Here is a 177,551-nt window from a genome sequence, read left to right as displayed (position 1 = left end):
GCCAGAAGCGGACATTTTTGCTAAAGGTGATGAGTTACTGGGTCAGGCTGTGCAGAGTAAAAGCAATGAGCAACACCCCGCCGGCAATGTTGACGTATTTTTTGAGCATTAATGGATTTGTTTTTTTTACTGAAAATATAAGTGTTTGACTGACAGCGAAAAGCCAAACGCTCATGACCACGACATGTACTGTTGCCAATGTCAGATAGTTGTAGACGCCTCCCTGTATCCCTGCGAACTGCGAAACGACTGTCAGATAAAAAATGATGGCTTTAGGATTCAAAATATTAGCTATCCAGGCCTCTCTTAAAGTCACCGAATGTTTCGTAACAGCAAGCCCGCTGGCATTTGACCTTATCCCGCTGCGGATGAGCATTGCTCCTAACCAGAGCAGATAGGCGGTTCCGAAAACTTTCAACACCGCAAAAGTTGCTGGAGACGAGATGATCACAGCGGTTATACCTAGCCCTATGAGAACCGCATGTGTGTATATACCCAAGGCTGTTCCGGCAAGCGTTCTGAATAGTCCTTTGTAACCGCCAGCCAGAGCTCCATTCATAACAAGAGTGAAGCTTGCTCCGGGGGACAGTGCAACAGGGAGTAGTGCTGGCATAAAGCCATAAAGGTTTATTTCCATAGGTTTTGGATATTAATTGATGCTCTACTTGATTTCCATTAAGGCGCTTCGCCAGAAAGTGATATTTAAAGCAATTGGAATATATAAATCTTTGCCAAAAAAGGTCCGCTCTTCCCTCATAGCGGTCATCCGCGCTTTTCAGCGCGGCAGTTTTGTACCAGAAGCGGAACTTGCTTACATTGCTATGTCAGTTTGCTGGGAGCAGGTCAGATAGGGTTTTTATGACCTTTTCAGACAGGGTCGTATCAGGATTAATTTCTGATACTGACAGGCGTGGTTTTTTACATCATTGAACGTCAGACTCCATCAACCAGGGAGGATGAATCCTCTCTTTTTTATTACGTCAGCTGCACCCAGTGGCACGCCACCTGATGGCCGGGGCGCATTTCGCGAAGTTCCGGAATTTCTGTGCGGCAGCGTACTGTTGCCTGCGGGCAGCGAGAAGAGAAGCGACAGCCAGAGGGCGGGCGCGAAGGATCCGGAATTTCCCCCTGCACCACCGGCACGGATAAGCTTCCAGGGGCAAGCGTCGGCACCGCCGCCAGCAGCGCCTGGGTGTAGGGGTGAAGCGGCTGGCTGAACAGTGCATCGCGGCTGGCAGTTTCCACCAGTTTCCCCAGATACATAACTGCCACGTCATCACACAAATGCTCCACGACACCGAGATCGTGAGAGATGAACAGGAAGGTGACGCCATGGTCATCACGCAAATCGGAAAACAGGTTAATGATTTGCGCCTGAATAGAGACATCCAGCGCCGAGATGGGTTCGTCGGCAATAATAAAATCCGGGTTGAGAATCAGCGCTCTGGCGATGCCGATACGCTGGCGCTGGCCGCCGGAAAACTCATGGGGAAAGCGATTGTAATGCTGCGGCGCCAGTCCACAGATTTTCATTACCTCCAGCACTTTGTCGCGCAGTTCTTCTTTGCTGCACAGCGTGTGTTCCAGCATTGCTTCCCCAATTGCATCACCTATTCGAATGCGTGGATTCAGCGAGCTGTAAGGATCCTGAAATACCAACTGGATTTTCGGGCGCAGCGCGCGCATCTGTTTCGGCGTCAGATCCTGCAACTCCTGACCACGATACTTCACGCTACCTGCCGTTTTGTCATAAAGCCCCAGCAGCGTGCGTCCTACGGTGGTTTTACCGCTACCGGATTCGCCCACCAGTCCAAAAATAGTGCCAGGTCGAATGTTAAAACTGACGCCGTCCACAGCGCGTAGCTGTCCTGTTTCCTGACCAAAAAGCCCGTCGCGTAGCGAGAAATGCTTTTTCAACTCGTCCACTTCAATAACATATTGCTGGCTCATGCGATCGGCTCCGCTAACTCACTGTGAATACATGCGGCTTGCCGCGTATGCCCGATCAGCGGCGGAATGACCGCGTGGCACTGCGCGGTTCTGCGTTCGCAGCGATCATAGAACGCGCAGTACGGCGGCAGTTCGGCCAGGTCAGGCACCTGTCCGGGAATGGAGTAGAGGCGGCGTCGGCGCTCGCCCGGAACAGGGCGCGATGCGATAAGCCCTTTGGTATAAGGGTGCAGTGGGTTGTGTAGCACATCGGCAGTCGGGCCTTGCTCAACGATGCGCCCGGCGTACATCACCACGACATGTTCCGCCATCTGCGCGATAACCCCCAAATCGTGAGTGATCAGTATCAGCGCCATCTGCTGCGCCCGCGCCTGGTCGCGCAGTAAGCGCAGGATTTGCGCCTGCACGGTGACATCCAGCGCCGTGGTTGGCTCGTCGGCAATCAGCAGCTTCGGCTGGCAGCTTAACGCCATGGCAATCATGATGCGCTGCAACATGCCGCCGGAAAGCTGATGCGGATAGCAACCCATCAGACTCTCCGCACGCCCGAGTCCGACATCGGTGATCAGTTGCGTGGCGTGCGTCCAGGCCGCTTTTGGTGTTTCGCCGCGATGGCGTATCAGCGGTTCACAAAGCTGCTCGCCAATGGTCAGCACCGGATTGAGCGCTGTCATCGGCTCCTGAAAGATCATCGCTAATTGATTACCACGCAGATCGGCCATTTTCGACGGCTTCAGGGCAAGCAGATCGGTGCCCTCAAAGCGGATTTCTCCGCCGTCGATACGCGCAACCTGCGGCGGTAACAGTCCCATCAGCGACATGGCGGTAACGCTTTTGCCGCAGCCAGATTCACCAACAACGCCAATGGTTTGCCCTGCCTGAATGGTAAAGGAGACATCCTGTACAGCGCGCACACGCCCCTGCTCGCTGGCGAAGGAGATGGATAAGTTATTAAAGGTAATTAGCGGCTCGCTCATTTCAGGCTCCGTTTCATCTTCGGATCCAGCGCATCGCGCAGGCCATCGCCCAGCACATTAATGGCGATGACGGTCAGAAAAATGGCAATGCCCGGCGGCATCCACAGCCATGGGCGACGCTGAAAGTCGATCAGGCTGTTGGCCGCGTCCATCATATTGCCCCATGAGGGCGTTGGCGGTACGACGCCAAGGCCGAGGTAGCTAAGCGCGGATTCCATCAGGATGGCGTTGGCCACCGCCATGGTCGCCATCACCACCAGAATGGGTATGGTGTTCGGCAACAGATGACCGAACAGGCGGCGGCGCGAAGAGAGGCCCAGGACCTGCGTCGCCAGCATAAAATCACGTTCGCGCAGTGACAGGATTTGCCCGCGCACCAGCCGCGCCAGCTTCGGCCACTCCAGCAAGCTAAGCATCACTACTACCATGTAGATGCGCGAATCAGACGAAAAATCCAGCTCAGACAACATCGCTCCGGCAACAATCAGCAGCGGCAGGCTGGGGATCGTCATCACCAGATCCGCCATGCGCATAATCAGTTTGTCCGTCCAGCCGCCGGCATAGCCGGATACCGCACCCAGCAGGTAGCCCAGAGCCACCGAAAGTAGCATGGTCATCAGGCCAATAATCAGCGAGATACGACCGGCAAGCAGCAGGCGGGTATAAATATCGCGGCCAAGAAAATCGGTGCCCAGCCAGTGTTCTGCGCCAGGCGGTTTGTTGATCATCAGCGCATCGGTGGCGTCATCTTTCCACGGCGACCACACCGGGCCCAGCACGCACCAGATGGTCATGATTACCAGCAGAACCAGGCACAGCATCGACAGATGATTGTGGCGCAGCGCTTTCCACGCCTGGTGCCACGGAGAAGGTGTGGCCTGCGCCATCGCCGGAATTTCCGCCTTGCGTAAGCGGCGATTCGTAGAGAAAAGGGAACCGAACATCACGACCTCACGCGAATGCGCGGGTCGGCCCACGCGTACAATATATCGGCAATCAGGTTGCCCACAATGGTCAATACCGCAAGAAACAGGGTGAACCCCATCAGCACCGGATAATCGCGGGCGGCCAGAGAATCAATATGAATATGCCCTGCGCCCGGCCAGTTAAACACCTTTTCGGTGATGATCGCGCCGGAAAACAACCCCGGCAGCTCAAAACCTAACAGGGTGATGATTGGCAGCAACGCATTGCGCAGCGCGTGTTTAAGGATCACTGTACGTTCGCGCAACCCTTTAGCACGCGCGGTGCGGATAAAATCCATCTTGACTACGTCAAGCATGCTGGCACGGAAATAGCGCGTCAGGCTGCCCGCCTGCAACATCACCAGCGCCATGACCGGTAACACCAGATGCGCCGCAACCTGCATCACCCACACCCAGCCGTTATCGTTGCTGCCGGTGTTGGTCATGCCGCCCACTGGCAACCAGTGCAGATCGACTGCGAACCACTTAATAAGCAACAGGCAGAGAAAGAAGGTCGGGAAAGACATGGCAGCAAACACCGACACGCTCACCAGATGATCGAACAGCGAATTGGGTTTCAGCGCCGAGGCAATGCCCACCGCAAGCCCGATGCTCCAGTAAAACACCAGCGCAACGCTTGCCAGCAGGAAAGAGTTCCAGATGTACTGGTTAAGTAGCTGACTCACCGGAATTTGGTATTGCAGCGAGAACCCCAAATCGCCGCGCAGCAACTGGCCGAGCCAATGCAGATAGCGGGTAAGGATCGGTTGATCGAGTCCATAAATAGCTTTCAGTTCGGCGGCGCGGGCAGCGGTGAGGGTAATGTTACCGTCGATAAAGTCGCCTGGCGTTTTCGCGAAAAGCATAAAAATAATCAGTGATGCGAGCAGCAGCATTGGCAGGGTTTGCAGCAGTCGCCTGAGGATAAAATTTCGCATAGCTTTCTCATGACAACTGCCGGGAGACCCGGCAGTTGTTACTGTTATTTAATGATTTTCACATCCGGCAGGCTACCGGTCAGCCCGTTGTAGATATCTGGTTTAAAGCCGGTGACGCGGGCACTACTGGCCGATAAAATCTCGCGGTTACCCAGCAGAATCACCGGCGGATCGTCCGCCAGCACTTTATACAGCTGGTGATAAATTGGTTTGCGTTTTTCCACATCCAGCACAGCATTACCTTCGTTGATCAGCTTATCAACCTGCGGATTGTTATAGCCGGACTCTTTCGCTTCCGTGCTGTAGTAATCCCACACGCCATCATGTGGATCGTTGAGTGTGCTGGTGCTGAAAGAGGCCAGGTCATAGTTACCGGCTTTACGCTGTGCCATGAGGGCGTTGAAATCCACCACCTGAGGCTTCAACAGCACGCCAATCTGCTGCCAGTTCTCTTTGGCGATGGGGATCAGCGCATCATTCAGCACTTTCTTGCTCACCAGCAGCGTCAACTCCAGACGTTTACCGTCCTTCACGCGGATTCCATCAGGCCCCGGTTTCCAGCCCGCTTCATCAAGAAGTTTCTTCGCCTGTGCCGGGTCAAATTTGTATGGATTCACGCCATCTGTGTTATACGCCCATGAAATCGGGGCAATAGGTTCAATTGCCACTTTTCCATAGCCCTGATAAACCACATCAATCAACTTCTGGCGGTCAAGACCATAAATCAGCGCCTGTCGCACTTTCACGTCCTGCAACGCCGGGCGACGTACGTTGAATTCCACTTTGCTGTAGTCACTGGAGCCAAACAGGTTGATATTGGCGAAGCCCAGCATTTTCAGTTGTTCGATATCATCAGGGCGAGAAGTAAACGAGTCGTAATCGGTTTCGCCGGTCTGGAACAACTGGAAGTTAGTGGACGGGTTGGTTACGCGGTAGATAAAGCGCGGCGTCGGTGGTGTGCCACGGTAAAAATGGGTATTGGCGTGGAAACGAATCTCCTGGCCCGGAATATATTTGTCATAGACATACGGTCCGTTGCCCAGCGGTTTACCGTGCAACATGCGCAGATAGTCGAGATTGCCGCGCTGATACCCTTTCCCATAATACGCTTTCGACAACACCGGGCCGCCAATTTTCGCCAGCGTTGTCGCGCCAGGCTGCCCGGTGGTGACCTGTAATGTCAGCGGGTCGATCACTTTCAGGCCACTGACGCTATCAGCTTTTCCGGCTTTATACTCCGCGCCGCCCACAATGTTGGCGAGGGTGATGTCAGTATCGCCATCATATTTCGGGTCATGCAGCACGGTCAGGGTAAATGCCACATCTTCGGCGGTGAGGGGCGAGCCATCGCTGAAAGTCAGGTGTGGGCGCAGCTTAATGGTATAGACATTGTTATCCTGACTAACGCTCCAACTTTCGGCCAGGCCTGGCACCAGATTGCCGTGGCTATCCCAGTCAATCAGACGTGAGAAAATCACGTTGGTGACGTTTTCGTCCCAGCCGTTAACAAAGAAATAAGGGTTAAAAATACCCTGCGGTTCAGAGATACCTGCCACCACAGTGTCTTTACGCAGCTTAGCCACTGCCGGAATCTGGCTGGCATCGGTGGCTGGTGTAATGCCCTCTTTTAAGGGTACATCGGCGAAAGAGGCTGAAGAGAAAGCCACCATACTGCTGAGTAACGCGATTTTAAGCGCCAGAGTAAAACGCGTGGGTTTTGTTTTTATGCTTTTCAGTAGGATGGACAAAATGGCTCCCTCATCAAATGTTTGTATGGAATTTACAAATCATGACGAAAGATAAAAGCCGCACCGCCCCCTGTCTAACAACGAAACAATCTGGCTTATAGCAAATTATCATTAGTAGATTTATGAGAAAGCAATGCTTAATTTCATCTAAAGAAGATGAGACATTACGCGGGGCAGTCGAAGAGTTCTGATATCGTAAGGGGTTTGACAATCAATAATGTGAAAAACCACGCCAGTCAGTATCAGAAATTAATTCTGACAAGACCTTTTCTCAAAATGACCATACAAACCTATCTGCTTTGCTCCCCGTTGATACTTATATCCGGCGGTTAGGAATGTTCGCTTTTTGCCAGAGGCAGACCCTGAAACACTACGACCGTATCACTCTGCATATCAGACTGACCCGATAAAATTTTGCTAAAAAAATGGTCGTCTGATTTTCGGTTGTGCCGTTTTTGCTGAATGCTTAGATTCATTTTCAATCTAATTGAGAGGATATGGATATGAACTTCGCAGAACTCCACAACCAGTATGAGCCCCTTCTTATCGCTAACGTCTGGGATGTCGTCAGTACTGTCGCAGCGCAAAAAGCTGGCTATCAGGCTCTGGGAACGTCCAGCGCAGCAATAGCGGCCACATTGGGATATGAAGACGGCCAGGGCATGCCGTTTGATGAATTATTTTTTATTGTCACTCGTATCCGGGCAGTTAGCAGCCTGCCATTAAGTGTTGATATGGAAGCAGGATATGGTGATTCAGCCGAAGAGATAATAGTCAATCTCAAGCGCCTTGCTCAGATAGGTGTATCAGGCGTTAACCTTGAAGACAGCAGAGTCATTAATCGGGTTCGACAGCTTGATGATGTGTCTGAATTTTCGCGTAATCTGAGAGCAGTATGCGATGCGCTGAGAAGTGATGGTTATAACCTGTTTCTGAACGTACGGACTGATGCTTACCTGCTCGGGCATGAAAGAGCGTTAGAGGAGACATTATTACGGGGTCAATATTATAGAGCTGCAGGTGCTGACGGCCTGTTTGTTCCCTGTCTGACCTCAGAGAAAGATATCAGCCTTATTGCAAATGCTATTGATCTGCCTCTGAATGTCATGTGTATGCCCGATCTTCCCTTGTTCGATAGACTGAAACTGGCCGGGGTAAGCCGCATTTCTATGGGTAATTTTGTTCATTCGGCCATTCAGTCAAAGCTGACTGATTTAATGCATGCGATCCGGTTGCATCAGACATTTGAAGGACTTTTTGTTAATGAAGGTTATCGATAAGAATCTTTGTGACGTCTGGTATCAGGCATTACTTGAACGCGCTTCAGAATATACGGGTGTGTTTTTTGCTGGCGTCAGAACGACTGGCGTATTCTGCATTTCGATATGCCGGGCGCGAAAGCCCAAACGTGAAAATGTAGAGTTTTATAAAGATGCCAAATCTGCCCTGGCGGCCGGCTTTCGCCCCTGTAAAGTCTGCAGACCTGCTGAAAACGCGCACAGCGCGCCATTATTTGTCGAACAGGCGCTTGCGCTTGTCAGGCACGATATTAAATCCCGTGTATCCGACGCGGATCTTCGTCAGCATGGAATCAGCCCGGAGCGAGTGCGGCGATGGTTCCTGCAACATCACGGCATCACTTTTCAGGCCTTCCAGCGAATGCAGCGGGTCAATATTGCCCTTCAGGAGCTGAAAAGCGGACGTGCAGCAACTGACGTCGCGCTGGACAATGGCTACGAATCCCTGAGCGGCTTTGGTTACATCTACAAGCGGCTAACTGGCGCAGCTCCGACTCGAACCACTCAGGTAATAGTCATTCACCGGTTTACTACTGCGCTGGGACCTATGTTTGTATGTGCCACAGAGCAGGGAGTCTGCCTGCTGGAGTTTACCGATCGCCGGATGTTAGAAACTGAATTTCGCGACATTCAGCGTTTACTTAACGCCAGGATTGTCACAGGAGAAAACAGTCATACCCGGCAGACAGTAAAAGAAATCAGCGAATATTTTGCCGGAACACGTCGTCACTTTGATCTCTTACTGGACGCCCCGGGCAGTAATTTTCAAAAGTCCGTCTGGGATGCACTACGTACTGTTCCTTATGGGGAGACCTCACACTATCAGGATATTTCGCTGCGACTGAATAAAACTGGCGCTGTACGAGCAGTTGCCGCTGCGAATGGTGCCAACCGGATTGCGATTGTGATTCCGTGCCACAGAATTATCGGTAAAAATAGCCAAATGACCGGATATGGTGGAGCCATATCGCGTAAAGAGTGGCTTATCGAACATGAAAGAAATCGGAGTTAAGTGAGTCAATACAGAATGCTTGCTGTATGAAACAGTCTTTTTCCGATCCTGTTACTTTTTACATGCAGTTTTAAGGTATTTGAAATCCCCACGTCCGCTCCTCGCTCACAGCGGCCGCTCATTTTTGTGACCAGTAATGATGCCGATACCAGTCTGCTTCATGGGCTGATCTAACCGCTACTACCTCACCCCGTGGCCCTTGCGCTTCCGGACTATCTTCCTGTTGGCCAGCAACCAGTCGGCAGCAATTGCCAGTATGTAACTCACCTGAAAAACCGTTTGAATCGAGCCTCTCCACTCATTTGCATTTTTCAACCCTCGGGCGTCATTGTCCCCCTCCTTCAGCTATGCCTCCGCTGAAATATCGTATCAAGCATGAAGGTCACCAAAAAATTAACCTAACAAGTGTTAGACAGATGTTGACGTGTGTTGATTTGCCCGCTAATGTTTGCCTACCTAACGTTAGTTAGACATCCCAACCATCAACCTGTAGGATCGACCATGACTGCTAAACTTCAGCTTTTCACATCACCTTCGGCCTTTCCTAATCCACAGCGCCTGCGGCTTTTCATGCATGAAAAGGGCATCGCTGACCAGTTTGCCGAGACCATCTATGACATGTCCCCTGGAGGAGAGCAGCGTGGCTGGCGACATTTGAATATGAATCCGTGGGGCGAAACACCTACCCTTGAACTGGCTGACGGGAGTTATATTTCTGAAACGGCTGCCATCGTTCGCTATCTTGATCAGGAGTATCCGGGCCGCAAGATTATGGGAGAAACAGCACTGGAACAGGGGCTGGATAATATGTGGGATAACCGGGTGTGGGTGCATATCCTGTACCGCATCGTTACAGCGTTCCACGTGTTGCACACCGGCCTCGGCTTCAGGCTGGAATTGACCAAAAATGAGGCCTGGGGTGAACACTGCCGTAAAGAAGCTTTGGCTCACGCCGCGCTGGTTAATCGCCATCTGTCAGACGGCCGCGAATGGCTGCTCGGCGGCGATGCGCCGACCTTCTCGGATATTACTCTGGCAACCGCGATCGCCTTCTCGAAATTCCCGGTCAATGCCACTCCACTGGACGAGCGTTTTGAGTTCTTAGATGCCTACTGGCAGCGCTGGACAAAACGTCCTGCCTTCCAGGCGGCCTACGCCGATCGCAACAGCGGCATTCCTGAGCTGGATTCGCCAGCCCGGTAATAGCGCCACTCGGTGTAAACTCCGGTACGCCGGGTTCGTTATCTACTGACTTTCCCGGTGACCAGAGTGCTTATGATAGCGTCGGCTGTCGATGTTACTTGCTAAACCATGATGCAATGACGTCTGCCTGAGCACCTTGGATGCATTGAACTTACTGTTTTCCATGGCAATCACCCTGTCACCCGATAAGCATTTGCTGTAAATTAGCGTTCTCTATTTAAGAGATCATCCCAATACCAAAGGCATCAAGATGAGCGTCAACACCAGGGAAGCCATTTTGCAGGCGGCCAGGAAAATTGCCCAATCTCAGGGCTATAACGGTTTGAATTTCCGCGACCTCGCGCAGGATGTGGGTATCAAAGCGGCGAGTATTTACTACTATTTTCCAGGCAAAGCCGAGTTGGGTATTGCCGTTGCCAGACGATACTGGGAGGACGGTGCTCTCGCACTCGAGATGATCGAATCAGAAAGCCCGTCACCCATTGACGCGCTGCGTCGCTTTCCTGAAATCTTCCGAAGATCACTTGAGGCCGAAAATCGTCTCTGCCTGGGCAGTTTCATGGGCGCTGAAAAAGAGACCTTACCTCCTGAAATGAATGCAGAAATACAGAAGTTTGCTGATGTGAACATTGCATGGCTGAACAAACTGCTGGTGGCTGCGAAGGTGTGCGATTCAGGTGAGAGTGAATCCAGAGCACGTGCAATTTTCACGGCCATTGCTGGTGCCCAGCTTATCGCCAGAAGTCGCTCAGATATCTCGCTTTTTGATTCACTGGTGGATTCATACCGCGCCTTTGGACCTCTGCCAGCATAGCAACTGCCCGCAATACGATTCAGCGAATGGGCGGTTTTCTGCACGCTCGCCCAATACGGCGCGGCGTCCGGTAGCGTATGTGCTTTTCCACTCAGGAACTCACCCCTTTGAATCAATGCGCGACGGGCCAGGGTAAAAGTATTACGCCGTGTCTCATCATCACCTGCGATAAAGGAGTGAAACCTCGGTTCAGGAAAGCGTTTATTTCAGCGGTTCAGGCAGCTAACAATCCACAATTTGCTGTCCGACTGCGGTTTCTTTAGCGGCTTCAGGCCAATAGTCGTGGCAATCAGCTTATCATCAACCGTAAGCGTCCCCTGCTCGGTCACCCGATAATCTTTACGCTTCTTACCTTTCAGCAATGCGGGTGATGCGGTACCCCTGTGAGTACAGCAGTAAAGCCTGGCTACGGGGATCGCGTTCATCGGGGGCGGATGTCATGTTCATGCAGCACAAATACGGCCGCGACACTACTTGATCACAATAATGCGGCAGATTGTGCAGAGTTCCCCCCTCGCCTTTGATTTACGCTGTTATATCCAGGAAAAGATGTTTACATTTGTTCAGCAAAATTATCGGCCGCTTAGCAGAGCGTCACTGACCGACACGCGGATTGAACGCAGGGAAGAACAGCCGTTAACTTCATCATCAAAGTCATACCGCTAACAGAGGCAGGGAAAGAATGAGGGAGCTTGCACCCGATGGCATCACCGGGATGCCGTCACGGACGGCAGAGTATCTTTGTCGCCAGATCGCACGCCTGCTGAAAGGAGGAAGCCTGACCCCGGAAACCTGCCAGCGTATCTTTGCTTTCTGTGGAATCAGACCGTCAGATGCTCAGTGGCGTCAGTTTCTTATCCCGGTTCTTTCCTGTCTGGGATTACTGTCTCTGGTTGCCGGAGCGGTGTTCTTTATTGCCTGGAACTGGGCCTGGCTGCCGAAAATGGCGAAATTTGCCCTGGCTGAGCTGTTGATCGTCGCGCTAGCGGTGATTGTCTGGTGGCGCTGGTACAGCACGCTGGCACGCAACGCATTACTGGCGACAGGGCTAAGCTTCGGTGCCCTTTTTGCGCTGTATGGACAGATTTATCAGACCGGTGCTGACAGCTGGGAGCTATTCCGGGCCTGGTTATACGTTCTTCTGCCGCTGGCGCTGATTGCACGGCAAAACAGCCTGTGGTTTTGCAGCTGGCTGGTCGCTAATCTGGCGTTCCAGCTCTATTACAACACCCTGCCGTCGTCACTGCTGGATCTCGCCGCGTCTGACAGTTTAGCCAGGCTCCCGACCACTGTGCTCTACGCATATCTGGCGTTGCTGGCAGCCTGCCTGATTGTCAGGGAAGCGCTGGCGTGGCGCGCGATAACGCATCAGCCCGAGAGCTGGCTGGCAAGCCGCTGGTTCTCGCGAGTCATGGCGGGATTTTTACTGCTTCAGCTGACCGCCATTGTGGCCGGGAATCTCTCTGACTGGGCCGGCGGTGACCACCTTCCTTACATCACCGGCGGTTGGGTGATCACCCTGCTGGCAGGTTATTACCTGTACCGTTACCGCTATCCGGATCTCTGCATGCTGACGCTGGGCATCGCCAGCCTGACCGTGGTTGGCTGTGCGCTAATTATGCAGTTATTTCTTTTAGCCTACGATACGGGTGATCTGTTTTTGACTGGCATCCTGTTGGCATTCTGGGTGGCGGTAAATGGTTCAATTCTGCTGAAGTGGCAACGCAAACTGGTTGAAAAGGGGCCAATCGATCTGGTTCCGGCCAGGCTGACCTTACTGACAGACACTTTGCGTCAGCAGGGTTTGCTGAGCGCCTTACAGGTTGAGGAAATTAAGCAGCGCGGTCACGCATCCGACCTGCCCTGGTATCTGAGGCTGGCGCTAAGCGTCGGAGGCTGGGTGGCAGCGATCATCATTCTGTTATTGATGATACTGATGCTCTATGCCACTGATCTGCTGGAAGACCCGAATGCTGCCACCCTTATTATTCCTTCGCTGCTGCTTGCCGCCATTGCACGTGGCCTGTTAAGCAGTCAGCGTGACGGTAAACATCACCTCGGGCTGGCATGGGCGATTGCGGCAACGTGCGGGCTGATAACCGGTGTTCTGCTGCAAATTCAGAGCAATGACGTCAGCTTTATTATGCTGAGTTCACTGACTGCCTTGCCGATCCTGGCCGCAATGGCGATGGCGATGCCCGACCGCACTTATCGGTTTATGGCCATCACTGCCCTGACCTTTTTCCTGGTGCTGGCGGGCTACTCTCTGGCCCGGATCTGCCTGTCTCCGATGGCTGCACGCCTTGCTGTGTCCGTACTGGTGGCGGCGGTTATATTTTTGTGGATGTGGACTGTCAGTCATCAGTTGAAGTTACAGGCAGGGCCGTATGCTGACGCGGTACATCCTCTGCTGTATGGCATCCCGTGTGGTCTGATGTTGCTGAGTTTCCTTGGGATAAACGCGGCTTATCTCACGGATTTCCTCTGGTCAGCATCGCAATTTTCCACGCTTCAGTCTGCGACTGGCACAGGGATCGCGGCAGGCTTAGTGCTGAGTGCGCTCAGTCAGAAAAGGCACAGAAGACAGCCGCTGTTTTCGATTATCACGCTGCCCGCTGCACTTATCTGCGGGGCTGCCGCCCTCTATGCACCGGGTATAGGGCTGGGATTGTGGTTAATTCTGATGGCACGTTATCAGGGAAGTCTGGGGTTGCTGGTGGTCAGTGGCAGTTTCATGGTGCTGTATGTCATTGGCTGGTATTACCTCCTGGAGGTAATTCTGCTGCAGAAATCCCTGCTGCTGCTGGTCAGCGGTCTGGTTTTACTGGGGCTGGCATGGGGAGTCAAAAAAGTATTACCTGCACAAATCGGAGGTGCCCGTGAGAATGCATAAACAGAGCCGATGGCTGGCTGGCGCTGTGATAGCGCTGGCGCTGACAGCCGTCAATGTCAGCATCTGGCAAAAAGAGCAGTTGCTGAAGCAAGGTGCGGTCATGATTTTGCCTCTTGCCCCGGTTGATCCGCGATCCCTGATGCAGGGTGATTACATGGCGCTGAATTATGCCCTCACCCGCCCACTGGAACTGACGTTGTATCAACAGGCTGAGTCCTGTGGCGCGACCCTGTCAGCGTCATGCCTGCCCACCAGCGGAACCCTGATTGTTGACCTCGATGCGCAGCGTCATGCGACTCAGGCCCGTTTTGATCAGGGTGAACCTCTGCAGCCGAATCAGCTACGGGTAAAATACCATCAACATTATGGCTCGCTGACCGTCGGTACTAACGCTTATTTCTTTCAGGAAGGTCATGCCGACAGATTCGCCCAGGCGCGTTACGGGGCATTTCGGGTGGGAAGCGATGGAACGGCTCTCCTGACGGATCTGCTTGATGAGCAGGGTAAAGCGATTCAGCCTTAAGGATGCGAGACGCTCACTGGCCTGGCGCTAAATACCCTGACAGGCGGCCTTAATGTCCTTATTGCCGGATGCCCGTCACAGGTCAGCAAAAGGATGCTGTGCCGGAAGCCTGTTTTGCGATCAAGCCCGTGCCGAAAATTTAAGCGAGTAAGCTGCATCAATATAGCTGCTCAGACATAGAGAAAATTATGCCGAACATTATTGACGACAACTGGATTAGGATATCTGTGATATCAGCAATATTTAGTAGTGTCGTGGGTTCATTACTGGTTTTAACCTATCTTTCCTTGGGAAAAAGCAGTACACCCGTAATGGGTTTAATTTTTACTTATTTTTTCATCGTTATGGTGAGTATTATTGGCACCACGATGGGCTCAATGATAATCGGCATGCCATTAGCGATGATTTCAAAGCGATTTTATCCTGACGCTGCCCTTAAGGGGAGCTTTTTTATCGTGTGCTCTGCGCTCTTCATGTGGCTGGTTGTACTGGCATGGCCTGTTATCAGGATATGTGAAACGCCTTATTCGGATATTTTGCTTTTAAGCCCCTATGCCTTCTGTTCAGCTGCCGCACTTGCTTATCTGGTTTACTGGGATTGATGCGTATCATATCAATCAGGATCGGGGCAGCAGGACCGTTAATGAAAAGAACTAATGGTATCATTTTTCAGCCAGACATATAGAAACAGGTTAGTCCAGGGTGTCGGAATTCGGATGTTTCCCCCCCCCCTGAGAGCAGTTTCAATTACAGACTCACCTGGATGTTAATTAGATAATGTTTACGTGGCAGCACGTGATCACATTTTGCCTGCCAGATAATCATGGATTCTGCTCGAAATACTGTTTATCCATCTCGACAAGTTTCTTTTGTAATCCTGTCTCACCTTCAACCACTTCGTAAAATTTACTGTAAGTATACAGATAAATACGCTCGGATGACGCAAACATAAACATGTCTGGTGAAGCCATATTTGAGAAGCGACTGATCACTTCAGGCTGTAAAAAGATGACATCATTCCCGATGTGACCAATCACTCCGCGCCCCCAGTTTCCCGCACGAAAAAAGGTATCTGGATTGCTATATCCCGTGCATCTGGTGAGCCCATGCTCCGGACAGGAGACAACAGAAAGAAGATGAAATTTACTCAGATCTAAATCACCAACATTATAGCCACCGACATAGGTTGAGCCATTACTTTTGAAGACATTGTAAATACGCCATTTATCATCCTTTCCAAATGGAAAAATAACCTGGAAATCTTCCGGGTTAACCTCTTTTATCTTCTCGCTCCGGAAATATACAGACGATTCATCTTGCGCGTAGCTCGCTAATTGTTCCGATTGCCAGTATGGCCGGGTAGTCTTAACGTAATTAACCGGTCGAAACGTAGAGGAGTATTTAGCCACTAAATAAAGATCGCGCTTTTCTATTTTATTGACCTGCATGGGCTTTGCTGTTAAGCAACCCCAGGAAGTGATGTTATAAATTAAACCTGAAGTATCGCCCGTCCCAGTAATGCAGGGAGAGTGTTCGTAATTAATTTTACTCACCCAGTAAATATTGTTCTTAATGGATACATAGTTACTGAAAACAGGCCGTATATCATTTGAACATTGCTGACTTACCTGAAATAAGTTATCTCTCTCACCATTCTGGTTAAATTTACCATGAACAGATTCGCTACAGACATTAAGGACAGGCCTGCCACGCACATCGCTTTGCATTGGCCGACTTGCATCGAAAATATATTTTAAGAAAATAAAAATCAGAAACACTCCAATAATTAACCCTATCCTGACAAAGATACTATGGTTTGACTTCATGTGTTATTCCCTTTAACCGCTATCCTGGTATCACATCAGATAGTGCAGACCGAAGGTAAACGGCAAGCGCGCCGCCTGGCATGAACGCTATTCAACATAATTAATGCTTTTCCGGGATCATGCATTCTGCAGCATAGCCCGCATTTAATTTTATATCTGCCCACATAACACTGTTTCTTTGGGGTACGGAGCGTAAATCTTCAGTGTAATCATTTTCTCATCTTCCCATGCTTCCTTGTCTGGTGGCGCAGGTTTAAAAACCCCGGTGTGCTGGGCACGGCTAATGAACCCGGTTTACAGACATAAATAGATGATGAGTTTTAGCGGACACATTATATTTTGCCTGGTATAGAGGTCAGGCCTGTGGTTGCTTACCACCCTATCGACTTGCACTGACTGAATTCAGTTTTTGGAACAATGAGCGCCATATGGTTTTCTGCCATGCACTGTTTAAAAACCTGCTCTTTGTAACGGCCCGCCTGTAAACCCAGCATGGTGCTGGACCGTTCCGCTGCGTTATTTTCAATGTAAGAGCCACAATTTTCTTTGAACTCCTGAGGATTATCGCTATAAGACATCGACCATTTCAGCTGAGCTTCAACTGAATCATCTGATTGATGCTGGGGGACGGCTTTTACTGGTTCCAGGCCAGAATAGAGTGGATTGCCGAGTAATTTCTGTGCAAATTGTTGATTTTCTGCGGTTAAACGTCCGGTTTTACACATCTGCAGATAGATCTGCGAAAGCCGTTGCTCCTCAGCATCGGCAGCATGGGTGCATTCCTCCAGGACTTGTTCATTAGTCTTAGCCGGTTTTTTATCTGTGGATCTCCAGTAACTATTTTTAAAGTCCGGTACCGTGCCTTCAGTGGTGCCAAAAGGGCAAAGTGCACTGGCGCAACCCAGTAAAAACATGGGCACACACGTCAACGTCAGAACACGTAACAGGGAAAACGCTTTAAGACTGCTTTTGTTCATTTTATTTTCACTTTAGTCAGCTGCGGAAATGGGGTCTGAGCAATGTCATTATTTTTAATGTTCCGCTTTTCGCTCATAGCGGACCTACCGAAACGCAGGTCAGGTTTGTGCCTGAAGCAGGCGTTGCAAATACTCAGTTAAGTTAACACCTGGCGCGCAGTCCTTACCTTAAGACAAGCCATTGCGGTGTTCATAATTCGTCAGCAGGATGAAGGAAGGTCAGAACGATCTCCTCGCGTCGTTGGGTGCGAAATTACAATAAACTCTACAGGAAACTCAGTGTCGTTTCTGGCTTGATGTTTTGACCCCGGTGGAATTTCTAGCCCCTGCAGGGCTTTGATATTATGCAATTTACCTTCCAACTCCATCGAAAGAACACCATTGAGAACAAAGAAAAACTGTCTGGAAACGGAGTGAAAGTGTCGCTTTTCATAAGTGCCGGCAGGCATTTTCTCATGAATAACCAGCATGTCCTGACGGTTTACCAGATACCAACCATCGCAATTGTCGCCCCAGAAATAATGCTCTGCATTTTCCTTTGAAATCATCATCCTTCTCCTGTTTACACACGCCCATCTATCAACATCTTAAGAAAGTGATACCGAGATATAGTATCGATTCTCAACAGGTTATGCTTTTGATTATTTACCTAAAGATCTGAACTGCATCGTTCAATATATCTGGTAGTTATCAATGTATTGGGATAGCAGAATTTTATCTGGCCATAATGTCCGCTTTTCGCTCATAGCGGAAATTAGCCTGACGTTAGTCTTCCCTATACCGGCAGCGTAGGTTCGCACGCCATTAGAGAATAGCTACGCTGGGCACTCGTATGCGCTTCACTGGCAATCTTAATTGCGGAAAATGGCCAGGGAAGAAAATCCGCCCCGGCCATCTGATTTAAGCCAGTTGTAAGTGAAGATTATGTTGCATCAGGATATCAGCCAGCGAACCTTCATGGCTGGCAGAGGCATTGTGATACAGGTCGTACTGCTGACCGTTACTTATACGCTGCCCATCCTCGCTCCAGACGCCGCCTTCAATGTTACTTAGCGTAACCACATTGCCGTCCGCGTCTTTTATCGTCGGCGCCTCACTCGCATTGTCGTTCATTGGCAACGGCTCTTTTTGCCCCAGATTGACGCTATTACTGCTGAAAGCGCCCAGATTAATGACCTCAGCGTTGCCTGATCTCAGCCCAAGCGTGGCAAAATCAAACGCCTCATGCGCACCATTCAGCTGAAACGTATCGTCATCGGCAGCACCGTTCAGGCTGGTGTGCAGATTTGAATATAAAAGCGAGAGCGTTTCAATGTTTACTGTTTCAGAGAGATGGAGATTGTCAGCCATATCAGGATGAAGAGACGCGTGCTCCAGTGTGATAGCACTATGGCTTTCCGAATTGCTGCCATCTTCTGTGTTGCTGCTGATCACAGTTGTGGCATTGATCAGGTTGTCCTGCGCTGCGGTTGCAATACTCAGCTTCGGTTGCGGCTCGGCCATATAAAGCTCGACGTGTTGCGAAACGTGGTTAACGTTTCCGGCAGCATCACGAATAGTTGCGGTAATTCTGTGCTCGCCCGGTTCAGGCGTGAGTGCGTCCAGCGTTTCAAGCTGCACGGCCCACGTGCCTTTGCTGGTCACACTGGTTTGCCACTGGTGGTCGCCAGGCCTGACAGTAACAATATCACCGGCTTCACCCGTACCTGATACATGCTGATCATGGCTGGAGGCAAGGTTGATTTGCTGCCCCTCTGTGAGGTGAGTAAAAGCGATTTTGGGTGCGCAGACATCCACCTGATAGCTGGTCGTTATCGTAGCCGTATGGCCAGCCGCGTCGCTAGCAGTCACGACAATGTCATGCTGCCCCTTGCCGAAACCTGTTTTCATCGTCCCCGGCGCCAGTGGCAGGCTCCAGTGACCGTCGTCGCTTACTACCGCATTGTGATGTTTACCACCAATAATCACCGATACCGTCTGACCGCTGCCGGTGACGCCCGTTGTGCCGGTCAGCATCGAGCCCTCTTTTTTCTCCGCACGGTTCAGCCAGCCGTCACCAAATGGCGTATCAATTTCAGGTGCAGGCTGACCTGGAATATCGACCACTGGCGTAGTATTGCTTCCATCGGTGGGATTATCGGGGGTGACCGGTGGCAACGGATCGCCGCTGTTATCACTGACCGGAGAAGTCAGATCCGCTGTGACGTAACCACTCTGTTCAAACCAGTTTCCGGCGCCATCCAGCACGCCAAACGACAGGAAGTTGCCGCCCTGGGAAAGCTCCGACGCGCTGATTTCCGCGCGCCAGCTGCCATCTGCCTCTACCACGGCATAATTCCAGTGGAAGGTATCAGAAACCTGCACCGCAAAAGTCTTAAGCGGCAGCGGCGCTTCAAGCGTGCCGCTGATAACGTACCAGGTCTGACCGTCATGCTGGACCGCATCCGCCAGCGTAATGTCGTTAACGGTGACTTTCGGGTTGCTGCTGTTGTAGTGGGTAATCAGCAGCAGATTCTGGCTGAGGCTGGTACTGTTTCCATTCAGATCCGTTGCGCTGACCTGAATGGTGTGGTTGCCGTCCTTGATAGTTTTCACGTCGCTGTCAGAGAGCTGAACCTGCCACTGATTCTGATAGACACTGCCCTGCCAGGTTCTGCCGTCAAGGGTCAGTTCAACCGGCGTGCCGGAGGGAAGATGAGCGGCGGAGCCGGTGAAAATAATGCCGTATATCCCCTCCTGGTAACTGACCGCATTGTCGCCGGTGATCGGATCAAGGGTCAGCTGCGGCAACGCCTCAGTAGCGAAGATTTGCACACCTGCTGAGGCATAACCTTTGTTGCCCGCTTCGTCGGTTGTTTCAGCAATAGCACGGTAGCTCCCTTCCTCCATTCCCTGCAGCGTTTCCGCGGGAACTGAGAACTGCCACTGGCCATTTTGATCGACGATGCCGCTCCAGTGGGAGGCCCCAAAACTAACCTCAATCGTGCTGCCGGCTTCGCCTCTGCCGGAGATCACCAGCGGGCTGCTGATTTCATGACTGTCGATCACCCCGTCCCCTGCCAGGGTATTAATCGTGACAAGAGGATCCTGCGTATCGGTAATAAACGTCGTCTCCGTGATACCGGACTGGCCCCAGCGATCGGTGGCGGTTAGCGTAACGGAATGACTCCCCTCGGCTAAATCTGCTTCCATCAGCTGCCCGGTGGAGAGTGAGACAAGCCAGTTGCCCAGACTGTCCACAGCGCCCGCATAGTGAACACCATCTACGGTCAGATCGATCTTCTGGCCCGCCCCGGTCACACCAGTGGAGCCGCTCAGCGTAACAGGCTCGAAGCGTTCATGTGCGTTCATAAACCCGTCGACAAACGGCGTGTCTATAGTCGGCTGTGGCGGGATAGCGTCTGATGGCGGTGCTGACGCCTCTACGGTAATGACTTTGTTTGCGGTGGTCGTACCGCCAACGCTGTTTTCAAAGGTTACGCTGATGTGGTTAGACCCTACCGGCAGCACCTGCAGATCGGCAGACGGCAGGGTAACACTCCAGCTGCCGTCAGCGGCCAGCGTTGTGGTATAGGTCTGACCGTTCAGCATTATGGTCAGCGTGCTCTCTGCGGCGAGGTTCGCTGTGGTGCCGCTGAACGTCTGTGGGGAGAGCTTCTCCTCAGCGCTTAACACGCCGTCAACAGTAAAACTGTTAATGGTTAAAGAAGGGGGCGTGCTGACAGGCGGAATCGGCGTGCCACCATCGGCGGGTGGCGTATTGCCACCATCCGTTGGATTGTCATCGATAACCGGCGGAACCCCATTGCCGCCTTCAACGGGCGTAATAAGGTCGGCTGTGACATTGCCACTCTGCTCAAACCAGTTTCCGGCACCATCCAGCACGCCAAACGACAAGAAGTTGCCGCCCTGGGAAAGCTCCGACGCGCTGATTTCCACGCGCCAGCTGCCATCTGCCTCTACCACGGCATAATTCCAGTGGAAGGTATCAGAAACCTGCACCGCAAAAGTCTTAAGCGGCAGCGGCGCTTCAAGCGTGCCGCTGATAACGTACCAGGTCTGACCGTCATGCTGGACCGCATCCGCCAGCGTAATGTCGTTAACGGTGACTTTCGGGTTGCTGCTGTTGTAGTGGGTAATCAGCAGCAGATTCTGGCTGAGGCTGGTACTGTTTCCATTCAGATCCGTTGCACTGACCTGAATGGTATAGTTGCCATCCTTGATAGTTTTCACGTCGCTGTCAGAGAGTTGAACCTGCCACTGATCCTGGTAGACGCTGCCCTGCCAGGTTCTGCCGTCAAGGGTCAGTTCAACCGGCGTGCCGGAGGGGAGATGGGCGGCGGAGCCGGTGAAGATAATCCCGTATATCCCCTCCTGGTAACTGACCGCATTGTCGCCGGTAACCGGATCAAGAGTCAGCGCCGGTAATGGAATGGGGCTGGCCTTCATAGCGTCGGAGGTGGCGGGGGCATCTGAAGCTGTTGCTGACTCAACCTGGGGCGTAAGCGTTAAGGTTGAATCAGCTTCGCTGGTCGTCGCCCTCAGGGCGACAGCTGCTCCGTTTAACGGCGTGCCTGACGGGATCAGAATCTGGCTTTGGGTAGACTCTACGATTGATAACGCGGGATCTGACTCTGGACTGGCAGGGAATGGCATTGGAGATGTTGCAGAAGCTGGAGATTGCCAGACAGGTGTCAGCGTGGTGACAGTCTGAGCATCGCCGGAAACGTCTGTGCTGAACTGTGCCTCCTGAAATAAACTTCCCTGCTGGAAAAGCATTTTACTCTGATGGCCTGCAACCTCAGTAAAGAAATTCTGATAGCGAAGCGTATCGCTCTCGTGCAGGTTAAGAATGAGATCGTCACCCTGTTTCTGAAAAGAAGAAATCTGAGAAGGTGAGCTTTGCAGCGTGATAAGAGCGGGTTCGCTCAGAATAGATTGTGATTTTCCTTCAGTGGACTGAGACAATGGGTGACCGCTTTTCAGCGATATGACCGTGGCGCGGCCCGTTCCTGAAAATGCCATCGAAATCTCCTTATATACCAGTTATTAAGTAGGCAATGCCGTTGGAAATAAAGCGACGCTTTACTTATTCCAGGCACGCAACGGCCAGCGCCAATAAAGGTGCTGAGGCAGAGCCGGCACTCAACGCATTAAACGCAATTCGTAGCAACAATAAAGGGCATAACCACAGCCAGATTAAATATTCGATTTTGAAAACAGATTATTTCTGCTGGCAAAATAAAAAGTACCATTCTTTGCAAGAGTCCGGGCATCGGCTCAATTAACCTTTACTGACTTCCACGACGTATCGTCAGGAAAAAGTGAATAGTTGATGCTGGATAGACATAAGCTAAACTTCGTTTTCATGTCTGGCTACCAGGTAAAATCTGGAAATGTCCCCTGTTAATAGCAGATGCTTCCTGATGATTTAACTGCCCTGCTGTCTCAGTTTAGTAACAACTTCCCCATCCCTGTAAGAGCAATGATGATGCTATTGCACCATTTTAAGTGGCAGGTGGGAAATTGCATTACCGATATACGTGTCCGCTTTATGCTAAAAGCGGACACTTTAATTTAAACAGGAATAAGTCAGCGTCAATCCTTATTAATCAGGTAACGACTGAACCAGTTACTTCACCACCGGGTTCTTTTTAAGTGAAAGCATGTTCATAAACTCTTCATCCAGATGCAGGTGTTGCCGGACAAGTTCAGGTGGTGTACTGGCGAGCCACTGGTTAAGCGAAATATCGGCATAGTAATCACTTTTAAAAAGCTCAAGAAAACGCAGTGGTCCCTTACCGGTGTTTTCGATGTAGTGTCCCATAGCAAAAGGAACATATCCCACATCGCCGGCGCGGTAGTCAAAAGTCCTTGCCTGACCGGATGATGCAAAGACCCCCATCCGTCCCTCTCCTTCAAGGTAATACTGCCATTCATCATTGTTAGGATGCCAGTGCAGCTCGCGCAGTCCGCCTGGCTCAATTTCCACCAGTGCGGCAGCAATCGTTTTTGAAACCGGAAAATTGGATGAATCCGTAATCCTGACGGTTCCTCCCGGCGCGCGTACCGGATCCTGAGCCAGCATCTTGTGGGTAAAGCGGATTTTCGACTTCACCCCGCCTTTTATACTGTCTGATTCCAGGCTGCCCGGAACGTTGCCGGCAAAAATGTACTCATCATCAGGTGAAGGCAGGTGAGAAAATGAAGATACCGGAACCCTGAAGTTTTTGGCGAGAATTTCCGGGGGAATATGCCTGAACCAGTCTGACAGCAGAAAAGTGCTATCCTCATCAAAATTTCCGTCGTCAAAAGCCAGTAAAAATTCACAGCCGTCGGGACCGAGACCCTGAATCGAATGGGGAATACCGGGCGGAAAATACCATAGGTCACCTGCAGCGATATCATCAACAAACCATCCTCCGCTGGCGTCAAAAGCGGTAATCCGCGCGTTGCCATAAGTCATGTAAGCCCACTCCCCCTCTTTATGCCAGTGCAGTTCGCGAATACCTCCGGCATTGAGGCGCATGTCCACACCCGCAATCGTCGTAGATATGCCCAGCTCCCGCTGCGTCACCTGACGCGTCCAGCCACCGCTTCCCTTGCGTACGTGCGCATCACTGAAAGAAAAGTGAAGGTTTGGCAGCGTTCCGCTGTCGGTAACGGGCGGATTTACGATGTCCGGACTTTCAGCCTCACGAATAGGGTCATGTGGTCCGGGATCTCGTCCTCCGCTCCCTGCCGGAAACGTCTTTACGCCGTTGTCATGTGCCATGGCCTGACCCGCCGCAAGCGCGACCGTTCCTCCTGCCGCAAAAGCCATAAAATGTCTTCTTGTCAGTGTTTTCATATTCATCCCTCTTAATAATCTTTTTATAAACGGTATTATTTTTGTTACCGCCATAAAGTTATAAGCGGGCTGAATGCGGAGGGAAAAACAACTTTGTAACACTGTGGAAAGAGTGCATCTTTCACGCAAATAGTAAAGATAATTGAATGTATTAAGAAAGATTAATGTTGTTTAATCAACGTATAGTTATAAAGGGATTATCCTGTGCATAAGCGCACTAATCGTCAATTAATGTGGGTCTTTTTGATTTTCATTTACCCGGTGATCGGTAACTGCTGATAAGAATTTTTACGAATTGAGGGGTTTAACGAGGCCTGAGCCTTTGATCCGTGAGCTTTCACGCACGTACTCAGATAGACGAGGCGCATGTGCAGGGCCGCTCTGTTACGCCTGATTAAGCCCGAAGCATAAAGTCCACTCCTCACTCATAGCGGACATAGATAAATCCGCCCTGGATCACCTATTTCAGTCACTATCACTGGCACTGTTGAAACCGGAGATCAAAGTCACCCCCGATTTACTACGCTGGTTACAAGACAACATTCAGAAGCCGTTCAGCGCTCAGCGTCCAAACATGCCCTTTAGTTTTTGCTTCATGCTCCGCACATAGAATGGCGTAAACTGCGACCTGATATGTGAGTCCAGACCTTTGTCGTTCTGGCCAAGGCGCATCAGATCCACCGCCTGCCCATCCGGAGAGGTATCCGCTGCGACAAGACCCGCACCACGCATCACCTCTTGCACATCACCGCTCATTTCCACCCCCACCAGATAATGCGGTTTATCATCGACTGACGGGTCGTGCATTAAAACCAGGAATGCACGGCTGACCCCGGGACATTTTGCAAACCAGGCTGATAACTCTTTCAGAAGCCTGTCCGGAACAACGGCAGGTACTCCCACTAATACCTGTGTTTCTTCCTCAACCACCCTTGTCTGCGGCAGGCGACCCGTTCCTTCCGCCAGCATGGCTTCTATTTCTTCCGGCACAAACTCCTTTCCGTAATCCGACCTGGGATTAAGAAACACCCCCTCTCCCCGCGTCATTTCAAAAAAGGCTCTGGCAGGCAACTTCATGTATTTACTTTCCTGGCTGATGGCGCGCTGCAGGGTGGCAAGCGAGCTGAATACCGGAATGACAGGAGTTCCATCCGGTTTTTCCCAGTGCTGAATCGAGATATTCTCACCCGCCTTTAGTTCGACCTCACCATCACCCGTTGCCCCTCCGGAACTACCCAGGACGTAAAGAGATGAATCTAACAGTACCCGGTAAAACTCAGGTCGTTCTGCTGGATGATCGGCCGCCAGTTTTAAAGCAGTCTCCAGTTTGATTTCCCTTTCGTCAGACATTTAACCACCTTAGGCAGGATTGGATTAGGATCAATTTAACAAGGGCTTATGAGCATAATATAGATAATTTCTACTCGCCAGATTCCTGCACGTACCGGGGGATTGCCTTTGAGGGCTCGTTATTGCGATTAAGGACATGCGTTTGAATGGGTAAATGGCAGAACAGGCACGATCTTTTCCGTTTTCCAGACGCTTCCCTTAAACTACACCGCACAGGCCTCAACTATTAAGCTTATCTGACTAACATCCTGTTCTATAAACTCGTGAGTCAGAACCGTTACCAGCGTGTTTATCAGTGTTTGTTTAAAATCATGCTCACGCTGACATGCCATACTGCTACAGAGAACGATGTAACTTCAGCTATTAAACCAGGAAAATAAGATGTTTTTACCGGATGCACGATTCACAAAAATCTTTCCTCACTTCTCATTCCAGGCATGAGTCGTCAGCTTTTTGTTTCTCTGGATGGGCCCAAGGGAACCGGTAAAACCACTCTGCTGGAGTCCATTACGCAAGTGCTAAGAGCAGATAACAGGAAGGTGATCCGACTTAGCGAGCAAAAAAGCGATCCCTTCAGGGCGGAAACAATGGCACTGGTTAACAGGCTCGCCAGAAATCCCTCCGTTGATCTTGAACAGGATATTTGTGAACGCTTTGCCGTTAGCCGTGCCTGGATTTCACAGAATGTACTCACTAAACAGCCCGGGAACTGCATTATCCTGATGGATCGCTGGTATCCGTCTGATGCCGCGTTTCGGCGGATGGTGCCCTTTGCAGAGATTTTGCAGCGAAACATTAAGCTCAATGTGCGAGCGCCAGATCTGCATGTCGGGGTGGTCACGGCACCTGAGATTTCATGGGAACGAGCCGCGGCACGATCGCGTGGGCTGGGGAGTACAGTGATTCACCGGCTGGAAGAGCATGTCGCTTGCACCAGAGCGTTCGAGCAGGAGATTACCAACCACGGCTGGTTTTTATGTCGCAATGAAGGAACCGTAGAAGAGGCAACGATGCAGGTGATTGCTGAAATCTATAAAACGCTTTGATGCCGTGCATGCATTGGTTTAAGGGGCTGATTCTCACTCGAAATTGCCAGTTAACAGCGTGACCTGTTCCGTTTCGCTCTCCCCTGCTCGCGCTTTATGAATACCGCTTTGCATATCACTGGTTTCGGTCTTTGACACCAGCAAATAAAACACATAACAGTCGCGTTATAATCTCTTCTTCGAAAATTCGCGCCACCTTTGGTTGTTAAATCAAGAATCATCCACCTGAATTTTACTTGTCTGAAATCAACAATAGTCAGATTATCGCTGGCACAGATATCCCGCTTTGACTTATAAAATTGTTCTATTTTTTAGATAAGGCACAGGGAATTGCGCTACGCATCGATACCATTTAATCACAATCAACTGGGCTGGCCTGCGGGTGAGCATTGTTTTACGCCGCAGCCCATGCTGCGAGAGGATATCACTGCCGACTGGGTTATCGTCGGCGCGGGATTTTCAGGTGTTGCCTTTGCGCGCCGCATGGCTGAAATCAATCCTGGCCTGAAAATTATCATCGTCGACGCGCACAGCACACGGGAAAGCGCATCGGCACGTAATTCCGGGTTTGTTATCGGTCTGCCTCATAATATTGGCAGTTCGACCGCTGAATTAAAAAAGGCCAACGCTTACCGTAACCTGCTTCAGGAAGGCATTCGTCAGCTGGAGCAGGTTATTTCTCAGCATCATCTTCATTGCGACTGGGAACAGGTCGGTAAATATCACTGCCAGGCTGAACGTGGCAGTGATCGTATTTTAAAAGAGTACGCCAGCCAGCTCGATTTAATGGATGAGCCATGGCAGATGTCAGACAGCGAGGAGCTTTACCTTAAACTCGGCACGCGCTTTTACAGCAAAGGGATATATACACCTGGCTGTGTGCTGGTTAATCCGGCGCAGTTGATCGCCGGGCTAAAACACTCTTTACCTGAAAATATTCAACGCTTCGATAATACGCCAGTGCTGGGGATTCGCTACGGCAGCATGGCTGAAGTGCTGACACCGTTTGGCATCATCAAAACGCCAAAGGTGATGCTGGCCACCAACGCATTATCGCCAGAGTTGCGACCAGGACTTTCGCGTCAGGCAGCAATGGCGACCTTCGCCAGCATTACCGATCCGCTGACGGATGAACAACTGGCCACCCTGCCCCCCATGCAGAGCTGGGGGCTTACGCCGGTTAATGCGATTGCCGGTGCAACCTTCCGTTTTACCTCAGACCGCCGTTTCCTGATTCGCCAGCACGTGATACCCGCACTCAGCGGTCAGGTAAATGCCGCAGAGACCTGGCAGGCAACCCAGCTGCATCAGCGCTTATTTCATAAAGTCTATCCGACCCTCAGCAGCGTAAAGATAACCCACACCTGGTCCGGCACCATCAGCGTTACGCGAAACGGCGCGCCTGAATGGGGCATGCTGAACAAATTTATCTGTACGGCGGGTGGCTGTAACGGCGCAGGTGTTTCAAAACAGACCGTGGCGGGCAGTCTGCTGGCGGATTTCATGATGAAACAGGACAACCCGCATATTGCGGATATGCTGTCGCTGGGCAAGGCCAGTTTCATGCCCCCATCGCCGGCGCTGGATATCGGCATAAAACTGTCACTGATGAAAGAGCGTTATCTGGGCCGTAAAGAGGTCTGATAATCCGTAACTGTAATGGTCGATACACGGGATATTGCTGAAGTGGCGGCAATTGAAGTGATAAGGCGCGACCAGGCCAGCGAAGAATTACCGGTCGAAACGCTCATTCTCGTGGGGCCGGATACGCTCAACGGAGAAGAGGCAGCAGCAGCCTGGCAACAGCTTCTGGGCCGTCCGGTAATTTATGGAGGAGATAATCCGGATGCATTCCAAGCCAATATGGCGGAGTTTATGCCGCGCTGGATGGCGTATGAAATGCGGCTGATGGCTGAACGTTACGTCAGTGATGGGATGATTCCACAAGAGGGCGACCGGGAACGTCTGGTCACCCTGCCTGGCCGCCCACTGCATACCTATCGTGACTTTATTACCGCACTCGCCGGAGAGTAATCTGGATCTCTCAGGCTTAAGGACAAGCCTGCAGAGCAATACCGTGGACTACATGCCTGAGCCAGAGCCACTATGCAAAAATATTCTCAGAACAATCTTTATCCAGAACTTCAATGCAGACTGATTATCCTGGCCGGGCGATTTAAACCGGCCAGTTTATGGCACGGTTGTTTTCGATAATATCCTGATGAGAGGGTGCATCACCCAGCGTCGCGAAACTGGCATAAAGCTGTGGCAACCGAGCCTGACCTTCTCCCTTTCTGGCCAACGCCAGAGCTCGCAGCATCACGGGCGCTTCCCAGTCACAGCAGTAACAAGGTGTGCAGGGCTGCTGACGCCATGATTCAGCGATAGTCCCAGAGAACACAGGATCAAAACCGGTGTCGTTAACCAGTGACATGGCCGTCTGCACTGCTTCAGGATGATCTCCCGCTACGGCAACCGCCAGACGACCCCGACTTCCCTGCGGCTGGCCCAGATCGGCGAGCGAGTCGGCAAGGATATTATTAAAAGCTTTAACCACAGGGTGTCCGATTTGCTCCTGAACCCATTCGCTTTCAGTCTGCCCATTATCCAGTGCAGTAATCGGTGCGTCACGCAGGCCAGGATAGTAATTGCTGGTGTCGATCACCGGGACATGGGGTGGCAGGTGATCGAAAAGCCCATCAGGCAGGCTGCTAAGTGCCGGAAGCGGAATGGAGAGAATCACGGCTTCGACGTCTGTAACCGCTCCCCTGATGTCTGTGGGTTCTGCATTAATTTCACCCGCAAAAACACGCACGCCATCAACTCCGCGTGAATTAGCGATTTTTACCTTGTGCCCCGCTTCACTGAGCTTCCGTGCCAGGGTGCCACCGATATTACCTGTGCCAATTACGCCGATTTTCATATTTCGCTCCTGATTCTGTGTTGAAGTGAGATACCCTATATATTCACTGAATAAACAACAAAAACCGACAAAATAGTGGGTTACTAACCTGAAGGTAAGTATGGAAAGAGACTGGCGTTGTGATATTCCGGAGCAGCGACTGGTGTGGGCTAAGGCTACCACCGAAGCGCTGAAGATTATTGAAGGTAAATGGAAGACAATTATTATCTGTCAGCTTTTCGCCGCTAAAGGCCCGCTGCGCTTTTCCGAGCTGGAGCGCCGGATTGAGGGCGTAAATCAAAAAATGCTGATCCAGCAGCTTAAGCAACTGGAACAGGATGGCATCGTGACTCGCACGGTTTATCCCGAAGTCCCTCCGCGTGTTGAGTACTCACTTACCGATCTGGGAAAAGCGCTTGGGCCATCAATGACTGCTCTGATTGAATGGGCCTTCCTGCGTCGTGAAACGCTGGGGCTTGATGGCGCCTGAAGCTCGCATTTCAACCTAGTTATACCGATGTGGCTGAGCGCAGGGCGTGGCTGTTCAGGCCAAGACTGGCGTAACGAGAAAGAAACTCCAGCCGATGGTGGATTATGTCGTTTCTGGCTGGTCCCGATGATCCCGTAACAGCGCTTGCGGATAATTCGGAACCGGCCAGCCCGGTTACATCGCCATGTGCTGGGCGGATTTCAGATGCTGTTCTACAACAGGGGTATGCGCGTCGGCCAGCGCCTTCACATCCGGATCCTTTATCTTCGTCGCGTCACTCTTCAGCGTCGACAGCACCATCTTATGATCCATTATTCCGGCATTTTCCATATACATTTTGTCAAAGGCACCGCCGCTCTGCTTTTCCAGCTTGTCGGCCATGGCCTTATGTTTAGCGTCTGGCGCAGTCGGTAATGTCACCTCTTTTTGCTTAGCAACCGCCTGAACTTTTGTCAGGGCACTGCCATGATCTTCGACCATCTTCTGTGCAAAGGTTTTAACTTCTGCGCTTTGTGTTTTGTTCAGCGCAATTTTGGCGGCGGCAATTTCATTGAGATTGGCCTGCGCCATATCCTTCAGTGCTTTTTCATCACCAGGGCTGAGCTTGTCACTCTTTACGGTCTGCGGTGTATTCCCGCCCTGCGGGGCGCTTGTCTGCGTCTCAGCCTGTACGGTGGCAGTGCTGCACAGAGCGACGACGGCTGATATAGCCAGCCATCCTTTATAGCTTTTATTATTTTTCATTTTGTAATCCTGAATATTATGGGAAAACCGATATCAGAAAAGTTCTGCTCAAAATTACCTGCTCCGTCTCATGAGTCGACATGGTTTCTGTCTCGCTTAAGGTACCTTATGTAGCAGAGTTATTAAGCGTTGTAGTCATGTCAGGTAATCGCAAGTATAAACAATGCATTGCAGCAGCATAAAAATAACGAAAATGTATTCCGCCTCGCTTAAAGCCGAAAATTTATCTATTGTTAGCAAGGGTTTCAGCATAAAATTTATACGAAATATCAAAACACCGTACAGCTTTTGTTTGATTACTTTGAGATAATTCTTAAGGTTGCTATGTGGTTGTCGGCCGTTTAATGCTGGTTAATAACTAACAGGTGACATCATAATGTGAAGAGGTTGAGCTCATGTTACCTCCTTACATCGCTTTATATTTTCTTGTTCAGATTACTGAATAATATTAAGGAAAGATCACATGCTCAAATCTCGCGCTTTAAAAGCCGCATTTGCGGTGGTGATATCTTGTACCGTGCTTGCTGCGCCCGTTTTCGCAAATCCGGGCAACGGCAACGGTGGTGGCGGTCAGGGTAATGGTAATAGCGGAAACCCGGGTAATAACGGCAAAAGCGGAGAGCACGGAAACAAGGGGCATGGTAATGCGGGTCCGAAAGAAAAACATGGAAATCGTAAGAACGCAGGACGACCCGATCACGTCGAATCAGATATCAACTACTCGCTTGCACGTAACCTTGCTGTCAATTATGGCCTTGTCGGCTATCAGTCTTTGCCGCCAGGAATAGCTAAAAAAGTTGCGCGTGGTAAACCTTTGCCTCCGGGTATCGCCAAAAAAAGTTTGCCAGCATCAATGCTAAATGAGCTGCCCTATTACCCTGGTTACGAATGGCGAGCCGTCGGAGATAATCTTGTGCTGATAGCCCTGAGCACCGCTGTCGTGACCGCCGTAATTAATGGGGTTTTCGATTAACCTTCAAAACTTTTTCGAACGAATTTACTTTCCTGGTGGAGCGCCAGTAACACGCTTAAATGCTTTTCTGAAGGCGCTCAGACTCATATCCCAGCGCGGCAGACATGCCTGAAATCGTCTCGCCTGAATTTTGCAGACGATCGCTGGCGAGTAGCATCCTCCATTGCGTCAGATATTCTATGGGAGTAATTCCAACCGTCTGACCAAAATGTTTTGCAAATGCAGCGCGGGACATCCCTGTATGTGATGCCAGCTTATTTAACGTCCGGCATGTCATCGCAGCGCCCGTCTCCGGTGTAAAGTACCTGACAGGCAGATTGCCACTCATGCTTTATGCACTCTGTGACAGGCTCCGTTGGTCCCGTTGATCGGGAATGCGCGCAATCACCTTAATTTCAAAATCAAATCCCGCCAGCCACGTCACACCCACCGCTGTCCAGTTAGGATAAGGAGGCTGCGGAAAAACGCGCTGCTTTATCTGCATGATGGTTTCGAACTGATGCTCCGGATCGGTGTGAAATGTGGTGACATCGATCAGATCGTCAAAGGTACACCCTGCCGCAGCGAGCGTGGCTGCCAGATTCTCAAATGCCCGTTCTACCTGAGCAGCAAAATCGGGCTCCGGCGTGCCGTCGGCACGGCTGCCCACCTGACCAGAGACAAACAGCAGATCGCCTGAGCGGATAGCCGCTGAATAACCATGTTGCTCATAGAGAGCGTGACGATTAGCAGGAAAGATGGGTTCGCGGGTGATCATAGAATTTCCTCAATAGCCTTTAGCGGATTGCAGGATGCAGCGCACACGAGTTTGATTTAATATACGCGGCGTATGTCACATTAATCACACATACGCCGAGTATGTCAATTAATATACCTCGCGTATGTGAAAGGAGAGTGTATGGCCGCTAAACGTCGCGCTGAAACAATGGAAGAGAACCGGGCAAAACTGATTGCAGCAGCACGCACAGCCTTTGCCGAAAAAGGCTTTGCCGCCGCATCAATGGATGAACTGACGGCCAGCGTAGGTCTGACTCGCGGGGCGCTCTACCACAATTTTGGTGACAAAAAGGGGCTGCTTGCGGCGGTCGTCGCACAGGTTGATGGCGACATGGCCCAGCAGGCTAAAGCGGCAGCGTCTGGGGTGAGCGATGCGTGGGAGAAGCTGGTGGCGGAAGGCATCGCCTACATCCGCATGGCAATGGATGCCGAAGTGCAACGCATTGTGCTGCGCGATGGCCCGGCTTTTCTGGGAGATCCTTCCCAATGGCCCAGCCAGAACAGCTGCCTGGAAGCCACGCGTGAAACGATTACCCGTCTTATCGACAGCGGGATAATGAAGCCGGTCGACGCCGATGCCGCCGCTCATCTGCTGAACAGCGCGGCGCTGAATGCCGCACTGTGGGTCGCTTCCAGCAGCGAGCCGGAAAAGGCGCTGCCAAAGATGATCGACGTGTTCACACAACTGGCAGGCGGCTTGCGCCATAGTGCGATTTAACCCTGAATGCTCACTGCTGCTTTCACTGATAGCCCTGAAGCTCTGAGTGCTGACGCCTGCATCTCTTTCAGGCGCGGTGTCGTTTTAATTCAGTGTGACAGCGGAATCAGGCCGCTCTCCTGATAGGTCGCAATCAGGTTATCAAAAATGGTTATATCCTGGCGCGTGCGGGCTATTAACTGCGCGCCAGCAACTGCGGTGTAAATTGCCAGCGCACGCTGCGCATTTTTCTCCGCGTTATCGGGCGACTTTTCGCAAAGGACCTCTGTCAGCCACTCGACGTTCGCATCGACAAAACACTGAACCTCACGCTTCACTTCCTCGGGCAGATCTTCATATTCCGCCGCCATAAAGCTGGAGAGACAGAGCCGGTTGGCATCTTCAAGCGACTTGCGGAAAATCTGCGGATAGCGCTGCAACGCTTCATCCGGTGAGGCACTTTGCTCGCGTATAGTCTTTAAATCCTCAGCCGTATCCTGCCAGTATCGGTTGGCAACCGCGGCTCCCAGATTGGCCTTACTGGCGAAGTGATAATAGATACTGGCATTCTTGATGCCTACCTCGTCAGCGATGCTGCGAAAATTAATCCCGTTATAGCCATGATTCTGGGCAGCACTTTTTGCTGCGGCCAGAATGGCTTCACGCGCGTTCAGGCTCATAACTCAGTTTTCCTTCAGGAGGTGGAGACGCATTATAAGGGGAAAATATTTACCTGCCAACTGGTAGACAGGGATTGACAGGAGAAAAGTTCGGCATCACAATCCACCTACCAATTGACAGGTAGGTAACTCAATCATGACTGATATCCACAATGCATCTGCAGTTCCGTCACTCCCCGCGATGAAGATTTATGACTGGTATGATGGCCCTTATCCTGCACGGGTCAGGATTGCCCTGGCGGAAAAGGGATTACTTTCTGAGGTCGAATTTATTCCGGTCAACCTGTGGAAAGGTGAGCATAAAAAACCTGAATTTTTAGCGATCAATTATTCAGGAACACTGCCGGTTCTAGCGCTGAATGACGGAACGCTGATCGCTGAATGCACCGCCATTACGCAATATCTCGATGTGCTGGATGAGAATCCGGTTCTGACTGGCGTCACGCCGGCAGAAAAAGGCGTTATCCATATGATGACCAAACGGGCTGAGATCGAATTTCTTGATGCGGTCAGCGTCTATTTCCATCATGCCACAGCAGGACTGGGGCCGGAGGTGGAGCTCTTTCAGAATCCGGAATGGGGTGCGAAGATGCGTGAAAAGGCCATCAGAGGGATGCACTACTTTGACGGCGTTTTACGCTCACAACCTTATGTCGCGGGCAATACATTTTCGATGGCGGATATCGCCGTAACCGGCGGAATGATTTTCGCGGCTTTGGTGAATCTTGCTGTTCCTGACGAGTGTCGCGCCCTGAAAGCGTGGTATGCAAAAATCCAGAGCCGCCCCAGCTATCAGCAATGGCAGGCAATGGTTGAAGCGGGCCGCCCTGCTGCTGCTGCATCGTCTCAGGACCGGGCGTAAGATCGCGCTGATCGTTCTGGATAACGTGGTCTGGCGGCTATTAAAAAAACCCCGGGAAATCTTCCGGGGTTTTGTGATCTCAAAACATGAAATTTCCGCGCGTCAGCCTTATCAGAATGCCGCTTCAGCCTGCATTGCGCTCAAAGTGGCTATTTACAAAGGCGCGGCAGCGTGGCGAGATCGGATCGAGAAACACCTGCTCCGGTGAACCGGACTCCTCAATCATGCCCTGGTGCAGAAACACCGCTTTGTTCGACACGTCACGCGCAAAGCCCATTTCATGGGTGACGATAATCATGGTACGTCCCTCTTCCGCCAGACTGCGGATCACCCGCAATACTTCGCCCACCAGCTCCGGATCCAGCGCTGAAGTTGGCTCATCGAACAGTATCGCTTTTGGCTGCTGCGCCAGCGCCCGTGCAATCGCCACACGCTGCTGCTGTCCGCCGGAAAGCTGCGACGGCCAGGCGTCGCGTTTAGCATAGAGTCCCACTTTATGGAGCAGCGCTTCTGCTTCTTCAATCGCCTCTTTATGGCTGCGCTTCTGCACATGAACCGGCGCTTCAATGATGTTCTGCATCACCGTTTTATGCGGCCACAGGTTGAAGCTCTGAAATACAAAGCCGAGCTGCATTCGCATCAGCTTGATGCGACGGCGCTGCTCGCGGCTCAGTTTTTCGTCGGCGTTATCCAGCGTGACGTTCACCTCGCCTACCGCAATTTCGCCTGCCTGCGGCACTTCAAGAAACGGAATGCAGCGTAGCAGCGTACTTTTCCCCGACCCACTGGCTCCAATCAGCGATATCACATCGCCATCCTGCGCGGTCAGGCTGATGTCGTGCAGCACTTCGTGTCCCGCATAACTCTTTCTGAGATGACTCAGCATGATGGTAGGTGCGGTCATGAGCGTGCTCCAAAATAGTAAGGTGATAAGCGTCGTTCCAGCATCGATACGCCTTTGCTGACCAGCATGGTAAGTATCAGGTAGATCACCGCCGCGCTCAGGAACACCTCCAGCGCCCGGAAAGTGGAAGAGACTATCGAGTCGGCAATGCCGGTCATCTCCATCAGGCTGATAGTGCTGACCAGCGACGTTGCTTTGATCATCGAGATGATCTCATTGCTGTAGGCCGGCAATGCCTGTCGAATCGCAATCGGTAAGGTGATGCGGGTAAAGATTTTATACGACGACATGCCTGAGACTTTAGCGGCCTCCAGCGACTGCTGACTGACGGCACGCAGCCCGCCGCGCAGGATCTCCGAGGTATAGGCGGCATCATTGAGAATCAGCGCCAGTAAGCCGCACCAGTAGGGATCGCGCAGCAGCGGCCAGAACAAGCTTTCCCGCACCGCCGGTAAACTGCCCAGGCCGTAATAGACCATAAAGATCTGGATCAGCAGTGGCGTACCGCGAAATAGCCAGACGTAGAAGCGACAGAAAACGCTGCCGACACGCGTCATGCGCAGCAGGTTAAGCAGCAGCGCCAGCACGCCGCCGCCAAAGAGTGAGAGCAGCGCCAGGTTGATGGTCAGCGGCAATCCTTTCAGCAGCGCCAGCAGCGTCTGCTGTAAAAACATGATATCCACGTGGACTCCTTACCCCTTCAAGCGCTGTTGACCGCGCATCGCAAACTTTTCCACGTAGCGGAAAACCATATCGGAACAGGTGGTGATAATCAGGTAGATCACCGCACCCACGCTGTAGAAGAAAAAGGACATCTGGGTGGAGTTGGCTGCGGTGGAGACCTGGTTCATCGTTTCCACCAGTCCGGTTACCGAGACCAGCGCCGACTCTTTGATCACCGATTGCCACTGGTTGCCCATGCCGGGCAGCGCAGTGCGTAACGCCTGCGGCACGATAATGCGGCGAAACATCATCAGCCGTCCCATGCCGGTCACGGTCGCCGCTTCCCGCGTTCCGCCGGGAATGGCGTAGAAAGCGCCACGGAATACCCCGCTCTGATAGGCACCGGAGATCAGCCCGATGGCAATCGCGCCCGCCACAAAGCCGTTCACATCGAAGGGTCCCTGGAAGCCCAGCGCGGTGCCCACGGTGGAGACCACCTGTCGTCCACCGAAGTAGAAGAGGTAGATCACCAGCAGTTCCGGCACGCCGCGAAACAGAGTGATGTAGCCTGCCGCCAGTCGCTGCTGCCAGCGTGAACCGGCAATCTGCATCCAGCAGAGCACGCTGCCCAGCAACGCACCCAGTAGCCAGGCGCAGAGTGACACGCTGACGGTGACGGCGGCGGCGTTAAGCAGCACGCCACCCCAGCCCTCATCCCCGAAGCCCAGTATCTGCCAGTCAATATTCATCAGCATCAGCGGTTACGCTTTCGGCGCGACATCTTCGCCAAACCATTTGATCGACAGTTTGCTCAGCGTCCCATCTTTGATCATGGAGTCCAGCGCCTGATTCAGCACCTGCTGCAGCTCACTGTTGCCTTTACGCAGACCAATCGCCGAGCCTGCGCCCAGCACGCCACCGGAGAAGCCATAGCCGCTGCTGCTGATCGCCTCAGTATGTTTTTTCACAAAGGCGTTGAGGTTGGTACGAGACGCCATGACAGCATCCACCCGGCCATTCATCAGGTCGGCAAAGGTTTCAGGACCCGCCTGATAGGTGCGGATAGTGGCAACATCGCCCAGGTATTTTTGCAGGAAATCCGCCTGAATGGTGGCGACCTGCACCGCGATGGTTTTCCCTTTGAAGGTGGTTTTCAGATCGTCTATCGCTTTTTTCATGCCGGCGTCATCATCCGCCGTTACAATCGTGCCGCTGCCTGGCAGCGTGGCCAGCGGGCTTTTTTTCGCAGTCACAAAGCTGGAGACGCTCACGGTGTACTGATGGGTAAAATCGATCGCTTCAGCACGTTTTGGCGTTACGGTCACCGCATCGATCACCGCATCATATTTACCGTCGATAAGACCCGGGATCATGCCCGACCATTTCTGGGCGATGATTTCATATTTGAAGCCAGCACGTTTAGCCAGCTCCGCCACCATATCCGGCTCATAGCCGACGATTTTGCCGCTCGGGGTGGTCTGGTTGAACGGAGGATAAGCCGCTTCAGTCGCAAACTTCAGGGTGCCGAAATCTTTCGCCTGGCTGAACGCGGAAGTGGCGAGCAGCGCCACGGTCAGAGAAGCCGTAAACAGGCGGTTACGCATCATCATATAAACCTCATTTATTTATTATTAAGAGAGTAAATCAATTGCAAGGCGGGTCAGCGCCTGCGTCCCGGCGGTAATGCTGCGTTCGTCCGGCTGATAGTCGGAGTTATGCAGGTGATCGTCACGGCCCGGCGTGGCCGATCCAATATGAATCTGGCAGCCCGGTACCCGTTCCGTGAACAGTGAAAAATCTTCGGCTCCAAAGCTGGCGCTGGGCTGCGCGATGATAGGCTTATCAAACTGATGCGACAGAATCTGTTCCAGTGAATCGATCAGGCGATCGTCATTCATCAAAGGCGGGACACCACGCTGGAAGTTAACCTCCACCCGTACGTTTTGCGCCAGCGCCACCCCTTCGCACATCCGTTTAAACGAGGTTTCCATAGCAGCGCGTACTTCCGGCGACTTAGTACGGATGGTGCCCTGAAACAGGCAGCTATCGGGAATGATATTGTGGGTGGTACCACCCTGAATGTGCCCGATGGTTAATACGGCGGAGTGAGCGGGATCGCGCTCACGCGAGATGAGGGTCTGTAGCTGGCTGATGAGATGCACGGTCGCGATGATCGGATCGGTGCCCATGTGCGGACGTGCCGCGTGGGTCGATACGCCATGCACCGTAACGTCGAATTCATCGCTGGAGGCGGTGCTGGCCCCGCGTGTCAGGGCGACTTCTCCCGCAGCCAGTTCAGGCTTGTTATGCAGGGTCACGGCCCAGTCGATGCCATCTGCCGCGCCGTCCGCAATCATCGCCTCAGCGCCGCTTTCTGGCGTCTCTTCCGCGGGCTGGAATATCAGCCGGACCCGGCCTTTGAGTTGCTGACGATAGTGCGGCACGATCGTTGCCACACCCAGCATCGTTGCGGTGTGAATATCATGCCCACAGGCGTGCATTTTTCCGGGATAGCGGCTGGCAAACGGCAGACCGGTCTGCTCATGGATCGGCAGCGCGTCCATGTCGGCGCGCAACAGCAGCGTCTTACCCGGCTCTGCGCCGTCGATATCCACCACAACACCGCTGCGGCCAACGCCGGTGCGGGGATTGAGTCCCAGCGCCTGCAGATACTCTGTGACCAGACTGGCGGTGCGCAGCGTATCAAAGCCTAGTTCCGGATGCGCATGGATATCACGTCGAATCGCCACTAACTGCGATTCAAGTTCATTAACTCTGGCTTTTATTTCCCCGGCCAGTCGTGCTTTTTCCTGATTCATAGCAGCCCCGGCAATATGCGATCGGCACTCTGTTGCCGACCGCTATTTTAATCTCATCCTGATGGCGGACGTTGATGACCGTTTATTTATTCACAGCACGCGACAGAAAGCAACGCGCAACAGTCTGCTCTACATACTTAAAAATCAATAAGATAGTGTTATTTATTGGAAACCTGTATGAGATAACAGCGGGTCAGCAATAATATTAATAATCCGCCACACGACATTACTTTCACTACTGTCACTGAGGTGATATTTCGCTTTTATCCGGAGAGGGAATAAAGAAGTCTGCCAGTATTTCCGCTAATTTCTCGGGTTGTTCGTCGGGAATAAAATGACCGCAGTTGAGAACAGTTTCACTGCTTACCTGATGCGCTACGGTGCGCAGCGGGGTGGCCATATCGGGTATCGATCCCTGGTCGGCACTGACAGCCAGCAGCGGTAAAGCCAGTTTGCCTTTTAACGCGCGCTGTCGATTCTGCTCTGCCGACTGTGCGAAAGCGCGGTAAAAAGCCAGTCCGGCCCGCAGGGCCCCGGGCTGCTGAAAAACGCGCAAATATTCATGACGGGCCGCCGCATCTATGCGATGTGGATTGGCTGACTTACGGTTAAAAAACCAGTCCAGGTAGATCGCCTCTCTGCCAGTGATCAGCGCTTCCGGTAAATCATCCACACAGTGAAATCCAAAATGCCAGGTTTTCCAGGCGCTATCACCCACCATTGGCATTAAGTCAGGCAGCGTGATACCGGGAATACCGCCATCCAGCAGCGCGAGACGGCTAAACTTTTCGGGATGGCCTGCCGCCAGTGACCAGGCGACCCACGCCCCGATATCATGCCCGGCCAGATGAAAGCGTTTGATACCCAGCTGGTTCAGCAGCGCCAGTATGCGCTCTGCCACGCTGTCAGTGTCGTAACCACTGGCTGGAAAGTCAGAATCACCCTGCCCTGGCAGGTCGGGTGCGATCACATGAAAGCGGCTGGCAAGCAAGGGAATAACCTCCCGCCAGGCATAACTGCTTTGCGGGAAACCCGCGAGCAAAACCACAGCCTCAGCGTGTTCACTGCCTGCGCTGAGGTAGTGTAGCCGCTGCGAGTCAATGTTAATAAAATGGTGCTGGTAGAGTGGATATACGTGCATAAAACCTCCGGACAATAAGGAAACGATCACTTCCTTAATGAGTAAAAAATTTAGTCGAGTAACTTCAGCGCCAGGGGGATGATGCTGGCATCGGGCCGGGTCGCAGCAACTTTACCGGCGACCCGCATCCCCAGAACAATGCAAAGCATTAGCGAAGCGGTGGCGTCTCTGTCCAGTGCAGGATTGACCGAACCATCCTGCTGACCCAGGCTGATTATCTGCTGCAGATTCTGCTGGTTGCGTATCAGCGCCGCGCTGACGGCTCCGGCAAGTTCCTCATCCAGAGTTTGCAGCTCCACGGCGCTGACAGCCACCAGACAGCCGCGCTCACCTTCGACATCGCGCACTGAATCCACATAAAAATTGAGTAGCGCCGCCAGTTGCTCACGGCCATTTTCACATTGCGCCAGCCGCGCGGCTAAACTGCTGTTGCGCATTGAGAGATAGCGAGCGAAGACGTTTGCAAACAGCGTGCGCTTGTCGGTAAAAGCTTTATAGATGCTGCCGGTAGTGAGTTGCATAGCCTGGCCCAAATCGCCGATCGAGGTGGCGTGATAGCCCTTTTGCCGGAATACCAGCATTGCGCTGTCCAGTGCCGAATCGGTATCAAACGCCCGCGGTCGTCCCCGCTCTTTATAACGGTTATCGTTCATCGCAAACACCATTAGAGAATGATCATTTCCTTAAAGATAGACTGATTTGTCCGCCAGATAAAGGCTTTCTTATGCCTGGGGCTTGCCTGGAAATGGAACCCGCCCCTCACCATGACCTTCTCAGATAAAACACCGTTTCGACGGCGCGTGAAAGGCATAGGCCCAGACATGTTCGACACGTCAGGCACGCCGTTTTAATCTCGCGTTATGTAATCAGGCCTATCTGAGCCACGTATTGCCGATCTTGAGCAGGAGCATGAATTTCAGGTTCAACTCAATGGAACGCTCTCTGGCAATATCCGCTTATCCGCAGGGGAGCATGCAGCTCAAACTCTCGTATGGCCAAAATTAAAACTTTTATCATTGGAAGTTCGTGAAGGAAGGAAAATCGTTACGTGTCAGAGTTGAAGGACAGGTCACGTTTAATTTTCTGTCAGAAAGAATCGATGCCGTATTATCGGGTTTTGGTATTGCCTGTGTTCCTGAAGATACGATCAGGGAGCATGTAAAATCCGGAAAGCTAATTCAGATTCTGCAGGATTGGTGCCCTGCATTTCCCGGTTATTATCTCTGTTATCCGAGCCGTAAACAGCATCCGCCCGCTTTTGTGCTGATGATAGATGCGCTTCGGCACCCGGAATAGCGGGTCTACAATTCGATGCAGACCCGCCTGAATCTTAACGGCCCACACGAGCCTGATGCTCAGGGGAGTAACGCTCGCCGACGATTTCTATCGTTTCAAGCGCCTCTTCTATCTGCCGCACGTCGTCCTGTGAAAGCGTGATGTCGGCAGCACCCAGGTTTTCATCCAGCCGGTGCAGTTTAGTAGTGCCGGGGATGGGAACAATCCACGGTTTTTGTGCCAGCAACCATGCCAGTGCTATTTGTGCAGACGTAACCCCTTTTCCGGCAGCCAGTTCACCCAGTAATGTGACCAGCTTTTCGTTGGCTTCAATTGCTTCAGCGGCAAAACGCGGCACCTTACTACGGAAATCATCCCTGCCAAACGTCGTTCCTGACTTAATCGCGCCCGTCAGAAATCCTTTGCCTAATGGACTGAATGGCACAAAACCAATCCCCAACTCCTCCAGCAATGGCAGGATCTCCTGCTCAGGCTCGCGCCACCAAATTGAGTATTCGCTTTGCAGTGCAGTAACAGGTTGTACGGCATGTGCACGACGAATGGTTTGTGCACCCGCTTCAGAAAGGCCGAAATGTTTGACCTTACCTTCTGAAATCAGGTCTTTCACGGTTCCCGCAACATCTTCGATAGGGACTTCCGGATCGACGCGGTGCTGATACAGCAAATCAATCACATCGGTTTTCAGACGACGCAACGAGCCTTCAACCGCTTTGCGAATATGTTCCGGGCGGCTGTTTAAAATCTGCTGTTTATTGTCCTCACCAAAGGTAAAACCAAATTTGGTAGCGATAACCACCCGGTCGCGTAAGGGTTGTAACGCTTCACCCACCACGTCTTCATTAAGATATGGGCCATAAACTTCGGCTGTGTCGAAAAATGTCACCCCACGTTCAACCGCGGCGCGAATCAGCTCAACAGCCTGACGAGTGTCGGTCGCCGGACCATAGCCATGACTCAGGCCCATACAGCCCAAACCGAGTGCTGACACTTCAAGCCCTGATTTTCCGAGATAGCGTTTTTGCATTATTGAAAGCCTCTTCTGTTGCGTTTTAAACGTCAGGTTTGCGGCCAGTCAGCCACTCCACCATCGCCGGATAGGGATGAGAGAAGAATGCGCTGGTTGCGGAATCAAGCGCCGCAATTTGCAACATATCCTCAGAACTGAGTTCAAAAACGAGGATATTGATGTTCTCTACCATTTTTGAGTTTTACAGTGGGCATGGCGTTATCCTTCAGCCGTTGTGTGTGAAAAGCATAACGTAAAGTGATTAATTGGATTAAGTAGGGTAATTAGCCAGGGCTTATTACTTTTATTCATCAATGATGATTAATCCTGATCTTTGTCTGCCCGCTATTGCAGATTTCGCTCTTTAAGAAACTGGCTCATGAGATCGACAATCTGCACATTATTCAGATCAATAACGTGATATGAATGAAACTCATGAATATGTGTGAGTCGCGACTTGATCTGACACATGCCACTGAAAGGTTCAGAGTGACCGGTTTTCCTGATTTATCAGATCCTGAAATTTGCGCCCCTCCCACCAAATGGTTATAGTTAAATGACCAATTGGAGGTGACAGATGAAAACATTCAGCTTTTCTGCGAACAAAACCAGGCAGCCACGCTTATGGCAGGCCGCAGGCCTGAACAACGCTGATGGTGTCGCCCTGCTGGGCCAGATTAATGAAGGCCTTGATGGCAACGTAGCTCACCTGATCGTCAACTGGGCGAAGATTACGCAAAACGACCTGCGCAAAATGTCCGGTATACCCTCCACGACGTTCAGCCGAAGCGTGAAAGCGAAATTCAGCGCTGAACAAAGTGAACGACTGGTACGTATTATCCGTGTCATTGATCGCGCAGTTGAACTGTTCGAAGGTGATAAGGATGAAGCGCAAAAATGGTTGAATGAGCCTAACAGGGCGCTGAGCTGGAAAATGCCCGCAGAACTGATGGCGTCTGAAACCGGGGCTTACGAGGTCATGAAATTAATCACGCGCCTGGAGCACGGAGTTTACTCTTGATTCTCTACAGGCTGACCAAGACAAAGTATCTTTCAACAGCCTGGACGGGATTTGGCGCAAAAGAGGCGGGCGGCCGCTGGAACAGCATCGGCATCTCCATGGTTTATGTTTCTGAAACAGCATCACTGACTTTGCTGGAAACACTGGTCCATCTGCACTCAGCACACATCCTGGATGCTTTCACACTTCTGCGCATCGATGTTCCCGATGCGTTGATTCAGACCGCTGATATCACTGAGTTGCCTGCAAACTGGGCTGATGAAGATGCACCGGCAGAACTGGCTGACTATGGAGACGCCTGGTGCTCTGCCTGCGATGCGGTTGCGTTGCGTGTTCCCAGTGCCCTCTCCCCTGTAGAATATAACTATCTGTTAAATCCTGAACATCCCGAGTTCTTCCGGATAGTTCAACAGGCTGAGGCCATTCCGTTCCGGTTTGATCGTCGGCTGAAACCGGATCGTAAATAAACTATCCGGATAGCTTTTGGTCGCGCATTCGTGCGTTGAACAAGGGTCAGGAGCCACCGATGATCGTCTCTTAAGCCCTGAGAGAAGCCTTTCCCCCTCTGACCTGACGCAAAGCACTGAAGCTTAAGCCTCATCTATACTGCAGCTTATCTTTGCTGAAGGAGCCCAATCATGGGACTGAGCTGGTTTACCCTCTGGCCGCCAATGGCACGCGTGCTGTTTATCCTCGCCTGTCTGACCATTATTCTGACCGGCCTTTATCTGGCAGCACCGCTGATCAACCAGGTACTGCTGGCAATGTTACTGGCCATCATGCTTGATCCCCTGATTACCCGGCTGGAAAACAACCGCATACCGCGCATCGTCTCGTCACTTCTGGTGATTATGCTGATGCTGTTGATCATGGTGGTCACTATCCTCAAGTTAACCGTGCTGACGCCCGATTTAATGCAGCTCAGCCGCCAGGCGCCCGTGCTGCTGGCGGCCCGGCTTGAACAGCTGACGCTGGCCTTTGCCCGGCTTGATATCGGTATGACGCCCGACCAGTTGCTGACCTTTGTGGATGCAGGTGCGATAGTGCGCATCGTCACCGCGTTTCTGACGCAAATCCCTGGCGTCATCTCATGGTGGATCATGGTGTTCCTGATGCTGCTGTTTATGCTGTATGAGATGCCGCTGCTGAAAGCTGCACTGCAACAGCGGGTAAAGGGAAAACATCAGGCCTTTTATCTGGCGCTGCAGGAGGGAATTCAGAGCGTGATTGTGTATGCCAGAGTGAAAACGCTGACCAGTATTCTGGGCGGGTTAATCGTGGGCGTCGGTGCGCATCTGATCGGGCTGAAGTTTGCCTTTTTCTGGGGCGTGCTGATGTTCATCTTTAATTACGTGCCGGTGCTTGGCTCCTTTCTGGCCGCGATTCCGCCGGTGATCCAGAGTTACATCATGTTTGATTTACAGATCGCGCTGGCGGTAGCAGGTTTCTTTGTGGTGCTGAACCTCTGCCTGAGTTCGGTGATCGAACCATTGCTGATTGGGAAGCGACTCAATCTGGCGCTGACCACGCAGTTGCTGGCGTTTCTGTTCTGGCAGGCGTTACTGGGGATTACGGGCGGGATACTGGCTATTCCACTGACCTATCTGATTAAAAAGGTCCTGCTGGCGAGCTATCCGCAGCAGGACCCGGAGACAGAATTAACTCAGTGAAGGCGTCTTCACCCGCCATGCGCGGGTGAAGCGTTTTTCAATCTCAACTATGATGAAGATCGCGATACTGACAATCAGCGAAATCAGCCAGTAGTTGATCGGCAGTGGGCGCGTACCAAACAGCGTGTTCATTAATGGCACATAGATAATGATCGCCTGAAGGACAATCAGTACCAGCGTCACCAGCCAGATACCACGATTTTTCAGCAGACCACGATCCAGTGAGAAGCCATCAGAGTTACGGCAGTTAAGCATGTAGGCCCACTGCGCGGTGACCAGCATCTGCAGCAGCACGGTACGGATAAACTCGGCACTGTAGCCACGCGGTTGCAGCCAGGCTTCCAGCACAAAGGCACTGATTGAAATCAGCAGACCGACAAACACCACGCGCCATATAGCGTAAGCGTCCATTACGTGTGCTTTGACATTGCGCGGTGGCCGGCGCATCGCATTCGCTTCAGCAGGCTCGAACGCCAGACCAAACGACAGCGTGGCGGACGTTGCCATGTTCATCCACAGAATCTGTACTGGGGTTAACGGCAGCAGATTGCCCATCAGAATCGCGATAATAATCAGCAGACCCTGTGCCAGGTTGGTGGGCATAATAAACAGGATGGTTTTCTTGAGGTTGTCGTAAACCCGACGTCCCTCTTTGACTGCCGCAGCGATGGTGGCAAAGTTATCGTCGGCCAGAATCATATCGGCCGCCTCTTTTGTCACCTCGGTGCCTTTGATACCCATCGCAATACCGACGTTGGCCTGTTTCAGCGCCGGAGCATCATTGACGCCGTCGCCGGTCATGCCGACGATCTCGCCGCTCGCTTCCAGCGCTTTCACCAGACGCAGTTTGTGTTCCGGGCTGGTGCGGGCAAAAATATCATAGGTTTTTGCCGCGTCCGCCAGTTCGGCGTCACTCATGTGTTCAAGCTGGTAGCCAGTGATAGCAGCCTGGCTGTTGCCGATTCCCAGCATCTGACCAATCGCCATTGCGGTTTCCTGATGGTCGCCGGTGATCATTTTGACGCGAATGCCCGCTTTCTGGCACTCGTCAATGGCGGCAATCGCCTCGGGACGTGGGGGATCCATCATACAGGCCAGACCCAGCAGCACCATGTCACTTCTCAGATCGGCATGATCCAGCGCGGTAACGGGTGCAGAGGTTCTCTTCCAGGCGGCGGCAACGGTGCGCAGCCCTTCGCTGGCGTAGGTGGTGATGGCGGCATCCCAGTACGCACGGTCTATCGGCTCTGCACCCTCCGGTGTTTGCTGCTGCTGACATAGCGTCAGCAGCACGTCTGGCGCACCGGTCAGCAGCACATAAGATTCGCCGTTGGCAACACAGCTGACCGACATATATTTATAGAGGGAATCGAACGGCAGCTTGCTCACCACCTCAACCGGCTGAGGTGTCGTCTGACCCTTCGCCGCCAGCACCTTCAGCGCGCCTTCAGTCGGGCCGCCAACAATCGTCCAGTGTCCCTGACTTTCCTGACGCAGCTGGCTTTCATTACAGGTGTCTACCGCATGCAGGAACTGCTGAAACAGCGGATCCTGTGCCGCAGAGAGTCCACTTGCGTCGCCCTGCTCAGCAACAATCTCCCCTTTGGGTTCATAGCTGTTTCCGCTGACGCGCCAGCGGCTCTTCGCCAGCACCACCGCTTTCACCGTCATCTCATTCATGGTGAGCGTGCCGGTTTTATCGGAGCAGATCACCGACATCGCGCCCAGGGTTTCAACAGTCGGCAGCTTACGGATAATCGCCTGGGTCCGCGCCATCGACTGCACGCCCAGCGACAGGATGATAGAGATAATGGCAGGCAGACCTTCCGGAACCGCAGCAACCGCCAGGCTGATGACGGACAGCGAGAGCTCGCCCAGTGGAATGTCACGCAGCAGATAGCCGAAGATAAACAGGGCGACCATCATCAGCAGGATGATGAAAAAGATCGCTTTACCGAGTTTGTCGATCTGCACCAGCAGCGGGGTTTTAACCTCTTTTATGCCGCTGATCATTTCGTTGATATGGCCCAGCTCAGTATCACCGCCGCTGGCGATCACCACGCCTGCGGCGGTGCCGGAACTGACGGTAGTGCCTGAAAAAGCCAGGTTCAGACGGTCGCCCAGCGATTTTTCACCGCTCAGCGTATCGGTGTTCTTCGACACCACCGTCGACTCCCCGGTGAGAATCGCCTCTTCAACCCGCAGATTATTGACCTCAAACAGTCGCAGATCAGCCGGGATTTTATCGCCGGGGCGTAACATCACCACGTCACCGACCACAATATCGCGCGTCGCGACCGTGACCTGTTTGCCATCTCGCACCAGCATCGCTTCACTGGCAAGCATGTTCTGAATACTTTTCAGTGACTTCTCGGCATTATTCTCCTGAATAAAGCCGATCAGGGCGTTAATGACGGCCACGCCGATAATGACAAAGGTATCGACCCAGTGACCCATTATCGCGGTGATCACCGCCGCGGCCAGCAGAATATAGATCAGCACATCTTTAAAATGCGCGATGAATTTGAGCAGAGCCGATTTCTCAGCTTTTTGCGGAAGGGCATTGGGACCGTGTTTCTGCAGGCGTTCCTGCGCAGTGGCGGTGGATAATCCTGCTGATGAGCTCTGCAGTTCGGAGAATATCTCTGCCACACTACGCTGATACCAGGGGCGCTCAGATAAAGCTAACGCTTTATCCTGCTTATCATTATTTAGCATATATAAACCTCGTGCCATTTAGCGATGAAATAAAGGCGCAATTAAAAGACATGCATTTTGCAGGCAGCCCCTCCTGCAGGTAATGACCGATATCATATTTACGTAAGAAACGTCTGACGAATAACATAAAATGGCTAAATTAAATCTAACCTATATTATGAGAATGACAACGTTGTTTTTGTTTAGCTAAGGTTTAAGTATGCTGATGCAGTGTGCATCGGTTTATACTCTGGCTCGCAAAAGGAAACTCTGATGAAAAAACAGAGCATTATCATGCTTTGCGGTTTCGTTATTCTCGCGGTCGCCGCAACGACTCTGGTGGGCTTACTGACCTGGCTGGTGGTCTCTCAGATGGCGGCGTAAGCCGATTCAGGCGAAGCGGCCCTGCCGCTTCGTTAAACTTATATGACGAAGATTAAAAATAAGTTTATCCCGGTCGCGATAAGCATCAGGGTTTATTACGCCTTAATGCTTATCAAACCGCAGTTTAAAAGCTGATGTTAAGGCGAAGAAAATGATTAAACGCAAGGTTATCCTCATTTTGCTCTGTTGTTTTTTTATGACAGCGTGCGATGAAAAAAAAGAACCGGATGCTCCCCCGCCCCGCGTAATTAAAGTTTTCACCCTTGAGTCGGACATCGCTCAAAATATCCGGGTATTTCCTGCGCGTATTCAGGCGGGTGATAATACCGATCTTGCGTTTAAACGGGCAGGCCAGCTGGTAAAGCTTGATATTCGTGACGGAACGCCCGTGAAAGCGGGACAGCTTCTCGCTACTCTGAATGATGCAGATGCGAAACTACGGGTACGCGACCGCCAGACTGCACTGCAACTGGCGGAGCGACAATTTCAGCGCTTCAATACGCTGGCCCAGCGCAGCGCCGTTTCAAAGTCTGAAATGGATGTGCAGCGTGCTAATCGCGATGCCGCCGCGACTGCGCTGAAAATCGCACAGGAGGAGTTACAGTTTCTTAGCCTTCGCGCGCCGTTTGATGGCGTGATTGCAAGGGTACAGGCGCGTAATCATCAGGTCGTGGCCGCCGGACAGCCCATTGCGCTGCTGACCCGTGCCGATCTGCTAGACGTCATCTTTACGCTGCCCGAAACCCTCTTCACCAGCCTCGATATCCAGAATATTGACTATCAGCCTGAGGTGCAGTTGAACGCCCTGCCAGGCCGCTTTTTCACCGCACAATACAAAGAGCATACCAGCCAGACGGATGCCGCCACGCTGACCTATCAGGTGGTGCTGACCATGCCGCGTCCGGCTGATCTCCCTGGCGTTGCCGGCCTCAGCGGATCGGTGCGCGTCAGGCTGCATAACCTGCCAAATGCCCCTGCCCAGCCGCGTCTGGTCGTGCCTGCGGCGGCGGTGTTCAATCCCGATCGCAGCCCCACCAATCAACCGCACGTCTGGCTGGTTGAGCAGGATGGCGAGGCGCTGCGCATCAAAGATCGACCTGTCGAAGTGGGCCGTCTCACCGCCCAGGGCATAGAAATCATCAGCGGGCTGAAGCCGGGCGACCGTATCGTTGCCGCCGGTGTGGGTGAGTTGCGTGACGGTGAAGCGGTGCGCATCTGGCAGCGCGAGCGGGGTTTATAATGCGTATTCAGGAGCATTTTCTTGATAAACCCATTCGCATCTGGATGGTCATTCTGCTGCTGGGCGTGGGCGGCATCTATGCGCTGCTCAACATTGGCCGCCTCGAAGATCCGCTGTTTACCATTAAGTCGGCGGTAATTGTCACCCACTATCCCGGCGCGTCCGCACAGCAGGTTGAAGAGGAGGTAACGCTGCCGCTGGAGAATGCGCTGCAGCGCCTGCCGTCGCTGGACAATGTCACGTCCATTTCTGGCAATGGCCTGTCGCAGATTACCGTTAATATTCATACCCGCTATCTGGCCGATCAGCTGCCGCAAATCTGGGATGAGTTACGTCGTCGGGTCGGCGATGCGGCCCGGCAGTTCCCGCCTGGCGTTCAGGCCCCGCTGGTTAACGATGATTTCGGCGATGTTTATGGCTACTTCTTCGTCATTCACGGTAAAGACTTTACCAACAGCGAACTGCGCAACTACGCCGATCAGCTGCGGCGCGATCTGGTGCTGGTGCCGGGTGTGGCTAAAGTTGCGGTAGCGGGCGTCGAGCAGGAGGAGATCCGCATCGCTCTCTCCGCCAGCAAAATGACCGCCTATGGTATGACGCCGCAGCGCGTCGCCGATCTGCTGAGCCGGAATAACAGCGTTGCCAGTGCCGGAACGCTGAGGGTCGACAGCGAATCGATCCGTTTTCATCCCACCGGCGAACTGCAGACGCTTGACGATCTGGCTAATCTGCCGATTCTGCCCGCTGGCAACCCACAGAACGTGCATCTGCGCGATATCGCCACCCTGACGCGTGGCGTTACCGACAATCCCGCCAATATCTACTTTGCAGACGGTGAAGCGGCTCTGGCTATCGGCATTTCGTTCGCGCCCGGCGTCAATGTGATTGATGTTGGCGACGCGCTTTCCGCCCGAATGGCGCACTATCAGCAGGATACGCCCGCCGGTATCAGCCTGAAGGTGTTCTATAACCAGGCCCATGAGGTGAAACAGTCGGTTGATGGCTTTATCCTCAATTTCCTGATGGCGCTGGCGATTGTGGTGGGAACGCTGCTGCTGTTTATGGGCCTGCGCAGCGGCATGGTGATTGCCGCCTCGCTGGCGCTTAACGTGCTTGGCACACTCCTGATCATGTACCTGTTTAAACTTGAGCTGCAGCGGGTGTCGCTGGGCGCGCTGATTATTTCGCTTAGCATGCTGGTGGACAATGCCATTGTGGTGGTCGAAGGGGTCAAAATCGATCATCAGCGCGGGCACCCTTTACAGCAGGCCATTGCCCGCATGGTGCGGCGCACTGCCCTGCCGCTGCTGGGTGCCACGGTGATTGCAATTCTCGCCTTTGCACCGATTGGCCTGTCGCAGGATTCGACCGGCGAATATTGTAAATCACTGTTCCAGGTGCTGCTGATTTCACTGATGCTGAGCTGGGTCACGGCGCTGACCTTAACGCCGGTATTTATCAACTGGAGTGAGAAGCGCCGCAGCACGGCTCAGCCTGAGCAAACTGAACCCTCCACGCCTTATCAGGGCATCGTATTCCGGCTCTATCGTCAGGCGCTGGGCGGCCTGCTGCGTTTCCGCCTGACCACGCTGACGGTAATGGTGGCACTGCTGGCTCTGTCGCTGTATGGCTTTACCATGGTGAAGCAGAACTTTTTCCCTTCCTCCAGCACGCCAGTCTTTTTCACCGATCTCTGGCTGCCCTATGGCACCGATATTCATTACACCGCGAATACGGCGGCGGATATTGCCCGGTTCATTAATCAGGATCCTGAGGTCGCAGCCACGGTCACGACGGTGGGCCAGGGCGCTCTGCGCTTTACCCTGACCTATGACGCGGCACGGCAGTACAGCAACTTCGCCCAGATTATGGTGCGGGTTAAGGATGGCCGACAGCTTGATGCGCTGGCGCTGAAAACCGAGGCCTATATTGAGCAGAACTTCCCACAGGTGAATCAGCGCATCAAACGTATCCAGTTTGGCAGCGCCAGTGACAGCGCCATTGCCCTGCGGGTGATCGGCCCCGATCCCGAAGTGCTGCGCCACATCGGCAGCCAGCTGGATGCCATTTTCCTGGCGGATGGCTCAACGTTTCCGGTGCGCAATGACTGGCAGGAGCGCAGCAAAGTGATCCGCCCGGTCTATTCGGCGCTGCGTGGTCAGGAACTGGGTATCGATAAACGTGACATCGATCAGGCGCTGAGAATGAATTTCAGCGGTGACGCGGTGGGCATTTTCCGTGACGGTTCGCGGCTGATGCCGGTGATGCTCTATCCGGCTGATGAAGAGCGGCAGAGTGTCGATCACATCGAGAATATTCAGCTGTGGAGTGCGGCCCTGCAGCACTTTGTCCCCCTGAGCAATGTGATTTCTGACTTCCGGCTGGAGTGGGAGAATCCGCTGATTATGCGCCGCGATCGTACGCGCGTGCTGACGGTGCAGACCGATCCCGATCCCGCTTCAGGGTTAACCTCCGCACAAGTGGTGGCGCGGGTTCAGCCACAGATCGATCAGCTTAAACTCCCGGCGGGCTACCGGCTTGAATGGGGAGGTGAGCTGGAGAGTTCACGTGAAGCGCAAAGCGGGCTGCTGAGTTCGCTGCCGGTGGGATTCCTGGCGATGTTCATCATTACCGTGCTGATGTTTAACTCGCTGCGCGACGCCGTCGCTATCTGGATTACCGTGCCGCTGGCGCTGATTGGCGTCACCTGTGGCTTTTTGTTCACCGGTATTCCGTTTGGCTTTATGGCGCTGATTGGGCTGCTGAGCCTGTCGGGCATGCTGATCCGTAACGGGATCGTGCTGATTGAGGAGATCAGGCTGTTCCGGCAGGAGAAATCGCTGCAGCTGGCGATTATTGATGCGGCGACCTCACGTCTGCGTCCTATTCTGCTGACCGCCTTCACCACGGTGCTTGGCCTGCTGCCGCTGCTGCGCGACGTCTTTTTCCAGAGCATGGCGGTGGTCATTATTTTTGGCCTCGGGTTCGCGACAGTATTGACCCTGCTGGTGCTGCCGGTCATCTATCGTTGCTTCCATGGTCGGGAGGCGCACGGTGAATAAGAGCGGACTGGCAATGCTGAAGACGCTGGCCTGTATCACCGCCGTCTCGTTTTTCACGCTTTACCAGAGCTACGACAGCTACCATTACGACATTAATCTGACGCTGAACGTGCTGAGTTTTGTTTCGACGATCGCCACGCCGCTCTATTTTCTGCTCAGCGGCTATATCGACGCCGGTGAGCTGCATACACCCGCGTGGCAGCTCGGCAAAATTCGCCGTATTCTGCTGATTTTTATCTTCTGGTTCAGCTTTTTCTGGTTTGCCGGGATGCATCATAAGGGCTATCTGATTCAGCCGTGGTTTGTAATTGCGTTGATTGTGATTTATGTGTCGCATCCGCTGATTGACAGACTCATTCAGCGGCCTGGGCTGATGGCATCGGGGATTTTACTGCTGCTGGTGTTAGCTTTTGCCTATGACCTGCTCGCCAGCCTCTACCCGGGCCAGCGGGCCTTTTCGCTGCTGCCGCAATACCGAATCTGGACCTGGGTGCTCTACTACCTCACAGGTCGGCTGATGGCCGCGCCGCGCGTGATGCAGTTGCTGACATCACCCAGAGTGATAAAGATCAGCCTGCTGCTGCTGCCCGCGGTTTATCTCTTTACCTGGCTGTATGAGCGTCATTACTTTCTTGCGCGCTTTCTGGCGACCCATAACGATGTGGTGCTGACGGGCTCGCAGGTTTATCTGCTGGTGGTGCTGATTGTGATCAGCATTAACGCCATTCGCCTGCCGGAAAAAGTCCAGTGGCTGACGCCGTTTCTGACGACCCTGGGGAAGACCATGACCGGCGTCTATATCCTGCACTATCTGATTTTTGGCCTGCTGGCGGCGGCAATCCGCATCCAGACGCTGGGCGATAAACTGCTGGTCATCGCCCTGACGTTAATCTTCTCAATGGCGCTGTCACTGCTGCTGTTGCGCATCCCCGGTGTCAGTAAGCTAATCAGCCTGTAGTCGCAGGGCGGCTCGTTTGGTTGCCGCACGGCGAGTGGCAAGAAACTCAGCCATTTTCGCCCGCGCCTGCTCCACTTCCTGTGGCGATGCGGTATGCGGCGAACCGCTGGTAAACGGCGGTTCAGGATCATATTCCATCTGCAGCTGAACCGCTTTCGCCACCGCGTCACCCGCAATTTCTGCCACCAGCGTCAGGGCAAAATCGATGCCAGAAGTCACGCCTGCGCCGCTGATACGATTGCGGTCGCGCACCACCCGCTCACTGACCGGCTCCGCGCCCAGCAGTGCCAGCTGATCGATGGAGCTCCAGTGCGAGGTAGCACGATATCCCTTTAGCAATCCGGCGGCCCCCAGCACCAGCGAACCGGTACAGACCGACGTAACCCACTTCGCCTGTTCGGCCTGCTGGCGAAGGAAATTCAGCGTGACGTCATCCGACATCAGGGCGATCTGTCCCGGCCCGCCAGGCACACAGATCACATCCAGTGGCGGGCAATCTGCAAACGTAGTAGTCGGCAATATCGACAGGCCGCGATCGGAACGCACCGGCTGGCGATCTTTCCAGATGAGATGGCATTCGACACCAGGCGTGCGCGCAAACACCTCCCACGGGCCGGTTAAGTCGAGCTGAGTGACATCAGGGAACAGTAAAAGACCAATCTGTAGCGGACGATTCATGCGTGAACTCCGGGCAGGTGATGAAACGCCATCATGCCGCGATGCCCGGTCAGATATCAATCCCGGCTACCGGAAACTATTTCCAGCGTATCCACCAGCGATGAGGGTAATATCTGGCCGTGACTCTGACCGGGATAACGCGTCAGAATCAGTCTGGCACCGCTCGGGCGCAGGATGTCGATAAGCGCACGCTCTTCCTGCTGAAGATCGTCAGAGTGGCCGGTTCGGCGTTCGGTGATGCCATCGCCCTCCATCAGATAGAGCGACAGATGTTTAAGCGGTCCGGCGTCGGCGCGTCGGGCCAGGGTAAGAATGCGCTGATGATTCCAGCTCAGCGAGGGAGCGGCCGTAAAATAATGGCTGAACCAGGCGGCATGAAAGAAGGTATCCAGCACGAACAGTCCGCCGTAGGAGTGACCCCAGAGCGCACGCCGCTGCGTATTACTGGGCGCAAGGCGTTCTGCCCACGGGACAATTGTGTTCAGCAGCAGCTGACGAAACTGATGGCTGCCTCCGCCTTTGCGGCCATGAGGCTGAGTGACCAGAGTATCAGGCGCATCATTGGGTGGGGTGTAGTCGTAATTACGCGCCACCACATCAAAGGGCAAATGGGTGTCGTAACCCACCGCGACCAGCACTGGCGGCGTGCCGCTGCTCAGCTTTTTAAGCAGAGGTTCTGTCAAATGTGCCATCGCCGCATTGCCATCCAGTAGCCAGAGCACCGGATAGCCGCCTGGCGGCGCATCGCTTTTGGGGATAGCAAGCCACACCCGATAGTGCCGTTCCCCATCCTGTGAGACAAACTTTTTACTCTGGAAGCGATACCAGGCGGAACCTGTGTCGGCGATGTTCTTGCCCAGCGGACGCATATCGGGTCGGGCAATGGCCGGAACGGCGGTTAAACCGGCTGTCATCACGGTCAGCAGCATCAGGAGGAAACAGGTACGGATAGTGTTCATTCAGCAATCCCTGCAAGGTTATCGGGCTAATCACGCCTGAGAGAGTGCCATCCTGACAAATTTTCACCGCGATAACATCCCCGCTTTTGCCGGGGTTAATGACATCCTCAGGGCACGCCGAGAAAACGCAACAGCGCCGTCATCGCCGCCGCCCCCAGAATAATCATAATCAGCGGCGCACGACGCCACGCCAGCAACAGGGCAAAGCCCACGCCCGCCACCCGTGCCACACCGGCAAAATGCTGGCCTTCAAACAGCGTGGTGGTGGCCGCTACCGCCAGCAGCAATATCGTGGCGGCGTCGGAGAGCATCTGCTGGGTGCGCTCGCTGATCGGAAGACGGTTTCCCAGCCTGACGCCTGCAAACCGCATCAGATAGGTTCCGGCAGCCAGCAGGGCAATCCCGGCGATAATCATTCCCTGATGTGTCATTTGCGCGATCTCCATGTCAGCAGGCCCAGCAGTGAAAACAGCACCGGCATGCCCGCCGGAACCAGTGGCGTCGCCAGCAAGGAGAGCAGCGCGCCGACGGTCGCGGGGATCCGGGTGCGTCGCTGGCGCAGCGCCGGGAAGATCAGAGCAATCAGGATTGCCGGAAACACCGCATCCAGTCCGATCACCGAGACATCAGGAATAAACTGCCCGATTGCTGCCCCGATCATGACGCTGACCGGCCATATCAAGCCGATACCGATACCGCACAGCCAGTAAGCACTGCGGCGCTGCGCCAGTTGCGGCTGAGAGATCCCAAACACCACACTTTCATCGTTCATGATGTGACAGCCCAGCCAGCCTGACGGACCCTGCCCCACCAGATCCTTGACCGCGATGCCAAACGGCAAATGACGTGCGTTTACCAGCAGGCCCGCTGCGGCGGCGGTAAATGGACTGCCGCCACCGGCCACAATGCCGATAAACAGGAACTCCGACGCCCCCGCCAGCACCAGCGTTGAGAGCGCCAGCGGCACCCAGAGCGGAAACCCGTCGGCCGACGCCAGCGAGCCATAGGATAATCCAACAATTCCATCAGCCAGGCAGACCAGAAAAATCGCTTTGATAACCCCTTTGTCCAGCAACTGCATTTGCGGAAAAAGCATCACTCTGTCTCATAATGAACATATAATCCGATATAATGAACACCGCGAAAGCGTTTTACAAGATGAACGTTATGTTCGATATAAAAAACATTCAGGTTATCAGGAGTGCGTTTGAATACCCCTATCAGCATTATTGCCAATGCCTTAGTACGTGAACGTCAGCGAGCCGGTCTTTCACTGGCTGAAGTGGCGCGCCGCGCAGGGATCGCCAAATCTACGCTGTCACAGCTGGAAGCGGGTAATGGCAATCCGGGCATTGAAACCCTGTGGTCGCTTTGCGTAACGCTGAACATTCCATTTTCACGTCTGCTGGAGCCGGATGCGCGTCGTCTGCAGGTGATTCGGCGTGGAGAGGGCCTGACGGTTACCGCCGATCTTGCCGATTATCAGGCCGTTTTGCTGGCCTCCTGCCCGCCCGGCGTTCGGCGTGATATCTATCTGCTGGAAGTTCAGCCCGGCAGCGAACGCATTTCCCAGCCCCATATCCCCAATACCATTGAGCATATTATTATCGCTAAAGGGCGTGCGCTGGTGGGCCCGGTCGACAGTGCGGTGGAGCTGGATGTGGGGGATTACATTACCTATCCGGGCGATGAGCTGCATATCTTTCGGGCGCTGGAAGCCGATACGATGGCGCTGCTGGTGATTGAGCACAGCTGATCACTGTTTAGTGAGCTTCTGCAGGGTTCCTGCGGGCGTGAGGTGAGTGATTAGCTGCACCTCACTGCTCAGCCTGATCTCCGGATAGTGCTCGCGCATCCCTTCCAGCAGCACCTCATCAGGCCATTCCTCCTGTTTCCCCAGCGTCGCGGCGACTTCGCTTAAGCGCAGCGTGTCGACCTGCGTCACCCACACGATTACCGCGTCCGTTTCATCGTGCTGATTCACCAGTCTCAGCGGACCCATGGTGATATCGCCCTCCTGCCAGCGAATCGTCGAGGTTTTCTCTCCGGACCTGACGGCTGGCATCAGACGCGGGACAAGCGTGAGTTGTTGCATTTCCACTCCCTTTTAAACGCTCATTGGTACCCACAACAAAAACACAAATCAGGATTGAAAACAAACACACTAATGTTATGTTATAACGTATCTATAATCCCGTTCTTACAGGTAACATCATGACACTCTCTGCTCTGACATCCGACGATCCCCGTCTGCCGGTTGCCGTTCTCTCCGGCTTTCTCGGTGCCGGTAAAACTACCCTGCTTAATCATATTCTGAACAACCGCGAAGGACGGCGGATCGCGGTGATCGTCAATGATATGTCTGAAATTAATATTGACGCTGCGCTGGTGCGCGATGGCGGTGCGCAGCTCTCCCGCACCGATGAAAAGCTGGTCGAAATGAGTAACGGCTGCATCTGCTGCACGTTGCGTGAAGATCTGCTGCTGGAGGTAAAACGTCTGGCTCAGGCCGGGCGTTTCGATCACCTGGTGATTGAGTCTACCGGCATTTCTGAACCGCTGCCGGTTGCCGAAACCTTTACGTTTGAAGATGAAGCGGGTGAAAGTCTGTCAGCCTATGCCCGGCTGGACAGTATGATCACCGTAGTCGATGGCTTTAACTTCCTGCGCGATTATCGCTCAGCCGATGATCTGCAGTCACGTGGCGAATCGCTGGGCGCGCAGGATGAGCGCTCAGTGGTTGATCTGCTGGTGGATCAGATTGAGTTTTGTGATTTGCTGGTGCTGAACAAAACGGACCTGCTCAGCCCGGCGCAGCTGCACCAGTTGAAGGGCATGCTGCAGGCGCTTAATCCGCACGCGCTTATTGTGAACAGTGAGTTTGGGCAGGTTCCGCTGGACTGCCTGCTAAATACCGGCCGGTTTGATTTTGACCGGGCAGCGCAGGCACCCGGCTGGCTGCAGACCCTGCGCGGTGAGCATCAGCCGGAATCGGAGGAGTATGGCATTCGTAACTTTGTCTATCGCGCCCGTCGTCCGTTCCATCCGCAGCGTTTCTGGCATGCAGTAAACCACCAGCTTGACGGCGTTATCCGCTCTAAAGGCTACTTCTGGCTGGCCAGTCGACCGGAATATGCCGCGATGTGGTCGCAGGCGGGCGCGGTGGCACGTCAGGGTTATGCCGGGCGCTGGTGGGTCAGCGTGCCGCGAACTGAATGGCCACAGGATGCGGATTCGCTCAACTTTATCGCTGAACAGTGGCAGGAAGGTACCGGCGATGCGCGCCAGGAACTGGTCTTTATCGGCATTGAGATGGACGAGAAGAGCGTCCGTGCCGCGCTGGATCATGCGCTGCTGACACCACAGGAGATGGCTGCGGGGCCTGAACAGTGGATCACCCTGGCCGATCCGGTGCCCGCATGGTTCGATGAAACCACCGCCTGACGCTGCGGTTGACGTACTTCTTTGACTTCGCAATAGTAAACGAACCGGCGGGTAGCAGTTTTCCACTAATCCCTGTTCAGGAGAGACCAGATATGCCACAACGTATTGCCGTAATCGGTGCAGGCGTGCTGGGTTTAGCCGTCGCGCAGTCATTGTCGCGACGGGGCGCACAGGTCACCGTCTTCGATAAAAACTATCCTGGCAGCGGAACCAGTCAGATCAGCTATGCCTGGGTCAATGCCAACGGCAAAGAACCCACCAGCTACCATGATCTTAATGCCCATGCGATAGACGAGCACAAGCGCTGGCAGGCAAGCCATCCTGCATCACCCCGATGGCTGCTGGAAACCGGCACGCTGGAGTGGGCGGCCGATGAATCATCCCTGCGCCAGCTGGCGCAGCGCGCAGCAAAGCTTACGACGCTCGATTACCCCGTAGAGAAACGTAGCCGCGCCGCACTTCTGGGTGCAATGCCCGAGTTGCGGCTTGATCCCCGCGTTCAGCACGCCTGGTCTTTCCCGTCGGAGTGTCTGCTTTATCCGAGCCTGTTTATCGCCTCTCTGCTGGCAGAGCTGCGTACCAGTGGCGGGCAGCTGGTCTGCAACAATGAAGTGACGACGCTCACTGAATCGGCGCAGGATGTCCATCTTACGCTGGCCAGTGGGGATGAATGGCGCGGCGATCAGCTGGTACTGGCGACCGGCCGCTGGGCACCGGAACTGATAAGTCAGTGCGGGCTTGAACTGGCGATGACCGATGCGAATCGAGCCGATCCTGTTGCCTGCAGTTTTCTGGCGCAGACCCAGCCTCTGCCGATCCCACTTAAATGCAATCTGATTACCCCGGAACTGAATGTGCGGCCGGATGGCGGTGGCCGTCTGATGCTGCAGGCGCTGGATCTGGATCAGCACGCCGATCCGGCGCGGCCGGTCTCGCCGGATGGACTGATTGGCAAAGAGATGCTGCGTCGATTGCGGCGGCTGTTTAAAAACACGGAAGGCGCGAGAATTGAGCGGATTGAAACAGGACAGCGGTCGCGTCCGGCAGATGGCTTGCCGGCATTAGGCTACATCAGCGAGTCAGCACGCGTTTATCTGATGATCAGCCATAGCGGCATGACACTTGCCCCATTGCTGGGCAGGCTGGTGGCTGAGGAGATGCTGAGCGGCACAGGCTCACCAATGCTGAGTGCGTTTGCACCGCATCGGTTACTGCGTCCGCTCAGTGCGGTCGCTAAAACAGCGCCCGCTTATCTTCCGTCGGCACAGTAAACACTAGCGACGATTCTTCCACACGGTCTGCACGTTACAGAATTCGTGCACACCAAAGTGCGACAGCTCACGGCCGTAGCCGCTTTTCTTCACACCACCAATGGTAACGCGCGGATCGGACGCGCCGTTGCCATTAATAAACACAGCACCGACTTCCAGCTGCAGCGCCAGACGATCGGCAATCTCTTCATTACCGCTCCAGACGGTGGCGCTGAGGCCAAATTCGCTGTCGTTGGCGATCTCCAGCGCATGTTGTGGATCCCTTGCGACCGCAATAGCGGCTACCGGGCCAAACAGCTCCTGCCTGAACGCGGTCATGTCGCTGGTGACATCAGCGAGAATGGTCGGCGCGTAGTAGTTACCCTGCCCTGCCACTTTCTCGCCGCCCAGTACCAGACGTGCACCTTCACGCAGCGTGGCCTTTACCTGTCCATCCAGTTCGTCACGCAGATCGGCGCGTGCCATCGGGCCCAGGAAGGTATTTTCATCCAGCGGATCGCCCATGGTGAGTGCCTGGACCGCGGCAGTGAAGCGTTTTTCAAATTCTTCAGCGATCGGAGCTTCCACAATAAAGCGTTTGGCAGCCATACAAACCTGCCCGGTATTCTGGAAACGTCCAATAACGGCTGATTTAACCGCTTCATCAAGATCGGCATCCGCCAGCACGATAAAGGGATCGGATCCACCCAGCTCCAGCACGGTTTTCTTAAGTGCTGCGCCCGCCTGTGCAGCGATCGCGGCGCCAGCCCGGACACTTCCGGTAACGGCAACGGCGGCAATGCGGTCATCTTTGATGGCTACGGAGACACCATCGTTGTCAACGTTGATCAGGTTAAAGCCGCCAGCAGGCAGATCGGTTGCCCTGAACAGCTCAGCCATCAGTGTGGCGCTTCCCATGACGTTAGGCGCGTGTTTGAGCAGATAGGTGTTGCCTGCCAGCAACATACTCACTGCGCCCCGCAGAACCTGCCACAAGGGGAAATTCCATGGCATTACAGCCAGGATCACCCCGATGGGACGGAATCGCTGCCACGCATCGGCAATCTGAGTGGGCTGATCGGCCAGTATTGCAGGGCCATGTTCCGCATACCAGTCGCATAAGTTAGCGCATTTCAGAACTTCAGCGCGTGCCTGTGCAATGGGTTTACCCATCTCCAGGGTGATCATGCGGGAAAGATCCTGCTCACGCAGACGGATCTGTTCGCCAAGCTGACGCAATACGCGAACGCGGTCCGTCATGGTGCTCTGTTTCCATGCAGCAAAAGCAGATGCGCTTTCAGTCAGTGTCTGTTCCAGCTCTGCACTATTCTGCAAAGGATAGCGTGCCAGAATTTCACCAGTTGTGGGGTTACGTGATAGGGCATGTTCAGTCATGGTGCCGTATTCCTCATTCTGTCAGTGATGGAGAGACGATACGCGCTGTAGTTGATGATGAAAAATGAATAATAGTGAGGAAGTTGTTTATCGATTGAGAATGAATGCGGCTATGACCGATTAGTCGGTCAGGCAGTGGGCAGATTGCGGGCCAGTTTTTGCTGGTGGTCAACACGTCTGAAAATGATGTCACGCCTTAAGTTTTCCACTTATACAGTGACCAGATCCTAATAAACGATCCTTAATAGATCATATAGAGATCCTAAGAGATCCCCGATCGTCGCAGGCCGCATCCCACAAGGGCTGAAAGGGTGATCGCGTTCACTATAATCAGTAAAGTGTTCACTGTAATCAGTACTTTATTCACTGTACCAGGTAGAATGTTCACTGTAAACAGTGCTAATGTTCACTGTAGTCAGAAAACGATCCCTTTCATCCACAGAATGAAGATCTTACGCCATGGCAGATAAAGACAACGAAAACAAAGCGTTACTTGAACCTTTTCTGTCAGTGACAAAAAACAGCGGTGAAGTTATTCAGCTTCATCCCAACAAGAATAATACCGTTCAGCCTGTCGCTTTAATGCGTCTTGGGCTGTTCGTGCCGACGCTGAAATCTACTGCACGCGGTAAATCCGGTGCGATGGCATCAACGGATGCGACGAAAGAGCTGAAGAATCTGACGCTGGTGAAAGCGGAAGGCTACGAAAAGATTACCATTACCGGCGCGCGGCTGGATATGGATAACGATTTCAAAACCTGGGCGGGTATTATTCAATCGTTTTCCCGCTATCCGACCAAAGGCGATACTGTCACGCTGCCGTTTATCGACTTTGTTAAGATGTGTGGCATTCCCTCTGCCAACTCTTCAGCCGCCCTGCGCAAGCGTCTTGATGCCTCTCTGCGCCGTATCGCGACCAATACGCTCTCTTTTGAAGGTAACGGCAAGGCCTATCACACCCACCTTGTTCAGTCTGCTTATTACGATCGCGAAAAAGATATTGTGCGCATCCAGGCCGACCCCAAGCTGTTCGAACTCTATAACTTCGACCACAAGGTCCTGCTTCAGCTCCGTGCAATATCCCGTCTGAAGCGTAAAGAGTCTGCGCAGGCGCTTTACACCTTCCTGGAAAGCCTGCCAACCAATCCGGCGCCTATCTCGCTTGCACGCCTGCGTATGCGCCTGAACCTCGGCTCTAAGACCACCACGCAGAACCATGTCGTGCGGCGCGCGATGGAGCAGCTGAAAGAGATCGGTTATCTGGATTACTCAGAAGTGAAGCGTGGCCGCTCAGTCTTTTTTATTATCCACAGCCGTACGCCTAAGCTTGATGGCATCAGTAATCTTGAGAGCATCGATTCGCTGGATGAGATCGAGTTTGATGATTAACCCCTCACGTTCACTGTAATCAGTATTCCTGCGTGGCAGTGTCACTTTCTGCGTCACCGGTGACATTGCGCCATCCACTCTTCATTCACTGTAATCAGTACTCCCCAGGGATTCACTGTGATCAGTAACGTTCACTGTAATCAGTAACCGGGCCGCCGTGCAAATGTGTGTTCAGACCCTACCCCCCTTCAATGCGCCTGATAACAAGGGCTTATAAGTAAGTTAGTACTTACTCTCATATTGGTTAGCACTCACTAATACCGTGTTTACTGATTACAGTGAATGCCCTGACTTCGGTTGGCTAAGCCTCTCTCTGCTGATTACAGTGAATCCTTTTTACTGACTACAGTGAATGCCTTTGCTCTGCCCTGTTCTCAAAGAGCATTACCGGCTGGCCAGCAAATCAGGGTTGGATGCGGTTTACCATGAGGGGTCTGCTCAGCGTGATTCACATGATGCGTATGACCTGAATGACACACGTAACCAGAGAGAGCAGCGTGACACTGTTACTGATTACAGTGAATGTTTGCTGATGGGCACTACCCTCGCCTCACCATTGAATCTCTTTAACGGCTTTCCGAATCGCTACTGATTACAGTGAACGTTGTTGCCAGATGTCCGGTCTGAAGCGAGTCATAACTGCCATGGCGGGATGCTAATCTTGTACTGATTACAGTGAACGTTCTGCTGATTACAGTGAATGTTTGCTGCGGTGTACCTGAAGGCATCGTGCATTCTACTGATTACAGTGAACGTTAAAGTGAACCTGCTGACGGCATTGCTGATGTATACGATACGGGGCTGGTGCATGACTGGCTGAAGGGCGACAGAAGAAGCCGTTGCTCGCATGGCCTGAGTCTTTAACGACCACTCGGCACACACTGATGCAGAACGGAATCGCCTCTGTGTTCTTACTGCTATCTACTGACTCATATTACGACCCTGTCGGCACGCGCTGATGCAGAACAGAATCGCTTCTGTCTACTTACTGCTAACCAGGAACTACTGACTACAGTGAATGTTTGCGCGGTTGTTCTCCTTCTAATCCCTCTTCTGTTTGTGATGTTACTGACTATAGTGAATGTTTACTGCTTTCTGGATTTACTGATTACAGTGAACGTTTATGGGCTTTACGCTTCTGTATCGCAGACCAGAGTCGGTTATGACGTTGCCGGTGTATATTCCCTCTCCAGATTCCGATGCTTTTATCATCCGCTGAGGATTTTTCAACCCATCCTTACTGACTACAGTGAACGTTTACTCTGCCCTGCTCCCTCTTCTGGCTCCTGATCGGCAAGTTTACTGATTACAGTGAACGTTGCTCTTCACAGAGCTGAACACGTAAAACGCTACTGACTATAGTGAATGTTGAAGTGATGCAGTGGCAAAGGTCAGCACAGCAACCTGCAGTCACTGCCTGAAATCCATTTATCAATGTATCCATCGCTCTTTCGCCTGCTCCATAACGTCACCGAAAGAGACACAAGCTTTACTGACTACAGTGAACGTTTAATCTCAAGGTTCGTCTTCTGTGTTCTCCCCTTTCCCGCTCAATGTACCCGGTTTGGCTGATGATTTTTTAAACCTGTTTGCTCACTACAGTGAATGTTCTACTGATTACAGTGAATGCTTACCGCAATTAACCTGCAAAATATATTCGGCCAGACGAAATAATGTGATGAAACTCACCAAAACCCGTGTGGTTACATAAAAACGGAGATGATGTTGAGAAGATAATTTATTGCCTCACGTGCAGGATTTCTGTATAAAGTCATAAATCCTACATGTTTGGAGCAACTATGGCTAATGATGACAAGCAGGTGATGAAGGTTGCGCAGCGTTCAGAACGCATGCTGCTAAGCCTCACCGAGCAAATTCAGGCGCAAAAGCAGGAACTGCATGAAAATACCTACTATCAGGTCTATGCCAAAGCGGCGCTGGCAAAGTTGCCCAAACTGACCCGAGCCAGTGTGGATTACGCAGTCAATGAGATGGAAGAGAGCGGTTATCAATTTGATAAACGTGCGGCCGGTTCTTCCGTTAAATATGCTATGTCGATTCAGAATATTATCGATATCTATCATCATCGTGGCGTGCCGAAGTATCGCGATCGCCATAGTGACGCTTACACCCTGTTTGTCGGTAATCTGAAGGGCGGCGTCTCCAAAACGGTTTCAACCGTCTCGCTGGCACATGCGCTACGTGCACATCCACATCTGCTTTTTGAAGATTTGCGCATCCTGGTTATCGACCTTGATCCGCAGTCCTCAGCAACCATGTTTCTGAACCACGAGCGCTCCGTCGGGCTGGTGGAAGCGACTGCGGCTCAGGCAATGCTGCAGAATGTCTCACGAGATGAGCTGGTCAACGAGTTTATCGTTCCGTCGATCATTCCGGGTGTGGATGTGCTGCCTGCATCGATTGATGACGCCTTTATCGCCTCAAGCTGGGATCAGCTTTGTGCTGAGCATCTTCCGCAACAGAACGTTCACGCCGTGTTGTATGACAACGTTATTGCCAAACTGAAAAAAGATTATGACTTTATCTTTATCGATAGCGGCCCGCATCTTGATGCTTTCCTGAAGAATGCGATTGCAGCGTCTGATCTTCTGATGACTCCAGTGCCACCGGCTCAGGTAGACTTTCACTCGACACTAAAATACCTGACACGTCTTCCGGAACTGATTGCGATTATCGAAGACTCCGGCGCGACCTGTCGGCTGCAGGGCAATATTGGCTTCATGTCTAAACTCTCCAATAAAGCAGACCACAAACTCTGTCATAGCCTGGCAAAAGAGATTTTTGGTGGCGACATGCTTGATGCTGCCCTTCCCCGCCTTGATGGTTTCGAACGTTGTGGCGAATCCTTTGATACGGTTATCTCCGCCAATCCTTCGACCTACGTCGGCAGCAGCGAAGCGTTGAAGAATGCACGATCCGCCGCAGAAGACTTTGCTAAAGCCGTCTTCGACCGTATCGAATTTATTCGCCTGAACTGAGGTTTGTATGAGCGCAAAAAGAATTACGATTGGCAGAACCTTCAGCCAGACTCCACTGGAAAATGACACGCCAGACAGCCAGCACAACCAGACATTCGTTCTGGCAACGGGCAAGCGCGCCCTGTTTCGTTTTGAACGCATTGCCGCCAGCGACGTTGAAAGCAAAACGTTCGTCACAATGGAAACCAACGGTCGCGATCAGGCAGGCCTGACACCTGATTCGCTGCGCGACATTATCCGGACCATTAAGCTGCAGCAGTTCTTTCCCGCTATTGGCGTGATGCGCGATGACCGCATCGAAATCCTGGATGGCTCACGTCGTCGTGCAGCCGCACTCTACTGCAAAACCGGCCTGGACGTGCTGATCACTGACGCGGCCATCACCGCTGATGAAGCCCGCCGACTGGCGCAGGATATTCAGACGGCACGGGAACACAATCTGCGCGAAGTGGGTATGCGTCTGTTAACACTTAAAGATGGCGGTTTGTCGCAGAAGGAGATTGCTGAAAATCAGGGTTTGTCCCAGGCGAAAGTGACGCGTGCCCTGCAGGCCGCCAGCGTTCCGTCAGATTTGATCTCACTTTTTCCTAATCACGCTGAGCTGACCTATCCCGACTATAAAGCGTTGTTACAGGCTGCTGACAAGTTGAGTGAGTCCGGGCAAAACGTTGAAGCTCTGATCAAATCCATTTCAAGGGAAATTGATGTGGTCTGTGCCCGTGAAGGTCTGGCCGAGGACGAGCTTAAAAATCATATCCTGCGTCTGATTCGACAGGGTAGCCAGACTCTGATCAAAGAACCGGAGAAAGATAAAACTCAGGCGACTGCGCTCTGGTCTTTTGCGGATAAAGATCGCTTCGCCCGCAAAAAGGTACGCGGACGGATGTTCAGTTATGAATTTAACCGGCAGTCGAAAGAGTTGCAGGAAGAGCTGGATAAAGTTATTGCGGAGACCCTGAAAAAATATCTCAACCGTTAACGTATATGCACTCAAATCAGCCAGCGATAAACGCTGGCTTTTTTTTCGATTTTTGTAGCGAGTCGTCGTTAAAAGAGATGGCGGACACCCAAATTTCAGGCTGAAATCGCCAGATTTTTAAGTGTGAATTCCTGCTTAAGATATTGAAATATAATAAATTGCTTTATTATCTCTTGCTGAAAAACTGCATGAAATCGCCACTTCGCTGAACTCTTTCGCCAGATACCCAGGCCCCTTCCAAACCGCACAGATCACTATAAACAGAGATAACGTTTTTCGTCTGATGCTATCGTTGATGAATCTCATCGCCGTCAGCGCGCATCCGACGGTCAGAATATTGCAAGTAATGATTTTCCGGGACTGGTTCATTAGTGACCAATCAACCCCCACTGAACCTCAGTAACAGCGTACCGGCTTCACACACTCCGCTAAACCCTCTGCCTGGCCTTTCTCCAAACATTAGCCCGCCAGCGATATTTCGTGATTAACTGTTTGTTTTTAATATAAAAGATTCAAGAATTTCAGCCTGAAATCGCCATGCCTGCAGTTAAACGCTCCCTCGTTTCAGGCCTGAGGGCGAACGGATAAGATCAGAAAAGAGGCGTATCTTAAGAGCAGTAAAGTCCTGAACAGAGAGTGAAAAAAGATACTCAGAAACTATCCCTCACTTATCCACAGAAAAAGTGGATAACTTTTTCTGCGCGATAAAATTTTTTTTGAAGAGGTGAGATACAAGATGCAGCTTTGGCAGGGAACTCCATTAAAACCTGATCAGCGCGAAAAGATTGTCACAGTCTGCTCATGACGGAAAGGTAGTTGCATGGCACCAGATTCACTGTATTAGGTAAAGCAGATGAAATCGACAGCTTACGGTCGAAGAGCTCCTATCGGCCTACCTGATAAAAGGCGATGGCTCACTGAACTGCTGTTTACAGTGAATTGCGAGAAATAACGTCTGTATGGCATTGAACCGGGTTATCAGTGGCTGTTATCGGCATACAGCGTAGTTGCTGATGCGCAGAGAGTGCTGACCACTGCAATCAGTAATCAGACCGATGTGAAGTGACGTAATGCAATGATGATCTTCCACGGCAGCAGCGAACCTATGCAGAAGAAAACCGGGCCAGGCCCGGTTTTGATATGAATCAGGCTTCAAGCCAGGCGGTGATTTGCTTAACCATGGCATCCGTTGAGATGCCATAACGGTCATGCAGCGTCGGTAGTGCGCCTGCTGCAAGGAAAGCATCCGGCAGCGCAATTTGTTTAAAGCGCGGTGTCACATGGTTTCGCATTAATAGGCCGGCAATAGCTTCGCCTAAGCCACCGGTTATCGAATGATTTTCAGCGGTGATAACCAGCTGGTTATGATGCAGTGCTACTCCCGCCTCACGCAGGATGGTCTCTTCATCCAGAGGCTTAATCATGGGTGAGTGAACCACACCGACCTCAATCCCCTGCTTCTCCAGCGCTTCAGCGGCCTCAAGCGCCCGCATGGTCATCAATCCGCTGCTGATAATAACGGCATGCTTACCGCCGCGCAGGTGCTGAGCCTTACCGTGCTGATAGCGATAGTCATATTTATCCAGCACCAGCGGAACCTTACCGCGCAGCAGGCGCAAATAGACCGGACCCTGATGTTCAGCGATAGCCGGTATCACCTGGCTAATCTCCAGTGCATCGCAGGGATCGATGATAGTCAGGTTCGGCATGCCACGGAAGATTGCCAGGTCATCAGTCGCCTGATGACTCGGTCCATAACCGGTGGTCAGGCCCGGCAGTGCGCAGGCGATTTTAACGTTCAGATTCTCTTCGGCAATGGCCATGCAGATAAAATCATAAGCGCGGCGGGAAGCAAAGACGGCATAAGTGGTGACAAAAGGCATAAAGCCTTCACGCGCCATACCTGCTGCGGCGCTCATCAGTAACTGTTCCGCCATGCCCATCTGATAAAAGCGTTTCGGAAAAGCCTCTGCGAACAGGTGCAGATCGGTATATTTACTTAAATCAGCCGTCAGACCGACCACATCTGAGCGCTGCTCTGCCAGAGAGACCAGGGCATGTCCAAAAGGAGCTGAAACCGTGGGCTGGCCTTCAGCGGCGATCGAGGCGATCATGGCGGAAGTGGTCAGACGTTTTTTTTGCGGTTGTGAACTCATCTCAGACTCCTTGCTCAAGTGCTGTCAGGGCTTTGTCCCACTCATCGGCATCGACCCGAATAAAGTGGGTTTTCTCACGACTTTCCAGAAACGGCACACCTTTGCCCATTCGGGTATCGCAAATGATGACGCGCGGCTGGGGTTCGGGCCAGCTGCGAGCCGCATCAAAGGCGGCCTGCAAAGCAGAGATATCGTTGCCATCAACCCGCTGGGTGTACCAGCCAAAAGCCTGCCAGCGATCCACAATGGGTTCAAAAGCGAGAATCTCACTGCTATGGCCGTCAGCCTGCTGATTGTTGACGTCGATAAGGGCGATCAGGTTATCAAGTTGCCAGTGTGAGGCGGACATTGCCGCTTCCCAGGTAGAGCCTTCATTCAGTTCACCATCTGAAAGCAGGTTATAGACTCGTGCCTGCGAGCCTTTCTGCTTCAGCCCCAGACAGGCACCCACGGCAATACCTAATCCATGACCCAGTGAACCGCCGGTAATTTCCATGCCTGGGGTATAGGCAGCCATGCCGGACATCGGCAAGCGGCTCTCATCAGTCCCATAGGTTTCCCTCTCCTCTTCAGGTATCACGCCTGCTTCCAGCAGGGCGGCATAAAGGGCGATAGCGTAATGGCCAATCGACAGATAGAAGCGATCGCGGTCTTCCCACTCAGGTTGATCCGGCCGGTAATTCATGGCGTGGAAATAGCTGACAGCAAGCAAATCGGCTGCACCCAGCGCCTGACCGATATATCCCTGCCCCTGAATCTGGCCCATTAATAAGGCATGGCGGCGAATATTGGTGGCTCGTTGCTGCAATGAGAGCACGTGTGAAGCGTGACGAGAGTCAGTCATATTACCTCCTGATTAACGATTAACGTCCGCTGCCCGGATGCGCAGCACGCATAGCGCGCCACCCAGCAGGACGGCAGCAATAAAGTACATTCCGGAAGCGGGCGTACCGGTTGCGGTGGTGATGGTGCCTATCAGCCACGGTGAGAAAAAACCGGCCAGATTAGCAATGCAGTTCACGGCGGCGATGCCTGCGGCGGCAGAGACGCCACCTAACAGATTGGTCGGCAACATCCAGAACAGCGATGAGGCGGAAAGAATGTCCGCAGCGGCAATACAAAGGGAGAGCAGTGACAGGGAAACGCTATGGCTCAGCAGAGTTGCCAGCGTCAGTCCGGTGAGTCCGATCAGCATTGGAACAATCAGATGCCAGCGGCGTTCACGATAGCGATCGCCACTGCGCCCGGCCAGCAGCATAAAGATAATGGCGCAGAGGTAAGGCAGACTGGTCAGCAGCCCAATATGCAGCGGTTCACTGACGCCTGAGTTTCTCACCAGCGTCGGTAACCAGAACGTCAGGGCGTACTGACCCATCACCACACAGAAGTAGATCAGCGCCAGCAGCCACAGACGACGGTCGGCGACAAAGGCTTTTACCGTGCCATGACAGGCTTTCTGCTGATTATCCTCATCCAGATCGGCACGCACCCGGCGTTTCTCATCTTCGTCCAGCCAATCTGCCTGTTCAACACGATCCTTCAGAACCAGCAGTACCACTAATCCCATAACAAGGGTGGGGATAGCTTCCAGCATAAACATCCACTGCCAGCCTGCCCATCCGTGAAAGCCTGCAAAGGTCGCCATAATCCAGCCTGAGAGCGGGCCGCCAATCATCCCTGAGAGTGGAATGGCGACAAACCAGAGCACGGTCATACGTGCGCGACGGTGTGATGGAAACCAGTAGGTCAGGTAGAGCAGTAAACCTGGCGCAAGACCGGCCTCGGCGACGCCGAGCAGAAAGCGCAGCAGGTAGAACTGCCATGCGGTTTCTACAAAGGCGAACAGGGCTGAGATGATTCCCCATGTGATCATAATGCGGGCAATCCAGCGGCGTGCGCCGACACGGTGCAGGATCAGGTTACTCGGCACCTCAAAGAAGAAGTAGCCGATAAAAAAGATCCCGGCACCCAGTCCATACACGGTTTCGCTGAGAGACAAATCATCCATCATCTGTAATTTAGCGAAGCCCACATTGACGCGATCAAGATAGGCGCAGAGATAACAGAGCATCAGCCAGGGCATCAGGCGCCAGGCAATTTTGCGATAGGTGATATCGCGCGCAGCAGAGGCTGCGCTCAGATTAAGCGTGGTCATGGTGTTCACTCCCGAGGTTAGCCCGCCAGGCGTGCGGGCAGGGAAGGGCGCTATTTAATGGATCAGCATGCCGCCGTTCACATCCAGCGTGATGCCGGTGAGATAACCGGAGAGATCGCTGGCGAGAAACAGCGCAGCGTTGGCGACGTCACTGGCGGACCCAAGGCGGCCGAGCGGAATTCCGTCGAGAATGGCGTGGCGGCGTTCATCCTGTAACAGGCCACCAGTGATGTCCGTCTGGATCAGACCGGGCGTCAGGGCATTAATGCGTATCTGGTCAGGGCCAAATTCGCGCGCCATCGCTTTAGTCAGGCCCAGAACGCCCGCTTTAGCGGCACTGTAGTGCGGGCCGCCGAAAATCCCGCCGCCGCGCTGTGCTGAGACCGAGGACAGGCAGATGATGCTGCCGCCTTTCTGCTGCTGCATGGTGGGGATCACCGCCTGAGACATCAGCAGCGTGCCGCGCAGATTGACATCAAGAATACGGTTGTAATCCTCGATGCCGATTTCCAGTGTTTTAACCGGCTGAGTAATACCTGCATTGTTGACCAGCACATCAATACGGCCGAAGTGCTCAAGAACCTGGTCGATGGCACGACGAACAGAGAGGGGATCGGTCACATCGGTGGCCAGGCCGAGATGCCCCTCACCACAAGACTGTGCGCTGGCCTGGGCGGCCTGCAGATCTAAATCGAGCACCACCACGCGCGCACCATGTTGAGCAAAACAGGCGGCTGTAGCCCGGCCAATGCCGCGCTGAGAGGCGGCACCTGTAATAATCGCAACTTTGTTTTCGAGTAACATTGTCCACTCCAGAAAAATAATTATTAGTGGTTCGGTATCGCTACCGGCAGGGTCACGATCAGAATTGATAAAGCGGCTAATATTGGCAATGCAAAAAAATTCATTTGATGCTGAATGAATTTGTTGGTTTGATGCAGTTAACAATTCTGCGATTTAAAAATGGGCACACATCACAAAATTCCAGTGTGGAGAGGCGGATGGAAAAGCAGTCTGATCACTTACCTTCGATTAAATCACTGCGGGTTTTTGAGCAGGTGGCCCATTTTGGTAATGTCGCGCGTGCGGCCGAGGAATTAAGTATTACGCCTTCGGCGGCCAGTCATCAGCTGGCAAAACTGGAGCGTGAACTGGGCTGTATTCTGTTTAATCGTTCGGCAAAGGGCGTAGTGCTGACGCTGTCGGGTGAGCATTACCTCAGGGAGATTGGTCCGATACTGCTGAGTCTGACGCAGGCGACTGCACGCATCAGTAACGAGAAAGCCCGCAGCAACCTCAGGATCCACTGCGCGCCCAGTTTCGGTCTGCTGTGGCTGTTGCCGCGCATCCATAAATTTCGCGACAGCTATCCCGAGTTCCAGCTCACGCTCTCCTGCTCTTACGAGAATTTATCTTTCAGCCGCGACAATATTGATATTGCGATACGCCATGGATTCCCGGACTGGAACTCATTCGAGATTAAAACGATCCGCCACGAAAGAATGTCGGTGCTGGCCTCGCCTGAGTATCTGAAAAAACATCCTGTTAATCAGGCCGCTGATTTAATTCATCATGCGCTGATATTATCGGAGTCGCCGCTTATTCAGTGGCCGCAGTGGTTTGCTTCTCAGCAATTACCTCAGCCAGATAAAGAGTGGTTATTTCGCTTTGATCGCTCTTATATGAGTCTTGAGGCGGCGATGTTAGGCCACGGTCTTATATTTGAAAGTGAATTGCTGGCGGAGGATTATCTGCGCAGTGGAAAACTGGTCAGAGTCTTGTCCGAACAGGAGAGTCTGCCCGTTAGCGCCCATCATCTGGTCTTCCCGCGTGGATTTGCCCAGTTTCCCCGCGTCGCGCATTTCCTGAGCTGGATCCAGCAGGAACTGAAAGTGTTAACCTAATGTTAAAATAACTTTCACGTCGTCATTATTGCGCCGGTTTATTTATCCGGTTAACTATCCCTGTTATAAAAATCGCATTGCTAAAGCTAACTTTTAAATACCGTCTACACTTCTTTACCCACTCGGTAAATATGTTCCATTTCTATTCCGTATGAAATTTAATCAAACGGATGTTTAACTTATTAATGGCAGGGATATTATGAGTACGAATACACCAGACTCTGGTGAAGCGGGCGATCACGCGCCTGCGGATACGGTACGCCAGCGCATTTTTTTAGTGGTACTGGTTGCCACTATGGGCGCGCTGGCTTTTGGTTATGACACCGGGATTATCTCGGGTGCGTTACCCTACATGACCTCACCACCCGATCAGGGTGGACTTGGACTGAACTCATTCACTGAAGGGCTGGTAGCCTCTTCGCTGGTGTTCGGTGCCGCAATCGGCTCTTTCCTGAGTGGTTTCTTCTCTGACCGGTTTGGCCGGCGTATTACCTTACGCAGCCTGGCGGTTATTTTTGTGCTGGGTTCACTGGGAACAGCGCTGGCGCCTTCTGTCAACGTCATGGTGGCAATGCGCTTCCTGCTGGGGATTGCGGTCGGCGGCGGTTCTTCTACCGTGCCGGTGTTTATCGCCGAAATTGCCGGACCGCGCCTGCGTGCGCCGCTGGTCAGCCGCAATGAGCTGATGATCGTTACCGGACAGCTCATTGCTTATGTTGCCAGTACGCTGCTGAGCTATCTGCTGCATGATGAGCACCTGTGGCGCTACATGCTGGCAATTGCCATGGTGCCGGGTCTTTTGCTGTTTATCGGCACGTTCTTCGTTCCTGCCTCACCACACTGGCTGGTCGCGGAAGGGCGTCTGAAAGAGGCTAAAAAGATCCTGAAGTATCTGCGTGAAACGCCGCGTGAAGTGCGCCATGAGATGGCGCAGATGAAGAAGCAGGCGAGAGCGGCGGAACGTGGGCCGGATGCGAAAACCCTGATCCGTGAGAAGTGGGTGATTCGCCTGATGGTTATCGGCGTCGGTCTGGGCTTTGTTGCCCAGTTCACCGGGGTAAATGGTTTTATGTATTACACCCCGATCATCCTTAAACAGACCGGACTTGGCACCAGCGCCTCGATTGCCGCGACCATCGGTAACGGCGTGGTCTCAGTGGTGGCGGCGATTGTCGGTATCTGGGCGGTTAGTCGCTTCCCGCGCCGGACGATGCTGATTACCGGCCTGTGTCTGGTGGTCGCTTCGCAGATTATGCTGGGCAGCGTGATGACCTTTATCGCTCCCAGCCTGATGCAGAGCTACCTCGCCCTGGCCTGTATTCTGCTGTTCCTGTTCTGCATGCAGATGTGCATTTCCCCGGTCTACTGGCTGATGATGTCGGAACTGTTCCCGATGCAGTTGCGCGGCGTGTTAACCGGCGGCGCTGTCTCACTACAGTGGATCTTTAACGCGATAGTCGCCTTTGGTTTTCCACCGATAATGGAATATGCCGGCAGCACCACCTTCTTTATCTTTGCCGCGATTAACGTCGGGTCGCTGATCTTCGTGATGGCGATGGTGCCAGAGACGCGGGGCAAAAGCCTGGAAGAGATTGAGTCACACATGAAAGAGAAGTTTGGTGAAAAGCCAAAAGAGGCTGAAGCCTCCTGAGTCTCCCACCGGATTCAGCCCACCGGCTGAATCCGGTTTTACCTCCTTACCTCCTTATCTTGTTATCTTCTTACATACCGTTGCACCGCATTTTCCCGGTCCTTATCCTCACTAAATCCCAGCAGACAACATTCACTGTAATCAGCCATTTTTCCTCGATTAGTTTTCAAACAGGTCTGGCGATTTCAGGCTGAAATCGCCAGACCTGACTGAATAAATTGTCGTTGTTGTCTTCAGAAATCCCCGGTTAAGCGAAGCATGACCGCTGACAAAGATTGCCTCAGGCTCTGCGCTATACTCATTTTTCATCTGCTCCGCACGCTGACCGGTACGCACTATGAAAATTTCAACCACCACGGCAGTTTTTGCCGCATTGCTGACTGCTGCGCCATTGCATGCTGAAAACACACCAATCTCCTCCTGGTGGAATGGATTCACTGACGATGTTGCGCAGACCTGGAACGCGCCTCAGCATACCGATCTCTACCTGCCATTTATCAGCTGGCACGCCCGCTTTATGTACGACAAAGAAAAAACCGATAACTATAACGAGAATCCCTGGGGAGGCGGTCTGGGCATTTCCCGCTACAGCGACAGCGGCAACTGGAGCGCGCTTTATGCAATGGCTTTCAAAGACTCACACAATGAGTGGCAGCCGATTGTCGGTTATGGCTGGGAGAAGGGCTGGTATCCAGGTTCGAATCAGGACTTTCGTCTTGGCGCGGGATTAACCGCCGGTATCACCGCACGCGAAGATTTTGGTAACTATATTCCGCTACCGATTATTCTGCCGCTGTTCTCTGCCGGTTATAAGGCGCTGAATGTACAGTTCACCTATATTCCGGGCACGTACAATAATGGCAACGTGCTGTTCGCGTGGTTTCGCTATGCATTTTAATTTTTCAGGAAAGGATTTATGACCCGTAGGTGGAAAACCGTCACCCGCAGGCTCTGGCGTCTTGCGATTGTGTCTGGAGTATTGTTACTGCTGCTACTGATTATTCGAATCTATGAAGCGGAGCGCGGGCCGGAGTTACATCGCTGGCACACCTGGGTCCCGCATGAACTGACAGTGGAACAGCTTGATAATGCGACCTATGCCGACTACCTCAAGGCCGAAAATCATCTGTTCGACGAGATGAAGCAGCAGGTCAGCAACCGGCTGGATGCGGAAGATAAAACGCCACTCAACCGATACTATGCTGGCAGCATGATCTATCCGGGGCATTTCGCGCAGGACTGGAACCGTTCCTATATTCTGCAACCGACGGGCAGGCCGCGCGGTGCGGTGGTTCTGTTACATGGACTGACCGACAGTCCTTACAGTCTGCGGCATGTGGCAGAGGCTTACCGTCAGCAGGGTTATGTGGCAGTGGCGATACGGTTACCGGGTCACGGTACGGTGCCTGCGGGTCTGACCGATGTTGACTGGCAGGACTGGATGGCCGCCACACGCCTGGCGGTGCGGGAAGCGACCCGGCTGGCGGGCACGCAGACGCCGCTGCATCTGGTGGGTTTCTCGAACGGCGGGGCGCTGGCGGTAAAATATGCGCTCGACAGCCTGGGCGATCATACGCTGCGTCGTACGCAGCAGTTGATTCTGTTATCGCCGATGATCGGTGTGACTCGTTTTGCCCGGTTCGCAGGTGTTGCCGGGTTGCCCTCTGTTTTCCCTGCCTTCTCGAAAACGGCCTGGCTGAATATCGTGCCGGAGTTTAATCCGTTTAAATACAACTCTTTTCCGGTTCACGCTGCCCGGCAGACCTATTTGCTGACGCAGGCGCTGCAGAAAGAGATCCTCCAATATGCGCGTAATCAGCAGCTCTCCGGTTTCCCGCCCGTGCTAACCTTTCAGTCGGTCATGGATTCCACCGTCAGTACGCCTTCGGTCATCCGCTCGCTCTATAATTATCTGCCAGTGAACGGCAGCGAACTGGTGCTGTTCGATATCAATCAGGCGGTCAGCGTCAGTCCGTTATTCCGCCACTCCTCATATACCGCGGTTAATCAGCTGTTGCCTGCGGCGCGTCGGAATTACTCATCCACAGTGATCACCAATGCCTCCGCCACCTCACTGGAGATGGTGACGAAAAGCGTTCCCGCGGGAGAGATGCAGGAACGGATTCAGCCGCTGGCAATTGCCTATCCGGCGGGTCTCTACTCACTGTCGCACGTTGCGATTCCATTCCCGGCCGAGGATGGGTTATATGGCAGCGCGCCCGCGCAGAAGAATGAGTTTGGTATCAGTTTTGGGACGTTGTCACTGCGCGGCGAGAGTGCGGTGCTGATTGTCGGGCTGGACTCGATTATGCGCGCCACCTCTAACCCGTTTTATCCTTATATGATTAACCGAATCGATCACCACATCAGTTGTAGCAACAAGCCGCAACTTGCGGCCTGTCTCAGCAGTTTCTGAATCAGTACAGCAGCAGGCCCGCATCGTGCGGGCCTGATGTTAAATAGCGTTCAGCATTTCCATCACATCATCCGACAGTTCCAGGCTGTCGCTGGCAAGATTCTCTTTAAGATGTTCCGGGGAAGAGGTGCCTGGAATCAGCAGAATATTTGGCGATCGCCGCAGCAGCCACGCAAGTGCGACCTGCATCGGCGTGGCATTCAGGGATGCAGCCACTTCATTAAGCTGATCCGACTGCAACGGAGAGAAGCCGCCCAGCGGGAAGAACGGCACATACGCAATTCCCTGCTGCGCCAGCTGATCCACCAGCTCATCATCCTGTCGATGCGCCAGGTTATACATATTCTGCACGCAGACAATCGGCGTCATCGCCTGAGCTTCTGCGATCTGCGTGGCGGTAACGTTACTCAGTCCAATATGGCGAATCAGTCCGCGTGCCTGTAACGCCAGCAGCGCCTCCAGTTGTGGCTTAAGAGAGCCTTCTTTGGGCCTGGCCGGATGCAACATACTGCGCAGGTTCACCACCTCAATCACATCCAGCCCCAGGTTGCGCAGGTTATCTTCCACTGCCTGCCTCAGCGCCTCTGGCTCCATCGCCGCCAGCCAGCCGCCTTTGGCGTCGCGTCGGGCACCCACTTTGGTGACGATGCAGAGATCCTGCGGATAGGGATGGAGCGCCTTTTTAATCAGCTGGTTGGTTTCGTGCGGACCGTAAAAATCGCTGGTGTCGATATGATTAACGCCTGCCGCGACAGCGTCGCGCAAAACCTGGATTGCCCGGGCTTCATCTTTTACCGGGCCGAACACGCCCGGCCCGGCCAGTTGCATTGCGCCGTAGCCAATACGGTTAACTTCACGATCGCCTAACGTAAAAGTCATGGTGGTATTTGACATGAAAACCTCCTGCGTGAATGTAGATCAATTGTAACGGTGATTCAGCTGTGCAACTATCCGGTGAAATCAGGACAGACTGTACGGGGTTATGCACAATGGCGATCGATATGGCGCTGCTGGATGCCGTCGTGGCGGTGGCAAAAGCGGGAGGATTTCGGGAAGCGGCACGCGTCACCGGCAGCAATGCGTCACGCCTGAGCGATGCGGTACGACGGGCGGAACAACAGCTGGGCATTCGTCTGTTTCACCGTACCACCCGCACCGTGGTATTAACCGAAGCGGGCAGGGCGCTGATGGAACGTCTGCTGCCCGCGATCAATGAAGTTAACGCCGCGCTGGATGCGGTTAATCGCTACCGAAACACCCCTGGTGGCACGCTGCGGCTGAATGTGCCGGTCAGTGCAACCCGGCTGGTGCTGCCCGCGCTGGTGCCGGAATTTTTGCAGCGTTATCCCGACATCCGGCTGGAAATTGTGGCGGAGAGCAGCGTGCAGGATGTCTTTCGTGACGGTTGTGACGCCGGGATTCGTTATGATGAGCGGCTGGAGCAGGATATGGTGGCGATGCCCATTGGCCCCAGACAGCAACGGTTCGCGCTGGCGGCTTCTCCGGCTTATCTGGCAGAACATGGACGACCGGAACATCCGCGCGACCTGATCCATCATCGCTGTCTGCGTGGCCGTTATGCCAGCGGCATCATGGCTGACTGGACCTTCAGCCACGAGGGCGAAGAGATCAGCGTTGAAACCAGCGGGCCGCTGGTGGTTTCGGTCGGTGGCGCTATGGATCTGGCGGTGGAGGCGGCCATCGCCGGAAGCGGCGTGATATATCTGTTTGACGAGTGGCTCAGGCCAGCCCTTGACAGCGGCAGCCTGGAACCGCTGCTGCAACCCTGGTGGCTGACTTTCTCCGGTCCGTGGCTCTATTACAACGATCGCCGCCTGATCCCCGCCCCGCTTCAGGCATTTATCGACTTTGTGCGCGAAAAAAACGGACGCGAAAACAACTCAGCTATACCAGCTAAACCCCTGTGGCACCCGTGAAAATCCGGCATGTCGCAACGCGTTAAGCAGTGGTGACTGCGAAACCGGTTCACCATCTACCTTCTCCAGCGTGAAACTCGCGGGCTTTTCACGCTTCAGTGCCAGGCTCAGCGCCGCCACCGCGATCTGCTGCAGCGCGGGATCGTCGATGAATGTCAGCAACTCTTTGCCTCCCGGCGTCAGATAAAGCACCAGCGCGCCGCCTGCAATCACCACGCGTCCCCCCTGACGGCGGGTCGGGCGGATGCCGCTGGCGTGGAGCGGCCAGCTCAGTAACGCGCCAAACGGATTTGCCGGGTCCGGTGCGGCCAGCGCCACAGCCTCTGTCGCGGTCAGCGGCTTTTCTGCCAGCTCCCGCAGCCGCTCAATGGTGTTATGGTCGGCAAACTGCGCGCCGCCCGCACCAGCGACAAACCGGCCACGCAGCAGCCGTCCGGCATCTTCCATGCTGCGTAATACCGGCTGTAACGCCGGGAATCCTCCCGGGATCTGTTCCGATATCGCGCTACCACGGCTGATCACCCCATAACGGTCGAGAAGATTTTCCACCAGCGACAGGGCCAGCCGGGCAGGAGCAACCTCCTGTCGGTTAACCCGCGACCAGCGACCAGCCAGCGTGTTGACCGCCGGTCGGCGTGCAGAAAGTGCGCCCGGGGTGAAGCGCTGACCAAAACGGGTGCGCAGGGAACGCGCGGGACGTGAAAGGGGGGCGCCTGGCGTGGTCAGCAGCCCACGCACCGCAATCCAGCTATCGGCAGTGACATAGCCCTGCCACACCAGTTGCCACAGGGCAGCATAAATGTCGGTGGTTTGCGTTTCTGCCTCGTCCATCAGTGCCATGATCTCATGAACAAACCACGAGCCACCCCGGCTAAGGGCGTCGAGAGTCGCCTGCTGAATCGGCGTCAGAGGCTGCGTAGTGTCAATCACCGGCAGTGTTTCAGCGGCATATTCCGTGAGGTGCAGCGAGATCAACCCATCATTCTGACCCAGCGCTTTGTGTCCGCACCAGGTAACCTCGCCACTGGCTAACAGTTCATCGAGCATCGCGGGCTGATAGTCGGCTATCCTGGCGCGCAGGATTTGTGACTCCCACAGCGAGGCCGGTAGCGGCACGCCCGCAAGTTGCTCAATCACACGTAACAGCCTGCTAACCCCCTGATGCTCTTCACGCTGTGTGTTAAGCACACCGTGACGCTCCAGCAGCAGGTTGATCCAGGCGGCAGGTGGAACAGGCCGGGTTGCTTCACGTGCTGATTGCAGTGAACGTAAGCGTAACCGTTTGAAGATCTTTGTATAAACCCACTCCGTTTCCGATGCGCCCTCTGGCGAACCCATATTGAGCAGGTTGCCCTGCTGATGCAGGGAAAGCAGCACCTCATTCACGACGGCCACACCCAGACCAAAATGCGTGGCCAGCTGTCGGGCGGTGAACAGGGTATGGGTTCGGGCGTAGCGGTTAATGAGATCGCGTAGCGGATTGGCCTGCGGCTCCAGAAATGTTCCGGGCAGAGCGTCAGGCAGTACAACGGCCAGTGCATCGCGCAGGCGGGCTGCATCTTCAATGATCGCCCAGCGCTCTTCACCGGCAAGGGTGACCGGGATCATTCGCTGCGCGGCAGCGAACTGCGTCATGGCTTCCGCGATCTGCTGGCCGTTGCCACTGAAACGTGCCGCAATACCGGCAACCGGGAGCGGGCCAAGATCGCGCAGCAGATCGATAATGCCTTCGGCGTGTTGTGCCTGATAGCGGGAATCAATGCGCTGCAGTTCCTGTTCAACCTGCTCAACGACGTCAGGTGCCAGCAAATCACGCTTGCTGGTCTGGCCGAGCAGCTCACCCAGCAGGTTACTGTCGAGCGCCAGCAGGGAGGCGCGCCTTTCTGCCTGGGGGGCGTCGCTGGTGTAAATAAACTCTGCAACATAGCCAAACAGCAGCGGTGCGGCAAAAGGGGAGGGCTGTTCGGTCGTCACCTCGACCAGCTTTACTTTCCCCTGTGCTATCTGTTCCATCAGCTGGTGCAGGGCAGGCAGATCGTAGACATCCTGCAGACATTCGCGTGCAGTTTCGATAAGGATTGGGAAATCGTCATACTGTCGTGCGACTTCCAGCAACTGACCGGCGCGCAGCCGCTGCTGCCAGAGCGGCGATCGTTTGCCCGGATTACGCCTCGGCAGCAGCAGAGCGCGTGAGGCACATTCACGGAAGCGGGCGGCAAACAGCGCCGACTGACCGACACTCTCAGTGACCTCCCGGGTCAACTGGTCGGCGTCGAACATAAACAGGTCAACGCCGGGTAACACTCCCTCGCTGGCGGGAAAGCGGGCCACAATGCCGTCATCGCTGGCCGCAACAGAAGCATCAATGCCCAGGCGTTGCTGGATTCGGGCGGCAATCGCCAGCGCCCAGGGCGCATTGACCCGCTTTCCCCAGGGCGAATGCAGGATCACCCGCCAGTCGCCGATTTCGTCACGGCAGCGTTCGATCAGCAATGTGCGATCGTCCGGCAGTACGCCGGTCGCGGTGCGTTGTTCAGCCAGCAAAGCCAGCAGATTTGTGACTGCGCGGGCATCCAGCCCCAGCGCGCGCAACTGCTCCTGCGCGTCTACCGGTGAAGCCGCACTCAGATGACGCAGAAACAGCCCGAGGCTGGCACCCGAATCCGCCGAGCGGCCCACACCTTCTCCGCGCCAGAAAGGCAGACGAGCCGGACGGCCTGGCGCAGGCACCACCAGTACCTGGTCGTGGGTAATCTGCTGAATCCGCCACGACGTTGCGCCCAGGGTAATAATGTCATTGACCCGCGACTCATAGACCATCTCTTCATCCAGTTCGCCGACACGACGTGAGCCAGCCTGCTCTTCGCCTTCCGGCAGGATGACGCTGAACATGCCGCGATCGGGAATGGTGCCGCCGCTGGTCACGGCCAGATGCTGAGCGCCGGGTCGCGGCGCCAGCAGTCCGCTTTGACGATCCCACACCAGCTGCGGCCGCAGCTGAGCAAAAGCGTCTGAGGGAAACTTACCCGCCAGCATATCGAGCGTGGCATCAAACAGCCGACGCGACAGAGTGCGAAACGGATCGGCCCGGCAGACCTGCGCGTACCAATCATCGACCTGTAAGGGATCCATTGCGACGGCCGCCAGGGTTTGCTGCGCCAGAATATCGAGCGGGTTACGCGGCGGAGCCAGCGCATCGAGCTGGCCCGCACGCATTGACTGCAATATGACGGCCGAATCCAGCAGATCGCGCCGGGTGCGCGGAAACAGGATGCCGGTTGATACGCCGCCAACCTGATGTCCGGCGCGTCCCACCCGCTGCAGTGCGCTGGCGACTGAAAGCGGTGCGCCCACCTGGATCACCAGATCCACCGGCCCCATATCAATGCCAAGTTCCAGACTGGAAGTCGCCACCACGCAACGCAGTCTGCCCAGCTTCAGTGCGGCTTCAATCTCGCCTCGCTGCTCCTTCGAGACGGACCCGTGATGTGAGCGGGCAATAAGATCATCACTGTCGTCCGGTTCTGCATCCCAATCGCCAGCGGTTGTCTGCTGCGCGAGATAACGCGCATTGAGCCGCGCAGTCAGCTTTTCCGCCAGGCCACGCGAATTCACAAACACCAGCGTGGCGCGATGGGACATGACCTGCTGCAGAATGCGCGCTTCAATGTGCGGCCAGATCGAACCGCTGGCAGAGGTGGCTTCACCGGTCAGGTCATCGGGGCTGGCGATATCGGTCATATCTTCGACCGGAACCTCGATGGTCAGGTGCAGCGTCCGATCGGCGGCCGGATTAACGACCTGAACGGGCTGACAGCCGCCAAGGAAGGCGGCCACCCGCTCAACCGGTCGTACCGTGGCGGAAAGCCCGATACGCTGGGCGGGCTGTGGCAGCAGCGCATCGAGCCGCTCCAGGCTCAGCGCCAGCTGGGAACCCCGCTTCGATCCCGCCACCGCATGCACCTCATCGACGATGACCGTGGCCACGCCCTGCAGCGTCGTTCGCGCTTTTGAGGTCAGCATCAGAAACAGTGACTCGGGTGTGGTGATCAGAATATCGGGCGGGCGGCGCACCAGCCTGGCGCGCTCTGCACTGGGTGTATCGCCGGATCGCATTCCGATATTCAGAGTGATCTCTGGCTCATTCAGCGCCTGCCGCTCAGCGTAAACGCCTGCCAGCGGCAGATTAAGGTTGCGCTGTACGTCCGCGGCCAGCGCTTTAACCGGTGAAATATAGAGAATGCGGGTGGTCGTTTCACGTGCAGGTGAGGGCTGCGCGGTTCGGAACTGAAACAACGTGTCGATGGCGGTGAGGAAGGCCGCCAGCGTCTTCCCTGAACCGGTCGGGGCGATCACCAGCGCATGTTCTCCGCTGGCTATCGCCTGCCATGCCGCCTGCTGCACCGGCGTGGGTGCAACAAAGGTGGCAGAAAACCAGCGTCGTGTGGCGGATGAAAACCGGGCTAAAACCGCATCAGATTGGGATTTCGACATCATACTCACGGTATCACGCAGCAACTGCGCCTGAAATTAATCCGTTGAGTGTAAGTGAAAATTGCCGTTTGTGGATGACGCGGCAGATATCTGGCCGCGTCGGGCGGGTTTATTAACTGGCCGCTCCGGCTAAAGCGCGACCTCTGATCGCCAGCAGCGACACCAGTGCCAGCACGATAATAGTCATGCCATAGAACCAGGCGGTCTGGTTCAGCCCGATATGGGGCGCTGCCATTCCGGCGGCAATCGCAGGCAGGGCAAAGGCGAGATAGCTTTTGATTAAAAAGGCGGAGAACAGTCCGGCGCGTTCATGACTTTCAGCTAACTGCATAATGATCTTCAGCACGCTGGAGAAAATCGATCCAAATCCCTGACCCGCAGTGGCAGTGCCGAGATAGAGCCAGGCCACGCTGTGCAGAGAAAGGCCCGCAAGCGTGACGCTGACGCCCGCTATCAGCATCAGCGTACCGATAACTAATGCCCGCGCAGGCGGTAACGGGCGAAAGAGAAATACTGCTGCCGTTGCGCTCAGCATCAGCGTCGCCACAATCGAGCCGCCGATAAAAGGCGATGTCAGGCCGGTTGCGTTCGCCACCATTGAGGGCATCAGTGAAAGGTAAAATCCGCCCAGCATCCAGGTTGCGATGTTAACCGGCGTCACCATTAACAGCGGGCCCAGCGCGCGTCGCGGTATGCTGACCTGAGGTCGCAGTGCGGCCAGAACACCCGGCTGAGGCGCAATGGTTTCTGGTATCAGCGGCAACAGCGCCATGGCAACCAGCATCAGGAGCAGCAGCAGCGCATAGAGCGTCACCGTGGGAAAGGGCGCAAAGGTGACCAGTATGCCGCCCGCCAGCGTGCCCAGCGTCATCCCCAGAAAGGCGGTGAATGAGTTCAGCAGTGGCCCACGGGTTTTACTGGCGTCAATCAGGCTGGCACCAAAGGTCGGCAAGGCAATACCGGTAGCAAAGCCCTGCACCAGCCGGGCGGCGATTAAGGTCGCCGCAGAACCGGCAGTCATAAAGATCACCAGCGCGATCGCATTGATCGCCAGCGCCAGCAGCATCAGCGGACGGCGGCCGGTATAGTCGGACACTTTACCCACCGTCAGCAGCGCGGCCAGCAACGCGAAAGCATAGGCGCCAAAGATCAACGTCAGCATGGTCGGCGTCAGATGGAACAGGCTGCGATAAAGTGGGTAGAGCGGCGTTGGCGCACTGCTGGTGGCGGAGATCAGCGCCGCACCGGTAAAACTGAAAAGCGTGGTGCGGGCAGCAGCCTGAGGCGTCAATGTGGGGTTCATGGAAATCACCTTAATGCAAAGTATTAGCTTTTAATAAGGTATACGGCTATCTGAACCTTAATGCAATATCTTTGCTTTAACGTTTATTGCGGTGGGGCTGAAGGCGTGTCTGAGAGTTTGTAACGGTGAGAGCTCTTCAAGGTGTTACGTCTGCTTTTTGACAGAGGCAAGCCTTTTATCAGGATATTTGATGTAGTGACCCTCTACTGACGGGAGTTCATGTGCTGGCAGAGGCACGTTGACTTTGGGCCACCGTGACTTTATAGATAAGCTCAAACCTTTATAAATTTAATTTGGGGAAAAGGGCGCATGCTATTGCAGGAAAGCCTTAAACAGGAAGTTACTGAAGCAGTCAAAAAATCACTCACCTTCGATATTTTTTATCAGAGAATACGGCCTGATATATCAGCTTTCGTGGCTGCAACGTCACAACTGCCATTGAAAAGTCTTGATGACTGGGAGCGATTAATACGCTGGCAGATTGACTCATCTTTTTATACATCAGGTTATAAACGGACAGGTGCTGAGATCCAGCAGGTGGGTTCTCTCAGGTGGATGGACTTATGTCATGCAGATGGTTTTCGGCGGGAACGCGCATTACGAACATTATCAGTTGGTGCACCCAACAGTTTTTTATTTGCCTTAGCCGTCAGAAGGTTAAATGATTGGGTTCCTCAGGTGAGAGAAGCCGCCCGTGAAGCACTTCCCTCAATCGCAGCAGCTTCTGACCCGGAAGTTATCGTGGATGTCTTGTTTATAACGCTTCCCTATTGGACCTCATGGGGAAGAGCGGGTGAGAAGGAACACGAGGTACTGACAGACATTATTTCAATGGAGAACGTCACTGCCTCTCTGAAAAAAAGACTTATCTGCACTTCTTCGGGGCCTGCTGCAACTGTCTTTACCCAAGCAGGACGCACGTCAGTATTAGATAATTTTCTGTCTGAGATTGCTGAATCCTCCATTCAGCCCTCACTGCGTGCGAAGGCGTACCGCTGCCTGTTCGAAGGCAAAATTATCTGGTCCGAGGGGATGGAATGGAAGTGGATTGATAAAGCCTTTGGCGTACGACGGCGTGTACCTGTTTTAAATGAAAAAACAATAGCCGTTTCCAGGCCTTTTATTGATATCTTAAGGATGGCCATACTTGACCGCTCACCGATGGTACGGCGTATAGCCGGAGAAATGCTGATTAAAGAATTAGAAAATATATGTGATGAAGCCTTTTCCATGGCCACTCAACTGGCTTCCGATATATCAGAATCTGTAGCGGAACGAGGAAGGTTTGCACTGGTCTGCTTAAAAAAGGATAAGTGAGGCTTTAATTAAACAAGCTAAGCAATATGATTGTCGCAGGAGCCTTTAGGGTAATCTCTGTCCGCCATAAAGAATCATGGTAAATTTCATGTTGTCATGTGCTTTTCGGGTTGTTTATCAATAATGTTTCGGCGAGTCTCACTGTTAATAACAATCAGGGAGCCAGATGATGAAGATAGCTGAGATCGATCATATCCATCTCTACGTTGAAAATATTGAACAGGCAGAAAAGTGGTACAACGAGATCCTGGGCTTTGAACGCGACCCTTCCCTGTACTTCTGGTTTGAACAGGGTGGGCCGCTGGTCATAAGAAATAACAGGGCATCACTCTCTCTTTTCCTGCGAAAATCTCAGCCACCAGGCCATACGGTGGCTTTCGGGGTGGCAGCCTCATCTTTCAACGAACTTATGCCTGTACTCCGTAAGAATAAAATCTCTTTCAGCGTCAGCGACCATGACGTGTCGATGTCCGTCTATTTCAGCGATCTCAGCAATAATAAAATTGAAGTGACCTCTTACGACTACCTGGATGCAAAGCAGATACTGGAGAGCTTTGCGTAACGCTATCGCTGTTTGCGCTTAGAGGCGTGACTGCAGGCGCACTTGTGATCTCCGTTCCGAAAGTATAAGTACTTCACTCATCAGCACGCCGGATCAAGTGAAGCCTCCAGGCCCTGAACGGCGATTAGTAAAGTGAGTTCTTCAATCTCTCAGGCAGCGCTTTGTCGTAGGCATCGCCATCAATCTCTGCAATCTGTTTGAGGATGGAACCGGTGCTGGGCAGCGACTGCCGTGAGATCTGCGTTTCGGCATCCCATAATCCGGAGCGAATAATCGCCCGGCTGCACTGAAAGAAAACGCTCTCCACAGTGATGCGCAATACGGTTTTTGGCAGCTGATTGTTGATGGCAAAGCGCTCAAGCAGCGCCGGGTCGGTGCTGATTGCTGCCGTGCCGTTCACGCGCAACGTCTCGCCAATGCCAGGGATGAGAAAAAGCAGCGCTACCCGATTGTCATGCAGAATGTTGCGCAGGCTGTCGATGCGGTTATTGCCGCGTCTGTCGGGTAGTAACAGGGTCTTGTCATCTTCGATTTCGATAAATCCGGCCGGATCGCCGCGCGGTGAAACATCCAGTCCCTCAGGCCCCGACGTTGCCAGCGCCACAAAAGGCGAGGCGGCGATAAACGGACGATAGGCGGGATGAATATGATCCGTCTCTTTAGCGACAGAGGGCCGGGCGACCGTGCCGTAAAGACCTTCAAGTTCGGTAAGTTCAGTGATAATGCTGCTCTGTTCAGACATTTTTGCACTTTCCTTTCACTATTCAGATCCTCATAACGCTGAAGGTGAGACTACACAGACCCGACGCGCCAGTTTAAGCTGCACTTTAACACCCATGCAGCGTATTCAGAACCCGTTCGCCACCCTTTATGGCAATCGCCCCAGGTGAATCCGTCTTCCCGCCGCGAAAACAGCTTATTACCTGGGGCGGCAACCTCTTTCCACCCTTTACCAATATCAGAAGCACAACACAACGAAGTGACAGCCTCTGATGAGAGATCCATATTTTGCAATCAGATGAGTACAAAACCGCGGCTTGTGCTCTGAAATTAGCCACCGTTCGTTAAGCGTATTAACAGAGTTGGTGACAGCAGAAGTTGCTGATATAAAGAGTAAAGATTGCTTATTCAGCACCCAAAAGGAGCGCATGATGGTTTGGGAATCAGAGCGGCTGCTCTACAGATATACTCTTCGCGAGGATCTTGACGACCTCTTCAGAATTTATGGCGACCCCGAAACGCATAAATTTAACCCGCGAGGTCCATGGCCCGACAGAACGTATGCCATTCAGGCCATAGAGCGCATATTACAGAGCTATCAGGAACAGGGTTTTGGCGACTGGACGATATTTGAGAAAGCCCGTCCGGATAAAATCATTGGCTTTGGGGGCGTTTTCAGAAGCCAGTTTGACGGTCGTCAGACGAATAATCTCGGTTACCGGTTTGAGCCTGCTGCTTGGGGAAAAGGGTATGCCACCGAGCTTTCCCGCAGAGCCATTCGCTACGGATTCGAAGAGGCCGGGCTGAGCATCATTACGGGTGTGACGCGCGAAAACCATCTGGCTTCGCGGCGGGTACTGGAAAAAGCGGGCCTGACCTTTTTGAAAAAGGTCGACGATCCTGAGGGGTTGCCTCCCAGCCTGATGTACACCCTGACACGACGTGACTGGCTTGCGGCTGGCAACATCGTTACCGAATAAGTTTGATCTTTCCCGTTTGTGATTCAGGCGTGGCGAAATCTGCGCCACCTTTTCGCGCAAAGTCCCTTTAAACCCTCTCTTATCCCGCGATTAATACTCCCCTGTGTGGATTACTTTAGCCACCTTAATCAGGGGAGGCTTTATGGATATTCGTACAATTTTTATTTCAGCAGTTATGGCAGTCAGTCTTTTATGGATAGGCGCATCAGATAACCGTTCGTCACGTCTCACCGCCGAGCCGGTTAAATCTGTCCTGAGTAAACTGCAGCCTTGATTCTCAATCGCCCGATAGCACACATTAGCGCCTGCTCAGCCTGAGATGCGGTACACTGCCGGTATCTGTTAATGCAACTTCGTTGCTTTAACCATGACGTTCAGGCTGATAAAAGCGGGAGAAAGAGATGGCGAGGGAGATGATTCGGCAGGGTGGGCGCAGCGCACGTATTCAGGCGGAAGTGCATAACACCGTTAACCGCTTGCTTGAAACGCTTGATCGTTCAGCTATTACAGTGCCGATGATCGCCGAACAGGCAGGTGTGACACCTTCCACGATCTATCGGCGCTGGGGCGATCTGTCCCAGTTGCTGGCGGATGTGGCCGTGGCACGGATGCGGCCCATTGCAGAACCGGAAGATACCGGATCGACGGCCGGCGATCTTACCGCGTTCATCCAGCAGTATGCTGAAGAGATGTCGTCCAAAGTCGGTCGTGAGCTTCTGGCTGATGTGATAGGAAGTCAGGCTGAAGTGGCGAGCCAGAAATGCTGTGGGTTTACCTATCAGCATCTTGAAACACTGAAAAGTCGGGCCGAGGCACGCGGCGAATCAGGCTTTGACGTTGATCGCATCATCGATGTGGTCGTGGCGCCGGTGATGTTTCATATTCTGTTCGGTGACCGCGACATCTCAGCAAAATACTGTTCGTCTCTGGTTCAGCGGGCATTTCAGACAGCAGTCAGCGCTGAATAAAGGGCAGGGCGGCTTGCGTGATCAGATGCTGCAAGAGTGCTCGCGCCGGATCGTCACCCTGATCTGAGCGGGCGAGCGCGATACCCAGATAGCCGGGCATTGGCAGCCGGTGTGATTCAATCACCAGCGTCTCCGGCAACCCTGCGCGGGTGCGCAGGGTGATGCCCAGCCCGGCCTGTAATGCCGCCCAGATCCCGCTAAGACTGTGGCTGGTGAACACTACTCGCCACGGAATACCTGCCTTATCCAGCGCCTCAATGGCGCGCGATCGCATGACACACGGCGCATCGAATGCCACCAGCGGCAGCGGCTCGCCGCGCTGCAGATATCCCGCCAGATCAAACGCCGGATGCTGTATCCAGGCTAACGGACACTGACCAATTAACTGCGTGCCAGCCTGCTGCTCTGCCTGCCACAGCAGCGCCAGGTCCAGCTCATGACGGGCCAGCGCCGTAAGCAGCGGCAGATTTCTGTCGACGCGTGCGGTCAGCATCACCTCCGGATGCTGCCGGTTGAACGCGCCGAGAATGTCCGGCATCAACGCCTCGCCAAAATCCTCCTGCATCCCGATGCGTATTTCGCCCTGCAACGCTTCGCCTTTCACTGCCCGCAATGTCTCATCGTTCAGCGACAGCAGGCGTCTGGCGTAACTCATCAGCTGTTCACCGCTGCGGGTCAGCTGCACATGACGCCCTTTTTTCATCACCAGCGCCGTGCCGCATTGCTGCTCCAGTTTCTTAAGCTGCGCACTCACGGCCGAGGCAGACCGACACAGATGCTGTGCCGCCAGGGCAAAGCTGCCGGCATCAATGCCAGCGACGAAACTGCGCAGCGCATCCATATCGAGGGACTCCGGTACCTTGTTCATTATTGTCCTGTAATTATGGATGGTAATAGCTGATTAATTTGATTTTCAGGATTGAAGGCCTGAGTGACACTCTGTCTCACCACTGAGGAGTGTGCAATGAAAAAATCGCTTGATCGGGAAACACTGGCGCAGCGCGCGCCAAAACTGGCCGAACTGACACAGCAGGTGCTGTTTGGCGATATCTGGCAGCGCGAACTGCTGTCAACGCGTGAACGCAGCCTGCTGACACTGGCAACGTTAACCGCGCTGGGGCGGGTCCAGCAGCTGCCGTGGCACATCGATTTCGCCCGACAAAATGGGCTGACGCAGGATGAACTGGTGGAGAGCTTCACCCATCTGGCGTTTTACGCAGGCTGGCCCGCCGCCGTCACCGCGCTGGGTTATCTGGAGGATAATTACTGATGCCCTTTACCCGAATTACGCTGCGTCAGGGCTACAGCGAGGCGGCTCTGCATCACATCTCCACGCTGCTTCAGCAGGCGCTGGTCGCGGAATTTGACGTTCCTGAGCATGATTGCTTTCAGTTGATTGAGATGCTGCCCGCCGGACAGCGGGTATTTGATCGTCACTATCTCAGCGGCGGGCGTAGCGAAAATTTCGTGCTGTTTCAGGTGACAGCAGGCCGACCGCGAACCCGGCAACAGAAGCAACGGTTTTATCATTCACTTTGTACGACGCTTCAGGCGGAGATGGCGATCGATCCTGACGACGTGATGATCATCATTCAGTTTAACAGCACCGAAGAGTGGAGCTTTAGCGGCGGCAGGATGCTGGCACAGGAGGCGTTATGATTATCATGCACTACCGTTTTACCCTGCCCGCTGACTACGACATGGGCATCATTGAACAGCGCATCAGTCTGAACGGAGCCCGGCTTGATGGCTTTCCAGGGCTGGTGGCCAAGGCGTATCTCTACACCTGCCGTGATGATGACGGACAGAATGAAAACCGTTATGCGCCGCTCTATTTCTGGCGGGAGGCGAGTGGTATGCAGCGTTTCCTGCAAAGTCCTGGCTTTGCGACGCTGGTCAGGGATTTTGGCTGGCCGATCATCGAAAGCTGGCTGGCGCTTGAGGGGCAGACCCACATGCCGGATCTGGCCGATGCCCGCTTTATAACGCTGAACCGCTGGACGATTCCACCGCATTCAGACCTTACGACACTGCCGGTAACAACAGGGATCAGCGCCTGGGATGTGAGCCGCTGGCAGGGAGTAGACGTTAACGCTTCACACCAGCGCCCCGCTGGCGAGCAGGAAGTCTATCGGATCGGTTATCTGGCACGGGGTGCAGCCGCCGCGGATCTGCAACTCTAGCATCGGGAATGTCGCTGCTTTCTACTCACAGGGCAAAAATGGCTTCTATCTCTATGCGCAGGTCAGCGGAGAAAAGTCCGCTGACCTGTACCAGCGAGCTGGCGGGCAGATGCTCGCCGAAGTTGCGATAAAGCACTTCCCGCAGCGCGGTGATCTCTGTGAAAGAGGTGATGAATATCGTGACCTTCAGCAGCGCTGCGAGCGACGTATGCTCAGCCGCGGCAACCGCCCTGAGTTGATTAAAAATGGCTTCTGCCTGTTCAGCCATATCTCCCTGCTGAGCCGCCGTACCGAAAGCGGTCAGTCCTGAGACATACAGCGTCGCGCCATGCTTCACTGCGTGGACATAAGGCGCTTTTACTTCGCCCAGTTGCGGGTAATTTTTGCGTTCTGGCATCGTCATATTTTTCTCTTTTAAGTGATTTCATACCATACAGGCTACTGGCATTAAAGCAGGCTGAGAGTCGATAGCGGGTTGTGTTAACAAATCGGCAATAGGCAGAAGAGGTGATTGCTGGTGGTTAAGGCGATCTTTTGACGATTTCAGTCGATTTCAGTCGATTTCAGACATCAACGCCGGGCCTGTGTTGCGTGCTATATACAATACATTGAATAGCATGACTACCTTCTGATTTTAAACCTATCAGGACGATGCCTTGCCATCCAGATTCAGTAACGTGGATAGGGTGGATAAATATGTACACGATTTCACTCGTAGGTTATATTCATCCTATGACCCTCGGAAAAGAGAGGGGCAGTTCAAATCTTACGGTCTGTGAAATTTTTTAATCAACGATGAAATCTGGATGGCTCTACCGGCAATCCCTTTGATTTTACCCGTCCTGTCTAATCGGAAATCATGTATGAACTCAAATCAAACCATGTCCCAGAAGCTTGCCAGAGACAGTCTCGGAAATGCTGCCGCCTTCGAAGGAGGAGTATACGTAACAAAAAACGGCGTCTCTGAACTCTTCATCCAGACTGCTGCTGAGCGTCAGGCTGAGATTAGAGAGATCGAGCAGGAAAGAAACATAAACGCCCTTTTCAAGCTGGCCTTGCAAGCTAAAAAGGAAGTCGCTGATGGCAAAGGCATGACCCCTGAAGACGTTCTGGGAAGGTTACGTGCCGCAAGAAAATAATAGAGAGGCTTTGAGTGTCAGAACAATATCAGCTGGTAATCGCGCCTCTGGCTGAACAGTGTCTCAAGGACATTGAGTCCTATAAGAGCGGAACAGTTGGGGCGCAGCAAGCGGCTGCATTTGTCGATAATCTACTCATGGATTCAGTCGACAATATCAGTCAGGATCCTGAAAGGTATCGCTACAATGCTTATCTTTCAGAGCGCGGGCTTTTGTTACGCGAACGTCTTGATGTTGAAGGAGAGTATCGTGTTCTGTACGATTTCGTGGACAATACTATCCAGATTCTTCTTTTCGTTAGCATGAAACAGGATTTCGGAAATTTGCTCTACAGATACAACATACTGAAATGACGCTCAGGGCCCGCTAATGCGGGCTTTTTCATAATGAAAGCTTATGGACGTAAGTGCCACTGTCAGCATCCCCGTTTTAGTTTCACTCAATTTTTGAGATTTCCGGATTCTCAGCCATCAGCCCATATTCTTCCGGCATCAGGTTATCAGGGATTCATAAGCCCGCTTACCTGTTAGTCGTAGACAAAAAACACTTTAATTTCAGATGTGTAGGGATAAGCCAGGACGGGCGCGGCCATAATGATGACCAGCGCGAAATCATATGAATAACGATATGAACACGCCCGTCAGAAATCAGCGCTTCAGCAGTTGCTGGCAGAGAAGATTATCCTGCACGGCGCGCTGCTGTTCATCAGGTGTCAGTTGCTGCCAGCGAGCAATCACGCTGCGGCCCAGCCCCGATTTATAAGTGATTTTTTGCAGCGCATAATCAGAGTTGCCGCCTTCAATGACGTTCTGCATCTGCCGGTCGAGGGGCTGCTTACTATCATGATCAATCGCGCACAACACCGCGACGTAATACGCCTTATCTTCCTCACTGTCGTGTGGGATAAACCACCAGGCGGCCAGGGCGAGGATCAGCAGCAGGGGCAGGATATATTTTACTTTAGCCATTTTAGTCACCGGTTGAGTGCCGTTAAGTCAGCCGGGTATGGCCAGACGCAGGGCGCGTATCCTGCCACAGTTTCCGCTCACCGTTAATCTCGTTTAGCCGCTGTTGAGGCAATGTTCAGTTTGCTGGCGCTTCAATCAGTGTCGTACTGATTTGCGCACCCGGCATCATCTGCTGTAATCCTGAAACCAGATCGTCGCTGGCCTGTTGCAGCGCGGAGAGCGGCATAGCGGGCAGACTTTCCAGAATGAACCACATCTGCTGCGCACTGGCATCCAGTCGGGTTCTTACACCCTGACGCCAGTTCCAGCGGCGACAGGTCACGCCCTGATCGTCGCGCCAGATCACTTCGCCCGGTTCCGGCGACTCATAAACCACCTCGCCCTCTTTAACGGTATCGAAACGTTCACTGCCGTCAGCTATCACCAGGCGTGGCTCGCCAGCATAGGCCGCGATATTTTCACCCCCGACCGGCAGCGCATAACGAATGCTGATGGCGTTATAGAGATCGACAACCGGATCGATGGCAGGCAATGCGCCATCCCGCAGCACACGCTTACGCAATGCTTCTGCCGAACAGGGTGTACGTTTCGCTTTGGCACCAAAGGCTTTAAATACCTCAGCCCAGGCGGCGAGATGCGCGTCTGCCCACGCCGCATCATCATTTAACACCTGCTGGCATGCGCTTTTCAGTGCATCGCTGGCAACGTCTGGTCGGGTAATCGGTGTGGCTTCCACCACAATACTCATGGCACGAAAGCCGGGATCGAGCGCGAAAACAGCGGGATCGATTGACGGGTGAACAGATAACATCGGATACTCTCTCAGTGACTAATTTATTTCATAGTAATGACCGATGACCAAAAAAGTCAATATAACGACCGATGCGGGTGCCGATGTCGCCAGTGTCAATCAGGCTGTTTCGGACAGCATTAAAAGCTGGCGTAAAAGTCAGAAACTCTCGCTGGATGAGTTATCACGCCGGGCTGGCGTCAGTAAAGGCATGCTGGTGGAGATCGAAAAGGGTGTCGCCAATCCCAGCATTGCCATTCTCTGTAAAGTGGCTGCCGCACTGGGCGTCTCGGTGGCAGATATCGTCAACGTTGCGCATGCGCCTGACGCCTGGCTGATTGAGAACAGCGAAATGCCCCGGCTGTGGCAGGGTGAGCAGGGCGGTTATGCACAGCTGCTGGCGGGAACCCGTGGGCCGGATATGATCGAGCTCTGGCGCTGGCAGATGTTTGCGGGCGAAGCTTTCCGTTCAACCGGTCACTCTTCAGGCACGCTCGAACTGTTGCACGTCGAGCAGGGCACGCTCGCCTTAACGGTGGGTGAGCAGACCCTGGTGGTGCAGCAGGGCTGTGCAGCCGTAGCGCGAACCGATATGCCGCATGCCTATGCCAGCGCCGATCACCTGCCGGTTATCTTCACCATGACGGTGGCCGAACTGCAGCGCTGACGGCGCTATTCTGCGGCTGTCGCTTCGCCTGGACACGCCAGCAGCAGCGTTTTAAGCAACCTTTCCAGTTCGGCACGCTCTGAAGCGCCAAGCGGTGCCAGCAACGCCTCCTGCGTAGCGGTATGGACGCGGAGTGCATGCTCAATCTGCTGCTGCCCGTGGGGCGTCAGCCCGACCAGCATGCTGCGCTTATCCTCTGGCGCGGCAATACGCTCAATCAGATGCTGCTGCTCAAGACGGTTCAGACGATTTGTCATCGCACCGGAAGTCACCAGCAGCGCCTGGTAGAGCTGGGTGGGCGACAGGCGAAAAGGCGATCCCGCCCGTCGCAATGTCGCCAGCACATCAAATTCTCCCTCCTGAAAACCAAAAGGCTCCAGTGCCTGACTGCGCGCTTTCGCCAGATGTTTCATCAGACGCAGCACCCTGCCGAAGATCCGCATTGAAGAGGCGTCGAGATCGGGCATCGCGTCGTCCCACTGACTGACAACGAAATCAATATGGTCATGCATAAATCACCTTTAAATATTGTGGTTATGTTGTCGGGTTGTGCGCAGCCTCTTAACACCGGGGGAAATTTATCTTAACGTTAAGATAAATGGTGGCAGCCCGGTGCTGTCATCGTCAATCCTCTGTTAAGGCGTCGATGATGAAAAATAAGGTGTTGTTCCCCATTCTGTTTGCCGTGATCGCTTTTCTTATCGGGCTGAATCTGCGGCCTATGCTGGCGATTATCGGCCCGCTGTTCCCGGTGTTGCAACTGCAGGCCGGGCTGTCGGCGATGACGTTCAGTCTGCTGACCACGCTGCCAGTGGCGATGATGGGTCTGGCCGCACTCTCTGGCCCGTGGCTGATCGCCCGCATCGGGCCGGTAAGGGGAATCGCCGCCGGTTTGCTCTGTCTGACTGTCGCTTGCCTGTGGCGCGGGGTTACGCTTACTCCCTCTCAACTGCTGCTCACCGCGCTGGCGGGGGGCGCAGGAATTGGCGTGATACAGGCGCTGATGCCCGCTCTGATCCGGCAACGCTTTGCTGAGGCCGCGGCGACGCTGATGGCGCTGTTCAGCACGGGAATTATGGCGGGCGCGGCACTGACTGCTGCCGGTGCTGACCCGCTGTTTTCATGGCTGGGCCTGCAACCCGCGCTGGCGCTTTCTGGCGGGTTAACGCTGGTCACACTGCTGATCTGGCTGACTTTAGTCAGGCGATCGCCGCAGGTGAGCGTGGCCTCTGATGCAGCGACGCTGCCTGTGCGGCGTACCCTGTTGCTGATGCTCTTTTTCGGCATTGGCACGGGTGCTTATACGTTAGTGCTGGCCTGGCTGCCGCCATTCTATATTCAACTGGGCTGGAGTGCTCGCCACAGTGGCTATCTGCTCGCGGCCCTGACGTTAACCGAAGTGGTGGCAGGATTCATCGTCTCGGCGACGTTACATCGCTTTCCCGATCGCCGTCCGCTGCTGCTCGGCGTGCTGGCCCTGTTGCTGCTGGGGCTGCTGAGTCTGGTCTTTTACCCGGGTACGATGCCGATACTCTCTTCACTGTTACTGGGTACGGGCATCGGTGCGCTCTTTCCGCTGTCGCTGATCGTCACGCTGGATCATGCGCGCAGTGCCAGAGAAGCGGGCATTCTGCTGTCACGTGTACAGGGAGGCGGATATCTGATTGCGGCTCTGATGCCGCTGCTGGCAGGCTGGGTGCGTGATAGCGGAACGTCAATGACTCAGGCCTGGCTGATCATGAGCGCTGGCGTTGTGCTGTTAATGGTGATTGCCCGACGCTTCAGACCTCAGAACAGTATCAACTGAACAAAGCCGTTGCCGATCAATGTCGATCTGGCATGCTGGAATAAAACCCCTGAACCCGGAGTGCATTGTGAAAGTGATTGGTCTGTTAGGCGGTATGTCGTGGGAGTCTACCGCGCTTTATTACCGTATTCTCAATCAGCAGGTTAAACAGCGGCTGGGCGGCCTGCACTCGGCGGAGCTGGTGCTCTATAGCGTGGATTTTCAGCGCATTGAGCAGCTACAGGCCGCGGGCGATTGGCAGCAGGCGGGAGAGATACTGGCTGAAGCGGCACGCAATCTGGAACGGGCTGGCGCGCAGTTCATCGTACTCTGTACCAACACCATGCATAAAGTGGCAGCACAAATCAGCGCCGCAACGGGCATCCCGCTGCTGCATATCGCCGACGCCACCGGACGGCGCATTCAGCAGGCCGGGGTGCGTAAGGTCGGATTACTGGCGACGCGATTCACCATGGAACAGGATTTCTATCGCGGGCGACTTCAGCAGCAGTTTGGTCTTGAGGTGATCACGCCGGATAGAGAGGATCGGATTTTTGTGCATGAGGTGATTTACCACGAGCTCTGTCTGGGCGAGATCAATCCCGCGTCGCGTCGCCGTTATGGTGAGATCATGCAGCAGCTGGTTGCGCAGGGGGCGGAGGCCATTATTCTGGGCTGCACCGAAATCACACTGCTGGTGGATGCCACGGATGCCAGTGTGCCACTGTTTGATACCACGCTTATCCACGCGGAAGAGGCCGTTACCCAGGCTCTGGCCTGACGTTTATCCTGCACTTAGCCTTGAGGGAATCGCATGAAAACTGAAAATCTGCCGTTTGGCCTGACCCAGTGGGATCAGATTGAAGAGACGATTCATCCCGGCGACCAGGGGCAGGCGACCTGGCGAACCGTGAAGTTTAACGATATCCGGGTGCGGATGGTCGACTATTCACCAGGCTATGTCGCCGATCACTGGTGCACAAAGGGCCATATTTTGCTGTGTATGGCGGGTGAGTTGCACACTGAACTGGCAGATGGTCGCCGTTTCGTGCTGACACCGGGAGTCAGCTATCAGGTGGCGGACGATGCTGAACCACATCGCTCCTTTACGTCCACAGGCGCGCAACTCTTCATCGTTGACTGAGTTCACCGTCAGCCTCTCTGGTGATCACCTGCTGGTGAATCATCGCGTCGTTGACACTTTTAAAAGTAAACTGAATCAGCTTTATAAAAATCAGCAAAATTAATGGCTTATTTCATCAGAGTTATCTGGTTCTGACAGGAATAATTTCCATCAGGTTGTATGCTAGAAGCCTTATAAGAACGTTTTGCATTCACCTGAGGTGGGGAAGCCTGTGCTGATAAAAAAGAAGAAAGTTCGTTCGCATACCGAAGATCGACTGCTGGCGCTGGTGCTTGCCACTACCGCCGGCATCCTTAATGCCATGGCGCTGGGCGCGTTTGGATTTTTTCCATCGCATATGACGGGTAACACCTCGCAAATCTCCCAGGAAGTGACCACCAGCGACCTCCATACCATGCTGTTTTTGATGGCACTGATTATTGCCTTTGTGCTGGGCTGTACCGTTGCCCGGCTGGCGGTGGTAGTGGGGATCAAACATAAGTTACGCACCATATTCTGTCTGATCATTCTGGCGGAAGGGGCGGCACTGACGGCGGCATCAATCTTTGAGATCGTGTTCTACCGGCCAAGCTTTAACGGGGAAGTGCTGTTAATGCTGGGCTTTTTAATGGGGATTCATAATGCGACCTCAACGCAGCTCTCCAATGGCCGCGTCAGATCGACCCACATTACCGGCACGCTGACCGATGCGGGTATTGCGCTGGGGTCGTGGATCTTTGCCCATACGTCCCACGCCGTGCATCTTGAAACCGACGATCGTCGCTTTTTCCAGAAGGTTCTGCACACCCATCTGACTACCGTGTTTTCATTCCTGAGCGGCTGTATTGCCGGTCTGCTGCTGTTCAAAGTCTATGGCTTTAACGCCATGGTTGGACTGGGGATATTTCTGATGCTGGTGGCACTGACGGCCATCGCCATCACCGTGCAGCGTACCCGCAGAAGCCTCTACTGACAGTAAAACCGCCCGCCCGATGCACACAGCGCATCGGGCGGGTTGCTTACTGCTGCGTTCGGGTTGGCCGCACCACGATTTCGTTCACATCCACCTCTTCAGGCTGTTCAATGGCATAGCGAACGGCGCGACCAATGGCGTCCGGCTGCAACGCGATAGCGCGATAGTGCTGCATCGCCTCGGCGGCTGCCGGATCGGTAATGGTTGATGCCAGCTCGCTCTCAACCACACCGGGATGGACACAGGTCACCCGTAGCTGACTGTTCTCCTGCCGTAATCCGTCGGAAATCGCCCGCACCGCAAACTTAGTGGCGCAGTAGACGGCTGCGGTGGGCGACACGGCCAGCGCCCCTATCGACGCGATGTTGATGATGTGACCGCGCTGGTGGGCCAGCATGGTCGGCAACACTGACGCAATGCCATACAGCACCCCTTTGATGTTTACGTCGATCATCTGTTCCCACTCTTCCACCCGCAGCGACGCCATCGGTGACAAGGGCATAATACCGGCGTTATTGATCATCACATCCACCCGGCCCCATCTCGCCAGCGCATACTCAACGAACTGCGTCATCTCTTCGCGGCGCGTTACATCAAGCGCTTTGATCGCCACCTCTGCACCATTGAACTGCAGCTCTTCAGCCAGCGCGGCCAGGCGGCTTTCCCGCCGCGCACCCAGCAGCAGAATGACATCTGTTTTCGCCAGTTCACGTGCAATGCCTGCACCGATGCCGCTTGAGGCGCCGGTAATTAAAATCACTTTCTGAGTCATTTTGTTTCTCCAGTCAGGTTGTCACTGGCGATCATACGGCGACTGGATTATAAAGATAATCCACCGAACGCTTTACGCACTGGTAACTCAATCTGACCAATGAATGCCGATAAAAATGCTCTCGAAGTTTTTGTGATTGTGGCGCAGACGCGAAATTTCCGGCTGGCCGCAGAACAATTGGGTGTTACGCGTCCGGCGATCAGCCAGAGTCTGCGGCGTCTGGAAGACCGGCTTAACATCACGCTGATGCAGCGCACCACACGATCGGTTCAGCTGACAGAAGCCGGACAGCGGCTCTATGCCGAAGTGGCGCCGGCGATCAACCAGCTCAATCGCGCCGTGACCGATATTGCCGAACTGGCTGCGGAACCTCGGGGCCAGCTGCGGCTGGCGATCTCCTCGATTGCTGAGCGGATGCTGGGGGGAGAACTGCTGGCAAGCTTTATTACCGCTTATCCGCAGGTGGAGGTGGATATCACCGTCACCGATGAGGAGTTTGATATTGTCGGGCAGGGCTATGACGCGGGCGTGCGGCTGGGGGAGGTGATTGCTCAGGATATGATTGCGGTGCCTGTATCGACCGCGCAGCGTCAGGTGGCGGTGGCGTCACCCGCCTATCTGGCTCGTGCAGGCACGCCGCAACATCCTCAGGATCTGGTCAATCATCGCTGCATCGGCTGGCGAAAAGGGCCTGGTCTGGCCCCTTATCGCTGGGAGTTCGCAGAGCAGGGACGCGAGTTTGATGTTGCCGTCAATCCGCAACTCACCACCAACGACATGGGGGTGATGATCCGCACCGCCTGCGCCGGGGGCGGCATCAGCTTTGGCATGGAAGAAACCTTCCAGCCTTACATCGCACGTGGCGAACTGGTGACCCTGCTCGACGCATGGTTGCCTGCCTTTGCCGGCTTCTATCTCTATTTTCCCAGCCGTAAAAACCTGGCCCCCAAGCTGAGGGCGCTGATCGATCACGTCAGACTTTAGCGACAGAGTGCACGTCTGATTTAGCGCTGATATTGCTGATCGCTGACCTGCTCCAGCCAGTCAACCGGCGAGCCGTTCAGTGACTCAGCGATAGCAATATGCGTCATGGCGTTATCCGGCGTTGCACCGTGCCAGTGCTTCACGTTTTCCGGGATCCAGACGATATCACCGGTGTTCATCACCTGAATGGCTTCACCCTCACACTGAATCCAGCCCTGGCCATGCGTGACGATCAGGGTTTGCCCGAGTGGATGGGTATGCCATGCGGTGCGGGCACCCGGTTCAAAAGTCACCGTTGCGCCACCCACGCGGGCGGGTTCGGTTGCCTGGAATGGTGCATCAATCCGAACCGTGCCGGTAAAATATTCAGCAGGTCCTTTACGCGAAGGCAGCGATCCGTTGGCGATAATTTTCATTACTCACTCCTGTTGTTAACGTGTCATGCACAGTGTAACCGGCAAGCCGGAGCGTGATTAGCCCGCTCAGTCGGCAAACGGTTATGAGCCGGGCTCATTAATTGCCTGACAGTTTTTCAGGCTGTCATGTTGTAACGGGTGATGATGTTGATTTTAGAGTAGGGCGCGGGCGGTTCTGAGGCGGGCAAAAATCCATGAAACGCCAGCAGCGTTCTGAAAGCGTGCAGCGCATCAAGCTGTAAATTATGCTCGATTAATGCATCAATTTTACCGGCCTGCAGCAGTGCACGATTCTCACGATCGAGATCGTGACCAATAAAAGCGTTAACCGTCCGCTTTTGTTCGGCAAAAGCGCGCAGTATGCCGGGATTACCGCCACCGACTGTGTAGACCGCATCTGCATCCGGATGTCTCTGCAAAAACTGTGTCACCGACTGCTGCATCCGGGCGTCAATGCCATAACCGCCTGCCACCACGCTCACCTGATGCTGGGGTGCAAACTCCTGCATTGCTCGCTGAAACCCCTGAATTCTCTCCTGTTCGCCAATGAAATCGTGACTGCCGGTCACAGCCACAATATGCGAACGACTCACCCGCAGCCATTTTGACATCAGAAAAGCCGCCACTTTACCGGCATCAAAATTATCCATGCCGATATAGCGCAGGCGCGCGCTGCCGGGCAGGTCACTCATCATGGTGACCACCGGGACGCGTTGTTTCAGCAGTGATTCAAGGGTGGGATGAAGTTCACCAGAACAGGCTGCCTTAAGAATGACGCCGTGACTATGCAACGCTTTTTTATTCAGCAGCGCGTTAATCGCCTCCGCAGTCAAATTCGCGCCGAAGTGGAAACGCAGCTGAAGTTTAAAGGCAGTAAAACTGGCAATCTGACTGCTGAACGCCTCACGTATCAGTGGCTGAAAGCGGTCAGGTGTATGCATGATGACGTCGAAATAGATCGTTCTTCCCCTGGCGAGTCCCGCTTTTTGCATCAGTTCCAGGTCCGCTATCGCCTGCTGGATTCGGTGCTGGGTTGTGGCATGCACGTTGCCGCGCTGATGCAGTGCCCGGTCGATGGTCGCCAGACTGAGTCCCGACTGGGCAGCAATCTGTTTCAGGGTAAATTTAGCCATGTGCTGCTCGTGACACCAGAGGATGACGATAGTTTTATCATACTGCTGGCCATTGTCAGATGATCATTTGTGAAAGGCTGGTCAGAACATATCAGGCAGGGAAGCCTGCCGCGCAGGTTATCGCAAAAAACAGTGAGTCGAAAAAGTGTTTATAACACATTCAGCCAAAAGTCTGTTTCCGCGATATATAACTATCCAACTCTCAATATACATGGGCATAAATAGATTACAGCGGTTGCTACCACGTTTTGGCTATTTATAGCTTCAGGGCTGCATGGGGTGAAAATAAAGCAAGATAATATTCTGAGGTTGTATAGTTAATAACCTTTTTGCCGCTTCGCTTATATTTCCCGCTTGACGGCTTTTTTGTTTTTTGGCTCCCGCTAATGATAGACTGTATATGCATACACCATCGGGAGGTCGTGTGAAGTACGACAACGATAATGAAATCCGTGCGCTGGTTGGTGCGGTAGTCAGTGATTTGATCAAGGCGGGAGAGCCGGTTCATTTCCACGACATTACGGACGCGCTGTTTCGCCTGAGCGAAGAGACGCGTGACAGCAGGCTGAAAGCATTGTGTCAGGAAGCGATAAGCTTTTTCACTCGTAAGATGCATTAAGGTTGCCAGGCCTGATGCCGGGCGTTGTCCCGGCCTGTGTCATGATAGCGGCCCTGCTACCTTTGACATCGGCGAGAATAAGAGGCATTGCATATTGCTGGCAGCCATTAAAACGGATTTTTTGTGAGTCGTTTGTTTTTTATTCAGCGAGACGGTTGATGACCGCATTAAAAATGTCAGTCAGATCTTTCTGTTGATTATTCATTAGGGGTGGCGAATTTCTGATAAAGAAGTTCGCCTTTTCATTGGCAGGTCTTATTAAGCCTGAATGATCATCATCTGGCATGATTGCAAAAAAGCGTTATCGTCGGGATCAAATCCCTGCTACATCATTAACCTGCAAAAGAATTTTTATATCGGATAATTTCTGTGTGGCATATCGGGTATACAGCGAAAGTGAGGGAAGGAAACAAAAGCGGGCGAGGGGGAAGAGTATCCTGCGTTACCAGAGGTAACGCAGAATGGCGTATCAGATGCCGGTATCGTCTGGCGTGCGGCCAACCACGATTTCCAGCGTTTTGCGTAACACATCCAGCCTGACAACATCTGAAGTGCATTCCAGTTCAGCGATCAAATAGAGGATGATCGCTTTATTGGTTACACGTCCCTGATCAGCAACAATGTCACGAATCACTGCGCCCAGCAGTTCAGTTTCCGGAGCAAGCTGATCGCCTGCGCTACGGAAGTAGTCAATGATTGAAGAATCTGATGATGAATGCTGCATGATTATTCTTTCTCTGAGGAAAATGGGTCAGATGCAATGGTTGAAGTCAAAAACGAGTGTAGGCGCAGTTTTCGTTTTGCCCAGCCCGCCTTAAAAATTCTGTTCAGGTCTGCCGCTTCGCTTAAAATTAGCCGCATGTATCAGGTACGCAGTACGCTCAATCAGTGCTTTTTCGAACCTTCAGGCGGGCCATCACTGTTCATACGATGAGCCGTGTTATCACGTTCGGCACCGTCGCCCTGCACGCGTTTGCGCGCGGCAACCATACCATTACGGACTTCAGTGATGGCTTTGCGAATCACTGACACTTTCACGGCGTCGTCAGCATCAGCAGCCATCAGTTCGAGCTGTGCGATTAAGGCGTTGCTGGATACCGGTTTGTCTGACTTGAGTAATGTCAGAACGGCTTCGCCGATCATAACATCTGTCAGTTTCTCATCTTCACTTCTGTACATACTGGCTTCTCTGATTGCGAATCAATGGCCATGCTGCGGGTCCGTATGCGTCAGCGGGTGCGACTTAGTGCACCCGATACGGGAAGCAGAACTGGGCTTTATTGCTAGGATAGATCTTCCTGGGTGATGGCTGAAACAGGCGTCCTGATTAACATGCACGACCTTGAGAGGGCATTAATCTTCGCGACGAAACAGCATCGCAATGAGTTCATGCAGATGACTCTCTTCTTCTGGCGTGGCAGCCAGTTCAAGGCGACTCAGCAGTTTACTGCAAATCGCTTTCCGACTAAGGCTATGACCTGCGCGCAGAATTTCCACCACAACCGAACCCAGCGTCTCCTGTTGCGACGGTGAGCTGGCCTGATTAAAGTAACGGGCAATATCGCTGATCGTTTCCGGGGCTTGTCCGTTCTGACGCATGTTGTTGTCCTCAGGTGATTTAAATGTATGCACTCTGGATGCGCAAGTTATACATCTTTGCAAAACTTGTACAGAATTTTGGATTTTTGGGATTAATTTTTTTGTGCAAAAAGTGCTAAGACTTTTAAAACAGGGTGTTACGAGGAGTTTGTAGCGAGGTAAAAATTGTACCAGATTCTTGTATCATTCACACCCCACCGACGCTCCGACCTGAATATTAAGGCCGGAGAGGAACGGCACACCTGGGTTAGTGTTTAAAGAAGATGTCATCGGCAGAGACGGGAGCAGCGGGCTCTTTGCCAGTGGTTTTGGCAAGCCAGTTCGCCGGGGCGGTGCTGCGGGAACCGATGGTTTTGAACCCCATCAGCCATTGAAGCGCATGCTGCATCTGCTCAAGGCGAGTCTCATTAACTTCAGAGTCAGCCATGACCCTTAGTTCATTAATCAGCAGTTCAACATTCACTTCCTGACCGGCATTAAACAGGTTCATTGCGGCTTCGCCAATGATGACATTCGCTTTTTCGTCGCTGGAAAAATACAAATTATCCTCCTGGGTGATTGCGGTAAGTAACATTAACTGTAGCAAAAAAATTTACGAAGCTTAATCAATTCAGCCTATCAATAAGATTATTTTAATTGTCGGTCTGCTATGCGTGTCATGTGAGTGCCGCCAGGTGTCAGAACGCTTTTCGGTAAATTGCGCCGTCAGGATGGGCTTTTTGTAATCCTGTTATCGTTCCTGCGGTTTACTCAACCACAGATGAGAAAGGCGTAAACCCGGTTATAGATATACATCACGCTTTCCATAAACTTCCCATCATTGAAATTAAATTTCTATATATCAACAAGTAAAGCGATTCGCTTACAAAACTTCACATTCGGGTCCAGACGCTGAAGAAACTTCACAACCCTTCGCTGTTACAAAGGTATAGCCTGTGCTATAAAAAATAGCCTATGCTAATTATGTTCTGTTTTTAATCACCTCTGGAGATCGCCCTATGGTCCCGAAAAGAAAAATAACCATAATGCTACTGAGTGCGCTACTGACAACCCTGATGGCGACCAGCAGCTATGCAGCAGAAAAATTTAAGGTAGTGACGACGTTTACGGTCATCGCTGACATGGTAAAAAACGTGGCGGGCGATGCGGCCGAAGTCACTTCCATTACCAAACCGGGTGCTGAAATACACGAATATCAGCCGACGCCCGGCGATATCAAACGGGCGCAGGGTGCGCAGTTAATCATGGCGAACGGGCTTAATCTCGAACGCTGGTTTGAGCGCTTTTATCAGCATCTGGATGGGGTGCCGGAAGTGATTGTCTCTGCCGGGGTAAAACCGATCGGTATCGGCGAGGGGCCTTATAACGGTAAACCAAATCCGCACGCCTGGATGTCTCCGGACAATGCGCTGATCTATGTCGATAATATCCGTGATGCGCTGGTGAAATATGACCCGGCGCATGCGGAGACCTATCGTCAGAACGCAGCCGCCTATAAGCAAAAAATCACCGCAGCGCTGGATCCGCTTCGCCAGCAGATTGCCGACATCCCGGAGGATAAACGCTGGATGGTGACCAGCGAAGGCGCATTCTCCTATCTGGCTCGCGACCTGGGCATGAAAGAACTCTACCTGTGGCCTGTAAATGCTGATCAGCAAGGCACGCCGCAACAGGTGAGAAAAGTGATCGACCAGGTGAAGAAAAATGCTATTCCAGCGGTGTTCAGTGAAAGCACCGTGTCGGATAAGCCAGCCCGCCAGGTCGCGCGGGAAACGGGTGCGCATTACGGTGGGGTGCTTTACGTCGACTCATTAAGCAACGCTCAGGGACCGGTGCCGACCTATCTGGATCTGCTCAGAGTCACCACGGAGACGCTGGCGCAGGGCATTAAAGCGGGAGAGAAAGCGCAATGACAGACACCATCGTTGTTTCGGATGTCACCGTGACCTATCGCAACGGTCACACCGCGTTGCATGATGCCAGCTTCAGCGTGCCGGGCGGATCGATTGCGGCGCTGGTGGGCGTCAATGGCTCAGGTAAGTCAACCCTGTTCAAAGCGCTGATGGGCTTTGTCCGGCTCGCCAGCGGCAGCATCTCAGTGCTCGGCATGCCAACTCGTGAAGCACTGCGTCAGAGTCTGGTCGCATATGTGCCGCAGTCGGAAGAGGTGGACTGGTCTTTTCCGGTGCTGGTGGAAGATGTGGTAATGATGGGTCGCTACGGTCATATGGGCCTGCTGCGTCGACCGAAACCGCACGACCAGCAGATTGTCAGTGATGCGCTGGCGCGGGTCGATATGCTGGATTACCGCCATCGTCAAATCGGTGAACTCTCCGGCGGACAGAAGAAAAGGGTATTTCTGGCGCGCGCCATTGCCCAGCAGGGCAGCGTTATCCTGCTGGATGAGCCGTTTACCGGCGTGGACGTTCAGACTGAGGCCAGAATCATCAGCCTGCTGGGTGAGCTGCGCGATGAAGGCAAGACCATGCTGGTCTCAACGCATAATCTGGGATCGGTCACGGAGTTCTGCGATTACACCGTGATAGTCAAAGGCACCATTCTGGCCAGCGGCCCGACGCGCACCACCTTTACCGCCGCCAACCTTGAGCGTGCATTCAGTGGGGTGCTGCGTCATGTGATGGTGAAAGGGCTGGACGATCAGATTATCACCGACGATGAGCGGCCTTTTATTGCGCCACGTACGGCACCTGAAGACGGAAACTGACCATGGAACTGTTACTGGAGCCTTTTGGTTATCACTACATGCTCAACGCGATGTGGGTCTCCGCCATGGTCGGCGGCCTGTGTGCGTTTCTCTCCTGCTATCTGATGCTCAAAGGCTGGTCGCTGATTGGCGATGCGCTGTCGCACTCCATCGTGCCGGGCGTAGCGGGTGCTTACATGCTGGGACTGCCCTTTGCGCTGGGCGCGTTTCTCTCAGGTGGGCTGGCGGCGGGCAGTATGCTGTTACTCAATCAGCGCACCCGCTTAAAAGAAGATGCAATCATCGGCCTGATCTTCTCCTCCTTCTTTGGTCTGGGTCTGTTTATGGTGTCGCTCAATCCGACCGCGGTAAACATTCAGACCATTGTGCTCGGCAATATTCTGGCGATTGCGCCCGCAGATATACTTCAGCTGGCGCTGATTGGCGGGCTGTCGATCATCATTCTGCTGTTTAAGTGGAAGGATCTGATGGTCACCTTCTTTGATGAGAATCACGCGCGCGCTATCGGACTGCGTCCTGAACGACTGAAAGTCCTCTTCTTTACCCTGCTGGCAGTCTCAACCGTGGCGGCGCTGCAAACCGTCGGTGCATTTCTGGTGATCTGTCTGGTGGTGACGCCAGGCGCGACGGCCTGGATGCTCACCGACCGCTTCCCGCGTCTGCTGATGATTGCCGTAGCGATTGGCAGTATCACCAGTTTTCTCGGTGCGTGGGCGAGTTACTACCTGGATGGCGCAACGGGCGGCATCATCGTGGTGGCGCAGACGTTGTTGTTCCTGCTGGCGTTTGTCTTTGCGCCCAAACATGGCTTGCTGGCTAACCGGCGTCGTGGCCGCCATCGTCCCGAAAAGGAGCCTGGCTGATGTCGATCTTTGAACCTTTCCAGTTCGCTTTTATGAACAGTGCGTTGCTGATTGCGCTGGTGGTGGCGATCCCCTGTGCGCTGCTGTCGGTCTTTCTGGTGCTGAAAGGCTGGGCGCTGATGGGCGATGCCATGAGCCATGCGGTATTCCCCGGCATCGTCCTCGCCTGGATGGCCGGGCTGCCGCTGGCGGTGGGCGCGTTTGTCGCCGGTCTGTTCTGTGCCGTTGCCAGTGGATTTGTGCAGGACAACAGTCGCATCAAGCAGGATACGGTGCTGGGAATCGTCTTTTCCGGCATGTTCGCGGTGGGATTGATCCTCTATATCGCCGTGAAACCGGAGGTGCATCTTGATCACATTCTGTTTGGTGACATGCTGGGTATTACGGGCGCTGACATAATTCAGACCTCGCTTATCGCAGCGGTGATCGTCGGGGTCATTGCGGTGAAATGGCGTGATTTTATGCTGTTCAGTTTTGATCCGCAGCAGGCGCAGGTCTCTGGCTTACCCGCACGCTGGCTGCATTATGGGCTGCTCTGCATGGTCTCGCTGACCATTGTGGCGACGCTGAAAGCAGTAGGGATTATCCTGTCGATTTCCCTGCTGATCGCGCCCGGTGCTATCGCAATTCTGCTTACCCGCCGCTTTTCACATGCGCTGCTGGTGGCGGTCGTGGTGTCGGTGCTGGTGTCGCTGAGCGGGGTCTATCTCTCGTTCTTTATCGACAGCGCGCCAGCACCCACGATCGTGGTGCTGTTTGCACTGGTATTTATTGTGGCGATGGTGATTTCAGGTCGCAAAACGCGACAGCTTGAACGTCAGCGGCTTAATGCCAGCTGACTGGCTATCGCGGCTGTCTCTCAACCGCGATAGCGCACCGCATCAATCAAACGTGTAAAGGCGCTGGTGTGCTGTCTGCGGCTGGGATAGTAAAGATAATAACCCGGAAAAGGCTCACACCAGTCAGCCAAAACCTGAACCAGACGGCCACTTTTAAGGTGTTCCGCAACGCTATCCTGCGGCACATAGCAGATCCCCATCCCGCTCAGTGCGGCATCAATGCGCGACGCGAGATGATTAAAAATTAACTGACCCTGCGTTTTGACCCTGATCTCCTTGCCATCACGCATAAACTCCCAGTTATAGAGGCCACCCAGCGTCGGCAGCCGCAGGTTGATGCAGTTATGATGCTGTAAATCATAGGGAGTCTCAGGTCTGCCGTGCTGATCAAAATAGCTGCTGGCTGCCACCACGCACATATTCCAGTCCGGCCCGATGCGTACCGCCACCATATCCTTTTCGACCTGCTCACCCAGTCGCACGCCTGCATCGAAACGGCCGCTGACAATATCGGTCAGACTGTTATCCACCGACACTTCAACATGGACATCGGGGTATTGCTGAAGAAAGGGCCTGAGCAGCGGCCAGAGTGTAGAGGTGAGCGCATGTTCGCCTGCGGTGATACGAATGTTGCCGGAGATTTTACCCTGACTGTCAGTGACATTGACCAGTTCAGACTCAATCTCGCTGAACAGCGGGGCGAGGGTAGTGATCAGCCGTTCACCCGCTTCTGTCGGGGCAACGCTGCGTGTAGTGCGCGTCAGCAACCGGACGCTAAGACGCTCTTCCAGAGCGCGAATCGCGTGGCTCAGTGCCGACTGCGACACACCCAGCTTCGCCGCTGCCCGGGTGAAGCTACGCTCTTCTGCTACCACCACCAGATAGATTAGATCGTTAAAATTTTCTTTCAGCATAGGCCCTCTGACCTGTTTGATCGGTTATCCCGGTCGGGACAGGCCGATTTATCGACGTTAACTACGGCTTCGCTACCCGACCTGCTATCAGACCCGAAATTGCCTTTCAGGGTTACACATTTCGCGGCAGGATTAATGAGGCGGACAGATAAACCCTATGAACGACGGCTATAAAAGCTTTTTTCAATAAAATCAATAAAATCATTTAGATGGGCGTTGTATGAACACGTATTTATCCCGATTCAACCTCGCTCCGCCATTCAGATAACACTTACTTTTCCCGGCTTCCCCGCAAAATTGCCAAAAAGCTGCTAAACCTTAAAGCAGAGATACGCGCGTAAAGATTAGGGTTATCACGATTTTCCCCCGATTCGAACCCCGTCAGAAATAAACCTATAAAAAATTACATCTTTTGGCCCCCAACAATGGGAAGCAGACAATGTCGGAAAAAATATCGCTAACAATGCAGGTTAATGGTCAGTCGCAGCAGATGCAGGTCGATCCCCGTGTCACCCTGCTTGATGCGTTGCGTGAGCATCTTAACCTGACCGGCACCAAAAAAGGGTGCGATCAGGGGCAGTGCGGTGCCTGCACGGTACTGATTAATGGCCAGCGGGTGCTGAGTTGCCTGACGCTGGCGGCTCAGGCGGATGGCGCCGAAGTGACCAGCATTGAAGGGCTGGCTTCCACCGAAGGTGAGCTGCACCCGGTGCAGCGCTGCTTTATGGAGAATGACGCCTTCCAGTGCGGCTACTGTACACCGGGTCAGATTATGTCCGCCGTCGCCTGCATCAAAGAGGGCCATGCGGGTTCAGAAGATGAGATCCGTGAGTATATGAGCGGCAACCTTTGCCGTTGTGGAGCATATCCGCACATTGTGGATGCGATTAAACAGGCCGCAGCAGAGATGGCGAAGGAGTCCGCATGAATGAATTCAGCTGGAAAGTCGCGCAGTCGCCTGAGGAGGCCGCAGCCCTGAAACAGCAGTCTGGCAGCCAGTTTCTGGCAGGCGGCACCACACAACTCGATATGATGAAGTGTGGGGTCTTCACGCCGCCGCAGCTCATCGGCATCACTGGATTGACCGGGCTTAAAAACCTGCAGTTTGACGACGATAAGATCACGGCCGGCGCGCTGGTCACCATGAGCGGCCTGGCGGATCATCCCGCCTGCCAGCAGAACGCGCCAGCCATCTACGGCAGCCTGTGGCAGGCCGCGTCACCGCAGATTCGTAACATGGCCACGCTGGGCGGTAATTTACGCCAGCGTACCCGTTGCGCCTATTACCGCGATCCGGCGACCTTTTCCGCCTGCAACAAACGCAATCCGGGTTCCGGCTGTGCCGCACTGGATGGGGTTAACAGCAATCATGCCATCCTGGGCGCCAGCGACAGCTGCATCGCGGTCTATCCCGGCGATCTGGCGGTGGCGCTGGTGGCGTTTGACGCCATCGTGGTCCTGCAGAATCAGCAGGGCGAAACCCGTCGCATCGCGATTGATGATTTCTTCCTGCTGCCGGGTGACACACCTGATCGTGAGCACGATCTGCGCGATGACGAAATTATTGTGGCCATTGAAGTGCCGCAAACCGAGTCACTGCGGCACTCACACTACCTTAAAGTCCGTGACCGCAGCTCTTATGAGTTTGCTGCAGCCAGCGCGGCCGCAGGCTTCACGCTGGAGAACGGCGTGATGCGTCAGGTGCATATTGCGCTGGGCGGCGTCGCCACCAAACCCTGGCGGGTCAGGTCGGTGGAGCAGGCGCTGGAGGGCCAGCCGTTTAATGAAGAGACGGTCTTCCAGGCGGCAGAACGGATTACTCAGGAGACGCAGGCGCTGACCCACAACGCCTATAAAGTAAAACTGGCGCCGCGTGTGATTGCACGTGCGCTGATGGCAGCAGGAGAAACCGCATGAGTGACGTAAATGACAAAGCACGTCGGGAGTTACTGAAGGCGACGGCGGCGATCTCAGCGGCGGGCAGCCTGGGTCTGAGTATGCAAAGCGCCAGTGCCAGTGATACTGCCACGGCGGAACCAGAAACCACCGATCCGATTGAGGGACTGGGCGCCGGGCGCTCGCGGGGTGACGGCAAAGTAAAAGTCACCGGTGAGGCGCGGTATGCGGTAGAACATCAGCCGGGAAATCCGCTCTATGGCGTGGTGATCCAGTCTACTGTTGCCAGCGGCCGTATCAGCCGGATGTCTACGGAAAAGGCGCAGCAGGCCTCGGGAGTGGTGGCGGTTTATACCCATCTGAATAGCCTGAAGATCAACAAACCTACCGCGATTGCAGACGGCGGCGCGGCGCAGTCAACCTATACCCCGATTCAGGACGATGTGATTATTCACAACGGCCAGAACATCGGTCTGGTGGTGGCAGAGACGTTTGAGCAGGCAACTTATGCCGCCTCGCTGGTGGAGATCGACTATGAAACCTCGCCTGCACTGATTTTTGCCACCGATGAGGGTGTCGAACCGAAACCGGTATCGAAACAGGATATCGATATGGGCGATGCACAGGCGGCGATGCAGCAGGCCGAGGTGCGTCTGAGCCAGCGCTATACCACGCCGCGCGAATACAACATGCCGATGGAACCGCACGCCTGTGTCGCTGAGTGGCTGGATGGACGCATTACCGTCTGGGAGCCAAGTCAGTGGGTGGCAGGCGCGCAGGTGGAAATCGCCGAGTGGATGGGCATTGACGTTGAAGATGTGCGGATCATTTCGCCCTATGTCGGCGGGGGATTTGGGTCCAAGCCAGTGCCTTACACCCACGTCGCACTGGCCAGTGTGGCGTCACGAGCGCTGAAGCGTCCTATCAAAGTGTCGCTGACCCGACCGCAGACCTTTACCGGTCTGGGCGGACGTCCCGCCACCTCGCAGCAGCTGGAACTGGGTGCCTCGCGTGACGGCAAAATCCAGGCGATTATCCAGCGCAGCTTCAGTGAAACCTCATTAATCGATGTATTTGCTGAGAACTGCAGCAAAGTCACCGCCCGCATGTATGCGGTGGGCAACGTCTCCGCCCAGCATCAGGTCAGGCCGATTAATACCGTGACGCCAGGCTGGATGCGGGCGCCAGGTGAAAACCCCAGCGCCTTTGGCTTGGAAGTGGCGATGGACGAGATGGCCTATGCCCTGAATATCGATCCGCTGGAGCTGCGTCTGCGCAACTGGGCGGACAAAGATTATCAGCTCGATCTACCGTGGAGTTCGCGTCGCCTGAAAGAAGCCTATCATAAAGGGGCTGAAGCCTTTGGCTGGGATAAGCGCATTATGACGCCGCGGTCGATGCGCGAAGGGCGTGAACTGATTGGCTGGGGCATGGCCTCTGGCACCTATCCGGTCAACAAACTGCCTGCTGAGGCAAAAATCATCCTGACGCCACAGGGTAAATTTGTGGTGCAGTGCGCCGGTGCGGATATCGGCACCGGGACCTATACCATCCTGGCGCAGACCGCTGCCGACATTCTTGGCGTCGCCTCCACCACCATCGAGGTTCAGCTGGGTGATACCGAGCTGCCGCGTGCCGGTGTCGCAGGTGGATCGCAGCTGGCGGGCAACGTGACCGCGGCGGTGAACGATACCGCCAGACGAATGCGCGACCAGCTGCTGAAACTCGCCAGCGAGCTGCCACAGTCGCCACTGAATGGCACTCCGGCATCTCAGCTCACGCTGAAAGGCGACGGGGTTCAGCATAATCTGCGCAGCGGTATGGCGGTCTCATTTGCCCGGCTGGCAACCCTGGCACCGGCGGAGAGTCTGACGGTGAAAGGCGGCACTTTCCCGGACGATCTGTCACAGAGCGAGCGCGACAAGATGGTGCGCAACCTTAATGACATGAGCCGCCCTGAAAAATTCTCGGCCCACAGCTGGAGCGCGCAGTTTGTGGAAGTGCGGGTCGATGAAGATTTCGGCACTATCCGGGTCAAACGGATGGTGGCGGCGCTCGATAGCGGTCGTCTCTACAACCCTAAACTGGCGCGCAGCCAGTGGATTGGCGGCATGATCATGGGCGTCGGTCAGGCGCTGATGGAAGAGGGCATCGTCGATCCGCGCAATGGTCGGGTGATCAACAACAACCTGGCCGACTATCTGGTGCCGGTTAACGGAGACATTCCGAGCATTACCACCATCAACGTTGGCGAGCCCGATTTTGAGGCAACCACCATGGGCGGTAAAGCCGTGGGTGAGCTGGGTATCGTGGGCGTGGCGGCAGCCATCAGTAATGCGGTGTTCCATGCCACCGGTAAGCGGGTGCGCGACTTACCTATTACTCTCGATAAGATTATCTGAGCCTGTTCCTGACCTGCTGCCAGCAGGTCGATGTGAGGATATGCGGGCGCGGGCTGAAACCTGCGCCCGTTTTTCACGCTTAGCGGAGAGAAAGAGTGAAGATAGCGTTGATTGTGCTGGCCGCCGGACTGAGTCGCCGTTTTCGCCAGCAGGCGGGTGAGCATAAGCTGCTGGCCGATCTGAATGGCAAACCGGTGCTGCAACGCACGCTGGAGCAGGCCGCTGCCAGTGGTCTTGACCTGTTTGTGGTCACGCGCCCGGACGCCGCTGCGCTTAAGGCGCTCTGCTCGCAGGCTACCCTGGTGCTGTGTGACAGCGGCGGGCTGGGCGAATCAATCGCCGCAGGTGTCAAAGCCAGCCGTGACTATGACGGCTGGCTGATTGCGCTGGGCGATATGCCGTTTGTCACGCCTGAAAGTTACCGCGCCGTCAGCGCCGCGCTGGCGGACGCGCCGATCGTCAGGCCGTGGATTGACGGCAGGCCGGGCCATCCGGTTGGCTTTCAGCACCCCTGCTATCCGATGCTGAGCACGCTACAGGGCGATGCCGGGCCGCAGGCGGCGGTGAAGTCACTCGCCGTCCGGCTGCCGCTTCAGGATCGCGGCTGTTTGTGTGATATCGATCTCCCTGCTGATCTGCAGTTAATAAAGGAATTTTCATGATTACGCTGGATCAACGTGTGATTAATGCGGCACTGAGCAGCTGCCAGGCGGGTCAGCAGGTCTGGCTCTGCACGGTGCTGCGCACCTATGGATCTTCGCCGCGCGCGCCTGGCACCCTGATGACGGTCAACGAAACGGGTGCTTACTGCGGATCGCTGTCGGGCGGCTGCATTGAAGAGGACTTTCTGGCGCAACTGGCGGCAGGAGCCTATCGCGCCAGCAGTCAGCGGGTGCGGTACGGTGAAGGCGGAATGCGTCCTGACGTCAGCCTGCCGTGCGGCGGCAGCCTGGAGATCGTCATCGAGTTTCTGCCGCCCGATGATGCCACGCTGGCGCTGCTGACGGCCATGCAGCGCGCGCTGAGCGGACAGCAGCCGATGGTGAAAATGATACGACCCGGCGAACGTGCGCAGTGGGAAGTGCTCGCCCCTGACAGGGTGTTGCCTGCGCTGGATGCCAGTGAACAGCAGATGTTACTGCCGGTTGGTGCGATACCGGAACTGCTGATCGCGGGCTACTCGACTGTGGCATATGAGTGCATCCGGCTAGGGCAGATGCTGGGTTTTCACGTGCGGGTCTGTGAGCACCGACCGGAGATGCTGACGGAGCTGGAGAGCCACTTCAGCGCTGCGGACAACGTGACGCTGGTGTCACAGCATCCGGCGCGCTGGCTGGAGCTGAACGGCGCGCATGCAGCGGTGGCGATAGTGGCACTGACCCACGATCCCCGCATTGATGACCTGACGATGATGGAGGCGATCGCGACACCCGCGTTCTATATCGGCATCATGGGCTCGGCGAAAAACAGCGAGAAAAGACGGGCGCGACTACAACAGATCGCCGGCATAGATCGTGCCGAACTGGACCGCATCCATGCGCCCATCGGCCTGCCTATCGGCAGCAAAACCCCGGCGGAGATTGCGCTGTCGGTGATGGCCGATATCGTCCGGGTGAAAAATCGCGGGCTGTCAGCCGCCTGAGTCCGACGTCGCCTCCGGTGCGAGCCGATAGAGGTAGCTGCCCGAATAGGTGATCGGCAGGAAATCATGGAACAGCTGCCGCAATGTCTGTTCAGGATCGACATCGCGGAACAGTTGCGGATAGAGCGTGGTGGCGAAGAATTCTGTCGCTACCACGTGCCACGGACTGAGGTAAAAGTTGTGCCAGATTGCCCCGGCATGACCGTCCCGCAATGCCGTCAGCTGCTTCAGCGCATTCTGCTGACCGGTCAGCGCCAGCAGGCTCTGCCGGGTCTGCGCTGTTGTGACGGCGGGGCCGAGTTTTAAGGCTCCCGCTTCATCGGCGCTGCCGGTGCCGGTGGCGAAGTAAAAGTCGGGCTGTGCCGCAATCACACTCTCCTCACTCAGCCGTCCGAACACGCCTTTGATCTGCTGACTGGCAATGTTGTCGCCCCCGGCAAAGCGCAGCAGCTCACCCAGGTTGCCATTCACCGACGTCACGCAGCATTCACTGCGCCGCCCGAGATGCAGCTGCAAAAGAACTTTAGGTTTAGCACCGTGATAGCCCGCCAGTCGGCTCTCAATGCGCTGCATGTGGCTGCGGTAAAAGCGATTAAAATCAGCAGCCCGCTGGGGCTGATTCAGCACCTCGCCCAGCAGGGTCATGCTGCGCTCGGTATTTTTCAGCAGCTCAACCCGCAGATCGATCTTCACCACCGGGATATGCGCCGCGCTGAGCATCTTCTCCAGCACTGCTCCGCTTTCACTGCCGCGCGCCAGCTGCGGCAGGATCACCAGGTCCGGTTTCAGTGCGATCACCTGTTCGGGATTCATGTCATTGACGCCATCCAGACCCAGCACCGGAATTTCCTCCATCTGCGGAAACTTACTGGCAAAAATCTGCCAGGTCTGGGGATCATACTTTTTCAGATCCTGTGGCCAGCCAGCGATATGCTGCAGCGGATTGCCGGGTGTCAGCAGCGCGACGCTGTAGAGCATCCGGCTTTCACCCAGCACAATACGCTGCGGATGGTCGGGTATCTCTATCTTACGGCCGGTGATGTCGGTCAGCGTGCGGGCGTGTGCGCCAGCGCTGACCAGTATCACGCTCAGCATTAATAACGCACAGCGCAGCGATTTAAAATTCAACACGGGCCTGTACCATCAGGTTGCGGGTTTCACCTTCACGGACGCGCAGGTTGCCGCCGCTTGAACTGTAATAGTGCTGGTTAAACAGGTTATTGATGTTCAGACGCAGCTGCGTTTTTTCACCGAACAGGCGGTTGTTCCATGCCACAAAACTGTCTGCCACCACATAGTCGGGCAGGGTGAAACTGTTATCGGGATCGCCTGCACGGCTGCCGACATAGCGTGCACCGCCGCCGAGCCGGAACGAGCCGGGCAGGCTGCTGATTTGCATCTCATGACTGAGATAGAGCGCACCGGCATGGCGCGGCGCATTCTGCAGACGATTGCCATTGTTATCCGGATTAACCCGGTCATTAACGATCTCTGCCTGATCATAGCTGTAGTTCGCGCTCAAATCCCAGCCGGGTGCAATTTCGCCGTTCAGCTCAAACTCAGCGCCGGTCGATCGGGCTTTATCAATGGCCCGCGTGCTGCCATTAATATTCAGCGACATCGCTTTTTCGTCTATCCGATAGAGCGCGACGGTGGCGAACAGTTTCGGCGAGAGTTGCCATTTACTGCCAACCTCCCAACTGGTGCCCTGTTCCGGTTTGCCGACATTGCCCTCATCATCCACGTCGGTTGACGGGGTGAACGACTTACTGACGCTGGTGTAGAAAGAGAGATCAGGTGTGAGTTTGTAGATCACCCCCGCCTGCGGCAGAAACTTATTACCCTCATCATTCAGGGTTTCCACCTGCGGATTAAAGCCGCGCGAGGCGCGCTGTTCATAATGCTGATAACGACCGCCCAGCACCACAATCCAGTCGGGTGACAGAGAAATGCTGTCTTTGGCGTAGAGTGACCGGCTATGAATGCGGTTCAGGTTATTGGCGGCTGCGCTATTTTCCGTGCTGGCGTCCGTGACCGGTGACAGCAGGTCATATTCAGGCGTGAAATAGTTGAACTGGCGGTTGACCTTGCCCTGATACTGATGGGCACGATAAGTCTGGTTCATCTCATAGTCGGTGCCCACCACCAGCGCGTGCTGCATACCCAGAATTTCGGGATTACCCAGCAGATCCCAGCTCAGATATTTGGTTTTGTGGTTAAACCCGCGATTGGCATCGGCGCGACGTGTGACCACGCCGCTGCTGGCGTTCACCGCCGTCACGCGCACTTCATTGTTGTCATAGCGCCGCTGGTTCCAGCCCAGGGTTAACCGGGTGCGCCACTCATCATTAAACTGCCAGTCATAATGAGCATTCAGGGTTTTGTTATGGCCCCAGGCGTGATTGGCTTTGTCATCCAGCCGATCTTTATAACCGATGTCGATCGGCTTGCCGTCGATAAAGGCCGTGCCGCGATCGTAGGGAATGTCATAGCGGTAGTCGGCATAGCTGATCAGAAAACTTGCCTGCTCGCCATACCATTGCAGAGAGGGTGCCAGCAGTGTGTGCTCTTCACTGCCAAAGTTGCGCCAGTAATCCTGATTTTGCTTTTCGGCGATCAGGCGGAAGGCGAAGCCGTTGCCCAGCGGACCGGTGACATCCAGGGTGCCCGCACCGCCACCTTCACTGGCGTAACGTCCGCTGACGCTGGAGTGCCAGCTGTATTGCGGCTTTTTGCTGACTACATTGATAATGCCGCCCGGATTCTGAATGCCATACAGCAGCGAGGAGGAGCCTTTCAACACCTCAACCCGCTCGGTCGTGGCATCGAAATTCAATCCCTGACTGCTGCGGATGCCATCCCGGTAGATGGAGCCATCGGCGTTGCTGCCAAATCCGCGTCGTACAAAGCCATCTTCGGTGCCAGCCAGCGTGTTCGCTTCGGTCACACCGCTGACAAAGCGCATCGCATCTGCCAGTGAGCTTGCCTGGTAATCGTCCAGTTGCTGCTGCGTGACCACGCTGACCGACTGCGCCTCATCGATCCGCGCGGTCGGCATTTTACTGGCGACGCTACTCTGAGTGGCGCTGTAATTTCCCTCTGAACTGGCATCCGCGGTCACGGTCATATCCGGAGCGCTGTCGGTTGCTGCATTGACCTGTGGCAGCATGATGCTGCTGCAGATCGCCACGACCAGAGCGGGGTGCCGGGCCGGATATCGTGAATCTTTGTTTTTCATTTTTTCTTTTGGTGTCTGTTACTGACAGTTTCTGAAGCAAATACGCCCTGCATGACGGTCTGTCACTCAGGGCTTCCCTGAAGGTGGTCTGCAATATGCAGCGCTTTAAGCAGCGGAGAATCGCATCAGGGATCAGACATTATTTCGTCTCCCGGACGACAATACTTCTCATCTGTAATTGAGAATCATTCAAACATCCGCTATTGTAGTAGTAAACATAATTTGAATAGAATTGACTACATTAGTGCCGTGTCGTTTATCGCTGCAAAAAGATTGGCTGGCAGTTTTATTTAATTGAAAGTTATAGATATATTTTCTTGGGGAGGTGAGGTTCTTGGTTAAATCCACATCTTCTGCAGGTGAAATATAAAACAACATGACGTTTTTACTACATCTCCAGCCCTTAAACTCTCCATTTAGCCAGACCAGCGATGAGCCTTTTCACACGTTAACCCCAGTTGCAGGTGCAGCATGAAACAGAGCAGGCCCTTTAAAAACAGAGTGGATGTGGTGGCAGAACGTCTTCGCGCCCGTGAAAAGCAGCTTTCACCCCGCCTGCTGGCGGTGGCGCGTTATATCGATCAACAGCGGGAAACGGTGCTGGAGAGCACCGCGATGGAGATCGCTGTGGCGAATCACACCTCTGATGCCACTGTAATCCGCGCGATTCAGGCGCTGGGCTTTAGCGGGCTACGCGACCTCAAACAGACACTTAAGGCCTGGTTTGGTCCTTCGCTGACCTCTGAAGATAAGATGATTACCACCGTCAGTGAGGTGACCAGTGATGTGAACAGCGCCATCGACTTTGTGCTGGAGGGCCACCGGCACGCCTGTGAGGTGCTGTCGCAGCCAATGAATCGGGTGGCGGTAGCGGATAGCGTGGCGCTGCTGGGCGAAGCTCGGCAGGTCGCTATTTTTGGCATCAACGCCTCAGGTATTCTGGCGGACTACAGCGTGCGGCTGCTCAACCGTATCGGTCTGCCCGCCTTTTCCCTTAACCGTGCCGGAATTGCGCTGGCAGAGCAGATGCTGGCGCTACAGCGTGGCGACGTGCTGATCATGATGGCGCAGCAGTCGGCGCATCGGGAAGGGACAACCGTGGTGCGTGAAGCGAAGCGGCTGGATATACCGATAATTCTGCTGACCAACGCCACCGACTCCTTTTTCGCCCGCGAGGCGGATGTCGTAATCAATGTGCCGCGCGGCGGCGAGAAGGGACGCATTCCCCTGCACGGCACGATTATGGTCTGTCTGGAGATGCTGATCCTGTCCGTTGCCTCAACGCTGCCACAGCGTACCGTTAAGACGATGAAACGGTTACAGGATCTTAATCGCGGGCTGAAGCCCGCCAGCAAAAAGTAGCCAGTGTAACGACGCTGTGGCGGGTTCCCGGTATTTCACCTGAACCGGCACGGCTGATCTTTAAGTCAAATTTCTCCGCTTTGCGAGCGCGATCCCGTATTTTCTGCCACCCCTTTCCTCAGCCGTCTACGCTTACAGCTTGCTGCGCTAGCCGGTGCGGTTCTTACTCATACTGACTTTCATTTGATTTGTGCGGAGCTGCTGATGAAACCCCTTCACGCGCAATACCTTTTCTGCTGTGCCACCCTGAGCCTGCTGTCGCCGCTGCCAGCGATGGCCTGGAGCGACCTCACCGTCTTTGGCGATAGCCTGAGTGATGGCGGGAACGTCGGGCGCTTTATCTATGATGGCGCGACCCATCCGCTCTATGACGAGATCGTAGCGCAGTCGCTGGGTGATAACCTGCGCCCTTCATCGCAGGGCGGAAGCAACTATGCCGAAGGTGGCGCAGTTGCGGTACCTGCGATTAATCCCCTGTTTAACACTCAGGATCAGCTTGATAGCTACCTTGCGGCGCGAGGCGGACGAGCTGATTCGGACGGTCTCTATATTCACTGGATTGGCGGCAATGATTTAGCGGCGGCGGCTCTTGCCCCTCTCGCTGCCCGGCAGATAGTGGATAACAGCGCCAGTGCAGCGGCCTCACAGGTCAGCCGGTTGCTGGATGCCGGAGCCGGAACGGTGATTGTACCGACGGTACCTAATGTAGGGGCAACGCCCGCCCTGCTGCAGGCGATTCTGCAGGTGCTTGGCCCCTCGGCACAACCTGCCACGGCGGCGCTGTTTCAGTCGCTGAGCACCACCACTACGCCTGACCGTGCCGCAAGAGAGCAGGCGATTGAAACCGCGCTTGGCGAGGCGGCCGGACAAATCTCTTCAATTCCGCTGATCCGGGATGCCATTGCACAGCAGCTGATTGCCGCCTGGCAGTTACTGAGTCAGGAGGCGGCGGCCCTCACCGACCGTTACAACCAGGCTGAAGAGCAGGGGCTGGTGACCGCACGCGGGAACATCGCACGAGTGGATATCAATGGCCTGTTTAATGAGGTGATCGCTAATCCGGGCCTGTATGGACTCACGAATACGGCCGGAATGGCCTGTCCGCCAGGTGTCTCGGCGATGGACTGCACCTCCTCGACGACAGGATTTTCGCAGTCACAGCAGTATCTGTTTGCAGACAGACTGCATCCCAGCCCGGCGGTCCATGCGCTGATCGCCGATTACATTCAGTCGGTGCTGAATGCGCCGCTGCAGGTAGCTGCACTGAGTCAGGCGCCGTCGATGCTGGTGGGCGATGCGCGCAATACGCTGGATGGACATCTGCAGCAGCAGCGTCAGCAGCCCGCTAACGCCGGGGAATTTACGGTTTTCGGCGGTTATGCCGGGCAGCAGCGTGATTTCCGCGGCGACAGCCTGCAGGATGGCGATGCGACCAGCGCCAGTGGTACCGTGGGTGTGGGCTATCAGCTGACCGATCACTGGCAGGCCGGTGCCATGCTCTCTACGACCTCGCAACGTCAGGATCCCTCGTCGCGCTTTGATTACCGTTTACGCGGCAATCTGGTGGCGCTCTGGAGTCAGTTGAATTATCTCGATCGGGGATGGATTAATGCGGACGCCCATTATGCGGATCTCGACTTTGATGATATTGAGCGTCAGATCAGGCTGGGACCGGCGACCCGCACGGAAAAGGGCAACAGCAACGGTAAGGTGCTGGGAATGCGGCTGCAGACCGGCTGGGATTTGCCGCTGGGTAGCTATGTTTCTACTGGCCCGGTGGCCAGCTATGCGCTCGACTACACCCAGGTCGATGGCTATAAAGAGGAGGGCAACAGCAGCACCTCAATGCGCTTTGGCGACCAGACGCTGCACTCTCAAATCGGCGCAGTGGGCTGGCGTATCGACAGCAAAGATTTGCTGATCAATCCCTGGGCGCAGGTCAGCTACAACCACCAGTTTGGTGACAGCGATTCGGCGGTCACCGCCGGACTGAAATCGACCCGCACCGCCTTTACCCGCAGCAGCGATTCCAGTGATGATAACTGGATCGATATGGCGGTGGGTGCGAGCGTGCCGCTTGGCACCTCGGTGAATGCCTTTGCGGGCGTCTCGGCGGTAACAGGCAACAGCGACATGCATCAGGTGACATGGAACGTCGGGCTTAACGCCCGCTTTTAACGGATCTGCTTTGCGGAGTGAAAAGCCCTGCAGACGTTGTCCGTCGCTATCATAATGATAGCGGCAGGCGACGTTGCAGCAGATCTGAGCGTTCATCACACCCCGGATGCAGTCGGGTATAACTCTCTTCTGTGGCGTACCTTTTTCACGCTTCGATCAAAGACTGCGCCTCCAGTTCGCGGACCCGCGGTATCACTTCGCGGCCAAAGAATTCGACCTCTTCATGAAAGTGCAGAAATGCCAGCAGCAGCAGATCCACACCGGCCTGCTTCAGTTCGATAATGCGTTCAGCAATCTGCTGCGGTGTGCCAATCAGATTGGTTTTAAAGCCGTCGTTGTACTGCACCAGATCCTCAAACGACGATTTCGCCCAGTTTCCCTCTCCTTCGGGTGAGGCACTGCCAGCATTTTTGACCTCATGCTGAAAGCCTTTTACCGCATCCGGGTTGGCTTTGCTGATGATCTCATGAAGCACCGCCTGCGCCTGCTGTTCGCTCTCGCGGGCAATCACAAAACCGTTCAGCCCGATTCTGACCTGATGCTGATGACGTCCGGCTTTTTCACGGATATCCGCGACCTGCAGACGAACGCCGTCCGGGGTATTACCGTTGGTAAAATACCAGTCTGACACCCGGGCGGCCATGTCGCGCGCCGCGCGTGAACTGCCACCCTGGAAAATTTCCGGGAGCGGTGACAACGGCTTGGGTTTCATCACGTAATCGCGGAAGCGATAAAAATCGCCGGCAAAGCTAAAACTCTCTTCACGCCAGATGCCGCGCAGGCAGCGAATAAACTCTTCTGAACGCAGATAGCGCTCTTCATGATCGAGCCAGGGTTCACCAATTGCCTTGAATTCGCCCCGGAACCAGCCGCTGACAATATTAACGGCGATGCGTGGACCATAAAGATGGCTGATGGTGGCAATCTGTTTTGCCGCCAACACCGGATTCCAAGGACCGGGAAGCAGAGCGGCAATGACTTTTAATTTTGAGGTGTGGCTGAGTAAGTCCTGCGAGAATGTGACCGATTCATGCTGATTATCTGCGCCATATCCTGCAGTAAAGCGAATCTGCGTCAGCGCGTAATCAAAACCCGCCTGTTCAGCGATCTGCGCCAGTTTGCGGTTGTATTCGGCATCCCAGCGGGTACGCTGCTCTATCTGACTGATCACCAGTCCGCCCGAGACATTCGGCACCCAGTAGGCGAACTGTAAAGGTTGGTTCAGTGACATGGTTTTCTCCTGGTATATAGCTGGATTAATGGAACAGTTAAATCTTCCAAACTTTCAGATATAAAAGAAAAGACCAAGCAGTAACCATGCCAGAGCGTAATAGATTGATGTTACTAGATTAAAAACCAATGTTGCATAAAGTGGATGTTGCAAATGCAGCAACACGTAAACAGCACGGTTGCCAATGCAGCAGCGCTTCATGACCGCGCGTAACTGCGGCGAGGCCAGGGGCATCTGAACCCGGCGGTATTCGCAGATAGCCGCAAAGCGATGTGATAACGTAGCGGTTCTGTTGCAGAGCCGGAGGGCACTATGATTGTCAGACAGGCATCGCCCGAAGAGGCGCACCATTTATGGAACATCAGAAATCTGGCCATCCGTCATGGCTGCCAGCATGCTTATCCACCCGACGTGCTCGCCGCCTGGACGCCAGATCGCATGCCCGCCAGCTTTCCTGCAATGATCCGCATGAATCCCTTCTTCGTGATTGATGGCCCGGACGGCGTGCCGGTTGCTATGGGATCGCTGGACCTTGCCGCCGCCAGCGTGGAAGCCATTTTTACCCTGCCCGGATTTACCGGACAGGGAATGGCTGGGCTGATCATCGACACCATCAAAGCGGAGGCGCTGCAGCGTGGCTACCACCGGTTGACGCTCGCTTCGACGCCGAACGCCGTGGGCTTTTACCAGCAGCATGGCTTCCGGCCGCTGGGCGAAAGTTTCTATCCGTCAAAGCTGGCGGGCAGCGATTTGCGCTGTACTGAGATGGCGATTGATCTGTGAATGCCCGCCGCCGTCAGGCTGGCGAAGCAGGGCAAAAGTTTCCGGTGCAAAGACTTCGCAAGCCCCCGCCGGTAAGGTATAGTCCGCGTTTTTTGGAGGAATCATGCTGACTGACTCATCAACTCGTCTTAATAAATACATCAGCGAGAGCGGCATCTGCTCCCGTCGTGACGCCGATCGTTACATCGAGCAGGGCAATGTTTTCATTAACGGCAAACGCGCCACTGTAGGCGCGCAGGTATTTGCAGGCGATGTGGTGAAGGTCAATGGTCAGCTTATCGAGCCGCGCGATGAAGACGATCTGGTGCTGATTGCCCTGAATAAGCCGGTGGGGATTATCACCACCATGGAAGAGGGCGAGCGCGATAACATCAGCGATTTCGTCAATCACAGCAAGCGCGTCTTCCCGATTGGCCGACTCGACAAAGATTCTCAGGGCCTGATTTTCCTTACCAACCACGGTGATCTGGTCAACAAGATCCTGCGGGCCGGTAACAACCACGAAAAAGAGTATGTCGTTACGGTCGACAAGCCGATCACCGATGAGTTTATTGCCGGAATGAGCGCAGGCGTGCCGATGCTGGGCACGGTGACCAAAAAGTGCAAAGTGAAGAAAGAAGCGCCGTTTGTCTTCCGCATCACGCTGGTCCAGGGGCTGAATCGCCAGATCCGCCGCATGTGTAAGCATTTTGGCTTTGAAGTGACGAAGCTTGAGCGCACCCGCATCATGAACGTCAATCTCAAGGGATTGCCGCTGGGGGAGTGGCGCGATCTCACTGACGACGAACTCGTTGAGCTGTTTAAACTGCTGGAGAACTCCTCTTCAGAAGATAAACCTGCGAAGAAAGCTAAAGCCCCGGCGAAACCGGCCGCCGCCAAAAAACCGCAGAAGAGTGCGGCGAAACCCGCTGAAAAAGCGGATGCTAACGGTGCCTCACGCAAGCGCTTTGTCCAGCCGGGACGTAAGAAGAAAGGGCGCTAATAATGGCCCGATGCAGAGAGCGACTTTCCTGCTCTCTGCATCGGTATTCAACGGATCATCACGGAATGATCCGGGCCGCCCGGAAGCGGGCAAACAGATCGCAGAACATCTTATCCGTTGCGCGATAACCGTGGAATCCCGCCCGCCGCAGTTTGCTGCCGTCGCCAAACATGTCGTAATCCCAGCCAAAAACAAAATCAGCGAAGACACCATCACTGAGCGCAAGAATGTCGGGCTGGAGCAGCGCGTCGGCAGCGGCGATTTCCCGCCACAGCGTACGATAATCCTGAAATAGTTGCCGGAACGACAGCGAAACCGGCGGCGCGATCTCCAGTTCAAACCACGCTGCAATGACCGGCCACAGTTCACTCCAGCGCCAGAGATCGCCATTGTTGATATTAAACGCCTGATTGCGTGCGTCAGAAGTGCGTGCGGCCCAGATCGTCGCGTCGGCCAGCATAGTGGCATCGGTAAAATCGACCATACTGTGCCAGGTTTCCGGCGAACCGGGAAAGCGTAAGGGCAGCCGCGCCGCGCGACAGATTGAAGCGTACAGCGCCAGACTCAGCGCCAGGTTCATGCTGTTGCCCGGCCTGTCACTGCCGACCACACCGGGCCGCAGCGCACTCCAGTGCCAGGCTTTACCTTGCTGTTGTGCGCTCAGCCAGTTCAGCTGCGCGGCGTTAAACTCAGCACCCGGTACGCCAGGATCGCTTTCCCGCGCCGGCGTTTTAAAGCGTCCGAGATGGGCGCCATACACCTTGTATCCCTGCATCAGACTGACATGCTCAAGTGGGGCGACATCCTCCATGGTCTGAACCAGATTCTGCAGCATGGCAAGATTCGGCCCGACCATGGTTCCCCAGTCAGAAGCGTTCAGCCAGGCGCTGTAAAAGATATGCGTGACGTCGGTGAGTGATGCCAGCCGTTGCTGGCACTGCTGGCTATCGCGCAGATCAACCGCAATCACCTCTGTGCCGCTGACTGCATAGTCTGACCGATGCGTCAGTGCTTTGACCTGCCAGTGGTCTGCTACCAGTGCCTGACTCAGTTGCTGACCGACAATCCCGCTGGCACCCGCCACCAGCGCAACCTTCTTATCCTGCGTCGTTTTCATGATCATTGCCCTGTTAAGAGAGAAGCCGCATTCTCACCTGCGTTTATTTCTGATTAAATCCCCTGAACCGGATGTCACTTATCAGGAAAATCAATAAATGCAGAACAAACTGAATGCGATTCAGACCTTCATCCGGGTGGCGGAAGCGGGATCTTTTTCGGCGGCGGCCCGGCAAAACGGCATGAAGCAGTCGGCGGTAAGCCAGCAGATTGCCGCGCTTGAAGAGGCGCTGGGGGTTGTGTTACTGCACCGCACCACACGAAAAATGGCGCTGACGGAGCAGGGTCAGCATTATCTGCAGCAGGTCAGGCAGCTGCTCAGCGCGATGGAAGAGCTGGAGCAGCAACTACGGCCTGAATCGCAGCCTCTGCACGGCAAACTCTATATGCAACTGCCGAGCGGCATCGGGCAGCGGCTTATGCCGCATCTGATTGCATTCCAGCAGGCGCATCCCGCGCTGCGTCTGAATATTGCGCTGGAGGATCGCCTGTCGGATCTCATTGGTGAAGGCGTTGATGTGGCAATCCGCCTCAGCGAATCGCCGCCCGCTACACTGGCTGCCCGTTCACTCACCACGGTTGAAACCGTGCTGGTGGCTTCCTCTGAGTGGATAGCGCGAAACGGCACGCCGCAAACTCCCAGTGACCTGCAGCACCATCCTCACATACGTTTTAGCGGCGTATCGCCCGATGCGCCGCTGCAGCTGGTGTCCGCGACCACGAGGGTGTCTGTGCCGGTGGAAAGTGCTTTTCGCTCTAACAACAGTGATGCAATGATGCAGGCCCTTGAAGCGGGGCTGGGGATCGGTGGGTTACAAACACTTATCGGCGCAGACGCGCTGGCATCCGGCCGACTGGTGCGGGTTTTATCGGACTGGCGGCTTCCCGACCGCTATCTTTATGCAGTTTTCCCCGATGCCCGCTTTATCCCGGATAAAGTGCGGAAGCTGGTCACGTTGTTAACTCAGGAGCTGGTGCGGTTGCAGGGAACAGGGCAGGGCGAGACCTAACGCCCAGGCTGTTTTACTGATCCGCATGGTGCAGCAGAACCCAGAAACGCTGAAGACGCTCGCGAAGCTCTGACAGGCGAGCCCGTAAGGCTGGCATCCTGTTTCATTATCGATGCCTCCGGTTTCCCCTCGCTGACGAATTTAAAACGCTAACCCCTCTCCCCGATCCGATAGTACGTTTCACGCCTCCCGCCCAATCTTAAGGGGGGTCACATTCAGACCAACGACACTTTTCACCCTGATCAGGGCGTGGCAGGATAAGCGCAATCTATCAAGGAGTGTGCCTGATGTTACTGAAAGGTATGAACGATCCGCTGCTGAAAGCGTATCAGCATCCCAAATCACGGATGATGATCAGTCGTTTCAGGGGGCTGGCGGGGGATCGAAGACTCAGTGACTGGCAGGCGTTCTGTATTCTGGTCACCGGCTTTACCAATTACTGGTATGTGCATGCAGGTCACTACACCATTAATGTCACACTGACTAAAACCCGCCAGTTCGACTTCCTGCAGGACTTTCTGCATTTCACGGTTACGCTTGATGGGTTAATTGGTGATGAACATTTTCGTAGTCCGGACTTTGTGCTGCCCCATTACGATGTGCCCTACGAATTCTGCCGCTGGCGTAACAAGCGCGGCTATGATGCGTTAACCACATATATCAGTAAGCAGGGTGTGAAATCCCATAAAGGGATATTTGTCGCCTCTGAAGGGGCTTCCCCGGAAGAGCAGGTGATGAAATGGGAAGGTGTGGTCAACGTCTATGACAAAACCTTTTTTAGCGTGACTAACTTCAGCACCACTCAGGAATTTCTGATCAAAGACATCAGTAGATCCATACAAGAAGGATTGCTGAAGCACCTGAGTTTTTACCGCGATCTGTTTCACTATATCTTCCCCTCACCAGCGGAGGCGCGGTTGCAGGCGCGCGATGACAGGCGCTATCTGGCGAAAAGATAGCGCCCGGGCATCTTCAGATCAGGTCAATGGGTTCAGCCGGGTCTGCTTAAACGTTGCAAACCCGGTGGTCAGCTGACCTCTCAGCGGGGTTTACCACTTCATCTCGCCGGTATTGACTTTGGCGCTGAGTTCCAGTGAAGCCGGTTCTGCCAGTTTCGGCCAGGCGGCTTTCATGGCGGTAATCACCTGCGCTGAGGTTTTATGTTGCGCCAGCGCCGCTTCAAAACTCTTCAGATAATTCAGGGTGAAATCCACCGCCTGTGAACCGGCCGGACGGGCACCAAGATAGTGACCCGGAATCACGTTCTTCGCGTTCAGCGTCTGCATTTCGGTCAGGATATGACGCCATTCAGCGCGGCTCTGAACGGTCTGAGTGTCAGCCGTCCAGACATGAATGCCCGAGGAGAGGGCGGTACCGCCCAGAATGGTGCTCGCAGACGGGATCCAGATATAAGCGGCGTATTGCTCCGGATGACGCAGCTCCAGCACCTCGCCGTCGACGCTAAAGCGGGTCTGATGGGTCACTTCAGGCACAAACACCTTATCCGGCGCGCCCTGCTTCATCTGTGGACCCCAGTATTTCAGCTTGGCGTCATGCGTCTGCTGGATATGCTTCACCACCGCCGGCGCGGCAACCACCTTCACGTCCGGCCAGGCTTTAACAATTGGCTCCAGACCAAAGTAGAAATCGGGATCGCCAGAAGTGATCACAATTTTCTTTAACGTTTTTCCGCTCTTTTTAATCATCTCTGCCAGTTTCTCACCGTCCTGGGTGCTGAACTGGGCATCAAACAGAATCGCTTCGGTTGGCCCGGTAACCAGCGTTGAGGAGACGGCAAAGATGCCCTTTTCCTGCGGATTATAGGTTTGCAGTTGCAGGGTGGCTGCGCTGGCGGAGGCCGAGGCCAGCACCAGCATCACAGGTAAAAACTTAATTTTCATTGAGGATCCTCAGAGATAAATGCCCGATTCAGGCAGGCGTAACGGGCGATGTTCAGTATCAGTGGCGCTATTCTACGCATCTGGCTATCTGTTAGAATTCCCGCAATCAGAGATGCTGAGTTTCATAATCCGAACAGGTGGAGTGGATGGACAGAGTCACGGCGGCAGCCGTTTTCAACCGGATATGTGAACTGGGCAGCCTGAGTGCCGCCTCACGATCGCTGGGGATCTCCCGCCCGATGGTCAGCCGTTATCTGGAGGAGATGGAAAAGTGGGCGGGAACGCGTCTGCTGCATCGCTCTTCTCGCCAGCTGACCCTTACACCTGCCGGAGAGGCGATCCTGCAAAAAACCCGTCAGCTGGCCCTGCTCTCAGAGGCGATCCAGCAGGAAACCACCCAGGGCGTCCCGGCCGGAACGCTTCGCATCGCCTGCGCCCACTTTACGGCTCTTCATCTTGTCGGCCCGGTGATCCCCGATTTTCTGGCGCGTTATCCGGCACTGCGCATCGAGCTGGAAATTAACAATCAGCCAGTAAGCCTGATTGGTGAGCGTATCGATCTCGCTATTCGCATCACCGACTCGCCAGAGCCGGGGGCGATCCCACGCCGTCTTGGCGAATGTCACTCGGTACTCTGCGCCTCACCTGAGTATCTTAAGGCGCGGGGTAACCCGGAAACCCCGGACGATCTGGCTCAGCATAACTGCCTCTACTACAGTCGATTTGCCGGACAGAGCTGGCATTTTACGGCGGCTGGCGGGGAGAAAATCGCGGTTGCCGTCAGAGGAAATTTCAGTGCGGGTATCTCCTCACTGTTGTGTGACGCGGCGATAGCGCATTGCGGGATAGCGATGGTGCCTGAGCAGGAGGCTCGTCACGCACTGGAAACAGGGAAGCTGGTAAAATTACTGCCCGATTATGAGCCGCAACGCATCGGCATATGGGGGCTTTACCTGTCGCGTGAGCACCAGTCTGCCGCATTGCGGCTGATGCTGGATGAGCTGCAAATCACAATCCAGAGCCGGTGATCAGAGGGGAGAGTAACCGATCAAAATGGAACCTTACTATGAGTGATAATCAAACCTTTTACTGGAACCCTATGGTGCCAGAACTGACCGTCACTGACTTTGCCGCTTCGCTGCATTTTTACACCGTGGTGCTGGGTTTCAGTGTGAGAATTCAGCGCCAGCAGCCTGATTTTGCTTACCTCTGCTATGGAGAGGTGCAATTGATGATTGAGCAGTTCCATCCGCAGGGCTGGAACATAGCCGATCTGCGCTGGCCGCTGGGGCGGGGTATTAATTTCCAGATTGAAATCGATGATGTTCAGGCTGTGCTGACGCGTTTGCAGCAGCATGCTGTTCCGCTCTATCGGCCGCTTCGGGACAACCACTATGACACCGGTGAGACCACCGCCTGTCAGCGGGAGTTTCTGGTGCAGGACCCCGATGGTTATCTGCTGCGTTTCAGCCAGTATCTGGAATAAGCTGAACGTGTTTTGGCAATATTAATCAGCAGGAGAATGGCTTGAGTAAAATAAACATTCTCTTCGGATATTTTATATTGACTGTTCAATCATGATCAGCGGAAGCCTTTGATAGCAGCGTAGTGAAGTCATCTAAAGCGCGAAGAGTTACCTGCTGTTTACCACCGTCACATTAATCATGACCTTTTCCACTAACGGAAGGCGCTATGAATAGCGTGTTAACTATTGCAACGCGTCATTAAGTCACAGGCAGCCGTGATTTGCTGCTACAAAGCCATAATAAAAAATGAATGTAAGAAAGAAAATTTATCCAGCGATGGTCTACACTCTCGTTAGCTGGCTGGATTAGGATTATTCTCAACAAAGGTTTTTAAGGGATTTCATTGGGCTAAGCGTTCGTACATTTACATTTATTCGTTCACTCAGCACTTAATCTTTGGGAATGTGAGCCGATAACAGGTGATACATACTCAGGAGGACGCACAATGAAATCTTTTTTATCTGTCGGCATTAGCACGCTGCTGATTGCCCTGGCCGGACCGGTTATTGCGGATTCAGATTCTGGCACTATTACCTTCAGCGGAGCCATTACTAATGGTTCATGTAATATGAATGTCGGACAAAATCCTGTCGTGTTTGACTGTTTTGATCCCGCCAGTGGTAAGGCTGTGGTCACTACTGCTGACCTGATGAATCCCGAATCGCTGACCAAGTTACCTCTGGAAGTAAAAATGCACTGGTTTAATCCTGAAAAGAGCAAAGGGATACTTTACGTTACCTATCTTTAATGCTTCTCCTGAAGTTTTATTCTGAACGACAGTGCAATGGCTTAGCAGCAACGGTGATATGGAATCTAAAGATATAAACCCATAGCTCATACAGGGTTTATCATTAAGTCACTAAGAGCCAGTGAAGTATCTTTTTTGAAATTTTTAAGTCAGCATCGGGGAATTCAGTTTACCGTAATCATCATCAGCAGATAATGTGTGCATCTTATTAATCCCTTGCATAATCGAGGGTTAATACGCGTTGCATCTGTTGATATGCAAAAAAAACCACCTTTGCTGTCAAAGGTGGGTTTAATTTACAAAAAGCTTGCGTGAAGATCAGTAAGAGTCAGAAGAGCGCTGAGTAAAATATTTCGTATTCTGACGCTTCTCCTTTTTACGACGCAGCACCAGGCTGGTGGTAATAATCAGCAGTGTCAAACCGCCGGTTGCCAGTAATTCAGCCTGATGTTTCGCATCAAACAACATGATTACCAGCACCGTGACGATAAACAGGATAGTGACCCACGTCAGGCCTGGAAATAACCACATCCGGTAACTCAGGACTTCACCCGCTTTCTCGCGCTTTTTACGCAGCACCAGGTGGGACGCGGCAATCACCAGATAGACCAGCAGTGCAATCGCTCCCGACGTGGCCAGTAAAAATTCAAACACCACGCTGGGCGCCAGATAATTGGCGATCACCGCCAGAAATGCAGCCGCGGTAGAGAGCAGCACAGCAATCCACGGCGTGCCGCTGCGATTGGTGCGTGAGGCAGCCGCCGGTGCATCTTTGCGGCGTGACAGAGAGTAGAGCATGCGCGAAGAGGTATAAAGTGCAGAGTTAAGACAACTGCACACCGCCATCAGCACCACCAGATCGACAATCAGTCGGGCGTGCGGGATGTTCATCGCCTGTAACACCGTCTGCCATGAACCCTGTTCAACCAGCCCTGGCGCATTCCACGGCACCAGCGCCACCACAAAGAAAATCGACAGCAGATAGAACAGCGCAATACGCCAGATGACGGAGTTAGTCGCCTGAGTAATCTGCTTGCCGGGATTCTTCGACTCTGCGGCGGCAATCGTGACAATTTCTGTGCCCATAAAAGAGAACATGGTGGTCAGGATGGCAGCCACGACCGCGCCGATACCATTCGGCATAAATCCGTGAGTGTCGTAGAGATGCGACAGGCCGCTGGTATTGCTGTCAGGCAGCAGACCAAACACTGCCGCACCTGCCACGCCCAGGAACAGGATGATGGCCACGACCTTAATCAATGCAAACCAGAACTCAAACTCACCATAATTTTTCACGCTGAGCAGATTAGTAATGGTCAGCAACAGGGTGATAGCAAACGTGAACTGCCAGATGGCGACATCGGGGAACCAGGCATGAAGAATGGTTCCCGCCGCATTGGCTTCCAGCGGGATCACCAGCACCCAGAACCACCAGTAGAGCCAGCCGATGGTAAATCCGGCCCAGCGTCCCAGCGCTTTATCGGCGTAGGTTGAGAACGAACCTGAATCGGGTGAGGCGACGGCCATCTCGGCCAGCATCCGCATAATCAGGACCACCAGCGCACCGGCAGCGGCATAAGAGATCAACACCGCGGGGCCCGCTTCAGAAATAGCATGGCCGGAGCCAACAAATAGCCCGGCGCCAATCACGCCCGCAATTGAGAGCATACGCACGTGGCGCGGTTTCAGGTTTTGAGCCAGCGAATCTGCATTCGCACTCTGAGTCATCGTCATGTAAACGTCTCCTGTCGACGTCCGGCCTGGATGGCCGGACGAACGGGGATGAACTTGCGTTAACGCATCAGCGAAATCAGGCCGGGACGACGGGATGTCCGGCGGGTGCGACACAGTGATCGATCACCGTGGAGAGAATGGTCAGCGCCTGGCTGAACTGCGCATCCGGAATGGTGAGCGGGTAGAGGAAGCGGATGACGTTGCCTTTGGCTCCGCAGGTCAGCAGCAGCAAGCCCTGTTCCATCGCCATCTTCTGAACCGCCTGCGCGGTGCTGGCCTGATAGAACTCCATCGCCACCATCGAACCCAGCGCACGCACTTCAGCAATGTCCGGATGTTTGCGTTGATGTTCCTGGAGTTCTGCTTCAAGCCGGGCACCGAGATCAACGGCGCGCTGGCAGAGCTGCTCCTCTTCAATTACATCCAGCACCGCATGGGCCGAGGCGATAGCCAGCGGGTTTCCGGCATAGGTTCCGCCCAGCCCACCTGGTGCAGGTGCATCCATCACCTCTGCACGACCGGCGACCGCGGAGAGCGGCATCCCGCCTGCCAGGCTTTTCGCCATGGTGATGATATCGGCCTTCACCGGGTAGTGTTCCATGGCAAACAGCTTGCCGGTACGGGCAAATCCACTCTGGACTTCATCCGCAATCAGCAGAATGCCGTGACGGTCAGCCAGCTCCCGCAACTGCACCATAAACTCTGCAGGTGCCGCATGGAATCCACCTTCGCCCTGCACCGGCTCCAGCACGATCGCGGCGACGTCATGGGGCGCAATGTCCTGCGTAAAAATTTCTTCAAGGCTGGTCAGTGCCGCCTCGATGCTGATCCCCTGAACCGCGCTGGGATAGCGTGCATGGAAGACTGACGGCGGCATCGGGCCGAAATCCCGTTTGTAAGGCGCCACTTTTCCGGTCATCGCCATGGTCATAAAGGTGCGGCCATGGAATGCGTTACCAAAGGTGATGATGCCGTGACGGCGGGTATAGGCACGCGCCACTTTAACAGCATTTTCTACCGCTTCCGCCCCGGTGGTGAAGAAGGCCGTTTTCGCCGCACCGGCGATGGGAACCCGCTGATTAATACGCTCGGCCAGTGCGATGTAGCTTTCGTAAGGGGTGATCTGGAAAGCCGTATGGGTAAACTTTGTTAATTGATCGGCAATCGCCTGTTCAATGCGTGGATGGCGGTGGCCGGTGTTCAGTACCGCGATGCCGCCCGCGAAGTCGATCCAGCTATTACCCTCCTGATCCCATAAGGTGGCGTTCTCTGCCCGGGCAACGTACCAGTCGCACAGCGTACCGATACCTTTGGGGAGAGCCTGTGCTTTGCGCTGCTGCAACAGGTTATTTTTTTCGCTCATTTATTCCACCTCGTTAATATGCGTGTTTACATTTCCCGACAAACACGTTTATTTATGCCTGAGGCGTGGTGAGTTGCCAGAGCCAATTGTCAGAGGAAAGGTGGAGCCAATTGCGACTCTTATACGCAGATCATCTATTAGCGCGGTTACAGTTTTTAAGAACTGGCTCATTACATCAGCGGCTGCTGAACTGCATGCAGGCCGCGATCGCTGAAGAGGTGTTTCCGCGCGGAAGCCGTTTACCGCCAACCCGCGATCTGGCGCGCGAACTGGGCGTGTCGCGAAACACGGTTATGCATGTTTATGAGAGCCTGATGGCGCAAGGCTATGTTACCGCGCGGACCGGCAGCGGCACCTGGATTGCAGAGACGCTGCCGGAAAACTCTCTGCAGAGCGATGCGATAGCCGACCTTCAGGCGGTGAAGGCGCAACGACCGGCAACGCTGTCGAAGCGTGGCGCCAGTCTGCTGGGGCATGCTACAGCATCGCCTTACCAGTGGGGCGCGTTTGTCCCTGGCGCGCCGGATGTGACCGAATTCCCCCATAAGCTGTTTAGTCAGATTCAGGCGCGTCTGAATCGCGAACCTGACGTTCACCGCCTGGTCTACAGCAGCGGAGGTGGCTGTCCCGATCTGCGCCATGCGCTGGTGGATTATCTGCGGGTGGCACGCTCAGTGCGGGCCGATGCTGACCAGATCCTGATCACCGAAGGGGTTCATCAGGCGGTTGATCTGGTGACGCGGGTGTTGTGCGATCCTGGCGATCGGGTCTGGATGGAGGAGCCAGGCTACTGGGGAACGCGCAATCTGCTGCGCATGAATGGCCTTAAGATTCGGGCGATGCCCGTGGATGAGCAGGGACTGGTGCCGGACAGCGGCCCGGCACCAAAGATGGTGTTTGTGACGCCCTCTCATCAATATCCGCTGGGTGTGCATCTGAGTCTGGCCCGTCGTCAGGCATTGCTCACCCTTGCACGTCGCCATCAGAGCTGGATTGTGGAAGATGACTACGACAGCGAATTTCGTTTTTCCGGCCAGCCTCATCCCTCACTGCAGGGGCTGGAAGCGGATGCGCCGGTCATTTACATGGGAACGTTCAGCAAAACGCTCTATCCCGCGCTGCGCATTGGCTACATGGTGGTGCCGAAACCGCTGGCACAGCCGTTGCGCATCGCCGCGGCAGAGCTCTATCGCGGCGGACATCTGCTGATTCAGCGTGCGCTGGCGGAGTTTATCCGGCTGGGCCATTACATGGAGCATATCCGCCGGATGCGCCTGCTTTACCGCCAGCGGCGGCAGTTTCTATGCAGGCTGATCGAGCGCTATCTGGGGCCAGCCTTTTTACCGGCATTCAATCATGAAGCGGGGCTGCATCTGGTGATCCCGTTGCCAGCAGGCGCGGATGACGTGGCGATAGCCGCGGAGGCGCTAAAGCGCGGCGTCAAAGTACGGCCACTTTCGCAATATTATATGCACCCTCAGGAGGCGCGCGGATTGCTGCTGGGTTACGCCTGCGTCAATGAGCGGCAGTGTCAGGATGCGTTTGGCACACTTAAAGCCTGTCTTGCGTCCGCCGGAATGGTGTTCACTCCACAGCGCTAGCGGGTTCAGGGGCGCTTGTTTTGAAGGAGGGCGGTTTTACTGCCGCCTCTGTGCTAACGCATTGACATTTAATCAGAGTCACCGAGAATACTCCTCTTTGCGCCCCGACCAGACAATACCGGAGTCTATCATCGCCTTTAATCCCTTTACTGCACCGGCCCGTGCGGCTATTAAGCGAGGCGCCGCGCTGGCTGCCGCGTTGTTGCTGGTCAGTTGCGCATCCGAGCCGCCGAAATCGCTGGTCACACCTTTTCCGCCCGTGACGAAACAGCCGCTACCGACGCCCGGCAAGCCAGCACAACCTCATGCGCAGGAACCGATGCGGGGCGTCTGGTTAGCCACGGTCTCGCGTCTTGACTGGCCGCCGGTTGCGTCGGTAAATGGCACCAGTCCGGCGCAGCGTATCCGCCAGCAGCAGCAATCGCTGATCGACAAGCTGGATAAGCTGAAAAGCCTGGGCATCAACACGGTGTTTTTCCAGGTTAAGCCTGATGCCACTGCGCTCTGGCCCTCAAAAATCCTCCCCTGGTCAGATATGCTGACAGGAAAAATTGGTGAAGATCCGGGCTATGATCCGCTGCAGTTTATGCTGGATGAGGCGCATAAGCGCGGTATCAAAGTCCATGCCTGGTTCAATCCTTACCGGGTTTCGGTAAACACTAAATCGTCTACCGTCAGCGAACTCAACCGCACGCTGTCACTGCATCCGGCCAGCGTTTTTGTGCTGCATCGCGACTGGATCCGCACTGCAGGCGATCGCTATGTACTCGATCCGGGTATCCCTGAGGCGCGTGACTGGATCACCAGTATTGTGGCCGAGGTGGTGGCGCGTTATCCCATCGACGGTGTGCAGTTCGATGACTACTTCTATGCTGAATCTGCCGGTTCACTGCTCAACGATAATCAGACCTTCAGCCGCTACGGTCAGGGGTTTGCCAGCAAAGCGGACTGGCGGCGTCACAATACTCAGCAGCTGATTGAGCAGGTGTCACGTACCATCAAACAACTGAAGCCGGACGTGGAGTTTGGTGTCAGCCCGGCGGGCGTCTGGCGTAATCTGTCGCATGATCCTGCCGGTTCCGATACCCGCGGAGCGGCGGCGTATGATGAAGCTTTTGCCGATACCCGCCGCTGGGTGCAGCAGGGCTTGCTGGATTACATTGCACCTCAGCTCTACTGGCCTTTTTCCCGTCAGGCGGCCCGATACGATGTGCTGGCAAACTGGTGGGCAGAGGTCGTGAAACCGACTAAAACCCGGCTCTACATCGGCCTTGCTCTCTATAAAGTGGGCGAGCCGTCAAAAGTTGAGCCTGACTGGACACAGCAGGGCGGCGTACCGGAGCTGAAAAAGCAGCTCGACCTTAATGAATCGAACCCCAATATTGATGGCACGATTCTGTTCAGAGAGAACTATCTGAATCAGCCGCAGACTCAGCAGGCGGTAAGCTATCTTAAAAGCCGCTGGGGAGGCTGAGAAACGCCGCGACAGCATGACCAGTGCGGTTAAGTTTTTCCCTGTGACTTACTGCTATTCTTGCGCTATATAACAGGCTCTTTTCCAAATGTTTTCTTTCGATTCCCAGCTATTCCGGGTATTCCCGCGACAGCTGGGAATCGCCAAAAAAACCAGTAACAGCGACCTGGCCCCTGTAAAGGCGCTTCTTTATGCATGCCGCCATTCTTTCCAGGAGCTGATAGAGGGCCAGGATCTTGGCCGTTTGCATCATCTATACCCACTTCGAACTGCCCAATCACATTTCCATAATCATCGACCATATATCCAAAATACAGGCCTGGCTGCATACCGTAAGTTTTGGCAGCAGCGTCACCAACAACTTTTGAAGTTACCGAATATGATGGAAGCTGAGGATTATTTTTACCACCACTGCCACCTGAAAAACCTGAATTGTCACGGTTCCCTGCATTTCCAGTGCTACCCACCCCCTGGTGCAGGACCGCCTCTCTCGGAACTCCATCCTGTGCCGTCGCCTTGCCTGCCATAATTGAATCCAGCCATTTAAACCTCTTTTTAAAGCTTATTGAATAAGTGATTTATTAATTAATTATGACTCTCAGGTAAATAATTTAAAATATATTCATTCGATTAAGTTATGAAGGGTATTAATTGAGGGTAACCGATCGATCAATTCTTTTTTAATCGTTTTACTTACTTTTTTATTTATTAACTTAAAGCTTTTTATTTTTCCAGTAATTATGGTATGCAATATTACAATCTCTGATGTTCTCACGGCTAGGCGTGTTGCAATAAACTTAGCGGCTTATTTGCATCTCACTGGCAGGCATTAAAAGTGATGGTAAGTGCGTTGGATGAAACATCTCTCCATGTCGCTCTGGAGAAATACATCAGCGCGCTGGATGAATAGCATAATTTGAGCAGAAGCCCAACGGAGTGGGCTTCTGCTCAGGTTAATTAAAGTTACTCAACACCCTGTACTTGATGCTCTGGTTTGTGGCCTCAATGACCTCAATTCGAGCGCCTTTGTAGCCAATTGTTTTGGATTCTGATAGGTCGTATTCGACCTCGTTATTGAATGCGGGACGCGCCATGTTTCCAGAGGACTCGCGGTATCCAATGTTAATTTTGTCTCCGACACGGCCATTATAGAGCAGGGTTTGCTGGAAGCTGTTTTCAGAGCTGACATTCAAAGTAGTGTGCTCGAATGGCATGTTGTCCTCACAGATGGAGGCTGAGAAAACAGTAATCACACACAGTGTTCTTGTGTTCTTTTTTGCCATTATACCTTGCCACATATCAGCTATTGCGGCCTTATCAACGTTTGCAGAATCAGGCGTGCCTGTTGGCAGATAAAACTCATTTTTGGCATCTTCGCCAACTTTCTTCATATAGCCAGGCGTAACGGTGTAGGCCCAGGAGACCTTAGCCGGTGCAGTAACCTTCAGCCCTTCATACCGTGACGCAACACCCTGGCGTAACAGGGAATCACCAACGTATGCTGTGTTAATCGAACCTTTAGGGGGTTCACTAATATTTTCTGTTGTTGGGCTGTAGTTATATTTTGGCGAGGTACATCCTGTTAACAAAGCAAATACAGTTAATATTAAAAGTTTTTGCATATCCCTATCCTTACGATTAAAAAATTATCGATGCAAAGACCTTACAGGCATGGCCCTTGCCGTGCATTTACTTGAATATAATCGATACTATCAATTGTTAAACATGGGAACAGAAGGCTTTTTTGCCCCTTTTTCTGGATAGCAATGATGAGTAGATAGATTCGGGCACAGGACTGTAAGGCATTGTCAGGTGGTAAAGTTATATTACTTGCTGCAAGTAGTGCAACAAGAACAAATGATCTTGCAAACTGCAACAAAAAAGGGCATATTTAGCTCATATTTTATATAATTCCTGCACTCTATATCGAGACAATGTAATCCGCCAGTGAGTGGTTTCTTTACTGGAAACACCCTCAGATTGCTCCCTAATAGCTTACATTCAGTTTTAATAAAACATGAAGGTAGTATTCATCTTTTCACGGAGGAGGAATGAAGTTCATTTGTACTCTTTTTATGCTGCTAACGGCGCCATCTTATGCCGTGGTAAATAATCAGCGGCAGTCAGCTGAAGATTTATGTGAGATGGAATGGCGTATAACGGATAGAGCCGGTTCAACCGATACGGATGTATTTGAAATCGTATATGGTGAACTTACTGCTTTTAATGCAGCAGGGCATTCCTTGTCTGAATATTCGATAGATAAGGCTGACTTTGTGAAAGTATCTACTGAGGGTGCCAAGAGCTTCAGGAAAATGGTGGGTGAGATGACTACTCCCTATGATGAAGCCAGAAGCTTTTTTAAAGAGAGAATGACACCGATTTGCATCAAAAATGTTTTAAAAATCCTGAACCAGGAACACTGATATTTAACCTATTAACCAGATTTAGGCTCGCTACGGCGGGCCTTTTTTGTATCTAAAGGCACTCTAAAAAACAGAGGAAGAAATAATGGCTGAGCCATTGAGCACCAGTGCTACTGTGGGAACGGTAGCTGGCTGGGGCATTGTCACGTCTGCGCTGGTGGCGTTTATCACCTCTGTAGATTATTCAATTGCGTTTGGAGCGTTTGCTGGGTCGATGTGTTTTATCGTCACCGCCAGTGATCTGACGAGGCGACAGATATTCGGGTATTTCCTGTTCGGTTATGCGGCTGGCATTTATGGCGCAGGTTTTGTTGCTGACAAAGTAGAGGACTATCTCGAATATCGTGAAAAACGTTTGGATGCCCTGGCAGCAGGTCAGTCGTTGTGTCGAATAATGACGGCTGCGTCATCGCGCGCTCTGCAAAGGCAAAGCGCATGGGTATCAAAATGGCTGCTCCGCTTTTTAAAAATGAGCGCTTCTTCCGGGAGAATGGCGTGCATGTGTTCAGCTCCAACTATGAGCTTTACTAAGTTAAGTGGAATGCAACATTGGCTGGGTAAACTTTGAGCAGTAATGCTGCTGTCAGAGGTAAACACCATGATGATTCCACCAAATGAGGACGTTCTGGTACTGGCGGAGCGCTGGCTGAAACTGTTGTCCGACCTGGGCCGGGCCCAGGCTACACTCTCCGCCTACCGCAGTGCCCTCAGCCATTATTTTGCGTTCTGCAGCCAGAACAGCATTGAACCTGAAAATGCCCGGTTTGAAGACCTGGCGGCTTACATCAGCCCTCAGCTACCCGGCATGCCTTTTCCCGCGTCCAGCGCCACTCTCCAGCTCCGCCTTTCTGCGATCCATCTCTGGTACGACGTTCTGATGTATCTGGATCTCGGTACCGTCAATCCGCTGTTGTAGATGTCATCTGGCGCCTCAACGCCGCGTGATCGGCTTCCACTGAACAGACTGCGTACTGACTCATCGATCTGTTTTAAGAGCTGTAATTTATTAAAATTCATCTGAGTATTTTGTTTTATTTATGCTTTGTGTGAATTATGTTTGTCTTTGGGTATTTTAATTATGGATGACCTACAGAATGCTTTTCAGAAAGGAAGCTGTTGACTACCGCAACCGGCGCTGGGAAGGTAAAGCGGTTCTTATCCCCCCTCTTTCTCCACCTCTTGTGTACGGATTCTGTGCTCTCTTTTTTCTCTGTATGCTGGGTTTGCTTTTATTCGGCACTTATACCCGCCGTGTAAGCGCATATGGAGAACTGGTTTCTGTTCCCCGCGCCATCACGCTGTTTTCTGTCGAGCAGGGTTTCATAGTCAGACTTAATGTCACGCCCGGCCAGAGCGTCAGTAAAGGTCAGGCGCTCGCGGAACTCAATGTCAGCCGGACCACAATCTCTGGAGGCGTAAGCGAACGCCAGCGTGAAACTATCAAGTCTCAGATAACTACGCTTGCCCATATTATCTCCCGATTGAAGGAAAACAGGAAAATTACACTTGATACGCTGAACGCAGAAAAGAAAAGGTATGAGGAGGCGCTTCAGCATTCGACAGATATAGTCAATCAGGCACGGCAGGGTCTGGCGCTTATGAAAAAAGGTATGGACAGCTATCGTGACTATCAACGGCGTGGTCTCATCAATCAGGACCAGCTTACTAACCAGACCGCGCTTTATTATCAGCAGCAAAATAACCTGTTAAGTCTGATTACGCAGAATGAACAGAACGCCCTACAGATAATGACGCTTGAAGGCAATATCCGGACCCAGGCCAGTGATTTTGACAATCAGATTTATCAGACAGAAATACAACGCAGTGATCTCATCCGGCAATATACGGACGTAGAAGCTGCAGGCTCTCAGGTTGTGACAGCGCCTGCAGCAGGGAAGATAGACTCGGTCAGCACCGCAGAGGGGCAAATCACGCGACCCGGCGATGCATTGATGCAGCTCATTCCGGGCAATGTAACTCGTTATGAGCTGGTTATCTGGGTACCGGACAGTGCAGTCCCTTTCCTGCATGCGGGAGAAAAGGTCAATATCCGTTACGATGCATTCCCTTCTGAAAAGTTTGGTCTTTTTCCTGGCCATATCATTTCTGTTGGCACAACTCCTGCGACTCCGCAGGAAATGTCCACCTATCCCTCTGCGCCGGGATATGAACCTCTCAATCCCCGGACCTGGTACAGGGTTATTGTTCTGCCTGACTCCGCGCATTTCAGCTGGCAGGGCAAAATCATTCCAGCCGAAAACGGCATGAAAGCCTCCACGATTCTTTATCTTGAGAAAAGGCGGCTATATGAGTGGGCTCTATCACCGTTTTATGACCTGAAGGACACTACCCGGGGGCCAGATGATGAGCAGAAATGAAGGTGAAGCACCGTTGTCCGTTGAAGGTATAAATTTAAACTTCAGACGCCGTTTCCCGTTAATTCTGCAGACAGAATCTTCCGAATGCGGTCTGGCCTGTCTTGCAATGATGCTTAACTGGTATGGCAGCAACACTGACCTGCTGTCGCTCCGTCAACAGTTTGCTATTTCGTCGAGAGGATCAACACTGACTGATGTGATGAGCATCGCCTCTCGCAGTGGCCTCGCGACCCGGCCTCTGTCCCTTGATACCGAAGACCTTCCCCAGATACGGTTACCCTGTATTCTGCACTGGGACTTCAGCCATTTTGTGATTCTGGTACGTGTGACGAAACGTGCGTACATTATTCACGATCCGGCTGCCGGGCGGAGAACAATCAGCCCACGCGAACTGGCGGAACATTTTACCGGTGTAGCTCTTGAACTCTGGCCGGATGCTGGCTTCACACCGTATAAACAGCGCCATCGCCTTGAGATCAGGACACTTGCAAGAAGCATAACTGGCCTGCGCTCTTCTCTGGCTATTGTATTCTGCTTGTCGCTAATTACTGAATTTATCAGCCTTCTGCTGCCAGTAGGGACACAAATGGTCATGGACCATGCTGTTCCTGCAAGCGATCGCGGTCTGCTGATGCTTATCTGCCTGAGCCTACTGCTTCTGACACTGCTGCAGGCCGGGATCGGTGTGCTTCGAAACCGCACGTCACTCATAATGAATACACTGACTGACATGCAGTGGAAAGACGGACTATTCCGTCATCTGCTTCGTCTGCCTCTTGTGTGGTTTGAAAAGCGTTACACCGGTGACATACAGTCGCGGTTCGGCTCTTTGGATGCCGTTCGCACGACCTTTACGCACAGCATTACCGGCGCACTTACGGATACCATTATGGCCGCAGGGGCGCTGTTACTTCTTATCCTTTACGGCGGATGGCTGGCCGCGGTTGTAGTGAGCATAACTCTTATATATGTCCTGATGAGGCTTGGTACCTACCAGATTTACCGACAGACTTCGGAAGAATTGCTGGTCAAAAATGCCCGCACCGCATCAGGATTTACTGAAACGTTGTTTGCCATTGCGACCATACGTGCTCAGGGGCTGGAAGAGCAGAGGCGTAAAACGTGGCTCAGTCAGGTAGCAAGCAGTATCAATACCGCGTTCAGCCTGGCAAAATTTGACATGCTGTTCACGGTGATTAGCGCGTTTATCGGTGCGGTTGATAACGTACTGATACTCTGGCTCGGTATTTCGGCAGTTATCGATCATCAGATGACGGTCGGTGCCTTTGTAGCTTTCAGCGCTTTCCGGGGGCTTTTTTCAGACCGCATACTTTCGCTCACCGGCCTTTTTTTGCAGTTACGCATGCTGACCGTTCACAGTGATCGTATAGCTGACATTGCCTTAAGTGAGCCCGAACCGGATGAAGAAAGACGTCCGTCCCCAGTAAGACAAGGCGCACTGTCGCTGATAGCAGAAGATCTTACATTTACATATGATGAAGGCGCATCGCCAGTGTTTACCGGACTCAACCTGACGATTCGCGAGGGCGAAAGCATCGCCCTCACCGGGCCGTCAGGATGTGGAAAAAGTACACTTATGAAGATTCTGTGTGGACTGACCCCACCCACGGATGGACGTGTACTGGCTGGCGGACGGGACATACATAAGTCAGGGCTACAGCGTTACCGGCATTCGGTGGCCTGTATCCTGCAGGAAGACCGGCTGCTGGCGGGATCCTTGAGAGATAACATCACGGGTTTCAGTGAAACTCCTGATGACGAATGGATGACCCGCTGCGCGCAGGCTGCTCACATTCATGATGATATTGCCAGTATGCCGATGGGTTATGAGACGCTAACCGGAGAACTGGGGGAAGGTCTATCCGGAGGGCAGCGGCAAAGGATTTTCATCGCAAGAGCACTTTACCGGAAGCCATGCATTCTGTTTATGGACGAGGCAACAAGTCATCTCGACGAGTTAAATGAGTCACTAATAAACAAAGCTATTTCATCTCTAGGCATGACCCGTATCATAATTGCGCACCGTGCTACTACGATAGCTTCAGCAGACAGGGTGTTGAATATCAAGGATTTAACTTCGCATCATTAGTCAGGGGAAGGAAATGAGTAATAAACCATTAATATCATTAGTGATTCTGGCCTTAACGCTTTTGTTTACATCGGGTGTTTTTGCAAATACTTACCAGATGGCAGACAACACCATGTATAAGGACGTTCAGCAGGTAAAAGTTCACTTTAGCGGAAATATTACTCAGAAAAAATCGGCTGCTTTTATGTCTGTCCTCGATGAAATTAACCAGCGCTATGTCAATGCAAAGGATCTGACGATCAGTTTCAGCAGCGACGGTGGGGATATGGATGCAGCGCTGTCAATGTATTATGCAATAAAGAGCTCTCAGATTCCCGTTACCACGGTTAACCTCTCAGCCGTTGTATCAGCGGCGACAATCCCTTTTTGTGCTGCAGAAAAAAGGGAGGTCGCAGACAATGCGGTTTTCATTATTCATCCGGCACAAATGGACACACTTGATGAGCATGATGTGACCCCTGCCAAAATCAGAACATCCCAGGATTTTATCAGTACCTATAACAGCCTGTTTCGTCGCATTTATGCAAAGTGTTCAAACCTTACCAGTGAAGAGCTAAACCGTCCCCTGGACAGCGACGGTGACCGACTGTATCTATCCGCAAAAGAAGCCCTTTCCCGCCACCTGGCAACCGCGCAGATTTCAAAACTCCCTGTTGCTCCGGTGTCATATTATGTAACAGATGATTAACTCAAGAGGATTTATTATTATCTGGTTACATATATTTACTTTTAATTGACGCTGAACAGATGGATATTTACATAGCTTTAAAATGATTTATTTTCGTTTTATCCATGTGAAAAGGAGTTTTGAAATGGCAATTCGTGAATTATCAGTAAGAGAACTCAGCTTCGTAGCAGGCGGGAATGCAAACTCAGGTTATGAAGGTGGAAGCTCAAATCACAGGGGTTCTGCCCCCGCCACCTGTGCAAACCGCGCCGGTGTATCTGCAATTATCGGTGGAATGCGGGGTGCTTTGGGTGGTACGCCTGCATCTGTAGTGGTAGGTGCGGTTGTTGCTGGAGTAGGGACGGCGATTGCCTGCGCGCCTGATCGTGGAAGTCAGAATGGCGGTGGTAATTTCGGCGGCGATCATAACGCTAACAGTGTTAACGGACAGTGTCACTGGTGATTTGACCTTTATAAATTTTTGAAGATATCCCTGAGGGGATATCTTTTCTATATCATCTTCAGTGTCGAGGCTTTAATCATCATGAAATTAAGATCGTTAACAATTTATTTTTTACAGTGCGTACTAATTATCTGTGGGGGAGTTTTCATTGTTAATAATTTTGTTATACCCCATGTTGCGGTGAACCCGGATGCTATTCAGTTTATAGGGGTTGTAATCACATTATTTCTTCTTCCACGATTTCCAAAAAGTGAGTCAGTCCGTAAAACGTTAAGCTGATAACTTTAACACTCCGCATATAATACGATATCAGCCATCTTTCTGATGGTACTTAGAGTTTTTTCTGCATAGTGATTCTAAACATATGTCGGCAGGTCGCTCTAACCCGAAAGAATTTACCGTTCCTTACCATACCGGATATAAAATATTTAAGAAGGAAAAGCTCCTTTTTTATCACTAAAAATTATACCCTTTGGCAGCGCGAAATCTGAACAACTTAATGTAAGTCTGCTAGCAGTCAATCTTAAGACTTCTCACCACTCATTCAGGGCTACGTCGAATTTTATCCTTCATAATTATTCCTTTTTCAGATTTCTGACGTAGATGCTCGCGCACGTTCTTTTTGACGCAACACTACAGAGCATATCCATCGGTTGGACCCACAGCTCATAGCGGCCATCAACTAATTCATTTCATTAGAGTTTCCATTCCACATAAACAGGGGCATGTCAGCGCACATGATGGCTATAATGGGCGAAATGGCCGCGGGGCAGGAGGTTTACTCAATTGATAAGTGTTTTCTGGATGTTATCGGGATTGACAATCTTATCCCATTCGAAACGTTCGGACAGCAGATGCGCGAACGCATTTATAAGGAAACAGGGCTGTTTATCTGCGTGGGAATTGCGCCGACTAAAACTCTGGCCAAACTTGCCAACCACGCAGCTAAAAAGTAGACACAGACCGGCGGTGTTATTGATCTGTCGAATATCGATCGGCAGCGAAAGCTGATGGCACTTGTGCCTGTTGAGGATGTATGGGGAGTGGGACGGCGTATCAATAAAAAGCTCAATGCCGTGGGTATCACCACGGCTAAAGAAGTCGCAGAACAGAGTACCTGGATCATCCGTAAACATATTTCGACGTTGTGCTTGAACGTATCGTCAGGGAGCTGCGCGGCGAGCCATGCCTATAACTCCAGAAATTCGCACCCATGAAACAGCAAATAGTCTGCTCTCGCTCGTTCGGTTCACGCGTCACTGATTACATGGATATGCGCCAGGTGGTGTGTGCTTTTGCAGAACGCGCTGCCGAAAAATTGAGAAAAGAAAGGCAGTACTGCAGGAAGATATCCGTTTTTGTCCGGACAAGTCCGTATGCTGACAGCGAGGTATTTTACGGTAATCAGGTAAACAGGTAAACAGGTAATCAGGTAAACAGGTAATCAGGTAACCGGCAAACTGCTAACCCGTCGAATGACACTCGCGATATTATCCGGGTAGCCATGGATGCGCTTGAACGGATATGGGTAGACGGGCATCGATATATGAAGGCGGGCGTTATGCTGGGCGACTTCTACAGCCAGGGAGTGGCCCAGCTTAACCTGTTTGACGCATATCAGCCTCAGGCGAACAGCGAAGCCCTGATACGGGTGATTGATGGGCTTAACCTCAGCGGCAAGGCCAGTCTTTTTTTTGCAGGGCAGGGAATTCGGAAATCCTGGTCAATGAAGCGAGATATGTTTTCACCTGCTTATACTACCAGGGTTTCCGGCCCGCCGGCGTGTGCTGATTATTTCGCATTTTACGTGTGGTGGCGTGGATATAATCGACTGCTCAATCCTGCCTAAACAGGGTGACTCAAACTGTTTGTGGTTTCTGCCCTCTGCCATGCCTAGCCCATCAGTCCGATTATCACGCATGATGGTGAGACAGTCGACGGACCAGTGCTTAAGAGGATCATTGTGCCGGGAAAAGTTACGGCCACCATCATTGCGGTGTATGAGCCGCTGCAGCCTGCAATTTAAATTTATGACTTCCGCCATAGATCTTCATGTGTATACACAGGCTTGTACATAATAAAAAGCATTTACAAAAAGCATGCCAAAAACCCTCTATTTACCAAGCATGTGGATACACGACTGTTATAGTTGCGCTTTATATGGGAGGAACCATGAGCGAACTGATTGATATTTTTACAAGTCATAAAAGTGAACGCAGTTTCACTGAGCAACCTGTCGATGAAGCTGTGCTGGATCGGATTATCAGTACCGCTTATCGCGCACCGACATCAGTAAACTCGCAGCAGGTTTCTGTGGTGATCACGCGTGATGCCGGACGTCGCGCACAGATCGCCGCCATTGCAGGCGGTCAGCCGTGGATTGCCAAAGCACCGGTGTTTATCACCTTTGTGCTGGATATGCATAAATCAGCCGTGGGAATGGCCGCTGTCGATCAGCAGCAGATCGCCCATCAGAGCATTGAGAGTATCGTGTCGGGTTCTACCGATATCGGTATCGCGCTGGGATCGGTAATGGCGGCTGCGCGTGCCGAAGGTCTGGGGATTGTGCCAATTGGTGGTATCCGTCGCGACCCACAGGCGATGATTTCACTGCTGGAGCTGCCGCCGCTGACCTTCCCGGTGGCGGGTGTGGTAATCGGTCACGTAGACGAACCGGCTCATCAGAAACCACGTCTGCCTCTGGCGACGTTCCGCCATGATGAGACTTACCAGACGCAGGGTCTGGAGCAGCAGATTGCAACCTACAACGATGAGATGGTTCAGCACTGGAAGACGATTGGTCGTAATGACGGTGAGAGCTGGAGCGAAAGCGTCAGCGGTTACTATAAAAACATCTACTTCCCGGATGTACTGCCAGCACTGCTGAAGCAGGGTTTTGGCACAGATAAATAGTTCGCTCTCGTTATTGAGTGAATAGAAAAAGGCCATCCGTAGCGTTTACGGGTGGCCTTTTTCATTTTGTTACTATAACGAAAGGTGACTTTCCACGTCGTAACACATAATTTCCCTTTTAACCGAAGCGCAACTGCCTCTAACACTTACCTTCCAGGGAAATAACATGTCTCAGCGTTCACTCTACGCGCTCTGTTTAATGAGCTTTTTTCTGGCCGATGTCCGCGACGGCCTGGGGCCATTTCTGGGCATCTTTCTTACGGAGCGACACTGGCAACCCGACGAAATCGGTCTGGTAATGACCTGTGGCGGTATCGCCGGATTACTTGCCACGCTGCCGGCAGGGATCGCCGCCGATGCGACCCGCCATAAAAAAATCATTGTGCTGCTGGGATGTCTGGTGATTACCGTTGCCACGCTGCTGCTGTGGTACAGCAATCAGACCTGGACGGCGATGGTCTCGCAGGTTGTAGCCGGCCTGGCTGCGGCGTTTATCGGCCCGACTGTGGCGGGGATCACCTTAGGGCTCACGGGTCAGCGCGGCTTTAACCAGCAGATGGGACGCAATGAGGCGTTTAATCATGGCGGTAATACTATTGCTGCATTGCTGGCCGGTTTTTCAGCCTGGTACTGGGGCATGGGTGCCGTTTTCATTCTTATGACGGTAATGGCGGTTTTCGCTGCCTTCGCAACGCTGGCAATTCGCGGAAATGAGATCGATAACGATGTGGCGCGCGGTTATGAACCGCATGAAGAGCGTCAGCCAGCGCTGCACTTATCAATGTTGTTGCGAAACCCGGCGCTGATGATCGCCGGTTTGACGCTGCTGCTGTTTCATCTTGCCAATGCCGCGCTGCTGCCGATGCTGAGCATGCGCGTCGCCTCGGCAGGCGGCCAGGCGGCGATCAGTCCGGGCCTTTACGCGGCGGCAACGGTGGTGATTTCCCAACTGGTGATGATCCCGGTCGCGCTGTGGGTATCTAAACGCGTTGATACGCACGGCTATCGCCTGTTTATCATGATCGCCCTGATGATATTACCGCTGCGCGCGGTTCTCGCCGCCGGCTTTGCCGGGCCGATTTTTGTCATTCCGGTTCAGGTTCTGGATGGTATTGCGGCCGGGATTCTCGGTGTGGCGGTGCCAGGCTATATTGTCTCCCTGCTGCGGGGTACGGGTCATGTTAACGCCGGGCAAAGCGTTATTATGCTGATGCAGGGCGCAGGTGCCGCGCTGAGTCCCGCCATGACGGGCATGATCGCCGCACGTTATTCTTACAGCACCGCGTTTGCGGTACTCGGCGCAATTGCGCTGGCAGCGCTGATTCTATGGTGGCGCACCGGTAGCGCCCCAGCCGCCCGTCTGGCCTGATCGGACACAAAAAAGGCTGCCCATTGGGCAGCCTCTTCTGGCAAATCCGTTTGCGACCATCCGTTATTTATACAGTTCTGCGGTCATGTGAACACGGTTGTTGGTGTTCGCTTCCGTAATTTTATACTGCGCACCCTGTTCCTGAGCCTGAGCAGCAATTTTTGATTCTGCGCCATCCAGTGTGGATGAGGTGACAGAAACGCTCTCGGCAAAGCTGCCAAAAGAGATCAGAGAAAGAGTTGCGAGTGCGGCGATTGAAAGTGCTTTTACGTTTTTCATGGTCATATTCCTGAGATATGCCAGCAAGTATTCCTGAAGATTTCTGTTCATTCCGGACTGTATGTGTAAGTCACCGACATTGCAGGGAAAGAACAAAAAAACCGGTCACGCTTTGTTTATGCTGTTCCTCAGCATTCATCTTTTTTCCCTTTTCTTCCCTCTTTTTTGTGTACATACTGATGTACATAATTTCCCGCTAAACAACAAAACTCATGGCGCTTTCAGATGCTGCCCTGCGTTCAATGCTGGGCAAAGAATACGAAAAAGTGCAGGTTAAGACAGATCGTGACGGGCTTTCTGCCCGCGTATCCTGCAGGGGTAAAATAACGTTTCAGTACCGTTACCGCTGGAACGGGAAAGGGGAGCGCGTTGATATCGGTACATACCCGGCGACCAGTTTAAAAGAGGCGCGTGACGAGGCCATCCGGCTGCGTGGCGAGCTCGAACAAAACCGTAATCCCCGCATAGTGAAACGCAAGGCACGTGACGATGCTTTTTCCGCACTGACTGTTGAAGGAGTGATCAGGACATGGCTGGAAAAATACGGTGCTGAAAATAAGCCTGACCATCATGACGTTTTGCGTTCATTCGAAATACACGTATTTCCCCATTTAGGCGGGGTCCCCCATGAGGATGCACGTGTCCACATGTGGCTGAACGTGCTTGAACCCCTGGCGCGTAAAAAACCCGCGATAACTATCCGGTTGCTGACCAATGCCAGGCAGGCCCATAACTGGGCAGTGCGCAGACGGCTGACAAAAGCCACGCCGCTGAGGGATTTGCGTCTGGCAGATTTAGGGATCACGCTGACACCGCGCGAACGTGTTCTGTCTGCTGACGAAATTGTGACAATTTTCCGCGCAATGGAGGCCAGCAGGCTGGCGAGAAAGTTTCAGTTGCTGGTTAAGTTGTGTCTGTTGTTTGGTTGCCGGGTGGGGGAACTATCCAACGCAGAAAAGTCGCATTTCGATTTTGAAAAGAAAATATGGTCCATCCCGCCATCACATCACAAAACGGGCAAACGCACACGTAAGCCGCTGTTGAGGCCAGTCATACCAGAGGCAGAAAAAATGCTAAAGGAGCTGTTCGACCAGTCACCGCATAGCCGCTTTGTAATGGCGAACATTCAGCGTGACGCTCCCCAGGCCCGCTCATCCCTGATTGATATTCCACCCAGGATCAGGCAATCAGCGCGCCGCCATTTGAGCACTGAAATGGAACACTGGACATTGCATGATCTGCGCCGGACGGCCCGCACTAATTTTTCGGATCTCACTGAACCACACATTGCGGAAATAATGCTGGGGCATAAATTGCCAGGTGTCTGGCAGGTGTACGACCGTTATGAGTATATCGAGGAACAGCGTCGCGCCTATTCGTTATGGTGGGCGCGTGTTAAAGAGTGGATTAGGGGTGATGGGACAGTATCAGTGTTGGCGCGCTCTTCGTGATAGCGCATGATGTCGCAGGTGCGAAACGTCAGACGGCTGCGGCGTACCGGTACCGGAAACGCGGGATTGTGGGGGCGCTGAGTTCGCCCGTTTACTGATACCCATTTGCGAATGGTTTGCGGTGCTACGCGAAGCAGCATGGCAGCTTCGTGCAGATTCAGATAGGGCATCTGTAAGAGAGTTTGAATATCAATTTTTGGATTATGCACCATTTCTGTCTATACCTCTGTCATGGTGTTTGCCTCGGACATGCCCGATCATCCATACTCATGAGCTGGCCCACAGGTTGTCAGCGCCATGGATGATTTGCCAGAAGGAACTGACATCTGAATCCAGTTTCGGGCAATAAAAAACCCCGCATAGGCGGGATTTTCATTATTTATTTTTGTCGCCTTTATCATGCTCTGGCTTCTATACAGATCTGCACATCTAAATGACTACATATGTTGTTAAGATATAAACGCAGAGGCATCCATGCTCAGAGTATATATATCAGCCTGAACTGTCTGGTCCTTATAAAAATTTATCGTTCCATTTAACTCTGCCACACGATATTGTGATACCGCCCAGCCTTTATTATCCCATATTTCCAGGGAATTACCTGATGCCAGAGTTGGCAGATACAAGACAATTTTATGCATAGAGTCTTCTTTTCCACTGAGTACGATCCTGCCGCCATTTGTCAGTCCAGACTGACGTGTCCAGCGAATACCCAGCCGTGTTGGTTTTTTTACTCTGATGTAATAAGACGCCACGATAGTGTTACTATTATTCTTACCAGCCTTCAGGTTGTTTTCAGCCAAAAGCTGGAAGTCAATCTGACTGGTTTCTTTAAAAACTAAATCTGCAGATTGTGTTATAGTGGAGCCTGTTGGAGAAATGAACGCGTGATGATCAGGTTTTGGTGAAGGTTTGATTTTATGCTTGCCAGGATGAAAAATAAAAACATTACCGAAGGTTGGATTTACAACTAAAGAAAGTAGAACTGCCATAATTTTGATGTTTTTCATTCAGCTACCTCTCTTTAGGTTTTGTTAATGCATAATGAAATGGCTGCGACATAAACCAATTGTTCATAAGTGTTTTCCCCCGCTGCAAGTAACTTTAGTTAATAATAAAATGCTTTTTAATTATCTAATCTTCACTCGAGCAATGGATGTTGAAATCGAGCGGAAGGCTAAGGGTGTTAATTCATAGGCTTAGCCTTCTTTCTGGTCATTTCATTTCTGATGAATAACTATCGTTAAGAAATAAACGCTGATGCATCCATACTCACGGTATAAGTGTCAGCAGCTACCTGCTGTTTTCCTTGAATAACTAACGAACCACCAAATCTTTCTTCGAGGTTACGTGTTATATGCCACTCATCTTTGTTGTCGTAATCATAATTACCCCAAGCAAAGTTCAGCTCAAGGATATTTTTTGGATTGTTCTTACCGTGGATTTTCACTATGGGAACTCTTACTTCTCCAACGCCAGGTGTCCAGCGCACTCCTATCCTTACTGGTGGTGATGAAGTGATATCAAATGTTGCTACTATTTTGTATTCGTCATTTATTCCTGCCTTTAAATCCTGAACAGGTATCAGCTTAAGATTCAGTTTCGAGTTCTGTTTGAAAACTAAATCTGCCGATTGAGTTAAAATCTCGCCGACTTGTTGTGGTGTGTTATCAGCTATTGCGATGTTGCATGCGCTTAACAAAGAAAGTGTTAAGGGTAAGGTCTTTAATTTAATCAATTTTCAATCCTCTGTGGTTGATGCCTGTAATAGGACGTTTGAGAAATTACGTTTTGAGTTACTTCATGTTTGATGGTTTTTTAGTTCCTTCCGCATTGAACCGAAATGTTAATTGGCCATGTATGGCTCTCAATATACTGTTCGCCGTTTGTTATTAATTTCAGGGTGGCGAAACCTGATGGGTCGTTAAGCATAACGCCTGTCCCGAATTGTATGTCAGGCTGCCAGCCTTCTCCGACCAGCCTGACTCTCAGTGGCCTGTTTCCTCCCGGTCTGTCATAAAGGGTATAGGACCCGGGGGTAGTCTCATTCTGCGCCGATGGGCTCCAGACATTTACAGCACACTTTTGATTCATACCAGATAGATATATCACGGCCAGTGTCGTACCATCCGGAAATATTCCTGAGTGTAATTCTGTATCGGGTACGATTTTAATTGCTAAGTTTTCAGCTATGCTCTGATTATAAAATGCATTAAGTAGCAGAAGCAGTGACATGCATGATTGGGCAAACAGTCTGTGCATCATGCACTCCTTTATTGGCATTTTGCGACTGCTGAATACAGACCATACGAGTCAATATTTTTTCTTAAAACGAAAAAACATTTATACGTCTGACTTCGTGTTTTTACATTAAGCTGTCCCTTTGCAGATAAACCTGACAGGTAAACTTTACCTTCGTTATCAACAATACCTTCGGGATGTTGTGCTGAGAGTGCCTGCACAACAGATCCAAAAGGTGCCTTTGATCCATCAGGAAGTCTTATTTCAATAATAGCCTTAGCACCGATATTGGTTTTGAAATTAACCGGAATAATTGCGCCAGCTGTAGGCACAATTTTCCTGTCAGTGATGGTTATTTCAGCCTCCGCCGGCAACGTTGTGGGGTCTAATGAAAGTGAATTCTCACGGTAAGGATTCAGCCAGTGCTGCGCTGTATACCCACGATAATCTGTAAAGATCCCGGGCGTGCCCAGAACTTTTACGCCTGAAGCGCCTTTGGCTGTAACCAGCGCATTTGTATCACCAAGCGTTTGTGTGAAAGTCATCCCGTGGCGATGGACAATAATGCCGCCGTCCATTGCAACGGTACGCTGCTGGTAATACCGGCCACAGCTGTAATTACCTGAGATGTGCCCGTAGGTTCCGGTCCATCCCAGAGATACGTCGCTATTGCTCCGGCGCACTGCGTGTCCTGCGGTATAACGCTGATCAACATTCCAGCTGAGGCGCTGATCAAACGCATCACCGCTTAAGCCTGCAGATTGAGTGGCAGGGCCGGACGATGAATGCGTGAACCGGTACGACGCTCGCGTGTTGCCACCCATCCATTTTTTTAGCGGAACAGAGAGCCAGAGGCTGATCATCTGTTCCCTGGGATGGTGCCGGGCACGTTGACTGGCAGACCAGATTAATGACAGCGTCATATCCCTGAACGGAACAGAGTATCCCGCGTTAAGGCTGCTTTCTCGCAGACCGCGGTTCCAGTAGGTATCCTGATAAGCACCTGCGTTCAGGTAACCCCATTTACCCAGTCCCTGACTGATGGATAGTCCGGTACGACTTTTTCTCCTTTTTCTGCGAATGCCTGGCGCCATTCCATCAATCCGCCAGCTCTCCAGTGTTTCAGCCAGTGTGAGATAGTCCGGCTGGCTGAACTGTAAATTGACCAGTGACAGCGAAGTATTTGTCCCGACAAACTCTTTGCTGTACCGCATACGCCAGGAATAACCGTGTACCGGGTCATGACCCGAGTGCTGTGCGCGGCTGAGTGTGACATCTGAAGAGAGTGCACCCCAGTTGCCTATGCTCAGCCCGGTACCCAGGGATGAAGACTGATAGTGCCGGGCTGCCTGGATTCCGCCATAAAGCGTGAATCCAAAGGGAAGACCGTACATGGCGGTGGCTTCCATGACCGGCGCTCTTGTTACTCTCCTGTCAGACGAACGATACTGCCCGGCCATCAGACTGTAGCGCAGGTAGCCCTCTTTAATGGCGATTGCTGGCGTCTGGAAAGGAACAGTGAAAACCTGAGGAACGCCCTCCGCCTCCCATACCGTAACCTGAAAATCACCACCTGCGCCGGTGGGATTGAAGTCAGTCAGGGCGAACGGACCCGGTGCGACGACCTGGTTATAAATAGTGTAGCCGTTCTGCTTTACCTCAACGCGGGCCTGGGTTCTCGCCACGCCACGTATGACCGGCGTAAACATATACTGGCTGGAAGGCACCATCCGATCGTCAGAGGCAAGCATGACCCCTCTGAAGGGAACGCTGTCAAAAATCTCAGAGGCGGTATAACGCTCACCCAGCGTCAGGCGGCTGTTGATGCCATTAATACCGCGCTCCAGATAAGTCGTAATGGCCTGCCAGCGTCCGGGCGTTCCACGTGTTTGCTGCCAGCTGGTGACGTTGCGAAGCCGCCAGGCACCGATGTTGACGCCTGGTGTCAGTTGCAGCCAGGAGTACTGATATTTTCTTCCCGAGGGGCCACGGGTAACACTCTGGCTCGTCCCGGTACGATAATTCATGATGAAGGCAGGTATGCCGTCGTCCCAAAGAGTCCGGGGTGCGATGCCTTTAAATCCGGGCTTCAGATAAACCTGAGGAATACTCAGATGCAGTGACTGCTCATCAAAGTGGAAATCAGCCTGAGCGCCCGGTATCTGCGACAGATCAAAAAAGCCTGAGCGTTTTTCCTTCTCAGTAACCTTGAAGCTCTTCATGCGTACTCCGTAACCTGACAGCATGGATCTGCTGAGGTGAGGGACGAGTCCCTGACGACCATATTTATCCGGCCTTAATATGTAACTGACTGGCCGGGAGTCGATAAGTGTATTGTTCAGGTAGATGTCAGTCGGATAAATGCCCGGTAGCTGACTGCCCTGACTGAAAAGCATCAGGTCTGTTTCTTTATTGCTTCCGGTAATGAGAGCCGGGTTAAAGGTATAGACTTTGCCTTCTGCCTGAACCGCAGCCAGCGTCAGACCGGCCACGAAAAGTGGTCTGTAAACAGTCATCGTTTTAATCCTGGCAGGGAGTACTCTCAGTGAGAAACAGGATCAGTGCTCAGGTCGGACGTGAACGCTTTGCTGTCTCCGCCATAATCGGTAATCAGTCGCCAGTGCACCTGACCTGACGCATCCGCAGGTATGCGCAGTTGCCGTTTACCCATCGGAGGAACATATTCAGCGTTGGCCACACTCGATTTTCCAAGCTGAACACTTCTGAGATTCATGAAAAAGGGCGTGGGGTTGCTGACCGTGAGCGTCCTACCGCGTTTTGCCCAGGTCAGGCTGGAGGCAAAGTCTTCGGGTGTGCCTCTGAGGGAGGATGGGCGTACAAGCAGTTTCAGGCAGCTTTTGATACGCAGTTGCGTCAGAAGGGTAGCGTGCTGTCCGGCCTTTTTCTTTCTATACGCATCCCCCGTCCAGTCCGCATCCGCCTCAGGGGGTATGCCTGTTACGCAAAGCCAGTAAAGTGACTCTTTCGTGTCATTATTGTGACTGCTGGTTGCGATAACCTTTATCCGGCTCTGCTGATGCCCGTCCAGACGGAACAGTGGTGGGGTGACAATAAACGGGGCCCGGGTTTTCCGGTCTTCCATCATGACTTCCGACTGCACCAGCATCGGATACGCCTGCGGGTTCATCACGGTCATTGATGCACCATTCGAACCCGCAGAATATATAATCCGGGTTGCGCCGGTTTTTACAGAAAAGGACTGGAGTTCATTTTCCAGCGGCATACTTTCTCCCCTTGCAAGCTGGAGCGAGCACAGTATAGCCGCCACAATAATAATGGCATTCGTTGTTCTGGTCATTGAATTGTTCCTGACTGCCCTGGTGTTGTTTTTTATTTCGAGCCACAATCATGACTCGTTAAATTTGCAGATATAAGATAACCATTGCCTGTTTTTAATTAGAGACTAATCTTCTTCATCAGGTAATGGCGTCAAAAGCAGATGCCGGATTTCTCCTGCACTCATATCCACTTTTACTGTTGTGAAAAGTGGCGCGACATAGTCATCGCTGTGGCCCTGCTTTTCCAGAAACTCCAGTGCCTCTTCCTGAGACGTAAAGAGTCTGTCGTCTTTGCCAGTCGGGCGTTTGACGACCCAGGCTGCGGGTGCAGTAATGAGGCACAGTTTTGCGATGATATAAACCAGTTGCTGCAGTGGCTCGGTAGAAGAATGGTATAAAAAGGTGTCGATATAGCTTAACAGTCTTGTGTTCATAGGTGGCGTCTTCTTAATTAATGTTACACTCAGGGAGCGCGCGGAGTTTTAATTTTATGTATATATTTATTCGCCTTCTGTAAAGAAACTAACACTCACTTTCATATCAGTGAAGTCAGAAAAGTGAATATAATATTCATAATGATGAGGGTGCCTCTGGATAATCACTGCTGGCTTAATCCCTGATATAAGACCATCCATTACGTAATGCACTCATACAACACTGACTGCGGTGTTCTGCCCACTGGGCATTCATCGGTCTTAAGGCCAGCTTCATTGCCCGCAGCCAGAGTTTTCCCGCCTGATCAAACTTTTCGCAGCGTTCGGCAAATGCAGCCGCCTCGGCGACGGCGTAATAACGCTGGTTGCGGTCAGTCTTTCTCTGATTCATCGATAACTCCTGAATTAACGGGGTTCAGATGGCATTTATTCTCTGGCTTCTTCAATCTCGGCTTTCCTGACCAGAAACACATCTGTGGCTTTATCCAGCAGCGGTGGCACAGGTTTAAGTACCTTTGATGCGTAGGCGTAGCAGCGGGCGAGTGCGCTGACCGACTGACTTTTCATGGCTGCCTCACAAAAATCAGCGAGAAGTTCTTCTGAAGAACGTTCCCTGTCCTCAGCGCGTTCCTGTTCTTTACCCGGACAGTGTTTAGGCGAGGGCGGGGGTGCGCTCGCCGGCTGGTCAGGCGATCTGACCGGGCTGGCTGGTGGCGCTGCAGGCACGGGCGTTTCTGCTTTAATCTCTTCAGTTCGCAGGTCCGGGACAGAATGGTTTTGCAGCGCAATACCGTTATCTCGGCTGACTGACTGATTGATGAACGCATTCAAATCTTCACGAGCTGGCGGTGTCACGTCGCGTTCTGCAGGAGATAAGGTTTCCAGTTCATCCGGTGTGTACACCCCCAGAATGACGTCCGGGCAGTGCAGACGGGCCCAGCGTTTAACAGCGAGATAAGCCAGCTGCTGACGCGGATCGCTCGCCCAGAGTGTTGAGTTCCGCACCTGTGCCTGTGAGAGCAGCAGTTCCAGCACCCGCGGCTCCTGCTCGTTCTTCATTGTTGCCCACACCCGAACACCGCATCCGGATTCATCCTGCAGTGTCCAGTCCGGTGCGATGTATTTATTGCCTTTGGATGAGGTTTTCTCGGTGAATCTGCCGATAACATTTTCCCATGGCCCAAACCATTCGTAATGGAGCCGATCCCGTGCAGGGGCCATGGTGTTGATCACTGCATTCACCAGCTGTGCCTCGTATCCCAGAACACCGTTGACGGTGAAGGTTTTTTGGGCGACGGCAAACGGATTCATACGCCACTGCAGGGCCTGCATGGTCACAGCCAGACAGTCTGCGGCTTTGCCCGCGAGATGCGCCGGGACAGTGACTCTGCTGCTGGCCATGATTTCTGCAAAGCGCACCAGTTTATCCAGGGCATCGGGGCTGAAAATAGTGGCAGTTGTGTCAGTGCTGTCGGGCGCAGAGATCATCGGTTGATTTTGCATAACGCCTACTCCTGTTAATGTGCCCATGCGGGGCGCTGAATTATTTCTATGCCGCCCCAGTTATTGCCTAGGCGACAGGAATGGAAAGTGCACAGGTCCCGACGGAAGAGGGCGGATCCCGCGCTCATGTCATTGTCGTGCAGCTCAAACACACGAACCGGATAACGGCCACAGTCGATCGCTTCACTGACCGCAATAAAAACGAACTGCGGATATGTGCCAGTGCAGTGATAAAAGCCCTCGCAGTACATGGCTGCCTGAACGTGGTACCGGAACGCTTCGATGTGGCGGGCAAAGCGCGATATATCACTCACCTTTTTCACGTCGACGATGAGAGGGCGATTCGTCAGATATTTATCTGGCCGGATGCGACAGAGTTCTTCTGTCTCTGCATCTGACCAGTAGAGGGAGGATTCGCAGTGGCCGTCAGCTTCAAGAAAAAAGCGTGCGGCGTGATGCGCCATTACGCTCTCTCTCATGAGCTGAAGTTTCCGGCCCTGTTCTGCATCCATGACCGTCATGTTCCGGATGCGTGTCTCATTCAGAAATGCTGCTTCGTCTGCTTTACCCTGAGAGGTGCGCCGGTTAAAAGAAGGAGCCACAATAAAGCGCTTATCAAACTGTTCAGGCTCAAGCAGCATGCAGTGCAGCGCGCTTCCCATATCCAGTGCGGCTGTTTTATCCGTATCCACAGGCGCATGTTTGCGCCAGAGGTAAATGGCCGGGTTAACCGCAATGTCATCGAGCTGCGATTTACTGACGCCGGGACCGGCGTGATAGGCCTCATTACTGAGGCCTTCATAGATACCCGGTTTCATCATGCTGGTTCCTCCCAGCCAAGCAGCACCTGAAGATCGTAATTTCGGGCCGCCTGCAGGTAGGCCAGATTCGTGATAAAGCTGATGTATTCCTCAGCGGCTTCAGGATGGGCACAGCACTTCATCGCATCAGGATGCAGGTTCCAGTGACGGAACAGGTGAAGGTGGTCAGGAAAACAGGACAGCAGGCGCTGGGCTTCGTCATCGATCCACTGTTCTTTCCTGACTGCGTCCTGCTCCTGGGCATCCAGGTGGTCTTTGTGACGTTCCAGCAAAGCATACGGTGTGATCATGGCTTCCCCTCCTGAAGAAGGATGCCGACAAAACGGTCAAACACCACCTGCATCACGGGCAAAGGTGGCTGGGGTGGCAATCCCGGGGATGTGGGCGATGAAAAGCTGGCACCATTGACAATGTTTTCAGGCGCAAACTCGATATCGCGGATGGCATTAAAGGGGCGAGCAAAAGCAGCATCGCCCCTGATGTCTGGTTGCATCATGGGAAATGGTCCTTTGAATAGTCAGTTAATCTGTTCCGGTTCTGATAAGCCCGGCAGTATGATGAGGGGCAGGGATGACGTGTTTACTCAGGTGTCAGTAAGACCGGGCACGACGTCATCAGACCTGGTTTACTCTTCTTCTTCACGACGGGCCTCGCGGGTGGCTGCAAGGATTTGTGCCGGGTCTCCTGCTATGCGCGTATGAATAACAAACGTACCAGTGTGGGTCACCCGGGCATCCGGTGCGGCCATGAGAGCCGCCCTGACAACACGTTCATGGATAAATGCCCGAAGAACGCAGGATTTGATATGGAGCGTGCCCTCTGTTGAGGTCGCGATGTACTGAATTTTCATCTTTTAATCTCCTTTAAGTGAAAATAACCGTTTAACTTCGGGGTTGGTGACCCGCCTGATCTGGCTGTTATCCCGGACCTGGTTTCTCCCGGATGCCGCCCGCTCTGATCGGAGCGAAGCTTCGGGGCTCCGCATTTGCGAGCCAGCGTTTATGGACAGCAGGGCGATGCTGTCACTCTTCAGCGTCCATGACCGATTTTCTCTGTTTTGCCCCGTGCCGGTCATTACGGCTGAAACATCGGGACTAAATCTGATTGTCGTAATCCGCATGACTGAGTAATTCCCAGTTCTGTCCATTGTCTTTCGATAACAGTCTCCACTGCGGCGTAACCCTTAACGTAAGATACTGACCCCGATAGGTTCGCCTCGCCCGGATTTGCCCGGTACGCCATAAGCGCATAATGCGCTCAGCACGCCTTATTATCCGGACGGGGGCATGTGGCTTGGACATCACCGTTACCTCATTTCAGCGGCACAGGCAGCGGCAAGCTTCTGCACATACGTCCAGGCGATGCCTTCACTGAAACAGACAAAACGGCGGCTTCGGTTTAAAGAACTGGCGGTGAAGATGAACCTGCCGTTCCGGATATGAATAATCATGCTTTGTCTCCGTTGAGATATAAAAAAACCGCCCTGGCGGACGGTTTACTCTGACGTATTCAGGCAGGCAGTTACGGCTGTTTGTTGTCTTCCGAGGCAGAAGAAGCGCAGCTGCATGCTGGTCGTAAATCAGGGTGTGTGGCGAAAATGGTTGTGAGAGTTGACTGAAGCAATTCATCCAGTGATCCCATCACACCCTTACGGTATGCGTCTGCTTCGTCCATACTGACTTTTCCGTCTTTCTCACTGGCATCAACCATCCTTACCGATGCCACCAGCTTGTTTGCCACTTCCAGCAGTGTTTCAGTGACTTTTTCTGCAGTTTCACGATGTTGCATAATGACCTCCGGGTCAGGTAATGCCCTTGCGGGCGGGGTTTACGAATGCCATCTCAGCGTTCATGGATGCCATCTTCATCAATAATGATGAGGCGCGTATTTTTGATGAAATCGCTCATGTTCACGCCTACATCGTGCCAGTGAGCCAGTGCCATCAGGACGTCACGACGGGACTGACAGTGACAGGCATTTACATGCGCCTGTACATGAGCAAGGGCGAGGCGGCGCATTTCTTTTGAATTCAGGACGCATGAAGGTTTTTCTTTATGCATGGTGTTCTCCGGTTCCGGACGTAAAAAAACCGCCATAATGGCGGTCATGTGGACAGGTAAGAGAGCGATCACAACTGGTCGTCCCTGTCTGTCTCTGAAACGTCGCTACAGCAACATCCAGGCAGTAAGTCAGGGTGCTCAGTCATGATGGGATCCAGGATTTCGGTGAAGAGCACGTCGAGAACAACCTGGACTTTATGCATATGTGTCGCAGCCTGCTCTTCCGTGACTTTGCCTTCCTGCTGGTACTCAAACATCTGATCAGCAGAAACACTCAGTTCACGGGACAGCAACAATACAGTCTGGCTGATACGCACGGCAGCTTCGCGATATAACATCGTTACTCCTTAAGTGGATTTGCCATTCAGGCATTACGGAAAGGGTGATTGAGCCAGAGAGGCTTTGATGCCCGGCCGGACGTAACATATCCGGGGCAAAAAAAATCCCGCACGAGGCGGGAAAGTCATTCAGGCACTTGGTCAGACAGATCACACTCATAATTATACAATCAGGATGCCACTACTTTCGGTACTTCAGGCTGTCAGGCATTCGCTGACAGTGAAGTTATAGAGGTATTCCGTTTCATAATTCTGAATGAATTGAAAACCCTTCGCACTGACACCTCGTTTAAACTGCGAAAAGGGTTTCAGAGAAGCTGTCAATGTCGTGATGAGTCAGAGTAAGCAGGGTGATTTATTTTTGTAGGGCTTACTTTTCCCGAAACAGAGACGCCGGGCGTCGCGTATCAGGATTAACTCATGGCGTGATGCTGCGCTATGATGCTTTTTTATATGAACTCCAGGTGCTCTGGGATCAAAGTTGATTCCACAGACCGGGCACAGAACGCTGTGCTTTTTCATACTAACCTCCATCAACAAAGGAAATGACACTGGGCAGAGCCATCTCATTTGTTGAGAGGAAGGTGGGTTTTGCCACTTCGGGATCTCGCGCTTCTGCACTCCTCCCGCCCGACAGTATGCTGTGCCGTTCAGCTAATAACTCAATAATGAACTATAAGTACTATTTTGGTCAACACCAAAAGTACAGAAAATTAGTACTTTTCCGGGGTTTTGATTCATCTCATTGTTTTTGCTAATTTTAAGTGTGCGGTATCACACTGAGGCTTTGGGCGGGATCGGGGGAAACAAAGCTCATTCGGCACTCTATCACCACACCAATAAACTTGCAGGAATCATCAATTTCCACAGGTTTATAATTAGTATTCAATGGCTTGAGATACTTTCTGTTGATACCCTCATCAACAATGTACTGTTTAAAAGTCACTTCTTTTGCAGAAGCAAGTTTAGCAACGACTAATTGGCCATTTTCTGGAATGCGACCTGTGTCTATAAGAATCATGCTGTTCTCGGGGACACATGGGCCCGCGGGGCTCGTCATTGAGTCGTCTTTAACTACTAGCCAGAATGCCGGGGCATCTCCCAGTACAGCGCCGGAATAGAAATAACTGAATCTGTCCAAACCTTTCTCAAAAAACTGCGTGACATTAATAACCTCATCCCAGCCCATTAACGGAAAGCTACCGCGAAACAGGGCATGAGCTAACCTTTCTTCACCAGCATTAGCCTCATCTCCATGTTGCAGCCACAGTGGGTCTACGTTCAGAGCTTTAGCGATGTTTTTCATCATCGCAGCCCGGGGAAGTGACTCACCAGTCAGCCATTTACTGACAGCCTTCGATGTTACCCCCATACGCTGAGCAAGCATTACCCCCCGACCATGTGGCGGGTATTTGGCGTTGTTGAGCGCTTCAGTAAGCCGCGCTGCAAACTGCTGACGGATCGTTTCTGTTTGAACCATGGGTACAATGTTAACTGACTTGATAAAACTGTCAGTTCAAATTAAAGTGAACTGAAAGTACTATTGAGGGGGTTTTCATGTCATTCATTAACCTTGCAATTAAGTCTGTGGGAGTTGCTGAAGTTGCGAAAGCGTGTGGAATCAGTCCAAGAGCGGTCTACAAGTGGCTCAACAAGGGTTCACTTCCTAAAACAGAGTTTTATGGGGGAACTCAATATGCAATGACTATTGAGAAGTTATCTCAGGGGCAGTTCTGCTCAGATAAGTTACTGGAAGAAAGCCGGATATCTTTGCTGAAACGTTAGTTTAAGGTGACGTTTGGTCACTGCGTCACAGCCGACTAAGGAAGTTACATTGTGGAAACTGCAAAAACACGCAAGCAAGGATCATCAGTTCAGGGACGACATCTCCATTCACTGGCTCTAAGGGCCCTTTTTAACACGCGTCAATCGGTGGTTGCCCGCCGTCTCAACGTCGCTGATTCAACCATCTTGAGACGCACTGAAAAATACCCGGAAATCATGGAAACGCTGGCTGCCAGCGGTATTGAGGATTTCGTGATGAAGGGGGAGATGAAAATACCCCAGGAACAATATCGCTGGCTGATGAAGGTCGCTATCAGGTTTGCTGAGTATGAACTGGAACGAACCTGTAATGAGGAAGGCGATGAGCATCAGCACAGACAATCCTGTCCATGAGCTGGTGGTTTCAGGACTGCGCTTAATTCAGTGTGAGGGGGGAAGGGAAGCGACAAGAGTTGCAACGAGAGTCAGATCTTAACCTCTGCACACATAGCGAGAATGCAATGAAACTTCTTAAAATTTTTTATTTTGGAGGGACATATTAAATGAGTCGCGCAGCAACAGACTGGGCCTGGAGTCTTAATCTCAAGGCTTCCCAAAAACTACTTCTCCTTTCACTGGCTGACCGGGCTGACGAATACCACTGCTGTTATCCCAGCATCATGAGGCTCGTCAATGATACAGGGCTCGACAGAAAGACTATCGGGAAATGGATCAATCAGATGATTGAGGAGGGTCTGCTTTCCGATACCGGTGAGCGGAAAGGTCCCACAAAACGGGTGCGTGTCCTGAAGCTGAACCTCGATTTTAAATGTGCCCAAAAACGGGAGGGTTCAGTAAAAGGTAATGGTCCCAAAAACGGGAATGTTCCCAAAATCGGGCCTGTTTCAATTAAGCCATCGAATGATCCCAAAAACGGGCTTTTGAACGATCCCAAATTTGGGATTTTGAATGATCCCAAAAACGGGACACAGAATCAGTCATTAGAACCCAACATAGAACCTATAAATAAAACACCCGCCGCCAGGGCGACGTGTCAGGGTAAATGGCTTCCTTCACGTTATGCCTTCGAGGGCAAAGTCGTGAAGCTTAACCATGCAGACTTTGCATCGTGGCAAAATCTCTACGCACATCTGGACCTGGTCTACGAGCTACAAAAACTCGACATCGAATTCTCATATCAGAAACCCAGACACTGGTTTATCACAGCCAGCCAGAAGCTCAGCTACCAGAACAAACAGGCAGCCTTGCGGGGCCAGAAAGCGCCTTCTGGTAAAGGGATACCACACTGGAACGATCGCAGCGAGTGGGAGAATAATTTCTTATGACGAAGCCAGAATCCGGATTTAACGATCAGCTGAAAAATGGTCACTTTGGCCCGAGTGGGGCTGACCAGCAGCAGGAAGGCCGTTTAGTTGACTCAAACGCAGAGCGCCTGGTGGACACTCTCTTCGCCAGTCTGAAGGTTATCTTTCCCGCATCCTTCAGCACGGTGTTAAAGCATCCACGCGATGAAGCAACTGCAAAACGTCAGTGGGTCGCTGCGTTTATCGAAAACGGCATTACCTCGGGGCATCAGATTTCAGCAGGGATGAAGCTTGCGCGTGCCAGCGTTTCACCGTTCTGGCCAACCCCCGGGCAGTTCATCAACTGGTGCCGTAAGGGCGACTATGCCGCTGCTGATTTGCCGGATGAACATGCACTGTATGACATGGTCATTCGCTACAGCGCGCGACGTGGTCTGTATAACTCACCAGAGGCGTACCCATGGCAGGCCAATACTCATTACTGGTTGGTCACAACCCTCTACAGCCAGATGACATCACATAATCTGTCTGAGGGTGAGTTACGTAAGGCATGCGAAAAAGAGCTTGAAAAGATGTCCCGTCGTATTCGCGAAGGGGAATCAATACCCCCACCGCGCGCGCAACTTGAAAAAATCTATGTACCGGTAAGTCCTGAGAGGGCGAGAGCGCATATCAGCCGACTTAAAATGCTCCTGAAAAGAAAATCCATGCATGAGCTGAGGGCTGTCAGCGCAACAAAATCAGCTTCAGCTGATAAGGGCGTTCTTGGCACTATGCATTAAGTTTCATGCACACCAACCCTTCGAGTGAAGCGAGTCAGGTGTAAGCAGCATTCCCCGAGGCAGGCTTATTGCCCGGGGGGGGAAGAATAACAAGGTGAGTTAAATTCTACGCCGTGACCTTTATGCAGCACCTGATATTCTTAAAGGATTAATGAAGGTTTTTGAGGTTAGAGAATAACAAGTATAAAGAGCTTCCAAGTCATTGCACTATATATCAATAGTAATAAACTTTTAATGGAGTTAAGATGATGAGAGATTTTAAACGCAGAAATTATGTTATAACGAAGGGTTCCTAAGATGAAATTAATTGGGCCAGGGTATAAAAAAGAACTTACAAGGCGTGGGGTGCCTGATAGTCTTAGCGCTCATTTTGATTGCAATATAGATTATTTTAGCTATCTTTTGAATAAAGATTTCAAAAATAAATCGATATTACTCACGGTTTCAGACAAGGAGAAAATAAAGGAGGCCTATAGCAAGGCGCATCACATTCGCGAATATGAAATAAATCTATTCTGGTCGCGGCTTAATTATTTATGGGTAATTAACGCCATTTTGTTCAGTGCCTGGGGTATCCTTGTGTATGCAATGTTAAACGCAAAAGAAATTTCCACTCTCCAGTATGTTTCGTTGTTCTTCCTCTCGTTATTCGGGAGTGCATTTACTTTCCTGGCTTCCTCTATTGCTAAAGCAGGTAAGTACTGGCAGGAAGTTTGGGAATACCATGTGCGTATGCTTGAGCCCTTTATATCAGGAAGGCTCTATATAATGCCATTTACACAAAATCCCCTAAAACCTTCTATAAGTAAATCTGTCATGGTTTTCTTTGCATTCTCATTAATAATATGGGTTTTATCTGCCGTCTTTGCTGTGGTGATTCCAAATATCAATTCAAAATTTGTTGTGATATTTGAGGGGATAGCAGTTTTTGTTCTTGTTCTTTTACTTTATGTAATAGATAAAAGTGTCAGGAAGCCTTCTATTAATAAGGTTAAGCTGGATATTTCCACAATTGATTGATAATCATGGTTTTGGATTTTGTGCTTACTAAGACTGCATCAGAAGCAGGCATAGCACTTTAAGTCATTAAAATGAGTCTAACTCACATTATATGATTTATCTATTCCTGCGCTCGGAGGGAAAGTAATGCTTAAAGGCACAGTGGGAAATGAAACTGGCACGCTCCCTGAAAAACCAGCGGCAGCGCGCGCCTAACCGTCATCGTCCGCGCCGGGACTTCATGGCTTCGGGCATGGACTACACAATTCCAGAGGGATTCAGGGGGTGAAAAACTGTACTAGTTCATCGACTTCCGGCTAGAAGTGTTTAAGAGACTTACTGGCAAAAAAATTGATCTCTGTGGACATCGATGACGTTCATGTGAGATTGAAGGTCCGCTATGAGCGAAAAGCGGACTTTGGCTTAATGTTGGAATGACATTTTCTAACAGCAGCTCGTCATTATGCAGTATGTAAAAAAGCAAGAAGAAAAACTCCGCTGGCGACAATTCGCATACGGGGAAACCCGCCTTTACCGGAGTTTTACCGAATGGCGCAGCGGGGCAACCGGCGCGGCCTGACCCGTCACAGAGGGCCGGACCACTATATCTGGTAGGTTTCTCAGTTGATATAGGTACAACATGTAGTATTCTGCGCCGCAGCGGGGCGATTCGGCAGAATAGGCGTTTTACCGAATATCCGGTTTAGTAGCCACCGGGATCAGATTTGACATCCTAGCCCCTTTAAGCCAGTCCTCGTAGGAAGGCATCGCGTTCCACGAATCCTCCTGGCTCATCTGCCGGATGCCGGTTTCCTGAAAATCGAACTGTTTTACCAGAAGTCTTGTTTTCTGCGTCAGGCCCATTCGGGTTTTTAAGGGTTTTTCATCATATGTGATTTTCTTACTGTCAGGGACAAATAATATGATAGTTTCACCATCAGTATTAAAAGTAAGATCTCTGTATACGCCATCCTTTCTGTATACAACATGACGTTCAGCTTCAATATACTTTCTTTTTATGTACCATATTTTATAGCCGATAACTTTTTCTCCGCCGTTCTGCTCAATGTATTTATCAACGTTCATCTCACAGTTGGACTGCTTACACCATAACTCTGGTTCGACATCTATATATACTGCGTTTTCCATGCTTAACGATCTGCAGAATGAGGCGACATGCTGGTCAATGCTTTCTGGCGTGGTGAGGTCTTCGAAATTTAAAGTCATTGTATGGCATTTCCTTATGGCTGGATTTCAGTTCATGAGTAGGGCTGGAGTCTGGCGCAGGGTTTTTATCAGGTTAATCAACTGCCTTCATCAGGATCTGGGGGCGTTTTTCCGATTTGAAGCGGCCGAGCGTCATGTTCTGACATCCACTGATTAGCAGCCTCCGTATGCCCGTCAGATTCTGTAAACACGATGATTTCATAAACGGGATTAAGGCTGGCCTGGTATTCAACGGCTTTCAGCAGGTCAGGACCGGGGAATAGTAATAAATACACAGCTTCTGTTAGATAGCTTTTATTAAGGGTCAGGGGGGAGTATAAGCTAAGCTTTCGTCCGTCTATGATGATAGTCTGATTTGATTTAAGTTTATTGACCACTTTTTTATCAAATATCCGTTCCAGTATTTGATCACAATGAGATTTGTTGTTCACACACAAATAAACTTCACATTGATGGTGTTTGGCTCGGTCAATAGAATATCTTACGATGCTTCCGTGCAACCCATTCATAAGATCCGAAAAATCACGCTGCAATATCACCCGGTCAGTCATTTTAGTTCCTTTGATGAATGAAATGTGGCATCAATCATATCGGTAAATTTCGGTGCGGCATAGTGCGGAAACTCGCCCTGTAGCACAGTTCGGTCTTATAGGCGTTTTACCGAGTCCATGTTAGTAGCAAAAGAAAATCGCCTTGTAATAGTCTTAAAGCAAGTTAAAGTCGCCAATGTCCGCTATTAGCACAAAGCGGATCTTGTAAAACTATCCTGATGGCCCCCTCCGACTCCCTGGCGTTGCCGGGTCGTCGAGCCCCCACGGAGTTAACCGGCAGAGCCGGTTAGCTCAGCCTAATTTCTTTGGGGTTCGGGCCCGACGGCTAAGGTCTGATGGCAACTGCCTGGTTAACTGTTAATGTCCGCTATGAGCGAATAGCGGATATAGACATAATATTAAAAAAGATATTTTTTCATACTACCTCACTTTTATGCATTATGCATTGTATAAAAAGCAAGAAGAAAAATCCATTGGCGCAAAATCCAGTTGGTTAAATCTTTATTGCCGGAATTTTACCTATTCCTTATGAGCATCAATAGAAAATCCCTCGTGGTTTTTTGAAAAAAAGGAAGTTAGTTACTGCCCGCGTTTGCCCCATAGTTGGCATCAATAGCAATACTATTTATTTAATTTCAATCATGAATTGCAATTATCGTTCTGAGCATCATTTATAAGCTATTGAATAAACATGCCTGGCATGATAACCGAATCACAAATGAATGGTTTGTGTGCCAAGTTCAAACACTATTGATGCTTATCCTTGCAGTCAATAATACTCTACCCTCTCAATTTTTAATCACTACTAATTTTCCTCTGAGCATCTATAATAAATGCAAGCTCTCTTCCAGGAGCCTTTAGTTCAGCTTCTTTCAAAGCTACGCGAGCATCATTCATTTTAAAAGGCATTTCAGCGATTGCCTTGAAATTTAGCTTTGTTAAAGACTCTAAAACATCAGCTCCGGTTGTGACTAGAGTCCTGACTATGCCAGCAGAAAACTTTGTTTTTTGAATTTTCATATACTGTTGATACTCATCAAGTAAATATGATATTTCATCGAATAAATGATTCGTGTTGATTTCTTCTTGAAGTGATATCTTGTTCATCCAGTTTTTTAGACGTCTAAATTTAACTTGTGCTTCATCGTCATTCCGCCAGTCAATTATTGCGTCCCATGGGGTATCTATGGACGGTTGCGGTACAGCGGACAGTAAAACATCAAGAACAAGACTACTGTTCTTTTTGGGATAGTTAAATGTGTTTCTATTAACTGCTTGATTACTAATGATAACTGGTGATTCGTAAAAAGGGTTTCTTAAATTTTTCAAAACAGCGATTGGTGATTCTTCGTATATTATACTCTTAAGGGTTTGTTGGAAAATGTAATCTTCTATTGGTGTATTTCCTGGCTGGAAGAATATAGTTCCACTTGACGTTCGTACTACACATGTATTGCTCTCACGATCAAAGTCCTCCATTTCCCATCCTGAAGGCGATGGGTCACTTACAGGTGAGTCTAAAACATCATTATCATAAAGCCAGTTTAGCTCTGAAGTTATTCTTTGAATTTGTTCTTTATTGTAATATGCTATAGATAGAGGAAAGCGTGCTCGGCGAGCTCTTGGGATACTGGTCAAAAAAACAAGGGCAATTTTATCGACCAAAATTGCTGATTTTTTTAAGGTTACTAGAGAATTCTCATTAACGAAAAATAATAAAGCACTTTGTTGTTTATGCATAAAATGACCTTAATGACTTATATGAGATGGATAGGCACGAACACTAAATTATCTATAATAAATATTTTCTTAAAGCTTATGTTTTCTCTTTTAACTTTAAAAATATTTTATGTTTTTTTTGATAACATGTTTGTTATCCAAAGTGGCTCGTCAATCATTAAAGATTTATCAATTTCAATTTTTTCAATGCGGGTGTTATAAGTACGTATCAGCTTTGCCAGACCTTCACGAATGCGATCACCATCATAGGTCGCAATTTCTTCAATATTGGTACCAATGAAAATCTCTGCTGATTGCACAGATATTTTTTCGGACATACCCACGTTATCGGCCATTTGTTTTGCTGCCTGAACTTTACTTTCAAGAGTTAATATTACCGGCCTATATCCAGCACGTTTGTTTTCAACACAGCGAGAGATGAGTTTTTCCATAGGTGCCGTGGTGACGTGAAACGCTGTAGTGCCAACCTGAAAATCACCCTCCCGGTCCGTATGCATATCAGCAGTATTAGCCCTGTCTGAGCCTATCTTTTCTTCTGGAAAGCGTAACTGTAGCTTGGCTCCAACGAGATGTTGAAGTATGGCACCTGTAGGTTTATCAGAGCGCTCGGCAGCTGCTTTAAGAATATCGCCGACGACAGAAGACAGGGGTTTGGTATAATCGATATCGACCGAAATTCTTTGCTTGTCGAAGTAATCGAGCCGCACACATTGCGTAAAAAACGCTTCAAGCCGTGATGATGCATCAATTATGCCAATGGCATCATTTTCTGAAAAATCGGTCTCGTTTAGCACGTCCCTGAAAGCAGCAGCCAGAAAGACGGTTCCTCTTGAGGTACGGCCGCCTTCTCGCGTAAAAATGCGTTTTTCGCCATGTTGCTCAAGGATTTTAGCAATAGCTGGTCCACTCAAACCACGTACCTGACTTTTACCATTGCTGTATAATCGGTCATCTGTGATGGGCAAACCATCTGCCATCATACGGGAAACTATAAGTCCCGCATTCATCACATTAGTATTCATTGCACCATTCTCGGCTCGCTGACTTTCATACCAGTCCTGAGCGGCTTTCAAAAATGCTTCAGAAGAGTTGTGCATGTTCATTCACTTTTTTTCCGTGTGATTTAGCTACTTCTTCTAGGTGAGGCAGTATCATATGCTTAGCTACCCAGCCTACAGCTGGAACAACAACTGCATCTCCAAAACCGTACTGAATATGTGAGTCTCGTAGATTATTCAAAGTATACCACCCGGCACCCATCAGGCGAGCATATTCAAGCCCAGTCATCCAGCGAATTTTAAGTGATCCTTTACCCATAATCACTACAGCCTGCTTTGAAGAACCGCCGCGAGGGGTGCGTAGGCATCCTGAGATATCTTCCGGCCTCATTTCCCATACTGGAATGCCGTTGCGTGTCCGCCTGTACGCTGTACGAGCGGTGATCTTAGGAAGGCAGACAAATTGCTCCAGCCTTTCTCGCTGAACGGGGGCCATAGAGTTTCTGAATAATGCTAACTTTTCAGCATTCCACCATCTGCTATCACCGTCTGGAACCATTTCAACTTCTTCTGTGAATCCCTGAGCAAGCAAAGCAGGTGCTTTAGGTAATGGCATCATGAACGTGCGAAGCTCAGAATCTTTATGTAGCCATGAAAGCCAGTCAGGCCTAAGGCATGTATCCTGCTCGCCGCCATCAATAGGATGCTTGACGCCAATGATAAAAAGTCTGGGGCGCGATTGAGGAACAAAGCGGCGTGCATCTAGAGTAATTGCATCCACTGCATAGCCCAGCGAGTTAAACTCTTTTACTGCAGCTCTTAAATCTTCTCTGTTGTGAGAAGAAGCGAGTCCCGTCACGTTCTCTAGAATGATTACTTCTGGCTTGCGCTCATGCATATTTGCAATTAAATCGGTAAAACCGAAGAAAGCGGAAGACTCACGTCCACCACGTAAGCCGACACGTTTGCCAGCCAGGCTCAGATCTGTGCACGGAGAAGATGCCCATGCTACATCTGCGGCAGGCAACTCTTCACTTTTAAGGGAATGAATATCAGCCAGTATGAGATCGCCGGCTCCCCAGTGACCTTCATACATCGCCTTTTTGTTTAAATCATAATCATTTGCCCAAACCGTTTTAATCCCTGCCAGCTCCATACCGGCTCTGGCCAGACCTATACCAGCAAAAAATTCCAAAGCGGTCCATTCAGACTCACGACGGATAGGTATTATGTTCACGCAATCTCTCCCATATTCATCCTGCAATCATCCCATAAACTGCTCTGTCAGGCACTGGTAAACAGGTGCTACTGAGTGCTTTTGTTCGAAAAAGTGGGACGTTTTTATTGCCTGACAACCAATAGCGAAGGTACAAACACACAACGTCTATGCGGAAAGTCGCTTTACTTTGGGCTAAGTTAACCGATAAGGATGAGGAGTAGGTACCATGTCGCTTCCAGGCGATAGACAGTTTCTGTATGAGTTGGTTTGGTCAAAACCAGCGAAGTTCATCGCTGCAGATCTTAAAATGAGCGAGTCCCATCTCATTGCCAGATGTATCGAGCTCCAGATCCCGCGTCCCTTAGACGGATACTGGCGTGCGGTTGCGAATGGCAATCCACCAGCCATACCCCCATTGCCTCCTTTAAAAGCACACATACGTGACAGTATTGACAGTCAGGAAGAAATGACGCTGCAATTACCTGTTTTGAACGAGCAAATGCCATCCGGTAGTTATAAACCCGCTCTAAAGTGCAGGGCGAAGTCATCGTCACATCCAGCTCAGGGCGCGAAGCTGTTTTTTGCCAGCAAAGAGATTTTGCTGAAATCATCTGTCACTGAGCTGGGGTATTACAAACCGACTAAGCGAAAGCTTCTTGACGTGAATACATCGGATACTGGCCTGATTATTGCTGAAACATTTATGCTGAAATTTTTTGCTGCAGCAGAGAGACGTGGATTTCTGGTAAGACTGTCTGAACGTGGAGATTGCTTTCGGAGAAGAGATATCACTTTCGCTGAACAGGGGACCTGCAATTATCTGTACCCGGCGCTCTGGAGGCCCTCAGGTCCCAGCATCATCAGCGCTGATGGCTTCAGCGTAGGCTTCTCACTGGTTGAGATGACGGAAGAGGTGCCAGTTAAGGAGGTCAAAGGGCGTTATGTAAGGGATGAAAGAATAATCAACTGGACCCGCGGTAAAAATTCAGCCCAGATGGGGTTCTACAGCCGTCGGCAAATACCGTGTGGCCGATTCAGGCTGCAGCTCTACTCACCTTATGAGTCAGAAGGCTGGCACCAGGTATTCTCTCAAACTAACACCTGCAGCCTGATAAGTCAGATACCGAAAATCATTAAAGCGGCTCAAGCCGCTCTGCCTGTTCTGAAAAAGGAAGTTCAGGCAAAAAAGGAACGTGCTGAAGCCAATCGTCTGCGGATGGAGCAGCAGATGGTCGAGTATAAAAAATGTGAGGTTATCCGTAAGCAGGAAGAGGCATATAAAACCAGTGTGAATGAACTGCAGGTCATCATGGCTAAATGGGCAGAAGATATCCGTATCGAGCAATTCTTCACTGATGCTGAAAAGGACATTGAGAGATGCGATGCAGCACTTCAGGAACAGTTAAGAGAACGCCTCAGGGCGGCAAAGGAGTTCTTAAAGAGGGAAACTGCGCTGCAGCGGCTCCTTAAATGGCGAACGCCGGAAGAGCGATTAAAATAAATCACGCGAAGTTTATTATGCGGACAGATACAACGATGTTGCTTCGCGCGTTTAACTTAAAGGGCAGGTTTGTGTCTACTACGCCTATGCCCTGGCTATCACGACAGGCATCAACCAATGCGGCACTTCTGCCGCTATCTATAACTGATCCGTCCCAGTGAAAATAGCGACAAAGAGCACCTTAAGCAACGGGTTTCACGGCAGGTCTGAGCTCTGATTTTAGATATAGATAATGCAAACCCTATGGTGTTCAGAGGTGGGTGAGGGGAGTTTTACAGGTTTGATAGATGCTCAGAGAAAACGTGCTGCTGTGAAGATCAATGTCCGCTAAGAGCGAGGAGCGGACGTAGCCTTTGAACCTCGAACGATTATGTCGCCACGATAAGCAATTATTTATCATCATGGCTTTTTTATGAATCGTTTTCCGAGTCTCGTCTCATAAGATATTCGTCATGAAAAATACCATTAGCGTAAAGCGCAGCAGTATCAGTGGCCCAGTTAGTGAAATCGTACGACCGATAGAGTGCATATGCAGCATGATTCGTTGTGACGACGGAAAGCTTTATAGTTCTTACTGAGCTTGCAGCTTCCAGCGCAGCCTCCATTAGCCCTGATGACAGTCCCGATCCCCTCATCCCGGCACGGACATACATCCCCCAGATAGTAGCGACATGATTCAGCTTTGGTGAGGTACTGAAGCTCAAACCAATCAGGCCCTGTATGGTGTTGTGAAGATCAAATCCCCCGAAAACATAATTGGTTCTCAATTTTTCAGCAAAGAACGTTGCTGGCTTCTGGCTCCAGTCTTCGTAAGACGCGCCAAAAGCGTCCGGATGAAGGAGCAACGCTTCCAGCCTTACTCTTCTGAAATCGTCCAGATCGCTCTCATTAATGCGACGCACCGTAAATGCTTTCACTTAAGGCTCTCTCCGGTCGTAGATTTTTCACTCCCACTCAGATCAGCTTAACATGAGTTTTGCACCATGTTTTTAGAAATGCCTTCGGCATTAATACTCACCTATTGCTCGAAGCGGACTGGCGTCAGGCCAATGTCCGCTATGAGCGAAGAGCGGATATATTTATAGATAAGAACAGACCTGGATTTTCTGGAGCAATCATACCCATTTCAGCTACGCGTGGGAACGATGTTATCCAGACCTGCATTACGCCATATACGGAGTAAGCTATGCCGGGAATGAGGATATCCTTCCTGCAGGTGCTGAAGAGATTTTAATCGCGTTACGTCGAAATGACGAAAGTCGTTACGTTTTTCACACCATGCAGCAAGCACAATAGCGCCGGAGAAGTAACCCAGCGCGAAAGGCCATATCGTTCTTTCACTCATATTACCGAGTCTGTCTGTATAACCTGCACGGATTTTACGTCTCCACCTGATGGCGCTTCGAACAACGCTCAGGTTTTCAAAGTTGTGATGAGCTTCCTGTCTCTTTCCCACCAATAATGACGAGTCATCAAACAGTGTCTGTAACTGTGGCGGAAGACCGTGGCGGACTTTCCCCGTTACCTCTGAAGCCGCTTTAGCAATGCCCTTATCACCATATGTGGCTACCCAGCGTAAACCGAGCGCCAGTGCATCGAGCTGTTCGGGGGTAAACATCACCGGCGGTAAATGATGGCTCCGGGAAAGGATATATCCTGTGCCAGCCTCACCCTGAATGTCGGCACCCTGAGCGCGTAGTGCGCCAATATCACGGTAAAGTGTACGAAGACTGATTGAAAGTTCTTCAGCCAGCCTGTGGCCGCTTATCGGATAGCGATGCTGATAAAAAATCTGCAGAAGATTGAGAAGGCGTTCTGCTCGTTTCGGTCCTGATGCTGACATGTTCTGTCAATGCTCCCTGCAATAGTGATGTCTCATTCTTTTTGGCGTGAGAGACTCATGATACCTAACCTGATCATTCTTTATGTTGATAATCCGATTGTCAGCAGTGGTTTTTACCAGAAGCTATTCAATACAGAACCAGACGTGATGCTTCCGACGTGGGTGGCTTTTTCCTTTAATAACGGCCTGAACCTTGGACTATGGTCAACGACAGCGAGTGACTTTATATCCTGCGGTGTAGGTAGCCGAACTGAATTGAGTTTTATGGTGAAAGATATTCAAGAGGTTGATGTGCTTTATCAGCAATGGTCAGAGAGCGGTGTGCAGATAGAACAGGAGCCCAAACATGCTGTTTTTGGCAAGACGTTCGTTGCGCTTGATCCTGACGGGCACCGTATCCGGGTATGTATTCCGGACGAATAAGTTAAAACGCTTACCTACCCATTTTTGAACCTGACGCATCCGCTTCTGGCACAGGGCTGCTGTTGCAGCCCTCACAGGCTAGACTTCAATTGACTCCGATATTTCCAGAGCATCATCTACCTCAATGCCAAGGTAACGTACTGTGCTTTCGAGTTTTTTGTGCCCCAAAAGTAACTGGATTACCCGAAGGTTCTTCGTTTTTTTATAGATAAGATATGGCTTGGTTCTGCGCATTGAGTGCGTACTGTAGAGCGTCTCATCAAGACCCAGCTTCCCAATCCATCCATGAAAAATACGGTTATATTGTCTGGTTGAGATGTGTCTTGAAGAACCAACGCGGGACTGGAAGAGATAGTCGCTATTACTTAGTTGAGCCATTTTGATCCACGCGGCTACAGCCTCTCTGGTTCCCTTAGTCAGTTCAAACTGAACAGGGCTGCCCGTTTTCTGCTGCAGCACTGTCGATCTGCCCGAAACAGAGTGCCCATAGGCTATATCAGAAACTTTTAGCTTAACCAAATCACAGCCCCGAAGTTTACTATCCAGAGCCATGTTAAAAAGAGCCAGATCACGAACTTTTCCTTCCAGCTCAAGACGGATACGAATTCCCCAGATATGAGAGATCTGAAGAGGCCGTTTCTGGCCGATAATGCGGCTTTTGTTCCAGGGGGATGTTGTCATGTTCAATCTCCATTGGGTCAGGAGATGTGATTATGAGTGTCCCGTATGAGCGAA

The 177,551-nt window shown here is 52.7% G+C and carries 174 protein-coding genes and 6 pseudogenes; 89 read left to right on the top strand and 91 right to left on the bottom strand.

Annotated features, from left to right (window positions below):
* Positions 1–34: 34 nt before the first annotated feature.
* The 6 genes from ACO6VX_RS20610 to ACO6VX_RS20585 form a co-directional block, all read right to left on the bottom strand.
* Positions 35–637 carry a LysE family translocator gene (locus tag ACO6VX_RS20610; protein ID WP_029519298.1) on the bottom strand — a complete coding sequence of 201 codons (603 nt, stop codon included), beginning with the start codon at positions 635–637 and terminating at the stop codon, positions 35–37.
* A gap of 338 nt (positions 638–975) precedes the next feature.
* Positions 976–1,950 carry an ABC transporter ATP-binding protein gene (locus ACO6VX_RS20605; RefSeq protein ID WP_033773706.1) on the bottom strand — a complete coding sequence of 325 codons (975 nt, stop codon included), beginning with the start codon at positions 1,948–1,950 and terminating at the stop codon, positions 976–978.
* Entirely contained in the window at positions 1,947–2,927 is a 981-nt protein-coding gene (locus tag ACO6VX_RS20600) for an ABC transporter ATP-binding protein (protein ID WP_422431303.1), read from the bottom strand. Before ACO6VX_RS20600 ends, ACO6VX_RS20605 begins: the two co-directional genes overlap by 4 nt.
* Positions 2,924–3,871, bottom strand: a complete 948-nt coding sequence (gene opp4C / locus ACO6VX_RS20595; protein ID WP_033760940.1) for an oligopeptide ABC transporter permease — start codon at positions 3,869–3,871, stop codon at positions 2,924–2,926. The genes ACO6VX_RS20600 and opp4C overlap by 4 nt, the downstream gene beginning before the upstream one ends.
* On the bottom strand, positions 3,871–4,830 hold the full coding sequence (locus tag ACO6VX_RS20590; RefSeq protein WP_422431306.1) for an ABC transporter permease: 960 nt from the start codon (positions 4,828–4,830) through the stop codon (positions 3,871–3,873). The genes opp4C and ACO6VX_RS20590 overlap by 1 nt, the downstream gene beginning before the upstream one ends.
* A 44-nt stretch (positions 4,831–4,874) precedes the next feature.
* Positions 4,875–6,500 carry an ABC transporter substrate-binding protein gene (locus ACO6VX_RS20585; RefSeq protein WP_422458288.1) on the bottom strand — a complete coding sequence of 542 codons (1,626 nt, stop codon included), beginning with the start codon at positions 6,498–6,500 and terminating at the stop codon, positions 4,875–4,877.
* Between the two features lie 581 nt (positions 6,501–7,081).
* On the opposite strand from ACO6VX_RS20585, the gene ACO6VX_RS20580 reads away from it, so the two are divergent.
* The 4 genes from ACO6VX_RS20580 (at position 7,082) to ACO6VX_RS20565 (ending at position 10,905) form a co-directional block, all read left to right on the top strand.
* Positions 7,082–7,858, top strand: coding sequence for an isocitrate lyase/PEP mutase family protein (locus tag ACO6VX_RS20580; RefSeq protein ID WP_033768691.1), 777 nt, complete (start codon positions 7,082–7,084; stop codon positions 7,856–7,858).
* The gene (locus ACO6VX_RS20575; RefSeq protein ID WP_346555726.1) at positions 7,842–8,888 is read left to right on the top strand and encodes a methylated-DNA--[protein]-cysteine S-methyltransferase; all 1,047 of its coding nucleotides are present in this window, start codon (positions 7,842–7,844) and stop codon (positions 8,886–8,888) included. The genes ACO6VX_RS20580 and ACO6VX_RS20575 overlap by 17 nt, the downstream gene beginning before the upstream one ends.
* Before the next feature lie 501 nt (positions 8,889–9,389).
* Positions 9,390–10,091 carry a glutathione S-transferase family protein gene (locus ACO6VX_RS20570; RefSeq protein ID WP_031292479.1) on the top strand — a complete coding sequence of 234 codons (702 nt, stop codon included), beginning with the start codon at positions 9,390–9,392 and terminating at the stop codon, positions 10,089–10,091.
* A gap of 250 nt (positions 10,092–10,341) precedes the next feature.
* Positions 10,342–10,905, top strand: coding sequence for a TetR/AcrR family transcriptional regulator (locus ACO6VX_RS20565; RefSeq protein WP_187493051.1), 564 nt, complete (start codon positions 10,342–10,344; stop codon positions 10,903–10,905).
* A 348-nt stretch (positions 10,906–11,253) separates the two neighbouring features.
* Here ACO6VX_RS20565 and ACO6VX_RS20560 read toward each other — a convergent pair whose 3' ends face one another.
* Positions 11,254–11,346 carry a terminase gpP N-terminus-related DNA-binding protein gene (locus ACO6VX_RS20560; protein ID WP_372340244.1) on the bottom strand — a complete coding sequence of 31 codons (93 nt, stop codon included), beginning with the start codon at positions 11,344–11,346 and terminating at the stop codon, positions 11,254–11,256.
* A 241-nt stretch (positions 11,347–11,587) separates the two neighbouring features.
* Here ACO6VX_RS20560 and ACO6VX_RS20555 point away from each other — a divergent pair, with 241 nt between their 5' ends.
* The 3 genes from ACO6VX_RS20555 (at position 11,588) to ACO6VX_RS20545 (ending at position 14,923) form a co-directional block, all read left to right on the top strand.
* Positions 11,588–13,798: a DUF4401 domain-containing protein gene (locus tag ACO6VX_RS20555; RefSeq protein WP_422431311.1), complete on the top strand. Its 2,211-nt coding sequence runs from the start codon at positions 11,588–11,590 to the stop codon at positions 13,796–13,798.
* Entirely contained in the window at positions 13,791–14,321 is a 531-nt protein-coding gene (locus ACO6VX_RS20550) for a GDYXXLXY domain-containing protein (RefSeq protein ID WP_182500656.1), read from the top strand. Before ACO6VX_RS20555 ends, ACO6VX_RS20550 begins: the two co-directional genes overlap by 8 nt.
* Before the next feature lie 188 nt (positions 14,322–14,509).
* Positions 14,510–14,923 carry a hypothetical protein gene (locus tag ACO6VX_RS20545; RefSeq protein ID WP_060678909.1) on the top strand — a complete coding sequence of 138 codons (414 nt, stop codon included), beginning with the start codon at positions 14,510–14,512 and terminating at the stop codon, positions 14,921–14,923.
* 219 nt (positions 14,924–15,142) lie between these two features.
* Here ACO6VX_RS20545 and ACO6VX_RS20540 read toward each other — a convergent pair whose 3' ends face one another.
* The 6 genes from ACO6VX_RS20540 to ACO6VX_RS20515 form a co-directional block, all read right to left on the bottom strand.
* Positions 15,143–16,147: a DKNYY domain-containing protein gene (locus tag ACO6VX_RS20540; RefSeq protein ID WP_010246733.1), complete on the bottom strand. Its 1,005-nt coding sequence runs from the start codon at positions 16,145–16,147 to the stop codon at positions 15,143–15,145.
* A gap of 371 nt (positions 16,148–16,518) precedes the next feature.
* Positions 16,519–17,124, bottom strand: a complete 606-nt coding sequence (locus ACO6VX_RS20535; RefSeq protein ID WP_124890465.1) for a hypothetical protein — start codon at positions 17,122–17,124, stop codon at positions 16,519–16,521.
* A gap of 200 nt (positions 17,125–17,324) precedes the next feature.
* The gene (locus ACO6VX_RS20530; protein WP_061902409.1) at positions 17,325–17,672 is read right to left on the bottom strand and encodes a cupin domain-containing protein; all 348 of its coding nucleotides are present in this window, start codon (positions 17,670–17,672) and stop codon (positions 17,325–17,327) included.
* 352 nt (positions 17,673–18,024) lie between these two features.
* Entirely contained in the window at positions 18,025–22,149 is a 4,125-nt protein-coding gene (locus ACO6VX_RS20525; RefSeq protein ID WP_422431316.1) for a BapA prefix-like domain-containing protein, read from the bottom strand.
* Between the two features lie 607 nt (positions 22,150–22,756).
* Positions 22,757–23,974 (bottom strand): cupin domain-containing protein, encoded by a 1,218-nt coding sequence (locus ACO6VX_RS20520; protein ID WP_029519267.1) that lies wholly within the window; start codon positions 23,972–23,974, stop codon positions 22,757–22,759.
* 561 nt (positions 23,975–24,535) lie between these two features.
* Positions 24,536–25,324 (bottom strand): enhanced serine sensitivity protein SseB C-terminal domain-containing protein, encoded by a 789-nt coding sequence (locus ACO6VX_RS20515; protein ID WP_010246741.1) that lies wholly within the window; start codon positions 25,322–25,324, stop codon positions 24,536–24,538.
* Positions 25,325–25,761: 437 nt separating this feature from the next.
* Here ACO6VX_RS20515 and ACO6VX_RS20510 point away from each other — a divergent pair, with 437 nt between their 5' ends.
* From ACO6VX_RS20510 to ACO6VX_RS20500, 3 genes are all read left to right on the top strand, one after another.
* Positions 25,762–26,370 carry a dTMP kinase gene (locus ACO6VX_RS20510; RefSeq protein WP_422431318.1) on the top strand — a complete coding sequence of 203 codons (609 nt, stop codon included), beginning with the start codon at positions 25,762–25,764 and terminating at the stop codon, positions 26,368–26,370.
* A 330-nt stretch (positions 26,371–26,700) separates the two neighbouring features.
* Complete coding sequence (locus tag ACO6VX_RS20505; RefSeq protein WP_422431320.1) at positions 26,701–28,014, top strand: NAD(P)/FAD-dependent oxidoreductase; 1,314 nt, start codon at positions 26,701–26,703, stop codon at positions 28,012–28,014.
* Positions 28,015–28,029: 15 nt separating this feature from the next.
* Entirely contained in the window at positions 28,030–28,404 is a 375-nt protein-coding gene (locus ACO6VX_RS20500) for an NmrA family transcriptional regulator (protein WP_072101260.1), read from the top strand.
* 142 nt (positions 28,405–28,546) lie between these two features.
* Here ACO6VX_RS20500 and ACO6VX_RS20495 read toward each other — a convergent pair whose 3' ends face one another.
* Positions 28,547–29,293 (bottom strand): NADPH-dependent F420 reductase, encoded by a 747-nt coding sequence (locus ACO6VX_RS20495; protein ID WP_050679221.1) that lies wholly within the window; start codon positions 29,291–29,293, stop codon positions 28,547–28,549.
* A 100-nt stretch (positions 29,294–29,393) separates the two neighbouring features.
* Between ACO6VX_RS20495 and ACO6VX_RS20490 the strand changes: the two genes are divergently transcribed.
* On the top strand, positions 29,394–29,762 hold the full coding sequence (locus ACO6VX_RS20490) for a winged helix-turn-helix transcriptional regulator (RefSeq protein ID WP_033760901.1): 369 nt from the start codon (positions 29,394–29,396) through the stop codon (positions 29,760–29,762).
* Positions 29,763–29,936: 174 nt separating this feature from the next.
* Here ACO6VX_RS20490 and ACO6VX_RS20485 read toward each other — a convergent pair whose 3' ends face one another.
* Positions 29,937–30,506, bottom strand: a complete 570-nt coding sequence (locus tag ACO6VX_RS20485; protein ID WP_033760900.1) for a DUF4142 domain-containing protein — start codon at positions 30,504–30,506, stop codon at positions 29,937–29,939.
* 463 nt (positions 30,507–30,969) lie between these two features.
* Between ACO6VX_RS20485 and ACO6VX_RS20480 the strand changes: the two genes are divergently transcribed.
* Positions 30,970–31,479 (top strand): anti-virulence regulator CigR family protein, encoded by a 510-nt coding sequence (locus ACO6VX_RS20480; RefSeq protein ID WP_033760899.1) that lies wholly within the window; start codon positions 30,970–30,972, stop codon positions 31,477–31,479.
* A gap of 55 nt (positions 31,480–31,534) precedes the next feature.
* On the opposite strand, the gene ACO6VX_RS20475 is transcribed toward ACO6VX_RS20480, so the two are convergent.
* Entirely contained in the window at positions 31,535–31,807 is a 273-nt protein-coding gene (locus ACO6VX_RS20475; RefSeq protein ID WP_244649689.1) for a helix-turn-helix domain-containing protein, read from the bottom strand.
* A 3-nt stretch (positions 31,808–31,810) separates the two neighbouring features.
* Positions 31,811–32,236 carry a RidA family protein gene (locus ACO6VX_RS20470; RefSeq protein WP_033768711.1) on the bottom strand — a complete coding sequence of 142 codons (426 nt, stop codon included), beginning with the start codon at positions 32,234–32,236 and terminating at the stop codon, positions 31,811–31,813.
* 141 nt (positions 32,237–32,377) lie between these two features.
* Between ACO6VX_RS20470 and ACO6VX_RS20465 the strand changes: the two genes are divergently transcribed.
* Positions 32,378–32,974: a TetR/AcrR family transcriptional regulator gene (locus ACO6VX_RS20465; protein WP_191921734.1), complete on the top strand. Its 597-nt coding sequence runs from the start codon at positions 32,378–32,380 to the stop codon at positions 32,972–32,974.
* Between the two features lie 89 nt (positions 32,975–33,063).
* Here the strand turns inward: ACO6VX_RS20465 and ACO6VX_RS20460 are convergent, their stop codons facing one another.
* Positions 33,064–33,633 carry a TetR/AcrR family transcriptional regulator gene (locus ACO6VX_RS20460; protein WP_033787231.1) on the bottom strand — a complete coding sequence of 190 codons (570 nt, stop codon included), beginning with the start codon at positions 33,631–33,633 and terminating at the stop codon, positions 33,064–33,066.
* A 136-nt stretch (positions 33,634–33,769) separates the two neighbouring features.
* On the opposite strand from ACO6VX_RS20460, the gene ACO6VX_RS20455 reads away from it, so the two are divergent.
* Positions 33,770–34,495, top strand: coding sequence for a glutathione S-transferase (locus ACO6VX_RS20455; RefSeq protein WP_158132408.1), 726 nt, complete (start codon positions 33,770–33,772; stop codon positions 34,493–34,495).
* Positions 34,496–34,619: 124 nt separating this feature from the next.
* Here the strand turns inward: ACO6VX_RS20455 and ACO6VX_RS20450 are convergent, their stop codons facing one another.
* The 7 genes from ACO6VX_RS20450 to ACO6VX_RS20420 form a co-directional block, all read right to left on the bottom strand.
* Positions 34,620–35,399, bottom strand: coding sequence for an ABC transporter ATP-binding protein (locus ACO6VX_RS20450; protein ID WP_010246775.1), 780 nt, complete (start codon positions 35,397–35,399; stop codon positions 34,620–34,622).
* Positions 35,396–36,082 carry an ABC transporter permease gene (locus ACO6VX_RS20445; protein WP_010246777.1) on the bottom strand — a complete coding sequence of 229 codons (687 nt, stop codon included), beginning with the start codon at positions 36,080–36,082 and terminating at the stop codon, positions 35,396–35,398. The genes ACO6VX_RS20450 and ACO6VX_RS20445 overlap by 4 nt, the downstream gene beginning before the upstream one ends.
* Positions 36,083–36,091: 9 nt before the next feature.
* On the bottom strand, positions 36,092–36,817 hold the full coding sequence (locus tag ACO6VX_RS20440; protein WP_422431326.1) for an ABC transporter permease: 726 nt from the start codon (positions 36,815–36,817) through the stop codon (positions 36,092–36,094).
* Positions 36,818–36,823: 6 nt separating this feature from the next.
* Positions 36,824–37,672, bottom strand: a complete 849-nt coding sequence (locus tag ACO6VX_RS20435; RefSeq protein ID WP_010246781.1) for a transporter substrate-binding domain-containing protein — start codon at positions 37,670–37,672, stop codon at positions 36,824–36,826.
* A gap of 21 nt (positions 37,673–37,693) precedes the next feature.
* On the bottom strand, positions 37,694–38,881 hold the full coding sequence (locus tag ACO6VX_RS20430) for a M20 metallopeptidase family protein (protein ID WP_187511178.1): 1,188 nt from the start codon (positions 38,879–38,881) through the stop codon (positions 37,694–37,696).
* A gap of 241 nt (positions 38,882–39,122) precedes the next feature.
* Entirely contained in the window at positions 39,123–40,022 is a 900-nt protein-coding gene (locus ACO6VX_RS20425; protein ID WP_422431329.1) for an alpha/beta fold hydrolase, read from the bottom strand.
* 50 nt (positions 40,023–40,072) lie between these two features.
* Entirely contained in the window at positions 40,073–40,687 is a 615-nt protein-coding gene (locus tag ACO6VX_RS20420) for a TetR/AcrR family transcriptional regulator (protein ID WP_061902311.1), read from the bottom strand.
* Between the two features lie 213 nt (positions 40,688–40,900).
* On the opposite strand from ACO6VX_RS20420, the pseudogene ACO6VX_RS20415 reads away from it, so the two are divergent.
* Positions 40,901–41,318, top strand: a pseudogene (locus ACO6VX_RS20415) (LysR substrate-binding domain-containing protein); the annotation flags it as partial.
* 34 nt (positions 41,319–41,352) lie between these two features.
* Here ACO6VX_RS20415 and ACO6VX_RS20410 read toward each other — a convergent pair.
* Together ACO6VX_RS20410 and ACO6VX_RS20405 are read right to left on the bottom strand one after the other, a co-directional pair.
* Positions 41,353–42,342, bottom strand: a complete 990-nt coding sequence (locus ACO6VX_RS20410) for an aldo/keto reductase (protein WP_422431333.1) — start codon at positions 42,340–42,342, stop codon at positions 41,353–41,355.
* Between the two features lie 25 nt (positions 42,343–42,367).
* Positions 42,368–42,520, bottom strand: a pseudogene (locus ACO6VX_RS20405) (aldo/keto reductase); the annotation flags it as partial.
* A 381-nt stretch (positions 42,521–42,901) separates the two neighbouring features.
* Here ACO6VX_RS20405 and parS point away from each other — a divergent pair.
* The 3 genes from parS (at position 42,902) to ACO6VX_RS20390 (ending at position 45,015) form a co-directional block, all read left to right on the top strand.
* On the top strand, positions 42,902–43,345 hold the full coding sequence (gene parS / locus ACO6VX_RS20400) for a type II toxin-antitoxin system Xre/ParS family antitoxin (protein WP_163852197.1): 444 nt from the start codon (positions 42,902–42,904) through the stop codon (positions 43,343–43,345).
* Entirely contained in the window at positions 43,342–43,812 is a 471-nt protein-coding gene (locus ACO6VX_RS20395) for an RES family NAD+ phosphorylase (RefSeq protein ID WP_033760865.1), read from the top strand. Before parS ends, ACO6VX_RS20395 begins: the two co-directional genes overlap by 4 nt.
* Positions 43,813–43,983: 171 nt before the next feature.
* The gene (locus ACO6VX_RS20390) at positions 43,984–45,015 is read left to right on the top strand and encodes an AI-2E family transporter (protein WP_124890727.1); all 1,032 of its coding nucleotides are present in this window, start codon (positions 43,984–43,986) and stop codon (positions 45,013–45,015) included.
* Here the strand turns inward: ACO6VX_RS20390 and ACO6VX_RS20385 are convergent.
* Entirely contained in the window at positions 45,004–47,733 is a 2,730-nt protein-coding gene (locus ACO6VX_RS20385) for a cation-transporting P-type ATPase (RefSeq protein ID WP_422431338.1), read from the bottom strand. The genes ACO6VX_RS20390 and ACO6VX_RS20385 overlap by 12 nt on opposite strands.
* A 514-nt stretch (positions 47,734–48,247) precedes the next feature.
* On the opposite strand from ACO6VX_RS20385, the gene ACO6VX_RS20380 reads away from it, so the two are divergent.
* The 3 genes from ACO6VX_RS20380 to ACO6VX_RS20370 are packed head-to-tail and all read left to right on the top strand — an operon-like array spanning position 48,248 to position 53,356.
* Entirely contained in the window at positions 48,248–49,336 is a 1,089-nt protein-coding gene (locus tag ACO6VX_RS20380) for an efflux RND transporter periplasmic adaptor subunit (RefSeq protein WP_422431340.1), read from the top strand.
* Positions 49,336–52,398 (top strand): efflux RND transporter permease subunit, encoded by a 3,063-nt coding sequence (locus ACO6VX_RS20375; protein WP_010246798.1) that lies wholly within the window; start codon positions 49,336–49,338, stop codon positions 52,396–52,398. Before ACO6VX_RS20380 ends, ACO6VX_RS20375 begins: the two co-directional genes overlap by 1 nt.
* Positions 52,391–53,356 carry an acyltransferase family protein gene (locus tag ACO6VX_RS20370; RefSeq protein ID WP_010670598.1) on the top strand — a complete coding sequence of 322 codons (966 nt, stop codon included), beginning with the start codon at positions 52,391–52,393 and terminating at the stop codon, positions 53,354–53,356. Before ACO6VX_RS20375 ends, ACO6VX_RS20370 begins: the two co-directional genes overlap by 8 nt.
* Here ACO6VX_RS20370 and ACO6VX_RS20365 read toward each other — a convergent pair.
* The 4 genes from ACO6VX_RS20365 to ACO6VX_RS20350 all read right to left on the bottom strand — a co-directional run bounded on the left by ACO6VX_RS20365 (position 53,342) and on the right by ACO6VX_RS20350 (position 56,089).
* Positions 53,342–54,034: a DJ-1/PfpI family protein gene (locus tag ACO6VX_RS20365; protein ID WP_187515272.1), complete on the bottom strand. Its 693-nt coding sequence runs from the start codon at positions 54,032–54,034 to the stop codon at positions 53,342–53,344. The two genes, ACO6VX_RS20370 and ACO6VX_RS20365, sit on opposite strands and share 15 nt — an antisense overlap.
* 56 nt (positions 54,035–54,090) lie before the next feature.
* Positions 54,091–54,993 carry an alpha/beta hydrolase gene (locus tag ACO6VX_RS20360; RefSeq protein WP_422431343.1) on the bottom strand — a complete coding sequence of 301 codons (903 nt, stop codon included), beginning with the start codon at positions 54,991–54,993 and terminating at the stop codon, positions 54,091–54,093.
* A 107-nt stretch (positions 54,994–55,100) separates the two neighbouring features.
* Positions 55,101–55,424 carry an AzlD domain-containing protein gene (locus tag ACO6VX_RS20355; protein ID WP_010246806.1) on the bottom strand — a complete coding sequence of 108 codons (324 nt, stop codon included), beginning with the start codon at positions 55,422–55,424 and terminating at the stop codon, positions 55,101–55,103.
* Positions 55,421–56,089, bottom strand: a complete 669-nt coding sequence (locus ACO6VX_RS20350) for an AzlC family ABC transporter permease (RefSeq protein ID WP_010246808.1) — start codon at positions 56,087–56,089, stop codon at positions 55,421–55,423. Before ACO6VX_RS20350 ends, ACO6VX_RS20355 begins: the two co-directional genes overlap by 4 nt.
* A gap of 111 nt (positions 56,090–56,200) precedes the next feature.
* Here ACO6VX_RS20350 and ACO6VX_RS20345 point away from each other — a divergent pair, with 111 nt between their 5' ends.
* Positions 56,201–56,749, top strand: coding sequence for a helix-turn-helix domain-containing protein (locus tag ACO6VX_RS20345; protein ID WP_010246810.1), 549 nt, complete (start codon positions 56,201–56,203; stop codon positions 56,747–56,749).
* Here ACO6VX_RS20345 and ACO6VX_RS20340 read toward each other — a convergent pair whose 3' ends face one another.
* On the bottom strand, positions 56,750–57,088 hold the full coding sequence (locus tag ACO6VX_RS20340) for an ASCH domain-containing protein (protein WP_340278964.1): 339 nt from the start codon (positions 57,086–57,088) through the stop codon (positions 56,750–56,752). It lies immediately after the preceding gene.
* A 119-nt stretch (positions 57,089–57,207) separates the two neighbouring features.
* On the opposite strand from ACO6VX_RS20340, the gene zigA reads away from it, so the two are divergent.
* A complete protein-coding gene (gene zigA, locus ACO6VX_RS20335) occupies positions 57,208–58,437 on the top strand; it encodes a zinc metallochaperone GTPase ZigA (protein ID WP_010246814.1) in 1,230 nt (409 codons plus the stop codon).
* 92 nt (positions 58,438–58,529) lie between these two features.
* Positions 58,530–59,708, top strand: a complete 1,179-nt coding sequence (locus ACO6VX_RS20330) for an NAD(P)/FAD-dependent oxidoreductase (protein ID WP_033768734.1) — start codon at positions 58,530–58,532, stop codon at positions 59,706–59,708.
* Between the two features lie 3 nt (positions 59,709–59,711).
* On the opposite strand, the gene ACO6VX_RS20325 is transcribed toward ACO6VX_RS20330, so the two are convergent.
* Positions 59,712–61,082 carry an aldehyde dehydrogenase family protein gene (locus ACO6VX_RS20325; RefSeq protein WP_045139966.1) on the bottom strand — a complete coding sequence of 457 codons (1,371 nt, stop codon included), beginning with the start codon at positions 61,080–61,082 and terminating at the stop codon, positions 59,712–59,714.
* 459 nt (positions 61,083–61,541) lie between these two features.
* Here ACO6VX_RS20325 and ACO6VX_RS20320 point away from each other — a divergent pair, with 459 nt between their 5' ends.
* The 3 genes from ACO6VX_RS20320 (at position 61,542) to ACO6VX_RS20310 (ending at position 66,449) form a co-directional block, all read left to right on the top strand.
* Positions 61,542–62,471, top strand: a complete 930-nt coding sequence (locus ACO6VX_RS20320; RefSeq protein ID WP_010246820.1) for a RepB family plasmid replication initiator protein — start codon at positions 61,542–61,544, stop codon at positions 62,469–62,471.
* A gap of 1,799 nt (positions 62,472–64,270) precedes the next feature.
* Entirely contained in the window at positions 64,271–65,470 is a 1,200-nt protein-coding gene (locus ACO6VX_RS20315) for an AAA family ATPase (protein ID WP_010246822.1), read from the top strand.
* A 7-nt stretch (positions 65,471–65,477) separates the two neighbouring features.
* Positions 65,478–66,449, top strand: a complete 972-nt coding sequence (locus ACO6VX_RS20310; protein WP_404562778.1) for a ParB family protein — start codon at positions 65,478–65,480, stop codon at positions 66,447–66,449.
* Positions 66,450–67,594: 1,145 nt separating this feature from the next.
* Here the strand turns inward: ACO6VX_RS20310 and ACO6VX_RS20305 are convergent.
* Genes ACO6VX_RS20305 through ACO6VX_RS20290 form a run of 4 tightly spaced genes read right to left on the bottom strand, consistent with a single transcriptional unit; the run spans position 67,595 to position 71,564 of the window.
* Entirely contained in the window at positions 67,595–68,605 is a 1,011-nt protein-coding gene (locus ACO6VX_RS20305) for a transketolase family protein (protein WP_163641084.1), read from the bottom strand.
* A gap of 1 nt (position 68,606) precedes the next feature.
* Positions 68,607–69,449: a transketolase gene (locus ACO6VX_RS20300; protein WP_031292457.1), complete on the bottom strand. Its 843-nt coding sequence runs from the start codon at positions 69,447–69,449 to the stop codon at positions 68,607–68,609.
* 12 nt (positions 69,450–69,461) lie between these two features.
* Positions 69,462–70,760: an MFS transporter gene (locus ACO6VX_RS20295; RefSeq protein ID WP_422431353.1), complete on the bottom strand. Its 1,299-nt coding sequence runs from the start codon at positions 70,758–70,760 to the stop codon at positions 69,462–69,464.
* 54 nt (positions 70,761–70,814) lie between these two features.
* Positions 70,815–71,564, bottom strand: coding sequence for an SDR family NAD(P)-dependent oxidoreductase (locus ACO6VX_RS20290; protein WP_022624571.1), 750 nt, complete (start codon positions 71,562–71,564; stop codon positions 70,815–70,817).
* Positions 71,565–71,761: 197 nt separating this feature from the next.
* Between ACO6VX_RS20290 and ACO6VX_RS20285 the strand changes: the two genes are divergently transcribed.
* From ACO6VX_RS20285 to ACO6VX_RS20270, 4 genes are all read left to right on the top strand, one after another.
* Positions 71,762–72,664 (top strand): LysR substrate-binding domain-containing protein, encoded by a 903-nt coding sequence (locus ACO6VX_RS20285; RefSeq protein ID WP_010246833.1) that lies wholly within the window; start codon positions 71,762–71,764, stop codon positions 72,662–72,664.
* A gap of 199 nt (positions 72,665–72,863) precedes the next feature.
* Positions 72,864–74,315 (top strand): sugar porter family MFS transporter, encoded by a 1,452-nt coding sequence (locus tag ACO6VX_RS20280; RefSeq protein ID WP_022624569.1) that lies wholly within the window; start codon positions 72,864–72,866, stop codon positions 74,313–74,315.
* A 337-nt stretch (positions 74,316–74,652) separates the two neighbouring features.
* A complete protein-coding gene (pagP, locus tag ACO6VX_RS20275) occupies positions 74,653–75,213 on the top strand; it encodes a lipid IV(A) palmitoyltransferase PagP (RefSeq protein WP_010246837.1) in 561 nt (186 codons plus the stop codon).
* Between the two features lie 18 nt (positions 75,214–75,231).
* Entirely contained in the window at positions 75,232–76,731 is a 1,500-nt protein-coding gene (locus ACO6VX_RS20270) for an alpha/beta fold hydrolase (RefSeq protein WP_422431357.1), read from the top strand.
* 39 nt (positions 76,732–76,770) lie between these two features.
* Here ACO6VX_RS20270 and ACO6VX_RS20265 read toward each other — a convergent pair whose 3' ends face one another.
* A complete protein-coding gene (locus ACO6VX_RS20265; RefSeq protein ID WP_422431359.1) occupies positions 76,771–77,625 on the bottom strand; it encodes an aldo/keto reductase family oxidoreductase in 855 nt (284 codons plus the stop codon).
* Between the two features lie 95 nt (positions 77,626–77,720).
* Here ACO6VX_RS20265 and ACO6VX_RS20260 point away from each other — a divergent pair, with 95 nt between their 5' ends.
* Positions 77,721–78,668, top strand: a complete 948-nt coding sequence (locus tag ACO6VX_RS20260) for a LysR family transcriptional regulator (protein ID WP_422431361.1) — start codon at positions 77,721–77,723, stop codon at positions 78,666–78,668.
* Here ACO6VX_RS20260 and ACO6VX_RS20255 read toward each other — a convergent pair.
* Positions 78,633–83,162 carry an ATP-dependent helicase gene (locus ACO6VX_RS20255; protein ID WP_422458283.1) on the bottom strand — a complete coding sequence of 1,510 codons (4,530 nt, stop codon included), beginning with the start codon at positions 83,160–83,162 and terminating at the stop codon, positions 78,633–78,635. The genes ACO6VX_RS20260 and ACO6VX_RS20255 overlap by 36 nt on opposite strands.
* A 112-nt stretch (positions 83,163–83,274) precedes the next feature.
* Positions 83,275–84,465, bottom strand: a complete 1,191-nt coding sequence (locus ACO6VX_RS20250) for an MFS transporter (RefSeq protein WP_064690937.1) — start codon at positions 84,463–84,465, stop codon at positions 83,275–83,277.
* Between the two features lie 309 nt (positions 84,466–84,774).
* On the opposite strand from ACO6VX_RS20250, the gene ACO6VX_RS20245 reads away from it, so the two are divergent.
* Complete coding sequence (locus ACO6VX_RS20245) at positions 84,775–85,782, top strand: hypothetical protein (RefSeq protein WP_062759005.1); 1,008 nt, start codon at positions 84,775–84,777, stop codon at positions 85,780–85,782.
* 169 nt (positions 85,783–85,951) lie between these two features.
* Positions 85,952–86,344, top strand: coding sequence for a VOC family protein (locus ACO6VX_RS20240; protein WP_422458287.1), 393 nt, complete (start codon positions 85,952–85,954; stop codon positions 86,342–86,344).
* Between the two features lie 124 nt (positions 86,345–86,468).
* Here the strand turns inward: ACO6VX_RS20240 and ACO6VX_RS20235 are convergent, their stop codons facing one another.
* On the bottom strand, positions 86,469–87,086 hold the full coding sequence (locus tag ACO6VX_RS20235) for a pyridoxamine 5'-phosphate oxidase family protein (protein WP_010246855.1): 618 nt from the start codon (positions 87,084–87,086) through the stop codon (positions 86,469–86,471).
* Positions 87,087–87,495: 409 nt separating this feature from the next.
* On the opposite strand from ACO6VX_RS20235, the gene ACO6VX_RS20230 reads away from it, so the two are divergent.
* The 3 genes from ACO6VX_RS20230 to ACO6VX_RS20220 all read left to right on the top strand — a co-directional run bounded on the left by ACO6VX_RS20230 (position 87,496) and on the right by ACO6VX_RS20220 (position 89,012).
* Positions 87,496–88,044, top strand: coding sequence for a GNAT family N-acetyltransferase (locus tag ACO6VX_RS20230; RefSeq protein WP_422458286.1), 549 nt, complete (start codon positions 87,496–87,498; stop codon positions 88,042–88,044).
* A gap of 142 nt (positions 88,045–88,186) precedes the next feature.
* Positions 88,187–88,318, top strand: coding sequence for a hypothetical protein (locus ACO6VX_RS20225; RefSeq protein ID WP_022624561.1), 132 nt, complete (start codon positions 88,187–88,189; stop codon positions 88,316–88,318).
* A 127-nt stretch (positions 88,319–88,445) separates the two neighbouring features.
* On the top strand, positions 88,446–89,012 hold the full coding sequence (locus ACO6VX_RS20220) for a TetR/AcrR family transcriptional regulator (RefSeq protein ID WP_022624560.1): 567 nt from the start codon (positions 88,446–88,448) through the stop codon (positions 89,010–89,012).
* On the opposite strand, the gene ACO6VX_RS20215 is transcribed toward ACO6VX_RS20220, so the two are convergent.
* Entirely contained in the window at positions 88,999–89,880 is an 882-nt protein-coding gene (locus ACO6VX_RS20215) for a LysR substrate-binding domain-containing protein (protein ID WP_033779946.1), read from the bottom strand. The genes ACO6VX_RS20220 and ACO6VX_RS20215 overlap by 14 nt on opposite strands.
* 96 nt (positions 89,881–89,976) lie before the next feature.
* Between ACO6VX_RS20215 and ACO6VX_RS20210 the strand changes: the two genes are divergently transcribed.
* The 3 genes from ACO6VX_RS20210 to ACO6VX_RS20200 are packed head-to-tail and all read left to right on the top strand — an operon-like array spanning position 89,977 to position 91,195.
* Entirely contained in the window at positions 89,977–90,282 is a 306-nt protein-coding gene (locus ACO6VX_RS20210) for a carboxymuconolactone decarboxylase family protein (protein ID WP_256843967.1), read from the top strand.
* Positions 90,282–90,671 carry a tautomerase family protein gene (locus ACO6VX_RS20205; RefSeq protein ID WP_422431371.1) on the top strand — a complete coding sequence of 130 codons (390 nt, stop codon included), beginning with the start codon at positions 90,282–90,284 and terminating at the stop codon, positions 90,669–90,671. The genes ACO6VX_RS20210 and ACO6VX_RS20205 overlap by 1 nt, the downstream gene beginning before the upstream one ends.
* Positions 90,668–91,195: a DUF4865 family protein gene (locus tag ACO6VX_RS20200; protein ID WP_033768760.1), complete on the top strand. Its 528-nt coding sequence runs from the start codon at positions 90,668–90,670 to the stop codon at positions 91,193–91,195. Before ACO6VX_RS20205 ends, ACO6VX_RS20200 begins: the two co-directional genes overlap by 4 nt.
* A gap of 25 nt (positions 91,196–91,220) precedes the next feature.
* Here the strand turns inward: ACO6VX_RS20200 and ACO6VX_RS20195 are convergent, their stop codons facing one another.
* Positions 91,221–91,598 carry a RidA family protein gene (locus ACO6VX_RS20195; RefSeq protein ID WP_191924091.1) on the bottom strand — a complete coding sequence of 126 codons (378 nt, stop codon included), beginning with the start codon at positions 91,596–91,598 and terminating at the stop codon, positions 91,221–91,223.
* A 460-nt stretch (positions 91,599–92,058) separates the two neighbouring features.
* Here ACO6VX_RS20195 and ACO6VX_RS20190 point away from each other — a divergent pair, with 460 nt between their 5' ends.
* Positions 92,059–92,334: a hypothetical protein gene (locus ACO6VX_RS20190; RefSeq protein WP_010246864.1), complete on the top strand. Its 276-nt coding sequence runs from the start codon at positions 92,059–92,061 to the stop codon at positions 92,332–92,334.
* 14 nt (positions 92,335–92,348) lie between these two features.
* Complete coding sequence (locus ACO6VX_RS20185) at positions 92,349–92,687, top strand: type II toxin-antitoxin system RelE/ParE family toxin (protein ID WP_010246865.1); 339 nt, start codon at positions 92,349–92,351, stop codon at positions 92,685–92,687.
* 294 nt (positions 92,688–92,981) lie between these two features.
* On the opposite strand, the gene ACO6VX_RS20180 is transcribed toward ACO6VX_RS20185, so the two are convergent.
* Together ACO6VX_RS20180 and ACO6VX_RS20175 are read right to left on the bottom strand one after the other, a co-directional pair.
* Positions 92,982–93,302, bottom strand: coding sequence for a hypothetical protein (locus ACO6VX_RS20180; RefSeq protein ID WP_052271311.1), 321 nt, complete (start codon positions 93,300–93,302; stop codon positions 92,982–92,984).
* A 115-nt stretch (positions 93,303–93,417) separates the two neighbouring features.
* Positions 93,418–94,113, bottom strand: coding sequence for a B3/4 domain-containing protein (locus tag ACO6VX_RS20175; RefSeq protein WP_422431375.1), 696 nt, complete (start codon positions 94,111–94,113; stop codon positions 93,418–93,420).
* 43 nt (positions 94,114–94,156) lie between these two features.
* On the opposite strand from ACO6VX_RS20175, the gene ACO6VX_RS20170 reads away from it, so the two are divergent.
* Positions 94,157–94,759 carry a helix-turn-helix domain-containing protein gene (locus ACO6VX_RS20170; RefSeq protein ID WP_089414715.1) on the top strand — a complete coding sequence of 201 codons (603 nt, stop codon included), beginning with the start codon at positions 94,157–94,159 and terminating at the stop codon, positions 94,757–94,759.
* A 5-nt stretch (positions 94,760–94,764) separates the two neighbouring features.
* Here the strand turns inward: ACO6VX_RS20170 and ACO6VX_RS20165 are convergent, their stop codons facing one another.
* Positions 94,765–95,271: a MarR family winged helix-turn-helix transcriptional regulator gene (locus tag ACO6VX_RS20165; protein ID WP_022624551.1), complete on the bottom strand. Its 507-nt coding sequence runs from the start codon at positions 95,269–95,271 to the stop codon at positions 94,765–94,767.
* Between the two features lie 137 nt (positions 95,272–95,408).
* Here ACO6VX_RS20165 and ACO6VX_RS20160 point away from each other — a divergent pair, with 137 nt between their 5' ends.
* The 4 genes from ACO6VX_RS20160 (at position 95,409) to ACO6VX_RS20145 (ending at position 98,641) form a co-directional block, all read left to right on the top strand.
* The gene (locus ACO6VX_RS20160; protein ID WP_115764881.1) at positions 95,409–96,566 is read left to right on the top strand and encodes an MFS transporter; all 1,158 of its coding nucleotides are present in this window, start codon (positions 95,409–95,411) and stop codon (positions 96,564–96,566) included.
* A 67-nt stretch (positions 96,567–96,633) separates the two neighbouring features.
* Complete coding sequence (locus ACO6VX_RS20155) at positions 96,634–97,326, top strand: aspartate/glutamate racemase family protein (protein ID WP_061902329.1); 693 nt, start codon at positions 96,634–96,636, stop codon at positions 97,324–97,326.
* A 33-nt stretch (positions 97,327–97,359) separates the two neighbouring features.
* Entirely contained in the window at positions 97,360–97,689 is a 330-nt protein-coding gene (locus tag ACO6VX_RS20150; RefSeq protein ID WP_422431379.1) for a DHCW motif cupin fold protein, read from the top strand.
* A 211-nt stretch (positions 97,690–97,900) separates the two neighbouring features.
* Positions 97,901–98,641, top strand: a complete 741-nt coding sequence (locus ACO6VX_RS20145) for a YoaK family protein (protein WP_010670564.1) — start codon at positions 97,901–97,903, stop codon at positions 98,639–98,641.
* A gap of 46 nt (positions 98,642–98,687) precedes the next feature.
* On the opposite strand, the gene ACO6VX_RS20140 is transcribed toward ACO6VX_RS20145, so the two are convergent.
* Positions 98,688–99,413, bottom strand: coding sequence for an SDR family oxidoreductase (locus tag ACO6VX_RS20140; protein WP_010670563.1), 726 nt, complete (start codon positions 99,411–99,413; stop codon positions 98,688–98,690).
* Positions 99,414–99,512: 99 nt separating this feature from the next.
* Between ACO6VX_RS20140 and ACO6VX_RS20135 the strand changes: the two genes are divergently transcribed.
* A complete protein-coding gene (locus ACO6VX_RS20135; protein WP_010670562.1) occupies positions 99,513–100,397 on the top strand; it encodes a LysR family transcriptional regulator in 885 nt (294 codons plus the stop codon).
* Between the two features lie 20 nt (positions 100,398–100,417).
* Here the strand turns inward: ACO6VX_RS20135 and ACO6VX_RS20130 are convergent, their stop codons facing one another.
* Together ACO6VX_RS20130 and ACO6VX_RS20125 are read right to left on the bottom strand one after the other, a co-directional pair.
* Positions 100,418–100,813, bottom strand: coding sequence for a (R)-mandelonitrile lyase (locus ACO6VX_RS20130; protein WP_010246880.1), 396 nt, complete (start codon positions 100,811–100,813; stop codon positions 100,418–100,420).
* A gap of 116 nt (positions 100,814–100,929) precedes the next feature.
* Positions 100,930–101,946, bottom strand: coding sequence for a substrate-binding domain-containing protein (locus tag ACO6VX_RS20125; protein ID WP_033760784.1), 1,017 nt, complete (start codon positions 101,944–101,946; stop codon positions 100,930–100,932).
* Between the two features lie 424 nt (positions 101,947–102,370).
* Between ACO6VX_RS20125 and ACO6VX_RS20120 the strand changes: the two genes are divergently transcribed.
* Positions 102,371–102,565 (top strand): hypothetical protein, encoded by a 195-nt coding sequence (locus tag ACO6VX_RS20120; RefSeq protein ID WP_010246886.1) that lies wholly within the window; start codon positions 102,371–102,373, stop codon positions 102,563–102,565.
* A gap of 469 nt (positions 102,566–103,034) precedes the next feature.
* Here the strand turns inward: ACO6VX_RS20120 and ACO6VX_RS20115 are convergent, their stop codons facing one another.
* The 4 genes from ACO6VX_RS20115 to ACO6VX_RS20100 all read right to left on the bottom strand — a co-directional run bounded on the left by ACO6VX_RS20115 (position 103,035) and on the right by ACO6VX_RS20100 (position 104,705).
* Positions 103,035–103,289 carry a biofilm/acid-resistance regulator YmgB/AriR gene (locus ACO6VX_RS20115; protein WP_010246887.1) on the bottom strand — a complete coding sequence of 85 codons (255 nt, stop codon included), beginning with the start codon at positions 103,287–103,289 and terminating at the stop codon, positions 103,035–103,037.
* 161 nt (positions 103,290–103,450) lie between these two features.
* Positions 103,451–103,744, bottom strand: a complete 294-nt coding sequence (locus tag ACO6VX_RS20110) for a hypothetical protein (protein WP_010670560.1) — start codon at positions 103,742–103,744, stop codon at positions 103,451–103,453.
* A gap of 174 nt (positions 103,745–103,918) precedes the next feature.
* Positions 103,919–104,164, bottom strand: coding sequence for a regulatory protein YcgZ (ycgZ, locus tag ACO6VX_RS20105; RefSeq protein ID WP_422431384.1), 246 nt, complete (start codon positions 104,162–104,164; stop codon positions 103,919–103,921).
* Between the two features lie 247 nt (positions 104,165–104,411).
* A complete protein-coding gene (locus tag ACO6VX_RS20100) occupies positions 104,412–104,705 on the bottom strand; it encodes a hypothetical protein (protein WP_010670559.1) in 294 nt (97 codons plus the stop codon).
* 484 nt (positions 104,706–105,189) lie between these two features.
* Between ACO6VX_RS20100 and ACO6VX_RS20095 the strand changes: the two genes are divergently transcribed.
* Genes ACO6VX_RS20095 through ACO6VX_RS20080 form a run of 4 tightly spaced genes read left to right on the top strand, consistent with a single transcriptional unit; the run spans position 105,190 to position 108,591 of the window.
* Positions 105,190–106,077 (top strand): metal ABC transporter substrate-binding protein, encoded by an 888-nt coding sequence (locus ACO6VX_RS20095; protein ID WP_407719777.1) that lies wholly within the window; start codon positions 105,190–105,192, stop codon positions 106,075–106,077.
* Complete coding sequence (locus ACO6VX_RS20090; RefSeq protein ID WP_010246897.1) at positions 106,074–106,889, top strand: manganese/iron ABC transporter ATP-binding protein; 816 nt, start codon at positions 106,074–106,076, stop codon at positions 106,887–106,889. Before ACO6VX_RS20095 ends, ACO6VX_RS20090 begins: the two co-directional genes overlap by 4 nt.
* Before the next feature lie 2 nt (positions 106,890–106,891).
* Positions 106,892–107,752: an iron/manganese ABC transporter permease subunit SitC gene (gene sitC / locus ACO6VX_RS20085; RefSeq protein ID WP_010246899.1), complete on the top strand. Its 861-nt coding sequence runs from the start codon at positions 106,892–106,894 to the stop codon at positions 107,750–107,752.
* On the top strand, positions 107,752–108,591 hold the full coding sequence (locus tag ACO6VX_RS20080) for a metal ABC transporter permease (protein WP_422431389.1): 840 nt from the start codon (positions 107,752–107,754) through the stop codon (positions 108,589–108,591). Before sitC ends, ACO6VX_RS20080 begins: the two co-directional genes overlap by 1 nt.
* A gap of 20 nt (positions 108,592–108,611) precedes the next feature.
* Here ACO6VX_RS20080 and ACO6VX_RS20075 read toward each other — a convergent pair whose 3' ends face one another.
* Positions 108,612–109,505, bottom strand: a complete 894-nt coding sequence (locus tag ACO6VX_RS20075) for a LysR family transcriptional regulator (RefSeq protein ID WP_010246903.1) — start codon at positions 109,503–109,505, stop codon at positions 108,612–108,614.
* Positions 109,506–109,944: 439 nt separating this feature from the next.
* Here ACO6VX_RS20075 and ACO6VX_RS20070 point away from each other — a divergent pair, with 439 nt between their 5' ends.
* From ACO6VX_RS20070 to ACO6VX_RS20050, 5 genes are all read left to right on the top strand, one after another.
* Positions 109,945–110,433, top strand: coding sequence for a (2Fe-2S)-binding protein (locus ACO6VX_RS20070; protein WP_022624540.1), 489 nt, complete (start codon positions 109,945–109,947; stop codon positions 110,431–110,433).
* Positions 110,430–111,422 carry an FAD binding domain-containing protein gene (locus ACO6VX_RS20065; RefSeq protein ID WP_422431392.1) on the top strand — a complete coding sequence of 331 codons (993 nt, stop codon included), beginning with the start codon at positions 110,430–110,432 and terminating at the stop codon, positions 111,420–111,422. The genes ACO6VX_RS20070 and ACO6VX_RS20065 overlap by 4 nt, the downstream gene beginning before the upstream one ends.
* Entirely contained in the window at positions 111,419–113,803 is a 2,385-nt protein-coding gene (locus ACO6VX_RS20060) for a xanthine dehydrogenase family protein molybdopterin-binding subunit (protein ID WP_311979411.1), read from the top strand. Before ACO6VX_RS20065 ends, ACO6VX_RS20060 begins: the two co-directional genes overlap by 4 nt.
* 95 nt (positions 113,804–113,898) lie before the next feature.
* A complete protein-coding gene (locus ACO6VX_RS20055; RefSeq protein ID WP_033768802.1) occupies positions 113,899–114,465 on the top strand; it encodes a nucleotidyltransferase family protein in 567 nt (188 codons plus the stop codon).
* A complete protein-coding gene (locus ACO6VX_RS20050) occupies positions 114,462–115,445 on the top strand; it encodes an XdhC family protein (RefSeq protein ID WP_422431394.1) in 984 nt (327 codons plus the stop codon). Before ACO6VX_RS20055 ends, ACO6VX_RS20050 begins: the two co-directional genes overlap by 4 nt.
* Here ACO6VX_RS20050 and ACO6VX_RS20045 read toward each other — a convergent pair.
* The gene (locus ACO6VX_RS20045) at positions 115,434–116,540 is read right to left on the bottom strand and encodes an ABC transporter substrate-binding protein (RefSeq protein WP_422458285.1); all 1,107 of its coding nucleotides are present in this window, start codon (positions 116,538–116,540) and stop codon (positions 115,434–115,436) included. The two genes, ACO6VX_RS20050 and ACO6VX_RS20045, sit on opposite strands and share 12 nt — an antisense overlap.
* A gap of 22 nt (positions 116,541–116,562) precedes the next feature.
* On the bottom strand, positions 116,563–118,683 hold the full coding sequence (locus ACO6VX_RS20040) for a TonB-dependent siderophore receptor (RefSeq protein WP_159226857.1): 2,121 nt from the start codon (positions 118,681–118,683) through the stop codon (positions 116,563–116,565).
* Between the two features lie 471 nt (positions 118,684–119,154).
* Between ACO6VX_RS20040 and ACO6VX_RS20035 the strand changes: the two genes are divergently transcribed.
* Entirely contained in the window at positions 119,155–120,045 is an 891-nt protein-coding gene (locus ACO6VX_RS20035) for a MurR/RpiR family transcriptional regulator (protein WP_187506749.1), read from the top strand.
* A gap of 204 nt (positions 120,046–120,249) precedes the next feature.
* On the top strand, positions 120,250–122,223 hold the full coding sequence (locus ACO6VX_RS20030) for an autotransporter outer membrane beta-barrel domain-containing protein (RefSeq protein ID WP_422458282.1): 1,974 nt from the start codon (positions 120,250–120,252) through the stop codon (positions 122,221–122,223).
* A gap of 145 nt (positions 122,224–122,368) precedes the next feature.
* On the opposite strand, the gene sfnG is transcribed toward ACO6VX_RS20030, so the two are convergent.
* Complete coding sequence (gene sfnG, locus ACO6VX_RS20025; protein ID WP_033760750.1) at positions 122,369–123,454, bottom strand: dimethylsulfone monooxygenase SfnG; 1,086 nt, start codon at positions 123,452–123,454, stop codon at positions 122,369–122,371.
* A 312-nt stretch (positions 123,455–123,766) separates the two neighbouring features.
* Between sfnG and ACO6VX_RS20020 the strand changes: the two genes are divergently transcribed.
* Positions 123,767–124,237, top strand: coding sequence for a GNAT family N-acetyltransferase (locus ACO6VX_RS20020; RefSeq protein WP_045139994.1), 471 nt, complete (start codon positions 123,767–123,769; stop codon positions 124,235–124,237).
* A gap of 103 nt (positions 124,238–124,340) precedes the next feature.
* Positions 124,341–125,219 (top strand): 23S rRNA pseudouridine(2604) synthase RluF, encoded by an 879-nt coding sequence (gene rluF, locus ACO6VX_RS20015; RefSeq protein WP_033768811.1) that lies wholly within the window; start codon positions 124,341–124,343, stop codon positions 125,217–125,219.
* Between the two features lie 58 nt (positions 125,220–125,277).
* Here rluF and ACO6VX_RS20010 read toward each other — a convergent pair whose 3' ends face one another.
* Complete coding sequence (locus tag ACO6VX_RS20010; RefSeq protein WP_337037157.1) at positions 125,278–126,336, bottom strand: SDR family oxidoreductase; 1,059 nt, start codon at positions 126,334–126,336, stop codon at positions 125,278–125,280.
* Positions 126,337–126,433: 97 nt separating this feature from the next.
* On the opposite strand from ACO6VX_RS20010, the gene ACO6VX_RS20005 reads away from it, so the two are divergent.
* From ACO6VX_RS20005 to ACO6VX_RS19995, 3 genes and pseudogenes are all read left to right on the top strand, one after another.
* Positions 126,434–127,345: a LysR family transcriptional regulator gene (locus ACO6VX_RS20005; protein WP_422431402.1), complete on the top strand. Its 912-nt coding sequence runs from the start codon at positions 126,434–126,436 to the stop codon at positions 127,343–127,345.
* Positions 127,323–127,418: pseudogene (locus ACO6VX_RS20000) on the top strand (transcriptional regulator); the annotation flags it as partial. The gene ACO6VX_RS20005 and the pseudogene ACO6VX_RS20000, both read left to right, overlap by 23 nt.
* 214 nt (positions 127,419–127,632) lie before the next feature.
* Positions 127,633–128,304: a hypothetical protein gene (locus ACO6VX_RS19995; protein WP_033760716.1), complete on the top strand. Its 672-nt coding sequence runs from the start codon at positions 127,633–127,635 to the stop codon at positions 128,302–128,304.
* Between the two features lie 90 nt (positions 128,305–128,394).
* Here ACO6VX_RS19995 and ACO6VX_RS19990 read toward each other — a convergent pair whose 3' ends face one another.
* Positions 128,395–129,246 carry a Vmh family MBL fold metallo-hydrolase gene (locus ACO6VX_RS19990; RefSeq protein ID WP_033768815.1) on the bottom strand — a complete coding sequence of 284 codons (852 nt, stop codon included), beginning with the start codon at positions 129,244–129,246 and terminating at the stop codon, positions 128,395–128,397.
* Between the two features lie 146 nt (positions 129,247–129,392).
* On the opposite strand from ACO6VX_RS19990, the gene ACO6VX_RS19985 reads away from it, so the two are divergent.
* The 3 genes from ACO6VX_RS19985 (at position 129,393) to ACO6VX_RS19975 (ending at position 131,520) form a co-directional block, all read left to right on the top strand.
* Positions 129,393–130,274, top strand: a complete 882-nt coding sequence (locus ACO6VX_RS19985; protein WP_422431404.1) for a LysR family transcriptional regulator — start codon at positions 129,393–129,395, stop codon at positions 130,272–130,274.
* Positions 130,275–130,312: 38 nt separating this feature from the next.
* Entirely contained in the window at positions 130,313–130,732 is a 420-nt protein-coding gene (locus ACO6VX_RS19980) for a bleomycin resistance protein (RefSeq protein WP_422431406.1), read from the top strand.
* Between the two features lie 485 nt (positions 130,733–131,217).
* A complete protein-coding gene (locus tag ACO6VX_RS19975; protein ID WP_062758956.1) occupies positions 131,218–131,520 on the top strand; it encodes a type 1 fimbrial protein in 303 nt (100 codons plus the stop codon).
* Positions 131,521–131,838: 318 nt separating this feature from the next.
* Here the strand turns inward: ACO6VX_RS19975 and gabP are convergent, their stop codons facing one another.
* Both gabP and gabT read right to left on the bottom strand, forming a co-directional pair.
* Positions 131,839–133,254, bottom strand: coding sequence for a GABA permease (gene gabP / locus ACO6VX_RS19970; protein ID WP_033760702.1), 1,416 nt, complete (start codon positions 133,252–133,254; stop codon positions 131,839–131,841).
* A 76-nt stretch (positions 133,255–133,330) separates the two neighbouring features.
* On the bottom strand, positions 133,331–134,617 hold the full coding sequence (gene gabT, locus ACO6VX_RS19965) for a 4-aminobutyrate--2-oxoglutarate transaminase (RefSeq protein ID WP_033760699.1): 1,287 nt from the start codon (positions 134,615–134,617) through the stop codon (positions 133,331–133,333).
* Between the two features lie 110 nt (positions 134,618–134,727).
* On the opposite strand from gabT, the gene ACO6VX_RS19960 reads away from it, so the two are divergent.
* Both ACO6VX_RS19960 and ACO6VX_RS19955 read left to right on the top strand, forming a co-directional pair.
* Entirely contained in the window at positions 134,728–136,218 is a 1,491-nt protein-coding gene (locus ACO6VX_RS19960) for a PLP-dependent aminotransferase family protein (RefSeq protein ID WP_182500568.1), read from the top strand.
* Positions 136,219–136,315: 97 nt separating this feature from the next.
* Positions 136,316–137,692 carry a glycoside hydrolase family 10 protein gene (locus ACO6VX_RS19955; RefSeq protein ID WP_029519592.1) on the top strand — a complete coding sequence of 459 codons (1,377 nt, stop codon included), beginning with the start codon at positions 136,316–136,318 and terminating at the stop codon, positions 137,690–137,692.
* A gap of 65 nt (positions 137,693–137,757) precedes the next feature.
* On the opposite strand, the gene ACO6VX_RS19950 is transcribed toward ACO6VX_RS19955, so the two are convergent.
* The gene (locus ACO6VX_RS19950; protein WP_236352473.1) at positions 137,758–138,219 is read right to left on the bottom strand and encodes a hypothetical protein; all 462 of its coding nucleotides are present in this window, start codon (positions 138,217–138,219) and stop codon (positions 137,758–137,760) included.
* Positions 138,220–138,645: 426 nt separating this feature from the next.
* Entirely contained in the window at positions 138,646–139,314 is a 669-nt protein-coding gene (locus ACO6VX_RS19945; protein WP_228312761.1) for a hypothetical protein, read from the bottom strand.
* 429 nt (positions 139,315–139,743) lie between these two features.
* On the opposite strand from ACO6VX_RS19945, the gene ACO6VX_RS19940 reads away from it, so the two are divergent.
* The 11 genes and pseudogenes from ACO6VX_RS19940 (at position 139,744) to ACO6VX_RS19890 (ending at position 150,018) form a co-directional block, all read left to right on the top strand.
* Positions 139,744–140,118 carry a hypothetical protein gene (locus tag ACO6VX_RS19940; protein WP_033760692.1) on the top strand — a complete coding sequence of 125 codons (375 nt, stop codon included), beginning with the start codon at positions 139,744–139,746 and terminating at the stop codon, positions 140,116–140,118.
* 85 nt (positions 140,119–140,203) lie between these two features.
* A pseudogene (locus ACO6VX_RS19935) lies at positions 140,204–140,434 on the top strand (putative holin); the annotation flags it as partial.
* A gap of 50 nt (positions 140,435–140,484) precedes the next feature.
* Positions 140,485–140,646, top strand: a pseudogene (locus tag ACO6VX_RS19930) (DNA polymerase V subunit UmuC); the annotation flags it as partial.
* Between the two features lie 70 nt (positions 140,647–140,716).
* Positions 140,717–141,034: a site-specific integrase gene (locus ACO6VX_RS19925; protein WP_228312762.1), complete on the top strand. Its 318-nt coding sequence runs from the start codon at positions 140,717–140,719 to the stop codon at positions 141,032–141,034.
* A gap of 178 nt (positions 141,035–141,212) precedes the next feature.
* On the top strand, positions 141,213–142,496 hold the full coding sequence (locus tag ACO6VX_RS19920; protein WP_033760686.1) for an HlyD family secretion protein: 1,284 nt from the start codon (positions 141,213–141,215) through the stop codon (positions 142,494–142,496).
* Positions 142,483–144,606 (top strand): peptidase domain-containing ABC transporter, encoded by a 2,124-nt coding sequence (locus ACO6VX_RS19915; protein ID WP_033761099.1) that lies wholly within the window; start codon positions 142,483–142,485, stop codon positions 144,604–144,606. The genes ACO6VX_RS19920 and ACO6VX_RS19915 overlap by 14 nt, the downstream gene beginning before the upstream one ends.
* A gap of 13 nt (positions 144,607–144,619) precedes the next feature.
* On the top strand, positions 144,620–145,294 hold the full coding sequence (locus ACO6VX_RS19910; protein ID WP_033760683.1) for an ATP-dependent Clp protease proteolytic subunit: 675 nt from the start codon (positions 144,620–144,622) through the stop codon (positions 145,292–145,294).
* Positions 145,295–145,418: 124 nt separating this feature from the next.
* Complete coding sequence (locus ACO6VX_RS19905; protein ID WP_072014621.1) at positions 145,419–145,736, top strand: hypothetical protein; 318 nt, start codon at positions 145,419–145,421, stop codon at positions 145,734–145,736.
* 725 nt (positions 145,737–146,461) lie between these two features.
* A pseudogene (gene umuC, locus ACO6VX_RS19900) lies at positions 146,462–147,585 on the top strand (translesion error-prone DNA polymerase V subunit UmuC); the annotation flags it as partial.
* Positions 147,586–147,908: 323 nt separating this feature from the next.
* Complete coding sequence (locus ACO6VX_RS19895; RefSeq protein ID WP_062758949.1) at positions 147,909–148,649, top strand: nitroreductase family protein; 741 nt, start codon at positions 147,909–147,911, stop codon at positions 148,647–148,649.
* A 166-nt stretch (positions 148,650–148,815) separates the two neighbouring features.
* On the top strand, positions 148,816–150,018 hold the full coding sequence (locus ACO6VX_RS19890; protein WP_010246959.1) for an MFS transporter: 1,203 nt from the start codon (positions 148,816–148,818) through the stop codon (positions 150,016–150,018).
* A gap of 63 nt (positions 150,019–150,081) precedes the next feature.
* On the opposite strand, the gene ACO6VX_RS19885 is transcribed toward ACO6VX_RS19890, so the two are convergent.
* Entirely contained in the window at positions 150,082–150,297 is a 216-nt protein-coding gene (locus tag ACO6VX_RS19885; RefSeq protein WP_010246960.1) for a YdgH/BhsA/McbA-like domain containing protein, read from the bottom strand.
* A 212-nt stretch (positions 150,298–150,509) separates the two neighbouring features.
* Here ACO6VX_RS19885 and ACO6VX_RS19880 point away from each other — a divergent pair, with 212 nt between their 5' ends.
* Positions 150,510–151,748 (top strand): tyrosine-type recombinase/integrase, encoded by a 1,239-nt coding sequence (locus ACO6VX_RS19880; RefSeq protein ID WP_422431415.1) that lies wholly within the window; start codon positions 150,510–150,512, stop codon positions 151,746–151,748.
* A 449-nt stretch (positions 151,749–152,197) separates the two neighbouring features.
* Here the strand turns inward: ACO6VX_RS19880 and ACO6VX_RS19875 are convergent, their stop codons facing one another.
* The 18 genes from ACO6VX_RS19875 to ACO6VX_RS19790 form a co-directional block, all read right to left on the bottom strand.
* On the bottom strand, positions 152,198–152,758 hold the full coding sequence (locus ACO6VX_RS19875) for a hypothetical protein (RefSeq protein WP_422431417.1): 561 nt from the start codon (positions 152,756–152,758) through the stop codon (positions 152,198–152,200).
* 233 nt (positions 152,759–152,991) lie between these two features.
* Positions 152,992–153,486: a hypothetical protein gene (locus ACO6VX_RS19870; protein WP_010670538.1), complete on the bottom strand. Its 495-nt coding sequence runs from the start codon at positions 153,484–153,486 to the stop codon at positions 152,992–152,994.
* A gap of 80 nt (positions 153,487–153,566) precedes the next feature.
* Positions 153,567–153,983, bottom strand: coding sequence for an AfaD family invasin (afaD, locus tag ACO6VX_RS19865; protein ID WP_369074320.1), 417 nt, complete (start codon positions 153,981–153,983; stop codon positions 153,567–153,569).
* A gap of 38 nt (positions 153,984–154,021) precedes the next feature.
* Positions 154,022–156,505: a fimbria/pilus outer membrane usher protein gene (locus ACO6VX_RS19860; protein ID WP_061902351.1), complete on the bottom strand. Its 2,484-nt coding sequence runs from the start codon at positions 156,503–156,505 to the stop codon at positions 154,022–154,024.
* A gap of 26 nt (positions 156,506–156,531) precedes the next feature.
* On the bottom strand, positions 156,532–157,308 hold the full coding sequence (locus ACO6VX_RS19855; protein WP_010670535.1) for a fimbria/pilus periplasmic chaperone: 777 nt from the start codon (positions 157,306–157,308) through the stop codon (positions 156,532–156,534).
* A 105-nt stretch (positions 157,309–157,413) separates the two neighbouring features.
* Entirely contained in the window at positions 157,414–157,722 is a 309-nt protein-coding gene (locus tag ACO6VX_RS19850; RefSeq protein ID WP_010670534.1) for a hypothetical protein, read from the bottom strand.
* Between the two features lie 175 nt (positions 157,723–157,897).
* Positions 157,898–158,113 carry an ANR family transcriptional regulator gene (locus ACO6VX_RS19845; RefSeq protein ID WP_010670533.1) on the bottom strand — a complete coding sequence of 72 codons (216 nt, stop codon included), beginning with the start codon at positions 158,111–158,113 and terminating at the stop codon, positions 157,898–157,900.
* 35 nt (positions 158,114–158,148) lie between these two features.
* On the bottom strand, positions 158,149–159,225 hold the full coding sequence (locus ACO6VX_RS19840; RefSeq protein ID WP_010670532.1) for a RecT family recombinase: 1,077 nt from the start codon (positions 159,223–159,225) through the stop codon (positions 158,149–158,151).
* A 14-nt stretch (positions 159,226–159,239) separates the two neighbouring features.
* The gene (locus tag ACO6VX_RS19835) at positions 159,240–160,043 is read right to left on the bottom strand and encodes a PD-(D/E)XK nuclease-like domain-containing protein (protein ID WP_422458284.1); all 804 of its coding nucleotides are present in this window, start codon (positions 160,041–160,043) and stop codon (positions 159,240–159,242) included.
* Positions 160,043–160,336 (bottom strand): host nuclease inhibitor GamL, encoded by a 294-nt coding sequence (gamL, locus tag ACO6VX_RS19830; protein ID WP_022624508.1) that lies wholly within the window; start codon positions 160,334–160,336, stop codon positions 160,043–160,045. Before gamL ends, ACO6VX_RS19835 begins: the two co-directional genes overlap by 1 nt.
* Complete coding sequence (locus ACO6VX_RS19825) at positions 160,333–160,542, bottom strand: hypothetical protein (RefSeq protein WP_022624507.1); 210 nt, start codon at positions 160,540–160,542, stop codon at positions 160,333–160,335. The genes gamL and ACO6VX_RS19825 overlap by 4 nt, the downstream gene beginning before the upstream one ends.
* Before the next feature lie 129 nt (positions 160,543–160,671).
* Positions 160,672–160,896 (bottom strand): hypothetical protein, encoded by a 225-nt coding sequence (locus ACO6VX_RS19820; RefSeq protein ID WP_010670528.1) that lies wholly within the window; start codon positions 160,894–160,896, stop codon positions 160,672–160,674.
* 244 nt (positions 160,897–161,140) lie between these two features.
* Complete coding sequence (locus ACO6VX_RS19815; protein WP_071785044.1) at positions 161,141–161,347, bottom strand: hypothetical protein; 207 nt, start codon at positions 161,345–161,347, stop codon at positions 161,141–161,143.
* Between the two features lie 5 nt (positions 161,348–161,352).
* A complete protein-coding gene (locus tag ACO6VX_RS19810) occupies positions 161,353–161,496 on the bottom strand; it encodes a hypothetical protein (protein WP_022624506.1) in 144 nt (47 codons plus the stop codon).
* A 71-nt stretch (positions 161,497–161,567) separates the two neighbouring features.
* On the bottom strand, positions 161,568–161,834 hold the full coding sequence (locus tag ACO6VX_RS19805) for a hypothetical protein (RefSeq protein ID WP_010670527.1): 267 nt from the start codon (positions 161,832–161,834) through the stop codon (positions 161,568–161,570).
* A 53-nt stretch (positions 161,835–161,887) separates the two neighbouring features.
* The gene (locus ACO6VX_RS19800) at positions 161,888–162,106 is read right to left on the bottom strand and encodes a hypothetical protein (RefSeq protein WP_422431424.1); all 219 of its coding nucleotides are present in this window, start codon (positions 162,104–162,106) and stop codon (positions 161,888–161,890) included.
* Positions 162,107–162,174: 68 nt separating this feature from the next.
* Entirely contained in the window at positions 162,175–162,444 is a 270-nt protein-coding gene (locus ACO6VX_RS19795) for a hypothetical protein (RefSeq protein WP_061902353.1), read from the bottom strand.
* 760 nt (positions 162,445–163,204) lie between these two features.
* Positions 163,205–163,924 carry a LexA family protein gene (locus ACO6VX_RS19790; protein WP_010670524.1) on the bottom strand — a complete coding sequence of 240 codons (720 nt, stop codon included), beginning with the start codon at positions 163,922–163,924 and terminating at the stop codon, positions 163,205–163,207.
* Positions 163,925–164,001: 77 nt separating this feature from the next.
* Between ACO6VX_RS19790 and ACO6VX_RS19785 the strand changes: the two genes are divergently transcribed.
* From ACO6VX_RS19785 to ACO6VX_RS19765, 5 genes are all read left to right on the top strand, one after another.
* The gene (locus ACO6VX_RS19785; protein ID WP_061703263.1) at positions 164,002–164,229 is read left to right on the top strand and encodes a YdaS family helix-turn-helix protein; all 228 of its coding nucleotides are present in this window, start codon (positions 164,002–164,004) and stop codon (positions 164,227–164,229) included.
* A 51-nt stretch (positions 164,230–164,280) separates the two neighbouring features.
* Entirely contained in the window at positions 164,281–164,622 is a 342-nt protein-coding gene (locus ACO6VX_RS19780; protein ID WP_129063277.1) for a hypothetical protein, read from the top strand.
* Between the two features lie 149 nt (positions 164,623–164,771).
* Positions 164,772–165,554 carry a helix-turn-helix domain-containing protein gene (locus tag ACO6VX_RS19775; RefSeq protein ID WP_022624501.1) on the top strand — a complete coding sequence of 261 codons (783 nt, stop codon included), beginning with the start codon at positions 164,772–164,774 and terminating at the stop codon, positions 165,552–165,554.
* Entirely contained in the window at positions 165,551–166,315 is a 765-nt protein-coding gene (locus ACO6VX_RS19770) for a replication protein P (protein WP_422431427.1), read from the top strand. Before ACO6VX_RS19775 ends, ACO6VX_RS19770 begins: the two co-directional genes overlap by 4 nt.
* A 297-nt stretch (positions 166,316–166,612) precedes the next feature.
* Positions 166,613–167,335 carry a hypothetical protein gene (locus ACO6VX_RS19765; RefSeq protein ID WP_422431429.1) on the top strand — a complete coding sequence of 241 codons (723 nt, stop codon included), beginning with the start codon at positions 166,613–166,615 and terminating at the stop codon, positions 167,333–167,335.
* Between the two features lie 666 nt (positions 167,336–168,001).
* Here ACO6VX_RS19765 and ACO6VX_RS19760 read toward each other — a convergent pair.
* The 5 genes from ACO6VX_RS19760 to ACO6VX_RS19740 all read right to left on the bottom strand — a co-directional run bounded on the left by ACO6VX_RS19760 (position 168,002) and on the right by ACO6VX_RS19740 (position 173,067).
* Complete coding sequence (locus ACO6VX_RS19760) at positions 168,002–168,541, bottom strand: hypothetical protein (RefSeq protein ID WP_422431431.1); 540 nt, start codon at positions 168,539–168,541, stop codon at positions 168,002–168,004.
* A gap of 77 nt (positions 168,542–168,618) precedes the next feature.
* Positions 168,619–169,092 (bottom strand): hypothetical protein, encoded by a 474-nt coding sequence (locus tag ACO6VX_RS19755; protein ID WP_422431433.1) that lies wholly within the window; start codon positions 169,090–169,092, stop codon positions 168,619–168,621.
* Positions 169,093–169,887: 795 nt separating this feature from the next.
* On the bottom strand, positions 169,888–170,832 hold the full coding sequence (locus tag ACO6VX_RS19750; RefSeq protein ID WP_422431435.1) for a hypothetical protein: 945 nt from the start codon (positions 170,830–170,832) through the stop codon (positions 169,888–169,890).
* A 107-nt stretch (positions 170,833–170,939) separates the two neighbouring features.
* Positions 170,940–171,935, bottom strand: a complete 996-nt coding sequence (locus ACO6VX_RS19745; RefSeq protein WP_422458281.1) for a DUF4928 family protein — start codon at positions 171,933–171,935, stop codon at positions 170,940–170,942.
* A complete protein-coding gene (locus ACO6VX_RS19740; protein WP_422431439.1) occupies positions 171,913–173,067 on the bottom strand; it encodes a DNA cytosine methyltransferase in 1,155 nt (384 codons plus the stop codon). Before ACO6VX_RS19740 ends, ACO6VX_RS19745 begins: the two co-directional genes overlap by 23 nt.
* Before the next feature lie 208 nt (positions 173,068–173,275).
* Here ACO6VX_RS19740 and ACO6VX_RS19735 point away from each other — a divergent pair, with 208 nt between their 5' ends.
* Complete coding sequence (locus ACO6VX_RS19735; RefSeq protein WP_422431441.1) at positions 173,276–174,550, top strand: hypothetical protein; 1,275 nt, start codon at positions 173,276–173,278, stop codon at positions 174,548–174,550.
* A 410-nt stretch (positions 174,551–174,960) separates the two neighbouring features.
* On the opposite strand, the gene ACO6VX_RS19730 is transcribed toward ACO6VX_RS19735, so the two are convergent.
* Positions 174,961–175,467, bottom strand: coding sequence for a GNAT family N-acetyltransferase (locus tag ACO6VX_RS19730; protein WP_422431443.1), 507 nt, complete (start codon positions 175,465–175,467; stop codon positions 174,961–174,963).
* Positions 175,468–175,676: 209 nt separating this feature from the next.
* Positions 175,677–176,393: a helix-turn-helix transcriptional regulator gene (locus ACO6VX_RS19725; protein WP_010669700.1), complete on the bottom strand. Its 717-nt coding sequence runs from the start codon at positions 176,391–176,393 to the stop codon at positions 175,677–175,679.
* Positions 176,394–176,450: 57 nt separating this feature from the next.
* Here ACO6VX_RS19725 and ACO6VX_RS19720 point away from each other — a divergent pair, with 57 nt between their 5' ends.
* Positions 176,451–176,816, top strand: coding sequence for a VOC family protein (locus tag ACO6VX_RS19720; protein ID WP_029518932.1), 366 nt, complete (start codon positions 176,451–176,453; stop codon positions 176,814–176,816).
* Positions 176,817–176,894: 78 nt separating this feature from the next.
* Here the strand turns inward: ACO6VX_RS19720 and ACO6VX_RS19715 are convergent, their stop codons facing one another.
* Positions 176,895–177,497, bottom strand: a complete 603-nt coding sequence (locus ACO6VX_RS19715; RefSeq protein ID WP_010669698.1) for a site-specific integrase — start codon at positions 177,495–177,497, stop codon at positions 176,895–176,897.
* Positions 177,498–177,551: the final 54 nt, after the last annotated feature.

It is taken from the genome of Pantoea sp. BJFS-204, from assembly GCF_049310725.1.
In the GTDB taxonomy this organism is placed as follows: domain Bacteria; phylum Pseudomonadota; class Gammaproteobacteria; order Enterobacterales; family Enterobacteriaceae; genus Pantoea; species Pantoea agglomerans.
Note: the sequence above shows the minus strand (reverse complement) of the source record. Positions and strands in the feature narration are given on the sequence as shown.

What these genes read in the sequence shown, in the direction of transcription:
- ACO6VX_RS20610 (WP_029519298.1), bottom strand. Translation starts at nt 637, where the DNA reads ATGGAAATAAACCTTTATGGCTTTATGCCAGCACTACTCCCTGTTGCA.
- ACO6VX_RS20605 (WP_033773706.1), bottom strand. Translation starts at nt 1,950, where the DNA reads ATGAGCCAGCAATATGTTATTGAAGTGGACGAGTTGAAAAAGCATTTC.
- ACO6VX_RS20600 (WP_422431303.1), bottom strand. Translation starts at nt 2,927, where the DNA reads ATGAGCGAGCCGCTAATTACCTTTAATAACTTATCCATCTCCTTCGCC.
- opp4C (WP_033760940.1), bottom strand. Translation starts at nt 3,871, where the DNA reads ATGTTCGGTTCCCTTTTCTCTACGAATCGCCGCTTACGCAAGGCGGAA.
- ACO6VX_RS20590 (WP_422431306.1), bottom strand. Translation starts at nt 4,830, where the DNA reads ATGCGAAATTTTATCCTCAGGCGACTGCTGCAAACCCTGCCAATGCTG.
- ACO6VX_RS20585 (WP_422458288.1), bottom strand. Translation starts at nt 6,500, where the DNA reads ATGGTGGCTTTCTCTTCAGCCTCTTTCGCCGATGTACCCTTAAAAGAG.
- ACO6VX_RS20580 (WP_033768691.1), top strand. Translation starts at nt 7,082, where the DNA reads ATGAACTTCGCAGAACTCCACAACCAGTATGAGCCCCTTCTTATCGCT.
- ACO6VX_RS20575 (WP_346555726.1), top strand. Translation starts at nt 7,842, where the DNA reads ATGAAGGTTATCGATAAGAATCTTTGTGACGTCTGGTATCAGGCATTA.
- ACO6VX_RS20570 (WP_031292479.1), top strand. Translation starts at nt 9,390, where the DNA reads ATGACTGCTAAACTTCAGCTTTTCACATCACCTTCGGCCTTTCCTAAT.
- ACO6VX_RS20565 (WP_187493051.1), top strand. Translation starts at nt 10,342, where the DNA reads ATGAGCGTCAACACCAGGGAAGCCATTTTGCAGGCGGCCAGGAAAATT.
- ACO6VX_RS20560 (WP_372340244.1), bottom strand. Translation starts at nt 11,346, where the DNA reads ATGACATCCGCCCCCGATGAACGCGATCCCCGTAGCCAGGCTTTACTG.
- ACO6VX_RS20555 (WP_422431311.1), top strand. Translation starts at nt 11,588, where the DNA reads ATGAGGGAGCTTGCACCCGATGGCATCACCGGGATGCCGTCACGGACG.
- ACO6VX_RS20550 (WP_182500656.1), top strand. Translation starts at nt 13,791, where the DNA reads ATGCATAAACAGAGCCGATGGCTGGCTGGCGCTGTGATAGCGCTGGCG.
- ACO6VX_RS20545 (WP_060678909.1), top strand. Translation starts at nt 14,510, where the DNA reads ATGCCGAACATTATTGACGACAACTGGATTAGGATATCTGTGATATCA.
- ACO6VX_RS20540 (WP_010246733.1), bottom strand. Translation starts at nt 16,147, where the DNA reads ATGAAGTCAAACCATAGTATCTTTGTCAGGATAGGGTTAATTATTGGA.
- ACO6VX_RS20535 (WP_124890465.1), bottom strand. Translation starts at nt 17,124, where the DNA reads ATGAACAAAAGCAGTCTTAAAGCGTTTTCCCTGTTACGTGTTCTGACG.
- ACO6VX_RS20530 (WP_061902409.1), bottom strand. Translation starts at nt 17,672, where the DNA reads ATGATTTCAAAGGAAAATGCAGAGCATTATTTCTGGGGCGACAATTGC.
- ACO6VX_RS20525 (WP_422431316.1), bottom strand. Translation starts at nt 22,149, where the DNA reads ATGGCATTTTCAGGAACGGGCCGCGCCACGGTCATATCGCTGAAAAGC.
- ACO6VX_RS20520 (WP_029519267.1), bottom strand. Translation starts at nt 23,974, where the DNA reads ATGAAAACACTGACAAGAAGACATTTTATGGCTTTTGCGGCAGGAGGA.
- ACO6VX_RS20515 (WP_010246741.1), bottom strand. Translation starts at nt 25,324, where the DNA reads ATGTCTGACGAAAGGGAAATCAAACTGGAGACTGCTTTAAAACTGGCG.
- ACO6VX_RS20510 (WP_422431318.1), top strand. Translation starts at nt 25,762, where the DNA reads ATGAGTCGTCAGCTTTTTGTTTCTCTGGATGGGCCCAAGGGAACCGGT.
- ACO6VX_RS20500 (WP_072101260.1), top strand. Translation starts at nt 28,030, where the DNA reads ATGGTCGATACACGGGATATTGCTGAAGTGGCGGCAATTGAAGTGATA.
- ACO6VX_RS20495 (WP_050679221.1), bottom strand. Translation starts at nt 29,293, where the DNA reads ATGAAAATCGGCGTAATTGGCACAGGTAATATCGGTGGCACCCTGGCA.
- ACO6VX_RS20490 (WP_033760901.1), top strand. Translation starts at nt 29,394, where the DNA reads ATGGAAAGAGACTGGCGTTGTGATATTCCGGAGCAGCGACTGGTGTGG.
- ACO6VX_RS20485 (WP_033760900.1), bottom strand. Translation starts at nt 30,506, where the DNA reads ATGAAAAATAATAAAAGCTATAAAGGATGGCTGGCTATATCAGCCGTC.
- ACO6VX_RS20480 (WP_033760899.1), top strand. Translation starts at nt 30,970, where the DNA reads ATGCTCAAATCTCGCGCTTTAAAAGCCGCATTTGCGGTGGTGATATCT.
- ACO6VX_RS20475 (WP_244649689.1), bottom strand. Translation starts at nt 31,807, where the DNA reads ATGAGTGGCAATCTGCCTGTCAGGTACTTTACACCGGAGACGGGCGCT.
- ACO6VX_RS20470 (WP_033768711.1), bottom strand. Translation starts at nt 32,236, where the DNA reads ATGATCACCCGCGAACCCATCTTTCCTGCTAATCGTCACGCTCTCTAT.
- ACO6VX_RS20465 (WP_191921734.1), top strand. Translation starts at nt 32,378, where the DNA reads ATGGCCGCTAAACGTCGCGCTGAAACAATGGAAGAGAACCGGGCAAAA.
- ACO6VX_RS20460 (WP_033787231.1), bottom strand. Translation starts at nt 33,633, where the DNA reads ATGAGCCTGAACGCGCGTGAAGCCATTCTGGCCGCAGCAAAAAGTGCT.
- ACO6VX_RS20455 (WP_158132408.1), top strand. Translation starts at nt 33,770, where the DNA reads ATGACTGATATCCACAATGCATCTGCAGTTCCGTCACTCCCCGCGATG.
- ACO6VX_RS20450 (WP_010246775.1), bottom strand. Translation starts at nt 35,399, where the DNA reads ATGACCGCACCTACCATCATGCTGAGTCATCTCAGAAAGAGTTATGCG.
- ACO6VX_RS20440 (WP_422431326.1), bottom strand. Translation starts at nt 36,817, where the DNA reads ATGCTGATGAATATTGACTGGCAGATACTGGGCTTCGGGGATGAGGGC.
- ACO6VX_RS20435 (WP_010246781.1), bottom strand. Translation starts at nt 37,672, where the DNA reads ATGATGATGCGTAACCGCCTGTTTACGGCTTCTCTGACCGTGGCGCTG.
- ACO6VX_RS20430 (WP_187511178.1), bottom strand. Translation starts at nt 38,881, where the DNA reads ATGAATCAGGAAAAAGCACGACTGGCCGGGGAAATAAAAGCCAGAGTT.
- ACO6VX_RS20425 (WP_422431329.1), bottom strand. Translation starts at nt 40,022, where the DNA reads ATGCACGTATATCCACTCTACCAGCACCATTTTATTAACATTGACTCG.
- ACO6VX_RS20420 (WP_061902311.1), bottom strand. Translation starts at nt 40,687, where the DNA reads ATGGTGTTTGCGATGAACGATAACCGTTATAAAGAGCGGGGACGACCG.
- ACO6VX_RS20410 (WP_422431333.1), bottom strand. Translation starts at nt 42,342, where the DNA reads ATGCAAAAACGCTATCTCGGAAAATCAGGGCTTGAAGTGTCAGCACTC.
- parS (WP_163852197.1), top strand. Translation starts at nt 42,902, where the DNA reads ATGAAAACATTCAGCTTTTCTGCGAACAAAACCAGGCAGCCACGCTTA.
- ACO6VX_RS20390 (WP_124890727.1), top strand. Translation starts at nt 43,984, where the DNA reads ATGGGACTGAGCTGGTTTACCCTCTGGCCGCCAATGGCACGCGTGCTG.
- ACO6VX_RS20385 (WP_422431338.1), bottom strand. Translation starts at nt 47,733, where the DNA reads ATGCTAAATAATGATAAGCAGGATAAAGCGTTAGCTTTATCTGAGCGC.
- ACO6VX_RS20380 (WP_422431340.1), top strand. Translation starts at nt 48,248, where the DNA reads ATGATTAAACGCAAGGTTATCCTCATTTTGCTCTGTTGTTTTTTTATG.
- ACO6VX_RS20375 (WP_010246798.1), top strand. Translation starts at nt 49,336, where the DNA reads ATGCGTATTCAGGAGCATTTTCTTGATAAACCCATTCGCATCTGGATG.
- ACO6VX_RS20365 (WP_187515272.1), bottom strand. Translation starts at nt 54,034, where the DNA reads ATGAATCGTCCGCTACAGATTGGTCTTTTACTGTTCCCTGATGTCACT.
- ACO6VX_RS20360 (WP_422431343.1), bottom strand. Translation starts at nt 54,993, where the DNA reads ATGAACACTATCCGTACCTGTTTCCTCCTGATGCTGCTGACCGTGATG.
- ACO6VX_RS20355 (WP_010246806.1), bottom strand. Translation starts at nt 55,424, where the DNA reads ATGACACATCAGGGAATGATTATCGCCGGGATTGCCCTGCTGGCTGCC.
- ACO6VX_RS20350 (WP_010246808.1), bottom strand. Translation starts at nt 56,089, where the DNA reads ATGCTTTTTCCGCAAATGCAGTTGCTGGACAAAGGGGTTATCAAAGCG.
- ACO6VX_RS20340 (WP_340278964.1), bottom strand. Translation starts at nt 57,088, where the DNA reads ATGCAACAACTCACGCTTGTCCCGCGTCTGATGCCAGCCGTCAGGTCC.
- zigA (WP_010246814.1), top strand. Translation starts at nt 57,208, where the DNA reads ATGACACTCTCTGCTCTGACATCCGACGATCCCCGTCTGCCGGTTGCC.
- ACO6VX_RS20330 (WP_033768734.1), top strand. Translation starts at nt 58,530, where the DNA reads ATGCCACAACGTATTGCCGTAATCGGTGCAGGCGTGCTGGGTTTAGCC.
- ACO6VX_RS20325 (WP_045139966.1), bottom strand. Translation starts at nt 61,082, where the DNA reads ATGACTGAACATGCCCTATCACGTAACCCCACAACTGGTGAAATTCTG.
- ACO6VX_RS20320 (WP_010246820.1), top strand. Translation starts at nt 61,542, where the DNA reads ATGGCAGATAAAGACAACGAAAACAAAGCGTTACTTGAACCTTTTCTG.
- ACO6VX_RS20315 (WP_010246822.1), top strand. Translation starts at nt 64,271, where the DNA reads ATGGCTAATGATGACAAGCAGGTGATGAAGGTTGCGCAGCGTTCAGAA.
- ACO6VX_RS20310 (WP_404562778.1), top strand. Translation starts at nt 65,478, where the DNA reads ATGAGCGCAAAAAGAATTACGATTGGCAGAACCTTCAGCCAGACTCCA.
- ACO6VX_RS20305 (WP_163641084.1), bottom strand. Translation starts at nt 68,605, where the DNA reads ATGAGTTCACAACCGCAAAAAAAACGTCTGACCACTTCCGCCATGATC.
- ACO6VX_RS20300 (WP_031292457.1), bottom strand. Translation starts at nt 69,449, where the DNA reads ATGACTGACTCTCGTCACGCTTCACACGTGCTCTCATTGCAGCAACGA.
- ACO6VX_RS20295 (WP_422431353.1), bottom strand. Translation starts at nt 70,760, where the DNA reads ATGACCACGCTTAATCTGAGCGCAGCCTCTGCTGCGCGCGATATCACC.
- ACO6VX_RS20290 (WP_022624571.1), bottom strand. Translation starts at nt 71,564, where the DNA reads ATGTTACTCGAAAACAAAGTTGCGATTATTACAGGTGCCGCCTCTCAG.
- ACO6VX_RS20285 (WP_010246833.1), top strand. Translation starts at nt 71,762, where the DNA reads ATGGAAAAGCAGTCTGATCACTTACCTTCGATTAAATCACTGCGGGTT.
- ACO6VX_RS20280 (WP_022624569.1), top strand. Translation starts at nt 72,864, where the DNA reads ATGAGTACGAATACACCAGACTCTGGTGAAGCGGGCGATCACGCGCCT.
- pagP (WP_010246837.1), top strand. Translation starts at nt 74,653, where the DNA reads ATGAAAATTTCAACCACCACGGCAGTTTTTGCCGCATTGCTGACTGCT.
- ACO6VX_RS20270 (WP_422431357.1), top strand. Translation starts at nt 75,232, where the DNA reads ATGACCCGTAGGTGGAAAACCGTCACCCGCAGGCTCTGGCGTCTTGCG.
- ACO6VX_RS20265 (WP_422431359.1), bottom strand. Translation starts at nt 77,625, where the DNA reads ATGTCAAATACCACCATGACTTTTACGTTAGGCGATCGTGAAGTTAAC.
- ACO6VX_RS20260 (WP_422431361.1), top strand. Translation starts at nt 77,721, where the DNA reads ATGGCGATCGATATGGCGCTGCTGGATGCCGTCGTGGCGGTGGCAAAA.
- ACO6VX_RS20255 (WP_422458283.1), bottom strand. Translation starts at nt 83,162, where the DNA reads ATGTCGAAATCCCAATCTGATGCGGTTTTAGCCCGGTTTTCATCCGCC.
- ACO6VX_RS20250 (WP_064690937.1), bottom strand. Translation starts at nt 84,465, where the DNA reads ATGAACCCCACATTGACGCCTCAGGCTGCTGCCCGCACCACGCTTTTC.
- ACO6VX_RS20245 (WP_062759005.1), top strand. Translation starts at nt 84,775, where the DNA reads ATGCTATTGCAGGAAAGCCTTAAACAGGAAGTTACTGAAGCAGTCAAA.
- ACO6VX_RS20240 (WP_422458287.1), top strand. Translation starts at nt 85,952, where the DNA reads ATGAAGATAGCTGAGATCGATCATATCCATCTCTACGTTGAAAATATT.
- ACO6VX_RS20235 (WP_010246855.1), bottom strand. Translation starts at nt 87,086, where the DNA reads ATGTCTGAACAGAGCAGCATTATCACTGAACTTACCGAACTTGAAGGT.
- ACO6VX_RS20230 (WP_422458286.1), top strand. Translation starts at nt 87,496, where the DNA reads ATGGTTTGGGAATCAGAGCGGCTGCTCTACAGATATACTCTTCGCGAG.
- ACO6VX_RS20225 (WP_022624561.1), top strand. Translation starts at nt 88,187, where the DNA reads ATGGATATTCGTACAATTTTTATTTCAGCAGTTATGGCAGTCAGTCTT.
- ACO6VX_RS20220 (WP_022624560.1), top strand. Translation starts at nt 88,446, where the DNA reads ATGGCGAGGGAGATGATTCGGCAGGGTGGGCGCAGCGCACGTATTCAG.
- ACO6VX_RS20215 (WP_033779946.1), bottom strand. Translation starts at nt 89,880, where the DNA reads ATGAACAAGGTACCGGAGTCCCTCGATATGGATGCGCTGCGCAGTTTC.
- ACO6VX_RS20210 (WP_256843967.1), top strand. Translation starts at nt 89,977, where the DNA reads ATGAAAAAATCGCTTGATCGGGAAACACTGGCGCAGCGCGCGCCAAAA.
- ACO6VX_RS20205 (WP_422431371.1), top strand. Translation starts at nt 90,282, where the DNA reads ATGCCCTTTACCCGAATTACGCTGCGTCAGGGCTACAGCGAGGCGGCT.
- ACO6VX_RS20200 (WP_033768760.1), top strand. Translation starts at nt 90,668, where the DNA reads ATGATTATCATGCACTACCGTTTTACCCTGCCCGCTGACTACGACATG.
- ACO6VX_RS20195 (WP_191924091.1), bottom strand. Translation starts at nt 91,598, where the DNA reads ATGACGATGCCAGAACGCAAAAATTACCCGCAACTGGGCGAAGTAAAA.
- ACO6VX_RS20190 (WP_010246864.1), top strand. Translation starts at nt 92,059, where the DNA reads ATGAACTCAAATCAAACCATGTCCCAGAAGCTTGCCAGAGACAGTCTC.
- ACO6VX_RS20180 (WP_052271311.1), bottom strand. Translation starts at nt 93,302, where the DNA reads ATGGCTAAAGTAAAATATATCCTGCCCCTGCTGCTGATCCTCGCCCTG.
- ACO6VX_RS20175 (WP_422431375.1), bottom strand. Translation starts at nt 94,113, where the DNA reads ATGTTATCTGTTCACCCGTCAATCGATCCCGCTGTTTTCGCGCTCGAT.
- ACO6VX_RS20170 (WP_089414715.1), top strand. Translation starts at nt 94,157, where the DNA reads ATGACCAAAAAAGTCAATATAACGACCGATGCGGGTGCCGATGTCGCC.
- ACO6VX_RS20165 (WP_022624551.1), bottom strand. Translation starts at nt 95,271, where the DNA reads ATGCATGACCATATTGATTTCGTTGTCAGTCAGTGGGACGACGCGATG.
- ACO6VX_RS20160 (WP_115764881.1), top strand. Translation starts at nt 95,409, where the DNA reads ATGAAAAATAAGGTGTTGTTCCCCATTCTGTTTGCCGTGATCGCTTTT.
- ACO6VX_RS20150 (WP_422431379.1), top strand. Translation starts at nt 97,360, where the DNA reads ATGAAAACTGAAAATCTGCCGTTTGGCCTGACCCAGTGGGATCAGATT.
- ACO6VX_RS20140 (WP_010670563.1), bottom strand. Translation starts at nt 99,413, where the DNA reads ATGACTCAGAAAGTGATTTTAATTACCGGCGCCTCAAGCGGCATCGGT.
- ACO6VX_RS20135 (WP_010670562.1), top strand. Translation starts at nt 99,513, where the DNA reads ATGAATGCCGATAAAAATGCTCTCGAAGTTTTTGTGATTGTGGCGCAG.
- ACO6VX_RS20130 (WP_010246880.1), bottom strand. Translation starts at nt 100,813, where the DNA reads ATGAAAATTATCGCCAACGGATCGCTGCCTTCGCGTAAAGGACCTGCT.
- ACO6VX_RS20125 (WP_033760784.1), bottom strand. Translation starts at nt 101,946, where the DNA reads ATGGCTAAATTTACCCTGAAACAGATTGCTGCCCAGTCGGGACTCAGT.
- ACO6VX_RS20115 (WP_010246887.1), bottom strand. Translation starts at nt 103,289, where the DNA reads ATGCAGCATTCATCATCAGATTCTTCAATCATTGACTACTTCCGTAGC.
- ACO6VX_RS20110 (WP_010670560.1), bottom strand. Translation starts at nt 103,744, where the DNA reads ATGTACAGAAGTGAAGATGAGAAACTGACAGATGTTATGATCGGCGAA.
- ycgZ (WP_422431384.1), bottom strand. Translation starts at nt 104,164, where the DNA reads ATGCGTCAGAACGGACAAGCCCCGGAAACGATCAGCGATATTGCCCGT.
- ACO6VX_RS20095 (WP_407719777.1), top strand. Translation starts at nt 105,190, where the DNA reads ATGCTACTGAGTGCGCTACTGACAACCCTGATGGCGACCAGCAGCTAT.
- ACO6VX_RS20090 (WP_010246897.1), top strand. Translation starts at nt 106,074, where the DNA reads ATGACAGACACCATCGTTGTTTCGGATGTCACCGTGACCTATCGCAAC.
- sitC (WP_010246899.1), top strand. Translation starts at nt 106,892, where the DNA reads ATGGAACTGTTACTGGAGCCTTTTGGTTATCACTACATGCTCAACGCG.
- ACO6VX_RS20080 (WP_422431389.1), top strand. Translation starts at nt 107,752, where the DNA reads ATGTCGATCTTTGAACCTTTCCAGTTCGCTTTTATGAACAGTGCGTTG.
- ACO6VX_RS20075 (WP_010246903.1), bottom strand. Translation starts at nt 109,505, where the DNA reads ATGCTGAAAGAAAATTTTAACGATCTAATCTATCTGGTGGTGGTAGCA.
- ACO6VX_RS20070 (WP_022624540.1), top strand. Translation starts at nt 109,945, where the DNA reads ATGTCGGAAAAAATATCGCTAACAATGCAGGTTAATGGTCAGTCGCAG.
- ACO6VX_RS20065 (WP_422431392.1), top strand. Translation starts at nt 110,430, where the DNA reads ATGAATGAATTCAGCTGGAAAGTCGCGCAGTCGCCTGAGGAGGCCGCA.
- ACO6VX_RS20060 (WP_311979411.1), top strand. Translation starts at nt 111,419, where the DNA reads ATGAGTGACGTAAATGACAAAGCACGTCGGGAGTTACTGAAGGCGACG.
- ACO6VX_RS20050 (WP_422431394.1), top strand. Translation starts at nt 114,462, where the DNA reads ATGATTACGCTGGATCAACGTGTGATTAATGCGGCACTGAGCAGCTGC.
- ACO6VX_RS20045 (WP_422458285.1), bottom strand. Translation starts at nt 116,540, where the DNA reads ATGCTGAGCGTGATACTGGTCAGCGCTGGCGCACACGCCCGCACGCTG.
- ACO6VX_RS20040 (WP_159226857.1), bottom strand. Translation starts at nt 118,683, where the DNA reads ATGAAAAACAAAGATTCACGATATCCGGCCCGGCACCCCGCTCTGGTC.
- ACO6VX_RS20035 (WP_187506749.1), top strand. Translation starts at nt 119,155, where the DNA reads ATGAAACAGAGCAGGCCCTTTAAAAACAGAGTGGATGTGGTGGCAGAA.
- ACO6VX_RS20030 (WP_422458282.1), top strand. Translation starts at nt 120,250, where the DNA reads ATGAAACCCCTTCACGCGCAATACCTTTTCTGCTGTGCCACCCTGAGC.
- sfnG (WP_033760750.1), bottom strand. Translation starts at nt 123,454, where the DNA reads ATGTCACTGAACCAACCTTTACAGTTCGCCTACTGGGTGCCGAATGTC.
- ACO6VX_RS20020 (WP_045139994.1), top strand. Translation starts at nt 123,767, where the DNA reads ATGATTGTCAGACAGGCATCGCCCGAAGAGGCGCACCATTTATGGAAC.
- rluF (WP_033768811.1), top strand. Translation starts at nt 124,341, where the DNA reads ATGCTGACTGACTCATCAACTCGTCTTAATAAATACATCAGCGAGAGC.
- ACO6VX_RS20010 (WP_337037157.1), bottom strand. Translation starts at nt 126,336, where the DNA reads ATGAAAACGACGCAGGATAAGAAGGTTGCGCTGGTGGCGGGTGCCAGC.
- ACO6VX_RS20005 (WP_422431402.1), top strand. Translation starts at nt 126,434, where the DNA reads ATGCAGAACAAACTGAATGCGATTCAGACCTTCATCCGGGTGGCGGAA.
- ACO6VX_RS19995 (WP_033760716.1), top strand. Translation starts at nt 127,633, where the DNA reads ATGTTACTGAAAGGTATGAACGATCCGCTGCTGAAAGCGTATCAGCAT.
- ACO6VX_RS19990 (WP_033768815.1), bottom strand. Translation starts at nt 129,246, where the DNA reads ATGAAAATTAAGTTTTTACCTGTGATGCTGGTGCTGGCCTCGGCCTCC.
- ACO6VX_RS19985 (WP_422431404.1), top strand. Translation starts at nt 129,393, where the DNA reads ATGGACAGAGTCACGGCGGCAGCCGTTTTCAACCGGATATGTGAACTG.
- ACO6VX_RS19980 (WP_422431406.1), top strand. Translation starts at nt 130,313, where the DNA reads ATGAGTGATAATCAAACCTTTTACTGGAACCCTATGGTGCCAGAACTG.
- ACO6VX_RS19975 (WP_062758956.1), top strand. Translation starts at nt 131,218, where the DNA reads ATGAAATCTTTTTTATCTGTCGGCATTAGCACGCTGCTGATTGCCCTG.
- gabP (WP_033760702.1), bottom strand. Translation starts at nt 133,254, where the DNA reads ATGACGATGACTCAGAGTGCGAATGCAGATTCGCTGGCTCAAAACCTG.
- gabT (WP_033760699.1), bottom strand. Translation starts at nt 134,617, where the DNA reads ATGAGCGAAAAAAATAACCTGTTGCAGCAGCGCAAAGCACAGGCTCTC.
- ACO6VX_RS19950 (WP_236352473.1), bottom strand. Translation starts at nt 138,219, where the DNA reads ATGGCAGGCAAGGCGACGGCACAGGATGGAGTTCCGAGAGAGGCGGTC.
- ACO6VX_RS19945 (WP_228312761.1), bottom strand. Translation starts at nt 139,314, where the DNA reads ATGCAAAAACTTTTAATATTAACTGTATTTGCTTTGTTAACAGGATGT.
- ACO6VX_RS19940 (WP_033760692.1), top strand. Translation starts at nt 139,744, where the DNA reads ATGAAGTTCATTTGTACTCTTTTTATGCTGCTAACGGCGCCATCTTAT.
- ACO6VX_RS19925 (WP_228312762.1), top strand. Translation starts at nt 140,717, where the DNA reads ATGATGATTCCACCAAATGAGGACGTTCTGGTACTGGCGGAGCGCTGG.
- ACO6VX_RS19920 (WP_033760686.1), top strand. Translation starts at nt 141,213, where the DNA reads ATGCTTTTCAGAAAGGAAGCTGTTGACTACCGCAACCGGCGCTGGGAA.
- ACO6VX_RS19915 (WP_033761099.1), top strand. Translation starts at nt 142,483, where the DNA reads ATGAGCAGAAATGAAGGTGAAGCACCGTTGTCCGTTGAAGGTATAAAT.
- ACO6VX_RS19910 (WP_033760683.1), top strand. Translation starts at nt 144,620, where the DNA reads ATGAGTAATAAACCATTAATATCATTAGTGATTCTGGCCTTAACGCTT.
- ACO6VX_RS19905 (WP_072014621.1), top strand. Translation starts at nt 145,419, where the DNA reads ATGGCAATTCGTGAATTATCAGTAAGAGAACTCAGCTTCGTAGCAGGC.
- ACO6VX_RS19895 (WP_062758949.1), top strand. Translation starts at nt 147,909, where the DNA reads ATGAGCGAACTGATTGATATTTTTACAAGTCATAAAAGTGAACGCAGT.
- ACO6VX_RS19890 (WP_010246959.1), top strand. Translation starts at nt 148,816, where the DNA reads ATGTCTCAGCGTTCACTCTACGCGCTCTGTTTAATGAGCTTTTTTCTG.
- ACO6VX_RS19885 (WP_010246960.1), bottom strand. Translation starts at nt 150,297, where the DNA reads ATGAAAAACGTAAAAGCACTTTCAATCGCCGCACTCGCAACTCTTTCT.
- ACO6VX_RS19880 (WP_422431415.1), top strand. Translation starts at nt 150,510, where the DNA reads ATGGCGCTTTCAGATGCTGCCCTGCGTTCAATGCTGGGCAAAGAATAC.
- ACO6VX_RS19875 (WP_422431417.1), bottom strand. Translation starts at nt 152,758, where the DNA reads ATGAAAAACATCAAAATTATGGCAGTTCTACTTTCTTTAGTTGTAAAT.
- afaD (WP_369074320.1), bottom strand. Translation starts at nt 153,983, where the DNA reads ATGTCACTGCTTCTGCTACTTAATGCATTTTATAATCAGAGCATAGCT.
- ACO6VX_RS19860 (WP_061902351.1), bottom strand. Translation starts at nt 156,505, where the DNA reads ATGACTGTTTACAGACCACTTTTCGTGGCCGGTCTGACGCTGGCTGCG.
- ACO6VX_RS19855 (WP_010670535.1), bottom strand. Translation starts at nt 157,308, where the DNA reads ATGACCAGAACAACGAATGCCATTATTATTGTGGCGGCTATACTGTGC.
- ACO6VX_RS19850 (WP_010670534.1), bottom strand. Translation starts at nt 157,722, where the DNA reads ATGAACACAAGACTGTTAAGCTATATCGACACCTTTTTATACCATTCT.
- ACO6VX_RS19845 (WP_010670533.1), bottom strand. Translation starts at nt 158,113, where the DNA reads ATGAATCAGAGAAAGACTGACCGCAACCAGCGTTATTACGCCGTCGCC.
- ACO6VX_RS19840 (WP_010670532.1), bottom strand. Translation starts at nt 159,225, where the DNA reads ATGCAAAATCAACCGATGATCTCTGCGCCCGACAGCACTGACACAACT.
- ACO6VX_RS19835 (WP_422458284.1), bottom strand. Translation starts at nt 160,043, where the DNA reads ATGAAACCGGGTATCTATGAAGGCCTCAGTAATGAGGCCTATCACGCC.
- gamL (WP_022624508.1), bottom strand. Translation starts at nt 160,336, where the DNA reads ATGATCACACCGTATGCTTTGCTGGAACGTCACAAAGACCACCTGGAT.
- ACO6VX_RS19825 (WP_022624507.1), bottom strand. Translation starts at nt 160,542, where the DNA reads ATGATGCAACCAGACATCAGGGGCGATGCTGCTTTTGCTCGCCCCTTT.
- ACO6VX_RS19820 (WP_010670528.1), bottom strand. Translation starts at nt 160,896, where the DNA reads ATGAAAATTCAGTACATCGCGACCTCAACAGAGGGCACGCTCCATATC.
- ACO6VX_RS19815 (WP_071785044.1), bottom strand. Translation starts at nt 161,347, where the DNA reads ATGTCCAAGCCACATGCCCCCGTCCGGATAATAAGGCGTGCTGAGCGC.
- ACO6VX_RS19810 (WP_022624506.1), bottom strand. Translation starts at nt 161,496, where the DNA reads ATGATTATTCATATCCGGAACGGCAGGTTCATCTTCACCGCCAGTTCT.
- ACO6VX_RS19805 (WP_010670527.1), bottom strand. Translation starts at nt 161,834, where the DNA reads ATGCAACATCGTGAAACTGCAGAAAAAGTCACTGAAACACTGCTGGAA.
- ACO6VX_RS19800 (WP_422431424.1), bottom strand. Translation starts at nt 162,106, where the DNA reads ATGCATAAAGAAAAACCTTCATGCGTCCTGAATTCAAAAGAAATGCGC.
- ACO6VX_RS19795 (WP_061902353.1), bottom strand. Translation starts at nt 162,444, where the DNA reads ATGTTATATCGCGAAGCTGCCGTGCGTATCAGCCAGACTGTATTGTTG.
- ACO6VX_RS19790 (WP_010670524.1), bottom strand. Translation starts at nt 163,924, where the DNA reads ATGGTTCAAACAGAAACGATCCGTCAGCAGTTTGCAGCGCGGCTTACT.
- ACO6VX_RS19785 (WP_061703263.1), top strand. Translation starts at nt 164,002, where the DNA reads ATGTCATTCATTAACCTTGCAATTAAGTCTGTGGGAGTTGCTGAAGTT.
- ACO6VX_RS19775 (WP_022624501.1), top strand. Translation starts at nt 164,772, where the DNA reads ATGAGTCGCGCAGCAACAGACTGGGCCTGGAGTCTTAATCTCAAGGCT.
- ACO6VX_RS19770 (WP_422431427.1), top strand. Translation starts at nt 165,551, where the DNA reads ATGACGAAGCCAGAATCCGGATTTAACGATCAGCTGAAAAATGGTCAC.
- ACO6VX_RS19765 (WP_422431429.1), top strand. Translation starts at nt 166,613, where the DNA reads ATGAAATTAATTGGGCCAGGGTATAAAAAAGAACTTACAAGGCGTGGG.
- ACO6VX_RS19760 (WP_422431431.1), bottom strand. Translation starts at nt 168,541, where the DNA reads ATGACTTTAAATTTCGAAGACCTCACCACGCCAGAAAGCATTGACCAG.
- ACO6VX_RS19755 (WP_422431433.1), bottom strand. Translation starts at nt 169,092, where the DNA reads ATGACTGACCGGGTGATATTGCAGCGTGATTTTTCGGATCTTATGAAT.
- ACO6VX_RS19750 (WP_422431435.1), bottom strand. Translation starts at nt 170,832, where the DNA reads ATGCATAAACAACAAAGTGCTTTATTATTTTTCGTTAATGAGAATTCT.
- ACO6VX_RS19745 (WP_422458281.1), bottom strand. Translation starts at nt 171,935, where the DNA reads ATGAACATGCACAACTCTTCTGAAGCATTTTTGAAAGCCGCTCAGGAC.
- ACO6VX_RS19735 (WP_422431441.1), top strand. Translation starts at nt 173,276, where the DNA reads ATGTCGCTTCCAGGCGATAGACAGTTTCTGTATGAGTTGGTTTGGTCA.
- ACO6VX_RS19725 (WP_010669700.1), bottom strand. Translation starts at nt 176,393, where the DNA reads ATGTCAGCATCAGGACCGAAACGAGCAGAACGCCTTCTCAATCTTCTG.
- ACO6VX_RS19720 (WP_029518932.1), top strand. Translation starts at nt 176,451, where the DNA reads ATGATACCTAACCTGATCATTCTTTATGTTGATAATCCGATTGTCAGC.
- ACO6VX_RS19715 (WP_010669698.1), bottom strand. Translation starts at nt 177,497, where the DNA reads ATGACAACATCCCCCTGGAACAAAAGCCGCATTATCGGCCAGAAACGG.